Source organism: Rheinheimera texasensis DSM 17496, assembly GCF_000711985.1.
GTDB classification, from domain to species: domain Bacteria; phylum Pseudomonadota; class Gammaproteobacteria; order Enterobacterales; family Alteromonadaceae; genus Pararheinheimera; species Pararheinheimera texasensis.
Window position 1 is genome coordinate 1 of the sequence record NZ_JONU01000008.1, and the last position, 230,686, is coordinate 230,686.

The following is a 230,686-nucleotide window of genomic DNA, read 5'->3' on the forward strand; positions in this document are numbered from 1 at the left end:
GCTACCGTCTGCTTCGTTGGATTTACAGTTTCGCTTTCAGTAGCGCTGCTACCGTTCGCATTGTTGGATTTACAGTTTTGGCATTCGTAAGCGGTTATAACTTTGACGCTGTAATTTCAAACACCTCCATTTTTAGGTAAGCCATAAAGTTGGTTTGCCACAGCTTAAACATCTCAATACCTACACTTAACTCAGTGCATTGGTATAAGTCCTGATAGACGTTTTGGCCGACATCAAAATCGAGGCACTTTGCCAATTCAGCAAAGTCACCTTGGCCAACAAAACAGAAATCAGTAATGTATGAAATTTGCCACTGATTGCTGGTTAATCGTCGAAGACTAATTTCTACTGGATGGTAACCACCTGTTTCAGGTGAATAGTTGCTGTCGCGAAAATTCAGTACAACGGATTCATCCGTTAAACTTTTTGGGATGAAGCTTGCGAGTTGTTCTGCCAGTTTTGGATTAAGCGGCAGTTTGGTGGATGTGATTGTTTTCATCATTTCCTTCCTTATATTTACAGTTTTGCGTTTTATAAGAACGACCTTAAGAGCAGCACTTGTTCAGGCTGATGAGTTCGTTCTTAGTTGGAATAAAGAGGAGTTTGCTGCTGCAGCGATTTAGGATTTGCGAGCAGTCTTTGGCTTGGTCGATGTTTGAACAGTTTCACTATCCAAATTATTGATTTGTCCGGAGCTATCACTGCTATCAGTGCTTCGAAGAAACAGATCGAGTTCGCCTTTCTCGACTGCTTCGATAAGCAACGCAATAAGCGCAGGTAGATTACTCAAAGCACCAACATCAATCGTTGGCTTGCCACTTTCAACTTCAAATGTTTTTCCGGCAAAACGCACCTCAATATAAAAGTGGTCAGCATCGTCAAAAAACCACTGACGAACTTTTCGTGGTATTTGTTTGATGTGTTTGTCACCGGTAGTTGGATCGGTAACTGTTTTCTCACGAAAAAAGCTAAAAGGCTGATTCGCTAGCTTTGCATTTACCATTGCTAACTGTTCTTCTAGCCGTTCAATTAGCTTCATCCGTTTGGCCAAAACTGGTGATTTGACGATTTCAGGACGAGCGATAGCCTTGAGCGAACTCAATAATGTTGTGGTCATGATGTTTTCCTTTGGCTTAGATAAAGCCGATTTGTGGTTTGATGGCCTTGCGTTTGTTTTCTTCGTTCAACAGTTGCAGTGCTGATGAACGATGGTCTTGTTCTGGCAGAAACTTGATCCGCCGAGCGAGAATTGCAAAATCTCCAACTGTGAGGTTTCGCAGTCTTTCGAGTTGTGATTGCTCTGCTGCATTCAGCGTTTTAACTGCTAGTAGTTGTTTATATAACTGCTGTACTTGATGCGTTTTCAGGTAATCGCAATCCAATTTGAAGTCGAACCGTCGCAACACAGCTTTATCCAGTAACGAATCAAAGTTAGTTGCAGCAAATAGCGGTTGCGTAAAACACTCCATTTGCGTCAGTAACTCGTTTACCAGTTGAATTTCATACTGGTTGTTTAAGCGCTCACGGCTACTTAACAGTGAATCGACTTCATCAAGCAGCAATATCTGTTTGTCTCGATGTGCTGTCTGGAATAGCCGAGCCACATTCTTTTCGCTTTCACCAACATACTTGTCTAAAACGTCTGAACATTTCACACGATTGATATCACGCTGACACTGTTGTGCCATGTAATGTGCAAACGCTGTTTTGCCAGTACCTGCAGGACCGCTGAGTAAAACGCGAATAGGTTCATTTCGTTCAATCGCGTAACGGATTTGTTCAAGTTCAGCTGCAGGCTGTTTGATGTTTAACAGTGAGATATCGAAATCAAGCGCTTGCTCATAACTTGGTTTGTCCTGCCAAAGAACTGCAGCTTTCAAGCTAGACTCAACAACATCCATAATGATTTGTTCTGCTTCTTTGCCTTTAGTGCCAATGGTTTTAGCAACATGCGCAGCGTTGGCTATCAGCGCATGTGATAAGTTGGCTGTTGGCACCAATTGTTGAACAAACTTGTTGGATACCTTTAAACCTGCAAAAGCATCAGTAGCCAACTTTTGCACCATTTGACGTGTGGGTTGCGGAAATTCCAGTACCAACTTAAACCTACGCAAGAAACTCTCTTCGATGCAGTGAACATGGTTAGTTATCCAAATACTTGGAACCTTGTTCTTCTCCAGTAACCGATGCAGTTGCTCTTTCGAATACTGTAAATCAGCAGATAGAAACAGTGATTCACATTCATCGATTAACAACATGGATTGATTACTGGTATCCAGCATTTGGTTGATAAATTGCAGATAAGACAGACGTTGCTTATCAATCTTCAGTACTCGTTCGTCGTCATCTACTTGGCCATCTTTGACAGTGACTGCGCGAACTTCGAATAAATAACGAGATAAATGGTCGGCCAACGCACGTGCAAACTCTGATTTACCTACACCAGGCGAGCCGTAAAAAAGAACATTTATTCCGGTTAGTTCAGCAAGTACTGCATTTTCCAGATAGTTGCACACAAGATTGCTGTTTATGTGCGGAAATTCATTGATCTTGTAGGCCGCAACATCACTCTGAATCAATACTGCAGATAGCAATTCCTCTTTGCTAGATATCTTGGTTTTACGTAGCTGTAACCGTAAATGTTCTGGTATCTCCAGATCTGATGGATGCATCAGGCTCTGAGCTTTTAGCAGGCCAAAACCATATAAGGTTGTTAGCACTTGACGTGCTTGATCAACATCGATGGCCAGCTGCTCACAAAGTGAAACTTCTAATTGATCATGCAAATCATTGGCCTCCACTGCAGACAAGATATGCCTTAGTGGTGGATGCGCATTGAGTACCAAGACAAAAGTCACTAACTCCAACGCATTGGCAGGTAGCGACAAACACTCGATCAAAAAGTTGGCATTGTGTTCAACCAACCGTGTTGATTTCACTGACTTATCCGCAATTGCTAGCTTCGCCACACATTGCTCAAAGCTAAGCTTCGGATTACGTAGTGCGTTATTACCAGATAGACGCGCCAAGCTTGAACGATGGATGCATTCTTCCAACTCTTGAAAATCATCATTCTGCAAAACGCCAATAGCATACCTGCAGGCTAAGAACTCAAAGCCTGTTCTTTGTTTTCTAATCATATTGTTTTCCTTCTGCTTTGATATCAATTCATTTATATCGAAGACAGATTTATATAAAACGTGGAGGTTTCTTAGAAATTGAAAACTGTAAATATTGTATGGAGAAGGGTGTTTTAATTTGAGCTTATTATAACATTTTAGCTGCGTATTGTAATTAGCTGTTTTTGACACACCTCGATTAGTTCAGTATCCGCTTATAATGTCATGTTTCTTTGTGTTTATAGAATTATGACTATAAGTGGCTTAGTTTAACATTTGTATGTGGCCTAGAGGTGTCTAATGCGTGATTCTATTTCCAAATTAACTTTAAATTCTGACTTTTTTAAACTATCTAGATCGTCAAAACCTGAAGGTTTTAATTATAAATTTGATAAAATAATTTCTTCCTGCACAGATTCTAACGCTTTGAGATACACCAATGATCTGGATGAAGTATTGAATTTAATCAAGGATGATTCAATTTGTGAATATCAAGATTCCATCCTTAATGAATTGATAGAGTCTTTTGATTCAGATTTTGTTGATGTTGACTATTTGGGATTGTATCTGAATGTCACTAGTAAAGAGATTGAATTACTAACGGACAATCGCCATGGGCTAGTTAACGTAAAAACTAAGTCGAGAAGAGAATTTATATCCGTTAAAGAGAGCAGGAATCTTTCTAACATCAATAGTTACTTAAAAAATACTGATAATAGAAGTTACTACACTCATCGTTACTCTATTATTCTTAGCGGAGATGCCTATAGAAGCATTGAGGTTTTTATTGGTGACCCGTCACACGAAAAAAACGTCGGTAGAGATCATCTATTACATAATGTGTTTATTAGCCTAATACCAACAAGGTTCACTCTATCTGAAATTTCTTTGGCCTTTTGGCATATCAAATCAGTTCTTAAGAATAATAGATTCTACACAGTAATGAAAAATGCGATGGTTAGTCGCTTTGACGTTGGTATTAATCTATTCGGATTGTCACAGCTATTTTGCTTTGCTATTACAGCAGATAAAAGGGTTAAGAATGGTGCGAGCTTTCCTGAAGAAGGCATATCACAAACTGCGTATTTAGGCATCAGAGAGAGAAGTAACACAATTCACTACGATAAAAATTTAAAAGAGTTTAGCTCTTTTCTTAAGTTTCATGGCGAAAAAGTAGATGGGCATCAAGTAGAGGATCTTCTTGAAGAGGAACCTGAATTTAGTAAATTATATTTAAAAAATCCTTCTACTACGCGATCTGAGGCTCGCCAAATTGCACATCCTAACCCCTTCAAATTGAGTGAAATATCAAATGTAAGATGCCTGCTGGCTAGCATAAGATACATTAAACCATCTCTTCTAAAATTGGTTCCAGAATATCTACTAGAGAAAGTGATTGCAGACAAGAATATAGATAATATTAATAAGGTTGTTGAGTGGTTAAAAAATAATGTGTCAACAAAGGAATCAGATTTATATTATAAGTTTGATGAGAACAAATTGCAGAAGTTTGCAACAAAGAAAATGGATGAATTACTTGATGTAATTACAGATCCACTAAAAATAGCCGATGATCCTTCAAATGGATACAACTATAGTGATTCTTCGGCAAAAGTCAGAGGTTTTTTATCACTTGCCGCTCGCAATCGTCTGATTGAGAATCCTGAGTCTATTACAATAGATGATTCTAAAATAACCTTTATCGAAGGCGGTGCAGGAGCGGGTAAAACAGCTTTAATAGTTGACATCATTGAAAAAAATGGCAAGCGATATCAATCAAAAACAACTGTTTTGTCGTTTACCAATGCCAGTGTCAAAGATATTTTTGAAAGTCTTAATAGAGCACTTTCATCTAATAAAGTAACTGTTGAAACAATGTCTAGATGGTGCAAGCTATTTCTAGAAAACAATGGTTATATCATTAATAAGTTAATTGATAATCAACGGTCTCATGCCATCATGCAAAAATTTCTTGATGAAATTATGCCGCAAGGCGAAAGCGAAGAGGCAATCACTGGTGAAGACGTATTTAAAGTTTTTTCTTATTATCGTAATCGGATTAATCCTGATCTAGAAGTTAGTATTAAAAAGGTCAATGAGAATCTTCTTAAACACAGAAAAGTCATTCAAAAAGTTATTAATCGATACGCTCGGTTTAAGAAGATATCTAAGCAAGAAGATTTTGATGGTGTTATTGAGCAGGTCGCTTTGCTTCTAGAGAATAAAAAAGTGGCAAAAAAATTCATTGGAAAAATGGAATATCTTTTCGTTGACGAAATTCAGGATTTCAACGCCACTCAATGGGATATTCTTAAAAAACTTAAAAAGTATGGTGTCAAAATCGTTGTTGTTGGTGATCGCGCTCAATCAATTTATCAATGGCGTGGTGCAATTCCTGCGGAGTTAAATGATCAAGAGCTTAAAGTTTATAAACTGCTGATCAACTATCGTTCAACACAGCCGATTGTAGATGTTACTAACTACGTCAGAACTCGAATCTGCAAAACCTTGGAACCAGTTATAAGTCGTGGATCGGATGGTGGAGTAAAGAACGGCACTAAGCCGCGTGTACATATTTCAGATGATATCGCTGAGGCTGCGGCTTGGGTTAAGAGGGATATTGATTTCAGAGGTTTCAAAAAACACGAATGTTTTATCCTATGCCGCTTTAGAAAGCAGATGCAGCATTTTGAAAAGATCTTTGGTAAAGAAAATGTTGGTTTGGTTTCAGAGCCTGTTAAGACGTTCCATAGCGCTAAAGGTCTTCAATCAAAGCATGTTTATGTTATTGATCCACGGTTTAGTTGGATGGGCTTTACTAATGCTCAAGATGAGTTGTGTAACCTTTACGTAGCACTTAGCCGACCAATGGATACACTTACAATTGTTAAAGCCAACAAAACTGTGTTCCGTAAATCTAAACCAGATCAAAAAAAGTTAAACATACTTGATAAATTGGATGAAACGTTAGTGGAGTTTGTTTAGGTTAAAGATGCGCGAGCATTTGCTCGCGCATTCAGTCTGCGTTAGCAGACTAAACCAAGAAGTGTTCCTATGACCCAAACCTCAAAAGCCAGACAATAATAGCCTTAAAATTGAGAAATAAAGTTATTAGGACGAACTAAGAGTGATGGTTGTTTGTCGTTACGGTCGGCTAGGAAATCTTTAACTGTGCAGTTTAGTACAGTAGCTATCTTATTCAGTGCTCCAAAATCATGGATTCGTTTTACCGCCTTGGATATATGCTCATATAAGCTAGACAGAACTATTTCGCTATTGGTATTTTACCTGATAAATAGACAAGGAAAGGTCATCATGTGAATCAGTTCGAGCAACTTTGCAAACTAGCCTCACAGGAGAATTGGTGCTGGAAACTCTCATGCAGTACTTGCGGCCATATGCATTTCCGGTATGCGTTTTTGGAGATGGCTAAAGGTTCATCACCAGCTGATCCTGACTGGCAAGTTCATGCCAAAAATACTGACTTTAGTGCACTTGGTAAATTTCCATACCGTCTTAGCAAGGAACAAAAGCAGGCTATCTTAAAAGATTGTCTTGATGCTGACTTATTGGCGATTGCGAAGAACTGTCGATTTCCTGACTGGCTTGGTTATCTCGGTTTAATCCTAACTTATACGAGTGGTTCAGGTTCAGATAACCAGCAACTCTCAATTAAGTGGTCTGCACAGCTGGTAAAAGTGGTGATTACTGGTACGCCGATTTATCAAAAGCTTTGTAGCATAGCTAATGGTGTCGACGAGCTTGTTATTGCTGATTTAGAAGCAGTTGAACAGAATATCGAGTACACATTTCGTTCTAAATCTACGCGAGATGTTTAAACATGGCCTTATTTAGTGGTAATCACATGGAATTTCGGCGCTCTATCGGTCAAATGTTGCGAGATTTTTGCAGTAGCGGAAGAAGAAACTCTACCACCGATGTGTAGTAATCGCGTTCTGGTGATTAATTTAGTTCAGATGTAAATATCAATAAAAATAATGTCAGTGAACATCTAATTTGTAAGAGATTCATTGCTACCACAGATTAACATGCTAAAGAGAAAGATATGTCATATCGTTCAAGAATAACTTTTCAAGGAAAAGAAGGTCTTCCTGCATGGGCAATTACACATTATCTCCAGCAGACCGAGTTCAACTACCAAAAGTTTGTGCTGGTCGAACGTATTTGTGCGCTTATTTCAGATGGTCTCGATCCAAACAGTCTTGTTGTGGCTACATCGTCCGCTGATGTATTTCCAAAGAAGGCTATTGAGTATTCAGACTTTGATAAATTTGAAATATTTGTGGAAAAAGAAGACTCAGCTAAAAAGTTTTGGCAGGCCATCAGTCGCCATCACCGACCTGTTGTTTTTTATCGCGATGGCGACCAGTATGTCCTTGTAAATGAGTTAAACGATGAAAACTCTTTGATAATTAAAAATGTCGCAGTTAATTCTCCTGTTAGCATTTCTCTTGAAGGCGCGGTTGGTGCAATAAGTGATATTTATTATGCGAGTGATCGCGAACATCGGAATATAACTCAATGGCAAAACGAACAAATTGGTCAAACTGCAAGAAATGTTGAGGATATAGTACGTGCTAGCTCAACAGCCAACAATTTGAATGTTCCAGAAGGCGTCAGAGCCTATGCAAACGCTATTCTGGAACAGGCGCTTAGGAGACAAGAAAAACTAAATGAAGAAATTGGGATGACAAATGCTCGTATTGATACCCAAGTCTAGAGATAAACATAGCACTATCAATGCTGTTGTTAAATCCAGTTGCCAACTTTTCAAAGTTATCGAAAAATTCAAGGACAAACAATGACGTTTCGGTTAAGCAACGCAAGCTTGAACTCATATACGGATGGCACCTTTTAAGATTTAACTTCCAATCTTTTAAATTTTGTAAATCGTACCAGTCCTAAGCAAAAAATCCGCACCAAGTAAAAATGGACGATGGTAGCCTTTTTTGTCATCTTCCTGCTGATCAGGTGGCACGACCATAATAGATTGATGGGAAGGAAATTCACCTCGGTCAAACAGAATGTCGGCATGAGCTTCTGCAGTGCAGTCTAAAATTGTTCCATCGACAAGCGTTAACCAAATATGTGCTTTTGATGGCTCATTGATTTTTGGACTACGAAGTTCATTAACGATACCTTCGTCAGACATTTCGCAGTAAACATAGTCATGCCAAAATCTATCACCGATGGTAATAAAACTTTTAACCTGCATTATCTGTATTAGTACTTGTTGAAGCATCAGATGAACCTGAGCACATTTAGATGCTAAGTCAGACGATTTCACATATCCATGTGCATAAAGAACTTCACCAGACATTTGAAATACGGCCTGCAAAATCTCTTGTGGAAGACTAGGTTTCAGTGGGAATGGATTGCATTCTGTGCTCAATCCAAGTTGTTTTGTACGATTGAACGCTTGTTGAAGACGCGTAATGTAATTCATGTTTTCCCTTCCTATGTACTCATCCATTGCCATTATCACATCACGTTTCACACGCGAGGCAGTTTAAAACTAAGCTGCCTCATTTAATTATTCACGAAAAGTGAGCCCTCATTCTACAAAATTTTCTAAAATAGTAACACTCACTAGCAAACCAAAATCTCATCTGATAGGATGATACCTAACAAAAAAAGTTAGGTTATCTAATACATCTAGCTTTGTCGTTTCAGACGTAATAAAGGAAGCTTTGCAGCAATTGATGCAATCAACCCATTTAGAATCACTTACCCAAGCACAGCGTGAGCGTTTGGCACATATCGATTTCACACTGTTATTTAACGGTGAGGCCAGACGTAGCTGTGTAACAGATCGATTTGGTGTTGCACCTTCAGTCGCGACTCAAGATTTTGCGCGTTATAAAGAGTTGGCACCATCCAATATCTTCTATGACGAGAAGTTGCGTGTGCATCTTAAAACTGAAACTTTCATACCACTATTTACCTATGATGTGGTGCGTACATTGGCAACCATCAGCCAAGGTTTTGGTGATGGGTTTACTGGTCATTTAAAACCGCCAATGGCATGCGAAGCACCATACCATTTGAATAAACCAAGCTTAGATATCGTCGCTAAAGTAACTGAGGCCATTCACAAAGGTAAAGCACTGCTTATTAATTACGTTTCTTTATCTAGTGGTGAGAGCTCACGTGAAATAGTGCCACACACTTTGGTTGATAACGGTTTGCGCTGGCATGTTCGTGCCTTTGATCGTAAAAGTAACGAGTTTAGGGATTTTGTCTTAACGCGAGTTAAATCAGCAAAGGTTGTAGCATATTCAGAGTTAGTTGAAAGCGAGAAACAGCAGCAAGATCGTCAGTGGAATCGTTTTGTCGAGTTGCAGCTAGTGCCTCATCCTCGTATTACTCATCGTGAAGCTATTGAACTTGATTACGGTATGACAAGCGGTGTCATGACAGTAGAAGTGCGCGCTGCAACTGCAGGCTACCTATTAAGGTTATGGAATGTTGACTGCTCAAGTGCTCATCTACTTTTGGGGCCAGAGAATCATCTTTGGTTAAAGAATATCGAAACTTTATACGGCGTTAGTAATTTAGACCTAGCGCCTGGTTATAAACCTAACTTTTAGGAAGACCAACAACAAATGGCAAAAAAAACAGTAGAAAAGAAAAACGATAAATCGTTCGAAGAAACTTTGTGGGATGCGGCCAATAAGCTACGTGGCAGCGTAGAGTCATCTGAGTATAAACACATTGTTTTAAGTCTAATTTTTCTAAAATTCATCAGCGATACGTTTGAGCAGCAACGTCAAAAATTGGTTTCTCAAGGTTTAGAAAAACACATCGATGTTCTAGCCGCATATACAAAAGACAATGTGTTCTATTTGCCAGAAGAAAGTCGTTGGAGCTTTATTCAGCAAAATTCTAAACAAGAAGACATCGCCTTAAAAATCGATAGTGCTCTTAGTACCATAGAAAAAACCAACAAAGCTTTACAAGGTGCTTTGCCAGATAACTACTTCTCGCGATTAGGTTTGGATGTTTCTAAGCTTGCAGCTTTGATCGATGTTATCAACAACATCGATACCTTAGCGAATCCGCATGAAGATGTAGTTGGGCGTGTCTATGAATATTTTCTTGCGAATTTTGCTATTGCTGAAGGTAAAGGCAAAGGAGAATTCTATACACCAAAAAGCATCGTTAATTTGATTGCCGAGTTGATTGAGCCATACAGAGGCAAAATCTATGACCCATGTTGTGGTTCGGGCGGTATGTTTGTGCAATCACTGAAATTTATTGAAAATCATAAAGGCAATAAAAAAGACATTTCGGTATATGGCCAAGAATACACTAGTGCCACTTATAAACTAGCGAAAATGAACCTCGCCATTCGAGGTATATCTGCCAATTTGGGGGCTGCGGCAAAAGACACTTTTGCAAATGATCAGCATGAAATGCTCAAAGCCGATTTTATTATGGCAAATCCACCTTTTAACCAGAAAGATTGGCGTGCCTCGGATGAACTAGTCGATGACCCTCGATGGGGTGGCTATGACACGCCTCCAACCAGTAACGCCAACTATGCTTGGATCTTGCATATGGTTTCTAAGCTTTCTGAGAATGGTGTTGCTGGTTTTATTCTTTCAAATGGTGCGTTATCCGGTGATGGGACTGAAAAAGCTATACGTAAAAAGTTAATAGAAAACAACTTGGTTGAAGCCATAATCATCCTGCCTCGTAGCATGTTTTATACCACCGATATCAGTGTCACTTTGTGGATTTTAAACAAGAATAAAAAAGCTCGAGTCGTTCCTCACGAGGATGTAACGCGGAATTATCGAAACCGAGAAAGTGAAGTATTGTTTATGGATCTCCGCCAACGCGGTGAGCCATTCGAGAAAAAATTTACACAGTTCTCTGAGCAAGATATTAGAGATTTTTCTGATACTTTCCACAGCTGGCAGCAAGTCGGTAGTCAAGAAAATTACAAGAATACTGCTGAATATTGTTACTCAGCAACAAAAGATGAAATTGCTAAGAACGATTACTCACTAGTGCCAAGTAAATATATAGAATTTTCGAATCGAGATGAAAATATCGACTTTGATGAAAAAATGAATTTACTCCAGCATGATATGCGTGAAATTTTACGTAAAGAATCTCAGGCAAGAAATGAGTTATTAAATGTTTTCAAAGAGCTGGGCTATGAGATCAAACTATAAAAAACTTGGTCAATTTATACGAATTGTTGATGTTCGAAATAAAGAAGACTCTAAAGACCATTTGTTAGGTGTGTCAACACAAAAAATATTTATAGATTCTGTAGCAAACACAGTTGGAACTGATTTTAGAAGTTATAAAATAGTTAAAATAAATCAGTTTACCTATGTACCTGATACCTCAAGAAGAGGCGATAAAATTGCTATTGCTATGCTGCAATCTCATGATAAGGCACTTGTATCACAGGCTTACACAGTTTTTGAAATTACTGATCATGAAAAATTAGATCCTGAGTATCTGATGATGTGGTTCAGAAGACCAGAATTTGATCGATATGCAAGGTTCAAATCTCATGGTTCTGTTCGCGAGATTTTTGAATGGGACGAAATGTGCGATATAGAACTACCAGTTCCTTCAATCGAAATTCAGCGTGAGATCGTCCGTGAGTACAATGTCGTAAATTACCGGATTATACTGAATAAAAATATAACAAAAGTATTAGAACTGACCGCACAATCCATATTCAAACAGTGGTTTGTTGATTTTGAATTTCCAATCTCAAAAGAACATGCGTTTTCGATGGGGCAACCAGAATTAGAGGGAAAACCCTATAAAACATCTGGTGGTGAAATGTCTTTTTCAAAAGTGTTAGGTATAGATATACCGAGTATTTGGAACGTAAAAAGAATTTCTGAAATTTGTGAGGTAATAAATGGCAGAGCGTATAAAGACGGTGAGTATCGGGAAAGTGGAACTAAGATAATTCGGATTCAAAACCTTAGTGGTGGTAATAAATGGATTTATTCTGATATGACTTTGCCAGAAAATAAGTATGTATCCAATGGCGATTTAATTTTTGCTTGGTCAGCAACTTTTGGTCCATTTATCTGGAGGCAAGAGAAGAGTATTTATCATTATCATATCTGGAGAATGGATTGTTTTAATCTGGACGCAAAATTATTCCTTTATCACCATCTGCGAAGAGTAACTGGTGAGGTAAGCGAGCAAGGCTCCGGTTCAATATTTTCTCATATAACAAAAGGCCTTATGGAGTCTCAAAATCTTATCTATCCAGATGATAAAACATTGCAGTTATTTAATTCAATAGCAGGCAGAATAGATAAAAATATCGAGTTGAATCAATTGTCTGATAGATTGTGTAAATCATTGATGGGCGTTATCGAAGGTAGAATGTCTAGGGCGTAATAAATGAAATTCACTGAAGAAAAACTTGAACATGCTGTGATCCAGCTGCTAGGGAAAGAAGGCTACTCACATAGTTATGGTGAGGATATAAAGCGTGCACCAGAGGATGTGCTGATTAAAGCTGATCTTCGTGAATTTCTAGCAAAACGTTACCAAAAAGAATGCATTACGGCTTTTGAAATTGAGCATATTATTCACAAGTTGGAATATCTTCCGGCGTCAGATCTTTATGATACGAATAAAACGATCATGAAGTTTGTATCGGACGGTTTTGTATTAAAGCGTGAAGATGCTAGTAGAAAAGACTTGTATATTCAGTTAATCGATTTTGAATCAGTAGCTGAAAGTCAGGATGCTGTAAAAGCATTTGCATTGAAGCTATCTGAAACAATCCCGGATTATCTGCCTAAACAAGACGCCAATATTTACCGTATCGTCAATCAGATGGAAATACAAGGCTACGAGCTGCGAATTCCTGATGGCATACTCTATATTAATGGCCTACCTCTAGTTGTATTTGAGTTCAAAAGCGCTATTCGTGAAGATGCGACCATTTTTGATGCTTATAAACAGCTAACCACACGCTACGACCGAGATATTCCTGAGCTTTTTAAGTACAACATACTCTGTGTCATTAGTGATGGTGTGAATACCAAAATGGGTTCTTATTTTGCTCCGTATGAGTTTTATTACTCGTGGCGTAAAGTTACAGGCGAGGAAAAGCTAGAGAAAGACGGCATAGATTCGCTGTTTACTATGGTAAGCGGTTTGTTCAACAAAAAACGGCTCACTGAAGTTATTCGTCATTTTGTATATCTGCCTGACACATCCAGTCGTAACGAGAAAATCGTCTGTCGGTATCCACAGTATTACGCAGCCACTAAGTTATTCGCTAACGTAAAGAAGCAGATGAAACGCTTTGATAACGAAGGGAAGCTAATACACGGTGATGGTAAAGGCGGTACTTATTTTGGTGCTACTGGTTGCGGTAAAAGTTACACCATGTTGTTTTTGAGTCGGTTGCTTATGAAAGATGTTGAGCTCGGTAGCCCAACAATTATCTTGATTACCGACCGCACTGACTTAGATGACCAATTATCTGGTCAATTTACTAACGCTAAGTCATTTATTGGTGATCAAAATATTGTCAGCGTCGAAAGCCGTGCTGAGTTACGCCAGCTGTTGCAAGGTAGAAAGAGTGGTGGAGTGTTTCTTACAACCATTCATAAGTTTACAGAGGACATCGAGTTATTAACTGAACGAACTAATGTCATTTGTATTTCTGACGAAGCACATCGCAGCCAAGTGAATCTTGACCAGAAAATCACTGTGACTGAGCAAGGCGTGCGTAAGACATATGGCTTTGCTAAGTACTTACACGATTCACTACCGAATGCGACTTATGTCGGTTTCACCGGTACGCCAATCGATGCAACCTTGGATGTATTCGGCGCAATAGTCGATAGCTACACCATGGCTGAATCTGTTTACGATGAGATTACAGTTCGTATTGTGTATGAGGGACGTGCCGCAAAAGTACTTCTTGATGGTAAACAGCTCGATGAAGTTGAAAAATATTATAAGGACTGCGAAGCTGCTGGTACAAATGAATATCAGGTAGATAAAAGCAAAATGCAGATGGCGAGTATGTCGACCATTTTGGGCGATCCTGATCGTATTCAAGCTATTGCTAAAGATTTTGTTGAACATTATGAAAAGCGAGTTGAAGAAGGTACGACACAGAAAGGCAAAGCAATGTTTGTCTGCAGTAGTCGTGAAATTGCTTTTAAGTTTTATAAAGAGTTGATAGAGCTTCGGCCTGAATGGAAAGAAGTAAAAGTTTGCGATGATGGCATAGTCTTGACTGAGAACGACATGAAAAAAGTCAAACCCATGGAAAGGGTAAAGATGATCATGACTCGTAATAAAGACGACTCAAAAGAACTGTGGAACATCCTTGGTAACCAAGAATATCGCAAGGAATTAGACAGACAATTTAAAAACGAAAAATCTAATTTCAAAATCGCGATTGTTGTAGACATGTGGCTGACAGGTTTCGACGTGCCGTTCCTTGATACCATCTATATTGATAAGCCTCTGCAAAAACATAGTTTGATTCAGACCATTTCTCGCGTTAACCGCAAATTTGAAGGCAAAGAAAGTGGCCTTGTGGTTGACTACATCGGCATCAAAAAGCAGATGAATCTAGCTTTATCGCAATATACATCAGGTCAAAGCCAAAGCCTTGAAGACATTTCCAAATCTGTAATTGTCGTTAAAGACCACTTAAGTTTACTTGAATCTCTTTTCCATAAATTTGATTCTCAACCATATTTTTCCGGTTCGCCACTTGAGCAATTGCAATGTTTAAATGCATCTGCAGATTTGGTATTAACCAGTAAAAAACTTGAGAAGACTTTCATGGATCTCACTAAGCGGTTGAAGTCGGCTTACGACATTTGTGTTGGAAGTAGCGAGTTAACACAGCATCATAAAGACAAGATCCATTATTACTTAGCGGTTCGCAGTATCGTCTTCAAGCTGACAACGGGTGGAGCACCTGATTTAGAACAAATGAATCAGAAAGTTCGTGAGTTGGTTAAAAAAGCGTTGATTAGCGATGGTGTTGAGCAACTCTTCAAGCTTGGTGAAACCAACGGCGGTGAAATCGATATCTTCGATGACGACTATCTTGCCAAGCTTGAAAAAATCAAGCAACCCAATACTAAATTGCAATTACTACAACAGATGTTGGCAAAGGCGATTGGTGAGCTAAAAAAGACTAATAAAGTCAAAGGTGTCGACTTCACTAAAAAAATGAATTTGCTTATTGAAAAATACAATGAACGTGACGAGAAGAACGTGCTTCGTTCAGAAGTGATCAAAGACTTTTCTGATGAGATCATTAAACTCTACAACGAACTTCGTGAAGAAATGGCTTCGTTTAGCAAGCTAGGAATTGATTTTGAAGAGAAGGCTTTTTACGACATTTTGGTTACGTTAGCGCATAAGTATGACTTCACGTATCCAGAAGATAAGTTACTTGAACTTGCGAAAGAAGTTAAAAAGGTCATTGACGACAAAGCCAAATACACTGACTGGAATAAACGTGAAGACATCAAAGCCGAATTACATTTTGATTTAATTATTTTACTAGATGAATGGGGTTATCCACCCATAGACCGTGATGAAGTTTACAAAGAGATTTTTGAACAGGCTGAGAACTTCAAGAAGCATAAAAAACATTAAAACAGAGTCTTAACATGTGCAATTTTCTAAAAGGATTTTGAATGTCTAAGTTGTCGCAAACACAAAAAATTATCGAATTTCTCAAAGCAAATTCTGCTCAGAGATTCACTGCTCGTGAGATCGCCGAAGCGATAGTTGCACGATATCCAGAAGATTATGCCGAAAAGCGTAATAATCCTCGGTTTGTGGATGACAATTCATTTATTGCACAAATTGTTGCTGAAATTGGCTCTCGCAAAGAACAGATCGTTAATGGTGACAACCATGTGTTTTGGCAAGATAAGCCAAGACCACGTGTCTATTGGTATGACGCAGAAAATTTTACTGATGCTGCTGATGCGGTTTACCAAGAAGTAGATGAAGTTGATGAGACGCCAACACTAGTCGAACAAGGTTTTTCAGAGCATCAGCTTTACCCAATCCTCATTGAATACCTTAAATCAGAACTCAAACTTTTTTGCATGCGTATCGATGAGAAACGTTCAAAAAATTCTCGTGGCAGTGGTGGCAATCAATGGTTGCATCCAGATATTGTGGCCATGCAGCCAGTAGATAAAGACTGGAATGAACTTGTGCGTAGCTGTGTAAAACAAGGTGCAGGCCAGAGTGTTAGATTATGGTCGTTCGAAGTTAAAAAAGAGCTCTCAAGTTCAAATGTCCGCAAGAGTTTTTTCCAAGCAGTTAGTAACTCCAGTTGGGCGAATGAAGGCTATTTAGTCGCAACCTCGATTTCCGATGCGAATGTCGAGTTAGAGCTACGCATGTTATCTGCGTTACACGGAATTGGTGTGATTCTGCTTAATCCTGAAAATCCAAGCGAAAGCGAAATGATGTTGCCAGCCAAAGCAAGGCAAGAAGTTGATTGGCAATCAGTGAATAGAATTGTGGCGGAAAATGAAGACTTTAAAGACTACATCGAGCAGGTTTCTACTTATTACCAGACTGGTCGCGTAAGAGGGAAGGATTGGAATAAGGTCTGAATTTTAGAATTTACTTATCAAAATATTAATTGATCAAGTTATTACAAAAACACGGTTACCTAGGAATGATAAGTATCCTTGCACTATCAATGATTACCCATAAAAGGGATGATTGATTTTTAAGCTAGTGATATATTTAATTTTTACTAATTTTGAGCGCTTTGCATCAAGATTCTGACATAACTATACGGAGAGAGAAGTGTCATTGACCTTTATTTTATCTATTTTTTCTAATCATCCTCATGTAGCTGTGATTGCAGGTCTTTTGCTTTTGTTCCTTTTGATTTTTATCGGGCTATTTATGCTGCCTTTTTTCCGAGTCAGAAGCGAATTAAAAAACGCACTTAAGGAGCTAAATCAGCAGAGCTCAAAAGGTTCACTCGCTGATTTATCAAAAATATTTGGCAGCAAATCCGATTTTCGGCATCTAGTTAGTGAGTTCGTTGAGACGCTTCACCCACAAAAAGAACTGAATGAAGCGACAGGTATGCTTGAAGTTGTGCGGAACCGTTCAACTGTGCCAGCTGGCGTGTTCTTTAAACCAGAAGTGATAGTTGATCTGTCTCTTCGTACTGATTTTTTCAAACATTTACCGGGTATCCTCACTGGTATCGGCATCATTGGGACTTTTATAGGTTTATTGCAAGGTTTAACTCGATTCAATATCAGTGACGATTCTGCAGTTGTTAGAACTAGTCTGAATAGCTTACTAGCTGGCGTTACAGAGGCTTTCTTGGTTTCTGCAGCCGCAATCTGCCTAGCTATGTTAATCACTATTTTTGAAAAGTGGTTCGTCACTATTCTAAATTCTAATCTTGAACAGCTAGTTCAGAAGATCGATAGCATATTTGAAGGTGGAGCTGGTGAAGAATATCTAGAGCGGCTTGTTAATGCGTCTGAAAACTCATCAGCACAAATGAGTATGTTGAAAGATGCATTTGTCACCGAGCTGACGAGTGTGTTGCACAAAATTTCAGAACAGCAGATTAATGCCTTCAAAGCATCAACTAGTGAACTTGGTGCTGCATTTCGACAATCGTTAGTTGAAGAGTTAAGTAGCCCTCTAAAACAGTTATCCGACAATATGCAAGGTGTAAGGCAAGACCAAGGTAACGCGGTTCATAGTTTGCTTAGCCAAGTTCTTAAAGATTTCAGCACTCAATTAGAAAATCTGTTCGGTGGGCAAATTAGTGGGATCAATCAGGCGCAGCAAGAGACTATTTCTGCACTAAACACGGCAGTTTCAAAGATTGAACTGATGGCTAAGTCTTTTGAGGATGCAGGTAAAAAAGGTTCTCAAGACATCTCAGATACACTGACCAACGCATTGAAGCTTGCTTCTGATAAGCAAGAGCAAATGAACCAAAACATGGAAAACTTTATCAATGTGATGAAGCAACGACTTGCTGAAGCAGGTGATGAGTCCAACCAGCAAATGCAAAAAAACCTATCTAATGTAACTGGCGCTTTCGAAACTCTCGTGCAAAGCATGCAATCACAAGTTACTCAGTCCAATGACCAGATTCTTGGTTCAACACGACAACAAGTTGAGGCGCAACAACGTCAACATGAATCTCTTGAAAGTCATCTGAAAGAGCTAACTCAATCTTCCAATGCCGCAATAGGCAAAATGACAGAGTTAGTCACACAAGTAGAACGATTTACGTCTTCCGCCTTAGATAAGATGAATTTGGGAGCGAATGAGTTATATCGTGCATCGACCGAGTTTGCTGCAGCTGGTGGAAATGTTGAAGCAACACTAACGAAATCTGCGCAATTAAGTACAACATTAACAAGTGCAGCGACAAGTTTGACGCAAGTTGGCCAGCAGTTGAACTCAGGTATGCAAGATTATCAGACGCAGCGTAATTCGTTAAAAGATATGATGGCTTCAATGCAGTCCGTGGTTGATACGGCAAAACGTGAAGTTGCCATGACGGATGCACTTGTGAAAAAACTGCAGGACTCAGCACAGCAACTTTCTCAAGCTAACACGGAAATAGATAGTTACCTTGAAAATGTCACTAAAGTGCTTGCTTCGTCGCAGCAAACGTTTAGTGAAGGCATGATCAAAATTGTCGGTGAGGCCAACCTTAAGTTCCACGAGCAACTGAATTCATCGGTAGGTTTGTTACGAACCGGTATTGAAGATTTGCAAGATGTAGTCGATTCGATTCCAACTCGATAAGGGCACCTGAATGCTATTTAGAAATGTGTCTTTATCAAAGCGAAACGCTGACGATGCAGAAAAACCATTTTGGATTTCATTTGCCGATTTGATGACTGCACTGATGGTTATGTTTTTATTGGTTATGAGTGTTGCGTTGCTTGCCGTTACAAAAACTGTCTCCGAAGCTGAACAGAAAAAGCAACAACGTGATGATGAGATCCAACAACTTTTGGCTCAAGTCGAGAACGCTACTCGTATGCATGGCATTACCGTTGATAAATCGAGAAATGTTATCGACTTTGGCGACCAAGCGAATTTTGAATTCGGTAAGTCAGATATCAATCAGCAAAAAGCCGAAAAACTGCATGAATTTGTGCCTGATCTGCTGAAAATAGCGCAAGACCAGCTAGGCGAGAAATGGCTTAAAAGAGTAGTTGTAGAAGGTTATACCGATAAAGCTGGTACATATCTTTACAACCTCAATTTAAGCTTACAACGCAGTCAACGAGTTTTGTGCGTGCTGTTAAATCCATCAGCGGATTTGAAAAGTAGTTTGTCTGTTGGTCAAAAACAGCAAATTAAACAGTTGTTTTTAGTTGGTGGATATTCATCAAATTCAAGCAAAGAGTCTGCTGATGCCAGTCGACGGATTGAGTTTCGATTGGAGTTTTTTGGTTTAGACGAAGAGCATCGTCGACCTGATATCAATCAGTCGGAAGCTGATTTTGGTCGGTGCAGTATTTGATCATGAAGAACCTGAATGAACTGACGAACCAACTTCGTGAGCTTAATGAACAAGCTATGGTTGCGTTATCTATTGCTCCAGAGCTGACTCGTGGTATCGAAGCCATTCAGAGGAAAAGAGAGCAGCTGGAAAAATGGGCGAGACAGGAGCGCGTAAAAGCGCCAGACGCAGGAAGGATCCATACAGCACTGGTGACATTTTTTAGGGTTAAGAACATTCAAGATATAAGGCATGCAAGGTATTTGTGTTTTGGTTGCACTGAATCAGTATTGCCTAATTCGACCTCTTTGTTAGATCACTCCATCTTGTTTGACGAATTACTTAAATTTGTCAAAAGCGCACAAAAAGAAATGCGAGCATTTCGATTAATGTATCGAGGACTGCTCAACGCTTATTTTAGCGTCCATCCTGAAATCAAAGAGCTTAGTAAAGCAGCATTAGCAAGTTGGGTGAAACTTAGAGATTTTTTATTTGATAATTTGCTGCACATCCGTGATGTGAATAAACCAAGAGACTGGATCGAGTATTTGCACTTTAACCATGAAGTGTTGACGGAAAAGCCATGCGATAAGTTCGGAAAGTCGCTCCTTGAAGGTAACGCCACTCTCGTTAATGAGGCTAAACAGCAGCTCAATATAACGGACGCTTCATGGTTTATGAAGTTGTTGGTCAATGCTCAAGTAGATGCTGCATGTGTTGCTGAAGATGGTCTGTTCAAAGAATTGATTCCTAAGCTGCTTGAGTTACTTAAAACCCACTCACTACTTCTTGATCGAAATCTTGCGAAGATTTTAGACCGTTACTTTAAGTGCGCTGCAGCACCACAACACTTAGCACTACGTGATTTTGCAGTAGACCATTGGAAAAACCCTTGGCTCAGCACAAATCAGCACAAATGGGCTCGAGTTGAAGATAATACCAAGATGCAGATCACGCGTTGGTTAAAAGAAAAGTTTATCAAACAGTTTTTCACCTTCTTAGCTGACGATGGTAACAACGATCAACGGAGGGTTGCTTTCTGGATGCAATATACAGATCAAATTGAGCAGATGTATTTTGCGTTTGGTCGAACAGCTCTTGAAAACCGAAGTACCGATTTCAAGCAAATGCGCCAAGAAATGCAAGGTTTAACGTTCAAGCTTGAAGCTGGCGGTGTACCGTCTAACAACGCATTCATTATGAAAATTCGCGATGTCGTTATTGTTGAATTTGGCACTACAGGCAATGCGACTTATTTCTTTAATGCGAGTAAACCATTACCGTTCAATCTAAGCAATGCACATCAACCAGGACCACTTTGGGGGCTTTATGGAGATGGACGCATGCTTAAAAATTGGTCATCACCAGCATTTATTGACAAATTAAGCCATGGCGGATCTTGGGAATACAATTTTAGTTATTTCCTTAAGAACTCCCTACAGATATCCACTGATGAGCAACTCGCAAAAATAGCCAGAGCACAAGCTGAACAAGCTGAACGTAATGCGATTACTAATCAAAGACGTCAAGCTGAAATAAATTCGCTGAAAGAGTTAGCAGACCAGCATTCCTTTACCATCAAAGATAATAGAGAAAAGGGTGGCGCACTTTGGATTGAAAAATATGGCGGTTTCTCTGAAGAGCTAAGTAAATTGCTTAAATCCAAAGGTTTTATCTGGTCTGAGCGAAACAGCTCGTTTTATAAATCTTCGTAAGGTCTTAAGATGTTAGGTTGGCTTAAAAAAAGAAAAGCATCTGCTCGTAATACCAACTGGTCTGCATGGTCATGTAAATTCGATCAAAATAAGATCACATGGTCTAAAGGTGAAGATGGCCATAAATGTGGTGAGTACGCAGAGTTAATTCTGGAGCAGCTAGAGAGTGAAGGTTACGCTACTCGTTCTAACGAAGAATTTATAATCGAATGGCATTCGATTTTTGATGTTATATCTCACCCAGATTATCAGCAAGTTTTATCCCAAATTGCCATTCCAGAAATAAAACAACTAAAGGCTGAACTTTGCAGTCAAGGTTCTTTGCTGGATCCAACATTTAAGATTTTAATAAACGGTTGGCTAGACGAACATAATTCGACAATTGCAGTTAAACCAAAATTTGGCCCAGCATGGGAATCTGCAGAACAATTAGTTTTATTAAGTGAAGAAAACTACAAGTTAACCCAAGCAATAACTGAGTTTTATCAAAACAAAGCAGAAGCCGATCAACATTATAACCATCGGCATTGGGGAAAAATCCGCAGATTAGCTGTTGCTGCAGGTGCAAAATTAGATCAGTTTTTGCTGCGTTCAGTAGTGCTTACTCCTGACAAAATTAACTTAGAGCTACGACGTTCCGAGCTCAGCAAAAGGTGTCTCATAGAAGTCATTCCTGAATTTTCTGATTGTCCAGTTGATTGGATTCAAGCTTTTGATGATCGTGCAGAAGTTTCTGATGTTTACAACATTTCGACTGACTCAGGTATCGTGCAAGTTCTTCCTTCGCCAGAAGTAAAAACGATTCTGCGCGAAATCAAAAAAATGCCGAATCGCAGAGTGGCTGGTGCTGAGGCTGAAGCATTTATTACCAATCCTGTTGCATATCTAGGTGAATCAGCCGCTGCTTGTCTAGACCTAGAACAATTTGAAAAATCGCGTGTTGCTGCTGATTTAGAATTTGACCGATTTTTTGCAGCAATATCAGTAGAAGGTGATGAAGTTATCGCGGTTGGTTTGAAAGTGATGCAGTCAATGCATGCTGGTGGTGGTGAGATCTATTATCTTTTTAAAGATCCGCAGCAACTCGATAGCTTTTTAGAACAGTTAACCAAGACAAGAAATGAAGGAAGACAGCTTTTTCTCTATGACGAGTTCGAATTTGAGCTCTTTGGGGACAGTTTTCATGAACAATCACTGCTCTTTGATGCGAGTCAGCGTTGGAAATTATCACAAACTAAAATATCGGCTTCTGATATCTATAACCTCGATAATTACTCCGATCGTATTGCAGAAATTGGTGAAGAGAAACGTTATAGCTCACCTTATATAGAAAAGCCGAGTGTACTTGATACCAATACAGACGATTTAAATACACCAAAAATTGGTGTAACTGATTCAGATACTGGTGAGTTTATTAATGTACCTGCGACTCCAGAATCATTAAAAGAACTCACATCGGCAGTTTTGCAGGCAGAAAATCTTGGCCAATCAACAGTCAAGATTTTGGATACTCAGAAAACCTTACCTTTGCCTGATGCAAGGTCATTAGCCAATACCTTATCTGCTTATTTGAACGGTCAGGATGTTAATACCAGTGACGGCTCTAATAATGGTAGCGGAAAGAAAACTACAAATGAAAAGAGCAACCGTAAAGGATTAGTGCTCAAAGCAAACATTGAGTCGCTAAGTTATCTTGAACAGCGTAAACAATTACACTTACCAACAGCTGCTGAGGCGTTAATACCTAAAGCATTAAAGGCTAGCGTAGAACTCAAATCACACCAGTATTACGGTATTGCTTGGCTACAAAATCTGTATATGAATGCGCCACATATGTGTCGAGGCGCTTTACTTGCCGATGACATGGGTCTTGGTAAGACTTTGCAATTACTCACATTTTTACATTGGGTTTTTGAATCTAATAGTTCAGAAAAGCCTGCGTTAATTGTTGCTCCAGTATCTTTATTAGAAAACTGGCAGCAAGAAATTTTTCGTTTTTTCGATGTAAATGCTCTGAAAATCTGTGTTGCTTACGGTAAAGCGCTGCAGGAAATGCGTATAACCCCAAATGGATTGAATGATGAATTACGTGGTCATAAATTTCTTCGTAAGAATTGGGTTGGTGATAGTCATCTAGTTCTGACAACCTATGAAACACTTCGTGACTATGAATTCTCATTCGCAGCACAACAGTGGTCAGTAATGATCTGTGATGAAGCGCAGAAAATCAAAAATCCAAATGCGATGCTGACCAGATCTGCACAAAAGCAGAATGTCACTTTCAAAATTGCATGCACTGGTACTCCTGTTGAAAACAGCCTGACAGATTTGTGGTGTTTATTCGATTTCATTCAGCCGGGTTTACTTGGTGCGCTAAATGAGTTTGGAAGGAAATATCAAAAGCCAATCGAAACCAAAACAGATGATGACCGTGTGAAGTTGGACGAGCTGAGGCAGTTGGTTGAGCCGCAAATTTTGAGACGAACAAAGGCAGATGTTGCGAAAGATCTAAAAGAAAAGATCTTTGTACCTGACTGTAAAAAGCTGCAAATGTCTGATTATCAGCTCGGTCTTTATCGCACATCTCTCAGCTTGTTTAATAACCAGCGTGAGGAATCACCTTTTAAAAATCATCTGACTTTATTGCAGCATCTTCGAGCTATTTGTAGTGATCCTGCTGAATATAGATGTACAACCTCTATAGATTTACCAGTTAAAGAAATTATCTCGCGTTCACCAAAAATGGCTTGGTTGATGGAGCAATTGAAAGAGATCCAGCTTAAGAACGAGAAAGTGATTGTCTTTTGCGAGTTTCGTTCTCTTCAGCTGATTATTAAGAAATGTATAGAGCATTTTATTGATTTTAAAGCAGACATCATCAATGGTGACACTGAAACTTCTGTTGATAACGCGAATAGCCGTCAGAAACGTATCGCTCGATATTCTGCTATTGATGGTTTTGCAGTGATTATTTTATCTCCTGTTGCTGTTGGCTATGGTGTTAACATCCAAGCGGCTAACCATGTGATCCACTTCACTCGAACATGGAATCCAGCAAAAGAAGACCAAGCTACTGACCGTGCTTATCGTATTGGCCAGACAAAAGATGTATTTGTTTATACGCCAATTGTTGTTGGTAACGGTTTTATAAGTTTCGAGCAAAAGCTTGATGAGTTACTTGAGTATAAACGTCAATTGGCCGGTGACATTCTTAATGGCGCATCTGATGTAAATTGGAAATCTATAGAAATTGGCGAAATCTCACCACCTGATATCACAATCAATGAGAGGCTATTCAGCAAAGACCACTTAGAAGGTATTGAACCAGAGTTGCTTGAGGCGTTAGCTGCATTTTATTTTAGCAGACTTGGTTTTAATCAGGTCTTCATTACTCCTCAGAGTGATGACAAAGGCGTTGATGTGGTTGCAATCAAAGGACATGAAGGCATCCTTGTGCAGTGCAAGAGTTCGAAGTCTTCAAATAAAGATCTTGGATGGGAAGCAATCAAGGATGTTGTCGGAGGCACTGCACATTATCAAAAGAAATTTCCTGAGATGAATTTTCGCAGAGCATGTTTCACCAACCGCATTTTTAATCGGAATGCGATAGAGCAAGCAGAGCTGAATTCTGTGGAGCTAATCGACCAGCGTGTACTAGAGCTGTTTGTTTCAGAAAATAAAGTTACTTTTACTGAAATTGAACGACATTTGCTGTGAAGAAGTAAGAAGGCTTTTCAGATTTTAGTCAGAAATACTAAATTTTTTCATTTTAGTTTTCAATGGAGTCTTATAAGAATAGTGTAGTGACTTTATTCTCATGAAAATTTGAATTTTATTTTGTGCTGTGTAAATGTACAGTATCGTCAATCTACAAGGCCATTTTTATTAGACCAATTTGCGGATACTTACCTTCCAACCCTATCTAAACTAGTCACTATTGATGAAAAAGGATTTTGTGTATTTTTCTTAATTTTTAAAAATATTTTTACTTCATAAGTAAGGATTCATTTTGGCTTCTAGACCAATTTTCATATCAAGTAGTTCATGGCCCTATGTAACGGAGGAATTAGTAGATTTCGAATGGCATAGAGGACTTGCTATATCACAGAAACAAAAATCTATTAATTCTTTGCATTTGGCTGCAAATGATAAATTTGAAAAATTAAAAATTTTAGAGATATCGACAAAAAGTTTGGATCCGTTAGGGATTAAGTTGAGTGCTTTTAACTTAGAAGTTAAACTTAAAACAAATAAATTCGTGCCTCTAGAAAATGTTTTTCAATCATCAAAAGTGTTTGATAGAGGTGGGCCATATAAAGACCTGCTGTATATGGCAGCAAATGAAGTAAAATCTGATAAACGCCTGAAAGAAAGTGGCAACTTAATTGGCTTTTCCAGTAATGGAAAATTATGGCCTCTAGAGCCAAAAACAATATTTTATGACTGGCTTTATATTAATACTGTATTCCTCTCATCCGATTTGTCATCTGAAATTCTGAAATATAGAGCATTTACGGATATTGAGTTTAATCCAAAAAAAAGCTTTAATTGTCAGGCGAGGTCTGCAGCATTATTTGTCTCCCTATGGAGTTCCGGTGAACTAAAAAAATGCATAGAAAGTTCCGAGTATTATTTAGAGCTTTTGAGTGCGTCTGGTAATAATGTAGGTTACAAACAAAGTGAGCTGTTCTGAAAATTTTATGGATAAATATTTTGAGATTGTTTTTAATTATCTAATTAATAACCTAGATGATCACTCAGCTTACGAATTCGTTTGTAATGAGTTATCTTTCGGCGCGACCAGCTCGCTAAAGGTAAGAAATTTCATTAAATCAAGTGGTGTTATATTACAAAGTCCTCAAAATCCATCTGATTTTAATGAACTCAACATTTTCCTCACTAATTATCTTCTCGAGATTGGTGCATTTCAAACCACAATAGATCTTCGATTACGTATCGTTGACGCGGTGATGGAAAAATTTTCAATCGGGAAGTATTCCAATTTAAAAGAAAAAGCAAGTATAAAGTTTTTTTCAGAAAAAACAGGGATTTCAAATTTAATACACTTCACAAAAATTGAAAATATTCCTAGTATAGTTGATATAGGAATTAACAGTATAGATTTCAATAATGAAATCTATAAATCTCATTTTGTTAATGATCAATCAAGATTCGATTATCGAACTAATACAATATCGGTATCTTTGTCATATCCAAATGATAAAATGCTCTACAAATACAGGAAAATGCAGCCCAATCAACAATGGGCTGTTTTAACTTTAATGCCTGATATACTCTGGGAGTTAGAGTGTCTTTTCTGCTGGCAAAATGCTGCTAGTTCATCAATTTCACGCTTAGATAAGTCAGAGTTATATGGATTAAAAGCGTTAAGACGGATGTTTCATACCGATAATAATTTTAGTGTAACACCTTATCCAAAAGATTCACAGGCAGAAGTTTTGGTAATTAATCATATACCGCCGAGATACGTAAAAGAAATATTTGTAGAGAAAAAATCAGATTATTTGGATGGTGTGAATATACCATTTTTTGTTGATTCATTTTATTTTAACAATCGGGATTACATATTAAGTAAAGCTTAATTTAATAAAGGAATGATGTATGGGTTTTTTTGATTTTCTATTTAAAAGTGTGCAGACTAGGATTTCGACTGATGAAAGATCTGAAATTGAAGGTGAGAAATTTTTCCGCCAAGCAATTCAGTTTTCACAATACGGTAATCAAGAAGAAGCAATAAATCATTTTTCTTATTCGATTTCATCGAGCCCACATCACTCATCTGTTTTTCTAAATAGAGGCGCTTGCTTGATGATTCAAGAGCGTTACTTAGAAGCATATGAAGATTTTATGCATGTTATACACATGGAAAAAAATCGTTTATCGATAGATGGTGAATCGTCGTCTAATAAAGCTATTGAGAATATTAAAAGAATAGCTATTTTCATTGAATTTGAAAAAAAACATGGAAAAATTGTGCAATCTCAAATTGCTGATGATGGTGTTGACCATTTTTGTATGCGCTGGTCTGAAGTGTTGTTTAATGATTTTTTATCTAGTGATAAAAAAATAACTCGACAGTTTGTTTTTGAAGAATTAAAAGAGCTAGAGGAGATGGGCGGATTTCATCAAGAGTTTGCGCTAAACTGTGGTATTAATTACTCTGACTTCTCAAATGTTTCTGATGAATATGATACTTTTAAAGCATTTAGTATGTTTAAAAGTGTTCTATGTTGTTTTAGTCGAGATCCTTTATTCATGTTTCAGATTAGAAGAAATATAATTTTAAATTTGAGCAAAATGATCTATGGTTAATTATTTAGATAATTTTATTTGGTCACAATATAAATTTATATTTTGAATGAATAGCCGCTATAAACCCTTAAAATTACTAGCGGCTATCAATTTATTTATTTTTTACTTAAAATATCTTCACCATTCTGCTCTGCCCAAGCATTCCAAATTTCAACTTTAGCGTTAAAACTCTCTGTCGCTTGAGCAACTGCATCAGCAATAAGTGGTGATATCTCACTTTGAAATTTCTTTTCGACCTTAGCAAACGGCACAACTTTAATACCACGTTCTTCCAAACCTTTTTTCATGGTATGTGTTTTCAGCAGGTGCAACTTGCCATCTTCAACGTAGAAAAATTGGCTTTCTGGATTCAGCGTTTTGAACTTTGGTTTTGTAGGACGTTTTTCAGCTTCGACTTTTTCTTCAACTACTTCGGCAGCGACATTGGTTGTCAGTTGCAGGCCGAGTTGCTCAAGAGAGAAACCTTGTGCCTTTGCTAGTTGTTTAATTTGTTCGATGGTGTCGATTTCTTTTTGACGATCAGCGATGACTGATTGCAGTACTTCAATCGCTTCATGAATTTTGGCAACAGAGATTTCTTTGGCGGCTTTTTTCAGTTCTTTTTTATCAAGCAAAATAGACATGGTATTTCCATTGGTTGGTGAGATCTAATACCTTTAGGTTACTCAATTTCTGCGTGTCATGCACTATTGTTTGTTCATTCATATGGTTAAAGAGGCTTAAGTTATGGCAACTATTAAAACACGCGTATTCAAGGATGGCGCAAAATCTGTAATCAAGAAATTGCGAAGTGATGTCTCACCTGAGCATTCAGCGTTCAAATTTGTTGAGCAATGTCTTGTGCTGTTGGATGGCTTCAGCAAACTGAAGAAAAAAGAACAAACGGATGTCGCTATAAAGCTGAATAAGTTGATCGATAAAATTTCCGACAAAGCTGATTTACCAAAACTGAAAAAACAGATTATCGATGCAGAGAAGTCGCGTCGGTATGCGTTATCGAAGAAGAAAATTACCTTGAGCAACGAACTGGCTGCGCAATTGCAGTCATCGGTTGCGGGTTATTTGAATAAACGAAGAGTATCTTATCAAGTTGCCATCAGAACATTACTTGAATTAGCTGCTGATAAGTTACCAACTTTGGATGCTGAGCCAAAGGTGAGCAAACGACCTCTAGGTGTTCATGTTGTCGCTAAACTACCTGAGCGGATGGAACCGAGGGTACATGTTGGCCCCCCCGGTACGATTAAAAAGTTGAAAGAGCAATATGAAGGTCAGGAAAAGTAAGGACTCATCGTCTTCAGGTCGAGGTATTTTTCAAGCGCATCAGCAACTCGTTGGTGAGCGACTCGACGTTCTTCTAAGTAGTCATGACGGTCATAAATACCTTCAACACCTTTGAGCTTATGGTTTAAGCAGCGTTCTGCCACATCACCTGAAATACCCAATTTTGCACAAAGCGTCCGAAAGGTGCGACGCAAGTCGTGCACACTAAAGTGTGCAATATCACCCATCAAATTTTTGGGTTGCACCTTGCGGCCTGCTTCATGACCAAAGCATTTGGTGATTGCTCTATTTAAGGTATCAGATCCCATATGCGGTGTTTTGCTAGCGCGTCTTGCTGGTAAGACATACTCAGAGAAACCAGCCTGCACTTTAAGGATCTTAAATAATGTCAGTGCCTGTGTCGGTAACGGAATGGTGATAGGTACACCTGTCTTCATCCGTTCTTTTGGTAGGTTCCAAAGTCCGTTATCTAAATCAAATTCAGACCATTTCGCTTCGCATAGCTCTGACTTACGCACACCAAGCATCAGAAATAGGCAGCAAGAAATATAGTTATCACGGCCAAAACTGCTGATGTTTTCACGAAATATACGAAACACTTCGGCAATCTCTGATTCGCTTAGCGCTCTGCTTTTGGCATCTTCTACGCCGCCTGCATCGTTGGTATTGAAGCTGGCTGCTGGATTAGAGTCAATCAGGCCAAGTTTGATGGCATGTCTAAACATCTGCTTCATATACATCAGTGCATCGTTGCAGATTGTTGGTCGGTTCGACTCGCGGATTTTTAGGATCACCTGACGGACGTCCAGAGGCGTGACAGAAGCCACCGAAAGCTCGCCAAGGATTGGATGAATGTCTTTACCATATATCCGGTGGGGAATTTTAGGGTGTTTGATTCTCGGGAGTAAATCTTGGTGGAACCAGTCATCAAATAGCTTATCGCAAGTGTATGACTGTGCCGACTGAGCTCTTTTTTTCTCGACCAATGGATCTTTGCCTTCGTCTCTCTGATCTGACAATCCAATAACTACTTCTCTAGCTTCTTTGAGACTTAGCTGAGGATAATTGCCTATGGTCATATAACGTCGTTTACCGTTGATGACATAACGGAATTCCCAACTAGCCACCTTGTACTGATTTAAACGGAAGTAGAGGTTGTTACCAACAGGCTTACGGACTGGCGTACCAGCACTGATGATTTGTTTCAGTTCGGCAACGGTTGTCATAGGAAAAAGCTCCATAAATTCGACACTTATGGAGCTTATACTAGTAACCATTTTGAGGTCTTGCAATAGGGCGACTGGTAACCAAACTGGTAACCATCTGCTTTACGCTACTTGAGCCAGAAAGATACAGCTTGATTAGGTAATTATTTTTATATCAATCACTTACATTTATCTGATTCAGCTTGAACCAGCTTAAAAAATCATTCGATGTTTTGGATCTGCTCCCGCATCTGCTCAATCAACACCTTCAACTCCACCGCCGTATTGGTGATCTCCGTCGAAATCGCTTTTGACGACAAGGTATTCGATTCGCGGTTAAATTCCTGCATCATAAAGTCGAGGCGACGGCCGATGGCTCCGCCTTGTTTTAAGTGATGGCGGGTTTCTTTGATGTGGGCGTCGAGGCGGTCGAGCTCTTCGGCGACGTCGGATTTTTGCGCGAGGAAGGCCATTTCCTGCTCGAGGCGGTTTTGCTCCAGCTCGGCTTTGATTTCCTGCAGGCGGGTCAGCATTTTGTCGCGTTGCCATTGCAGTGCTTGTGGCAGGTGCACGCGTAAGTTGGCAACGTGCGTGGAGATTTGGTCTAAACGGTCACGAATCAGCTGTTCAATGGCGACGCCCTCACGGCCGCGGCCGGCGAGGAAGTCTTTCATCGCGATGTCAAAACTGGCCAGTAATTCGGCCTGCACGGAGTCCATGTCTTCTTCCTGGGTTTCCATCACGCCGGGCCAGCGCAGGATGTCGGCGATATTCAGCTGGGCTTGCGGGCTTTGAGCTGCCAAAGCGCTGGCGGCTTTCATCAGCTGGCCGGCAAATGCTTCGTTGATTTTTAAATCGCCGCTTTGCTGCGCCGCGTTATAGCGCAGGTTCACTTCCACTTTGCCGCGTTGCAGGCTCTGGCGCAGTTTGTCGCGCAGCAGGCTTTCCATACCCCGGAATTGCTCGGGTAACCGAAAATAACTCTCGAGATATCTTTGGTTAACGGAGCGGATCTCCCAAACGGCGTTGCCCCAGGTCGCTTTAATTTCGTGACGGGCAAAAGCGGTCATGCTGTGGATCATGCGATTATCCTTGTGTACATCAAAAAACATGGAAAAACCGAGTATACCCACAAAGCCGCGCAGAAGGCCAATCTGCTGACTGCGCGAAAAACGCCGGCTGTGGCAGAGATGGCGGTATGGCGGTGAAAGCCCTATAATGCCGGCATCATTTTTCGCCAAATCAATGGCCATCGAGGTTTCCCATGCGTCCAAGCGGCAGAACAGCCAGTCAGATCCGTCCTATCAGTTTCACCCGTCAATTTACTGCTCACGCCGAAGGTTCGGTGCTGGTGGAGTTTGGCAACACTAAAGTGCTGTGCACTGCGTCTGTGGAAGAAGGCGTGCCGCGTTTTATGAAAGGCCAGGGCAAAGGCTGGATCACCGCTGAATACGGCATGCTGCCACGCGCGACTCACACCCGCAACGACCGCGAAGCCGCCAAAGGCAAACAAGCTGGCCGCACTATGGAAATCCAACGTTTAATCGGTCGCGCGCTGCGCGCCGCGGTTGATTTAAAACTGCTGGGTGAAAATACCATTACTTTTGACTGCGACGTAATTCAGGCCGACGGCGGCACCCGCACTGCAGCCATCACCGGCGCTTGTGTGGCTTTATGTGACGCGCTGAACTTCATGCGCGCTAAAGGTCTGATCAAAACCAACCCACTGAAATATATGGTCGCTGCCGTGTCTGTTGGTGTGTATAAAGGCGAACCTATCGCTGATTTGGAATATGTCGAAGATTCCGCTGCTGAAACCGACATGAACGTGGTGATGACTGAAACCGGCAAACTGATTGAAATTCAGGGCACTGCAGAAGCTGAGCCATTCAGCTTTGAAGAAATGCAGGCGATGCTGGCGCTGGCGAAAGACGCAATTCGCGAAATCGTCGACGAACAAAAACGTGTATTGGCATAACAAATCTGTCTTTAAGGTCTTCCGATGAAAGCTTTTCAACAAGAATTTATTGAATTTGCCCTGTCGCGTCAGGTGCTGAAATTTGGTTCATTTACGCTGAAATCCGGCCGCACCAGCCCGTATTTCTTTAACGCCGGTTTGTTTAATACCGGTGGTGATTTGGCCAAACTTGGGCGTTTTTATGCTGCTGCGTTGATGGATGCCGGTATTGATTTTGACGTGTTATTTGGCCCGGCTTATAAAGGTATTCCAATTGCCACCACCACCGCAGTGGCGCTGGCAGAACATCACAATCGCGACGTGCCATATTGCTTTAACCGCAAAGAAGCCAAAACGCACGGCGAAGGCGGCTCGCTGGTCGGTTCGCCACTCAAAGGCCGCATTATGCTGGTTGATGACGTGATCACTGCTGGTACTGCCATTCGCGAATCGATGGAAATTATTCAGGCGCAAGGTGCAGAACTGGCTGGGGTGTTGATTGCGCTGGACCGGCAGGAACGCGGCAAAGGCGAACTGTCAGCGATCCAGGAAGTAGAACGTGATTTTGGCACCAAAGTGGTGTCGATCATTGGCTTGAAAGACTTAATCCAATACCTCGAAGGCAAACCAGAACTGGCGCAGCACCTCGATGCAGTCAAAGCCTACCGCGCGGAGTTTGGCGTTTAAGACGCCGGGTTGTCTTCAGGAATTGTTAAGTTTAAGCTGCGATAACTACATCCCTTCTGTCAGCTTTGAAGGCCAGCGTTGCTGGCCTGCTTGTTTTTAGCGGAGTCTGTGTTGATCAATAAACCAAATGGCAGCGGTTTTGGCCGTATTCTCAAAGCCACTGAGTGTTCGCGTAAAGGTTTTGTCGCCGCCTGGCGTTTTGAAGCGGCGTTTCGGCAGGAAGCTCTGCTCGCCATGCTGATGTTCCCACTGTCATTTGTGCTGGCCGAGTCGGTTGGCCATTGGGCCTTGCTGGTAGGCGTATTGCTGCTGGTTTTGATTGTTGAGCTGCTCAATTCCGCCATTGAAGCGCTGACTGACCGCGTCAGTCTGGAACGCCATGAACTGTCCGGTCGCGCCAAAGACATGGGCTCGGCAGCTGTCACTTTAAGCCTGACCATTGTCGCACTGGTGTGGGGCGCAGCCATCTGGCAACTGCTGCAATAAAACCGCACAACACAGTTTTTTACTGTGCTAAGGTAGTTCTAATTCCCTTGGCGGAGTCGTCCAGACTATGTATTGGCGCGGCCTTTTCCTCTTTTGCTGGTGTTGGCAGCCTGCTTTATTTGCTGCAGAAATATTTTGCTACGACATGCCTGGCGATGTTCCCGCCGCTGAGCAAATTCAGGTCAAAGGTCAGCGTATTGATGGTCAGCACACTGCGCGTATCGCCGGTTGGGTGCTAGACGTCCTGCCAAAGGCCGTTTTTATCAATCAACCCTGGCAGCGATGCCTCAGCCACGCGCAGCAGGGCCGGGTTACGGGGTTATTGTCGCTGGGCTGGACTGAAGAGCGCGCCAATATTTATAGCTTCCCGCAACTGGGCAAGGTACCCAATCCGGCGTTGGCGCTTTACGAAGTGCCCTACAATATTTATGTGCATCGGCAGAGCCAGGTTCGCTGGGATGGCCTGCAGTTCACGGGGCTGAAGTACGGCTTAATCACATTAAAAGGTTATCTTGCGGAGCAACGGCTACGCGAGTTGAATGCGTTGTCGCCGCTGCAAACCGACATCACTCAGGCCGTGGAACTGGTAAGTAAGGGGCGCCTGGATGGTTATGTGGTACCGCCGGGCGTCGTCGATAATATGTTCCGCAAGCAACCCGGTTTTGCGCAGCTCAGGCAGCTGGACCAGCCCTTGTTTGCAATGCCACTGTATTTGGCGTTTTACCCGGGGTATTGCCAGCAGAACGCATCGAAGTGTGAGCAGATTTGGCAGCACCTTGCAGCGAAAAAAGCCTTGTGGCAGCAACAACAAGCGCCTGTGACTGCACAGTAGTCAAACCCAACCAGATTCTGCGCCTCCAGCCAGTTCAGTGGCTGTGAAGACCGGCAGCGTCCAAATTCCCGGCAACAATGGCAAGCCTTCCGCTGTGTATAAAGTAAGATGCGGCCGCGCGGACATGCCATAACACAGCGTATCGGCGTCTGCCGGCACTGTGATATGGACGTGATGGTGCGCCGCATGCAGCACTGCCGGTGCGGACTGCCAGCCCACCGCAGGACTATGTATAAAAAATCCGTCGAGTGGCCCGCTGTGCTGCCAACTGCACGCTTGTGGCAAACGCAGTCGCGCCGTTGTTGTGTTGCGCTCAAGCAGTTGCGCTGTTAGCTGAGAGGTTCTGCAGCCTAATCCGGCATCTAACAGCTGCGGTAGTTGCAACGCCAGTCGCCGGGCTAGTTCGGCTTTAAACGGGGGATGAATATCATCTTCAGCGCCCAAATCGGCGGCAGACACCAACATAACTTGATGCGCTGTTGCAGCGATGTATTGCTGCGCCTGACGCACCAGCACAAAACCATGTTGCAGTTGTGGCAGGCCAGATTGGCCAAAACCAGCGATTTGTACCAACAGCAGAGGGAACTCCCAGCCAGCAACCTGACGGCAATTGTGCAGCCAGTGTTGCAGTTTGTCGCCATAGTGGGCTGCGTCTTTGCCCATCGCATTCTGTTCGCCCTGATACCAAACCAGCGCGGAGAAAGGTTGCTGCAGCCAGGGTTTGAGCCTAGCTGCAAACAAAGCGCCCGACAGCCAGGCTTGGGTGGCGTTGGAGCCGTCAGCGTGTTCAGTCCAGGCGTCGATGGCAGAGCCGGGCCAGCTGATATCCACCAGCCCCAGCATCACGTCGGTTTCTGCCGGTTGATAACACTGGCTAAAGTGATACAGCAGCGCCGGCCAGCGTACACAGTGCTCTGGGCTTAGCGCTAACCATTGGCCCGGCGCCTGAAAATCAGTGGGGGCACTTTGGTAACAGCGCAGCCGCTGGTGATTTTGCAGCTGTGTCATGGCGGCAGAGAGTTGCTCTGGATAACGCGCCAGCGGCCAGCCAACATTAGACTGACCGGCAAAAAGCAGCAGCTCGCCAAACCACAGGTCATCCAGCTGTATTAATTGGCTACCGTCAGTAGAAATACGTAGCGTCCAGGGGCCGGAAGGCGGCAGTGCGTCGATGGCAAAACCAAAAGCACCCGCGCTGTCACTGTAGCCACTCAAAGTGATGCAGGCCTGATCACGCTGCAGCACCATCGTCAGTGGCATGTCGGAGGTCGTCTGACCGCAGAGCCGCAGCGATTTGCTGTGTTGCAATACTGCGCCTGATGACCATGGCGCTGACAGACGGAACACTGTTAATCCTGCGCGAACAGGGCCGCTTTTAATGCTGGCCACTGACTGGCAAAACTCAGGTGGGGCGCTTCTTTAAAGCCGCTGCGCACATACTGATGCAGCCGGCCTTCGATAAAGGCCAGCAGCAAATTGGCCACTGCGGCTTCATCGCCATGGCGTTTGCCGGTGCCGAGTTTACGCTCGCGCAGGCATTGCTTCAGTTGTTTTTCCAGACTGTCGAGTAATAAAGTGACGCGTTCGCGCAGTCGTTCCTGCTCGCCTTGTAAGGCTTCGCTGGTCAGCAGCCGGCATAAGCCTGGTCTGCGGCCGGCAAATTGCAGCAGGGCTTCCAGCATCAGCTGAATACGGGCTTCGGCTTGTTTGTGGGTTTGGAAAATAACGCGAAATTCCTGCTGCAGCTCTTGTTCCATCAAATCGAGCAGGCCTTCGAACATCCGCGCTTTACTGGGGAAATGACGATATAACGCCGCTTCGGTGACACCCACCTGCGCCGCAAGTGCGGCGGTGGTGATCCGCTGACCGGGGCTTTTTTCCAGCATCACGGCCAGCGCATCCAGAATTTCCGCTTTGCGGTTGCTGCTTCTGGGTGTCGACATCAGCAATTATGACCGGCCTGAGTGGCCGAAGCCGCCTTCGCCGCGCTCTGAGGTATCGAATTCTTCGACCAGTTCAAACTGCGCCTGCACCACTGGCATAAACACCAGCTGAGCGATGCGGTCGCCCGGCTGAATAGTGAAAGCATTTTGGCCGCGGTTCCAGGTAGAAATCATCAGCTGGCCCTGATAATCCGAATCGATAAGGCCGACCAGATTGCCCAATACGATGCCGTTTTTATGGCCCATGCCGGAGCGCGGCAGAATGGTCGCGCATAAGTTCGCATCACCGATGTGAATGGCAAGACCGGTTGGGATCAGTTCAGTCTGGCCCGGTAACAGTGTCAGCGGTTCATCTAATAAAGCGCGTAGATCCAGCCCGGCAGAACCCGGCGTGGCGTATTCTGGCAGCGGGTATTCAGTACCAATGCGGCGGTCAAGAATTTTCAGTTCAATGCTTTTTTTCATCTTGGTATTGCTCATAAATCAGGGAAATTAAAGCTTGTGCGAGCTCAGTTTTGCTGCGCTGCCCCAGTGGGAATTCGGCGGTTTTGCTGTACACCGTGATGGCGTTTTGCTCGCTGTTAAAGCCAAGCGACGGGTCGGACACATCGTTGGCGCAAATCAAATCGAGATTTTTCTTCTGCAGTTTTTGCCGGGCATAATCGGCGACTTTTTCCGTCTCGGCGGCAAAGCCGACTGTAAAAGGCCGTTGTGAAGTGAGCGCCGCGACGCTGGCGATAATGTCCGGGTTTTTCACAAGCTGCAGTGACAGGCCGTCATGGTCGGCGGTTTTTTTGATTTTCTGCGACGCCAATTCGGCCACACGAAAATCAGCCACGGCGGCACAACCGATAAAAATGTCGCACTGCTGTGCTTGTTGCAGACTGCTGACATACATCTGTTCTGCGGTGGTGACATCAATTCTTTTGACGCCAGCAGGAGTTGCGAGCTGCACCGGCCCGCTGATCAACGTGACTTCTGCGCCCAACGCGGCGGCAGCGGCGGCGAGGGCATACCCCATCTTGCCGGAGCTGTGGTTACTGATGTACCGCACCGGGTCAATGGCTTCCCGCGTCGGGCCTGCAGTAATAGTGATTTTGACGCCTTGCAGGCGTTGCTGCGCGGGCGTTTTCAGGACGCCAATCACCGCATCAACCAGCTGCAGCGGTTCGAGCATCCGGCCCGGGCCAACATCGCCACAGGCCTGCTCGCCGGCATTTGGTCCAAATATGTGAATATTTCGTGAAATTAAAGTTGATAAATTGGCTTGGGTCGCTATGTTTTTATACATCTGCTGATTCATCGCCGGCGCGATGGCCAGTGGTGCGCTGCTAGCCAGAATGCAGGTGGTCAGCAAATCATTCGCCAAGCCATGCGTGATGCGGGCGATGACATCGGCCGAAGCTGGCGCCACTAATATAAAGTCGGCCCACTTTGCCAGTTCGATATGGCCCATCGCGGCTTCGGCCGCCGGGTCCAGCAATGACTGGCCGACCGGATGGCCGGACAGCGCTTGTAAGGTCAACGGCGTAATAAATTCGGCAGCGGCCGGAGTTAAAATGACACGGACTTCGGCGCCACGCTCTTTCAGGCGGCGAACTAAATCGGCAGATTTGTAAGCAGCGATGCCACCGCTGATCCCAAGCAAGATCTTTTTGCCAGCAAGGATGTTGTGCATAAGAAAACCATCAGCCAGAAACTGGCCGATAAGATACCACGAACTCAAGGACGAGTGATCATGACCATCAAGCAATGGCCTGCGGCCGAACAACCTCGCGAGAAATTATTAAGTTATGGGGCCGGCGCTTTGTCCGACGGTGAATTACTGGCGATTTTTCTCGGCCACGGCTGTGCCGGCCTCGATGCGGTGGCGATGTCACGCCAGCTGCTGCAGGATTTTGGCGGCGTGCGGGCGTTTTTCGCCGCGCCGCGCGGCCAGTTCTGTCGCCACAAAGGGCTAGGGGTGCATCGGTATGTGAAAACCCAGGCCGTGCTGGAGCTGTGTAAACGCTGCTTGTACCAGCATCTGCAGCGCGATACAGTGTTTTCCGACCCCGGCATGGTGAAACATTATCTGCAGTACAGCATTGGTCTGGAAACCCGTGAAGTCTTTATGACTTTGTATTTAGACAGTCAGCACCGTCTGATTAAAGCTGAACCACTGTTTTATGGCACGATTGATGCCTCTCCGGTCTATCCGCGTATTGTAGTTCAGAGCGCTTTAGCGCATAATGCCGCCGCCGTTATTTTGGCTCACAATCATCCATCCGGAGTTGCTGAGCCGAGTCGTGCTGACAGAGCAATAACGGAGCGCCTGACCCAAGCTATGGCTTTGGTCGACATCAAGTTATTGGATCACTTTGTGGTCGGCGACGCGGAGGTAATATCCTTCGCAGAACGCGGCTGGCTTTAAGATCTGAAAGGATCAACACGATCCTCGTTTAAACTTCAGGCGGAATCGCTTGAGTTTTGCCGGCTTATCGTGTATAAATTGCGCCCTTTCAGAAATCCGGGGCATTCTTCTTGGCCAGAAGGATGACGATAGCTCGAGCTGAAGTAATTTTGGAGATACATTGACATGTCTAGAGTGTGCCAAATCACTGGCAAAGGTCCGATGGTAGGTAACCGTCGTTCACACGCCAACAACGCAACAAAGCGCCGTTTCCTGCCTAACCTGCAAACTCACCGTTTCTGGGTTGAAAGCGAAAACCGTTTCGTCACGCTGCGCCTGACAACCAAGGCTATGCGTATCATCGATAAAAATGGTATCGATGCCGTTTTAGCTGATCTGCGTAAGCAAGGTCAAAAGGTTTAAGGAATTAGCAAATGCGCGATAAGATCCGTTTAGTTTCTTCTGCTGGTACTGGCTTTTTCTATACAACTGATAAGAACAAGCGCACCATGCCAGAAAAAATGGAAATCAAAAAATTCGATCCAAAAGTGCGCAAGCACGTGATTTTCAAAGAAGCGAAAATCAAATAATCGGATTTATTTCCAAAAACAAAACCCGGTCCTGTACCGGGTTTTGTTTTTTCTGCGATCTGGAATGCTGCAGCCCCCGGATTCATTGCCGGCTACAGTCGTCAGAGTTCTGCGCTCAGAAATTGGCGGGGGCTGCACTATCCGGTACACTGCCTGCATCTGCAGGCCATCAACGATTCCAATGCTGAAATTATCCCGCCAATCCTGGAACAATCTGATTATCTTCGGTGTACTGGCACTGTTTTTCTTGTTTTATATTGCACCAAATCATCTGGCGATGATGCGCAGTCAAAACACTGTGGTGACTGTGGTACAACCTGGTCAACGCATCCTGCAGTTAGAATTTCCCCAGGCTGTGTTAAAACAAGCCGGGCCAGTCTGGCGGCTGGAACCGGCAGTGGCCGCAGTCAATGCCGACATGTTGCTGCAGAGCTGGCAAAGTCTGCAGTTACCCTTACCGCAGCAAAACGATGCTTTAATCCTGGCGCAGGTTTGCCGCGTACAGCTGTCGCAAAGTGGTGAGGCAGCCTCTGCAACCTGGCAGATTATGCTGGACCAGCAGCAGTGGTATCTCCAGCAGCAGCAGTTTTTATTCCCGATAGAAAAGGCCACTGCAGATCAGCTGTGCCCGCCGTCTTTACGTTAATCCGGAGTTGTTATGCCTGAATTGCCAGAAGTTGAAGTTTCCCGGTTAGGCATCACGCCGCATTTAAGCAACAGGACCATCCGCCGTATTGATGTCCGTCAGCCGATGCTACGCTGGCCGGTACCGGCTGAAGTGATGGCTGTAACGAATGCGCCTGTGCTGAGCGTCAGTCGCCGCGCCAAATACCTGCTGATTGAGGTGCCTGGCGGCAGCATTATTCTGCACCTTGGCATGTCCGGTAACTTAAAGATTTTGAGCGCCGATACACCGGCCGGCAAACATGACCATGTCGATATTGTGTTGGATAACCACACCTTATTACGCCTGAACGACACTCGACGTTTTGGTGCAGTGCTTTGGCAGGTAAGTGGCACTGAACATCCGTTGTTAACCACTTTAGGGCCTGAGCCTTTGACGCCGGCCTTTGATGCGCAGCAGCTGTATCAGCATTGTCAGAAACGCAGCAGTGCCATCAAGCTGGTGCTGATGGACAATCACGTCGTGGTTGGCGTTGGTAACATTTATGCCAATGAATCGTTGTTTAAAGCCGGTATTTTGCCGACCAAACCGGCCAATCAGTTAACGCTGGCGCAGTGTGCGGTGCTGGTGGAGGTGGTGAAACAGATTCTGGCGCAGGCTATTACCCAAGGCGGTACCACGTTAAAAGACTTTAGTCAGGCCGACGGTAAACCCGGTTATTTTAAGCAGGAACTGCTGGTGTATGGCCGCGGCGGTCAGGCATGTGTCAGTTGCGACAGCGAGTTGGAAGAAATTCGCTTAGGCCAGCGCAGTACCGTGTTTTGCCGGCATTGTCAGGCCTGAGCAGACTGCGTTAAAACGGTCGTTTAGCAATTAAACGCCAGCGCCAGCCGGACAATTCCGGATTGTCGCTGACCGGTTTGGCCAAATCGATACTGATCACACTGCCACGGCTGGAGTGGCTCGGTAACAGCCGGATGCCAATGCCGTAACCTGCCAGATTTTGCTCATCATCAGGCCCGGCCGGGCGTTGTGGATTGTCCCAGGCACGGCCGGCGTCGACAAAACCAGCCAGTGCCACATCCAGCAGCTGCCAGACGTGCCAGTGCGTGATATAGCGATACTCCAGCGAGGCAATCGCCGCTTTATCCCCGGTCTGATAATACAGCGGAAAAGCGCGCATGCCCTCGTCACCACCAATCGTCATGCGCTGGTCCCGAAACAGGTTTTTACCGACCGACCATTGCAGCTGTGCGATGAGTACCTGCTGTTCCGACAAATGCCGCACATAACGCAGCTCGCTCTGAAATAGCTGCTGTTCCTGCAGCTGATTACGGTGTAACTGTGAGTAACTCAGCCTGCTAACCAGCCAGCTGATATCGTTGATTTCAAAGTTCTTTTGCACGCTGGCCTGCCAATGCCAGCCGCCCTGATCGGCGCCCAGGCTTTCCAGCAACCGGCCAAGCCGCAGCGACACCTGCCAGCCGAAATTGACGTCTTCGACCCGGTTCCATAAAAAGAAGTTGGTCAATTCCCGGTAATCCGATTGCAGGAATTCCCAGCTGAGCCAGACCTGAGATAGATCGCGGTTGTCAGGTGGCGCCTGCGTGCTGTCGTTATTGCGGTCAAACTTGCGCTCATCCAGCGTCGAGCCGACATTAAAATGCTGCACACTGTCGCTGTCGCGCCAGAAACTCCAGCCACTACTCAATTCTATCAGCTGCTGATTACTTTTATATTCGTTGTAAACGTCACCGCGGGCATATTCACTGATATCTTTGATTTCTTTAAAGATATCCAGGTTGTACGCGCGCTCGGACGACAGCCGGTAAAAAGGTTTGGCCAGATTGAGCCGGTAACTTTCGCCATCCGACGTATCGGCGTATTGCATCGTCGTTTGCCAGTGGCTGCCACTGATGTTGGGGCTATGAAACTGCAGTTTGTAACCATCGCGCTCGCTGTCGGTGAAATATTCAATCTGCGCCTGATTACCGGTGCCCCATAGGTTATCCTCAGCCAAACCCAGATTGGCTTTGGTGGCACCACCGCTGTGGCCCAGCGAAAGCCGTGGCAATAACGACCAGTTGTCCCAGCTGCGCACTGTAACTTCAACTGTGCGACTGCTCGGGCAATAGGCCGAGACGACGATGTCGGCGTGACGCAAATACCGGCGTGAACGTAATAACCGCTCAGTTTCGGCCAGCACGCTGAGGTTGAGTGGCTCGCCCTCGCTGAATAGCAAATCTTCGCGCAAGGCAGCTTCAGTGGTGATGACGTGGTAGTCGTTGGCAAAGCGGTGAAACCAGACGCTGTGTTTGCTGCTGAGGTCAAAAATGTCATTGCGTTCAAAGTGGATCTTGCCGATGTGCCAGTGCTGTGCGGCTTCAGGTAATTCATCAGAGGTTGTCAGCGGCAAACAGGTTTCCGCGGCCAGCAGCGGGCCGGCGCTCAGTGGCAACAATAACCCTAAGTAACCAGATAATAAGACTTTTGCCAATCGGATCCGTCGCATCACAGCTTCCTTTTGTTCCGGAACGATGCGGCTCAGTTAATGTGGTTTGGTCGAGAAATGCAAGAGGGAAGTGCGATCTAGATAGCAGAGAATACAGCTCTGCCTGCTGGCAGAGCTGTGGTGACGACTTACATTTTGCCGTCTTTTTTCTTCAGTGATTTTAATAATGCGACCTGGCTGGGTGACAGCTTGATCACGCTGCCCGGATATGCGCGGCCGGCTGGATAATCCCACTCGCGTGGACGGGATTCTTCAACAATCTTTTTAAAGCTGGCACAGACAGAATTGCTGGGTTTGGCGCCAAGTTTTTTGGCGTAGGCTTTCAGATATTCATCTGACGCACCTTCATTGGATAACAGGCAATAGCCTTCGGTAGAGTAAACAACTTCTTCTGATTCCTCAGCAAAAGCGATGTTGCTGGTCAGAGCCCCGGCTGCCAACAGGATGATAAGACTTTTTTTCATAATTTTCCTCTTGTTATAACTGCACGTCAAAAATGACGTTCTGTTTAACCCTAGCTGCTGATATTTAATTTGCCAGTTTGTACCCAGATGAATTTTTCTGCTTTCTTGCGGCTGTATAGAAAAGCCGCTAAACTGCCGGCCAAACCAAGGGGTGCAATCGCTGAGATGCCGCAAGGCAAACCCTTAGAACCTGATCCGGGTCATACCGGCGGAGGGATGGTGTGAAAACTTCCAGCTGCACGCGCGTGATCCCGGTCGTTACCGGAGCAAATTGATGTTACGTGCCTTCTCGCCTTTATCTTATTCTATAAATTCTGCTGTAACTCCGCAGCATTCACCGCTGCTACCGGCGTTATCTGTCATTGCCTTGCTTGTTTCCGGCGCAGTACACGCCGAAGAGCAGGCTGTTTCTGTGCAGGATGTCGAACGGATTGAAGTGCGTGGTGATTTCCGTCAGACCAATCTGCAAAAATTACCAGGCAGTGTAGTGGTGTTGGGCGATAGCGATATCAAACGTCAGTCTGCACAGCATCTTGATGATTTAATTGCCAATATTGCTAATTTAAACGCGTCCGCCGGCGCGTCACGCAGCCGGTTTCTGCAAATGCGCGGCGTTGGTGAGCGCAGTGAGTTTGTCGACAATATCAATCCTTCTGTAGGCTTACTGGTCGATGGTATCGACTATTCTGCGCTTGGGCTGTTATCACTGGCCGACACGGCGCAACTCGAAGTATTCCGTGGCCCTGAGGCGACACGCTTTGGTGCCAATGCGCTGGCCGGCATGCTAAACCTGCAAACTGCAGACCCGCTATTTGCCAGCGAAGGCCGTGTGCAACTGACGGCGGCAAATTACGATAGCTGGCAAGCCAGCATGATGCTGAATCAGGCAATGACCGATCAAATTGCTGTGCGGCTGGTGGCGGATCAGCAAAAATCAGACGGCTTTATCCGCAACGATTTCCTTAAGCGCGAAGACACCAACGGCATCGACGAAACCACCTTTCGGCTAAAAACCCGCTATCAGCCTAATCAGGATCTGACACTGGATTGGTTGTGGAACCATCATGATATCGATAATGGTTATGATGCATTTTCGCTGGATCGTAATCGCACCACGCTGTCGGACCAACCAGGGCAGGACAAACAAGATGTAGACGCCAGCGCGTTGAAACTGCAGTATCAGGGTTTTGCCAACGTGGATAGCTTGACCCAGCTTAGTCTGCTTCGGGCGGACACCGATTATGGTTACGATGAAGATTGGGGTTATGTTGGCCTGCATCCGGACGAATATTCATCGACTGACCAATATCTGCGTGAGCGGGATTTCCTCAGTCTGGAACAGCGTTTTATCAGTAAAAATCAGCAGGGGCATAACTGGGTAGCAGGTTTGTACGCTAGCCAGCAAGCAATTGATTTAACCCGTTTATATACCTGGCTAGATCAGAATTTTATCAGTGATTTTGAACGGCGGAACCTAGCTTTGTATGCCGAAAATCAACAGCAACTGGCGCCGGATTTAACCCTGACTTATGGCGGCCGTGTTGAGCAATACCAAGATGAATACAACGACAATAATGGCATCGATACCGACGGCGATGACCAGATGTGGGGCGGTAAGCTCAGCCTTGCTTATCAGGTCAGCCCACTGAGCCAGATTTATGGTTTAGTGTCAAAAGGCTACAAAGTCGGTGGCGTCAATGGTGAAGGCCTGGCAGAAACCCTGAACCCGAAACTGAGCGGGTTAAAAGATTTTTTACTGAGCAAAGCCACTTTTGCGCCAGAACAGCTGATCAATGCGGAGTTTGGGGTCAAAGGTCAGAATGCCGATCACAGCCTGGTCAGCCGGGTCTCGGCATTTTACATGTGGCGCGAGGACATGCAGCTCAAAGCCTGGATTAACCAGGGCACCAAGTTTGTCGGCTACATCGATAATGCCTTCAGCGGGCGCAACTATGGTCTGGAAACCGAAAACCGCTGGCAGCTGAACCCTGCACTTGTCCTGCATGTTAGTGGAGCTGTGCTGAAATCTGAGATCCGCGGTTTTGTTACCAAAGGTGGTCTCGATATGAGTGGCCGTGCTCAGGCACAGGCGCCAGAATATCAGTTCAGTGTTGGGGCGGATTGGTCGCCGCTGGAAGCGCTGCAAATCTCGGCGCAATATGCCCACAAAGATGGTTATTTTTATTCTGATTCGGAAAATATCCGCGCCTCACACAGTAACTTGCTGAATCTTCGCGCCAGCTATCAATGGTCGCAGTGGGAACTGGCGCTGTGGAGCCGCAACTTACTGGATGAAACTTATGGCGTGCGTGGATTCTATTTTGGTAACGATCCACGCGACAGTTACACCGACCACCTGTACGAGCAGTTTGGCGAGCCACGTCGGATTGGCCTGACCGCGACTTATCAGTTCTGAACTTATTAAAAGGACATCGTGATGCAACTGTCGATCGAAATCAGTAAATATCCGCTGACCAGCGATTACATCGAACCTATCAAAGGGTTTATCGAAGAGCTGAATAAAGAAGCCGGCCTGCATGTGCTGACCAATACCATGAGCACGCAGGTTTTTGGTGAATACGATACGGTGATGGCGGCGCTGCAACGTTGCATCCGCTGGTCGTTTGAACGGTATGGCAAAGTGGTGTTTGTGGTGAAGTTCCTGCACGGTGATTTGCGGCCATGATGGAACTGTGGCAACAGCTGCTGAACCAGTGGCAATTACAGACGGCGCTGGAGCTGATAGCGACAGTGCTGGCACTGTCCTATACAGTACTGGCCATTCGTCATAGTTTGTGGTGCTGGCCAGCTGCACTGGCCAGTACTGTGCTGACGCTGCAAATTATGCTCAGTGCCAACTTGTACACTGATGCGCTGCTGCAGCTGTATTACGCCGGCATGGCGCTTTATGGCTGGTGGAACTGGCAGCAACTGCGTAACCAGACTGGTCAGGCGCAGCAAGTGGTCGAGTGGCGCTGGCAACAACATGTGGTATTGATTAGCCTGACAGCGGTGGCTGGGTTGTGTCTGGGGTTTCTGATGCAGCACTACACAAGTACCGATTTTGCCTGGCTCGGCGCGCAAATCAGTTGTTTTGCTGTGGTGACGACCTATCTGGTCGCGAAAAAGGTGGTGTCGAACTGGCTGTATTGGATAGTGATTGATGCGGCATCAATTTATATGTATCTGCAAAAAGATCTGTATTTTTTCAGTGCGCTTTTTGTTATTTATACGCTGACCGCAGCTTCGGGATATATCGCATGGCGCAGCAACTACCGGCAACAGCAACTGAACAACGCATCTGGCATCTGTGTCAGCGGCTAGAGTTTTTTGCTAATCACCTGCCGCTGGCGTTGCAAAAGCTGGCGGCCAGCAGTACCAACGATAATTATTATGTGCATACCCAGCGTGGACACTATCTGGTACGGCATTACAGACCCGGTGTGGCCGGAGTCTGCCGGCAGCAGGAATTACGCTGTCAGCATGCCGCTGCTGCAGTCGGCGTGGCGCCAGCGCCGCTTTGTCTGAATAACCATCAACGCATTTTAATCAGCGATTTTCTGACCCACAGCCGGCATTTTGACTGGGAGCTGCATCATAACCACATGCTGCAGCTGGTCGAAAAATTAGTGCGCTTGCACAAGTTAAAAGTGCAGACGGCAGTGCTTGACCCTTATGTCTATCTGCAGCAACTACGTGACAAGGTGGAGCAACAGCCCTGGTCAGAACAGGATGAACAGGATTGGCAGCGTTTACGGCAGGCGGCTGCTTTGTTTACTCAGTTACCGGGCGATCAGGTGCTCTGCCATATGGATTTGCACAGCGGCAATATTCTGTTGCAGCACCAGCAACTATGGTTGATTGATTATGAATATTGTCAGCAGGCGGACAGTGCTTTTGATTTGGCGGCTTTGTGTCTGAATCTTCAGCTGAATGATACAGAACAGCAGCAGTTGCTGAGCCTGTACCTGCAATTCCGGCCAGAAGCACGTCAGGCGCTGGCTCAACGGTTGCAGTTTGCCACTTTGTTATACAGCGGATTTTGTTGGTTGTGGTACAAATCGCTGGAGGGAGGCGCCGACAAAGCGAAACTGGCGCAAACTATGTTGCGCCAGTTACAAGTACCGTTGTCAGATCCCGCCAAGTCGCTCAGCTAAAACCTTATAGCGTTTGACGTCGTCCTCCTCAAACATAGGTTTCCCTGCGTCGTCCTTGCCAGCCGGGACTAATAAATTTTCCCGCGCCAGTCGCTCGACCCGGATATCCTGAATTGATAAAAAAGCCGCTACTTCGGCTACAGTCATTAAAGCCATGATGGTTTCCTGCGTGATGTATCTCGTTAATATAAGCGCAGAAATTCTGCTTTGTGAATACTGAAGGCCGGTACAAAGGTTAACTTAACCAATTAAGCCCGGAAATAATCCTTCCTTACACTTTAATCGCCTGCTGTGGCTGAGATTTAGCCGCATAGCGCTGGGCAGTGTTGTGGCGGATATGTTAAATATGCAAGGTTGTCATAGCACACGCATGAAGCAAAAAAATTACAGGAAACCAATATGGCGAAGAAAACAAACTTACCCTGGGCGACACTACTCGGAGCCAGCGCCGTGCTGATCAGCGGGCTGAGTCAGGCCAGTCAGCCGGTGCAGGCACCGGTAGCGGCGCAAGTTCCTTACACAGTAAAATCGCCGCATGGCGACCGGGTTGATCCTTATTACTGGATGCGGGACGACAAACGGCAGGACCCAAAGGTGCTGGCGCATCTGCAGGCCGAAAATGCTTATTACCAGCAATATGCCGGTAAATATCAGGACCTGACCAAAACACTGACCGACGAAATCATCGGCCGGGTCAAGCAGGACGACAGTTCTGTACCAGCGAAAAAAGGCGATTACAGCTTCTATACCCGGTTTGAAACTGGTCAGCAGTATCCCATCTATCTGCGCAAAGTGCTGAAAACCGGTGAAGAGCAGGTGCTGCTTGATGTGAACAAAATGGCGGCTGGCAAAGATTTTTATCAGATTGGTAATTATGCTGTCAGTCCGGACCAAAAACTGCTGGCTTATGCTGAAGATACCAATGGCCGGCGTCAGTACACAGTCCGTATCCGTGATTTAACTACCGGCAAAGATCTGCCAGACAGCATCACTGGTGTTGAAGCCTCGCTAGCCTGGTCGTCCGACAGCAAGCATCTGTTTTATATTGAAAAAGACAAACAGACTTTGTTAGGCAACAAGATTCGCCGCCACCAGCTCGGTGAAGCGGTTGCCAAAGACGTGCTGATGTACGAAGAAAAAGACAACAGTTTTTATACCGGTATTGGTAACAGCAGCGATGACCAGTTTGTGGTGTTGTGGCTAGGCAGTACTGTGTCTTCGGAGATCCGGGTATTACCGGCCAATCAGCCGACCGGCGAGTTTAAAGCGCTGGCACCGCGCCAACGCGATTTTAAATATGAAGCCGACCATTTAGGCAATCGATGGATTATCAGCACCGACTGGAACGCACCCAATAACCGCATTATGGCGGTGGCGGACAACCAAATCGGCGACCGCTCGCGCTGGACTGAATTGTTGCCACACGACAAAAACGTGTTTATTGAATCTTTCCAACTGTTTAACGACTATTTGGCCATTAATGAGCGCAGTGAAGGCATTAATCGCATTCGGGTGTTACCGTGGCAAAACCCTGCCAAGGCCAGTTATATCAGTTCGGATGAACCGGTTTATGTCGCGTCAACTGACGTCAATCTGGAGCAAAACACTGAGTGGCTGCGCTACAGCTATACCTCGCTGACCACGCCTAACTCGATTTATGAAGTGAATCTGAAAACCGGCGAGAAAAAACTGCTGAAACAACAGGAAGTGCTGGGTGGGTTTGACCGGGCGAACTATGTGACTGAGCGGGTCTGGGCGGAAGCCCGTGATGGTACTAAAGTGCCGGTGAGTTTGTTGTACCGCAAAGGCTTCAAAAAAGATGGTTCAGCACCGCTGTATCAATACGCTTACGGCTCCTATGGTTCGTCAACAGCACCAAGCTTCCGCTCCAGCGTGTTGTCATTGGTCGACCGTGGATTTGTCTATGCTATTGCCCATATCCGCGGTGGTCAGGAGATGGGCCGTCACTGGTATGAAGATGGTAAGTTACTGAAAAAAATTAATACTTTCACTGACTTCATTGATGTCACTGACTATCTGGTGAAACACCAGTATGCGGCGAAAGACAAAGTCTTTGGCATGGGCGGCAGCGCTGGTGGTTTGTTGATGGGCGCTGTGGCCAATATGGCGCCGGAAAAATATCGTGGTTTAGTAGCGCATGTGCCTTTTGTGGATGTCGTGACCACTATGCTGGATGAATCTATTCCGCTGACGACCAATGAGTTTGACGAGTGGGGCAATCCGAAACAAAAAGCCTATTACGACTATATGTTGTCGTATTCCCCTTATGACCAGGTGAAAAAGCAGGCGTATCCGGCATTGCTGGTCACTACCGGTCTGCATGACTCGCAAGTCCAGTATTTTGAACCAGCGAAGTGGGTCGCTAAACTCAGAACCCATAAAACCGATACACAGCCATTATTATTCCGTACCAATATGGAAGCGGGTCATGGCGGCAAATCCGGCCGGTTCTCGCGTTTAAAAGAGGTGGCTGAGGAATATGCTTTTGTACTGTCGCTGCTTGATAAGAAGTAAATATTAATCAGTAAGATAATTGTTCGACCACCGAACCCGGCCACCTGGCCGGGTTTTTCATTTTGCGTAGACAGTTGACGTGGCGCTGCTTGCACTGCCACAGCCAACGGTAGCCTCAGTTTACTGGTCGCAAATTTCAGCCTGTATTCATAAATGTCATGTCGCTGCCATAGACATTTTTCCCTGAACTCGGGTATAAGAAACTGACGTCGTTGATGTTTTTCGGGACTTTTGCCTGCCTGACCTACTGGTTGCACAGGCGAAACAGCGCAATTACGCTACATTCAAAGTTAGTTGTAAGCTGTTAACGAATAAATCAGATAATAACAAGTGAGATCCTCTATGAAACCATCAGGCATGGCGCTTGCGCTTTACACCAATTTCCTCGGGCAGTCGCCCAACTGGTACAAACTCACCATTATCGCGTTTATGTTTCTGAATCCTTTAGTTTTTATTCAGAATCCTTATGTCGCCGGCTGGTTGCTGGTCATAGAGTTTATTTTCACCCTGGCGATGGCGTTAAAATGCTACCCGCTGCTGCCCGGTGGTTTACTGGCGATCCAGGCGATAGCGATGGGCATGACCAGCACTGAAAAGGTCATGCACGAAGTGTCGATTAATATTGAAGTGATCCTGTTGCTGGTTTTCATGGTGGCAGGTATTCACTTTGTCAAAGATCTGCTGTTGTTTGTGTTTACCAAGCTTTTGATCCGCGTTCGTTCAAAGACGATGATTTCATTGGCTTTTGTTTTAATGTCGGCGTTTTTATCGGCCTTTTTGGACGCGCTGACCGTTATTGCGGTGATCATCGGGGTCGGCGTCGGCTTCTATGCGATTTATCATAAGATTTCGTCAGGTAAGACCTTTGTTGACCCGCATGATCACACCGTTGACCATGAAGTCGTCGAGTTGTCCCGGGCTGACCTGGATGCCTTCCGTGGTTTTTTGCGCAACTTATTAATGCATGCCGGTGTAGGTACTGCTTTGGGTGGCGTGTCTACGATGGTGGGGGAGCCGCAAAACCTGATTATCGCGGCGGCGGTGGGTTGGGATTTTGCTGAATTTGCCCTGCGGATGTCCGCGATTTCTATTCCAATTCTCATCTGCGGCATGTTGACGACAGTCGTTGTCGAAAAATTCGGCTGGTTTGATTTTGGTGTGCGTTTACCTGTCGCGGTGCAAGATGTGCTGATTGCTTATGACAATTATCAAACCTCACGCATGCAGGCTGCTGACATCACCAAGCTGTGGACGCAAGGCGTTATCGCTGTGTTGTTGATTCTTTGCCTGAGTTTGCATATTGCCTCTGTGGGTTTAATTGGTCTGATGGTCATCATTCTGGCGACCACGTTTTGTGGTGTTACCGATGAACATGCGATTGGCCATGCCTTTAAAGAAGCATTGCCTTTCACCGCTTTATTAGTCGTATTTTTTGCGGTGGTTGCAGTCATTATTGACCAGCATCTGTTTACTCCGGTGATTCATTGGGTGTTGACCTTTGACGGTCAGTTGCAGCTGGCGGTGTTGTTTATGGCAAACGGCGTGCTGTCGATGGTCAGCGATAATGTCTTTGTCGGCACTGTGTATATCAGTGAAGTCAAAGCTGCATGGGAGGCCGGACGCATCAGCCGCGAACAGTTTGAGATGTTAGCCATTGCCATTAATGCCGGGACTAACCTGCCAAGCGTTGCAACGCCAAATGGTCAGGCGGCTTTTCTGTTCCTGCTGACCAGTGCTTTGGCGCCGTTGATCAGACTGTCGTATATGAAGATGGTTTGGATGGCGTTGCCATATACTATTGTTTTGGCGGTTGTGGGGCTGCTTTCAACTGTTTTCCTGTTGCCAGAAGTGACACACTATTTCTACAGTGTGGGTTGGATCCATCATTATGTGCCGGGGGCGGCGCATTAATTTATCGCTGAAAACGGGGTATTCACCGGTCTGAATACTCCGTTCAGCGCTACGGGTCTTGAAAATTGCCTGTCCCACCCAGACTGGCAGCATGACTGGTTTAATTTGTGATGTGATACTGTGCGGGCTTTGGGCTGGTTTCAGCATTCACATCTGCTGAAGAGGTTCTGGCATGGCGTTATTACTACCGTGGATTTTGTCCATCCCTCTGTTCAGTATCGTTATTCTGCTGTTGTTCCGTCAGCTGTCCCGAAATCAACAAACCCTCATCGCACTTTTAGCGCCAATTGCAGGCTTGTTGCTGTTGGCGCCGATGATCCCTGATTTGCTACAAGGTGCGGTGTTTCAACAGCAATGGCAATGGTTGCCGGTATTGGGCCTGCAATGGACATTCCGCTTAGATGCTTTAGCGCTGTTATTTAGTTTCTTGATTTTCGGCATTGGCTTGTTGGTGATTTTTTACGCCCGCTATTACCTCAGCGCTTCCGATCCGATGCCGCGGTTTTATGCCAGCTTGTTGCTGTTTATGCTGGCGATGCTCGGGATTGTGCTGTCCGGTAATGTGCTGCAGCTCTGGATGTTTTGGGAGCTGACCAGCATCAGTTCATTTTTACTGATTAGTTATTGGTCACACCGCTCTGACGCCCGCAAAGGCGCCCGTCTGGCGCTGACAGTGACGGCCGCAGGTGGCCTGGCGTTACTGGTCGGTTTGATTTTGCTTGGTCAGGTTGCCGGCAGTTATCAGCTCGATGTGATCTTAAGTAAAGGCCCGCAGATTATTGCTGATGCGCAGTATCCGCTGATCCTGGTACTGATTTTATTGGGCGCTTTTACCAAATCTGCGCAGTTTCCGTTTCATTTCTGGTTACCCAATGCGATGGCTGCGCCAACACCGGTCAGTGCCTATCTGCACTCGGCGACCATGGTCAAAGCCGGCATTTTCTTATTAATCAGGCTGTATCCGGCCATTGCCGGCACCGACTTGTGGTTTAGTCTGGTCAGTCTCGCTGGCTTATTAACCTTGTTAACCGGCGCTTATTTTGCGTTGTTTCAGCACGACATCAAGGGCTTATTGGCCTATTCAACGATTTCGCATCTGGGTTTGATCACACTGTTACTTGGCCTGGATACTGATTTGGCTACAGTGGCAGCGATTTTCCACATCATCAACCATGCGGTGTTCAAAGCATCGTTATTTATGGCGGCCGGCATTATCGACCATGAAACCGGTTCGCGGGATATGCGGAAAATCAATGGCTTATGGCATTTTATGCCGGTGACCGCCAGTCTGGCGATGGTGGCGGCCGCGTCAATGGCCGGGGTGCCGCTATTGAATGGTTTTTTATCGAAGGAAATGTTTTTCAGTCAGACGCTGCACCAGAGTGTGCTCGGCGCGCTCAGCTGGTTGTTGCCGCTGCTGGCAACGCTTGCTGCGGTGTTTTCGGTCGCTTATTCGGCCCGCTTTATTCATGATGTATTTTTTAACGGCAAGCCGATCGGCCTCGACAAAATCCCCCATGAGCCACCGCGTTATATGCGGGTGCCGATGGAAGTGTTGGTGGCATTGTGTATTGGCGTCGGTGTGTTCCCACAGTGGCTGGTGGGCGATATCCTGTTGGCCGCCTCTACTGCCGCCTTACAACAGACGCCGCCGGCCTACAGCCTGGCCTTGTGGCATGGTCTGAATCTGCCGTTACTGATGAGTGTGGTCGCATTTGTCGCCGGTATTGTGCTTTATATCAACCGTAAAGAATTATTCCTGTTTCAGGCCGGTTTTCAGTCAACGCTGGCTATTCATCGTTTTGAGGGGCAAGTTCAACGGTTAGTCCAGCGCTGCCGGCAGTTCAGCCAATGGGCTGAACCAGGTAGACTGCAATGGTACATAGCGGCGATGTTGTGGGCTACGGTGTTGCTGGCTGGCTATCCGTTGTTACAGCTGAATTCGTTACAAGGTGAGAGAGGGTTGCTGCCAACAGACTGGTTCAGTGCGGTGTTAGTTGTCATCATGGTGCTGGCAGCTATGGCTACTGTGATCTGGCAACGTCAGCGATTACTGGCGCTCATTATGATTTCAGTGGTCGGACTGATGCTGAGTTTATTATTTATCCGTTTCTCCGCACCTGATTTGGCATTGACGCAGCTGGCGGTAGAAGTCGCGACTGCTGTGTTATTGATGCTGGCGCTGTATTTCCTGCCACACCGCAGCCCAAAGCAAAGCGCACACGCCACTTTGTTACGCGACCTGATATTGGCTGGCAGTTGCGCTATTGTCGTCGGCAGTCTGGCTTACCTGATGCTGACACATCAGGCCGATTCGGTATCATCTTATTTCCTCGCCAATGCGAAATCCGGCGGTGGTGGCACCAATGTGGTCAATGTGATCCTGGTCGACTTCCGTGGTTTTGATACCTTTGGCGAAATTACGGTATTAGGGATTGCAGCGCTGGGTATTTACAAACTGCTGACCGGCATTCCGCGCTTTAAACCCAGCGCTGACGCAGATGGCCGCAGCTGGGCGCTGGACGCACATCCGTTGCTGCTGCGCGTGGTGTCCCAAGGTCTGTTGCCGCTGGCGCTGCTGGTATCAGTGTATCTGTTCTTCCGCGGTCACAATTTACCAGGTGGCGGTTTTGTCGCCGGTCTGGTCACTGCTGTGGCGCTGATCATGCAGTACATCGCGCATGGCGTGGATTGGGTCAAGCCGCGGTTAAACCTGCAGTTTTCTGCGCTAGTTGCCAGCGGCATTTTAATCGCATGGTTGACCGGCGCCTTCAGCTGGTTGTTCGGCAAGCCGTTTTTAACCTCATGGTTTGATTACTTTGATATTCCGCTGTTAGGACAAATTGAACTGGCCAGTGCAATAGCCTTTGATTTGGGCGTGTACCTGACGGTTGTGGGTTCGACCTTATTGATTTTGGCGAATCTTGGCAAACTCACCACCCGGCATAAACCAGAACACCGAGGACAAATCTGATGGAACTGCTCATCGCTATTGCTATTGGTTTGCTGACCGGATGTGGCGTATTACTGATTTTACGGGGGCGTACTTTCGCTGTGATGCTTGGCCTGACGATGTTGTCTTATGCCGTTAATCTGTTCATTTTTGTCAGTGGCGGGCTTACTGCCGGGGCAGGCGCTGTACTGGGTGCCTCGGAGCAATATGCTGACCCGTTGCCACAGGCCTTAGTGCTGACGGCGATTGTGATAGGTTTTGCCATGACGGCTTTTCTGGTGGTACTGGCTATCCGCGCCCGGGCTGAACTTGGGCACGATGAAGTGGATCTGCAAAAACCAAACACGCGGGGAGGTGCCTGATGCAACATCTGCCCATCCTGCCTGTTCTGCTGCCAGCATTGTTTGCGGTGTTATTGTTGCTGCAACCACAGCAGGCGTCTGTAAAATTCCGGCGTGTCGGTAGTGTGCTGGCGATGCTGTTGAATCTGTTAGTTGCAACCGCGTTGCTGTGGCAACAAACCAATGTACCGGCCAGTCATTATCTGCTGGGTAACTGGCCGGAACCCTTTGGTATTCTGCTGGTGGCTGACCAGTTATCTTCGCTGTTTGTCTGGCTGACGACTTTGCTGACGCTGGCGGTTGCTGTTTACAGCTGTGCCGGTGACGATGAAAAAGGCGCGTACTTTCACCCGCTACTGCATTTTTTGCTGATGGGCCTCAATGGCGCTTTTCTCACCGGCGACTTGTTTAACCTCTTTGTATTTTTTGAAGTGCTGTTGATTGCCTCTTACGGTTTGCTGGTGCACGGCGGCGGCAAAAAGCGGATCCACTCAGCGCTGCATTATGTAGTGCTGAATCTGGTGGGTTCTGCTCTGTTTTTACTGGCGCTGGCTTTGTTGTATGCGATGCTTGGTTCTTTGCATATGGCGGATATGGCGCAGCACATCAGTACGTTAACGCCGTCTGAAACGCTGGGCGTCAAGGCTGCAGCCGGTTTGTTGCTCATCGTCTTTGGCTTAAAAGCCGCGCTGTTGCCGTTACATTTCTGGTTGCCGGCCGCTTACAGCCAGGCCAGTGCTCCGGTCGCAGCTGTGTTCGCTGTGATGACCAAAGTTGGCGTTTATAGCCTGCTGCGGGTCTTTGGCCTGCTGTTTGGCGCCAGCGCCGGCGCTTTGACAGGTTACGGTGATGCCTTGCTGTGGTGGGGGGGCTTACTGACGATGCTGCTGGCTGCTGCTATGGTCCTGGCCGCCGTGGATTTAAAGAAGCTGGCGGCAGCGCTGGTGCTGCTGTCGGCCGGCACCTTGCTGGCCGCACTTGGTAGCGGCAACGCACAAGTGAAAGCCGCCGCACTCTATTATGCGGTACATTCCAGCTGGATTGGCGCCATTTGGTATCTGCTGTCGGATCTGATCGCCCGGCAGCGTGGCAGTGTTGGCGACCGATTGGTCCCCGGGCCGCGTCTACCGCAGGCGACTCTATTGGGCTGGCTTTTTGTATTCAGTGCTTTGGTGGTGATTGGTATGCCGCCGTTCTCGGGCTTTGTCGCGAAGTTATGGTTGATCCAGGGGCTCAGCACGACTTCGCATGGCATGTTGCTGATTGGCATATTGTTGCTCAGTAGTCTGGCAGTGCTGGTGGCATTCAGCCGTGCCGGCAGCGTGTTGTTCTGGCGTGCTCAACCGCCAATTGCCAGCGCGACACCAACAATTATTCCTTCAGAGCGGACTCAGGTGTTTGCCATCGTCCTGCTGCTATTGGCAGGCCTGCAGCTGGTCGTTTTTGGCCAGTGGTGGACGCAGTTCTGCGCTGATGCGATAGCGCAGTTAACTGCTGTGAGTGGAGGTTACTGATGCAAAACAGCTTATTTGCCACACCACTGCGTAGTACTTTGTTATTTCTGGTTTGGTGCGCTTTGCATAACAGCGTTTCACCTGTGGTGTTGCTTAGCGGTGTGATCCTCGCGTTATTGATCCCGTGGGTCAGCCGCGGGTTTCGTGAAGTGCAGCCACAGGTCAAGCGCTATGGTTTGTTTGGCCGTTATCTGTTGATGGTGTTGTGGGATATCGTGGTGGCTAATCTGCAGGTGGTGAAAGTCGTGCTGGGGCGAAACAGTGCTCTGAAACCGGGTTTTGTGCTCTTGCCGTTGGATCTGAAAGAACCCTTGCCGCTGACAATTCTGGCCGCCACTATTTGCCTCACCCCAGGCACAGTCAGTGCAGAGCTGTTACCGCGAGAGGCGGATGCGCCACAGTTTTTATTGTTGCATGTGCTGGATTTGCAGGATGAAGCGGCGTTGATCCGCGAGCTGAAACAACGTTACGAAGCACCGTTGCAGGAGATTTTCGCATGTTCAGTCTGATTTTGCTCGCAGTGATGGCGGTGATTATTCTGGCGCTTTGTCTGAACATATGGTCGCTGTTACGTGGTCCGGCAGTGGCTGACCGCTTACTGGCGCTGGATACTATGTATATCAACAGCATCGCCTTGTTATTAGTGTATGGCGTCTATGCCAGCAGTCAGCTGTATTTTGAGGCGGCGTTGCTGATTGCGATGCTGGGGTTTGTCAGCACTGTGGCAGTGTGTAAATTCCTGTTGCGCGGCGATATCATCGAATAGGAGCGTTTATGACGACATTGGAATGGCTGATCAGCGGCTTGTTGTGCGTCGGTGCATTGTTTGTGCTGCTGGGCTCGGTGGCGCTGCTGAAACTGCCGGATTTTTATACCCGGCTGCACGGGCCGACTAAAGCGACCACTTTGGGGTTAGGCAGTCTGGTGCTGGCGTCTATGGTTTTTTTCAATCTGCAATTAGAGACGCTGAGCTTGCAACAGCTGTTGATTGCGTTGTTTTTGTTTATTTCAGCGCCAGTGACTGCGCATATGCTGATTAAAGTGGCGATGCATCACAAGCTGAAACATCATCACACTACACAAGGTGTTGATAAACTACCGGCAGATTAGTCTGCCGTGCTTGTGGCATTTGCGGGGGTTTTAATTTTCGTCGAAGCCGGCGCGGATCAGCGCGGTGACAGCCGTTAAAGCGGCTTCAGCTTGCGCGCCTGTGGCGACCACATCAACATTCTTGCCTTTACTGCTGGCAAGCATCAACAGCGCCAGCACACTGCTGGCATCGGCACTACGGCCTTCCTGCTGTAATTCAATTTTGGCATCAAACTGCATACACAACTGTGCCAGTTTCGTGGCGGCGCGGGCATGTAAGCCTAATTGATTGACGATAGTGACAGTTTCTTTAAAGCTATTTGCCATGGTGACGGACTAACTCCCGGTGACGGATTTGCACGTCTTCGCGTAAGGCCCGGAAACTCTCCGCCAAAGACTCAACAATATAAACAGAGCGGTGCTGGCCACCGGTACAACCAATAGCAATGGTCAGATAACTGCGGTTATTGCGTTCCAGATGCGGCAACCAGGTGCTGATAAAGCTGTTGATTTGCCAGGTATATTTGGCAACAACCGGCTGGGCTTCCAGATAATCTTTTACCGGCTGATCAAGGCCGGTCAGAATTTTCAGCTCAGGTTCCCAATGCGGATTTGGCAAAAACCGGGCGTCGAAGACAAAGTCCGCGTCTTTAGGAATGCCGTATTTGAAGCCAAAAGACTCAAACAGCATCACCAGCCGGCCGGTTTTCTGGCCCAGGATCCGCTCACGCAGCTGTTCGGTCAGCTGATGGACGTTCAATTCAGTAGTGTCGATATACAAGTCGGCGCGGCTGGAGATGGGGTCCAGCAGCTGCTGCTCACGCTGTATCGCTTCATCCAGTGACATCGCCTGATGCGACAACGGATGTAGCCTTCGGGTTTCACTGAAGCGTTTAATCAGGCTGGTATGGTCGGCATCGAGATACAGAATAGTCAGCTCGACCTTGCGTGGCAGGTAAGACAGGATCTCGGTCAGTTCCTCCGGTTCCTGTGGCAGGTTGCGCACATCGATGCTGACTGCAACCCGCTCATACTGCCCCATCACCGCATTGGCCAGCGTTGGCAGCAAGTTGACCGGAATATTGTCGACACAGTAGTAGCCCAGATCTTCCATCACCCGTAGTGCTACGGATTTGCCGGAACCTGATCTGCCGCTGACTACCAGGAGTTTCATTTGGCGGTTCCTGTATCGGCGCAGCTTAATAACAGCTGGTAAAGTGCCTGATCAGAACCGGCATGGCGAATTTTGCGGGTGATTTCTTTTTGACTCAATAAGCGGGCGATACCGGCTAATGTGGTCAGGTGCGTCTGGCATTGATTTTCCGGGATCAGAATGGCACAGAAGATATCCACTGCCTGATTATCAATAGCATCAAACTGGATGGCATCCTGACTGACGACAAAGACCAGCACTGGCGACGTGACTCCTTTGAGCTTGCCGTGCGGAATGGCGATACCACCACCAATCCCGGTCGAACCCAGTTTTTCCCGTGCCATCAAAGCTTCGAATACAGTGGATTCGGCAAGCTCAGGCATATGCTGGTGCGCCAGTTCCGCAATGTATTCGAGGATACGTTTTTTACTATTAAAAAGGACCGCACTTTTTGTGCAGTCCTCCGATAACATTGAGCTTAGGTTCATAAATCCAGAGTTCAGTGACGAGAAATTTTCTCTTTGTGTTTGATGACCTGGCGATCCAGTTTGTCGATCAGGAGGTCAATCGCAGCGTACATGTTATCATCTTCACACTGCGCAAACACCTCTCCGCCGTTTAAATGCAGTTTAGCCTCGGCGATTTGTTTTAACTTCTCGACATTGAGCACGACATGCACATTGTTGATATGGTCAAAATGTCTCTCAAGTTTGGCAAATTTGCTGTCTACATATTCTCTCAGTGCTGCAGTAATTTCTACATGACGACCAGTTAGATTAATTTGCATAGACATTTCCTTCTTAGATGAGCACTTACTTAAAGCAAGCTCTTGCGCTGATTAGACGGCGGAATATAAAGCGATTCCCGGTACTTGGCGATGGTTCGCCGCGCCACGTTAATCCCTTGCTCCGACAGGATCTCAGCCATTCTGCTGTCACTCAGCGGTTTGGCCGGATTTTCCGCTGCCACCAATTTCTTAATAAAGGCCCGGATAGCGGTTGATGAACATTCGCCACCGCTCTCTGTACTGACATGACTGGAAAAGAAGAACTTAAGTTCAAAAATTCCGCGCGGAGTATGCATATATTTCTGGGTGGTCACCCGGGAAATGGTTGATTCGTGCATGCCGACCATCTCTGCCACATCATTGAGCACCATAGGCTTCATGGCTTCTTCGCCGTGTTCAAAAAACGCCTGCTGTTGCTGCACTATACAGTTGGCCACTTTTAATAACGTTTCGTTACGACTTTCCAGACTTTTCAGAAACCACTTCGCTTCCTGCAAATGGGAACGAATAAACTGACTGTCTGATGAGTTTCGCACTTGCCGCGACATCGCCGCGTATTGTTCATTGATTCTGATCTTTGGAAAGGCATCCGGGTTAAGTTCGACCATCCAGCGGCCTTTCACTTTTTTTACTGACACATCGGGAATGGTGTATTGCTGTTCTTCCCGGATCACGTCCGCACCGGGGCGCGGATTCAGACTGTGGATGAGCCGCATCACTTCTCGCAGATCATCTTCTTTCAGTTTAGACACACGCATCAGAGAACGGAAATCACGATTAGCTAAATATTCGCTGTGATGCTTAATAATGTCGCAGGTTTCTTTCAAAAATGGCGTATCAGGCGCGAACTGGCGTAACTGGATTAGCAGACATTCCTGAATACTGCGGGCGCCGACGCCGACCGGGTCAAATAACTGAATGCGTTTGAGCACAGCTTCAACTTCATCCAGTTCAATGTCTTCAAGCCCCAGCGACTCGAGTACTTCCTCACAGCTGATGGTCAGTAAGCCGTTCTCGTCGATAGCTTCAATAATAATTTCGGCGATGGCGCGGTCTGTTTCGCTAAAAGGTGTTAACTGCATCTGCCAGCGCAGGTAGTCCTGCAATGTTTCAGTGGTTTCGCCCTGAAACACCATGTCCTCATCCGGCGAGCCTGTGCCGGCAACCGGTGCGGCGCTGACCATGTCATCCCAGTTGCTGTCGAGTGGTAAATCTTCTTTGATATTCTGTTCGGTCATCGACTCGCTGCTATCCGGGATCTCCGGTTCAGCATATTCGTCGGCGGCGTTGTGTTCAGCACCGGTATCGGTGGATGGCGGTTCATTGCTACTTGTATTGGATTCGGAAAAACTGAATTCATCTTCAGCCTCAAGCAGCGGGTTGGCGTCCAGCGCTTCCTGGATTTCCTGTTGCAATTCAATGGTCGACAACTGGAGCAGCTTGATAGCTTGCTGCAGCTGAGGCGTCATTGTTAGTTGCTGTCCAAGCCGAAGTTGTAAAGATGGCTTCATGTACTTCTTGTCACTCCTGACGACCAGTTGGGAACTGGTTTTTTGCTAACTATAGCCTGAATTGATCCCCGAGGTATACATCCCTGACTTGCTGATTGGCCAATACTTCAGCGGGTGAACCGGATGCAATCAACTCCCCATGACTGACGATATAGGCGATCTCGCAAACATCAAGGGTCTCGCGGACATTATGATCGGTGATCAGTACGCCGATGCCGCGATTACACAGGTGCTGAATGATTTTTTTGATATCCAGCACTGAAATCGGGTCAACACCGGCAAAAGGTTCGTCCAGCAGGATAAAGGCCGGATTGGCAGCCAGGGCGCGGGCTATTTCAACGCGGCGGCGCTCACCACCGGACAGGCTCATACCGAGACTATTGCGGATATGGGTGATATTAAATTCGTCCAGCAATTCATCTGCGGTTTGTTCGCGCTGATCTTCAGTTAAATCTTTGCGCGTCTGCAAAATCGCCATCAGGTTATCAAATACTGTCAACTTACGGAAAATCGAGCTTTCTTGTGGCAAATAGCCAATGCCCTGCCGCGCTCTGGCGTGGATAGGGTCAAAAGTGATGTCCTGGCCACCGAGAGTGATTTGACCTTTGTCGGACGGTACCAGGCCAACAATCATATAAAAAGTGGTGGTTTTGCCGGCACCGTTTGGGCCTAACAGACCAACGATTTGCCCGGCACCCACTTCCAGACTGACGTCTTTAACAACCTGCCGGCCTTTGTAACTTTTCGCCAGATGTGCGGCAACGAGCTTTTTCAACCTATTTTCCTTCCGAGGTAAAGATAGTTGTGACCCGCTCTTTGCCTTCTTCGCTTTCGGCGCTGAGTTGTTGTTTCAGCAGGTCATATTCAATTTTGGCGCTGCGGACCAGACTGCCGCTTTGAGTGATTTCTGCTTTGCCGGTCAAGGTTAGTACCCGGGTTGCCATGGCATAACGAATTTCTTCCGCACTGGCCTGAATAGGTTTTTCGCCATCCAGTACCTGGGAATACACCGCTGGCTTGCCCACCGCGATAAACACTTCTTTGCCTTCACCGGCGGAACGGTCAACGGTTAATTTGTCCGCTTTGATCAGCAAAGTGCCTTGTTTGACAATGACGTTGCCGGAATAAACCAGCATCTGCTGTTTCAGACTGGCTTCGTTGCGATCCGCGTTTACTTCGATTGGTTCGCTGAAATCAGTTGTTTTGGCGAACACCGCCGTGCTGAGACAAAGAACCAGTAGCGCGCTCAGCTTATTGATTTTCATGTTGGTATACCGTCCCCTGATGCTTGAACAAACGCAGTTTCTGCGTGATTAAATCGGCCTGCAAGCCCTGGCCATGGATTTGGAAGCTCTGGCCTAACACCAGTACCGGATGATCGGTTTGCAGTAACTGGCTATCCAGCAGCATCTCAAGTTGCTCGGTCTGGATCTGCCGGAACATTTCGTCCTGATGTAAATTGTCGACCTGGACATTCTGTTCCAAGATCACTTTATTGTCCTGATAAAACACACCCTGAGCACTACTGATTTGCCAGCGGGGCAGCCGCTCTTCATACAAAGTATAAGCGGGCTGCTCAAACTGGATCTGGCCCAGTTGCTCAAAATGCGCCATTTGCGCAGCTTTAACCTGGCCGGATAAATTGCCGTCTTTGTCAAAGCTACGCCGTGTCAGTTGATAGGCGACAAAGTCGGGGACCAGTTCACGCTCTACTGCGGCATGTTTGGGCGTGTCTGCCGCCTCAATCCAACTGTACAATATGACGCCGCCAGTCACGACCAGAAATAACCAGAACAGTTGCCGGATCATGTGCTGCTTCCTGAAAATGTACCGAACTGTTGCTGACTGAGTAGCAAAAGATCACAAAGTTCACGCACTGCACCAAAACCGCCCGGCAGGCTTGTCGTTAAGGCCGCGTGACGTCTGAGTAACGGATGCGCATCTGCTACCGCCACCGGCAAACCGACATGTTGCATCACGGCCCAGTCCGACAAATCATCACCGATGTAAGCAATCTGCGAGTTTTCAATCGCAAGCTGTTGTTTCAGTTGTAGATAAGCCGGCATTTTGTCTTCCTGGCCCTGAAAAATATACTGCACTGTTAACGCCTGCATGCGCTTTTCGACGATGGCTGAGCGCCGTCCGGTGATAATGGCTACTTCAATGCCGGCCTGTCGTAATGCTTTAATGCCATAACCGTCACGGGTGTGAAAGGCTTTCAGTTCCTCACCATCATTGCCCAGATAAATCCGGCCGTCAGAAAACACACCGTCAACATCACAAATCAGCAATTTAATCTGCGCCGCTTTGGCTTCGACATCTTTACCGATCGGCTGATACATTTCGCGATAAGTCATGGCCATCACAGCACTCCTGCCCGTAACAGGTCATGCATGTTTAACGCGCCAACCGGGATGTGCTCCGGGCTGACGACCATCAATGCATTGATTTTCTTCTGTTCCATAATTTTCAGCGCTTCGGCAGCCAGCATTTCTGCCCGGATTGTGACACATTTTCGGGTCATCACGCTGGAAATCAGCGTCTGATGGATATCAATACGCTGGTCCAGAATACGGCGTAAATCACCGTCGGTGAATATCCCGGCGAGACGGCCCTGCGAGTCAAGAATGCCCGTCATACCGAGGCCTTTGCGGGAAATTTCCAGTAATGCTGCGGAGATAGTGGCGTTTTCGTCGACCAGCGGGATTTGTTCATGTTCATGCATGATATCGCTGATCCGCAGCAATAAGCGTCGCCCAAGACTGCCGCCCGGATGTGACAGTGCAAAATCGTCTGCGGAAAAACCACGGGCTTCTAATAAGGCGACCGCCACAGCATCACCCAATGCCAAAGCGGCCGTAGTGCTGGCGGTGGGTGCCAGGCCAAGTGGGCAGGCTTCCTGTGCCACTCTGGCGCACAGATGAATGTCAGCCAGTTTGGCTAACGTGGATTCGGAATTGCCGGTGACGGCGATGATGGCGATGCCCAGACGTTTCAGCACTGGCAACAGTTTCAAAATTTCTTCGGTTTCGCCGGAATTGGACAGTGCAAACACAATGTCCTGTTGCGTGATCATGCCAAGGTCGCCGTGGCTGGCTTCGCCGGGATGAACAAAAAACGCCGGAGTGCCTGTTGATGCCAGTGTCGCAGCGATTTTATTACCGATATGGCCGGATTTACCCATGCCGGTCACAATGACCCGGCCTTTGGTGTCGAACATCAACTGGCATGCGTGATTAAAATCTTGATTAATATAACTTTTGAGACCGATTATCGCTTGAGATTCAATGTCCAGAACGCGGCTGGCTGTCTCGCAAAAATTCATACTTACCTCAATTTTCCGGCCCGGTTTGGCCCGGTGGCGGCGGTTTTATTAAGCTGATATTCAGTTAAGGCCGGCAAAATGCGAACTATACGCAATTCGCCTGGTACCGGGCTGAAAGCAGGTGCCGAACCTGCGGGCATTTTCCAGTTTCTGCCGGATAATTGCAAAAAAACCTGTAAAAAACCGCGGCAGAGCTTTATGTCAGAACCATTCGCAGGTCTGCCATCTTGCGCCAGGATAGGGTTCCAATTCGACCCGGTACACAAGACTGTAAACAGTTCGAAATTCTGCAACTGATACTTACAATTTTTCGACGCGACGCTTGCGGCTAAACCAGTTAAAATACGGCGATTAATTAGGCATTTGCCTTGCATAGTGCATGGAGTCCCCGTATATTGCGCCGTTTTTTCCCGCCTGCTGTCGCAGGGAGCGGAAAGCGATCTCCGGCCAGGAATGTGCACAGCGAGAAATGAATGGAGTTTGGTTTGGATAAACCATTGGTTGATATTCAAAATTTAACTTTCCGCCGCGGCGACCGTGTCATCTATGACGACATGAGTATGCAGTTTCAGCGCGGAAAAGTGACTGCCATTATGGGGCCTAGTGGTATCGGTAAAACCACTTTACTGCGGCTGATTGGTGGTCAGTTAAAACCGGACAGCGGCAAGATCCTGTTTGAAGGTGCTGATATTCCAACACTCACCCGGCAGGAACTGTATCAGGCCCGCAAAAAAATGAGCATGTTGTTTCAAAGCGGTGCACTGTTTACCGAGATGTCGGTGTTTGACAACGTTGCTTTCCCTATTCGAGAACATACCCGTCTGCCGGAAGCTATTATCCGTACTATGGTGCTGATGAAGCTGGAAGCGGTCGGTTTGCGTGGGGCCCGCGATTTAATGCCGGCGGAACTCTCTGGTGGTATGGCCCGCCGGGCCGCTTTGGCCCGTGCTATTGCCCTTGACCCGCAACTCATCATGTACGACGAACCGTTCGCTGGTCAGGACCCGATTTCGATGGGCGTGATTGTGCGCTTAATCCGTTCTCTGAATGATGCGTTGGGTCTGACTTCGATTGTGGTATCGCACGATGTCGCTGAAGTGATGAGCATCGCCGATTATGTCTATGTAGTGGCGGAACGCCGTGTCATTGGCCATGGCACGCCGGAGCAGCTGCGCCAGCACGAATCACCGCTGGTACAGCAATTCCTGCAAGGTCAGGCGGACGGCCCGGTGCCGTTCCACTTCAAAGCCGCCGAATACGCTACTGAATTAATGGAGTTAAGTCGCTGATGCTGAAGCAAATCCAGCAGTTAGGTGCCAACACGCTCGGGACATTGCAGGGCTTGGGCCGCGCAACCCTGATGTTATTTGGTGCTTTATGGGGTCGGCCAAGACCGCTGAAAAACTGGCATCTGTATATGAAGCAGATTTATGTCGTCGGCGTGTTGTCGCTGCTAATCATCCTGGTCTCTGGCCTGTTTATCGGCATGGTACTGGCGCTGCAGGGTTACACAGTGTTGGCGAAATTTGGCGCTGAACAAATGTTAGGGCCGCTTGTCGCTTTAAGTCTGTTGCGTGAACTCGGGCCTGTGGTGACGGCGCTGTTGTTTGCCGGACGGGCGGGCAGTGCGCTGACCGCAGAAATTGGTCTGATGAAAGCGACGGAACAATTATCCAGCATGGAAATGATGGCTGTAGACCCGCTGCGGCGTGTGATAGCGCCACGGTTCTGGGCAGGGGTCATCAGCATGCCACTGTTGGCGCTGATTTTTAATGCGGTCGGTATTCTTGGCGGACATCTGGTTGGGGTCGACTGGCTGGGTGTTGACGCTGGCGGCTACTGGTCTGCGATGCAGGCCAATGTTGACTTCCAGCAGGACGTGGTCAACGGCGTGATTAAGAGCATCGTGTTTGCTTTTATTGTGACTGTGATCGCACTGCACAAAGGTTTTGATGCGGTGCCGACCTCGGAAGGTATCAGTCAGGCAACGACTCAGACTGTGGTGACGGCATCTTTAGCCGTACTGGGTTTTGATTTTGTATTAACCGCTGTCATGTTTGGTGGATGAGAAATGACATCACGTAAATTAGAATTATTTGTAGGTTTTTTTGTCGCGCTGGCAATTGCAGCTTTATTACTGCTGGCGATGAAAGTCGCGAACACAGGAGTGGCAGGTTCTGACCAGAGTTATCAGTTACTGGCCAAGTTTGAAAATATTGGCGGCCTGAAAGTGCGGTCACCGGTCAAAGTAGGCGGGGTTGTAGTGGGACGCGTGGCGTCCATCCAGCTCGATCCGGAATCATTTCAGCCGGTCGTGACACTGGACATCAACAGCAGCTACAACAACTTTCCGGAAACCAGTTCACTGGCCATTCTGACATCTGGCCTGCTTGGCGAGCAATATATTGGTTTACAGCCAGGTTTTGTTGACGAGAACGTTGAAATTCTGAAGAACGGTGACTACATCGAAGACACCAAATCCGCCATCGTGCTTGAAGAGCTGATTGGCCAGTTTTTGTTTAATCGTGGGAATCAATAATGAAAACCTTATTTAAAGCCTTCGTCGCGGCCACTGCATTGCTGGCCTTTACTCAGGTGCAGGCGGCCGACGCCGCTGTACCTAAATATGACGACCCGTACAAAATGATGGAAGTGTTGGCTGATAAAACCTTCCAGCGCATTGCCCGTCAACAGGCTGAGATCAAAAAAGACCCGGAAATTCTGCGCACTATCGTGACGGAAGAGCTGGTGCCCTATATCGACAGTCGCTATGCAGCCGGTTACGTCATTGGCAATGCAGTCAAGCTGAACACAGTCCCTAAGCAGGATTTTAATACTTTCGTAACCGCGTTCCAGAACTACATGGTCGGCACTTATGCTGGTGTTTTTACTCAGTATCGTGACCAGCAAGTGATGATTGAACCGGGTCAGGCTATTGAAGCGCAGAAGAAAATTATCACTATCAGAACACGGGTGATCGACCCGGGTAAACCTGATATCAAAATCGAGTTTAAGTTGCGCCGGGTGAAAGATGCCAACAACTGGCTGGTGTTTGACATGGTGGCTGAAGGTATTTCGTTACTGGACAGCAAACGCTCTGAACTTGGTAGCATGATTCGTCAGCAAGGTTTAGTCAGCGTCGCTGCCTTGCTGGAAGAAAAAGCCAAAGCGCCAATCAAAGCGCCTGAGAAAGCGAAAAATGCTTGAGATCCGCCAAGAGCCACAAGGACTGGTATTCAGCGGTGAGCTAAACCGGGACACTGTTGTGCAGTTTTGGCCATTTAAGCCGCTGCAGAATCTGCAGGGTTCGGCAATATTTGACCTGGCAGGCCTGAAGCACGTCGATACAGCAGGCCTGGCCTGGCTTCTTCAGGTGTTGTCACAGGCCAAAGCCAAATCGCTGCAGGTGCAGTTACGTGGTATGCCGGAGCAATTACGTTCTCTGGCGCTGGTCAGTGATGTTTTAAGCCTTTTACCGACAGAAAGCTGAAATGCATCCTGAGGCAGGATATAATCACCACCCGGCGTAAACCGCCGGGTTTTCTTTTTTGGCGAAAGTCCTGATGGTCCGGACTGTCGCGACATCACCACAGTGGCACAAGGGTATCCAGATGGATTGTAAAGAGATTGAACAGCGGTTGCTTGAGCAGCTGCAACTTTCTGAAGTGTATGTAAAAACTGATGGCAGCCACTATTCTGTTACCGCCGTGGGTGACTGTTTTGACGGTCTGAGCCGGGTCAAACAACAGCAGCTGGTTTATGCGCCGCTGATGGCCGACATCGCCAATGGCAGTATTCATGCCCTGCAAATCAAAGCCTTTACGCCCACACAGTGGCGTCGCGAAAAACTTCTCAACCCGCCGGTGTAATTACAGATGCAACAATTTCTTGTTAAAGGTGGCGCCCGCCTGCAGGGCCAGGTTTCAATCTCCGGTGCTAAAAACGCTGCATTGCCCATCATGTTCGCGACTTTATTAGCGGAACAGCCGTCTGCGATCAGCAATGTGCCTGCACTGAAAGATATTGATACCACATTTAAATTACTGCGGATGTTTGGTGCTGTGGTTGAGCGCGAAGCGGACCGCGTGACAGTCGATGCGACCAACATCACCAGTCAGGTAGCGCCTTACGAGCTGGTCCGGACTATGCGGGCTTCTATCCTGGCGCTGGGGCCATTACTGGCACGTTTTGGTTATGCTGAAGTTTCTCTGCCGGGTGGTTGTGCTATCGGTGCCCGGCCGGTGAATTTACATATCGATGGTCTGCGCAAAATGGGCGCACAGATTGTAGTTGAGAATGGTTATATTAAAGCCCGTGCCGAGCGTCTGAAAGGGGCGCATCTGGTGATGGACATGGTTAGTGTCACTGGCACTGAAAACCTGTTGATGGCCGCAACATTGGCCGATGGCGTGACAATTATCGAAAACGCCGCGCGCGAGCCGGAAGTAGTCGATTTAGCCAACTACCTGATTGCGCTGGGTGCAAAAATCAGTGGTGCCGGCAGTCCGACCATCCGCATTGAAGGTGTGCAAAGCTTAAAAGGTGCCAGCCATAAAGTATTACCGGATCGGATTGAAACCGGCACTTTTCTGGTCGCCGCTGCGGTGACTGGCGGTGATGTGACCTGTGTCAACACAGATCCGGCTGAACTGGAAGTAGTGCTGGAAAAACTGCGTGAAGCTGGTGCGGACGTCACTACAGGCCCGGATTGGATCCGGCTGAATATGACCGGTCGCACGCTGAAATCGGTCAATGTGAAAACAGTGCCGCACCCGGGGTTTCCAACCGACATGCAGGCACAGTTCACTGTGTTAAACGTAGTCGCTGAAGGCGTTGGTGTGGTCACTGAGACGATTTTTGAAAACCGATTTATGCATGTGCCGGAATTACAGCGCATGGGTGCTTTGATCCAGCTCGAAGGCAATACAGCGGTTTGTCAGCACTCGCCGCAACTGAATGCCGCTCAGGTGATGGCGACCGACTTACGCGCCTCCGCCAGTCTGGTGATTGCCGGTCTGGTGGCTGAAGGTGACACGGTCGTGGACCGGATTTATCACATTGACCGTGGTTACGAGCAAATCGAATTTAAGCTGCAGAATCTGGGAGCCCAGATCTCGCGGATTAATGCACCGGCCTGACCGCGGTTTGTGCAGTAAGAATGAATAAGGCCCGCATGCGGGCCTTATTCATTTTCGCGTGTTGGTTAGTCACTTTGCGGGCGTAAGCCAATCCGGCATTTCAGCGTCAGTTTTTGGCCCTGACGTTCGATCAATAAATCTATTTCCGAGCCGGGTTCTGTTTCCGCAACAATATCGAGTGCCTGACTGACACTGGTCAGCACTTTGTTATCCACTTGCAGCAACACGTCACCTTGTTGCACGCCGGCACTGTCCGCCGGGCCAAAGGGTTCTACCTGATCAATCAATACGCCGTAAAACGGCTGACCAGTCGAGACCTGCCGCTCGCCGGCGGCATTAATGACTGGGATACCGTTCATGCCCAAAGCGCCACGCACGACACGGCCGTGTTTAATCAGCTTCTGCATTACAGTCGCGGCCAGGCGGTAGGGCACGGCAAAGAAAATACCCTGCACTTCTAAATTCCGCTGGCGCTGAAAAGCCGCGGTATTAATGCCGACTAACACGCCATTGCTGTTGACCAGCGCACCGCCGGAGTTGCCTTCGTTGATCGCGGCATCCATTTGCATAAAGTCGGTATAAGAGTTAGTACTCAGGCCAGCACGACCTGTGGCACTGATGATGCCCTGAGTGATGGATTGCCCCAGATTTAATGGATTACCAATGGCTAACACCAAATCACCCACTTGTGGTGCGATCTCGGGATTTTGCGGGATCACTGGTAAATCTTCTGCTTCGACTTTCAGGACTGCGAGGTCAGTCATTTGATCCTGACCAATCAGCAAGGCATCCAGCTGTCGGCCATCTTGCAAAGCGACCACAATTTGGTCCGCACCATGTACAACATGATAGTTAGTGACGATGTAACCATCGCTGCGCATAATCACGCCTGAGCCCAATGACTGATTCTGAATCACCCGGCGCTCGTACGAACGCTCATCAAGCTGAGTACTGCGGGTATAGACATTCACCACCGCAGGTGCTGCGGCACGTACTGCTTTGGCATAAGAGACTGCGGCCGGTTCCGCTTCAGCTGGCTGCAGCAAATGTGACAGCTGCAACTGCCCGCTTGGTGCGAGTAACAAATACAGCAATGCCAGTGCCAGCCCATAAGCAACACCTTTGGCAATCATCAGCAGGAAATTAGTCACAGCGGTTTTATCTGAACTGAGGAATGCTTCAGCATAGCATTGAAGCAGTCAAACCTGCAGCAGAAAAAACGTTACTGATCATGAAATTGGCAACAACCAGATCAGTCTGAAACGACGAAAAAGGATGATTTAAGCAAAAAAAAAAGCCGGGTTGCCCCGGCCTTTTATTCAGGTTGATTTAGCGGATCAGTGTATAGAACACTGTGTTATCCCGTTGAATTTGCAGCGCAATCACGCCTCGCGCCTGTTCCAGCACAGTTCTGAGCTGGGCGATATTTTCAATACGGGTACGGCCAACACCGATAATGACGTCGTTTTTACTGAGGCCAAGGCGGGCAGCCGGTGAGCCGTCTGCGACTTCGCTAATCATGACACCAGGTTCACCATCGGCGGTTTTACCGTTGGCGAAGTTCGCACCAGCCAACATTTCATGTAAATTCTCCGCGGTGACATTGGCCTGGTCGGCGGCTGTCAGTTTGACGTCCAGCGTCACTTGTTTGTCTTCGCGCAGAATGCCCAGTTTTATCGATTTACCAACACCAAGTGTCCCAACTTTGGCACGCAGCTCCGACATACTCTGGATAGGTTTGCCGTTGACACTGACGATAGTATCACCGGCTTTCACACCAGCTTTTTGGGCGCCGGAATCTGGCAGAACCTTGCCAACAAAGACCCCTTTATTGGTTTTCACATTCATATTCTTCGCCAGATCTGCGTTGAGATCGCTACCTTCGATACCCAGCACACCCCGTTTAACTTCACCAAATTCGATGATTTGGCTGACCAGGTTTTTCATCATCGTCGACGGAATGGCAAAGCCGATACCGATATTGCCGCCGTTTGGCCCCAGGATTGCGGTATTGATACCGATCAGCTCGCCTTTTAAGTTCACCAGCGCGCCACCGGAGTTGCCGCTGTTGATAGCTGCATCGGTTTGGATGAAATCTTCATATTTTTCAATGTCGAGGCCGCCGCGCCCCAGCGCACTGACAATACCGGAAGTGACGGTTTGGCCTAAGCCAAAGGGGTTACCGATCGCGACGGTGAAATCACCGACGCGCAGTGTATCGGAGTCTGAGATGGTAATAGCGGTCAGATTGTCGGCTTTGATTTGCAACAGCGCGATATCGCTTTCCGGGTCTTCACCGATTTTTTTCGCTTCAAAAGTCCTGCCATCTTTTAAAGTGACCTGAATTTCATCGGCCTGATTAATCACGTGTGAGTTGGTGACGACATAACCTTTGGCGGCATCAATAATGACGCCTGAACCCAGACCGCGGAACGGCTGCGAGCGACGCATTTCGCCCTGGCCAAAGAATTGCTGGAAAGCGTCCGGCACACGCTGACGTACTTCCCGGTTACCGGCGACATTGATATTCACCACGGCCGGAGTGACTTTGTCCAGCATCGGTGCCAGGCTCGGCATTTCAGTGCCCGCTTCGGCGCCAAAAAAAGGCAGTTTCGCCGCTGCAGGGGTAGGTTGAGCTAACAAAAAAGCAGCAAGAATGCTTGCGGTGACAACGGATAACTTCATTTTCATAACGCACTTGTCTCCCTCGGATAACTGCCTCTGAAGACCAGTGCGTTTTTAAAAAGTTTCAGTTGTCCGAATTTTTTTCTGTAGGGAAAGTTTTCATCAGACCGCTGGAATGGCCCGCATAATCAAGTGGTTGCTGCGAATGTGACACTTGTTTGCGCCGGCGCTCGTCAATTTGGCCCAAAGATTTACGGATGTGTTCCGCAGTGTCGGTAGACAGATAATTCAGATTGGTCGCGCGTTGCACCGGTGCTTTGTCAACCAATGTCATCTTGGTACTGGCCATATGCCGGACTATTTGCTCGTAATTGTCCTGCAGCTGACTCATCAGGCGTTGCGTGGTTTCCAGATGGTCAGACACTTCAGAGCGGTAATTTTGTAACTGGGTTTTACTCTCTTCGAGTTCAACTTGCAGTTTGTTCTGATTAAATTGGCGGATACTGAATAAACGTGCAGCGACAGCACCGATCACTAAACCGGCAATCAGCCAAAGGATAGAAGACATCAACATAACAACTCCCGGAACTACGATTTACTGCCAAGTGTAACCGATCTTCTTATCGGTAGTGGTAAGGCATGTTACTATATGTGCTAACTTTTTCCGGCCCGAACCTGCGCCTGCACTGCATTGTATGATGACGCCACAGCAAAAATATCAACTCGATTTACAACGTTCGGATTTTCAGTTTGATGCTGCCCAGCAACATGCGGTGGCGCAGCTGCAGCGCCTGTATGATGACTTTGTCAGTCGTCCGACACAGAAAACCTCATTATTCAGCAAGTTATTTAATAAAAAGACCGAAGCAGCCCCGCTGCGCGGCCTGTATTTCTGGGGCGGTGTGGGCCGCGGCAAAACCTATCTGGTGGATACCTTTTACGAATGTCTGCCGACCGAGCGCAAACTGCGGGTGCATTTCCACCGTTTTATGCACAAAGTGCATGACGAGTTAAAAACGCTGGCCGGCGCTGCCGACCCGCTGGAAAAGGTCGCTGATCATTTTAAGCGGGATTACGACATCATCTGTTTCGATGAGTTTTTTGTCTCGGATATCACTGATGCGATGATTTTGGGGACCCTGATGCAGGCGTTGTTTGCGAGGGGCATCACACTGGTTGCGACTTCCAATATCGAACCGGATGGTTTGTACCGCAACGGTCTGCAACGCGCCCGTTTTTTGCCAGCGATAGCCTTGATTAAGCAACATACCGAAGTGGTTAATGTTGACAGCGGCATTGATTACCGTCTGCGGACTTTGCAACAAGCGGAAATCTATCACGCACCGCTCGACGACAAAGCGGAGCAGAACCTGCAGCAATATTTTCTGGCGTTGTCGGTGGAACCCCGCCAGAGCGCCGGACACATCACAATTGCCAGCCGCAAGCTGCAGTACAGAGCTGAGGCAGATGGCATCATCTGGTTTGATTTCAGTGAGTTATGCGAGACGATGCGCAGTCAGTATGACTACATGGAACTGTCTAAAATCTATCACACCTTGCTACTCAGTGGTGCCCGCCAGATGGGGCAGGGCAATGATGATGTCGCGCGGCGTTTTATCGCCTTAGTAGATGAGTTCTATGAGCGTAAAGTGAAGCTGATTATCTCGGCGGAAGTGCCGATGGAACAGCTTTACACGCAAGGCATTTTGTCGTTTGAGTTCAGGCGTTGCCTGAGCCGGCTACAGGAAATGCAGTCACAGGATTATCTAGCCCTGGCGCATCTGCCATAAAGCGCTAATTTGATCGAAAAATTCTGCAATAAAATGCTGTTTTTTGTGCAGCCTTCCTTTATAATCCGCCGCCGGCCCACGTTACAGCCTGATACTGCCGTAGCCTGGCAGTTTGCAGTACTCGAAGGGGTACGATAAACGACACAGCCTGAAGGGGTTGTGTAAGGTGTAACAAATTTATTTTTGGGTAGTTTTTGATGAAAACTTTTACTGCTAAACCAGAAAGCGTACAACGCGACTGGTTCGTTGTTGATGCCGCAGGTAAAACCCTGGGTCGTCTTGCAACTGAAATCGCTAGCCGTCTGCGCGGCAAGCACAAGCCAGAATACACACCTCACGTTGACACCGGCGACTACATCATCGTAGTTAACGCTGACAAAGTGACTGTCACTGGCAACAAAGCGAAAAACAAAATGTACTACTCTCACTCTGGTTTCCCAGGTGGCATCAAAGAAATCAACTTTGAAAAGCTGCTGGATAAAAAACCTGAGATGGTACTGGAGACCGCGATCAAAGGCATGCTGCCAAAAGGTCCACTGGGTCGCGCTATGTTCCGTAAGTTAAAAGTGTATGCAGGCGCCGAGCATCAGCACGCTGCCCAGCAACCACAAGTTTTAGACATCTAACGGGAGCATAGACATGGCACAGAATCAATATTACGGTACTGGTCGTCGCAAGACCTCTACTGCACGTGTATTCCTGAAAGCTGGTGCTGGTAACATCGTTATCAACCAACGCTCAATCACTGAATACTTCGGTCGTGAAACTGCTCGTATGGTTGTAATGCAACCATTAGAGTTAGTTGAAATGGTTGGCAAGTTTGACATGTACATCACTGTTAAAGGTGGTGGTATCACTGGTCAGGCTGGCGCAATCCGTCACGGTATCACTCGTGCACTGATGGAATTCGACGAATCTCTGCGTCCTGCACTGCGTAAAGCTGGTTTCGTTACCCGCGACGCTCGTCAGGTTGAACGTAAGAAAGTCGGTCTGCACAAAGCGCGTAAGCGTCCACAGTACTCAAAACGTTAATTCGTTTTACCGAAAAACCCGGCATCTGCCGGGTTTTTTTTATCCGTCAGCACATCTGATGCGGTGGCAATTCGTAAAAGCCAGACAATACTTGTCAGCAGCCAGCAGGAAACCGGGCGCCGACCCTGCGCTGATGTGGCTGAAATGACCACTTCTTTTCCCGTTAGTAATTTGTAAAGTAAATTCAGTCTGTTGATTGTGTTGTCCGGGATCAAAAAATTGCGTAAAAAAAGCTGCTGCTGGTCGCAGAGAATCATGGTAAATCCTTGTAACAGGCAGGGCTTTTCATTATGATCCGCCGTATTTTTCAACTTATAATAATCGCTGTAATTCAGCCGCTTAAACCGTTCAGGTTTTAAGCGTAAACGTGGAGATGAGTGGATGAGCAATGCGCCAGTTGATCATGGTCGCCGTCGCTTCCTGACCATCGCTACCTCAGTTGTGGGTGGTGTTGGTGCTGTTGGAGCAGCCGTTCCCTTTATTGCGTCCTGGAATCCGAGTGAGAAAGCAAAACAAGCGGGTGCGCCTGTGACTGCGAATATCGGCAAACTCGAGCCAGGCCAGTTAATTCGGGTGGAATGGCGTGGTAAACCGGTATGGGTCGTGAACCGCACACCGGATATGTTGAAAAGTCTGGCGGCCGTTGAAAGCCAGCTGCGTGATCCGAATTCGGAAGAAGAGCAGCAACCGGCTTATGCAAAGAACCAACATCGCTCGAAAAAACCTGAGGTTTTTGTTGCTGTAGGTATCTGTACCCACCTCGGTTGTTCTCCGACTTACAAAATGTCTGACTTTGACGCTCATGTCGAAGGCATCGCATCTGGTTTCTTCTGCCCATGCCATGGTTCTACTTATGATATGGCTGGTCGTGTGTTCTCAGGTGTTCCGGCACCGAAAAACCTGATGATCCCACCATATATGTTCACTGATGACACCACGCTGGTGATCGGTGTTGACGAGGGGACTGCCTGATGTTTAAAAATTTCATGAACTGGATTGAGTACCGCATGCCATTTATGGAGAAAATGAATCTCCATGTCATGCAGTACCCTGCACCCAAAAACTTCAATTTCTGGTACTTCTTCGGCTCGCTGGCGATGTTAGTACTGGTGAACCAAATTGTCACCGGTATCTGGCTGACGATGAACTTCGAACCTTCCGCTGAACGTGCTTTTGCCTCTGTCGAATACATCATGCGTGATGTGGATTACGGCTGGCTGCTGCGTTACATGCACTCTACCGGTGCTTCGGCGTTCTTCGTCGTGGTCTATCTGCACATGTTCCGCGGCATGATGTACGGCTCTTACCAGAAACCACGTGAACTGCTGTGGATCTTCGGTATGCTGATTTTCCTGGTGCTGATGGCTGAAGCATTCATGGGGTACCTGCTTCCTTGGGGTCAAATGTCATTCTGGGGTGCTCAGGTTATTATCTCGATTTTCGGTGTTATTCCAGGCATTGGTGATGATTTAACCCTGTGGATCCGTGGTGACTACGTCATCTCCGGTGCCACGCTGAACCGTTTCTTTGCCTTACACGTCATTGCACTGCCGTTGGTACTGGTGATTCTGGTGTTCCTGCACATCATTGCGCTGCATGAAGTGGGCTCAAACAACCCGGATGGTATTGATGTGAAAGTACCAAACGAGGGTCAGAAGTTTGAAAATAACGTGTCTGAGAAATTCACTTTCCATGAGTACTTCACCAAAGGCGGTAAGAAAATTATCGTTGATGCTATCCCTTTCCACCCGTACTACACGGTGAAGGATATCGTTGGTGTGGTTGGTTTCCTGATTATCTTCTGTGCAGTGATTTTCTTTGCTCCTGAAGGCGGTGGTTTCTTCCTGGAGCCGCCAAACTTTGAACCGGCTAACCCGATGAAAACACCTGACCACATAGCACCAGTGTGGTATTTCACACCGTTCTACGCAATTCTGCGTGCGGTACCGGACCAGCTGTGGGGCGCGGTTGCGATGTTTGCTGCGATTATCCTGTTAGCGCTGTTGCCATGGTTAGACCGTTGTAAAGTACGGTCAGTGCGTTACCGTTCAACCCTGCACAAACTGAATCTGGTGAACTTTGTCATCAGCTTTGTCGTGCTGGGTGTTCTGGGCGTGTTGCCGGCAACACCAACTTATACATTGATCGCGCAAATTGCGTCTGTATTCTACTTCGGCTATTTCATCGCGCTGTGGTTCTACAGCAAAAATGAAAAAACCAAACCATTGCCTGTGAGGTTGTCATAATGCTGAAAAAGTTATTCTCAGTACTGGCACTGGTGACGTCTGCTTCAGTGCTGGCTGCAGGTGGACACGCTGTCCATCTGGACAAAGCGCCAATTAACCTGCATGACAAAGAGTCCCTGCAGCGTGGCGCCAAAATGTTCCAGAACTACTGTCTGGGTTGCCACCAGATGGAATATCAGCGCTACTCACGCACTTTCCGTGATTTAGGTATCCCGGATGAAGTCGGCATGAAAGAGCTGGCGTTTGGTGCGAACAAAGTTGGTGATTTCATCAAAAACGCTGCACCAAAAGCAGATCTGGCGAAATGGTTCGGTGCTCCGCCACCGGATTTAACCAACGTCGCCCGGGTGCGTGGTCCGGATTGGATCTACACCTATCTGCGGTCGTTTTATGTTGACCCAACCCGTCCGTTTGGTGTGAACAATGAAGTGTTCCCTCTGGTCGGTATGCCGCACGTGTTACAGGAACTGCAAGGTATCCCGTACAAAAAGCACGAAACGCAGATGGTCGATGGTGAATCGAAAGAAGTTTATGTGGGTATCGTTGCCGATGGTTCAGGTGAGTTAAGCCCGGAAGAATATGACCGTGCTGTGGCTGATCTGGTGAACTATCTGGAATACACCGGTGAACCTTCAAAGTTAGAATCTCATAGCCTTGGCATTAAGGTCATGATCTTCCTGTTTATTTTCTTCATCCTGGCATTCCTGCTGAAGAAAGAATACTGGAAAGACGTCCATTAAGCGTCAGCCGCTGTTTGTTTAAGGGGCCGCAAGGCCCCTTTGCCTTTTCCGGAGGAAGCTATGGCGAGCAACGCCAGCAGACGAAATACCATGACTTTGTTTAGTGCCGCCGCGGAGATGGACAGTCACCATGTCCGGATCGTATTGGCAGAAAAAGGCATTACCGCTGATATCCTGATCGCACATCCGGGCAATCTGCCGGAAGATGTCTACGAAGTGAATCCTTATGGCAGCCTGCCGACCCTGATTGACCGTGATCTGGCGCTGTACCAGGCCGACATCATCATGGAATATCTGGACGAGCGCTTTCCACACCCGCCGTTGTTACCGGTGTATCCGGTAGCCCGTGCCCAGACCCGTCTGATGATGTATCGCATCAAACATGACTGGTATGGTCTGGCAAACAAAATTCTGGCTGGTGGTGAAGACGCCGCCGAGGCCCGGCACGATTTACGCGAAAGTTTATTATCGACTGCACCAATTTTTGCAGATACCGCATTTTTCATGAGTGATGAATACAGTTTGCAGGATGTGTATTTGTCGGTGCTGTTATGGCGTTTGCCGCTGCTTGGCATTGAGCTGAGCGGCCCTGGCAGCAAACCTATTAAAAACTATATGCTGCGGATGTTCGAACGCGACGCCTTTCAACAGTCGTTGACTGACGCCGAGCGCCGGATCCATCCCGGTATGTATTGAGAGCTGGAGACCAAGCGATGCAAATGACCCCCAATCGGCCTTATCTGTTACGCGCATTTTATGAATGGATTGTGGACAACAATTGCACACCTTATCTGGTCGTGGACGCTACCATGCCCGGCGTCAAAGTGCCGCTGCAACATGTCAAAGACGGCCAAATCGTGCTGAATATCAGCCCGGGCGCTGTTGGTAATCTGTTGTTAGGCAATGACGCGGTGACCTTTAATGCCCGTTTCAGCGGCAATCCGTTTGCGCTTTATATTCCGCAGCGTTCTGTGCTGGCAATTTACGCCCGTGAAAATGGCGCCGGCACTATGTTTACGCCGGAAGAAGAGTGGCAGGAAGATGAGCTGGACGACACCGAGCTTGAGCTGGATGTGCCGGCCGCAGACCCGACCGAGCCAGGCCCGGACGATGACAAGCCGAAAAAAGGCAGTCATTTACGCGTCGTGAAATAATCAGGCCACGCTATCAGCCTGAGCCAATCGACAAAACCCAAAGCAAAAAGCCGCATGATGCGGCTTTTTCATTTCTGGCTCAATGTATTAATGCACCACGACTTTCCGCACTACCACCGGTTTTTTCACCACGACCGGCTGTTTGACCACCACAGTCTTGGCCACCGGTTTTGCTACCACCACGTGCCGGTGATGTGCCGGATGCACCACACAACCTGATAGCATCAGCAGCGCTATCAAAGCCGTTAATCCAATTTTTAGAGATGAGTCAGCAACCTTGTTCATATTGGTACCTTTTGCGGTTTGGTATCAGACACCACTCAGTCTAGTCATTGCTGTGTCAACGCGGCGAAAAGGCAGGTAAAGGTTGGGTAAAGCTTTGGGCAACTCTTCGCTTTGCTGACCAATTTTTTCGCGGTACTCCTTCCAATTATCAATTTTTCATTAGGTTTTTGGCGGCATTTTTCTTTAACTTGTGTTAAATGTTCACTGCTATATTGCTGTAATTAAACATAAAAATTACATTTGTCTTTAAATAACAAACTGAGCATGCTCAGTTTGTGCAGTTTTTCACAGAGGATGTGACATCGATGCAAATCCCCGCAGAACGTCAGCCATATTGGCAAAGTCGTAAATTGTTGCTGCTGGTTGCATGCGTCGCCTTGGCCACCGTCTTGGGTTTGTTGAGCTCAAGCGCGGTGCGGGGTTCCAATGCCCAGAACTCACAGAGTAGCCCGGTGACCCGAGGCAATTTAGACCATCAAATCAGCGCCTTTGGCGTTTTAGTGCCACAAAAAGTGCAAAGCCTGATTGCGATGACCGAAGGCCGGGTGTTGCAGCTGGCGCAAAGACCCGGCGCTATGCTCGAGGCCGGGCAGCCGATTTTGCAGCTGGTGAATCCAAAATTACAGCGTCAGCTGGAAGAGCAAGAGCTGGCATTACAGGCACAGCAGGCCGAATTTTTACTGTTGCAGCAACAGTTGGAGCAAGAGCAGTTGCAACTGCGGCATGATTTACAGCTGGCCAAGGCCGAGCAGCAGCTGTTGCAAACTCAACTGGCCGCCAAGCAAGAGCTGTTTCGCCAGCAAATTGTTTCAGCGCTGGATTTTGCCCAAAGCGAGGCGCTGCTGATGCAGGCCAAACAAAAAGTGCTGCTGGCCGAAGAGAAACTCAAAGGCTTTGCTAAATCCAGCCAAAACCGGCTGGCTGCGGCAGAGCTCAACCGGCAACGGGCAGAAAAACAACGGGATATCGCCAAGCAAGATGTACTGGCGTTGGCCGTCAGCAGCGAGATCAGCGGTCAGCTGATTGCGCTGGATGAAAGTTTAAAACCAGGTAGTCAGGTGGTGGCAGGCCAGGCTCTCGGGCAAGTGGCTGAGCCCGGGCAATTATTAGCGGAGCTGAAAATCGGTGCTGTCGATGCGGCTTTAGTGAAGCCCGGCCAGGCGGTGACGCTGAATATCAAAGGCAAACCCATGCTCGGTGAAGTCAGCTGGGTGTCGCCGAATGTGGTGGACAACTTTTTACGGGTCGATGTGGCGTTGTTAAGTGATTTGCCTGATACCGCCCGCGCCAATATTGAAGTCAAAGCCGATATCAATGTTGGGACCCAGGAGCAAACGCTGCTCAGTGACCGCGCTTCTTATATTCAAAAACCACAACAACGCCAGGCGCTGTTTGTCTGGGAGGCTGCCACTGAACAATATCAGCGCCGCGAAGTGCTGATCGGCAGCCTGACGCCAAAACAAATGCAGCTATTAGATGGTGTGAAAGCCGGTGAACAAATTTTATTGCAGGTGCCGGCGGCACTGTTAAACAACGATGTAATTGCACCGGAGGACCTCAATGGCTGAAGCTCATAACCCGCAATCCAATCAGGCGGAAACCCTAATCGACATCCGGCAGGCTTCTAAAGTCTTTACTCAGGGTAAGCTGCAACTGCCGGTATTACAGGCTTTGGATTTTAGTGTGACACGCGGTGAGTTTGTCGCGATCGAAGGCCGCTCCGGCAGTGGCAAATCGACTTTATTATCCATTATTGGTTTACTCGATAGCTTTTCAGCCGGCGAGTATTTGCTGCTTGGTCAGTCGGTGCCGGGTTTGTCGGCTTATCAGCATAGTGTGTTGCGTAACCGGCATATTGGCTGGATTTTTCAGAATTTTAACCTGATTAGCAGCATGACAGTGGCGGAGAATGTCAGTTTACCACTACGTTATTTAGCCGGCGTCAAAGCAGCCGACTACCGCAGCCGGGCGGCGCAAGTGCTGGCGCACGTGGAGCTTTCAGACAAGCTGGACGCTTATCCGGAGCAGTTATCCGGCGGTCAGCAACAACGGGTAGCGATAGCGCGGGCACTTATTACTAACCCGAGTTTGTTATTGGCAGATGAACCGACCGGTAATCTGGATTCGCAAAGCGCTGAGATTGTGATGAACCTGCTGGCTAAATTGCACCAGGATGGCGCGACAGTGCTGATGGTGACACATGACCCACAGCTGGCAGCCAGGGCGCAGCGCCGTTTGTATCTGGCTGATGGCCAGTTTGTCGCAACAGCAACAGTCACAGCAACACAGCCAACTTGTGTTGCGCCAGTAAACTCGTCACTGGCCGAACAGAGGGCAGGCTGATGCAGATGCTGTTCACGCTGAAGTTTGGCTGGCGTTTATGGCGTGGCCAGCCCCTGCAATGGAGTTTACTGGCGCTTGGCTTAGGTTGTTTCAGTGCCTTACTGTTGCTGTTACTGCAACTAGGGCCGCAGCTGCGCACACCGTTGCCAGGCTGGGCGCAGCCGGCAGACTTGGTGGCAACTGTGCACCGCACCGACCCGCAAGGTCGTTATAGGCTTGTTAGCAATGCGGAGTTGTACCGGTTAAAGCTCCAACCTGAAGTGACGGCGCTGGCTATCGCGCAATTTGCAGGCAGCGAGCTGCGGATTGCTGAGCAGAATATCGACCGCACTAAGCTAATGTACTACAGCGAAAACCTGCCAGCAGTGTTGGGGTTGCAAGCGCCTTTTACCCGCACTGATGCTGGGCAGGCGCAGCCGGTTTATCTAAGTCACTGGCTCTGGCAGTTATTGGGCAAACCAGATGTGCAGGGCCTTGATGTATTGGTCCGTGAAAATGACAAACGTTATGTGATTGCAGCGGTATTACCCCCTGCACTAGACCGCTTTAGTGAGAAACGACCGGGTTTGTGGTTACCCTGGGAGGACCGCTTTTTACCTTTAATGGATATTGATAAAGGCCATGACACCAGCAAAGGTCCTGGCCCAAAAGCCTTGGCGATGACTGAAAACCTACCTGACAGCATCGGATTTATTCAGTATAGAGCGGGGGTGTATTTAACCACTCTGAGAACAAACTATGATGCAACGCCTGTCGAATGGTTAGGTCTGCAAGCTTTTAAAATGATTGAAGATAAGCATCAGGCCGACATTATTCCGGGTATTGAGCTTTTTCCGGAACAACGCGCTGACTTATTGCAGCAATTCTGGTTACTGTGTTGCCTAACGCTGTTATGTGGCGCCGTGGTTGCTATTAACCTGGTATTTTGCCTGATCGGTCAGCTGGTACAGCGCCAACATGAAATGGGGATGCGTCAGGTGTTAGGCGCCCGTAGCCGGCAGTTAAGCCGGCAACTGGCGCTGGAGCAGTTGCCACTTTGGTGCGCCGCTTTGGCCATAGGTGGGATGCTGTATTGGCAGGGGACGACGTTATTATCCGGTTTACGGGTTTATCAGCAATATTTTGGCAGTGCCGGTGTGCCCTTTGCCTGGGGTTATGCCGCCGTTGCCGTGTTGGGGCTGACTGTGTTTTTACTGCTGTGCAGCCAGTTGCCACTGCTGTGGCTGTTGCGGCGCGCCCGGATGTTCCGCAATCGTCAGGGCCAGCGCAACTTGTTACAGCAAAGGCTGGCGTGGGCGCAGCAGGTGCTACAACTCAGTTTTGCCGGTCTGGCACTGGTGCTGGCCTTGTCGCTGCAATTTCAGTTGTTGCAGCAGGAAAAAACTATCAGCCGCTGGTTGCCATTTGAAGAGCTGAAGCTGCGGTTTAATCCCGGAATTCAACCAGATGCGGCGCTGCAGCGTGGTGAATTTGGGGTTTACCGGTCAGAGCAAATAGCGTTTTCCGGCACATTTTCCGAGCCATTGGAACGCAAACTCAGCACTACGGTCTCGGGTCAAACACTGGAGTTGTTTGTTGGCAGTTTCGAAGTTAGCAGCAATTACCTGCAATTCTTAGGCGCCGACGTTTTAGCCGGCACGGCGGCAACAGATACAGACGGCATTGTGATTAATCAGGCATTAGCGGATCGTTTGCTGGAACCTGGCCAGACCTATACCGATTTACCCGGCAGTACACTGAGCTACATGGCCCCCTTCGAAGTACGGGTACAAATTCGCGGAGTGGTGAAAAACCTGCCGCATCACGGTGTGGCAGCGGCACCAATGCCGATGATCTATACCCAACTGAAACCAAACGGCTGGGGGCCGCATAAATATCTGACTCTCACCACAAACCCGAAGCTGGTAGATGACGTGACCACAGCACTGGAAGACTGGGCCGACCGGCAAGGCCAGGATTTAGACATCAGCTACCAAGGCACTTTGGCTACCCAGCTGGAGCAAATGAATGAACCTTATTGGATTTTTGCCCGCATCTCGTTGCTGTTAGCCGGCGTGATTAGCTTGCTTGCCGCGTTAAGTTTGTACTATCAGTTGAAAACTCAGCTGCTGTTAGAGCAAAGTGTGCTGGCAACCAAGCTTGCCGTCGGTGCCACAGTGCCGGGTTTAATCAGCCGCTTATGTGGCCATCAGCTCGGGTTATTACTGTTCAGCCTGCCGGTCTGTGCGCTGTTGGCGGCAGGGCTTTCGCCCTGGCTGAGCGGCAAATTGGGCGCACCGGTGTTTCAGTACAGTGCTGTGTTACCGGCTCTGGCACTGCTGCTGGGTCTGGTGCTGCTGGCAACAGTGTTGCCTGCGCTGCGGCTGTTGCAAAAACCAATCGCTTTATTGCTGCAGGGCCGGGCCACCTGAGGCGACTTGCCAGAAGGCGCGCATCAGCGGTTCGTGCAGGCGTTTGGATTGCATACAGATGCCCAAATCAAAAGGGCTGAACTGATAATCCAGCGCCAGCACGCGCACCCGGTCGCGCACCGGGCTGTGCTGCACCACAGGATCGGGCGCAATGGCTACGCCAGTACCCAGCGCCACCATACTGACCATGGCTTCATGGCCTTCTACTTTGGCAACAATATTCGGCGTGATGCCCTGATGTTTTAACCAGGCATCAAGGCGGCTGCGCGCCGGGCCATGTTCCGGCACGATCAGCGGGATTTTATCCCAGTCGATTACCGTTTCATTGAGTAAACCATTGACTTTACAGGGGATCACCGGCGCTATCAGCTGCAGCGGTAATTTGGCGATACTGGCAAAAGCGATATTCAGCGGTAAATTCGGCGGATAGACCGCAAGCGCAATATCGGCTTCGTCGTTTTTCACTTTCTCCAGCGCCAGCGCGGCGTCACCGGTAGTCAGGCTGATTTCAGCTTTCGGGCACAGCAGGCGGAATTTATCCAGAATGGCTGGTAAATGGCTGTAACTGGCGGTGACAGTACAAAACAGCCGGATCTCGCCTTGCAGCGCGTCTGAGGTTAATGACAAATCAACCTGCAGCTGATGCCAGTCAGCCAGGTACTGCTTCACAAACTGCTGAAAACGCACGCCAGCCGGTGTCAGTCGGACCGACCTTTTGTCGCGGCTAAACAGCTGCACGCCTAAATCATCTTCCAGCCGCTGAATAATGCGCGTCAGCGTCGACGGTGAAACATATAACTGTTCACTGGTTTTACTGAAATTCAGGCTGCTGGCCAGATGCAGATAAAGCTGGGCGCTGCGGATATCCATCAGATTCCTTTGCTACAACCTGTCGATTGCAGATTCTTAATTGCAAAAAGTGAAATACTGTTTTGAGAATATATCACTTCACGCAATGAAACCAGTGGCCTATGCTGGCTTTATCAAAACAGCGCACAGAGCGTTGTTCTGCCAAAGCTCCGCCAGTGCTTGTTGCACTACCGGACCGGCAAATCAGAATTATCAGGATCGACAGATGGCTAATTATTTCAACACACTGAACTTACGCCAGCAGTTAAAGCAGCTGGGCAAATGCCGTTTTATGCAAAAAGAAGAGTTTGCTGACGGTTGTAACTTTATCAAAGGTTGGAAAGTAGTCATCGTTGGCTGTGGCGCTCAGGGTTTAAACCAGGGCCTGAACATGCGCGATTCTGGCGTGAACATTTCTTATGCACTGCGCGCTGACGCTATTGCCCAGAAACGTAAATCTTTCCTGCAGGCCAGCGAAAATGGCTTCACCGTAGGGACTTACGAAGAATTAATTCCAACGGCCGATCTGGTCCTGAACCTGACGCCGGACAAACAGCATACTTCAGTGGTTAAAGCGGTAATGCCGTTGATGAAACAAGGCGCGACGCTGGCTTATTCGCACGGTTTTAATATCGTCGAAGAAGGCACGCAAATCCGCAAAGACATCACCGTCATCATGGTGGCGCCGAAGTGCCCGGGTACTGAAGTGCGTGAAGAATACAAACGTGGTTTTGGTGTACCGACGCTGATTGCGGTGCATCCGGAAAACGACCCGAACGGCAACGGCCTGGCCATCGCCAAAGCTTATGCCTCTGCGACCGGCGGCGACCGTGCCGGCGTGCTGGAATCCAGCTTCGTCGCTGAAGTGAAATCAGATTTGATGGGTGAGCAGACCATTCTGTGCGGCATGTTACAGACCGGTGCGATCCTGGCCTATGACAAGCTGGTTGCTGATGGTTATGAAGCCGGTTTTGCGGCCAAGTTAATTCAGTTTGGCTGGGAAACCATCACCGAAGCGCTGAAGCACGGTGGCATCACCAATATGATGGACCGCCTGTCGAACCCGGCGAAAATCAAAGCCTTTGATTTGGCTGAACAATTAAAAGGTATTCTGCAGCCACTGTTTGCCAAGCACATGGATGACATCATCTCCGGTAAGTTCTCTGAGACCATGATGGCGGACTGGGCGAACGACGACAAACAACTGCTCGGCTGGCGCGAAGAAACCCGTCAAAGCGGTTTTGAAAACGCACCGGTATCGAGTGAGCAGATTGCAGAACAGGATTATTTCGACCGCGCGATTTTGTTAGTGGCGATGGTGAAAGCGGGTGTTGAGCTGGCGTTTGATACCATGGTTGAAGCCGGTATTGTCGAAGAATCAGCGTATTACGAGTCGCTGCATGAAACGCCACTGATTGCGAACACTATTGCCCGTAAACGTCTGTATGAGATGAACGTGGTGATCAGCGACACGGCAGAATACGGTAACTATCTGTTTGCTAACGCCGCAGTCCCAATGCTGCGCGACCTGGTGAACAACATCAGCCCGGAATTATTGGGCAAAGGTTTAGCCTCAGCCAGCAACGGTGTTGATAACGTGCGGTTGATTGAAGTAAACGAAGCCATCCGTAATCATCCGGTGGAAATCGTTGGCAAGAAATTACGGGGTTATATGACCGCGATGAAGCGGATTGTGATTAGTGCTTAATTGGCGAGCGCTTCAATAGCGCTGCCAGCCCCACACTGAGTTTTTTACGTGGACCTTGGTTGTTTGCCCGGCTTTGCCGGGCTTTTTTTATGTGCAGGAAGTACGGTACAGCGAAGCAGGGATTTCGAAACGCCAACAGTTTGGCGTTTCGCCTGATGAGCACCATTCGCTCTGCGAATGGAAAATGCAGGTACGTGGTACCCAGTACGTGGTACCCAGTACGTGGTACCCAGAGCTTTTCGGCGATGCGCACCATCCATGGCGCTTACCCTACCCACAGCTTTTCGTGATGGTGTATCTTCAATCACAAATGGCTCGCAAAGGAATCTTATGAAATCTATCGCCCTGATTGCCCACGACGGTAAAAAAGCTGAATTGTTAGATTGGGTTGCAACCCATGCGGCTTTTTTCCAGAACAAAACCTTGTACGCCACCGGTACCACCGGGCGTCTCATCAGCGACAAATTACAGCTGCCGGTGCATTGTTTTGCCAGCGGGCCACTTGGCGGCGACCAGCAAATCGGAGCTTTGATTGCAGAGCAAAAAATCGACTGGCTGGTATTTTTCTGGGACCCACTCAGTTCCCAGCCGCATGACCCGGACGTCAAAGCGCTCATTCGCCTTGCCGTGGTGTGGAATATCCCGGTGGCCTGTAACAAAGCCACCGCCGATTTTATTGTGCATTCGAGTTTATTTCAGACCGATTATCAGCGCGCGGTGCCGGATTTCAGTGCCCATCAGCGTCGGTTTGAGCCGGGGAAATCTTAGGCTTTACGTTGGTTTTGCCAACTGATTCAGGATATTGCAGTGTGGGCTGCCGTCGCCTTTGCAGCTGTCTGCCAGCGCAGTCAGCACTTGCTGCATATGTTGCAGTTCCGCAATTTTGGCGGCGATTTCAGCAAGATGCTGTTGGGCCAGTTGTTTTACGGCCCGGCTTTCGCGCTCGGGGTTTTGCCACAGCTCCAGCAGGGCATGAATATCTGCTAGCGAAAAACCAAGATGACGCGCCTGGCGGATAAAGCGTAACTGATTGATTTGTTCACTGTTATACAAACGATAACCCGCGTCAGTCCGCGCAGATTTTCGCAGCAACCCAGACTGTTCATAGTGGCGGATCATTTTGGCGCTCAAGCCGCTCGCTTTCGCCGCATCGCCGATAGTTAATAAAGTGGCCATGGTTTTTTCCTTTTTAGAAAGACATGCGTTGCAAACGCAGGGCGTTAGTGACGACCAACACACTGCTACAGGCCATAGCGGCACCGGCTATCACCGGGTTTAACATACCCATGGCGGCGAGCGGGATGCCGACAATATTAAAGGCAAAAGCCCAAAACAGATTTTGCTGAATATTGCGGTAAGTGGCACTGGCAAGCTGCAAGGCGGAGGCGACCAGCGCCGGGTTGCCGCGCATCAGCGTCATCGCCGCAGCGCTGACAGCGACTTCTGTGCCAGTGGCCATCGCAATGCCCAAATCGGCCTGCGCCAAAGCCGGCGCATCATTGATACCATCACCGACCATCGCCACCTGAAAGCCTTGCGCCTGAATATCCGCAATCGCCTGTGCTTTACCTTGTGGTAACACTTCGGCTTGTACATGATCGAGCCCCAACTGCTCAGCGATATAGCTGGCGCTTTGTTGAGAATCACCGGTCAGCATCGCGACTTGAATGCCGCGTTGCTGCAGTTTTTGCACTGCGGCTTTGGCTTCAGGTTTGGCCTGGTCGGCAAAGCAGAACAGTCCCAGCAGTTTGGCCTGACCAGCGCAGGTTTCGGCCAGCCAGGACACGGACGCACCCGGGATCTGGATTTGTTCGGTTGGCAGGGTTAATCCCAGTTCGCGCATCCAGTGACCAGACCCCAGCACCACAGTGCGCTCGCCGAACTGCGCCTGCACGCCTTTACCGGCCACCACAGTGAATTGGCTGACTTCGCCAAGTGGTACTTGCTGGATTTGGGCATACTGGACCACCGCTTTGGCCAGCGGATGTTCGCTATGCTGTGACAGCGCATAAGCCATCTGCAGCACTGTTTGCTGGCTTTCTGCGAAGGCGGTCAATTGCAGCAATTCAGGTTTACCTGCGGTCAGGGTACCGGTTTTATCAAAGACGACATAATCGATTTTGGTCGCCTGCTCCAGTGCAACAGCGTCTTTGACCAGAATGCCGTGCCGGGCGGCTGTGCCGGTACCGGCCATAATAGCGGCTGGCGTGGCAAGGCCTAGCGCACAAGGACAGGCAATCACCAACACCGCCACCGCGTGTAAGATGCCTTGGGTCCAGTCGTTTAACACCAGCCCCCAAACCAGCAATGTGAGCAGGGCAATCAGCAGCACGACCGGCACAAAAATATTGCTGATCTTATCGACCAGTGCCTGGACCGGTGCTTTGGCGCCTTGGGCCTGCTCGACTAACCGGATGATTTTTGCCAGCATGGATTCGCTACCCACGGCCATGGCTTCGAACTCCAGCAGGCCATCCAGATTAATGGCACCGCCGGTCAGGTGATCGCCAACAGTTTTGTGAAGCGGGATACTTTCACCACTGATCAGCGCTTCATCGACATGGCTGCTGCCATTAACCACGATGCCATCGGCCGGGATGCGCTCGCCGGGCAGAACTTTCACTTTGTCGTATTGTTTTAACGCCGCGGCGGCAACGCGATACCAGCTGCCATCACGCCAGACGGTGGCCGTTGTTGGCTTTAAGTTTTCCAACGCTTGTAAAGCATCCGTGGTGCGTTTTTTCGCGCGTTTTTCTAAGAATTTACCCAGCAATACCAGCGTCAATACCGCTGCACTGCTTTCAAAATACAAGTGTGGGGCGCCATGATGACCGTCAAAGCTGTGCCACAGATAAAGCGACAACCCATAAGCCGCGCTGGTGCCAATGGACACCAATAAATCCATATTGCCGCTTTTTGCTTTTAAGGCGTGCCAGCCGGCTTGGTAAAAGCGCGCACCAAAATAAAACTGCACCGGCGTCGCCAGCAACCACTGCCAGAAGGCCGGCAGCATCCAGTCGACGCCGAATAACAGACCAAACATCGGCAGCACCAGCGGGATGGTCAGCAGCGCAGCGCCGAGCACTGGCCAGCTGTCCTGTTGGTAAAAGGCGAGTTGATTTGGCGCTGTGCCGCCTGCTTCAGGCCCGTGCCCGGCCCCAATTTCCGTTTCAGCGACAGTTGGCGCCAGCACCAGTTCATAACCAGCGTTTGCCACCGCTTGCGCCAGACTGTCATCAGAAACGGCGTTGGTTAAGCGCAGGCTGACCTGCTCGGTGGCCAGATTGACGCTTGCGGCCAACACACCAGACACTTTCAGCAAACTTTTTTCGACCCGACCAGCGCAGGAGGCACAACTCATGCCTTTAACCGCGAATTGCCGTGCAGAACTTTCCAGCTGATAACCTGCTGCTAAGACAGCAGCCTCCAGCGCCTGAGTGGGGACGTCACCTGTCACTGCCGCCATCTCAGTCGCCAGATTGACACTGGCCTGCGTGACGCCGTCGACCGCACTTAAGGCTTTCTCCACCCGGCCAGCGCATGAGGCGCAGTTCATTCCCTTGATTTTTAACGTCGTGGTGATGGTCATATGATTTGCTCCGGCCCAACCATGGCTTTGATGGCAGCAGGCTAAACCTTGCCATAGTGGGAAGGTCAATAGTTACAGTGAGTGCGCCCCGACAATTTTTGCCAGATCCCAGCGCTGCATTTCATAAAGACGCGAAACAGTGCGCTCAAAGGCAAAACTCAGCTGACTGGCCTGATACCAAAGCTCGGGCGTGCTGTCGGCGGTGCAGAGCAGCAACACCCCACGCTCATAACATTCATCGACCAGCGCAATCAGCCGGCGTGCTTCGTTATCGAGTTTGCTGACAAACACATCGCTGTGCTCGCGCTGATAATTCTCTTCCACGCCATGCAAAATAGCGGTGGCGCTTTCGGGCAAAAACTGCGGAATATTGGCCAGTGCAATAGCGCGATATTGTCTGCCCTGCTCGGGCTGGCACAGTGCCATGTAGTCAAGCTGACTGCGTGGCCCGCTGCAAAGCGCCATGAAGTCAAAACCGATGACGTGTTGATTGCGCCATAAAGCCGGTATCGGCCTGTTGTGCACCAGCACCTGCTCGCAGGGCTCTACCGGGCCAAAATATTGCTGCGCCTGTTGTGCCAGCCAGTCGGCGGGTTTGGCGATGCCGAGATACCGCCAGTCGGTGGCCTGGCAGCGGCGATAATCGATGCCGGCATCCAGGCTTAGTACCTGGCAATGTTGCTGCAGCACATCGATAAAAGGCAGGAAACGCGCGCGTTGCAGGCCGTTTTTATACAAATCTTCTGGCGCACAGTTGGACGTGGCGACCAGCACCACGCCTTGTGCAAACAGCTCGCGCCATAAGGTGGCCAGCAACATCGCATCGCCAATGTCGCTGACAAAAAATTCGTCAAAACACAGCAGCTGATATTGAGCCGACCAGCTGCGCGCCACCTGCACTAACGGGTCCGGCTCCCCTTGCCGCTGGCGTAATTCCTGATGCACTGCCGCCATAAAATGATGGAAATGCAGCCGCAATTTACCTGGTGTAGCGGTCGTGTCAAAGAACCAGTCCATCAGCATAGTTTTGCCACGGCCAACCGGGCCGTACAGGTAAATACCCGTACCAGCCTCGCCTAAAGCCAGCTGCTGTTGCAGCTGTGCCAGTGCACTCACCAGTTGCTGCTGTGCCGCATCCGGCTGCAACTGGCCATTGGACATGGCAGCCTGGTAGCGTTGTTGCAGGCTATCCGGCTGCGCGATTTGGGTTAAAGCTGTCACTTATTCCGCTTTATATTCAGCTATTTATTCGCTGGGGCCTTTACCAATATAACGCTCCAGCCACTGACCAAATTCGTGATACCAGTAAATTGAGTTTTGTGGTTTTAAGATCCAGTGATTTTCGTCCGGAAAATACACCAGCCGCGCATCGACGCCTTTGCCTTTGAGCACGCCGTACAGGGCTAACCCCTGCGTCACCGGCACGCGATAATCCTGTTCACCATGAGTGATCAGCATCGGGGTATTGAAGTTTTCCGCGAACATGGCCGGGCTGGCTTTCAGCACGTTGTCTTTGTCTTTCCACGGTGAACCGGCATAAGCATAAGTGCGCATTAAAGTACTGTCGGAAGCAAACTGTGCCATCAGGTCATAAACGCCGGCGTGATTGACTAAGGCTTTGTATTTAGTGCTGTGGCCGGCTATCCAGCTGACCAGATAACCGCCATAACTGCCACCGGCTGCGGCGACGCGGCTTTCGTCGATATAACCGCGGGAAGTCATGTAATCGATGGCCGCTTCGCTGTCAAAAAACGGTTTAGTCGCATGGTCGCCATGAATGGACGCAGTGAAAGCCTCACCAAAGCCGGTCGAACCATGGAAGTTCGGCATAATCACCACATAGCCCATTGCAGCAAACACTTGCGGGTGCCAGCGCGTGCCAAAAGCGTCGTTAAATGCACCGTGCGGTCCGCCGTGTAACAGGCTCAGCAGTGGCCAGCGTTTATTCGCGTCAAAGTTGGGCGGGAAAATCACAAACATCTGGATCGGTTTGTTATCCGAGCCCGGATACGTCATTTCTTCAACTTTGCCCCACTGAGTATTTTGCTGCAGCGCCGTGTTGATTTGGCTGATTTGTTTTAAAGTGCGGCTTTTATTGTCGAGCAGGAAAATCTCCGGCAACTGGCTGATGCCATGCTGCACCAATGCAAACTGCGCCGGTCCTGCGACCTGCACCTGTTCATTAGTGGCCTGGCGCAGCACTTGTTTCACCGGGCCACCGGCGGCCGGCACGGAAAACAACGACACCCGCGCTTTGTCTTCGGCGAGGAAATACAGCATCTGGCCGTCTTTGCTGAAGAACCACTGCTGTGGCGACAAATCGATATTGCCGGCCAGCACTGTGGCGGTTTTAGCACTGAGGTCAAACCGCGTCAGTTTGACATTGTCATTGCCAAAATCGGTGCGTTTTTGTGCGCCGTACAGCAGGCTGCGTCCGTCCGGGCTGAACACCGGTTTGCTGTCATCGGCCGGATTGGCTTCGGTCAGATTGACTGCTTTGCCACTGCCGTCGGTCGGCACTAAATACACGTCATAATTTAAGCTGTTATACGGCGGTTTACTGCTGACTGCACTCAAGGCCAGCTGTTTGCCGTCTGGGGATAAATCAAATTCGACGCCACCGTCCAGGCTGGTCCATTGTGCCCAGCCCGGTGTCAGCGCCTGCACGTCACCAGTTGCGATGTCATAGGCAAAAAACTGCGTAACTTTGTCGTCGGTGAGGAAATGGTCCCAGTAGCGGTAAATGCGGTTTTCGCTGACTTTGGCCGAATGTAGTGGTTTTTTCTCATCTTTCAGCAGCTTAAAGTCACCGGCAAAGCCCGCCGGCACTTGCGCACTGAACAGGATTTTTTTGCCATCCGGGAAAAACTGCGGATTGCTGACACTGACCGGCAAATCTGTCAGCTGGCGGGCTTCACCACCGCCTAAGGTCAGCAGTTGCAACTGGTTTTGCTCGCCATCGCGTTTGGAAACAAATACCAGCTGGCGGCCGTCCGGGCTCCAGGCTGGCTGATTGTCAGCGGCCGGATGGAAGGTCAGCTGGGTTTGCCGGCCGGAACCCAGTTCCAGCAGGTGCAAATCGGTATTACTTTTATTCTTGGCCAGGTCATAGCGGTTCAGGCTAAAGACCGCGCGCTGACCGTCCGGCGACACCTGCATACCAGCTGGTTTTTGCACCTGATATAAGTCAGTTGCGGTCAGTGGGGCGGCAGTACTGGCGTGTAACTGAGCGGTAAAACCAAGCAAAACCGCGGCAACAAAACTGATCTGTTGAGGTCGGTACATAGATATAATTCCGGGCTGAATAATTGCCGCTAGCATAGGTGAAGCAGCACGGCCTTAGCAACAGCGTAGGCACGGCGCCGGCGACGGCTGAGATTGAATGCCGGGAAAAACCGACAGATGAGATCTGTAGCTGGTTTTTTCCCGTTATACTGCCTTGATTTCAATTGATTGGATGGTGGATGTTGATGAAATTCAGATTGTTAAGTCTTGTGCTATTCACGTCAGGTTTCGCCTGCGCCCAAGCGGCCGAAGTCAATGTTTATTCTGCACGCCAGCAGGAATTGATTAAACCTTTGCTGGATAAATTCAGTCAGCAAAGCGGGATCAAAGTGAATTTGATCACCGGCAAACCAGACGAACTGTTAAGCCGGATGCAAAGTGAAGGCCGCAATAGTCCGGCAGATTTGTTAATCAGTACCGATGTTGGCCGGCTGTACCGGGCGCAACAATTAGGTTTGCTACAGCCGCTGCAATCCAAAACCCTGGAGCAGGCGATCCCGGCCACGTTACGCGACCCGGCAGGTCATTGGTTTGGTTTAACCACCAGAGCGCGGCCCATTATTTATGTCACCGGCAAAGTAAACCCGAAAGATCTCAGCACTTATGAAGATTTAGCCTCGCCAAAATGGCGCGGAAAGATTTGTATCCGTTCATCCGACAATATCTATAACCAATCCATGCTGGCCGGCATGATTGCGGTGCTGGGTGAGGAAAAAACACAGGCCTGGGCCAATGGTCTGGTGAAAAATTTTGCCCAGCCGCCCAAAGGTGGCGATCGGGATCAGATTAAGGCCGCTGCGGCCGGTGTCTGTGATATCGCCATTGCCAATACTTATTATCTGGCGGCGATGTTTGATGATGCCAAAGATGCTGCTGCAGCAAAAGCTGTGTCCGTGTTCTGGCCGAATCAGCAGGACCGTGGCGTACATATCAATATCTCAGGCGCAGCTGTTGCCAAATATGCGCCCAATGCCAAACAAGCGGCCCAATTGCTGGAATACATGACCGGGGCTGACGCTCAGGCCTGGTACGCGCAAACCAACCATGAGTATCCGGTGGTGCAGGGTGTAGCGCGCAGCAGCGTGTTGCAGGGTTTTGGTGAATTCAAAGCCGATGCGTTGCCGCTGGTTAAATTAGGTGAACTCAACCAGCAGGCGATCCAGATCATGGATAAAGCCGGGTGGAAATAACACTGAGCTGCGCCTGAAGCCGCCGATGAAAGCATCTCCGTTCTGGCGCCATCCGCAGTGGTGGCTGTTGCCGGCATGCCTGCTGCTGCCGCTGTTGGTGGTTTATGCCAGCTGGGGGCAGTTTGACGCCAAACTGTGGTCGCATCTGACCACCACTGTGCTGCCGGATTATCTGCTGAACTCGCTGCTGCTGGCGGCCGGTGCCGGGGGGCTGGCCGCGTTGCTTGGCGCGTCACTGGCCTGGCTGCTGCATTTTTACCAGTTTCCCGGTCGCAGGTTGTTTCAACTGCTGCTGATCCTGCCGCTGGCGCTGCCGGCTTATATCATCGCTTACAGTTACACCGCTTTACTGGATTTTAGTGGCCCCTTGCAGCAGGGGCTGCGACAGCTCACCGGCCTTGGCTACGGTGATTACTGGTTTCCGCAGGTCCGCTCCGTTGGCGGCGCCATCTGTTTATTTGCGCTGGTGTTATATCCCTATGTGTATTTATTGACCCGTGCTTCACTGGCCGGTCAGAGCCCGCGCTGGCAGGAAGCCTGTCAAACTCTGGGCGTCAGCCGGCGGCGCTATCTGGGGTCAGTGTTATTGCCATTGACCCGACCGGCGGTGTTCGGCGGCATGGCGCTGGTGATGATGGAAGTGTTCGCCGACTATGGCACAGTGCAATATTTTGGTATTCCGACGCTGACCACCGGCATTTTCCGCACCTGGTTTGGCATGAATGACCGCACCGGTGCGGCGCAGCTGTCGTCGTTGCTCTGTACTCTGGCCTTAGCACTGATGTTGTTGGAACTGTACAGCCGGCGTCAGCTGCGGTTTTATCATACCGGACAGGCCGGCAAGACGTTGCAGCCTCAGCAGCTGAAAGGTGTCCGCGCCTGGCTGGCGACCTTCTCGGTGAGCCTGGTGCTGTGGCTGGCGTTTTTCTGGCCGGCACTGGCCTTACTGGTCTGGAGCCTGGAAACACCGGCGGCCTGGCTTTCGCTGGATTATCTGCAGTTGCTTGGTAACAGCCTCAGTCTGGCAGCGCTTAGCACAGTGCTGCTGCTGGTGGTTGCTCTGGTGCTGGTGTATGGCCTGCGGCAAGGCCTGCCGGCCTGGCAGCAGCTCCTGATCCGGCTCAGTGGCCTTGGTTATGCCGTACCAGGCACCGTCATTGCGATTGGCGTGATGTGGCCATTAAGTGTATTCGACAACTGGCTTGACCTTTTTATGGAACAGCAATTTGGCATTCGTACCGGGTTGTTATTGTCTGGCACTGTGCTGGCGTTGCTGCTGGCTTATCTGGTGCGATTTCTGGCGGTGGCCATGCAGGCGCTGGAGTCTGGCATCAGTCAAATCAAACCCAGTATGGATCAGGCCGCGGCCAGTCTCGGCTGTTCACGCACGCAGCTGCTGTGGCGTTTGCATTTGCCATTACTGAAAACCTCGTTATGGACCGCCGCTTTGCTGGTATTTGTTGATGTTTTGAAAGAATTGCCGGCCACGCTGTTATTGCGGCCGTTTAATTTTGACACGCTGGCCGTGCGTACCTTTGAACTGGCCTCTGATGAACAGCTGGCGGCCGCAGCGGTGCCGGCGCTGACCATAGTGCTGGCTGGTCTGTTGCCGGTGATTTTGCTGAACAAAGCGGCACTGAAAAGCTGATCCCGCCGCGTGGAGAACCTGTAAATGTTAACAATCAAACAGCTGGAACTGCATTACGGCGATACACGGGTCGTACAGGATTTCAGTCTGGCACTGGCCACAGGCCAGATTGGCTGTCTGCTGGGGCCTTCCGGTTCCGGCAAAAGCTCGGTATTGCGGGCCATTGCTGGTTTTGAGCCCCTGACGCAAGGCGAAATCTGGCTGGGGGATTCGATCGTCAGCTCGGTAACTGTGCAGCTACCGCCGGAGCGGCGCAAAGTCGGGATGGTGTTTCAGGATTATGCGTTGTTCCCGCATTTAACCGTGGCTGGCAATGTCGGTTTTGGCCTGCATCAGCTGCCTGTGGCTCAACGCCGCCAACGGGTCATGCAGATGCTGGAGCTGGTCGGTTTGACTGAACTTGCTGATCGCGCCGTGCACCAGCTGTCTGGCGGACAACAACAGCGGGTGGCATTAGCCCGTGCGCTGGCACCGGCGCCGGCACTACTGTTGCTGGATGAGCCTTTTTCCGGGCTGGATGCCGATTTACGTGACGCGCTGGCCCGCGATATCCGCCAGATCCTGCAGCACGAAGGCATCACGGCGTTGCTGGTTACCCATGATCAGCATGAAGCTTTTGCCATGGCGGACCAGCTCGGGGTTATTGTGCAGGGCCAGCTGCAGCAGTGGGGCAGTGCCTATGAACTCTATCATCAGCCGGTCAACCGTTTTGTCGCCGAATTTATCGGCGAAGGACATTTGCTGTCAGTCTGCCGGGAACCTGCCGGTGATGTACGGACCGCATTAGGGGCGCTCCCCGTGGAGGCCCCCTCAGATGCATGTTGGTTGTTGGTGCGTCCGGAAGACATTACGCACGATGATGAGAGTTTGCTGAAAGCGCAGGTGATCAGTACCGCGTTTCGCGGCAGTTGTTATCACTACGAATTAAAACTGCACAATGGCGAACTGCTGAGTTGCCAGCTGCAAAGCCATCATTGTCATGCGGTGGGAGAATGGATTGGCATCAGAGCAGAGCTGGCTCATTGGGTGTTTTTTTCTGACGCAGGTTCGAGAAAATGCAGTTTCAGATAGTTCCGGTATACCGCCACTGCTTTATTCACTCGTAACTGGTTCCAGAGTGCCTCAGTCAGCTGCGGGTGGCGCGCAGAAAACTGCTTGCTGAACACCAGATAGCCGGTATTGCTGTGCAGTGGGGGTTGCAATACCTGTAAGCCAAGATCACTAATGACAGATGAAACCACAGCTTGCCCGGCAATTCTGCACAATGTTGTCACGGCATGGATGCGGCCCGCTTGCAGTAAATCAAGATCCATGGTGCCGGATAAGGTGTAATGCATGCTGACTTGCTGGGGGCCCGGCACTATCAGCGGCGCATAGCCGAGCGGCCTGGCCACCACCAAACTATCAATACCCTGTACCCGTTCGCCATCCCAGGTCCATTTACTGTCTGCTTTTTTGACCAGACAAGTGTGATGCTCACTAAAGGCACGATGTGGATCTGGTTTGCCATCCAGCATCGGGTAGTTGCCAAGTTGTTCCCGCTCTGGCCTGTAACTGGCCACTAAAGCATCAGTGTCCCCCGCCTGCAGTTTGGAAAGGCAGCGTTTCCAAGGCAGCCTCTCCAGTTGCAGACTCACCCCGGGGATGGCAGCTGTGAGTTGAGACAAATGCTCGATAGTGGCGCCAGGAAAGTCTTTCGGAACCAGTGCTCCGGCTCCCCGATAATAAGGCTCCAACGGTTTGTCTTCGTAACAAAAACGCAGGGCTACAGGTTTATCCAGCGCATTTGCAGATTGTGCCGCGTGCAGATTGCCTGCAGTCAGCATGGTCAACACAAAAGTCAGCACAAAAGAGTTTCGCAGCACAGCACGCCATCCAAGACCACCGGAATTACAGTATCGCACAGATTCCGTACAGAAGAAAAACCGGGCAAAGAGGCATAACTTTGCCACGGCGGGCCCAAATAACGCGCCTCAAACCGGGGCGCCGGGGCAGGCAGGACAGGGAAACAAAGGTGTTATTACAGAGGTTGTTGTAAAAAAGCTTTCAGTTGAGGTGCAACAGCCTGAATATTCAATAAACCATCTAAGTGGCCCATCTGGCCGGGGATCTGCGACAGCTGGTTGGCTGTGCTGCGGGAGTCCGCTGTGCCAAGCGCCTGCTGGCTTTGCTGCGCCATCAAAGGTGTCAGCAATAAGTCGCCCGCCGCCGGCAACCACAACACTGGCGCTTTGATATTTTTGATGGCTTGTTGCCAGTTATCGCCCATGCCGGCGCGCCATAATTGCGATGCGCGCACCAGATACAGCAAATGATTGGCGTCTTGCAGCGCAGCGCGCTGAGTCGCAACGGTAAGCAATTGGTCGAGCGCGGTGAAACTGGCACGGATATCCTGATGCGCGGCTGCATCTGCACGTAAATCCGGGTATTTCTGGTTAAAACCGGCCGGATTTAACGCATCCAAAGTCACCCAGGCCAGTGCCATCGCCAGACCGGCGCTTGGTTGTTGCGGTTTGTCGTAATAATCGCCTTGTTGCCAGTGCGGGTCGGTTTTAATCGGATAGGCCCAACGTTCTAATTTGATGGCGCTGTAGGCATCGATATAAGCAGTACCAATCACCGGCACCAGCCGCTGTACTCGCTCCGGATAACGCTGCGCCCACTCAATCGCCTGGAAAGAGCCCATCGAAGCGCCGACCACGGCGTGTAGCTTGTGGATGCCTAGGCTGTCCAATAAGGCTTTTTGCACTTCAACAAAATCGGTGATGGTGACGACCGGAAAGCTCAGCCCATAGCGCTTGCCGGTGCTTGGGTTGATGCTGGCGGGACCTGTGGTGATAACATGCGGGTCTTTGGCATTGGAGTTGACCAGCGTATCGACGCTAATGACATAAAACTGATTGGTATCAATAGCTTTGCCAGGGCCAATAATGGCGTCCCAATAACCGGGGGCGGCGTCTGTGGCTTGATATCGGCCGGCCGCATGCGAAGTGCCGGAAAAATAATGCGTGATTAAAATCACATTTGATTTATCGGCATTGAGCTGGCCATAAGCTTCCCAGCCAACCTGCACCTGCTTTAACTGTGCGCCGTTTTGGGTAGTGAAGTTTGCCAGTTCAAAGCGCTGTTTTTGCACCAGCGGCAGTTCGGCTGCCTGGCTGGCAAAAGCACACATTAAACTCAGTGCCAAGCTCAGTACCAAGCTCATTTTAGGAGCGCCGGATTTGATTAGATTTCGCATGCGAAATTGTCCCGTTTAAAAGCGTTGTTAAAACCACTGAAACAATAAAATCGCCAGGCCAGTCCCGAGCGCCGGCACTACCACTGTCACTGCCGCGACCGGCCAATAAGCCTGCTGGTGACTTTCGCCACAAATCGCCCGGATGGTGGTGACCACATAACCGTTGTGTGGCAGAGAATCCAAAGCGCCGGATGAAATAGCCACCACGCGGTGTAACTCTTCAGCGTCGACGCCGCGGTCCAGATACACCGGAGCCAGTTCCGGCAGCGCAATCGCCTGACCGCCGGAAGCCGAGCCGGTGAGACCGGCAATAGCACTGACCGCCACGGCTGCACCCAAGAGTTCAGGCCCGGGTAAATGTGTCATGGTCTGGACAATATCGGAAAAAGCCGGCGTCAGTTTGGCAACAGCACCAAAACCGACCACAGCGGCGGTGTTACCAATTGCCAGCAAAGACCCCAGCACCCCTTCGTTGATGGCTTTGTCCAGACTTTGAATAAAACGCCGGTTCAGTAAGTACAGCGCCAGCACACCACCGCTCAGCGCAACAATCAGCGCGGCCTGCTGCAGACTATGGTGCAACCAGTTGGATAACCCCAGCACCACCAGTAGCGGGATCAGGCCCATAATGGGATGCGGCAGCGCGCGGTCGGTCAGCTGCGGGTCGCTGTCGCGGCCAATAAAAACTTCGCCTTTAGCCACGGCACTTCGGATCATTTTGCTTAACCAGGCATAGCCAAAAGCCGCCATAAAAATCGCCACGACGATACTGACTTCCCAGCCGGCATAAGGTGAAGTGTGCAGGTATTGAATCGGGATCCAGTTCTGAATTTCCGGTGAACCGGCTGAGGTCATGGTGAAAGTCACAGAGCCTAAGCCCAGCGCGGCCGGAATAAAACGCCGTGGTAAGTTAGCGTCTTTAAACAAACTTACCGCCATCGGGTAGGCGGAAAACGCCACCACAAACACCGACACCCCGCCGTAGGTCAGCACCGCACAAGCCAGCACCACAGCGGCGACGGCATGCGCCCGGCCGAGTTTTTTCACAATCCACAGGGCTACGGCATCGGCTGCGCCGCTGTGTTCCATCAGTTTGCCAAACAGCGAACCTAACAAAAACATCAGGAACCAGGCGGCGACAAAACCGGAGAAACCGTTCATGTAAGCATGAATAAAATCGGCATTACCGGTGCTTTGCCAAAACGGAATGTCGTTAGTGACAGCAACAAACAAAGCGCACAAAGGCGCCAGAATAAATAAGTTCAGCCCGCGCATCGTCAGCCAGATCAGCAGGCAGAGCCCAAGCAACAAGCCGGTTAAACTCAGCATAAAAAAGTCCTTGCATCGGTTTTTTTTGAGTCTGAGCCATCAGGCCGCGCATCTCTATAGTACTAAGGTACAGATTAACATTTCATCAGTTCGGCCTAAAGTAAGGCTATCAGTCTGAGCGTTCCGTCACTGACTTGCTTGTGCCCCGATTTTTATGACAGAGGTACCAAGGCAGGTTAGTATCAAAACGAGACGCCCGGATCACCTATAACAAGTAACTGAAATACATCAGAAAGATAAGTGATAGCCGAGATCAGCAGGAGATGCCCGATGGCCCAGAATAACTATAAATTGCACCGTACCACACACAACTCATTTAAACCGGCGCTGTTGGCGCTGACCATCAGCGCTGTGCTGGCAGGCCCTGTGTATGCACAGGAACAAGCCGCAGACGCGAATGCTAAAAAAGAAGAGGCGGCCCTGGAAGTGATCCAGGTGACTGCACGGCGCACCGCAGAAAATCTGCAATCGGTGCCGGTGGCTGTGACCTCGATTGGCGCTGAAGATTTAAAGCAAAAAGGCATCGAAAACCTGACCGCCATCCAGCAGCAATCGCCAAATACCACTTTGCAGGTATCGCGTGGCACCAACAGTACCTTGACCGCGTACATCCGCGGTATTGGTCAGCAAGACCCGCTGTGGGGTTTTGAGCCTGGCGTCGGCATCTACATTGATGACGTCTACATGGCGCGGCCACAAGGCGCAGCGCTGGATATTTATGATGTTGAGCGCATCGAAGTATTACGCGGCCCGCAAGGCACTTTATACGGCCGTAACACCATCGGTGGCGCGGTGAAATATGTCACTAAACCTTTAAGCGGTGAAGATGAATTTGCCATTCGCGGCACAGTCGGCAGCTACCATCAGCGCGATTTAAAGCTGTCCGGCCAAAAAGCTATCACGGATAAACTCTCGATCGGCGGCGCCGGTGCATTTTACGACCGTGACGGTTTTGGCAAATTCCTCAATACCGGCGCAGAAAACTACAACAAAGACATCATCACTGGCCGCTTCAGCGCACAATATCAGGCCACCGACAGCCTGCGCTTTAACTTTGCCTATGACAAAACCAAAGATGATTCCAATTCCAAAGGCGGCCATCGTTTAACGCCAAGTTTGCTGACCAAAGAAACGCCACCGTCGAATGTCTATGACTCCAACACCAGTATGCCAGCCACCAACTCTGTGCGTACTGAAGGCCACTCACTGACGATGGCATGGGATATCAATGCCGACTGGACGATGAAAGCCATCACCGCCAAGCGTGAAGGCATCACCGATACCAATATCGACTTTGACTCGACCAAATTACCATCGCTGGACGTGCCGGCGTTTTATGAAGACGAACAGACTTCCAACGAACTGCAATTCCTGTATAACAGCGGCCCGCTGAAGTTTGCCTCTGGTTTATATTCCTTTGAAGGCGACGCCTGTGGTGCCTTTGGTACTGTGCTGGTGTCCGGCCTTGGCGTGACCATTGAAAACGGTGGTTGTGTGCAAACCGATTCTTTTGCCGCTTATGCGCAAGGCACTTATCAAATTAATGACCAGTGGTCGTTCACCTTAGGTGGTCGGTACACCGAAGATGATAAAGACGCCAACGTTTATCGTTTTGTCTATCTCGGTTACAAACTGCCGCGCAATACGGCCACCAAAATCGGCACTCAGTCTGATTTTACCGGCAGCGAAAGCTTCAGTCATTTCTCACCACGGGTTGGTTTTGAATATCAGGCCAATGACAGCATGATGGTGTACGGCTCTTACACCGACGGCTTTAAGTCCGGTGGTTTTGATATGCGCGGCAACCAGTCAGTCAACCCGAATGCCGGCGACCCGTATCAGCCAGAAACTGTGGACACTTATGAGCTGGGCCTGAAAAGCGAATGGCTGGACCGCCGTCTGCGCTTAAATGCCGCAGTGTTTGCCTCGGCTTATGATGATATGCAGGTGACAGTGCAGCGCGCCGTCAATAACACTGTGGCATCACAAGTGCTGAACGCGGCCAGCGCCGACATTAACGGGATTGAACTGGAAGCGACCGCAGTTGCCACAGACGCTCTGCAATTTAACCTGATTGTTGGTTACACCGATGCCAAGTTTAACGAAGTGCTGTTTTACGATGCGGTGACCAAAACCACTTCAGACGTGTCAGGTTTGTGGTCTTTTGCCAACACGCCGGAACTGACGGCGACTTTAGGCGGCAAATACACAGTGGCGATGTACGGCGGCGAACTGGTGCTGAACGCCAACCTGTCGCACCGCAGTGAAACGCAGATTTTTGAACTGCCATCGATGCTGGACTACGGTGGTTACACGCTGTTTAACGCCGGTGCCACCTGGTATTCGCCGGATGGCAAGTGGGATGTGTCAGTTCAAGGCCGTAACTTAGGCGATAAGATCACCCGCATCGCCGGTTACAACTTCCCGCTGCTGGCGGCCGAGCAAACCATCACGGCTTACTACGGCGACCCAAGAACAGTGAGTTTGTCGCTGGGTTACCGGTTCTGATGACTTGGTAAAGAAGAATAGTTGGTGGCGCGGAGCTGCTCAGCCTCCGCGCCAGCCAACTGCGCGACGCCATCAAAGCCGGTGTGGGTGTAATGCTTGCACCGGCTTGTCTGCTCCCGCATCATGGTTGTTCTGCTGTCTGGATACTGACTTATGATTGCCATTATTGCTGATGACCACCCGTTGTTCCGCGTTGCCTTGTCGCAAGCGTTGCAGACGATTCTTGGCCTTGAAGCCAGCCTGTATCAGGCGCACAGCATGGCGCAGTTGTGGCCGCTGCTGCGTGAACATCCGGATACCCAATTAATTCTGCTCGATCTGAAATTGCCGGACGCCGAAGGTTTTGCCGGTTTAACTGCGCTGCGCACTGAATATCCGGATATCTCCATTCTGATGGTGTCGGCGATTGAAGACCCTGCTGTGATTAAACAGGCGCTGCAACTCGGCGCTGCCGCTTATTTACCAAAATCTGCACCGCTGGAAGTATTGACCGAAGCGGTGGATGCGGTGATGGCGGGGGATACCTGGTTGCCGGCGGATTTACAGCAAAGCGTGGCGCAGGCGCAGGACCTGATTGATGCCGAATTTGCCGGTCGGCTCGAGCAGCTGACGCCGCAGCAATTCCGCGTGTTGAAAATGATTGCCGACGGCTTACTGAATAAACAAATCGCTTATGAAATGAATGTGCAGGAAACCACCGTCAAGCAGCATGTGTCGGCGATTTTGCGCAAACTTAATGTCAATAACCGCACGCTGGCCGGGATCTTATTTGAAAAACTGAAACTTCCGGATACCCTGTAGCCTCTAACTGCCAGTCTTGAGTCTTCCGGGAGAGCGCCAGATGCGCCGTGTCATTTTGTTAGTCCTGTCTTGTTCCACTTTTTTCAGTATTTCCCACAGCCACGCCAGCCAGCTGCAGCCGCAAACCGGTCACTGGCGTAGTCAACATCAGGTGCTGGTGAATGGTCAGGATATTCTGCAGCAGATGAAAACCCTGCAACAACAAATGCTGGCGGCGGTGCCGGCTGAACAACGTGCTTTAGTCGCCGGCATGATGCCGAAAAAAGACTTAACTTCGGCACAGGAATGCCTGACGGCGGCCGAAGTCGCGTTGTTACAAACGCCGGAGCAATGGCTGAGTAGAGCAAAAAAAGATTTACCGCGTTGCCAGTTACAACTGACCGGCAGCACGTCCAATTCGGTGTCCGTCAAAGGCCAGTGTCAGGATCAGGGCGGCTACACCGGCTCGTTGCAGGGCACTGTGACATTAAAAACGCCGCAATGGATGCAGATGAACATGCAGGGCACCGGCCAGTACAAAATGCCGCTGCCGGGCCAGGCGCAAAACGGCGATGTGAAATTCACGCTCAGCAGTGATTCACGCTGGCAAAGCGCCAACTGTCCGGCAGGTATGCGTTAATCCAACTGCCGGCGGCGCTGATTGTTAACCTGATGTTGTGATTGAAATGTCTTTGCTGCATGCTGAAATCTTTCAACGCAATACAGGACAATCAGATGACAACTGCAACCTCAGACAGCGCCGGCCAGCCAAGCTGGCAAAAAACACCACAAGCCGGTTTACAGGTTAATTCAGTCGCGGTCAGCCCGGATGGTGCATTGACTGTCGGCGGCACCTCCAGTGAATTCGGCACAGGTCAGTTTAACTTTTATGGCTACAACGCCAGCGGTAGCCAGCTCTGGTCGGTGCCGGTCACCGCCGCCAATGTCACCCAAGGGATTTTCTGGGTGGCCGTCAGTGATGACAAACGCTTTGCCGCCTGTGGCGGTGAAACCAGTAAAACCTGTGGCTTTTTGTGTATCCTCGATGCCAGTACTGGCAGTATTCTTTTTCAGGACAACAACTTACCGGCGCGCGTTAATCAGCTGACTTTCAGCAGTGACGGCACTTTATTACTGGCCGATTTTCAGCACGAATTGCGGTTATACCACTATGCCAGTGGCAGCACTGTGGCGCCCGTCTGGTCACTGAGCGACAGCATGGCGCTTTCGGCCGACTTTTCCAGTTACAGCGCGGTGCTGGCGCCAAACGGCAGCCGGGTTTGGGTCGGCGCTATCAACTACAACGTGAAACCGGTCTACACCGGGATGGTGCAGCAGATTGCGCTGGATAACGGCAAATTCGGCGCAGCAACCAGCTATCAGCAGGCGCAGGGCGTGATGCGGGTCGTGACGACCACCGACGGCGCCTATGCGGCGGCAGCGTTACATGATGGCAGTTGTGCGTTTTTTCAGGCAGTGCAGCCGGGCACAGCTTTTGTCTATAAACCGACATTAAGCGGGCTGAATATTGCCTATGCCATCGCCATCACTGAAACTCCTGCCAAAGAACTGGTGATAGTGGTTGGCGCTAACCAGGGCGAAGCCGGGGTGTTGTACCGGGTGGATGCAGAGCAAACCGCGTCAGAGATTGCCAACTATCCCATCTGGGCTCCGGTGCTGAAATGGAGCAAACCGGTGCAATATGCAGTGAATCCGGGCGTGACCTTAGACGCAGCGGCAACGCTGGTCAGTGCCACCGACGGCAAGCCGGATGAGAGCAATGGTGGCAGTAATCAAAAGGAATCGCCGGGTAACTTTTATCTGTTCGATGCTTGTTCTGGCCAGCAACTGTGGCAATATGGCACCAAGCTGATGAACTGGCCAATGATGCTGACACCCGATGGCAAAACCGCCGTGGGTGGCAGTGATGATGGCAGTATTTATTACTGGAAATTGCAGTAAGTGAAATCTGAAGGTCTGGCCCCCGCGCCGCTGTTTGACCGCCAACGTTGGCAAATCCGGTTGCAGCAATCCTGGTTGCTGCGCAACCTGCTGCTATTGCTGCTGTGGCTGCTGGTGTTTGAAATTGGCTGGCTGGTGGAATATACCCATCACGCCAGTGTCTGGTATCCGGTAGCGGGCCTGACCTTCGCATCGCTGTTATTACTGGGTTTTTCCGTGCTGCCGGCGTTATTAACCGGTTGTGTGCTCATTACCTTCTATACCGCCCGCCATTACAATATTCAGCTGCCAGAATGGCAAATTCTTGAAGCCGGTTTGCTATTTGGCCTGGCGCATATTCTGCCTTATGCCGTCGGTGCCATTGCTTTACGTACGCTGGCCAAGCGGGGCGCCCGCGATATCAGCCGGATCATCGTAGCCTTTTTGGTGATTGCCGCCGTCAGTTCGTTTTGTGCCACCTGGTTAGTGCTGCCGACTTTGGTCATCACCGACATGATGACGGAAGCAGAAATCGCCTCGACCTGGCTGCCATTCTGGATCGGCGATATGGCCGGTGTGATGGTGCTGGCGCCGTTTTTTGTTGGCCTGCTCAGCAGGGTTTTACCCTCGGCATTGTTTCGTCTGACCGATATGGCGGGCCTGCAACAACAACAGTTTCACCCGCGTTATTTGCTGAAGTTATTACTGAATGCGGTGTTACTGACTGCCTGTATGCTGCTGGCGAAGGTGACTGATTCACCAAACAGCGCCTTTGCGATATTTTTCCTGGTGATCCCGCATATGTGGATCGCCTGTTCCGAATCGGCATTACTTAATGTCAGTAGCGTGGCCTTGTCGAGTTTCCTGATTGCATTTTGGGTGCATTTGTTTGGTTTGATGGACTATGTGATGGTCTATCAGTTTGCCATCAACGTGATTGCCGCCAACACCCTGTTTGGTCTTGCTATTCCGACTTTATTGGCAGATAACCTGCAGCTGCGCAAAGTCGCTTTTACCGACAGTTTGACGCAGGTAGCGTCCCGCGACCGGCTGGAACAAAGGGCGGCACTGGAAATAAGCCGCAGCCGGCAGGAACAGCGGCCTTTGTCACTGCTGGTGTTTGATATCGATTATTTCAAAAAAATTAATGATGAGTTTGGTCATCATGTCGGCGATCAGGCGCTGCAACAGCTGGCGCGTCTGGCGCAGTTGTCGCTGCGGCCAACTGATTTACTTGGCCGTTTTGGTGGGGATGAATTTGTTGTGCTGTTACCACAAACCACTCAACAGGCCGCATTAACGATTGCCGAGCGCATTATCAGCGAGTTGCGGCAGGTGTATATCTGCGATGTGCATCCGCTGACCGCCAGTTTTGGTGTCGCCCAACTGCAGAGCGACGAAGACTACGAACGGCTGTTCCGTCGTGCCGACCGCGCTTTGTATCAGGCCAAGCTTGCCGGTCGCAATCAGGCCTGTGTCGCTGCTGAGTGACTACCCCATTGACCTGTTTCAGCGCAGCAAGCGTTGCAGCAGCCGCTTTAAATTGGCCGGTTTTAACGGTTTCAGCATAAAGTGGAAGCCGTTATTCAGCGCATGATCACGGGTTTGTTGCTGCTGGTCGGCGGAATGGATTAACACCGGCACCTGCAAAGCATAATGCTGCTGCAGTTGCATCGCCACTTCGACACCGGTCGCGCCTTGATCCAGATGATAATCAAACAACAATAAATCCACGGGATGGCCTTCACTGAGCCAATGCAGTGCCTGAGAGGGCTGCTGCGCCACCAGTACCTGACAATCCCAGCTTCTGAGTAATGCCGCCACGGCGCCGGATAACTGCGGGTCGTTATCGAGCAATAATATCGTTTTACCGCGGAAACTGACCGACTGCTCCCGCGGCTGCAGCGCAGGCGCGGCGCTAGTCCCTGCAGCACACACCGGCACTGTCACGGCAAAACAGCTGCCTTTACCAGGGGCGGAGTGCAAAGTCAGCGGATGCTGCAGTAAATCGCTGATACGCTGACTGATGGCAAGGCCAATGCCAAGCCCTTGATTATTCGCTTCTTTACCTTGTTGAAACTCCTGAAAAATGCGTTGTTGTTCATCCGGACTGATGCCAACGCCGGTGTCCCAGACTTCAATCCGTACCGCCGGCTGCCCTTGCCAGTGGCAGCGCCGGCAACCGAGTAAAATTTTCCCCTGTGGGGTGTAGCGCAAGGCGTTGGCAACCAGATTCTGCACGACACGGCGCAATAAACGGCTGTCGGTATCCACCCAGAGCCGGCTAGACCGGTAGCGGAATCGAATCGGCTTGCCGGTTGAGATCAAGCCAGCTTCGCGGGCGATTTGGTCCAGTAGCGTGTTCACTGCAACCGGCGCTTTTTGCGCTTTAATCACGCCGGCATCCAGTTTGGTCAGTTCCAGAATACCGGCCAGGAGTTCTTCGGCGGAATTGAGCGATGCTGCTAAATCTTTTGCCAGTTGCTGCACCTGGCCATCGCTGCTTTTTTCACGGATCAGCCCGCAGAACAATGCCGCGGCATTAAAGGGTTGCAGCAAATCATGGCTGGCGGCGGCGAAAAAGCGGTTTTTGCTGGCGGTTTGTTCTTCCAGTTGTTGTTTGGCGGCGGCCAGTTGCTGATTCAGCTGTTCCAGCTCGGCGGTACGACTCAGCACCCGTTGTTCCAGCGTGCTGTTGCTGGCTTCAAGCTGTTGCTGCACATCAATAAAAGAGCTGACGTCGCTGTAGGTAGTGACAAAACCGCCACCCGGCAGTGGGTGGCCCTGCATCTCAAATACCCGGCCGTCGCGCTGACGGCGCTGGAAGCGATAACTACTGCCCTGACGCAGGAAATTTAGCCGTTTTTCTACTTCTGCACTGATTTGTGCCGCGTCGGGCATGGCCGCATCGTGAAACCAGCCGCGTTCGGCGTTATAGCGAATTAAATCCGCTACCGGCCGGCCGACTTCAATCAGGCCGGGCGGATAAGCAAACATCTGCAGATAACGCTGGTTCCAGGCGATCAGGCGTAAATCGGCATCCACCACGCTGATGCCCATGCTGATATTGTCGATAGTGGCGCGCAGCAACGCCTGATTAAACAGATAAACCTGACTGGCTTCGTCGACAAAACGTGCGACTGATTCGAGCGGCAACTGACTGTTTTTGCCGGCAGCATTCAGTAACAACCGCATCGAAGCGCCGCCAACGACAGCTGCCAGTGTGCGCTCTGTGCTTTGCTGCAGCGCTTGTGGTGCGCGGGCGTCCAGCTGGGGTGAAAGCGATTTAAACTGGCGCTGCAGCAACAAGCGCGCTTCGCGCTCGCCGGCAAAACGCCGCACCAGCAGATAACAATCCTGCACTGTCAGCTGTGGTGCTGCCTGTTGCGGTTTGGACTGGCTCTGGCGGAAAAAACGAGCGCTTTCCAGATATTCGGTCAGCCGGGTCTGACTGAGCTGACTGACCAGCAACAGTAGCAAGGTATTCACGCTCAGACTGACCACCACCCCAAGGCTAATCAAATCAAACTGGCCGCCGAGCAAAGCATTGGGCGCTAAGGCCTGCCAGCCAAAAGGCCCAAGGCTGAGCCAGTCCCAACGGATTAACCCGGCGCGGCTGAGTTCTGGTAGTAACAAAATATAAGCCCATAAACTGGCACCACACAGCAACCCGGCTAATGCGCCCTGACGATTAACCCGGCGGTTCAGCAGACCAAAGATCAGCGCCGGTGCCAGTTGGGCAATCAGCGCAAAGGCCATCAGGCCAAGCTGGGCGAGGCCAGTTTCAGTGCCGATTAATAAGTAATACAGATAGCCGAGCGTCAGCACGCTTAACATCGATAGACGGCGCAGCGTCACCATGCGGATCCAGGGTTTGCCGTCAGCCGGTTTCTGCTGCTGGCGGTATATCAGCGGCGTCAGTAAGTCGTTGGTGATCATGATGCCAAGCACCACAGTCGCGACTATCACCATACTGGTGGCGGCGGAAAAACCACCCAGGTAAGCCAGCAGCGCCATATCGGTGCGGTTGGCCGACAGCGGCAGCTGCAACACCACTAAATCGATACTGGCGCTGTGGCCCAATAACAAAGTGCCGGCCAGCGCTACCGGCAGCGTAAACAGGCTCATCAGCAGCAAATAACCGGGGAAGATCCAACGCGCGTAGCGCAGATGCCCCAAATGCTGGATCTCAACAAAACTGACGTGAAACTGGCGCGGCAGGCACAAGGTGGCGACAAAACCAAGCAAGACGTGGATCCAATACACCGACCAGGGCGCACCCTGACTTTGCAGCTGTTTAACGTCCGCCGAGACGGCGGCCTTAGCGAAAATATCGCTAAAACCATCAAACAAACCAAACACGACAAAACAACCGACGGCCAGTAACGCCAGTAATTTCACCAGCGATTCAAAGGCAATAGCGGTCATGAGGCCGGGATTGGGCTGATGCGCTTTGGCGCTGCGGCCAACAAATAACATGGCAAAAATCGCCAGCCACAAGCTGACATAAAGCCCGGTATCCTGATACCAGGGCCCGCCGGCGCTGCTGCCAACCAGTGCGTTGATGCTGGTCGACACGGCCTGTAACTGCAAAGCGATATAAGGAATGACCGCCATCAGCACGATGAGTGTGGTGATCACGGCTAATAAACGCGAATGGCCATAGCGGGTGGCGATAAAATCGGCGACTGATGTGATGCGTAAGCGCCGGCAGACGATGGCGATACGGCTGATCAGGCCAAAGGCGAACCAGAATAACAACAACGAACCGATATAGGTCGGCGGGATCCACCAGCCATTTACCGCGGCCTGCGCCGTCACGCCATAAAAGGCCCAGCTGGTGCAATAAATCGCAAGGGCAAAACTAAAGACCCAGGGCGCGAGCGGATGGCGGCCGGTCAGACGCCGGCCGAGTAGCCCGACACTGTACAGCACCGCCAGATAAAGCAGCGACAGCACCGCGATGCTGCCGATGCCAATGCTGCCCTGACTCAGAATCATTTCAGAATTTACCGCATTCACCGCGAAGCCTTTGATTGTGCCTCAGTTTCTGAGTGCTGAAAAGCAGTTAACGCGCTGTCCAGCCACCGTCGAGCACCAGCGTTTGCGCCGTGATATGGCGGGCCGCGGCTGTGGTCAGAAACACTGCGGTTGCGGCAATTTCATCGACGCCAATAAAGGCTTTTTGCGGCATCGGTGCCAGCATGATTTTCTCGATGACTTCAGTTTCACTAAGCTGATGTTCTTTACACTGGGCGGCGATTTGCGCATCGACCAGCGGGGTGCGGACATAAGCCGGGCAGATGGTGTTGATAGTAAAATCAATGTCGGCGTTTTCCAGCGCAACCACTTTACTAAAGCCAAGCAATCCATGTTTAGCCGCGACATATGCCGATTTAAACGGCGAGGCGACTAAGGCATGAATAGAGCCGATATTCACAATGCGGCCAAAACCACGGCAGCGCATGCCGGGCAACAACGCTTTACTCAGCATGGCCGGTCCGGTCAGCATCACCTGCAACAGCTGCTGCCATTTGTGTTCCGGAAATTCTTCTAAGCGCGCCACATGCTGGATACCGGCGTTGTTCACCAACACATCCACCTGGCCTGCGGCTGCAGCGGTTTGTTCAATACTGTCCTGAGAGGTTAAATCCAGCAGCAGCGCGCTGGCTTTGGCTCCAGTGGCGACCAATTCTGCCGCTTTGGCTTCTGCAACTGCCAGATTGATATCGGCCAGGATCACTTCGTCGCCTTGCGCGGCATACGCCTGTGCCACCGCAAAACCAATACCGCCGCTGCCACCTGTGATCAATACCCGCATAACACCCTCTGCTGTTGTTGTGTGCCTTGCTGCAGGGTAGGAGTTTGCCGTAAAGCGGTAAACGGTACTTTAGTGCTATACCGCTGAATGGTTGGCAACAGTCGGTGAAAATAACAACAGCAGTGCAATTAACTGCGGCCGGGTGAGCGTTGATGTCAGAGTTAAATAGCTGAGAAATTCAGACACAGGCTTTCATAGCGCCGAGTGCGCAGAAAACCGCACAAGACTTTGCCAGAACCCATATCTATGCTATGTTTCGGCACATAACAAAAAAATTATCTTGTGCTTCCCACGCAGTTTAGACCGTAAAAAACTCTTGATAACAATGTGTTGTGCCGTTGTTTTGCGTTAAATCGGAAAAAGTCCTGCTCAGTTGCACTTCATTCTGTAGACCTGTCACGTAAGGAATTCTGCATGCAGACTTCAACCGCATTGATCACCAACGACGCCGTCGTACTCGGCCTGTTGGCACTTATTCTGGGCTTTGTGTTTCACACAAGTCACAGCGCCAGTCCGTTCTGGCAAAAATTCTATCGTTATGTCCCGTCAGTGTTGCTGTGTTATTTCATCCCGTCGTTGTTTAACAGTTTTGGCATTATTGATGGCGAACATTCGCAGTTATATCAGATGGCATCGCGTTATCTGTTGCCGGTTTGTCTGGTGTTGCTGACACTGAGCGTGGATTTTCGTGCCATCCTGGGTTTAGGCCCTAAAGCGTTGATTTTGTTTTTGACCGGTACAGTCGGTGTGGTAATGGGCGGTCCAATAGCGTTGGCCAGTGTCGGGCATTTCTTCCCGGAGCAATTGGGCGGCGAAGGCGCTGATGCTGCCTGGCGTGGCATGTCGACAATTGCCGGCAGCTGGATCGGTGGCAGTGCCAACCAGGCCGCAATGAAAGAAGTGTTTCAGCCAAGCGGTGAGATCTTCTCGGTGATGATCACGGTGGACGTACTGGTGGCGAACATCTGGACTGCCGTGTTGCTGTGGATGGCGGCGAATGCCGCAAGGATTGATCAAGCCAATGGTGCGGACACCCGTGCGCTGGAGCATTTAAAAGGCAAAATCGAGAAATATCAGGCAGAAAACTCACGGAATCCGTCGACCAATGACCTGATGATGATTATCGCAGTTGGTTTTGGTGTGGCAGGCCTGTCGCACTGGCTGGCCAATATTATTGCGCCCTGGATTGAACAACATGCGCCAGAGCTGGCGATGTACAGCCTGACCAGCACTTTCTTCTGGATCGTGGTGTTGGCAACGACATTTGGTTTGCTGTTATCCGGCACTAAAATGCGTCACCTGGAAGCCACAGGTGCATCGAAAGTGGGTTCTGTGATGGTGTACATTCTGGTGGCGACTATCGGTATGCACATGGATGTTACCGCTATTGTGGACTACCCGGTGATGTTCCTGGTGGGCCTGGTATGGATCTCCATCCATGCGCTGTTATTACTCGGCATGATGAAGTTACTGAAAGCGCCGGTGTTTTATATGGCGGTGGGCAGTCAGGCCAACATTGGCGGAGCGGCTTCAGCACCAGTGGTTGCAGCAGCCTTCCACCCGGCGTTAGCCCCTGTTGGTGTATTACTGGCGGTATTGGGTTATGCGCTGGGGACTTACGGCGGTTATTTATCTGCGCTGATGATGCAGGCGGTCGCGCCGTAACTCAGTATCCCTCAGTTGAAAAAGGAGCCTTGGGGCTCCTTTTTTTATTGGGCGGATTCAGCGCGCACAGGGCGCCGTCGATTCGCGCACCAGCAACTCCGGAATAAACACCGGCTGCTGTTCCACGGCGCTACGGGCACTACCGGGTCTGGTGTGGCGGAACAACAGTTCGGCCGCCTGTGCAGCGATAGTACTGTTCGGCTGGTTGGCTGTGGTCAGAGGTGGCCAGGTCTGCCGTGAGAACGGGCTGTTTTCAAAGCCGACAATCGACAGCTGCTCCGGGATCTCAACATGACTGAGCCGGGCGCTAAATAAAGCTCCCGCGGCAATTTCGTCGTTACAGGCGAAAATAGCGGTGGGTTTGTGCGCCATTGCCAGCAGATGTTTGGCGCCTTTAACGCCGGATTCAAACGAATAACTGCCCGGTACGACAAATTTTGGATTGGCCTGAATGCCGCGTTTGGTCAATGCCGCCTGAAAACCGGCCAGCCGTTCGCCACTGGAGCTGTGTTCTTCATCACCGCATAAAAACGCGATGTCGGTGTGACCCAGTTCCAACAGGTGATTGGTGATTTTAAAAGCGGCCGTGAAGTCGTCAATTAATACGCAGTTGGTCAGTTTCGGCGACGGCGTCGAACCGGAAATGATCCGGACGAAATCCACTTCAATCCGTTCCAGTGCTTCAGCAATTTCCGGCATTTCGGAAAACGGCGGCGTCAGTACTAACCCGGCAAGACGCGAATGCTGCACCACATCTATCACTTCCTGCACTATGTTGGCGGACTTGGCATTAGTGGGGTGGATCAGCAGTTCATAACCATGCTTGCGGCAGGTATCCAATAAACCCTTTTGCATATCAATCACATAATAAGCGTTCGGGTTGTCGTAGATATAACCGATGGTATAAGAGCGGGTACTGGCCAGATTTCGGGCGGCAGCATTAGGCTGATAATTCAGCTGGGCGATAGCCGCCGTGACTTTATCCAGCGTGGCCTTTTTCACCGACGGTTCGTTGTTCATCACCCGCGACACCGTCTTGATCGACACTCCGGCCAGCTCAGCGACGTCATTAATGGTTACTTTCATAGCGCTTCCAGGCAAATAAGCCGCTGTCAGCAGGCCTGCTTGGCATAGACCGAACAGGCTGAAAATCCGCCCCCGTAAAGCAGGGAATGACAGCGGTAGTCATTTTGTAAGAATTATTGAACTAAGGGATACAACGTTTTGGCCAAAACAGCAATTGTTTATTTATCAAAAAATGAGCAATGGCGAGGCTCATATTTTTCTTAATTAAAAAAGATGAATAAATACATGGCATTATGGTTTGCTTGAACTGTGAGAGCCTGTAAATACAGCTGTCCTGGTCTAAAATCAGCCATAACTGAGGCCTTGTCTTAAGCGACAAAATCAGTCTAAAAAATCAGCGGATGGGGTTTGCAAAGTAAAAATAATTTGTGTATGTTGAGATTTAATGACAGCGTTGTCATTGCAGGACAGAAAAAAATTCATCGCACACGAAGAAAAACAGGAATGGGAGAAGCTTATGTCGCACAATAAAATGAATAAATGTGCCGTAGCGGTCAAACTGGGTCTGATGGTAGGTACTGTGGCGTTATCTGCGCCGGTATTCGCTCAGCAGGCACAGACTGATGGCGCGAAAAAAGATCAACAGGTTGAAGTGATTCAGGTGCGCGGTATCCGTGCATCTCAGGAAGCCAACTTAAACGCCAAACGTTTCAGCGACACTATCGTTGATGTAGTAACCGCTGAAGATATCGGTAAATTCCCGGATAAAAACGTGGCGGAATCTCTGTCTCGTATCACCGGCGTCGGCGTCAGCCGCGAGTTCGGTGAAGGCGAAAAAATTACGATCCGTGGCGCCAGCTCAGCAACCAACCGGACTTTACTGAACGGCCAGACAGTTGCAACTGCAGACTGGTTTATTCTGGATAACCCGGGCCGCAGCTTCAACTACACCATGTTGCCATCGGCACTGGTACGTGACCTCGAAGTCTACAAATCTCCCGAAGCCCGCATTGATGAAGGTTCGATCGGTGGTACCGTTATTCTGAAAACGCGCCGCCCACTGGATATGGATGCCAATTCGCTGACGCTGTCGCTGGAAGGCCAATATTCTGATATGTCAGAAAAAACTGACCCGCAACTTGGCGCCATGTATTCATGGAAAACGGATGATGAGCGTTTTGGTGTGTTAGTTTCAGCGATGAAACAAGATCGCAACCTGGTGCGTGAAGGCTTTGAAGTGCTGTCATGGCCGGTTGATGCAAAAGGCATGTCTTATCCGGGCGTGATGGGTGTGCCACGCTTTGTGCAAAAACGTGAGCGTGAAACGGCTTTTGTTGCTTTCCAGGCGCGCCCGACTGAAGCGCTGGAAATGACGTTAAATGTATTAAAGTCAAAAGTTGATGCTGACAACCACAACGCTAACTATCTGGTGTGGACAGGCAACGACGTGGTGGCGAATAAAGTTACTGACAAAGCGGTGGTTGATAACGCGCTGGTAGGCGGTAAAGTCGCAGCCGGTCAAATCGGTTACAACTTTATCAACCGGGTTGCTTCGACTGAAACACAATCTGTTGACCTCGATGTGAACTACGACGCCGGCAATTTCAAAGTCCATGGTCAGGTCGGTCGTACTGACGCCGAAGGCGGTACCTTACGCGAAACGTCATGGGAATATATCAACACCGCGTCTGGTTACAGCTTTGATTTGAGAGGCGATAAACCAACAGTGAATACCGCTGTAAATGGTTCTGACGGCAGCAAATTCACTCCGGGCTGGATTTGGGGTGGTGAAAAACCAACGACTGACGAAGAAACTTATGGTCAGCTGGATTTTGATATTCCGGTGAGCGCCGGTGTATTTAATGCCGTGAAAACCGGTGTGAAAATCCGTCAGGCAGAACGGACTCAGGACCGCATCGCCTACAGCTGGCATGGTCCAAATACGCTGAAAGATGCGTCTAAAGCGCCATCGTGGCCGGTATATCTGCAATACATTTTTGACCAGTGTTCTGATCTGACCAAATGTGGTCTGACTCAAGGCCCGGTCACTGTCGATGGCCTGGTCAATGGCTCTTTGGCCAATCAGGTACTGCATGACCGCTACAAAATGGAAGAGATTGCCTTTGTTGGTCTGAATGGCGTGCCGGCTGATTATGCCCGTTCACGTGTACTGGACGAAAACTGGGGTGTTACTGAAGACATCACAGCTCTGTATGTTCAGGGTGATTTCTCTGGTGAAGGTTTCCGCGGCAACATCGGCGTGCGTTATGTGGATACTGCCCAGACTTCAGGTGGCTGGGAACACACCGGCACCGACTACTGGGGCCTGCATACGATTGACCGCGCCTGGCTGAAACCAGCCGTGATGAACTGGAAAGAAATCGACAACGACTACAGCGAAATGCTGCCGAGCATCAACGTTGCTTTTGATCTTGCCGAAGATCAGATCCTGCGTGTTGGCGCTGCCCGCGTCATGGCTCGTCAGAACTGGAATGATATTTCTTCTTCATCCAGCTTTGGTTCGCTGAATGTGTCTAACCCGACGGGTGTGGCCAACAACCCGATGTTGAAACCACAACTGGTTGATCAGTTTGACCTGAGTTACGAGTGGTATTTCAACCCGTCATCGGTGTTTGCAGCGACTTATTTCTTCAAAGACGTGAAGAGCTATCGCGGTTTCAGTACCTTTGTTGACCAGCGTTACTGGGAACAAGGTAATACCAATGTTGATGTGACCTTCACGAAGCCTGATAACGGCCCTGGCGGTACCACCAGCGGTATGGAACTGAGCTATCAGCAAACTTTTGGTCAGTTCGGTCTGATGGCTAACTATACCTATACCGAAGCAGAGCGTGATGAAGCCCGTGATATCCGTAAACCAGGTTCAGGTCTGGTGGAAGGCACTTCCAAGCACATGTACAACGTCAGTGGTTATTATGAAGACGACACTTACAGTGCCCGACTGATGTATAACTTCCGCACTGACTGGTACAAAGGCCTGCACTGGAGTGGTTCTGAGATTTGGAACGATGACTATGGTCAGTTAGATGCCAGCTTTGGTTATAACCTGACGGATACCATCACACTGACTGCAGAAGCGGTCAACCTGACGGACGAAGAAGTGGTTGAGTTCAACACTGACAAAAACCGTCTGTTCTCACTGTATCAGAACGGCCGCCGTTATGTGTTAGGCGTACGGATGTCATTCTGAGTCGATTGACCGGGTGATATCTGATAAAAGAGCTTATGCTGCGGCATAGGCTCTTTTTTTATATACCGCGCCATTGACGGCGCGTTGCACAGTTTTCGATGCCGGTTGTCGGACATCCGATAGCCTGGTTATCACTGCTTTTATACTGATGAGGCAAGGTTGCAGAATGCAGGAAATTCAGCGCATAGATACCAAAGCTGCTGGTTTTGATTTTGACCAGATAGTGGCAGCGGCAAAACCTGTGGTGTTGTCAGGCTGGGTGGAACATTGGCCGGCATTGCAGGCTGCCCGCAGCGGCCCCGTTGCTTTGGCACAGTATTTACGTCCGCTGGATAACAACAAAGAAATGGATACCCTGCTGCTAGCAGCTGATACCGCCGGCAAGGTTGGCTACGCCGGCGACGATTTGCAGCATTATAATTTTGAACGGCGCAAGTATCCGGTGTGGGCTGTGATGCAACAGCTTATCCAGCAGATCCAAACGCCAAAACCACTGCATATTGCGCTGCAAAGTGCCAGATTGGACAGTTGTTTACCTGCCTTCAGCCGGCACAATCCAATGCCCGGTCTGGACCCTGCCATCGCGGGCCGAATTTGGATCGGCAATCAAACGGTAGTGCCGGCCCACCTTGATCACAGTGACAATCTGGCCTGTGTATTAATAGGTCGCCGCACTTTCACACTGTTTCCGCCTGAGCAGGCGGCAAATTTATATATAGGTCCATTGCAAAGCGCACCAACAGGCGCACCGCTCAGTCTGGTTGACATCCTCCAGCCGGATTTTACACGATTTCCGCGTTATCGTGAGGCGCTCAAACACGCGCAACAGGCGACGCTGGAAGCCGGCGATGTGCTGTTTTTGCCGGCCATGTGGTGGCACCATGTGCAGGCGATAACACCAATGAATATCTTAGTGAATTACTGGTGGGGTGGCTCTGTGGCCTCCGATGCGAAAGGTCCGTCGCCGTATCAGGCCATGTTGCATGCGCTGGTGGCACTGAACGACGCCCCTGATCATGAACGCCGGCACTGGCAGGCATTATTTGATTATTTTGTGTTTCGTCAGGATGCAGCTGATTTCAGTCATATCCCGACAGAGACCGCGGCTATCCAACGTCATGTGAATGAACAGGGTCGCAAAGAGATTTTGCGTTGGCTGAGTGCAGAGCTGCAAAAAAATACGGCAACTGATTGATTAAAAATTAATATTTATCAATGTGTAGCGAAATTATTCATATAAAAACATGATATTTTTTTGCTGTATGAATGATTGAGTAAATTTTTTGTATTTTGTTTTCGTGCGTTTGCACGAAAAATATATAAGGAATTTACATAATGCTTCATAACAAAATGTTGGTATTAAGTAGTTTACTGACAATGGCTTCAGCTTCTGCTGCGATTGTCCAGTTAGACCAACTGACTTCCGATCAATTGCTGTCACCGTATAACCAGCGCTGTCAGGGAGATATGGGCTGCCTCAATAGCCGGTTTAATGAACCGGTCAATATCGTTGTCAGCCCGATGACACTTCACTACGGCGAAGTTGCATACAATGGTTTGCCAGTATCGGTAGATAGCCGCGTTTACACAGTTCGTAACTGTACTTCGTTACCACGCACGCAAAGTACTTCCTTTGGTACCCAAAAAGTGTCTGGGATAAAAATTGAAACGAAAGACAGTGTTGTCACAGGGCAAAAGTTAACCCGCGAAGTTAATCTGAAGTTTCCGGTAGGAAGTTCCAAGTTTGGCAGCAGCCTGAAATCAAGTTACGAAAAAACGGTAGATTTCAGTACTGCCGGGATGGCTGAGAGTACGACCAGCATTTTTGAAACCGTCTACGTGAATACGATAGTCCCGCCTTACACCGTCAAAATAGTCAAATACAACTCTATTGCACTGAGCGGAAAACTGCCGTTAACTGCAACAGGTAAAATTAATGGCACCACCAGATTTGGCGACTACAGCACTGTAGTTTCGGCGCCATATGTGACGTTAGCCGGCGATTTGCTGGCATTCGAACACAATGAAATCCGTCACGAGTTCTATGAATATCCGCAAGGCAATGCAACAGCCTGCCGGAACTTCAGTATTCCTGCCGCGGCTGCAAGTCCAAGCCATGGTCTGCAGGCGAGCACTCTGCCTGAACACAATGTTCATCCTCTGACTGAGGAATCGGCAGACGTGAAAGTGCCTACACCTTCACCATTAATGGTCCGAGTCCGACTGCCTGACAACGCTTCTGCATGTCCAGTCACCTTTAACTTTGGCCGTGACCAGATTGCGGTCCTTGGCAGAGGGGGGATCTGGTCAGATTGGCAGGTGCTATCTGTTGCTGACAGTAAAAAGCAGCGACTGACGATGGCTCACAATTGTGATTCCACGCCACAAATTGAATACAGCCTGGTCTCGGAATAAGGATATTAAGATGAAAAAAATATTTGTAGTGTCTTTGTTGGCAGCAAGTTTTGTACAAGCCGGCGAACTGAAAATCCCGCTCGATAACAGTGCTGTGTTTAAAGATAAAGTCTACAACAGATGTAATGCACAGTGGGCTGGTGGTGGTTCTGCGATGAATAAAACGCAATTTATGCAGCAATGCACAATACGCGAATACGGTAGTTTAATGAACAACATCAGCCTGATACCTGCTTCCGGAATTCAGCAATACACCATTCAGCAAGGAGATCCGGTTTCAGCCGGTTCTACCAGAGTCGTGATTAAAAATTGCTCAGGACAAACCGAAGTTCATAAGCGCTCGCAGAAAATTGAATTAGCTGATGCGTTAAGTGCGACGACCAGTAACTCGGTGAAAGTGACATACAGCAATAGCCTCGCTGCGTCGGTAACAGGCCCTGACGATGTCCTTAATGCAGCTGCAAATAAAGATCTATCGGTAACGGTGAACCTGTCGAAATCACAAACCACGAATGGTCAGCATAAACGTATTGAGAGTGTGGAAATTGAAGAAGCGGTACCGGCTTACACTGCACTGATCATCAGTTACCGTAATGCCCGCGCCGATACTTTGCTCACTTTTAGCGGCAGTTATTTTCTGAAAGCTGATTACTACGGCTCCGTTTCAGACACTGGCAGAAGCTACCAGCTCAGCGGGACAGCCTTATACAGCAATACTCACTTGTCGTCAGATACTGATCTGTTCGAAGAAGCTTTACCGGTAGATCCGGTGGCCTGCCGGAATTATCAGGTCCCTGGTGCGCTGGTGTTGTAAAAATGTCTGAAAATTCGGCAAATAGCTAATGACAGCGTTGTCATTAATTGGTAGGATGCTATTAACCTGAGCACAAAGTCAGTGGTACTTGTGCTTGGAACAGCCGGATGAAGCGGACGCATTGCGACCTTCATCCGGTGCACGATGGCAACCTGACTGGTGGTTGCTGTTGTCTCCCTTGTCGCAGTCTGTAGCATTGGTAGTTGGTGCAGCAGGCTGACCAGTCACACGGATGTTGTGTTTTATTTGCCAATCCTTATCCAAGGGTATTTGCAGGATACTGAGTTCAGTGTCCTGCTTTTTTATTGCCGCAAGATGCTTTAGCCTGTTTATTTCCCAAATCAATTAACAAGAGCTGTCTGATGCTTAACACAATTCGCTGGGGCATTTTAGGTTGTGGCAACGTCACTGAAATCAAAAGTGGCCCGGCCTATCAGCAAACGTCGGGTTTTAGCGTGCAGGCCGTGATGCGCCGTGACGCGGAGAAAGCTGCTGATTATGCCAGCCGCCATCAGGTGCCGGTCTGGTACAGCGATGCTGATGCGTTGATCAATGACCCAAACATCGATGCGGTTTATATCGCCACACCGCCAGACAGCCACTTGTTTTATGCGCTGAAAGTCGCCGCCGCCGGCAAAATCTGCTGTGTTGAAAAGCCGATGGCGCTGAATACCGACGAGTGCGCGCAAATGAATGCAGCTTTTGCGAAAGCGGGCGTGCCGCTGTTTGTCGCTTATTACCGGCGCAGTCTGCCGCGTTTTTTACAAGTCAAACAATGGCTGGACGCTGGCCTGATTGGCACAGTGCGCCATGTGCAGTGGAATTTCAGCCGCAGCCCGAACCAGCTGGATTTAGCCGGTGCCGCCAACTGGCGAACAGATCCGAAGCAGGCCGGTGGTGGTTATTTTGTTGATTTGGCCAGTCACGGTTTGGACTTATTGATGTATTTACTGGGCGATATCCGGCAAGTGCAGGGTCAGGCGCTGAATCAGCAAGGCTTGTACCAGGCTGAAGATGCGGTTACAGCGCAGTGGTTGTTTGCACCGGATGCCAAGGGGCATATCGCAACCGGCAGTGGTTTCTGGCATTTTGGCACGGACGGCCGGCGTGATGTGGTGGAAATCATCGGCAGTTTGGGCCATATCCGCTTTTCGGTGTTTCAGGATGACCCACTGCAGCTCAGCGTCAATGGCGTGACTGAATCAGTGTTTATTGAGCATCCGGCGCATATTCAGCACTATCATGTCGCCAATATCGCCGCGCATTTACGTGGTGAACTGCAGCATCCATCAACTGGCGATAGCGCAATACGCGCGACCGCAGTGATGCAGCAAATTCTGGCCAACAGAGCTTAACAACAGCAGGCCGGTGTGGTGCCGGCCTGCTGTATGTGTCTTAAGGGAGGACTTCCGGCAGTTGTGTCTCGCGGCTGCTGCGACCATCCGCTGAACGGCTGCGCAGTCTGACTTCGGTACCAGCAGCGAGCGGAATGGCTTCCTGATAACGCTGCCAGCTTCTACCGCCATCCAGACTCAGTTCAATCGTCAGCCCCGGATACGCCACATTGGCATACAACGAACCGCCTTTGATCTCAGCCCCCACCGGCGGCAGATAATACTGCACTCCTGCCTGACTCAGCTTCGGCAGTTCTTTTTGTGTCATAGTTCGGGCAAATAGCTGCCAAGCCTGATCGCGCTCTTGCGGTTTCACCGCGTTGCTATTGGCGTCAGCTTCCCAGCTGGCTTTATGCCAGGCGCGTTCGGCGATAGGGAGCAGCCGTGGATAGACCATTTCTTCCAGTTGCGAGGCAGTGCGGATAGTTTCCGACCAGACCTGGCCCTGCATACCGAGAATGTTTTCCGGTTTTTCCAGTTTCGGCAGAGCACGACCTACCAGATGTTCTAGGTCATTGATCACAGCACCGCTTCGGGTTTTGTCGGCATTGGCGTAGACGTCGTCCGGCATATAACCAAAGACTTTTTTTGCATCAGTAAAACGTGCCGCCCAATAATAACCGCGTTCGTCTGGGTGCGTTTCATTCGGATGGTCCAGATACAAATGCGTGCCGTGCGACATCACCACCTGATATCCGGCATTCGCCAGCCGATAAGCGCGGTCGGCATAACCCCATTCCCAGATGTTGTCCCAGACATTGGCGTAAACTTGTTTATTGGCAAATTGTTCGCGGTTAAACGGATTTATCGGGTCGTACATCAGACCATCTTCCCAGCCACCTAACGCCAGTTGACGACTGTGTAATAAGGCCGCGACCTTACTGACAAAATAAGGTTTGAGGTCGGCCACGCCTGCAACGCCAGGGATGCCTTTGGCAAACAGCGTCTGGCATTGCGGTGACGCGGTCCAGCTGCCAGCACCTACTTCATCGCCCCCCATATGATAAGTCGACAGTTTTAAGCCGGCTGCACGATACATTTGCTGCAGTTCGTACACCACTTTATCAATAAAGGCGTAGCTGGAATCCATACAGACGTTGACCGAGTTATCGGTGTAGTTCTGCACTGTCAGGTACTTAGACTGGTCCGCTGGGTCGCTGAGCAGATATTGCTCTGCTTCGGCTTTTTTACCCTGTTTCAGCAAACGCTGATAACGCGCCTGCATGGCAACTACCGCTGCGCGGGCGTGGCCTGGCATATCAATTTCCGGGATCACTTCGATATGGCGGGCGCTGGCGTATTTAAGGATTTCGATAAAATCGTCGCGGCTGTAAAAGCCATTACCGGAGCCGGATTGGTGTGGGCCGGTGCCAAGCTGAGTCAGTAAACACTGTTGTTCAGTTAAATCAAAACAACGCTTTGCACCGATGGTGGTCAGTTCTGGCAAGCCCGGGATCTCTAGCCGCCAACCTTCATCTTCAGTCAGATGCAGATGCAGTTTGTTCATTTTGTAACGCGCCATCTGCTCAATCAGCCGCAGCGTGACCGCTTTGCCGTGGAAATTACGCGCCATGTCGTAATGCATGCCGCGCCAGCGATAACGCGGGCTGTCTTGAATTTCCTGCTGCGCCAGACGGACACTGCTGAACTGCGCCGGCGTCAGCGCCAGTAAGGATTGCAGGCCGTAAAACACACCGGCGTTGTCGGCACCGCTGATGAGAATTTGCTGGTCGTTTATCAGCAGCCGGTAACTTTCCGGTGTGGTTAACGCAGGGTCAACCCGCAGCTGGATCTGTTTGGCGCTGTGCTCTGTAATTCCAGGTACTGTTTTCAGCGCAATGCCAGCAATGCCCAAGCGGTCCTGCAAATAAGCGGCTTCGGCTTTTAACCGGCCTTGAAAGCGGATGGTCCACTGCTGATCTAACAACAACCGGCCGCCAAGTAATTTTTGCTGTTGCGGCGTCGGAATAATCTGGTCAGCGATACTGACGTCATCAGTGAGTGTTGCGTTGACGGCCTGATTGTCCTGAAACCGGCTCTGTGCTGTGGCAACTTTATATAAATCCGGCTCTGGCTGCTGATAGCGGTACAGCTGTTCGGGCCGGCGCAGCGGCGCGACAAACTGGCTGAAATCTTCGGTATCAGTATTGCTGAACACTTCCGGCTGCAGCTTGCCGGCAACAATAAAAGCGCGTGGCATAAAATCGCTGTAAGACACCAGGAAAGGGGCGCCGCTGATTTCGACTGTCAGCGCCGCGCCGGCTGCCAGCCCTTTAAAAGCTTTGGTTGGCGCCAGCCGGTGCAAATCACCTTGCACATGCTCCAGAGTCAATCCTGCCGGGGCGGTCAGCTGCAGTTTACGGATCGAGTGAAAATAAATCTGCCAGTTGCCGATGCCGGGGGCGAGTGCCTGGGCTGATTGATTGTTAAGTTGCAACTGGCCGGTGAAAGTCCCGGCTTTGTCCGCAAAATTACTGACCACAGCCATTTCAAAGCGGGCATTGCTGGCAAATGTCTGCAGTTCTGTCTGTTGAATAAACTGATGCGCCTGCAGTGGCGCCACCGACAACAAAACTGCACTGATGAGGGCTGGAATGGCCTGCGTTTTCTTCATTATTTATCCTGTTGCAAAAGGTGGTACATCAGTACCACAGTTCCTTTTAAGCGATGCTGGTCAGACGTTACAACTGGATGACTGAGCTAACTCGCTGATTTTTATTTTATTTTACTGAATGCAGCAGCAGCTGCGTGAATTTCCAGTCTGATTTTTAATCAGGGGTCTTGTTATTTGTCAAAATTATTATATGCTGAACTGAAAAAATGACAACGCTGTCATAAATAAAAATGCCGGTTTTTTCAACAGCGCTAAAAATGGCACTGGGAACACGGCACAGTCAGTCGCATGGTGTGCAACGAGGGTGCTTGATGAGTAGCGAAGCAGGGCAGCGCAGCCCATTGTATTTAGGCATAGACGGCGGCGGCAGCAAATGCCGGGTCGTGATTGTGGATGCCGCCGACCGGTTGCTGGGTGAAGGGCTAGGTGGGCCGGCCAATCCGCTGCGTGGCATGAAAGTCGCGACCGATTCTATTCTGACCGCTACCCAACAAGCATTGTTGGCGGCGGGCATGACCTTTAATGACATGTCGCGTCTGATCGCCGGTGCTGGCTTGGCTGGTGTCAACATGCCGCAATATTTCCAGTTATTTTCTGAATGGCAGCATCCGTTTGCCGAGTTTCATCTGACCACAGATTTACATACTGCCTGTATCGGCGCGCACAAAGGTGCCGACGGTGCCGTCATTATTATCGGCACCGGTTCCTGTGGCCTTGCTGATGTGAATGGTCAGTGCCTTGATGTTGGCGGCCATGGTTTTCCTTATGGCGATAATGGCAGTGGCGCCTGGTTCGGTAATCAGCTGGTGCATCATGTATTGCTGGATAAGGACCAGATTGGCGCACCGACTCAAATGACTAAGTTGCTGAGCGAGGCCCTTGGCGTTAGCGGCACTTTAGAGATTGTCAGTCAGTTTATGCATGCCACACCAACCGTGTTTGCCCGTTATGCGCCTTTGGTCTTTACCGCCGCCGAGCAGGGCGACCAGGTCGCCGCTGAGATTATTCAGGCTGGTGCCCGCCATATCGACAATATTGCGCTGAGACTTTTAAGCCTCAAACCTGAGCGGCTGTCTTTAATTGGCGGCCTTGCTTACAAAGTTCAGCCTTATTTATCCGCACCGGTGCAGGCATTGCTGGCACCGGCGCAGGCCGCACCGGAGTTCGGTGCAGTTTGGTTTGCCCGTGCCCGGCAGGCCAAACGCCAGGCCGCAGTATTATCCGTGTCTAATCAATGAAGTGAGATTCGCATGACCAGCACTATCATGGCGCAAGAAGCCGCAGAAGCCCCAGTCCGTATCCGCGAACAGTTGCAAACCAACGCTGCAACTATCGCGGCAGTTGTGGCGCAGATCCGTCAGCGTCAGCCGAAGTATGTTTATATGGTTGGCCGCGGTTCATCAGACCACGCCGGGGTATTTGGCAAGTATCTGATTGAAAGCGTGATTGGTTTGCCGGTGGCGCCGGCTGCACCTTCAATTGCCAGCGTCTACAACAAACAACTGCAGCTGACCGATGCGCTGGTTATTTGTATTTCGCAAAGTGGCCGCAGCCCGGACATCCTGGCGCAGGTGGCGATGGCAAAAAATGCCGGCGCTTTAGTGGTGGCGCTGGTCAACGACACCAGCTCACCGCTGGCGGAACAAGCTGATTTTGTCGTGCCGTTGTTTGTTGGCCCGGAAAAAGCCGTTGCCGCGACCAAAAGTTATCTGGCCACATTAAGTGCATTGCTGCAGCTGGTCGCAGTCTGGTCAGAAGACGCGGACTTACAGGCTGCGGTCAATCAATTACCGGAACTGTTGCTGCGGGCACAACAATTGCCGGCACAGCTTACGCCTGAAGCCGTTGCTGCAGTGAAGCATTGTGTGGTGCTCGGCCGCGGTCCGGGTTATGCCATTTCGCGTGAAATTGCGCTGAAACTGAAAGAAGTCTGCGGTATTCATGCCGAGGCGTTTTCCAGCGCCGAATTTCTGCATGGCCCGGTGACGCTGGTGAAAGACCAATTCGCCATCATCGATGTGTCGATTCAGGACGAAGCTTATCAGGCGCATAAAGCACAAATCGCTGAGGTGCAAAGCCGTGGCGCCAGTCTGGTGCATCTGCATCACGGCCAGCTTGCCAGCCATCCACGAGTGCTACCACTGCTATTGTTGCAGCGTTTTTATCTCGACGTGGAAGCCGTAGCGCGCAGTCGTGGCGTGAATCCGGACGCACCTCCGGGCCTGAACAAGGTCACTAAAACAGTTTAACGAAAATAAACGAAACCATTTATTAGATCCGAATGGTTTCGTTTTTTCTGTACCTGACGTAGTATGGCGAGAGAACGCCCCGACAGGTCGGGAAAAAAGGAGCGGTTTTCATGCAACAACAACAGTGGTCCGTTGCGCGGTTATTTGACGGTGAACAATGGCATTCGTCAGTGCGGGTCAGCGTTTTAGATGGGGTGATCAGCCGGATTGAGCCCTGTGCGCCGGCTGAGTGTAGCGATCTGACTTTAGCGCCCGGATTTATTGATGTGCAGGTCAACGGCGGCGGCGGCGCTTTGTTTAATACAGCACCGACCATCGACAGCCTGCGCACTATGCTCAAAGCCCACGCTGGTTTTGGCACCACAGCGATGTTACCGACTGTCATCACCGATTCGGTCGAAACTATGCAGCGCTGTGCCGATGCCATCGCTGCGGCTGTTGCAGCCAGCGAACCTGGGATCCTCGGTGTACATTTTGAAGGGCCGCATTTGTCTGTACCCAAACGCGGTGTGCATCCGACTGAGCATATCCGTGGTTTATCTGCCGAAGAATTGGCGCTGTATGGCCGCACTGACCTTGGTATTAAGCTGGTCACTGTCGCGCCGGAGAATGTCACACCCGACCAAATCCGCCAGTTAGTGGCTTTAAACGTCATTGTGTGTCTGGGCCATTCCAACGCCGATGGCGCGACGGTTGAAACGGCACTCGCCGCCGGTGCGACCGGCTTTACCCACTTATATAACGCGATGTCGCCTCTAACTTCCCGCGAACCCGGCATGGTTGGCGTGGCGTTGGCGGATCGCAACAGCTGGTGCGGCATTATTTTTGATGGCCATCACGTGCATCCGGTTGCCGCCAAACTGGCGCTTGCGGCTAAGCCACGCGGCAAAATGCTGATTGTCACCGACGCGATGTCGCCGGTCGGCACCAGTGACACCGAATTCCCGTTTTTTACCGGAAAAGTCACCCGCGAGGGCAATAAACTGACCAATGACGCCGGCTCGCTGGCCGGTTCAGTGCTGGATATGGCTGGTGCCGTGCAGTATGCGGTCACTGAGCTCGGGGTTGAGCAGGGTGAAGCATTGCGCATGGCATCTTTATATCCGGCCGAGTTTTTGGGCATCTCGGAACGTGCAGGTCGCATCACTATCGGCTACCGGGCAGATTTCGTGCTGCTCGACGCCCAAGGCGTGGTACAACAGTGCTTTATCGCCGGTCAGGCACTGAAATAGTTTTATCGACAACAAGCAGAACAATCACAGGGCAACAAGGCTGGCGACTGTCAGCTCTTATAATAACAACCGATAAGAGGTGAATATGGATACGGTATTGGATCGACCGCAGCAAAAAAATACGCTGCTGCCGATGGTGATCATCGGCACGCTGTTTTTTGTGTTTGGTTTTGTTACCTGGCTGAACGGGTCTTTGATCCCATTTTTAAAGCTGGTGTGTCATCTGACAGAATCGCAGGCGATGTGGGTCACATTCGCATTTTATATCGCCTATGTGGTGATGGCGTTACCGATGTCCTGGGTGCTAAACCGCATCGGCTATAAAAATGGCATGGTGGCGGGTCTGGGGATTATGGCTGCCGGCGCTGTGCTGTTTATTCCGGCAGCGCAAACCACGTTATACAGCCTGTTTCTGGTGGCGCTGTTCACGTTGGGTACTGGTTTAACCATTCTGCAAACCGCGTCCAATCCATATATCGTCTGTATCGGCCCACGCGAAACTGCGGCGATGCGCATCAGCGTGATGGGGCTGGTGAATAAAGGTGCCGGCGTGGTCGTGCCGCTGATTTTCACCGCCTGGATCCTGACCGGCATGGATCAGTTCACCCCGGAAGTGTTGGCTGCTCTCAGTGAAGAAGAGAAAGCCAGCCGCATTGCCGAATTATCCAACCGTCTGGTGACGCCATACATCTATATGACCATCGCACTGCTGGCGCTGATGGCTTTTGTCAAATTCTCACCACTGCCAGAACCTGAGCTGGAACAAGCTGTAGAGCAAGGTGTAGCACCTGAACACCGCACTTCAGTGCTGCAATTCCCGCAGTTAATGCTGGGGGTGGCTGCGTTGTTTTTCTACGTCGGTGTTGAAGTGATTGCCGGTGATACTATTGGTCTTTATGGCCAACATCTGAATGTGGCACATTGGGGCGCGCTGACCTCCTATACCATGGTGTTTATGGTGCTGGGTTACCTGGTTGGCGTTAGCTGTATTCCGAAATATTTGTCGCAACCACGCGCGTTGCAGGGCTCTGCGGTGTTTGGCATCCTGTTCACCTTGGGTGTGATGTTTGGTTCGGCTGAAAGCCATCAGTTGTCAGCCGCGTTATTTGGCTGGGCCGGCATTCCGACAGTGCCTGATACTGTGTTGTTCCTGGCGATGCTGGGTTTTGCCAACGCCTTAGTCTGGCCAGCTGTTTGGCCATTAGCGCTGGAAGGCCTGGGTAAATTTACCGCCACCGCTTCAGCTTTGTTAATTATGGGCATCGCCGGTGGCGCAGTATTACCGAAGGTCTATGGCTACCTGTCGACGGCATCCGGTGATGCGCAAGGTGCGTACTGGATGATGATCCCATGTTACGCCTTTATCCTGTATTACGCTTTCAGCGGCTATAAAAAACGCCAGTGGTAAGCCTGGATTGTAGATAGGAAACACAGGGCTGACTTTGTCGGCCCTGTGTTATTTCTGATACCGGAGATAATAACAATGCAAAATACCGGACGATTTTATGCACTGGATGTGCTGCGCGGCCTTGCTATAGCGCTGATGATTTTGGTCAACACGCCGGGCAGCTGGTCGCATGTGTATAGCCCGCTGCTGCATGCCCGTTGGGATGGTTTTACCTTCGCCGACATCGTATTCCCCGGCTTTTTATTTGTCGTCGGCGCTGCGATGGCGTTCTCGATGAAAGACAGCCGGCTCAACAGTGCTGCCGTGATGAAAATTGGTAAACGCGCGCTGCTGATGTTTGGCTGCGGCCTGTTGCTGAATTTTCTCAGCCATCCGGATCTGGAAACTTTACGTATTCCCGGTGTGCTGCAGCGCATTGCGCTCTGTTATGCACTGGCGGCGCTATTGGTGCTGACTTTGTCTAAACGCGGGCTCTGGGCAGCAATGCTGCTGCTACTCGGCGGCTATTTTGCCTTGCTGCAGTTATCGCCGGCGCCGTTTTCGCTGGAACAAAATATTGTCCGCACACTGGATTTGGCTGTGTTCGGCACTGCCCACGTTTATCAGGGCTTTGGACTGCCATTTGACCCGGAAGGGTTACTCAGCACTTTGCCGGCCACAGTCAACGTGTTGCTTGGTTATCTGGTCGCGACCGGTCTGAAAGGCAAAGCACCGGCACAAGCGGTGCGGGATTTGGCGGCCATTGGCGCTGTTTTGGTGCTGCTGGCATTGGTCGGACATTGGGTCTGGCCGGTAAATAAAGCACTTTGGTCAGGCACTTATGTGGCGTTAAGCAGTGGTTTATTGCTGTGGTTGCTGGCCGCGCTGGTTTATCTGGTCGATATCCGAAAAGCGACAAAACTGACCGAGCCGCTGCGGATTTATGGCACTAATCCGTTATTTATTTATATGCTGAGCTGGATGTTTTCAGTGGCAACAGCCCGCTGGCTGAGCTGGAGCACTGCAGACGGCACTCAGTCCGTTGCAGGCTTGCTGTATACGGCATTGTCGTCGCTGCTGTCGCTACAGGCTGCATCCTTAGTGTTTGCGTTGCTGCATGTCGTGCTGTTCTGGGCGTTATCGCTCTGGTTATATCGCCGGCAAATTTTTATCAAGCTGTGATGCACTGAAATCGGCTGGTACAAACCAATAACGCCGGTCTAAGTTGCGGGTATCCGGGCTCAGGCCCGGATTCTTGAGTTCCAGCCAATGTTGCATACTGAATTGGCTCAGTGGAAACACATGTGCAGTCAGCGGATGTTGCTGCATATGGGCCAGTAATTCCCCATCGGTGATCATCATTTCCAAACCCTGCTCAATCCACTGTGCCAGTGTTTCATTTTGCTTGCCGGTGAAAAAATAGATAGCAAAAGGGTAGTGCAGCATCAGGTTGGGATAACGCACCAAATCAGGATACAACGCAGCGCGTTCGCGCAGTTCGGTCTGGCCTTCATGTAAACCGCGCGGGAAATAATCACAGCGGCCAGCATTCACTTGTTTAAACAAATTTTCATAGACCGGGGATGTCTGCACTTTTAAACCGGCACTTTGCAGTATTTTGGTATCTGGCCAGCTCAGCCCCTGACAGGCGGTGAGCTTACGTAGTTGCTGCAGGCTACTGATCTGATTAAATTTTTCCACTTGGCTACGCCGGATAGTCAGCATGCGGAAGCCCATCAGGCCGCGTTCGAGCGGAATTCGGATGGCCCTTAGCTGCTGCTCTTTGTCGCGGTCTGTCCCCATCCAGAATAAATCGATGATCTGGCCTTTTTGCAGTTCCCGGACAGCACGGCCTTGTTCCATTTCTGCCACCGGCAAAATGTCGGGCAAGGGCCGGCCGGCAGCGGCTTTTTGCAAAGCTTTGCGCAGCAGCGCCACATAATATTGTTGAGATACATCATGTTCTGAACGGGGTTTGGGCACGCGGATTTGGCCGGGCACAGCAGTCTCTGTGGCAACGACTGCCGCAGCAGGCATTGCCAGCAGAAAACCAAGCACCATCCAGATGGGCCAACTTTTCATGCAATTCCACGCTCCGTGATCTCACGCCGCGCGGTGAGACATCGCTCAGAAACGGTATTCCCAGGTGCCGGCCGCACTGACCTGATGGTCCAGTTCCGGCCGCAGGGGCGACTGCTGTAAATAGCGTAATTGTAGACTGAGTAAGCCGTCAAACAGACCGCGGCGATGTTCCAGCTTCAGTTGCCAGCTCGAATCTGAGACGGCCGCCTGATGATAACGGGCCAGCGTCAGTTGGGCCGACCAGCTGATGCCACCCAGGGTCTGATAATGCCAGGCGCTGCTCAGTACCTGGGCATCGGCGCCATAGCCGCTGCCGATAATCCGGCCATAACGGTGGTACCCTTCAGGATACAGGCTGCCCTGATATGCACAGTTACCGGCTTCCAACTGATCGGCGCATGTCAGGTAAGTATCTGAATATTCTAGGTTAACAGTGTGAATACCGGTCGATTCGCCAAAATAGCTGCGCACTCCCCAGAGCTGTAACAGCTCATCCGGTGCGCCGCTTTGATTGTCATCATCCGCCAGTTCGGTATAAACCGTGAGCGGAAAGCCTGCCAGTTGCAGATGCCATGCCGCATCTATCGCGGCACGCTGGTCGGCCGGAATCTCGTCGCGTTGGTCGTAGCTGACCAGATCCCACAATGTGCTGAAGCCATTACTGCGACCCTGACCACCCCATTGGATCACCCGGCTGGCACCTAGTTCCAGTGCCGGCACCGGTCGAAGCGTTAGCCGGCCGCCCCAATAACGGGTCTGCGGTACCGCACTGTTATGTTGACCGTACCCGAGGAAAGTTGTTGCCGACCATGGCCCAAGCCAGCGCAGCCAGCTGCGTTCATCGGGTTGCCAGCCGTGACGGGTCAGCCGGATGCTTGGTAGTGGACGGGCGTTGTTACTCAGTAACAAACTGCTTTGCTGGCCAGGGCCCCACCAGACTGCGGCCTGGTCGACCTGTAGCACCCAGTTACCGCGGATCAGCGCCAGATAACTACCATCCAGTGTATTGTCTTGCTCAGTAATGTTGTCATCCAGCACCCGCCGATTGACCTGTAACCGACCTGCGATTGAATCGCTTTGTACTTCCTGAAACAGGCTCAGCGCGGCATCTTCAAAATAGCTCTCGCCAAAGTGCTGGTGATTGGCCGTCGCGCTGTTCGCTTTCAGTTTCAGCCCGGACTGGCGTTCGCCGCGGTTGGCATTGAGCGCGCTGCGCAGGTGTGCCACAGCAAATTGCAACTGCGGGCTTAATGCAGCGCTGTCGATACGGTTTAAATCAATGGCGATGTTTTTCCACATGATGGGATAAGTATTGACCGGCCCGGTCAACAAACCAGCCTGCGCCAGACTTTGCAACGACTGGCGCAGATAATTGTCCTGGGTATCGAGCCATGGCGTGGCAATTGAAGAGAATGTGCACAAGGCGGCACAGACAGAAAACCACTTTAATTTCATCGACCTAACTTCCGTTTTAACGCATCAAGCACCTGAGGAGCGACAAAAGGTGCGACATCGCCGCCATGGCGGGCCACTTCTTTGACTAAGGTTGAAGAAATAAACATATTTTTTTCTGACGGCGTCATAAACAGGCTGTCGAGGTCCGGGTTCAACTGCCGGTTCATGCTGGCCAGCTGAAACTCATATTCAAAATCCGCTACTGCACGCACACCGCGGATCAACACCTGCGCCTGATGCACTCGGGCAAAATCAGCCAGCAGGCCGGCAAAGCCAACCACCTGCACGTTGGATAAACCGGCGAACACTTGTTGTGCCAGGTCAACCCGTTCTTCCAGACTAAACATCGGCTGTTTGCTTGGGTTGGCTGCGACCGCCAGAATCACTTCATCAAATAATCGGGCGGCCCGGATCACCAAATCGGTGTGGCCATTGGTCAGCGGATCAAAAGTACCGGGATAAATCGCTTTGGTTTTCATAGACTAACCTGTGCTCTGGTGCAAACGCATGCGGTCGGGCAGGCGGGGCTGGTAATTTTTTTCGATTTGACGTTACTATACCAAAATAATTCCTTTCACTATAAGCCCGTGCCGGTCATGGACAAGAAGTTGCGCACTAAAGATAAAATATTACAAGCCAGCATCGAGTTGTTTAACCAGCAAGGCGAGCGTCAAATCACCACCAATCATATTGCAGCGCACCTCGGCATTAGCCCGGGCAATCTGTATTACCATTTCCGCAATAAAGAAGACATTGTCCGGCAAATTTTCAAAGAATACGCCAAATTGCTGGAAAACCGGCTGCAACCACCAAGCCGGCATTCGGAAGCGCTGGATGCGCTGGCGCAGTATCTGGATATTGTGTTTGAACTGATGTGGCGATTTCACTTTTTTTACGCCAATCTGCCGGATATTTTAAGCCGCGACCCATTGTTGCAGCAGGATTATCTGCAGGTGCAAAAAGGTGTACTGGCGAAAGTAGTCTCGGTATTACAGGCACTCAAAGCGGCGGATGTGATTGAAATAGATGATGCTGATATCGCCAATTTTGCCCATACCATCAAACTGGTGGTGACTTTCTGGATTAGTTACCTGAAAACACAGGCGCCGCATGCTGCGATTGATCAGGCGCAGGCTTATCAGGGGGTATTAAAAATCCTGTTGTTGTTTAAGCCTTATGCGACTGCACAGGCTTTACCCCGCATTATTAACCTGCAACGGCATTATCAGCAGTTAGCTGGCCAGCCGGTTTTGAATTAATCAGCCGGCGCTCTGGCGTTTAGTTGTTGCACTGTAAAGTTATTTTACAGATCTGGGCGTTTCTTGTTGCATTTCGTTACAACTTGCTGGCCTTCGCCATTGTCGCCTGCCGTGCGCCGCGTTACCATGGCAGCAGAGTTCAGGCGCTTCTGCAGCAGGCTGTAGCCAGATCCGCATGCCAAAGACTCAGGGTCTTATAAAAAACAACCAGGAATTCTCCCGATGAAAAATATCTCTGTACTGGCGCTAAGTGTTGCACTGGCGCTTGGTCTGACCGGCTGTGAAAAAGCCGCACAAGCTCCGGCGCCCAAGGCCGCTGAAACCGCAGCCGTGGCTGCTGCTCCTGCCAAAGCCCTGGTATCAGGTGTCGAACAGGAAAACTTTGACCCAGCGGTCAAACATACCGAAAACTTCTTCTACAGCGTCAATGGTACCTGGCTGAAGAATACTGAAATCCCGGCGGATAAGTCGAATTACGGCTCTTTCACTAAACTGTATGACGATTCTCAGGTTGCGATGCGCACCATCATCGAATCTGCAGCAGCGAAAAAAGACAAAGTCGCCGGCACTGACGAACAAAAGCTGGGTGATTTCTACAATAGCTACATGGATGAAGCCGGCATTGAAGCCAAAGGCGTCACGCCAATCAAAGCGGATTTAGACAAAATCGCGGCGATCAAAGATCACACAGAACTGGCCCGTGTGATGGGTGAAATGCAGCTGACCGGCACCAGCCTGCCATTTGGCTGGTATGTCAATAACGATGCCAAAGCATCGACGCAAAACGCCTTGTACCTGGGCCAAAGCGGTCTGGGGTTACCAGACAAAGATTACTACTTTAACAAAGACGCGAAGTTCGAAACGATTCGCGCCGAATACCAGAAATATCTGGTCGATATGCTGACCTTAGCCGGTGTGGCAGACCCAGCCAAAGCAGCAGAACGCATTTATGCGCTGGAACTGAAAATTGCTGAGAAACACTGGAGCCGCGTGGAAAACCGCGACGCCGACAAAACTTACAACAAGTTCAGCAAAGCAGACTTAACCGCCAAACTGGGCGCTTTCCCGTGGGAAGAGTATGCCAAAGTGGTGAAGCTGGATGGTGTTGCTGACATCATCGTTGAACAGCCAAGTTATTTTGAAGCTTTCGGTGCTATCTACAAAGAAACCGATCTGCAGACCTGGAAAGACTACCTGAGCATGCGTTTTGTCTCTGAATACTCCGGCAAACTGAGCAAAGCTTTTGTTGATCGCCAGTTCGCTTTCTACGGCACTGTGTTGTCAGGTACCAAAGAGCAGCAACCACGCTGGAAAAAAGCTGTGAATGCCTCTGACGAAGTGCTGGGTGAAATCGTCGGCAAACTGTACGTCGAACAACATTTCAAACCAGAAGCCAAAGAGCGCATGACAGTGCTGGTCGACAATCTGATCAAAGCCTATCACCAGAGCATCGACACGCTGGAATGGATGACGCCGGAAACCAAAAAGGCCGCACATGAAAAGCTGAACAAGTTCACGCCAAAAATCGGTTACCCAGATAAATGGAAAGACTACAGTAGCCTGAGCATCAAAGGTGACGACCTGGTCGGCAACTACAAAGCGGCAGCACAGTTCGCTTACACCAAGATGACCGAGAAACTGGGCAAGCCGGTTGACCGTTCTGAGTGGTTTATGACGCCGCAAACGGTCAACGCTTACTACAACCCGGTGAACAACGAAATCGTATTCCCGGCAGCTATTCTGCAACCACCGTTCTTTAACCTGGAAGCGGATGATGCGGTGAACTACGGCGGTATCGGTGCAGTGATCGGCCACGAATTAGGCCATGGTTTTGACGATCAGGGCGCCAAGTTTGATGGTGACGGTAACCTGCGTAACTGGTGGACTGATGCCGACAAAGCTGAGTTTGAAAAACGCGGCAAGCAGTTAGTGGCGCAGTACAATCAGTACTCTCCGCTGGAAGGTATGCATGTGAACGGCGAACTGACTTTAGGCGAAAACATCGGTGACCTTGGTGGTTTGACCGTGGCATTGAAGGCCTATAAATTGTCGTTAGGTGGTAAAGAGGCGCCAGTGATGGACGGCTTCACCGGCGAACAACGCTTCTTTCTGAGCTGGTCACAAGTGTGGCGCCGCAAAGGTCGTGAAGAATATCTGCGTAACATGCTGACGACAGATCCGCATTCACCGAGCGAATACCGCGTCATTGGTATCGTGTCGAACATTCCTGAGTTCTATGACGCATTTAACGTCAAACCAGGCGACAAGATGTATATCGCACCGGAAAACCGCGTCAAAATCTGGTAATAAAGCCGGATAACATCGCTTCATAAAATGGCTGCCTTTTGCGGCCATTTTTTATGCTTGTTCGGCAATATCGGTTTTATAAGGCGGCTAGACACAGAGAATTAAGCTGCGTTATTGTTTTAAACATACACCATTCAGCAAACTTATAGCGACTATAAGCCATGCTGCTTATACTACGGTGTCAATTCCGGCCAAATTTTCTTATAATCCAGCCGTTTGATTTGCTGCCAACCCGCTGAATGGCAAGTGTTCAGCGGACCAACCTGAGGACATTACTGTGCTGCAACAATACCGTGAACACGTCGCTGAACGTGCGACCCAAGGCATTCCTCCAAAGCCGCTGACTGCGCAACAAGTGGCTGATTTAGTTGAATTATTAAAGAATCCTCCCGCCGGCGAAGAAGCGTTCCTCGTCGACTTACTCGAAAACCGCATTCCACCGGGTGTTGACGAAGCTGCTTATGTCAAAGCCGGTTTCTTAACTGCTGTCGCTAAAGGCGAAGTTACCAGCCCGTTAGTGACTGCTGAGCGTGCCACTGAATTGTTAGGCACTATGTTTGGCGGTTACAACATTCAGCCGATGATTGACCTGCTGGACAGCGACAAATTAGGCGCAATCGCCGCTAAAGGCCTGTCGCACACGCTGCTGATGTTCGATTCTTTCCACGATGTGAAAGAAAAAGCCGACAAAGGCAATCAACACGCGAAAAACGTGCTGCAAAGCTGGGCCGATGCCGAGTGGTTCTTAAGCAAGCCGGCTATCCCGGAAAAAATCACTGTGACTGTGTTTAAAGTCACAGGCGAAACCAACACTGACGACCTGTCACCGGCACCGGATGCCTGGTCACGGCCGGATATCCCGTTGCACGCTTTGGCGATGCTGAAAAACGAACGTGATGGCATTGTGCCGGACGTTCCAGGCTCAAAAGGCCCGGTTAAACAAATCGAAGCGCTGCTGGCCAAAGGCTTCCCACTGGCATACGTCGGTGACGTAGTCGGTACCGGTTCAAGCCGTAAATCTGCCACTAACTCTGTGCTGTGGTTTATGGGCGACGATATGCCGTTTGTACCAAACAAACGCACTGGCGGTGTCTGTTTAGGCGGCAAAATCGCACCAATCTTCTTCAACACCATGGAAGATTCAGGCTCGCTGCCAATCGAGCTGGACGTGAACAGCATGGCGATGGGCGATGTAATTGATATTTTCCCACATCAGGGCGTAGTGAAGCGTCACGGCACTGATGAAGTGATCTCTACTTTTGAACTGCGTTCTAACGTGCTGTTAGATGAAGTGCGCGCCGGTGGCCGTATTCCACTGATCATTGGCCGTGGTTTGACTGACAAAGCGCGTGAAGCGCTGGGTCTGCCGCATTCAACCGTGTTTGAACGTCCGGCTGTGACTGAAGTCAGCAACAAAGGCTTCACGCTGGCGCAGAAACTAGTTGGTAAAGCCTGTGGCGTCAAAGGTATTCGCCCAGGCCAATACTGTGAGCCAAAAATGACTACAGTGGGTTCACAGGACACCACAGGTCCTATGACCCGCGACGAGTTAAAAGATCTGGCTTGTTTAGGTTTCTCTGCAGATTTAGTGATGCAGTCTTTCTGCCACACGGCCGCGTATCCAAAACCGGTTGACGTGAATACCCACCACACGCTGCCAGATTTCATCATGAACCGCGGCGGTATCTCGCTGCGTCCTGGTGACGGCGTGATCCACAGCTGGTTAAACCGTATGTTGTTACCAGACACAGTCGGTACCGGCGGTGATTCACACACCCGTTTCCCACTGGGGATTTCTTTCCCGGCAGGTTCAGGCTTAGTTGCCTTCGCAGCAGCTACCGGCGTAATGCCACTGGATATGCCTGAGTCTGTGTTAGTGCGCTTTAAAGGCGAAATGCAGCCTGGCATCACCCTGCGTGATTTAGTCCATGCCATCCCTTACTACGCTATTCAGCAAGGTCTGCTGACGGTTGAGAAAAAAGGCAAGGTCAACATTTTCTCTGGTCGCGTGCTGGAAATCGAAGGTCTGGAGCATTTAACTGCTGAACAGGCATTCGAGCTGTCAGATGCTTCTGCTGAGCGTTCAGCGGCTGGTTGTACTATTACACTGTCGGAAGATTCAGTACGTGAGTACCTGCAATCGAACATCGTGATGCTGAAATGGATGATTAGCGAAGGCTACGGTGATGTCCGCACCATTGAGCGCCGCATCAACGCGATGGAAGCCTGGCTGGCCAATCCGAAACTGGAACGCGCAGATGCTGATGCTGAATATGCAGCAGTGATTGAAATTGACCTGGCAGACATCAAAGAACCAATCCTGTGTGCGCCGAATGACCCGGACGACGCCCGTCTGTTGTCAGCAGTTGCCGGTGAGAAGATCGACGAAGTCTTCATCGGTTCCTGTATGACCAACATCGGTCACTTCCGTGCCGCCGGTAAACTGCTCGACAAGTTCAAAGGTCAAATCCCAACGCGTCTGTGGATTGCTCCTCCGACCAAAATGGATAAAGACCAGCTGACCGAAGAAGGTTACTACGGTATTTATGGCCGCGTCGGTGCACGCATCGAGATCCCTGGCTGTTCACTCTGTATGGGTAACCAGGCTCGCGTTGGCGACAACACCACAGTGGTGTCGACTTCAACCCGTAACTTCCCGAACCGTTTAGGTCAGGGTGCCAACGTGTACCTGGCTTCTGCTGAATTGGCTGGTGTGGCGTCTATCATTGGCCGCCTGCCAACAGTTGCCGAATATCTGGAATATGCCAAACAGATCGAAACGACGGCTGCGGACACATACCGCTACCTGAACTTCCATCAGATGAGCCAGTACACCAGCAAAGCCTCAAACGTGATTATCCAGCAAGCTGTGTAATCAATCAGTGAGGCCACAAAAGCCCGCAGCTGCGGGCTTTTGTTTTTTCGGCGGCAAGCGATTGGGGTAGGGATGGAACACGATTTTATTTATCTGCCGGACAGCCGGCGTTATCTGTTGAAACTGGCGCCGGAGCAACATGCGCTGCAGTGTTTTTTGTTAGAGGAGTTTGAGCTGCGTGCCGGCAGTTATCAGTCATTACTGGATAAACTGCTGACGCTGGGTTTGTATGATGAATATCAGTTTATTGGCCGTGAATATTCGCTGCAGGTCGAGCGGATGGAAGTGCGGGTGTTTCATCTTAGCTGTGGCCAGCACTATGCCGACGACCAGTTTCTCGAAGCGGAGCTCAATACCGACGACGCTGCATTACACTGTGAATGTGGTCTGGAAGATTTAATTCGCTTATTGCAGGCCTGGCAGCAGTTTTTGCCGCGCTGATCTGCCTGTCCTTACACTTTCAGGTGCACTTTCAGGTGCACCGACAGCGGGAAGATGCGCACCAAGATGGTGCGTTTTTTTTATCCGGCTTTTGCGGTTTTACTCTAACTTATTGTATTTAAATGAATAAAAAACTTGGCACACGACTTTCTTATCCAATTGGCAACAGCAACAAGTTGCCCGGGCCGATTTGCGCCGGTCCGGGGATCAATGAGGATAAAAACTATGAAACTCGTAACTGCCATCATCAAGCCATTCAAGCTTGACGATGTTCGTGAAGCGATTGCGGACATTGGAATAGAAGGCCTGACCGTGACGGAAGTCAAAGGGTTCGGGCGGCAAAAAGGCCACACAGAACTGTATCGTGGCGCGGAATATCAGGTGGATTTCCTGCCCAAAGTAAAACTGGAAATTGCAACGCTGGATGAAAATGTCGACCGTCTGCTACAGGCGATCCAGCAGGCAGCCCACACCGGTCGGATTGGTGACGGTAAAATTTTCGTTTATGACCTTGAGCAAGTGGTCCGGATCCGGACCGGTGAAACTGACGCAGAAGCGATCTAGCAGGAGTCCATCATGCAAGAACAGATTTATCATTTACAGTTTGCCATGGACACCTTTTATTTTCTGGTGTGTGGCGCCTTAGTGATGTGGATGGCGGCAGGTTTCGCCATGCTGGAAGCTGGTTTAGTCCGGGCAAAAAATACCACGGAAATCCTGACCAAGAACTTTGCCTTGTATGCTATCGCATGTTTGATGTTCATGATTTGTGGATATCAGTTCATGTACGGTGGTGGTTACTTCCTGTCCGGTATTGAAGCTTTGAATGTGGATGAAACGCTGGCTGGGATGGCAAGTCGTGAAAATGGCTTCACTGGTAAAGCGGCTTACTCAAAAGCGGCCGATTTCTTCTTCCAGGTGGTGTTTGTTGCCACGGCGATGTCGATTGTCTCTGGTGCTGTCGCTGAGCGGATGAAACTGTGGGCATTCTTCGCCTTTGCAGTAGTCATGTGTGGCTTCCTTTATCCAATGGAGGGGTCATGGACCTGGGGCGGTCAACCGGTATTTGGCCTTTACAGCCTTGCAGATTTTGGTTTCTCTGATTTTGCTGGCTCTGGCATCGTTCACCTGGCAGGCGCAGCTGCGGCGTTAGCCGGTGTGATTTTGTTGGGTGCCCGCAAAGGTAAATTCACTAAGGATGGCAAAGCACACGCTTTCCCTGGTTCAAACATGCCTCTGGCGACACTGGGTACTTTAATCCTGTGGATGGGCTGGTTCGGTTTTAACGGTGGCTCCATGTTGAAGTTGGGTGACATCGGTAATGCACATGGTGTGGCGATGGTGTTCGTGAACACTAACGCTGCTGCAGTCGGCGGTGCCTTGTCAGCTCTGATTGTGTCGATGGTGCTGTTCCGTAAAGCTGACTTAACCATGGTACTGAACGGCGCTTTGGCTGGTCTGGTAGCTATTACGGCTGAACCTTCCACGCCGACACCATTACAAGCAACAATTTTTGGTGCAGTAGCTGGTGTTCTGGTCGTCGCAGCAATCATCGGTTTCGACAAAATCAAGATTGATGACCCGGTTGGAGCGATTTCAGTGCACGGCGTGGTTGGTTTCTTTGGCCTGATGATTGTGCCACTGACCAAAGACAGTGCGTCATTCCTGGGGCAATTTATCGGTGCGGCAACGATTTTCGTCTGGATCTTTGTTTGCAGTCTGATTGTCTGGGGCGTGCTTAAAGCCACTATGGGTATTCGCGTCAGCGAGCAGGAAGAATATGAGGGTGTGGACCGTTCTGAGTGTGGGATTGAAGCCTATCCGGAATTTGTGTCGACCCTAAAGTAAGCAGCCTGAGGAGAGCCGGTGGGGCTTCTCAGGAGCGAGTGTCCCGCCCGGCAGTGCCTGTTGTGACTGCCGAAGCGGGAAACTGAACCCTTACCACCAAATCGTCTATCCTTGTCCTTTGTCTTCTAAGACGACCCCACCGGTACTTGCCTGTGGGGTTTTTTATTATGTGCGGACAAAAACCAATCTATCAGCAACCTTTTCGTCTGAAAAGTAGGCAGAGTGACGATTTAGAATATTTCATCTGTCAGTGCTCACCTGTGATTGTTGCAATGTCACGATTTGTTGGTGTTGGTCAATAGTCAGTGTGTTCCAGACCCGGACTAGTCTTGGGGCCCGTAAAGCAGCAGCCCATGCCTGCAGTGGGATCAAGAGCGGAGAAGATGTTTGCGTGGCCCATAAACAGGAAAGCCGCATCCTTTTGGGATGCGGCTACCGTAATGCTTTGTCAAATTCCATTTTAAACCCGAAGGTTTGTCTTCCCTGCCTCCCTGAGGAGATTCACGCGCTGTGAAGGTTTTAACATCCGTGCTCATAAAACGCTGCCAGTGCAGTGTCGTACTTCAAGCCAATCCAGGCTTTCCTTCCCTCGCTGGTATCATCCTGATACCGCTGCTACATCCTGTAGCGTCCTCTGTCCCTGTGGGTATCATCCTGACACCGCTGCTACATCCTGTAGCGTCCCCTGTCCCTGTGGGTATCATCCTGATACCGCTGCTACATCCTGTAGTGTCCTCTGTCCCTGTGGGTATCATCCTGACACCGCTGCTACATCCCGTAGCGTCCTGATTTGGTGTGATTAACTCCCTGAATAACACCTGCTCGTCCTGAGCGACTGCTCCTTTGGCTGACATCCTGTCAACACGGCCGTTCCCGGCATCCTCATCCCTCGAGATTTCTTCCTGAAATCTCAGCTCATCCTGAGCCTGTCCATGACAATCCGACTGATACACCATCCATGATGTTTTACTGCGAGTCGCAGTAGTGTCTTCACTGACTGTGTGAACATTATGCCTACGAATTGTCTGCTGATGAGCGATGTAAGCCATAAATGCGGGGGGGAAGTACTCTAGTTTGTTTATCTTGTTTCAGTAAAGCACTTATAAAACAATAGGATAGTAGACATTGCAAAGTTCTTCTCTGCTCGAAATAACGAAATGACTTACTTAAATGTGAGATATATCGCACACGAGCGTCGTAGATTTGGCGCCGCCGGCTTTTTTCGTTAGCATGTCTGCACTTTTTACAGCACTGATTGCAGTATTATGGCGAGAGAACAAGTAGGGGTGTGTGCAGAACCGAATCTGCACGGTTTGTTATTACTGATGAATGCACTGGATGGCCACGAAAGTGCGGTTCGTCATGTGCTTGGTAGCATCCCCGGATTGATCCATAAACTGGCTGAACAATTTTCGGAAGCGAATCTGAATGCGATCGTGGCCATCGGGTCCGGCTATTGGCATTCATTGTACCCGCACGCACGTCCGGCAGATTTTCAGCCATTTTCTCCACTTTCTGTTGATGACCTGGCCATGCCAGCCATCCCTTATGATGTGCTGCTGAAGATCCGCGCCGATCGCTATGACGTGTTGCACCTGGCGATTCAGCAATGTTATCAGTTGTTGATGCCGCATTTGGAATTGGTTGAGCAGACCCATTGTTTCCGCTTTATGGACGGCCGTGATCTTACTGGTTTTATCGACCAGCCTCTGCCTCCGCGCGGACGGAAAAAACGGGAACTTGCCTTAATCAATGAAAATCAACAACCAGAGTTTGCGCAGGGCAGTTACCTGTTTTATCAGCGCTACCGCCTTGATTTAAACCGCTGGCAACAATTAACCCAAGCTCAGCAGGAAGCGATTATCGGGCAGAGGAAGCTGGACGGTCAGCAGTTACCGACCGCGCAGCTGCATGAACACAGTCATGCAGTAAAGGCCGCTGTAATGGATGCATTCGGCCAGTATTACCCTTTAGTGTTTCAGAACATGCCGTATGGCCAGTTAAAATCACAGGGCTTAGTGATTCTCGCATGTTCAGCAGATCCTTCAGCCTACCTGGCGTGGCTTAGTCGCCGGCTTGGTGATGCTGCGGGTCAGAATTATGATTTGTTGCTGGATTATGTACAGGCAGACAGTGGTGCAGCTTTTTTTGCACCATCTGTCAGTTTCTTGGAGGATTGTGCGACGTTGTAGCGCGAATAACCTAAACTTTTTCGAATAATTCAGTGACTTTTTTCAGGGTGAAATTAATATTTTTCACGCTCGTTGGCGCAATAAAAATGGTGTCATCTCCGGCAATAGTACCAAGCACACCCTCTGCTTTACCCACAGAATCTAACAATCTTGCTATAAGCTGTGCCGCACCGGGACTGGTGCGGATAATAATCATCACATCATTATGTTCAATATCGAGGACCAATTGACGCAACGGGCTTTTTGTCGTCGGCACCCCTAATTCTGGTGGCAGACAATAGACCATTTCCTGGCGGGCGTTGCGTGTCCGGACTGCGCCAAACTTACTGAGCATGCGGGAGACTTTCGACTGACTGACGTTGTCAAAACCTTCAGACTTCAGAGCATCCACGATATCACTCTGGGAACCGAATCGTTCTTCTTTCAGCAGCGCCTTGAATGCCTGGATCAACGCTTCCTGTTTGGTTTGTTTGGTCATATGCACCGGATAATCGTGTAGTTTAAATCGAAAAAGTCGTATATGAGAGCATACCATAACAAAACAGGCTGCCGGATCCAGAGAATTATTTTTGCTGCCTGCTGATTTCGCAGGTGATTTCTTTCTGGCTGGGGGAAATAGTAAAACTGATTAAATAATGTGCTGCTACTTTGGTATAAGTCATTTGTAATTTGCGCTGTATTTCAGTATTGTTGGCGCGTTTTTTTCGGTGAACCGTTAATTGGGAGAGAAGCATGAAAGTTGCCGTTTTAGGTGCTGCTGGTGGTATTGGTCAGGCCTTATCATTATTACTGAAGTTAAATCTGCCAGCTGGTACTGATTTAGCTTTGTACGACCTGGCTCCGGTTACGCCAGGTGTCGCTGTAGACTTAAGCCATATCCCAACCGCGGTAAAAGTGACGGGCTATGGTAAAGATGATTTACACACCGCATTAGCTGGTGCTGATGTCGTGATGATCCCGGCAGGCATGCCACGTAAACCAGGCATGGACCGCTCAGACCTGTTTAATATCAATGCCGGTGTCGTGAAAACATTGGCTGAAGCTATTGTGCAGCAGTGTCCAAAGGCTCTGGTTGGTATTATTACTAACCCGGTAAATACAACTGTTGCAATCGCAGCTGAAGTTTTCAAAAAAGCCGGTATCTACGATGCAAAACGCTTGTTCGGTGTTACAACACTGGATGTTATCCGTGCTGAGACATTCATCGCTGAATTAAAAGGCAAAAACCCGGCTGAACTGATTGTTCCGGTGATTGGCGGCCACAGCGGTACCACTATTCTGCCTTTATTGTCACAAGTTAAAGACGTGACATTCACAGATGAAGAAGTTGCTTCACTGACTTACCGCATCCAAAATGCCGGTACTGAAGTAGTTGAAGCTAAAGCCGGTGGCGGATCAGCAACATTGTCTATGGGTCAGGCAGCAGCACGTTTCTGCGTATCTTTAATTAAAGGTCTGCAAGGCGAATCAGTGACCGAGTATGCCTACGTTGAAGGTAACGGTGAACATGCCCGTTTCTTCGCTCAGCCAATAGTGCTGGGTAAAAATGGCGTTGAAGCCCTGTTAGATATCGGCACTTTAAGTGCTTACGAGCAGAAAGCAATGAACGATATGCTGCCAACTTTAAAAGCAGATATCGTGCTGGGCGAAGAGTTCGTCAACAAAGCGTAATTACCGCATTGAATAAAAAGCCAGCGAAAGCTGGCTTTTTAGTTTTTAAAAGCGGTTTGCATCATTAATGCGAGCGTTCGACGGCGATATCTGCCAACGTTAACAATGCGTCTTTGTACGGGCCGTCGGCCAAAAAGGCGATAGACTGTTTGGCAAGCTCTGCTTCCTGCTCTGCCAGCCTTCTGGTGTAACCAAAGGCGTCTGTGTCATGCATAGCAGTCATAATAGCGTCAAAGTGCTGAAGACCATTACTTTCCAGTATTGCCTCGCGGATCAGTGCTTGCTGGGCTTCTGTACCGTGTTTTAAGGCATGGATAAGTGGGAGTGTGGGTTTGCCTTCGGCCAAATCGTCGCCGATATTTTTACCCAGGTCTGCGACATCAGCCTGATAGTCGAGCACATCATCAATCAGTTGAAATGCTGTACCTAAGTGGAGGCCATACTGGCGCATAGCTTCCGTTGTGGCCGGGTCTTTGTCAGAGAGCACAGCAGCAAGTTCTGTGGCAGCTTCAAACAAACGGGCAGTTTTGCAGTAGATGACCTGCATATAACTTTGTTCGGTTGTATCCGGGTCATTCACATTCATCAGCTGCAGGACTTCGCCTTCAGCAATGACGTTGGTGGCATCAGCCAGAATTTGCATGACCCGCATGCGTTCCAACGACACCATCAACTGGAAGGCTCTGGTATATAAAAAATCACCAACCAGCACGCTGGCCTGGTTGCCAAAAACCGCATTTGCAGTCTCTTTCCCGCGTCGTAGCATAGACTCGTCGACAACGTCATCATGCAACAATGTTGCGGTGTGAATAAATTCAATGATGGTTGCCAGTGTCACATGCTGGCTTCCCTGATAACCCAGTGCTCTGGCAGCAAGAACAGCCAGGAGGGGGCGCAAACGCTTGCCACCACTGTTGACAATGTAGATGCCCAACTGATTGATCAGAGCAACGTCAGAATTCAGCTGAGAAAAAATATGTTCATTCACAGCGGCCATATCTTGTTGGCTTAACAAGCGGATTTCATCGAGCGTCATGCGGGTTCAGTTAATTCAGCAAACCGGAGTGGCTGGATTCTACAACAACAAAGAAAGTGGCAAAACTAAAAACTCGATCCTTTTGTTGCCTGATGATCTTTTTAATATTTGTGCTTGCGGGGGTAGGGGAAATTGCGTACAATTCGCGCCCTGTGAATCTAATTAACACGCCCCCTCAGCGGCCGGCGTGATCTGTACGGAGTTCTAACTATGTACGCGGTTTTCCAAAGTGGTGGTAAACAGCACCGTGTGACTGAAGGTCAAACCCTTCGTCTAGAAAAACTGGACTTAGAGATGGGTGCAAAGGTTGAGTTTGCTGCCCTGATGATTGTAAACGGCGACGATGTCAAAATCGGTACTCCAGTCGTTGAAGGCAGTAAAGTTACTGCGGAAGTGGTCGCACATGACCGTGGCGATAAAGTAAAAATCGTCAAGTTCCGTCGTCGTAAGCACTACCGTAAACAAGCTGGCCATCGTCAGTGGTTTACTGAAGTGAAAATTACTGGCATCAGTGCTTAATTTCAGGAGTAACGACTCATGGCAAGTAAAAAAGGTGTAGGTAGTACACGTAACGGTCGTGATTCAGAAGCGAAACGCTTAGGTGTTAAGCGTTTTGGCGGTGAATCAGTTCTGGCTGGTAACATCATCGTGCGTCAACGTGGTACTAAGTTCCATGCTGGCACCAACGTGGGTATCGGTAAAGATCATACGCTGTTTGCTTTAACTGACGGTAAAGTGCAGTTTGAAGTGAAAGGCGAGCACAGCCGTAAATTCGTTAGCATCGTTAGCGAATAATTGCTGGATTCTTCGAAGAAACCCCGCGCAAAGCGGGGTTTTTTTTTGCTTATCAATGAAATGAAACAGCATACTCTTGAAACATCGACCTTTGTTTTCGCAGTCCGGCGAGCATCGGTTTATAATGTTCGCAATGATTAAAGCAGGATAGGTCGAAATGAAATTTGTTGATGAAGCGTTGATCAGGGTCGAAGCCGGCGACGGCGGGAACGGAATCATCAGTTTCCGTCGCGAAAAGTTTGTGGCAAAAGGTGGCCCAAATGGCGGCGACGGTGGAGACGGTGGTGACGTTTATCTGATAGCGGATAGTAATCTGAATACGCTCGTTGATTATCAGTTTGAAAAACTCCATATCGCACAACGTGGCCAGAATGGCATGAGCACCAACTGCACCGGTAAACGTGGTGACGACTTAGTTTTACGTGTGCCGGTAGGGACTCGAGCTATTGATGTCGATACCAATGAAGTATTAGGCGATTTAACTAAGAATGGCCTGAAACTCATGGTCGCCAAAGGCGGCTGGCACGGGTTGGGTAATGCCCGTTTCTCCAGCAGTACCAACCGGACTCCGCGGAAAAAAACCAATGGTACACCCGGTGAAGTACGCAACTTGCGGCTTGAACTTTTATTACTTGCTGACGTGGGGATGTTAGGCCTGCCAAATGCGGGGAAATCAACTTTTATCCGTGCTGTATCTTCTGCTAAACCCAAAGTCGCAGATTACCCATTTACTACTTTAGTGCCAAATCTTGGAGTTGTTCGAACCGAAAGCAGCAAGTCCTTTGTGATCGCCGATATCCCTGGTTTGATTGAAGGTGCAGCGGAAGGTGCTGGCCTTGGTATTCAGTTTCTGAAGCATCTGGAACGCTGCGGGTTGTTATTGCATATGATTGACGTGCTTCCTGCTGACGGTTCAGACCCCGCAGAGAATGCACAGGTCATTATTCACGAGTTAGGTAAGTACAGCGACAAACTGGCAAATAAACCGCGTTGGTTGGTATTTAACAAGATTGACCTTGTGCTTGACGACGAACTAGACGTCATTAAGCAAAATGTGATTGATGCGATTGGCTGGGAAGGGCCGGTATATCAGGTCTCCGCAGCCTCCAGAACGCATACCGACGCGCTCTGTCGCGATATTCAGGCATATCTGGACCAATTGCCGAAGGAAGCGCCAAAGGAGCAGTTATTGGACCCTGTGCAATTCAAGTGGGACGATTACCATGCGGATGCAATGAATCTCGCAGACGACCTGGATGATGACGACGACTTCGACGATGACGACTATGAAGTTGAAGTGATTTACCGGCGCTGAGGTAGTTGATGATCCTGAGTCTGATAGCAGCAATGGCAGAAGACCGTGTGATTGGCCTGAATAATCAGATGCCGTGGCACATGCCTGCAGATCTGGCGCATTTCAAGCAAATCACACTGGGTAAACCTGTAGTGATGGGACGCAAGACTTTCGATTCTATCGGCAAGCTATTGCCTGGACGGCGTAACATCGTGATCAGCCGTCAGCCAAAACCGCAGGGTTTTACTGCGGATTGGCTGCAGAGCATTGATGCAGCGCTACAGTTATTGCAGGCGGAGCCCGAAGTGATGATTATCGGCGGCGCCGAATTGTACCGGCAGTTATTACCAAAAGCTGATCGGCTCTACCTAACCGAATTTGCGCTCAAAGTTGAGGGCGATGCCTGGTTTCCAGATTACCGACAGGCAGGTGCCTGGCGTGTTAGTTCGCTGCAGGAACATCAGGCTGATGCCAAGAATCCGGTGAATTACCGTTTCTTGCAACTGGAACGGGAACGCTGAAATTTCCAGCGTTGCGTATCATCTAACATGTTGCTACTATTAATTTTGTTTTGCTAATTCAGCCTCAGGGGTTGCCTATGAAATTAATAAACGCCACGTTGTGCCTGTCGTTGGTCGCCGGATTATTGGTTGTTGCACCTGTCGCTCAGGCCCAGGAGCAGCTGGCAGCTTCAATGTGCGATTATGTCAAAGCAGATGATAAAAACCGTTTTCGTAAATTATTGTCTGACAACCGTTTGCGGTTGAGAAATATTTATGACGGTGTGGTGTGTGACGGTCTGTCGTTAATCCGGTTTGCCGTGAAGAGCAACGCTGCCGGTGCCGGTGAGTTCATCATCAAGCAGCTGCCTGCTGCACAAATTACCGCATCAGGTGATATTGCATGGGCCGAGTCCAATCATGCAGGTTCTGGCTTGATTGCCGTGCTGAAGGCTCGAGCCGGTGGCGGTGAATAACAGCCCAGATGCCAAAAAGCCGTGCAATGCACGGCTTTTTTGTCTCTGACGTTTATACCGCAGCTGCACTGTCAGAGCGCGCTTATTGCGCCGTAAGACGACTGGCAGAATTCAACTCAATAAAAAAGGAGCCTTAAGGCTCCTTTTGTCGTTGTGCTTGTTAATTTTACACTTTGAATTGATCAACCGACAGACGCAGCTCTTCGGCAAGGCGGGCGACTTCATGGCTTGAGTCTGAAGTTTGTTCCGCGCCTGAAGCTGTTTCTTCAGCAATATTCACGATGGATTCCAGCAGTTTACTGATTTCATGTGAGACTTGATTCTGCTCTTTCGCGGCATGAGAGATTTGCTCACTCATATCGTGTGCCATGTGTACAGCGTGAGTGATGGAATCTAAAGCCTGATCCGCCACTTCAGTTTGCGCCACACAGTTTTCAGCCTGACGCTTGCCTTTGTTCATTGCTTCTACCGCGGCATGTGCGCCGCTTTGCAACACTTGAATCATGGCCTGAATTTCTTGCGTAGAGCTTTGGGTTTTACTGGCCAGAGAGCGGACTTCATCAGCAACGACGGCAAAACCGCGGCCTTGCTCACCGGCCCGTGCCGCTTCTATTGCCGCGTTCAATGCCAGCAAGTTGGTTTGCTCTGCAATGCCACGGATCACGTCCAGAATGCTGCCGATAGACGCGCTGTCCTGATGTAATTTGTTGATAACTTTAGAAGCTTGCTCAACTTCTTGCGACAGCTGCAGAATCGTTTGCTTGTTGTTAGACGAAATGCCTTTCACGCGCTCAGCTTCGGCGTCAGCATGTTTGATTTCGGCCAATGCATCGTTCGAGCTTTGCAGCACACCTTGTGAGGTGCTGCTCATTTCAGTCGTGGCTGTGGCAGCTTGAGTTACCTGAGATTTCTGCTCACGGATCGCCGCAGTGGACTGCACTGTGATTGCTGAAGTCTGTTCAGATGCCGCAGCTAATTGCGTAGAGCGTGAAATGATGCCCTGGATAAGCTGGCGCAGGTTACCAATAACCTGATTACAGTTGCGTGCAAGTTCACCGAATTCGTCCTGAGCTGAGTCGTCGAGCTGTTTCGTCAGGTCACCGGAGGCAACTATACCCAGAATTTCATTCACTTTACCAAGTGGTGTGGTGATGCTGCTGCGTGTCCACAATGCAATCCCCGCAGCTGCTGCGAAAGAGAATGCCATTACTGCAAAAATTAATACGATAGCGCTGGTCACGCTGGATTCAGATTCTTTCTGGATTTCGCCGGCTGCTTCACGCGCTTTAGTCAGTAATTTGCTCAGTGCAGCACTGGCATCAATGGTTTGTTGTTCGGCAGTTGCTAACAACTTCGCTGCAGAAGCTTCTGCGGCCAGTTTATTAGCTTTTAATGTCAGGATACCATCGTCGCTGGTCAGTAAGTCATTGATCGCCGTAATTTTCTCATCAAGATCGGTCACCATGTCGACTGCGCTGCCGGCCTCACCTTTAATGATGGCCATTTTTGCGACAATGTCGTTCATCCGATTTCTGATCTCATTGCTGAGCGTTTCCGAGGTGTTCGCCGCGTTGGTACGGGTTAAATCAACTACAGTGCTCACCATTGAATTCAGACTGGTTTCCAGCACCGATGCTGCCTCGGCAGCTTTAGGGAAGCGACGGCTGACGTCACGGACGTCACTGAAATCGAGGATCAGCGATGCGGAGTCATCTGCGTTGCTTTCAAGATCGCCTAATTTGCTGTTGATGGCATCGCGTAATGACAAAGACTTTTTCAGTTCAGCGAACAACTTATTGCTGGTAGGCACAAATTCTTCATATTGAGTGCTGACCTCTTTGAAGCTTGCTGCTAATACTGGCTCGTTGCCGACAACAGACTGTAGGCTTTTTGCTGCGGCGTCATAAGCAGATTTTTCGGCGGCAAATGCCGTTTCAAACGCAGTTATTTTTTTCACTTCATCGGTGTAAAACGCCTGCAGCGTGATTTTACTCATGATGACGAATTCGCTTTTCAGTGTCGCACTGTTCTCAAGCGCAGGGATGGAGATGGTATTAACCTGGCTGGTGGAATCACTGATATTGTTCAGGCTGGAGTAGGAGGTAAGGCCGATGATCAGCAACAGCACTGATATCACACCAAAGCCGCCGATGATGCGCAATGCAACGGTTAACTTCATATGGAACTCCCAACGGGTTGGTCAACAATCGCCTTCAACAGCATCCGTACAATTGCAAGGGACCGGGATGGAACAAACCCAAGTATTATAGTCTTTTTTCGTAGCCGGCAACACTAAAACGCTGTTGCGATTCAATACAATAGCATGTCAGAGCTTGCCCCCAGACACATCCGGTGTCCAGTGCGTGTATAGCGGAAACAGGTGAGTAACCCTGTAACGCCGCCCAATGACCAAAAAAGATCGTCGGGTGTTCTCTATCAGACCAGAAATGAAACCAAGGGGTCAACAGCGGATTGTCGGATAATTCGCCTTTCTGTTTTAATTCTAGGCGTCCGTCGGCAAAACAATAGCGCATACGGGTGCAACTGTTGATAGTGAAACGGAGTTTATCCTGCTCATTCCGGGCTTCTGACCATAATTCTGGCTGGTTGCCATACATGATGGCGTAAAGAGAAGGTGCATCGAGCCGCAGGCAATCTTCGACGGCTTTGCAGGCCTCGATAGCAGTCGTGATGTCCCACTCCGGCGCCAAACCGGCATGCACCAGCAATAAGTTTTCTTCTGCATCAAAATGCAGCAACGGTTGCTGTTGCAGCCAAAAGGCTAATTCAGCCAGATCCGGCGCCTGTAACAGCTCGTCTAACTGGTCAGCTGCAGTGATCCGGCCATAACCATGCAGACTGGCGAGGAAATTCAGATCGTGATTGCCCAGCACCGTGATAGCCGCAGGGCCCAGATCCCTGACAAAACGCAGGGTTTGCAGAGATTTCGGGCCGCGGGCAATCAAATCGCCACAAAACCAGAGTTGGTCTTGTTGTGGGTCGAATTGGATGAGTGTCAGCAGTTGCTGTAACTGGTCAAAACAGCCCTGCACATCGCCGATGACATACCGGGCCATCAGTTCAGCACATTAGGGACAGCCAGACGGAACAGTGGGATTGGCGCTTCAAATAAATCCCCGTCTTTAGTTTGCATCTCATAATGCCCTTGCATGGTACCGACCGGAGTCTCCAGTACAGCGCCACTGGTGTAGGTGTAACTGCTGCCGGGTTCCAGCTCTGGTTGTTCGCCAACCACACCATCGCCGCGAACTTCAGTATGTTTGCCGTTGGCATCGGTGATAGACCAATAACGCCGCAGCAATTTGACGGGGCCTGCTGAATCATTGCGGATGGTAATGGTGTATGCAAAAACAAAGCGCTCGGCAGCTGCGTCTGATTGCGCCGGGATATAAAAGGTTTCTACCTGAACCGGAACCTGATAAGTCACTGTTCGTCTCCGTCGGCTGTAAGAGCTACACCCAAAGCATCTGGTCGCTGGGCCAGCCACTGTGCAACCCGGATAAACTCACTGACCGGCAGTTGTTCCGGCCGCAGGCCCGGGTCGATGCCGAGGGCCTCAATGTCACTGGCAGTCGCGAAGTTACTGAAGCAATTGCGCAGGGTTTTACGACGCTGATTAAATGCTTCCAGACAAACCCGATTGAGCACAGCCACCGGCACGTCGGCACGTTCTGCCACAGGTTTTGGAATAAGCCGGACTACAGCTGAGTCAACTTTTGGCGCAGGTTTAAACGCGCCCGGGCCCACTTCCACTACCGGAATGGCCTGACAAAAAAACTGTGTCATCACGCTCAAGCGGCCAAAAGTTTTGCTGCCGTGACCGGCGGTCATTCGCTCAACGACTTCTTTTTGCAGCATAAAATGCATGTTCTCGATGCAATCGGCAAACTCGAACAAATGAAACAACAGGGGGGTCGAGATGTTGTAGGGCAGGTTACCAAAGACTTTTAATTTGCCATCTGCCGGCATCAGCTGACTGAAATCAAATTTCATCGCGTCGGTCTGATAAATCGTCAGTTTGTCGGCTAAGGTCGGGTGCTCACGCAGGCGCTGCGCTAAATCGCGGTCCAGTTCGACTACAGTCAGATGACCACAGCGTTCGGCCACAGGCTCGGTTAACGCACCAAGGCCAGGACCAATTTCGACCAGATGCTCGCCCGGTTTAGGCGCGATAGCTTTGACAATCCTTTCGATCACGGCTGGGTCGTGCAGGAAGTTCTGGCCAAATCGTTTCCGGGCCTGGTGCCCCATATGTACATTATCAGTCATGTTTTGCTTTTGATTGAGTCGCTAAAAAAATGGCTTGATCCAGCGCATGCTGGAAGCTGCCAGGATCTGCCAGGCCTTTGCCGGCAAGGTCTAATGCGGTGCCGTGGTCGACCGATGTCCTTATCAGTGGTAAGCCCAGGCTGATGTTGACAGAACGGCCAAAACCTTTGTGTTTCAGTACCGGCAGCCCCTGATCATGGTACATCGCCAACACGGCATCTGCGTTGTCGAGATATTTACTCTGGAATAAGGTGTCAGCAGGCAATGGGCCTATCAGGTCCATGCCTTCTGCGCGCAGTTCATCCAGCGCAGGCCTGATCACATCGATTTCTTCACGCCCGAGATGACCGTCTTCGCCGGCATGTGGGTTCAGGCCACAGACATAAATTCGTGGTTGTGGAATAGCGAATTTTTGCTGTAAATCCTGATGCAGGATCCGGGTGACTTGTAGCAGACGCTCACGGGTGATGGCTTTTGCGACATAGGCCAGCGGAATATGCGTGGTGACCAGTGCCACGCGCAGGCCGGCTGTGGCGAGCATCATCACGACATAAGGCGTATTCGACTGCAGGGCAAAAAATTCGGTGTGTCCGCTGAACGGAATGCCGGATTTATTGATGATGCCTTTATGCACCGGGCCTGTGACGATAGCGTCAAACTGTTTTTGCATCGACTGTTCGCCGGCAAAAGTCAGGGTATCCACCACATAACGGCCGTTATTTTCATTCAGTACACCAGGAATGACGGGTTCTGCCAGCTGAAACGGTGCCAGCGTCAGCGTGCCGGCTTTTTGTGGTTGGGGCGGTTGGTCCGGTTGGTAGGGCTGTAGTTGCAGCGGTAAACCGAGCAGCAGTGCACGTTCCAGCAATAATTCGGCGGAGGCGCACACCACCAATTCAGCCGGCCAGTCTTGCTGCGCGAGCTGAATAATCAGATCCGGACCTATGCCAGCCGGTTCACCGGGTGTAACGCCAATCCGCAACGTCATTATTTATCCGCCAGAACTTCGATAAAGGCTTCGTCGCGAATTTCACGCAGGAAGTTGCTGGATTCCTCGTTGAAACGACGGTTATAAATCATCCGGGTGACTTGCTCGCGTTTTTTCTCAGCGGTTGCATCGACAGTGCGGCGGTCCATCAACTGCACGATGTGCCAGCCGTGTTCCGTGCGGAACGGCTCGCTGAGCTGATTCTTCTGCAGCATTTTTAAAGTGTCACGGAACTCAGGCACAAAAATATTTGGATCGGCCCAGCCCAGTTCACCACCTTTTAAGCGTGAACCCGGGTCTTCAGAATGTTCTTTGGCAAAGGCGGCAAAATCGGCTTTACCGGCTTTAAAATCTGCGGCGAATTTGGCCAGCATGTTTTTGGCTTTTTCCTCACTGACGATAATCGAAGGTTTAATCAGCACGTGGCGTGAAGAAATTTCTTCAAATTCAACGACATTGGCGCCTTTAATGTCAAAAATGGTCAGGATGTGGAAACCGGCGCCTGAGCGCAGCGGGCCAATCAGGTCCTTTTTCTTTTTGCCGCGCACCTGATCAGCAAACAAAGTTGGCATTTCGTTGATGTTCATCCAGCCCATATCACCGCCTTCCAGAGCAGTTTCAGCAGATGATGAAGCGATGGCGATTTTTTTGAAATCGCTGCCGCCGCGCAGCAGTTCCATCACCTTGCTGGCTTTGCTTTCGGCTTCTTTAATCTGTTCTTCGCTCGGCTGGCCCGGCAGTGCAATCAGTATATGACCAATGTTGTATTGCTCATTGCTGGCACCTTGTTGTTCCATCATTTTGGTCAGCGTATCAATTTCTTGCGGGCTCACATAAATCCGGCGCTGGACATTGGCACGCAGCACTTCGCCTGTGGTGATCTCTTCGCGTAAACGTTCACGGAACTGCTCGTAGCTACCTTCTTCGCGGACAACCTGAGCACGGAATTGCTCAACGTTCATTTTTTGTTCGCGGGCAATGTTTTCAATGGTCTGGTCCAGCTGCGCATCAGTGATCTGCAGGCCCATGCGTTTGGCGACCTGTAATTGCAGGCTGTTCATGATCAGACGTTCCAGCGCCTGCACCTGCAGCGCGGAATCGGATGGCAGCGTCTGGCCTTGTTTAGCGGCGTTCTTTTTGACCCGCGCGATCATGTCGCGGACTTCGGACTCGAGGACAACATTGTTATTGACGATAGCGGCGACGGCATCGACTTTGGTTTCGGCTGCCTGGACATTGAACAGGACACAAGTCGTCAGAGTCGCGGCAATCAGCTGTGTTAACTTCATAATTTTCCAGTCTAATTATTTAATAAATAGGGGCGGCGGTAGCCAAAAACCCCAGTGGACAGCATGTCCGACACGTTAAAACCTGCACTGTCTCCGAACCCTTTTAACACAAACTGCAGCGCAATGCCGCTGTCGAGCCGGAACGGAGAGTTGATATTATTAATCGGTAAATCCAGATTGGTTTCAATCTGCCGGCGTGCAATGAGCCGGACAGCCCAACAGCAAGATTCATATTGCAGACCGACATTGGCTTCAATCATGCGCGAATTATGCAAATCGCGATAATAACTGCCGACCAGCTGCCACTGCGGATTCAGCGGCACAGTGCCCAGAGCACCTAACTGTTCAATCTCGTTGCCTGAGACATAGCGGCTGTATCTATGGTTCAACTGCAGCAGATTTTTATCATCGGCGCGGTAATCCAGCGACACGTTGCTTTTGATCATCCGTTTAGTCTTGGAATCATACTGTACGCCGCTGTTTAAAAACCAGCGTTGTTGGAAATGCAGTACTGACTCGGCGGCAAAAATAGATTCAGTCGCCGCAATGGTCTGGCTGTTGTCGAGCTGATTAGTCTCCGGATTGGCCAGAAACACAATCTGACCAACACTGAAACGGAAGCGCTCGGTGTCAAACTCGTCATAAATCCGTGTCGTGGCACCGAGAGTCAACTGATTGGCATCGTTAATGCGGTCGAGACCAGAGAAACGGTTTTGTCGGAACAGACCAAAATAGTCGTCTTGTAACCGCGCCGTGTCATATTGCCAAATCTGACTTTGGTCACGGTACGGGATGTACAGGTATTGAACTTGTGGCTCGAGCGTCTGCAACGAAGCCTGACCAAACCAGCTGGCGTCGCGTTCAAAATTCAGTTTGCCGTTGACCTGCACTTTTGGCAGATGACGGGCAGTATCTTCTTCGACCCGGCCAAGTTCAGTAGGTAAGTTGGTTAAATCGGTACGGAGTTTTTGCTGGTAATATGTCGACATCAACCCGGTTTCTAACTGCAGCTCATAAGCGGGCGTGATGTAGGGGAGTCGCAGCGTTGGCTCCAGATGCAGGCGGTCCGCTTGTTTGACTGGGGCGTTGTCATTAGCAAAATGCGAATATTGGCTATGCCAGCTGAATTCTACCCCCGCCGGTAATTTCAGCGGCCGCGCTGAGCTTAAATCCCATTGCGGCAGGGCGGCATAAGAATAGTTGTCGGCATAATTACCAAGAATTTCAAAACCTTGCAGCCGGATATTTGAATGCAGATCAGTGCCGAAATAACTCAGGCTGGCCTGACGGTTCAGCTGGGTGTCGCTTTGATTATTAAAGTCGGAGCCCAGTTCACTGAGATAAGCATCGTCACTGACATCGGTAAAATCGACCTGCGCCCGCCAGTTGTCGGCGAAATCAGAGCGATGTTCGATGTGACTCAGATAGCGGCTGCCAAAACCGGCCGGTTTGTCCTGGTCGTCCGGTAAAAATTCAAGCTGCAATTTGCCACTGTCCTGCGCAGTGAGATAGCGGAATTCAGTTTTCAGCTGGGTGCCACGCTCACTCATATAACGCGGTGTGATAGTAGCGTCATAGTTTTCGGCCAGATTCAGATAATAAGGCAGCTGGAAATCAACACCGAGTTTTTGCGAGCTGCCAAACTTTGGAATCAGCAAACCGGATTTGCGCTGGTTGCTAACCGGAAAAGTCATATAGGGCAGATACAACACAGGTACGCCTTTGATTTTAACCACTGAATTCCAGGCTTCGCCCCAGCCGTCGTCGGCATTGAGCTGAATGTCTTCTGCTTCCAGTGCCCAGCCGTTATCGCCATCCGGGCATGTGGTGAAACTGGCTTCTTTTAAGGTGACTTGCTCGCTGGAGGCCTGCATTTCTTTAGCATACCCGCGGCCAGCCTGACTGATAAAGCGGTAGTCTGCATCCGTCATCGTGGCGTTGTTATCGTCAATACGGGCGCTGAATGAACTGCTGCTGACTTTTAATTGCGGGCTGTAATAACTGATGCCGCCGTCAGCAAACATTTTTTGTTCGGTTTTGGAGAAGGTCGCACTGGGAGCGCTGAGTAAGGTGTCACGATGCGTCAGCTCGACGCCATCGCTGAAAATCGCGCTCTGATTATCGTTCAGGCTGACTTTACCGGAGAAAATCCGCAGGTTGTTATCATTTTTGTCGAGCTGAGCCAGCCGCTCCGGCAGCGTCAGACTGGGATAACATTGCCTGACCGGCTCAGCCGCAAGCGCCAGACCCGGGAGTCCGAACATCAGCAGGTACAAGGCGTGGTATTTCATCCGGTTTTCCAAAAAAGTTGCTCTGTTCCGTCAGGTCGCAGCCGACCAGAATGCAAAAAGAGGGCCTGTATGATAAATCAATTTTCGCCGCTCGGCTAATCCGTTATAGTGCGGCTTTTGCTCGCTTTGGAGTGCACAAGTGGCGGAAAGGTTGTCACAAATCCAGAATTTTTTACAGCAGTATCAGGCAGACAGCCACATGCAATGCACCGCGCTGAGCGGGGACGCCAGTTTTCGCCGTTATTGGCGGGTGCAGAGTGGCACTCAGCACTGGATGCTGATGGACGCACCACCGGTGGCGGCAGATTGCTTGCGTTTCATTGCCGTGGCGCGGGCATTGGCCCAAACCGGTTTGAGGGTGCCACAGGTTTTGAAGGCTGAACCGGCCGCCGGGTTGGTGCTAATGGAAGATTTGGGTGACGATTTGCTGCAATTCAGCCTGACTGAGGACAATATGCAGCACTGGTATCGTCAGGCGCTTGCCCTGCTGCCATTGCAGCAACAAGTGCGCGACACGTCTGAGGGCCCGTTGCCGGCATTTGACCGCGCCTTTGTGCTGCGCGAACTACAGATTTTTACCGACTGGTTTTTACCGGTACATCTGCACTTACCGATCGACTCTGCAACCCAAGCCCTGCTCGACACCAGTTTCGGACAAATTGCCGACGAGGTGCTGACGCAACCACAAGCTGGCATGCACCGTGATTTTCATTCACGCAATCTGATGATCCTGCCGGATCGCTCTTTGGCAGTGATCGACTTTCAGGATGCGGTGGTGGGGCCAGTCAGTTATGACGCGGTGTCGCTGCTGCGCGACTGTTATCTGCGCTGGCCTGATGCGGATGTCGCACTGCTGCGGGATGAGTTTTATCAAAGCTTGCAGCAACAGCTATTGGTCCCTGCCGATTATACGCTCGACCAGTTCCGCCGCGCTTTTGACTGGACCGGCCTGCAACGACATCTAAAAGTCTGTGGCATTTTTGCCAGGCTTTATCATCGCGATCACAAAGCTGGTTACCTGGCTGATTTGCCGCGGGTTGTGGGTTACGTTGTTGATATTGCGAAACAGTATCCGGAGCTGTCGGCGTTTAGCCATTGGTTCGAACAAGTGGTGCTGCCACGTTTTGCTGAGGTCAGGGCATGCGGGCAATGATTCTGGCCGCCGGCCGCGGCGAACGGATGCGGCCGTTAACCGACTATCTGCCCAAACCTTTATTAGCCGTTGGCGGACAACCGCTGATTGTGCATCACCTGCAGGCGCTGCATACAGCAGGTATTCAGCATGTGGTGATCAATCATGCCTGGCTGGGCCACAAAATTGAGGCTGAACTGGGTGACGGACAGCAATACGGTTTGCAGATCCAATATTCACCGGAAGGGGCTACCGGACTGGAAACCGCCGGCGGTATCCGACTGGCACTGCCTTTGCTGGGTGATGAGCCGTTTTTGGTGGTCAACGGCGATGTGTTAACCGATTATCCGTTTGCCACGTTGTTTGATGCTTTAAAGCCCGGCAAAACAGCGCATTTGGTATTGGTGCCGAATCCGCCACAACATCCACAGGGTGATTTTGCGCTGCAGCAAGGCCTGGCGCTGGCGGATGGTGATAGCAAATTTACTTTCAGTGGCATTGCGGTATATCGGCCGGAGTTTTTCCGTGAGTTGCCACCAGGGCCGCAAAAATTGGCGCCATTTTTACGCGCTGCCATGGCGCAGCAGCAAGTCAGTGCTGAGCTGTATCATGGCTATTGGGCTGATATTGGTACGCCACAGCGACTGGCTGACGCCGATTCATTCTTCCGCAGCAGGAGCTGATTATGTGGGGCAAGTTATTAGGCGGTTTGTTTGGCCTCGCCATGTTTAAAATACCGGGCCTTATCGCCGGTGTTTTTATTGGTCATTGGTTTGACCGCGGCATGAAGCAACAATTTGAACAAGCCGGTGGTTTTGCTGGCTTAAAACGCGATCAGGGCGACGCGCAAGGGCTGTTTATGTACAGCACTTTTGCGGTGATGGGGCATCTGGCCAAAGCTGATGGCGTGGTAACGCCGGCGCATATTGATAAAGCCGTGGCTTTTATGCAGCAGCTGGGCCTTGGCGCTGCACAGCAGCAGGAAGCACAAAGGGCATTTCGCGAAGGTAAAGCCGCCGATTTTCCGCTACTGCAGCAACTTCAGACATTGCGGCAAGCGTTTCGCTGGCGGCCGGATTTGTTGCAGATGTTCCTCGAGATCCAAATCTCGGTTGCTTATGTTGATGGGCGCTTAAGTGATATTGAACTGAAGTTATTACAGCAAGTCGCTGGCGCCCTGGCGATTTCAAACACCCGGTTGCAGTATTTACTGGGGCGATTTGAAGCCGAAGCGCGTTTTTCCCAGCGCCAGACCCAGCAAACTCCGGCGGCCGATGCGGTTGCGGATGCGTATCAGCTGCTCGGCGTGGCACAGAGCTGCAGCGATAGTGAGCTGAAAAAAGCCTACAAAAAGCAAATGTCACAACATCACCCGGACAAACTGGTGTCACAGGGTTTACCGAAAGAAATGCTTGAACTGGCCAATCAGAAAACCCAGCAAATTCAAGCCGCTTACGAGCTGTTGAAGCAACACCGTGGCTAAGCGTCGCTTAGCCTTTGTGGTAGAACATAAAATACACGGCGCCCAGCAAACAAATCCCGGCATAAACATAATTCAGCTTAAAAGGTTCTTTCATATAGAGCACGGCAAAGGGGATAAACACGGCGAGCGTAATCACTTCCTGTAAGATTTTCAGCTGCGCCAGGCTCAGTATCTGCGAGCCAATCCTGTTCGCCGGCACCATCAACATATATTCGAATAATGCGATGCCCCATGACACCAGAATCGCTACTATCAACGCAGACGACTTCAGGTGTTTCAGATGGCCGTACCAGGCAAAGGTCATAAAAATATTGCTGAGGACCAGCAATCCTATCGTCGTTAAAACCGGTGACATAATTCCTCCCGTCAGAAGATCTGTGCCCTAGTTTACCGCCAGGCCTTTGGATTTGCATTTGTCTATGGCTGAACTACAGTTCTCAAGACAGGTAAATCCTGTATGGATTGTCGGTAAATCCCAGCAAAGGAACAGGACGATATGCGCCAGAATCTGCCAGTGACTCAACACGAAAGAACTTTCCCGTCTGAACAACGTTTAATTTCTGCAACTAACACTTCTGGTCATATTCAGTATTGTAATCAGGCATTTGTGGAAATAAGCGGTTACAGCCGCGATGAGCTGATCAACCAGCCGCATAATCTGGTGCGCCACCCGGACATGCCGCCGGCAGTATTTCAGGGCATGTGGGAGTATCTGAAAGCCGGGAAATGCTGGATGGGGATAGTCAAAAATCGCTGTAAAAATGGTGATTATTATTGGGTGAATGCCTATGTCACGCCGATTTTGCAGCAAAGTAAAGTGGTGGGGTACGAGTCCGTTCGGGTAAAACCGACAGCCGAGCAGGTGCAACGGGCGCAGCAGGTGTATGCAACGCTGGCGCAGGGAGGTAAGGTCAGCTCGTCGCTTGATTTGATGAAGCTTGCGCTGCCGCTGGCAGCCGTTGGCAGCACGGTGGCCGTTGGGCTGGTGGCCGTCACCGCTGGTGCTGTTACAGCCGCTGTCGCGGCTGGCTGTGTGACCGGCGCTGTGGTGGGGTATCTGCAACATCGGACCCGCGAAGCACAGCAGCAACTTTCGTCTCAGCTGAGTAATCCGTTTATGTGCCCGGTTGCAGCGCAGGTTTATACCGGCAAAACCGACTCCTGGGGCTTGCTGGAACTGGCGATGATCACCGACACCGCACATTTGCGCACTGTATTGACCCGGCTGGAAGATGCGGCGCTGACCGCTTCGCGTGAATCGGCGCAGGCGCATCAGCTGTCGCGTAGCACCTTGTCGGTGATTTCTTCCCAGCAACAGGAAACCGAACAAACGGCGACGGCGATGAATCAGATGACGCACACTATCGCTGAGGTGTCGCAGAATGTGCAGCTGACTTCTACTGAGGCATCGAATGCGAATCAGCTCACGGCGAAAGGCCAGGCTGTTGCTGTGCAGACCCGCACCGCTATCGAAAATCTGGCACAGACAGTCCGGGGTATTGCTAAATCTGTGACTGAGCTTGCAACACAAACCGCAAGTATCACACAGGCAGCTGAAATTATTCAGCAAATTGCTGAGCAAACCAATCTACTGGCACTCAATGCTGCGATTGAAGCGGCGCGTGCTGGTGAACAAGGCCGGGGTTTTGCCGTGGTCGCAGATGAAGTCAGACAGCTGGCACAGCGCACTCAACAATCGACTCAGCAGATCAAACAAATTATCTTTAACTTACAAGAGGGTGCACGTAATGCAGTCGCGGCGGCGGATGAAGGTATAGTGGCGACAGAATCCGGAGTGGCGAAAGTGCAGGAAACCGAGCAGACCCTGAATGGGATTATGGACGCGGTGAATCTGATTGCCCGGATGGGGCATCAGATTGCCGTTGCGGTGGAAGAACAGGCGCATGTGTCAGAGGATATCAATCGGCAAGTCAGCCGAATCGCGGATTTGGCGGGTGACGGTTATCAGCAAAGTGAGCAGACGGCAGAAGTCAGCAGTGACTTAGAAAAGAACGCTGAAACGCTGTATCAGCTGGTGGAGCGCTTTAAAAAGTAACTGCTGAACCTGATTTTAATAACCAATGTAACGCAGCCAACCGAGGATCTCCCGGGCCAGCCAGGGATGGTCTTGTTCGACCGAACCCGGCAGTAGCCGTTGCCGGTAAATCTCTTTGATATGTTTTCGCACCAGTTGCAGCCGCAAGCTGCCGCTGTTGCGGGCAAAGGCATTGTCTGTCTGCGGCAGCAGATCCAGCGTGGGGACTTTATGCTGACTTAGGGCTTCGGCGACCTGTTCATTGAGAGTCACATCCTGCATGGCTGCACCAATCAATACCAGTGCCTGTGGTGCCGACAGCTCTTCGTTTTTATACAACTGATTCAGCAAAGCGCCACTGTGGCCAAGGCCAATCACCACGATAGTGCCGGGTTTGCTCTCGGCTTCGGCCATGACGATTTTCAGTCGCGTCAGCAACTGCTGCTGATAAGACAGCAGATTTTCCGTACTGGTTTCTGTCACTGCAGGCGGCACCATCATTGCCGTGGTGTTCCAGCCAAAATCAATTAGGTAATTGCGCAGGTACTCCACAGCTCTTGGGCTGGCTGCATGTTGCGACCAGTCTGGCACCAGAATGACAGTGCCTTTAACAAAGGGCGTCATTGCGGCACGTTGCAAAGTTAAAAAGGATTGTTGGTCAGATTTCAGCGCGTTAATTTGGCTGGCGGCAATTTGCCTTTGTAAATCACTGCTGGTTTGCTGTTCGTCCCAAACCACAGATTCGGCGTGTGAGTGCAAAGCGAAAATACAAAGACTAGTGAGAAAAATGAATTTGCTGAGTGGTTGGAGCATCTGCAAAGTCCGTCAGATAGGCACATTAACAGCAGTATCGGCCTGTCACCGCGCAACTGAAGGCAATTCAGAAAAAACAAAGCCACCCGGAGGTGGCTTTGTCAGTCATACAACGAATTAACGCTGAACAGCTTCTTTTACAGAGGCAGTGACAGTCGCTTCGATACGACGGTTGATCGCGTGAGCAGCTTTTGAGCTACCAGCAGCTTTTGGTTTGGTGATACCGTAACCAACAGCTTTCACACGGCTACGCTCGATACCGTAGTTGTTCACCAGTACGTCTGCAACAGCATCAGCGCGACGTTGAGACAGTGCCAGATTGTAAGCTGGAGTACCGACGTTTGACGCGTGACCACCGATTTCAACATCAGTGTTCGGGAAGCGTTTCAGGAAAGTTGCCAGTTTTTCGATATCAGCATGGTACTGTTCTTTGACCACAGATGAATCATTGTCAAACTGAGCATTCAGCGCGATGCTGACAGAGTTTTCAGTGAAGATTGAACAACCTACAGTGTCTACTTTGTCAGTGATTGGGGTATTTGCGCACTGATCTTTATCATCAGTTACGCCGTCTTGGTCTGCATCGCCAACAGCTGGAGCTGGAGCCGGGGCTGGTTCAGGCGCTGGTGCTGGTTCAGCAGCTGGTGCTGCACCGAAGTTGTAGGTCAAACCCAGTTTCACACCGTGGTCGCCAAAAGCTTTGCTGATGCCCTGATAACGGTTGGCTTCAACGAAGAAGGCAACTTCATCAGTCACAAACATATTCACGCCCATACCGATGTTGGCAGCAGACGCTGAACGGCCTGTGGTGTAGTTCTTCACACCACCGACGAAGTACAGTGGCAGGCTGTCAACGTGGTAAACCAGGTCCATACCCACGCGGTTGCCTTTGATGTCTGCATCAGAGAATTCTGATTCCAGATCCTGACGGACGTATTCCGCACGGATGCCCCAGCTTTCGCTGATACGGTAACCGATGTTCAGGCCAGTGCCGTTGCCGTTGTTCTGACCTTTCCAGTCTAATGATTTAGTTTTGTCGTTGTCCGGTGCGTAGTGCTCCCAGAACACAGAACCGTAAACCCGATCTTGCAGTTCAGCAGCAGTTGGGGCGGCTGATGCTACAGAAGTCATCAGGGGTAAAGCTGCCAGAACGGCAATTGCGCTAGTTTTCAGTTTCATCCATATCTCCTTAGGGGGTTTTCCAACGCGCTAATTTTATTTGATTTGTTTAGATTAAACAAATTTACTGTTGCTTTGCTGAACAAAACGGCTTTTTCGTTGTCAGCATTCGGCGCGTCAGCGGGGCCATGCTAACTGCAGAAGATGAATCTGCGGTTAACGTGAAACAGGTATTTTTCTAGAACGGTGCCGGTGACTCGAACTGTAACCACAGGCCTGTTTCCGGATGTCTCAGGCGTAACATTGCTGCATGTAGCTGTAATCGTTCAGTTTTATCATCAGGCGCAGTGCCGTAAAATTTATCACCACAAATGGGATGCCCTAACCACAGCATATGCACCCGCAGCTGATGTGAGCGGCCGGTGACCGGGGTCAGTCGCACTCGTGTTGCGTTTTCTTCAATCGCCAGTTTTTCGAATAAAGTTTGCGCTGATTTGCCGCGCTGGAAGCAAACCATCTGCTTAGGCCGGTTGGGCCAGTCACAAATCAGTGGCAGGTCGACCATGCCTGATTGGGGCGTTAAATACCCTTCTAGCCTTGCTATGTAGTGTTTTTCAGTTTGCCGTCGCTCAAATTGCCAGTTCAATTGGCGCTGCGCATCCGCAGTCAGCGCCATGACCAGTAAACCTGAAGTCGCCATATCCAGACGGTGTACAGTACGCGCCGTTGGAAAGACACACTGCACCCGCGTTTGCAGGCTGTCCTGATGCTCTACCGCTTTGCCCGGTACGGACAATAGACCACTGGGTTTATTCAGCAGCACTATCGCTTCATCCTGATACAGGATATCCAGATAAGGCGACTGTGGGGGACGGTATTCCAACAGCATCAGCGTCTCTTATTCGTGACTGACGACAATGACCCGTACCGCATCAAACCGCAGCCGTGCTTTGCCAATATATTGGCTGAGCTGTTGCTGACGGTCCTGCAGGTGGGCAATCTCCTCCGGTCGCACCAGTGGGTTCACCTTGGCGAGCGCCTGCAGCCGTTCCTGCTGTGCTTGCAGCTGAGTCTGCATCAGCTGTAGCGCTTCCTGCTGCAGATGTTTCAGCTGAATGTCAGCATAAGCTTCAGCTTTGCCAAGCAGCGGGTGAATGGTGCTTTGTAAAGCGCCAACCAGTTTGCTTGCGGTCTGGCGCCCAACCGGCTTCAGTTGACGGTTGAAGTTGTCAAAAGGCACATTCGGCGCCAGATTTTTGCCGGATTTTTCCAGCAATAAGCGGATTGGCGTCGGTGGCAGATAACGGCCCAGCTGTAACTCGGCCGGGGCAGTGGCTTCCACTAAATAAATACATTCAACAAAAAAGGTACCGGCCGGCAGCTGTTTATTCTGTAACAGTGCAGCCGAGCTGTTGCCCATGGTTTCCTGTGTGACAATATCCAGCGTGCCTTGCACCATCGGGTGGTCCCAGCTTAAGAACTGAATATCTTCCTGCGCCAACGCAGTGGCTCGGTCAAAAGTCACAGTTATGCCGTCTTCATCCAGCATCGGGTAATGGCCTTGCAAGTGCTCGGACGGCGTCAGAATGATGCTGGTGTCGCTGCGGTCATCTTGCTGCACGCCGAGTAAATCCCAGGCTTTGATCATATACAGCGGCAGAATAGTCGCATCATCCTGCGCCCGGACTTGCTCGACCAGCTGTTGCGCCAAACCGCGGCCACTGGAATTAAGTTCCAGCAGCTGGTCGCGGCCTTGTTCCAGCTGTTGTTTCAGCTGCTGATTCAGTGCTGCAGTGTCGCCGATTAAGCTGGTGACGGCCGCGTTGTCAGCAGCTGGCACAGCCAATAAAGGCAGCAAACGCGCCCGCATTTGCTGATAGACTGCGCCGCCGGTCTGACAGGTCGCGTCAAAGGCCTGTAAGCCCTGATGATACCAGTCGAGCAACAGCTGCTGCGGCTGGTCAGTAAAATACGGCAGATGGATCTGAATATCCTGCGTCTGGCCTATCCGGTCTAAGCGGCCAATCCGCTGTTCCAGCAAATCCGGGTTCAGCGGTAAATCAAACAGTACCAGATGATGGGCAAACTGGAAGTTACGGCCTTCAGAGCCTATTTCAGAACAAATCAGCGCCTGGGCGCTTTGGTCATCCTGGGCGAAATAAGCGGCAGCTTTGTCACGGTCAAAAATCGACATGCCTTCATGGAATACGGCGGCGCGAATACCTTCTTTGACCCGCATCGCCTCTTCCAGCGCAATGGCCGTATCGGCGTGGGCGCAAATCACCAGGAATTTTTTGTATTTGTGCTGTTTAATCAGCGCAATCACAGCTTCAACGCGGGGGTCAAACTGCCACCAGCTGGTTTTACTGCCTTCGAATTCCTGATAAATCCGCTCCGGAAATAACAGAGTTTTCGCTTTAAATTCATCGCTTTGGTTTGCCATAAAGCTCAGCTGCACTTTAATGGCATTCTGATACTGCTCTGGCAGCGTTAAACCGATAAAGTGCGGCTGACGCTTGGGGAAACCAGCGATCGCTGAGCGGGTGTTGCGGAACAAAATCCGGCCTGTGCCGTGATGGTCCAGTAACTTGCTGAGTAAGCTGTCAATCGCCTGATCGCGTTCGGTGTCGGCTGCTGCACTGGTTAACAGTGCCAGTTCCTGGCTGATATCCGATTCCTGCAGCAGTTGTTGCAGTGCTTTGGCTGTGGCGGCAGATAACGGAACTTCCTGTTGCAGCGCGCGGGCCAGTGTCGCAACGGCTTTATACTGCTGTTCTTCGGCAACAAAGGCCGGATAGTCGTAAAAACGGTTCGGGTCGAGCAGCCGCAAACGGGCAAAATGGCTTTGATGGCCAAGCTGATCCGGCGTTGCCGTCAATAAAATCACGCCCGGAGTATCCTGCGCCAGCGTTTCGATACGCTGATATTCAGTGCTGGCTTCGGTTTCGCTCCAGCTTAAGTGGTGCGCTTCGTCAACGACCAGCAAATCCCAGTGCGTTTCGGCGGCTGCTTCAAAGGCGGCTTTTTTCCGGGTCAGGAAATCCAGACTGAGCAGCACCAGCTGTTCAGTTTCAAACGGATTACCGCCGTCAGCGGCGGCTTCAGTCAGCCGCTCGTCATCAAAAATGGCGAATTTAAGGTTAAAGCGCCGCAGCATCTCGACCAGCCATTGATGTTGCAGCGACTCGGGCACGACAATAAGCACACGGCTGGCAAGGCCTGACAATAACTGCTGATGGATAATCAGGCCGGCTTCGATGGTTTTGCCCAGGCCCACTTCGTCCGACAACAATACCCGTGGCGCATGGCGCTGCGACACTTCGTTGGCGATATGCAGCTGATGCGGAATCAGGCTTAAACGACCACCCATCAGGCCACGCAGCGGGTTGCGTTGTTGCTGATGCACATGTTGCCAGCTGTGGTAACGCAGTGTGAACCAGTCAAAACGGTCGATTTGGCCGGTGAAAAGCCGGTCCTGTGGCGAGCTGAAACTGATGAAATGGTCAAGAAAGGTTTCGCGCAGGCTGACGGCTTCGCCGTTGTCGGTGCGCTCGCCGTGGTAAACCAGTGTCTGGTTCACTTCTTCGACGCGCTCCACCAGCAAACTGAATTCCTGCGCGCTTTTGACCGTGTCGCCCGGATTAAACTGCACCCGGGTCAAAGGCGCTTCATTCATGGCGTAGAGCCGGGTTTCGCCACTGGCTGGAAACAGGATAGTGACCATCCGGCCGTCGATCCCGACTACTGTACCTAAACCTAAGTCCGATTCCGCGTCGCTGATCCAGCGCTGTCCAAGGGCAAATTTCATCATTATCCGGGTCACTTCTGAAAAGGGGCGCTATGGTACTGAAATTCCCGGCAAACTGCATCCGCCATAGCGGGAATTTTTCAGCACGGTCCGAGTCATAAATGAAAAGCTTTATATCGTCACAAGATTGTCATCCATGGCACAGATTCTTGCTCTAAATTAAACAGGAACCCGCCGGGTTTTATTTTCCGCTGCTAAGGAGCTGCATATGGCGCGAAGAAGAAGTAAAGACATAAAAATCTACGTCCTCGATACCAACATCCTGCTGCACGAACCCTTCGCTTTTTTAAACTTTCAGGAACACGACGTCGTCATCCCGATGACAGTGCTAGAAGAATTAGACCATATTAAAGACAAACACAAAGATGTCAGCCGTGAAGCCCGCGTCGCGATCCGCGCGCTGGAAGACGTGTTAAAAGACGCTTCACCGGAGCAAATGCTACAAGGGGTACAATTGCCGCAACATGGTGAGCGCAAAGCCAGCGGCCATTTGTTTATCGTCAACGACCATCATATCAGCGACCAAATTCCCGGCTTGCCCGGCGGCGAAAATGACCATCTGATCATCAATACCGCTTTGTTTTTGCAACGGGAAAAAGCCCCGGTCAAAGTCATCCTCGTGACCAAAGACATCAATATGCGCCTCAAAGCCAAAGGCGCTGGTTTAAAGCTGGTGGAAGATTACCGCACCGACCAGCTGATCGACGATGTGCGGTTTTTATATAAAGGTTATTTTAAATTCGCCGGCGATTTCTGGAGTCAGGTCAAAGATTGCCGCAGCGAAAACGAAGGCCGCGAAACTTACCATTATTTGCCACGTAATTTATTGCCAAACGCTTATATCAACGAATATCTGGTCGATGAACACGAAACTTTTGCCGGCCGCGTGGTCGCCATCATGGACCAGCAAATCAAAGTGCTGGATTTAGGTTTCGAGCGGCTGATGCACCGCCATGCCTGGGGCATTCATCCGAAAAATGTCTATCAGGCGATGGCGCTCAATGCGTTATTGGACCCGGATATGGACCTGGTGATCCTGACGGGGCCTGCCGGTTGCGGCAAAACCTTATTAGCGCTGGCTGCGGCGCTGGAGCTGGTGATTGAACGTGGCATGTATGACAAAGTGATTGTCACGCGTAACACGCCGGAAATCGCTGAATCTATAGGCTTTTTGCCAGGTACAGAAGAAGAGAAAATGGCGCCGTGGCTGGCTGCCATCACCGACTCGCTGGAAGTGCTGCACAAAACCGACGAACATCCGCATGCCAGCGTTAACTACATTATGGACAAAGCCAATATTCAGTTTAAGTCAGTGAATTTTATGCGTGGTCGCAGTATTCAGAATGCGATAGTGCTTTTGGATGAGTGTCAGAACTTAAGCGCGGCACAGCTGAAAACCATCATCACACGCTGTGGCGAAGGCACTAAGTTGATTTGCTCAGGCAACCTGTCGCAAATCGACAGCAACTATCTGACCGCAGTGACTTCAGGTCTGACCTACATCGTCGAGCGCTTCAAAAACTTTGAGGGCAGTACCACCATCAACCTCAATGGCGTGGTGCGCAGCCGGCTGGCGTCCTTTGCCGAGGCGAATCTGTAGCGGTTTTACAGATGTTAACAGATTGACTTGCCGGCGTAATCCGTTAGGCTAGTCAGTCTGTTGTTTCGTCAGTCAACGTGCACAAGGATGCCTCCCCACCGTGAAACTGTTTTCCTGGTCCAGTCTGTTTTTTATCTTGTCGCTCAGTTTTTTGTGGGGCTGTGGGTATTGGGTCTGGTTACAGACCAACCAGAGTCAGCAAACCCAGCTGACAAGTCAATTAAGTCTGCAACTGGAACGCAGCGAAGTGTTGCTGGAAGACTGGCAACGCAATTACCGTCTGCACCTGGATTATCTGCGCGCCGATCTGGCGAAAACGACGCCGCCATCCACTGATAATGTAATGTACGACCCCTGGCAGGAACTGGATGACAAAATCCAGCATGCGCCCTGGCCTGACGCCCTGCTGGGCTATGCGCTGCTCGATGAAAGTGGCCGGGCGGTGCGGCTCAGTAACAGTGCTGCTGGTCAGTTGTTTGCAATCACCAATACTGATTTCAGCAGCAATCATCAGTTCCTGACACCTATGGTATTGCCGGCACAATGGGTGGCGCCGGTGCATCTGGAATTCAATGCACAACATCTGTTGTTCTGGTTTGATCTGGCGGCACTGAAACAGAAACTGCTGAAAGCCCAGCAACAAGCGGCCGGCGAAATTTTATTAGTGTCTGCGACCGGACAACTGGTGTCGCCGAGTCGTTATCAACAGACGTTACTGGCGCGTTTTGGGCTGACTGATCTGCGGGATGACCAAAGCCTGAAGTTTCAGCTGAAGCGACCACCGGAAGATTTGACGCGTAGTCATCAGCGCTATGACGGCAGCATGGCCTGGCCCGCGACGCCGCTGGCGCAAGCCATGACTGCGACCAAGCAGGGACAAACCGCTTTATTTGTACCCAACTATCTTGGCAGGCCCAGTGTTGCCAGCTGGCGCTGGTCAGATGGCTGGCAGGCGTATCTGGTGGCCGAACGTGATTTATCCGGCTTACAACAGCAACGTAAACAGCTGCGGCAGTATTTGCTGGCCGGGCTGTCGGCACTGAGTGCCGTGTTATTGGTGTTGTTCTGGTTAATTCAACGGGGTGTTCGGGTACAAGATATCACAGTGGTCAAGCTGCCCGATCCTGAGCCGGCAGGAATCGCAGCAAACGAGTCGGCCAGTGCGCCCGAGCAGACAAATCGTGAAACTGAATTAATGGCTTCGACTGAACCCATCAGTGCAATCGCGCCTGTAGAGCCAGAAATGCAATCGTCGTTAGCAACGGCAACACAATTAATGCATGCCTGGATGTCACAGTCGTGCACTGATCCGGCTTTGCGTGCAGCGTCTGCGTGCTGGCTGCAGCAGCGGCCGGGTGAGAAAAATGGGCTTGTGGGTTGTCAGCTGCGTTTGCAGCTCAGTATCTGGTTAAGCAAAGTGCAGTTACAGCTGCCGGCAAAAGCGGTGTTGTTTGAGATGGCCGCCGACATTCCGGCATGGGCGGCGCTTGATACCACAGCACTGCGTGCGGCGCTGGAGTGGGTTGTCCAGTTCCGCACGCAACAACATGACGTCAGCACAGTGCTTATCAAAGCGCTGCTTACGACAACAGAGCAGATACAACTTGAGATCTGTGATGACGGAGAAACCGTGGCCCCCGGACAGTGGTTGACCTTGTTACAACCCGGAACAGATACTGCGACATGGCCAGAGCCACTGCGCGCGCTACAGGCAGCCGGCGGCCATCTGAGTGCGGCGCAACAGCAATTCAGCGGTAATAAGTTGTTGTTGACTTTACCGCTCCAGATTTGGGCTCCTGTCGTTGCAGGGTCTGAATTACAGCTGGTCGACGGCGCCGCGCTGTTATTGTGTCCGCCGGGTGATGCCCAACAGCTGTACCGTCGAATGATAAAACAAACCGGACTGGCACTGATGCCACTGGACGATGCCGCGCAGTTTATGCAGTGGTGCAGTGTACAAAACGATGCCCGTCTGGATTATCTCATCCTGGATGAAAGTTTTATCAACGCGGATTTGCAAATTGCTGCACAGGTATTTCAGGTGGTCCGGCGCTATTTTCCGCAATTGTCTGTGCTGGTGCTGGTACGTGACCCGTTACTATGGCTGGATTTACAGCAGCAATTTCAGTTGCGCCTGGTCGTTAAACCGGTTTTAAGCCGAGATCTGCAGCAGGCATTGCTGGTGCAAGAGGCCGTGGTACTCAGGCCTGTCGCCTGGCCGGTGTTTTTTGAAGCCAATGACCCGATTGAAGATTGGTTGCTGCAACAGCAGCTTACCGTACTTGGCTTTGTGCCGGTTTTGCTTGAGCCGGAACAGCAGTTACCTGCCAATTCGCTGCTGATGCTGCGGCTGGAAAACCGTGCCCGCTGGCAACCTCATCTGCAACAGCGGTCAATACTCTGGTACACCGCACAGCCAATCGCGCTGGAAGGCGATGAAGACGAGCAACTGGTCTGGACTTTCAGTCAGGGGCTTGCCTCACTCAGCCAACGATTATTTCAACTCTCAAAAAGATTAATTACGGATGAAAATTAGCAACCCGCTGTTAAACGAACAAAAACGACTCCGCCGCAACAGTTTTGTGTTGTTGCTTGTATTGGCATTTGCCATGGCCTTGCTGGATTACCTGGTGGCATTGTCTGAACGGCTCGATCTGCGCCAGGCGCAGCTTAACGCGGCGACCGCCGATTTCGACCATCAGCTGTTACCACTATTACATCTGGCCACTGTCTTCCAACACGAAGCAGGCCAGTTGCTGCAAAAGCCGGCGACTGCAGTGCCGCAATTAATCGCACAGCAAATGGCACTGAAAGTTACTGAGCAAGATAATAATGCGAAGCCGTTGTCGGCAGATGAAATCTCAATGTTGAATCAACTGGAGCCTTGGTTTCGGCAGCAGCTTAAAACCAGCCGCTACCTGCTGAATATTTCGTATATTTCGGAAGGACAACAGTGGGTCCATTTTACTGACGCTGACGCGCGATCGGTGGAACTGGCGACTATTGCAGCAAAACAAATCAATGCAATGGCCCATCTGCAGCTGAACAGCACCTCAGCTAACATGCTGGTGCTGGATGAGCTTAAACAGCGTTACGCCCTGCATATTCCGGTGCGGCAGGACAAAAATCTGGTCGGCCATTTATTGTTGGAAGTAGATTTATTGTCAATGCTGCAGCAAGTCAAAATGACACAACATGGCGCAATGCTGATGCTGATGGATAAAGTGGGTAAGGTTCTGCTGGCAACACAGGATGGTCAGCTGGCAGACAGCAGCAGTTATAATGGTTCGGATCAGAATGACAGCTTGCAGCATCTGGAAGCTTTGCCCTTTGCATTGCACATCCAGCCTGACAGCGCCGCCGATACTAAGGCTGAATTGCTGCGGTTTGCAACCGAAGTGGCGTTGTATCTTGTACCTATGTGGCTGTTATATTTGTATATGCTGACCCGCTTTAAACGCAAAGTGTTGCGTCCATTTGCCCGGCTATTGATCCACATTGCCCGCTTGGAACGGGGCGATGTGCAAGGCGTGCGCCATGTGCCTGTGGAATGGGATTCAGTCTTTAAACAAGCTGAACAACTCAGGGATCGAGGGTTGGAAAAGTCCGCTGACTAAACTGTTTGCTTTGCAAGGCCGCCTGATATTCTGCACCAACCTGACCCAGCTTCAGCTGGGCTGGTCCGGTCGGGTCGATTAGCAGTAAAGAAGAATCGGCAAAATCAATCACTTGTTCTGTATCTGTTGCCGGTACTTGCGCTGCTATCACCGCGTGATTGGGCAGATAGATGATTTTGATCATCAGGGTTGGAAAAATCAGTCGCATCACGGTTGCCCACAATACGGCTTTGCTGTCGCAGTCACCGCTGTGATCAAAAATGAGCTGCACCGGCGGCGCATAGCCATTGCCGTTGGATTCGATGCGGTTATCGAGATCGCGATACGGAATTTGCTGGACCCAGGCAGTGAGCTGCGCGGCAATTTGGCGAATATTGTTTTTGCCATAATTGGCGATAAAAGCGTCGGCGACCGGTTGCAGTTGCCCGAGTGCGTCCTGCATAAACAGCAGGTGGTCCGGGATCACGCCTTTGCCTTTGATCGGGTCATCGAGCAGGTAATAATAGCCTTTTGCCAGATAGTCATTCAGCGCTTTCTGTTGTTCTGCAGCCAATGTTGCCATCATCTCCCGGGCTTTTTCCGGTTCAGCAGCCTGGACACTATATTGCAGAGGTAAATTCGGCGGTGAGAACTGGACCCGGGCGCCATTGTGTTGCAATGCTGCAGCCTTACGCAGCAATGCGTGTCTGACGGCCTGATCTGCCATGTGCGGCATATAACGCCGCATCCCGCGATATTGATTGAGTAATTTGTTGTCGAGTTTAAAGCTTAAGGTTGAGCTGGCACTGATCTGATAAATGAATTCAGTCGTCTGGCCTTCACTGATGCGCTGCAGCTGCATCTGTGCGGATACAGTACTGCAGCTGAGCAGCAACACAAAACATAGAGCTCGTTTCACTGGCGATGAGTCCGGCGTTTCAGATACAGCCAGCTTAATGCGATTGGCCAGAAAAAGCCAAGACTGCCACCCGAACTTTCATGCACTATGACGCTGACGGGTGTGTCGGCATAGACGTCCTCCAGTGCCATATTATTAAGTGCTGCAGCTTCGTTACCGGTGATGATGGCTAAAGTTCTGCCATCGCGGGCATCCCTCAATTCAATTTTGAGTTTGAAATACCCTCGGGGTAAGTCTGTTATATCAGTGTCAATCGCAAGCCAGTCACTGCGGCTACTACCGTACAAAGTAAAAATACTGCTGGTGTGAAAAATCCGGTTTACACCCGGGCCAATCAAACTGTAAACAGCATAAGCAGGCTGTTCACTGAACTGAGTGTTGGCATCAAATCGGACATACAGGTGTGAATAAAAACGATCGCCATCTCGATCGTTTTTTAATGTTAAATCAATGGAGTCGAACCAGGTCGAGCTGCTGAAATCCTGATTCAGTGTGATGGCGGCCGGGGCTGTCGCCGCATCAGTATTGGCGGCGGCGACGCTGGCATCGAGATGCATTTCGCGGGTTGGGAGTGGTTGTTCTGTCAGTTCTGCGGCAGATAACTGATAACTGGTCAACGCGATTAAACAGGCAAACAGACGGTTTTTCATAGCTGATTCTCCGGGGGCTTTGGTATTATCCTCGTCCCCAGGCTCTGAATCCCGGCTGAATTGCTGCAGGGCTGCTGAATTATTGTTAAAAAGCTGAATTATTTATGAAATTAACCCGACGCATCCCGGTCACTGCGCCCGGTCAGGCGATAGATTTGTTGGTTCAGGCATGTCCGGAACTTTCCAAAGGCCGGCTGAAAGACGCGATGAATAAAGGCGCAGTGCAGCTGGTGCAAGGCAAGCAACATAAAAGGTTGCGCCGGGCGCAAAGCGAAGTGAGCAGCGGGGCTGTGCTGGAGCTGCATTATGATGAGGATATTCTGCAGCGTAAAGCGCCCGAGCCGGTGTTGCTTGCCGATGAACGTAGTTACAGCGTTTGGTTTAAACCGGCAGGTCTGTTGTCGCAAGGTAATGAATGGGGCGATCATCTGGCGTTGTTGCGACAGGTTGAACAACATTTTACTAATCAGCGCCCGGTGTTTTTGCTGCACCGGCTGGACCGGGAAGCCAGCGGGCTGGTGCTGATTGCCCATCACAAAACGATGGCAGCGACTTTAAGTCAGTTGATCCAACAGCAGCGCATCAGCAAGACTTATCGCATCACAGTCTTAGGAAAAGTACTACCTGCCTTGTTGCAACAAGGAGAAATTAGTCTTCCGCTGGATGGCAAAGCCTGTTGTACCAGGTTTAATTTCGCTGCTGAGCTACAGAACCCGCCACGCACTGTGCTTGATGTGGCGCTGATTAGCGGGCGTAAACATCAGATCCGCCGGCATTTTGCGGCAGTGGGTCATCCGGTAATGGGTGACCCGCAATATGGACAGGGTAATCAGGACGCCGCCGGCCTTGCGCTGCAAGCCGTGCGACTGGCGTTTGAGTTACCGGGCAAAGGCTTGCGGGAATACGCAGTCCCAGCCACTTTATTACGTTGAGGCGCCCTGCGCCTGTGGCGTCAGCGGCCGGAATTGCAGCTGCAACAATCCGAGCGTCAGAGCATTGTTGATATCCTGGCGTAAGTTATCTGCCTGCCAGCTGCATGGTGCCGGCTGGGTTGCGGTCAGCTGGAAATATAAAATCTGAGCTGGCGTTGCAATCTGCTGTTGCCAGCTGTACCAGACCAGTTCCCGTAAGCCGTTAAGGTCCGCTTCCTGCCAGTCATTGCCAAGCAAAGTCCCGAGCTGGCCCTGCCAAATCCGCATGGCTGGCTGCTCAGGCAATTGTTGCTGGATACCCAGTAAGGCTTGTTGCAGTTGCTGCAGCCATTGTTCGTCAGGCTGGCGCACCGATAACCACAGTACATCGGTGTGGACTGTAGAATCCAATAACTGCGGCCCGCGCAGTTGCTCCAGCAGACGACGGATAGCTTTGCGCAGTCTTTGTTCGCCCGCTTTCAGTTTGTATTCACTGATTTGCTGGATTTGGACGGCGAATAAACAAACTGACGCGTCCTTTTGCTGATCTTTGCGCAGCTGCCGGGTAAATTCGGCCCAATCCCTCAGCCAGACCTGCCCGGTAGGCGCTGCCAGCTGTTGCCGTTGGCGCCGCAGCAGAACTCCCCCGATACCGAGCCAGCTGGCCAGTAAGGTCACGAGTAATGCCCAGGTGCTGGTTTGCCACTGATTGTGTTGCAAGCCTGTGTGTTGCAATTGTTGCTGTTGTTGCAAGTCGGCACTGAGCTGTTGCAGCTGTTGTCGCTGTTGATTCGCCTGGATCTCGAATTGTGCTTTGCTGGCCGCGACAGCTGCCTGATACGCTTGTTGCCATTCGCCGCTGCTGGCATGGATCCGCGACAGTACGTCCCAGTATTTGCGTTGTAAAAACACCGGTTGCTGGTCGATTTGCAAATCCTGCGGCAGATAAGCCCGGGCTTTGGCCAGTTGCTGTTGTTGTAAGGCCACTTCAGTCAGGGCGACGCTGGTTTCATGTTGCATGCTACGGTTACCGAGCTGCTGAAACAGCTGCGCAGCTTTCAGGAATTGCTGTTCTGCCTGAGCCGGTTGCTGCTGTGCCAGCGATAACTGTGCTTCGGCAGATAATAATTGGGCGGTCAGATAAGGGTCTTTCAGCTCGGCCAGCAATTTTTGCGCTTTTTCGACGGTAGCTGCGGCTTTGCTCAGTTCACCTGTTTGCCTGTAGTGTTCAATTTGGGTCAAAAAGACCGTCGTCAGCTGGTTACGTCGCTCTGGCATCTGCAAAAACTGTTCGGCCTGCAGCAGGTGGTCGCCAGCTAAAGCATAAAGTTCCAGTTTGTCATAGGCCATGCCCAGACGCAGATGGATGGAGCCAATGGATGCTTTATCGCCGCTGCGCTGTGCAAGTTCTAACGCCCGGCTCAGCTGCTGCTGTGCCAGCGTGAAGTTGTTTTGTTGCAATGCCAGCCGGCCAGCCGTGATGCGGCTTTTTAACTCGGCATTTTCCAGCAGGAACTCAGTCGCTATGGCCACGCTGAGTTCGGCATATTTTAACGCCTGGGTAATGTCACCACGCTGGTTGTAACCTTGAGCAAAGCTCTCATAAAGACTTGTTTGCAGTTCTGGCTTGTCGTCGCCATGATATGAATCCAGCGCTGCTTCAGCCAGCTTTAGCTGTTCCAGCGCAGCCTTGCTGTCACGGAACATAATGCCGTATACCAAGGCTTTGTGGTGCAGTGCTTCAACTTTCTGTACCGCACTGAGCGTGCCGGCCAGTGCTTTATTAACCGCAGCGAGAGCCCCTTCTTTATTCAGTAGCTTCATGTAGCCATAGCTGAGCAGCAGCCAGTATTCAGCTGTTTGCCCGGCGGCAGGCAGCGCACTGAGTTTATTCACCGTGGCTTTTGCGTCGGCTTCGATGTTTTTGCGTTCGGCCTGAAAATCCAGTGCAGTCGCATGGCTAAGCCAGAACAGGGCAGGGATCAGGCAAATCAAACGCATCAGCAGCTCCGGGAAGAGGGACAAGTATCGATGATATTGCATGTCCGTACCGGGGTGCCAGCATTAAATGCGAGGATATTTTCCGTCAGCTGGCCAACCAGTCGTTGCATAGATTCTGTGGTCGCCCATGCCAGGTGCGGGCTCAGCAACAGATTTGGCAGTCGGGTCCGCAAGAAGGGGTGATTCAGGTCTGGCGGCTCGGTGCAAAGCACGTCTAACGCGGCACCAGCCAGTTGTTTTTGCTGTAACGCCTGCAGCAGTGCCGCTTCATCAATCAGCGCACCGCGCGCTGTATTAATCAGCAAGGCTTGAGGTTTCAGCCAGCTCAGTTGTTCTGCGCCAAGTAACGGCGATGCGCCGGCAACCGACGGACAATGCAGACTTAACACATCTGCCTGGGCCAGTGCGTCACGGAAGTGCACCCGGCCCGGCCGGATGGTTAGCGCATCCGGTCGTTCCGCCACACAGATTTGCATGCCAAAAGCCCGGGCTAACGCCGCGGTGGCCTGACCTAGCCCGCCATAACCCACCACGGTAAAAATCTTGCCAGCCAGACTTTGGATCGGTTGCTGATGCAGGCAAAACACCGGGCTGCGGCTCCAGTCGCCGCGATAAACCGCCTGTTGCTGCAACACAATCTGGTTATTCAGCGCCAACAGCAGCGCCATGGCGTGTTGCGGCACGGCATCGAGCGCATAATCCCGCACATTACAAACCTGAATATTGCGGGCGGTGGCGGCCGCCAGGTCGACATTATTGGTGCCGGTTGCGGCGACACAAATCAGCTTCAACTGCGGAGCCTGCGCGAGCATGGCGGCATCGAGCAGCACTTTATTGCTGATCACGACAGTGGCCTGCTGCAGCCGGGCCGGCAGTTCTGCGGCTGTAGTTGATGGGTATAGCTGCAGGGTACAGCCGGGGAGCTGCAGTAGCGATAAATCCACGCCTTGCAGCGTGTCCGCATCCAGCAACACAATGTGATGCATAGAACTTTGTCCATCTTTGGCAAAAGGTTGCTTTTACCAGAGCATCACTCTAAAAATAAAGCACTTTTTAAGCTTATCCGGAGCAGACTTTGGCTTTAGCCCGCTGCCAGCCACAAAGCAGATCACAGCACAAACAACAGCACAGTTCACAATGGCGCGGTTTTTTCGGAGCCGGTCTTTATGCGGTGCTTGTTGTGATTTTCCTCTGTGGCCCGGCGCTGAGTCAGGCTAAAACCATCACTGTGGTTGCGGGAGCCTGGGGCGACTTCAGCAAAGCTGATGGCACAGGCTTGTATTTTGATGTGCTGCGTGCTGCATTGGCACAGTCGGACATTGAACTGAATATCCGGGTGACCAACTGGAAACGCGCCAAACAAATGTTTTATGCCGGCCGGGCTGATGTGCTGCTGGCAGATTTTCGTGGTTCCGGTGACCGGCGTTTTGTGCCACTTTGGCATCTGAATATGGACCCGCCAGTATTGTTGTTCACCTTGCAGGCTGTGAGAGACTTGCAGTCACTGCAAGGCAAAGCTGTGGGTTGGATGCTGGGCTATGATTTTGGCGATTATCTGCCGGTTAGGGTCAACGGGATTGAAGTTTCGGCCGAAAAGTTTGGCTTTGATATGCTGCAATACGGCCGGTTAGATGCTTATATCAGCTATCAGTACAACGTGCCGGATGAGCTGCGCACCAGGCTAAAACAGCGGCAACTGGCTGCGGCGCAAGCGCTGTATCCGGTGTTTCAGAATACATTCGCCGGCCGTCAGCTGGCGGCCGATTTTGACCGCGGCATGCAAAGGCTGTATCAAAGTGGCCGGTTGCAACAGTTGTATGCGACTTATTACCAAACGGCGGCTTTTCCGCCGGCTCAGCGGTAAACCACGTCCCGGTACATCGGAGCTAACTTGGCCAATAAGCGGTTTTGCGCCGCAACCGGTACCTGTTGCTCAGTCATCACTTTGATCAAATGTTCAACCAGATTGTCAAAATCGGCTTCAGTGATCTGGAAGCCGGTATGGCTTTCCTGCATGGTCGCGCCAGTATAAGTGCAGGGGCCGCCGCTCAGTTCACAGAACTGTTCAATCAACAGCTTACGGAATCTGGCAATATCAGTGTCTTTGAAGTGATGCACGATTTGCTGGTCTTGTTCAATTTCGCGTAGCAGGCCATCAGCCAGCTGTTCCAGGCCAGGCGCTCCACCAAGCTGCTGATACAGCCAGTCTTTTGGTTCGGGGCTGTTGCTGCAGGCGGACAGTGCCAACAGCAGCAGTGTGCGGATTAAAATGCCCATGTCGACTCCAGGGCCAGATAATAGCCGGTCTGATTGCGGAATGTAGCGATGCTGCCAAGGTCGACGTGACCGGCGACAACACTCAGATGTTTGTTGGCGAACCAGGCGACAAACAAGTCGCGCCAGTGGTCTTCGCGGGCAAAGGCCAGTTCATCCGGTTTTTGCTTAAATTCAGCCCCTATTGCCCATTGCGGGTTCAGTAACACAACGGCGGAGAATTCGCCGACATACTGATAGCCGTTGTCACTGCTGGTGCCAAAGCCAAGCAAGCCGGTTTGCAGCCCTTTGGTCGCGCGCACAGTCGCATTGAGCAGCACATTGCGGCCCCAGATTGCATCCAGCCAGACTTTGCTGGCGGCCAGATACAGGTCAGTGCCCTGATCATCCCGTGCACCCACTGCAGCTGGTATGGCGAAATCGAGCTGTTTCTTGTGCTGTAGGCCGATGCTGATTTGCGGCATGGCACTGTACAGCAGTTCACCGGCAATTTTGTATTTCAGGCCAATGATTTGCTGGTTCAGCTCGCCGCCCATGCTGTCCAGTTGCAGCTGCTGCCGGCCCACGCTGAGTTCGTATTTGTTGTCATAAGACAGGCTGATGCTGCGGCTATTGAGGGTAAAGTCGTCAACACCGACCTGACTGACGGCACCTGTCACCGACCATTGCCCGGAACTGCCATAACCATTGATCACGGCCCAGGGCACAATACCGCCGCCGGCGCCGCCTTCGATGCTGGTGGCACCGCCGGTGGCTATCACTTTACTGCCGGCGGCATACACTGGCAGGGTGGTCAGCAACCAGAGGGCGGCGCTGTATTTTAAGAATCTGTGCATCAGACCTCGGGAAACCAACGGTTATGTTGTTGCTGGAATTCTGTCAGCCACTGTGCAAAATCGGCGGCTTTTAGCGGTTTGGAAAAATAATAACCCTGCACTTTATCAATGCCGGCGGCCTGTAGCCTGGCCAGACCCGCCAGATTTTCCAGACCCTCGGCTGTGACCAGTAAACCCAGGCCATGCGCCAGTTCGGCTGTGGTCTGCACTATCAGCGCATCATTATGATTATGCTCAATATCTTTGACAAAAGCCCGGTCGATTTTCACTTCGTGTACCGGTAAGCGCTTCAAATAGGCCAATGACGACTGACCGGTACCAAAATCGTCGATCGCCAGTTCAATGCCCATTTGCCGCAGGATCTGCAGGTTCTGGATCACTTGCTGTGGATCCTGCATCACCGCGCCTTCAGTCACTTCCAGCGCCAGCGCAGAGGCAGGTAGCTGATGTTGTTGCAGCAGCGCGGCGATCTGGCCTGGTAAGTCGCTGCTGAGTAAATCATAGGCCGACAGGTTGACCGCAACGGTCAGCTCAATACCCTGATCACGCCAGCTAGCGAGCTGACTGATCACTTGCACTATCATCCAGTCGGTGACGCGGGAAATTAAGCCGGAGTGCTCGGCCAACCTAATAAATTCATCTGGTGGTACAAACCCCAGTTGCGGGTGCTGCCAACGGATCAGGGCTTCGGCAGAGCCGGCCTGGCGCTGGCGCAGGCTGACTTTGGGCTGGTAGACGACAAACATATGACCGGATTGCAGCGACAGCGGCAAATCGTGTAATAAGGTCAGTTCGCGCTGATGGCTTTCATCCTGTCCGGGCTGGTATTCGGCAATCAGCTGATGACTGGCTTTGGCATGCACCATGGCGATTTCAACCCGGCGCAGTGCGTCATTGGCGTTGCCGGTCTGCGCGGGTATCTGATACAGCGCTAAGGCCAGTTTCAGATTCAGCCGCGAATTATCCAGACTAAAATCTGTCGATAACTGCTGTTGCAGCGCCGGCAGGTCCGCTGGTTGCAGCGCATCCGGGTTGACCAGCAGAAACTCATCACCGCCAAGCCTGGCAATCATCGCCGCAACCGGAAAAGCGTTGCGCAAACGCAGCGCCAGCTGTTCAAGTAATGAGTCGCCGTTTTTATACCCAAAGGCGTCATTGACGTGCTTAAAATCTTTGATATTAACCAGCAGCAGCCACAACGGCTGGTTGCTCAGCAGAGCCGGCAGTTGCAGTTCCACCAGATAGCGGTTAGCAAGCCCGGTTAAAGTGTCGTGCTGGGCCTGAAACAAAATTTGCTGTTCACGCTGGCGGATGTCGTGTTGCATTTTTTGTAATGTGTCACTGAGCAGGCCAACTTCACCACGTTTAATCGCCGGTGGTTGCAACGACTGGCCCAAACCGATAGCCCGGGCGAATTGCGTCAGTAACTGCAGCGGTTCAGTGATACTGCGCGCCAGCGCCACAGCGAACAACACGGCCAAAGTCAGGCCCAGGCCAAAAATCGCCAGCAATTGTGCCCGCGCCTGCAGGTAAGTCTCCTGCCAGGGGGCCGTGGATAAATGTAATAACGCTTGAATAGTACCGGCCCGATCTAAGGCTTTTTGTGTGGTCAGTAACGGCTGATCAAGCACCGCTAATTGTTTGTCACTGCTCATGCTGGTCAGGGTGTCGTGTACATCGTCCGGCAAAGTAGTGGCCAGCAGTGCGGCATTGGTAGTGCCACTACCAAACACAAAGCTGATATCGAGGTCGGTGAGAGCTTTAATCTGATTGGCCAGCGCAGTATCCAGCGAAAACCCCATGGCAACCCAGGCAATCAGTTGTGGTGCTTTCACCGGCACCATCACCATCTGATAAGCCTGATCACCGATATGCACGATGTCGGACACTGAGTCCTGGCCGGACAGTCGCATATCTTTAAACAACTGACTTATTTGGGCCTGACTGACTTGTTGGCCACTGCTGGCGATCAAATCACCTTGCGTCGTCAGCAACACAGTTAAAGTCGCATCGATACGACTGCCATGATTTTCCAGCACTGAGGCGATAGTGTCCTGCTCACGCAGCGCGACCGCCTGACGGAAACCAAAATCGCTGGCGACCAGACGGACAGAATTACCCAGCTGAGTCGCTCTGTTGCTTAACGCTTCCTGAAATACCCGGCTGGCGACGTCCAGCGCCTGGCGCGCCTGGGCGGCACTGTCACGTTGCATGGCACCGAGTGCAGCGTAACCCATAGCGACCGTCATAAAGGCCAGCATGCCAAGCAATAACAGGATGAGTCGACTACGCAACGAATCTAACATGCAACCTCAGCAAGCCGGTTCAGTTTATCTCGCGGTCCATCGCGATTTAGGACACTGTTTGTTCAATTGATACAACGAATTAAACCATTTTTATCTTTAGGGATAAAGCCTAAAACCATAGCAGCAATTCGCGCCTGACTCAAAGATCTCCGGTGGAATAGCCGGTTGGCGGGATCAGTGGTGTCGGCACGGGAATATCTGTTGTCCATCGCGGTGTTTGCATAACAAAAAAGCCGGCAAATGCCGGCTTTCTGATACTGGATACACTCTTAATTGCGACGGCGTAGCAACAGCAGTGCCGGTAACAACAGCAGTGCTGTTGCCGGAGCCGGCACGGCTGGACCGGCCACATTGACTGTTGCTGCTTCCACGTTGAAATCCTTCAGCTGATCACCCCAGCCATCGGTCAGTTCAATGTTTTTCAACAACAGTTTGTGCAGACCACCACCCAACGCTTTAAATGTTACAGTCGCCAGCGTGAAATCAGGTCCTTGCACGTCAGCCAGATCCCAGGCGAAATCAAACAGATTCATTTCACTAATAGTCAAAGTGCTGCCGTTTTTGCTGTAGTCGCCAAAGTTTGGTTCTGTCGGCGAAAAGTGCGGGCCAAAAGTTACAGTTTCAAAACCAAGCGCTGCCGACCAGTAGCTCAGATCCAGTGTAAACCCTGCCAGGCCGTCGCTATAACCTTGCAGGCGGATTTGCGCCTGCACCAGCTCGTCTTTCTGGTACTGAGCTTTATCCAGTTCCACTTTGATCACTGCGGCCTGACTGCTAAACGCCAGACAGAAGGCAAATAACGCAATTAACTTCTTCATATAAAATTCCTTCAACAACAATTGATTGAGTGGTTATTTGATAGCGCAACGGGCATAAGTACAGAGTGTTGCCATAGCACGGGCGTCACTGCTGGTAACCACGCCATCTTTGTTAAAATCGTATTCCAAACCCAGTTTCGTTCCTGTTTTCAGTAATTTGTTAAATAATGTGATGTCGTTATTATCGACGTCACCGTCTTTATCAAGGTCAGCCGGGTTCGCTGCTTTTAACGCCAGTTCAACGACCACAGGGTCATGGTCAGAACCGCGGAATGCTGAAGGCTGATAGAAGTCCGCCTGCTGCTGCACGGTTTTATCTTCCAGGTTGAAGTCAAATACAGTGCTTTCGTCGGCATTGATATGCCATTCCATCGCATAAGTCACTTGTGGTGACAGCGCGGCGCTGGCTAACGCATGGTCGAGATAACCACTTTCGCCACCAAACAGGTAAGAGTAACCACGGTTGCCCTGGAATTTCTCTACCAGATTGACGAAGCCTTTGTTGGTCAGCGTTACAATCGGGTCTTCTTTGGCATAAGCGTTTAAGTCACCCATGATCAACACGTCTTTGTCAGCAGAACCGGTTGGATTGGTTGCCAGCCATGCGGTCAGCTCAGTGGCTGCCTGCACCCGGGTTGCATTCCAGCAGCTCTGGCCGTCTTTGAGATCACGGTCAGGGTTGGTGGAACCACTTGGGCAGCTGCCTTTCGACTTGAAGTGGTTCACGGCGAAAGTGAAGACTTCATTGTTGGCGTTTTGTCTAAAGGTTTGCACCAGCGGCTGGCGATTGCCATAACCAAATACGCCGGCATTGGTGGTCACGGCATTGCCGACCGGCGTCACTTTGGCCGGTTTATATAACATGCCCACACTGATCTCATCGGTACCCAGCTGCGTGGTACCAGGCACCTGGACATACTGGTAAGTACCAGCGCCCAGCTGCTGATTCAGCCGGCTGACCAAATCCACGATGGCACTTTGACTACCGTAGCCGTCGTTTTCAATTTCCATCAGGCCAACGACATCGGCGTTGATGCTGCTTAACGCGGTCACGATTTTACTGGCCTGACGTTCAAATTCGACAGCAGAAGAAGCACCACGTGAGGTCGGGAAACCACCGCCTGAACCGTCACCATTGAAGTAGTTCAGCACGTTGGCGCTGGCGACTTTCAGGTTGCCCAGGTTACGCAGCACTGGCTGTTCTTCGCGTGGATTGCTGGCGTTAAACTGCACAGTACCTTCTGGCAATAACCGCCAGGCACTGAAGCTGTAATCCAGAATACCGCTTAAGTTGGCATTGACGCTGTCGCCAACCCGCACCGGGTTGTTCATATTCAGGCCAGGCGCCGGGTAAATGATGTTGGCCGGGTTCTTCCCATTGGCGAGGTCGTCCAGCACAATTTTACTGCGGCTGTTTTGTGACGCCAGCGCCACAGCTTCCGGTGTGCCCGGGCGGAACTGGTTAGTTGGTGTGAACAGGCGTTGTGGCGCTAAAGTCAGTTCGCCATAAGTACCGAGATTATAGTGATCAGCCACCACCAGTTGTTGCGGGAAGGTCACCTGCATACTTTCCAGGCTTTCCCAGACGCTGAGATTGCTGACTGGCAGTGTCACGCTGACAGCCTGTGGCACTGTGGCGGTGCCGCAGGCCAGCAGGCCTGAGCGGCGGATTTGGGTTTTAGTGAAGTATTCTTCAACTTTACCCAGTACCCGCACTTTGTCACCGACGGTCGGATAGTCAGAAGCTGCATCGTTGTAGACAAAAATGCCTTCTGAAGTCGCGGGGTTGTTATCCGAATCGCTGGCTTCTTCCTGAATATAAAAACCGGTAGCAAATGCAGTGACGCGGCTTACGACGGCTTCAACGACCACAGTTTTGCCAGCTTCCGGCGAAGCAGCACCGCTGCCCTGTACGGCGCTGATCAGCGTCGCGCTGTCGCCACAGTTGCCAATCACCGGGCCTACTGGTGGAACTACCACGCCGCCACCACCGCCACTGTTACCTGAACCGGTATGGGCGCCGAGATTGGAGAAATCGTCTTTGGCGTAAAAATCCCATTCCACACTTGGGTCAAAGGCATCGCTGCCATTGGCGTCGCCTTGGGTCACACTGGCTTTGCGGACTAAGGTGCGGTCGTGGGTGAAATTGTTGTTGCTACCCCAGGAAGTGCCTGGGTCAAAGCCGATTTGACCAAATACGTCAATTAAATCAGCGCCTTTGAACAGAGCAATCGCATCGTCACCGTTAAAGTTACCGGTGCCGATCGTCAAGTTACTTTTTGCTGCTAACTCTGGTGCAACCGGGACGCTCTGTGTACCCGTATCAGTCAGGACCAGTGTACCTTTTGCGGCTAAAGTACCACCGAGGGTGATGGTTTTGCCGGCGTTCAGTGAGCCGTTGGAATACACTTTGATGGTATAACCGGTCAAATCCAGTGCTACATCGGCCGGATTGTAAATTTCCAGCGCTTTATTGTTCGATGAGCCTTCCACATATTCAGAGATAAAAGGTTCTGCGTGTACTGCCGGGGCCAGCAGCATCGACAGCAACAACATATTTAGTTTCATGGTGACGTCCATTTGTAAGAACTTGGTTTTAGTTGTCAGATTCGGTAGGCCCGGGCGGTTATTGTTTTTAGTGTGCTCCGACCAGGGCCTTGTACGTTAAATGACCTTTGTGACAATTTCAATAAACTCTTATTAAGATTTTCAGAAAACATTACAGTGACTGTAAAATAAATTGACATTTTTTTTGGCTAAGCTATTGATCTGAGAACAGGAATCTCGCAGCAATTTTATTTACACTGAAACATTATTTTTTTAACCGACGCAGCAAAACTGATTTGCTGTGGACCAGAGGGAGCAGTATGCAGGTTAAATCATGGGGTTGGCTGTGGATCAGCTGTGCTGTCGTGGCGTTGGTGTGGACTGAACCGGTGTTTGCTGAACAAGGCCGGGTTGAACAGAGACTAGCAGACAGTGGTCCTTGCAGCCGGGTGCAGGACAGGCCTTGTGTCGCGCTGGTGCTGGGCGGTGGCGGCGCCCGCGGCGGCGCGCATGTGGCGGTGCTGCGTCAGTTGGAAGCCCAGCAGATCCCGGTGGACCTGATTGTCGGCACCAGTATCGGTGCATTTGTCGGCGGGCTTTATGCGCAAGGCAAATCACCAGCCGAGATCGAGCAATTATTACTGCAGCTACCCTGGAGTGAAGGCTTTCGTGACCGCGTCGACCGTGACGAAGTGCCGGTGCGGCGCAAAGAGCAGCGCGACCAGTTTCCAATCAATTTGGATTTAGGGGTTGGACCTGAAGGCTTACGTGTACCTAAAGGGATTTTGCACGGCCAGGCGATGGCCGCGTTGTTGCAGCAGGCTTATGGTCTGGTACCTGAGCTTGGCAGCTTTGATGAACTGGCCATCCCGTTTCGCGCTGTGGCAACTGATTTGACTAACCGCGAAGCGGTGATTTTAACCCGCGGCAATTTATTACATGCAGTACAGGCGTCGATGTCCATTCCCGGCGTGGTACGGCCGATGCAGTTGCAAAATCATTTGTTGGTCGATGGCGGCGTGGCGAACAATCTGCCGATCAGTGTTGCCAAAGCGCTTGGCGCAGAACGCATTATTGCTGTGTCTATTGATGCGCCGCTGTTATCCGGCAAAGAGCTGAACAGTGCGATGGCCATTACCGAGCAACTGACTAATTTCCTGGTGGCAGAAGCCGTCAGCCGGCAACTGGCGTTGCTGGGGCCGGATGACGTGTTAATTCAGCCTGAGCTGAAAAGCGTTGGCACGCTGGATTTTGACAAAATGCCGCAGGCGATTGCGGCGGGGCAAACCGCAGTAGCTTTGGCTCGCGACCAGCTGGGCAGGCTGAGTCAGGCGGCGACATATGTGCACTGGCAACAACGACGCCGACAGGCGCCAGCAAATGTTGAATTGGCCGCGGTGGCGTTGGAAAACCGCACCGGTCTCGCCGATGCTTTGTTGTTACAGCGCCTGGATGTACCGCTGGCGCAGCCAGTTTCACTTCAGGCGTTGCAACAAGGTGTGCGGCGTATTTATGGACTGGATACGCTGGAGCGGGTCAGCAGCACTTTACAGCTCGACGCCAGCGGCCAGCAGCGGCTGTTGCTGCGCGCTGAACCGAAAAGCTGGGGGCCGGCTTATCTGGATTTTCGTTTCCAGCTGGAAGACGATTTTGAAAATACCCATAACTACCAACTTGCCGCGTCGCATTTGTGGACCGGGCTGTCGCCTTACGGTGCTTCACTGCAAAACGTCGTAGCGCTGGGTACGGATAAACAGCTGGCCAGCACCTTATATTGGCCCTTGGGACTGTCTGGTTTTTTCACCGAATTACATGCTGAACAAAATCGCACTGTGTTTGCACTGGAGGATGATGCCGGCCGCTCCGGTGGTGAGCTGAATCAGCGTGAACTGGCCCTGAGTGCTGCTCTTGGCTGGGAACCGATAGACCCCTTGCAGCTGTCGGTCGGCCTGCAACGTCGTGATGGCCGTTTTCGTTTACCAGCTGTGCTCGCCGCGCAACTGCCGTTTGACAGCCTGCCTTATTTGCGTAGAGGCAGTCTTTGGCAGCTGAGCTATGACACGCTGGACAGCCGCAGTTTTCCCAGTCGTGGTGTGCGTCTGGAAGCCAACTGGCAACACCTCAATGATGATTATCTTAATAACCGCAGTCAAAGCCAGACTTATGGTCTGCAAGCCCAGGCGGCACGGCAATGGCATTCGCATATCCTGCGTGGCCGTCTGCGGTTTGAGCGCGCGGACGGCGCAGCAAACCTGGTAGAGCTTGACCAGTTTTCACTTGGCGGCCTGCTGAATTTATCCGGTTATCCGAAGAATTTTTTGTTTGGCTCGGAAATTCAGTTTGCCAGTCTGGTCTATCAATACCAATTGCCGGAATCGCGGCTGAGTCTGTTTAAGGCGCCGTTTTATCTTGGCACCTCGTTGGAACGCGGCCTGGTCCGCCAGTCCCGGTTCAGTGCCATGCGGGATGTGCAGGCTTCAGACTGGATTTGGGCCGGCAGCATTTTTGCCGGCTGGGACAGCCCGTTTGGGCCTTTGTATCTGGGTTATGGTCAGGCCGAGTCGGACGCGGCCGAGCAGCCTTACCGGTTTTATCTATCATTAGGTCAGACCTTCTGATCTCAGGAGTTTGTATGGCAATGGACCAAAACCTGGCGCAAGACAATCAGGTGATCCTGGCTATAGATCAGGGCACGTCGTCCAGCCGGGCCATGTTGTTTGACCGTCAGGGCGCGCTGCAGGCGCAGGCGCAGCAAGAGCTGGCCTGCTCGTTCCCCTTCAGCGGCTGGGTAGAACAGGACGCAGAGGCTTTGTGGTTGTCGGTGCTGACTGTCTGCCGCGAAGTATTGGCACAAGCTGACGCGCAGCAGTTACAAGTGTGTGGTATCGGCATCACCAATCAGCGCGAAACCACGTTGCTATGGCGGCGCGACACAGGCGAGGTGGTAGCGCCGGCCATTGTCTGGCAGGACCGGCGCACGCTGGAATATTGCCAGCAATTGCAGCAACGCGGCCACCAGCATTGGGTGAGTGCGCGCACTGGTCTTTGCCTTGATCCGTATTTCTCGGCGTCCAAATTACATTGGCTGTTACAGGACCCCGCGCTGCGTCAGGCGGCAGCGCAAGGTGAGCTGGCGTTTGGCACCGTCGACAGCTTTTTACTGTGGCGGCTGACCCGTGGCAGGGTTCATGCGACGGATACCACCAACGCCAGCCGGACTTTATTGCTGGATATTCAGCGTCTGCAATGGGATGCGGAATTACTCGAATTGTTTGACATTCCGGCGGCCCTGTTACCGCAAGTGCGCCAGAGTGCCGATGATTTTGGCATGACAGATGCGCATTGGTTTGGACGGCCTTTTCCGATTGTGGCTGTGGCGGGTGATCAGCAGGCTGCGGCGATAGGTCAGGGCTGTGTGCGCGCCGGTGGTTTAAAAAGTACATATGGCACCGGATGTTTTGCGCTGCTCAATACCGGCGAACAGTTGTTGCAATCAAAGCATCAGCTGCTCAGCACCGTCGCCTGCACCGTGCAGGGCCAGACGCAATATGCGCTGGAAGGCGCGATATTTGTTGCCGGTGCGGCGGTGAAATGGCTGCGTGACCAGCTTGGTCTGATCAGAGATGCCAATGAAACGGAAACCCTGGCAGCCAGCTTGCCGGACAATGGCGGCGTCTATTTAGTACCGGCTTTTACCGGCCTCGGTGCGCCACATTGGCGGCCTGAGCTCAAAGCACAATGGTCCGGTTTAACACTCGGCACCGGCAAAGCGCATCTGGCGCGGGCGGTGCTGGAAGCCGTAGCATATCAGACGGCCGACCTGTTACAGGCCATGCGATCAGATGGCGCAGCACTGTTGAGCCTGCAGGTCGATGGTGGCATGGTCAATAACAGCTGGTTTTGTCAGTTCCTCGCCGATGTGCTCAATATCAATGTGATGCGGCCACTGCAGACCGAAACTACCGCTTTTGGCGTGGCGTTATTGGCTGGTATTCAGCTGAACTGGTACGCCGATTTGGACGCCTTGCCAGCGCTGGTCCGGGCTGAATCCTGGTTTTATCCAGAGTGCAGCAGTGGTCAACGGGCGGAACTACTGGCCGGCTGGCAGCGGGCTGTGGCTGCGCTACTAAACGCCGAGGTGCGCTGATGTTGTTGAAATATCTACAAAATGTACAGCAAGGTAAACCGGTCAATTACCAGAAAATGCTGGCGTTATTGCCGCCGGCATTTTATCAGCGCCGTACTGAACTGTTTAAAGTCAAAGCCAGTGGCGCCGGCAAGTGGCAGGTCAGTATTGCTGATCCGGCGTTGTTTGAGGCTTTGCTACAAAGTGCGCAAGCACCAACGGACCGGGTGACTGCCAGCTTGCAGGGCGATTCACACCGGGTGCAGACTTCACATTGTTACCTGCTGGTCTATCATGCCGGGTGCGCCGGCCCGAGGCCAGATCTGTTGCTGGCGGCCGGCAGCACCGAAGGGACAGGACAGGCGCAGCTCAGTCTGGGTTTCACGCCAAAGCCAACCTTGTTATTGATTGAAAACGAAGAGAATTTTTTCCGTTATCCGCAGGTGCTGACGCTATGCCGGCAAATGCTGGCTGAATCTTTTGCGCTGGAGCATTGTGATGTGGCGCTGGCTGCGGGGTCGCGGATTGGTTCGGCGTTGTTAAATCCGCTGCTCACCGGCTATCAGCAGATTTTTTGTGCTTTTGATTTTGACAGTGCCGGGCTTGAAGTGTTTGACCATCTTCACAAACGTTATGGTGACAAAGTGCGTTTTGTCGTACCGCCGGATTTAACGCCCTGGCTCAGTGGGTTTCGCGCTGAGCCTAAATCAGCCGCGCAGCTACAGCGGGCGCTGGAGCTGGCGGACCAGCACCAGCTGTATGGGCTGGCGCAGGCTTTATTAACGACCAAACGGTTTTTGGAGCAGGAAGTGCTGTTAACCGCCTGAAACCGGCTCAGACATCGCGCCGAAAACGCAGCACCAGCTCGTGTAACGCCTCAGCCGTATTATTAAGCTCCTCGCTGCTGTGACAAACTTCGCTGCCACTTTGCATACTTTCATTGGCCAGTGTCGAAATCGACACCACCTGTTGATTAATGTCTTCGGCCACATGCGACTGCTGCTCCACTGCGGCAGCCATTTGTGTCGCCATGCTGGCGATGCCAATTACCACGTCGCTGATGCCACTGAGCATCTGCTCCGCTTCCTGCACTTTTGACACGCCCTTTGCTGCGTCCTCTACGCCATTTTCGGCCACTGTGACTGAGCTTTTCGCTTGTTCGGATAACTGGCGGATAATTTGATAAATCTGCCGGGTTGATTCCGTGGTGCGCGAGGCTAAATGCCGCACTTCATCCGCCACTACGGCAAAACCACGGCCTTGTTCGCCGGCTCGCGCAGCTTCAATGGCGGCATTCAGAGCCAGCAGGTTGGTCTGATCGGCGATTTGTTCAATGATTTGTGCCGCCTGATTGATCATGCTGGTCTGGTCAGCCAGCGTCGTGACCGCCTGGCTGACGCCGTTGACGGTTTGCTGCAGCTGTAAAATTGCTTCGCGGGTCTGGCGGGCAATAGCCGAACCCTGACGGGCCAGGCCATCGGCATCGTTGGCCTTGGTGGCAGTTTCCTGTACGTGACTGGCGACTTCAGCAATTGTGGTTGTCATCTGGTGCATCGCAGTTGCGACCAGTTCAGTTTGCTGTTGTTGTTGCTGTAGCTGCTGTACGGCCTGGCTTGACAGTTCGTAAGCAGACACGGAGCGCTGCGCTACTGTGGTTGCGGTATCTTCAATCCGCGTCAGCATAGTGTCTAAATGCGAATTGCCGGCGCGCAGCGCTACTTCCAGCGCGCCTAAGGACCCGCTGTGTCTGGCGTACGTCAGCACGGCCAGTGGGTCGGTAAAGGGATGTTGCATCTGCGCTTTTAGCAGCGAGAGTTCGCTGTTACTGCGTAGTTGTGTCGCGGCCATGGAGGTAACGGCAGAAACGGCCGCCAGAACTGCAGCCCAGCCAATAGCACCAGTGATTGCGGCGATGCCAGCACCGAGCAGGCTTGCCAGTGGTAAAGCAAACCACTGACTGAGGTATGCAATCGCAGAGCCACGGCCTTGTGGTGTTTTACCGGCGTTGATCTGTGCATACAAAGTGCTGGCATGTTGCACTAGCTGTCGGTCAGGTACGACACGCACTGATTCATACCCAACCACTTTACCCAGTTCGCTGATCGGCGTGACATAAGCATGCACCCAATAAAAATCACCGTTTTTGCAGCGGTTTTTTACCAGCCCCATCCAGGGTTTACCCTGCTGCAAGTATTGCCACATCGTTTTAAAAGCCGCTGGCGGCATGTCCGGATGCCTGACAATATTGTGATGCTGACCGACCAGCTCTTCGCGGGAAAAGCCACTGATGGCGACAAAAGCGTCATTGGCGTAGGTGATAGTGCCTTTTAAATCCGTGGTCGAAATCAGTTTCTGACCCGGTGGAAAGGTACGTTCGTGACTGGTCACGGGTAAATTTTGACGCATGTGGCAAGGTCCTTCCGGCAAACGGGGGTAAAGGATAAGGGGCTTTGCTGAGCATAGCTCAGACTGCTGAAAATTCTGCTGAATTTCAGCAAGTTCGAGAGCACCATATAGTTTAGAAAAGCGGCAGCAGCGATAAGCAGAATGGCCGCAGGCAAGGCAGATTTTTGAAGCTTTAGTGGTTCTAAAGCGAGAAAATTTAACGCCGCATGCGGCCATTCTGCTATCGCCCGTCCGGAAGCGCCTGCAATTGCCTCATGCGGCGTTGCCACAGCTCGAAAGAGCGCCACTATTCCTTCGCTGTGTCGCCTTGCCTGAGGCAATTTCAGGCTGCTCTGCTGTTCGTTTATTAAACTATATGGTGCTCTAGTCAATCCGGAACCAGCCGGCAATGCTGTAACGGGTTGAATGTGCGGGTAATACTTCATGCGGGAATCTGGCGCTTTCGAACAGCACCAGAGTGCCAGCTTGTGGTTTCACCTGCAGCAGTGGTTGGTCATCTTCACTATATATTTGCAGCTCACCACCGCTGTCGACGTCATTGAGGTAGCAGACGGTGGTTAACATCCGGCTGGAGCGTCCGACAAAGGCGTCCAGGTGTTTTTGATAAAAATCGCCTTGCTGATACCGGGCAAAATGCGCTTCGTGGTGCGTCAAACCGAGAAAACAACGACGGTTGGCGGCTTGTTGAATCTGCGCCATCAGATCCAGATACTGCTGCTGTGCCGCAGTGCTGCCATCAAGCCATAAGGTGTGGTCACGGCGGATCTCCGGGTTCAGTTGTAACGCCTGACCACGGCCAACGCCGGCCGGTTGCAGGCTCGCTTGCTGTGCTTCGGCAAGCAGCTGCTGGCAGAGTGCGGTATCCAACGTAGTTGGCAAGACCACCAACCCGCTGGCGTAAAATGTCTCAATAGCAGTGGCTAACCAGGCAGGTTCAGGCAAGTGACTGACAGACATCGCAAATCCTCTGTAGCAAGCGTATACAGGCATGGCTTTTTACGCAGCGGCGGCTGTGCTGTCAAGGCTTCGGCTGGAATAATCTCAGGAACAAGCGGGGTTAAAACAAAGAGGGCCGCGGTTGCGGCCCTGCTCAATGCGGTTTAATACTGATAATAATCGGCTTTTTTCAGTAAGCCCTCAGCGCCGACTTTGCCGCTGATACACTGATTAATATCAGATTTTTTGAAGACCCAATAGATATCCTGGCTGTCGCGGCCGCCATCGGTTGACAGTTGCAGCGAAACGAATTCATTGTCCTTCAGCTCACGCAGGCTGGCGCCGTAATCACACAGAGTGGCGGCGAATTTGCTGCCGACCTGCGCAATCAGTTCAGTTTGTTTTTGCTGGGCGATTTTGGCTTGTTCCTGGCGTTTTTTCAGCATTTCCTGTTCCGCCGCATCGTATTTTTGCTGCATCTCTTTGACCTGCTTAGCGAGTGCGGCTTCTTTGTTGGTCAGTTGCTGCAGTTGTTTTTGCTGCTCGGCATCCAGTTTGTCAACTTTTGCCCGAAATTCGATATCACGTTTGTCGCGTTGCACGTCACGTAAATCGCGTTCCAAATCGCGTTTTTGTTCGCGCAGCTCGCGGCTTTGGTCACGCATCCGTTCATGTTGTTCCATCATTTGTTCGGCAGCCAGTTCAGCTTGTTCCTGCAATTCCTGCAGCTGGTCCTCGTCTACGGCATGACCGGCAAAGGCTGCCTGCGCTACGGCATTGGCTTGTTCTGTAATAGCGGTCAGATCGGCCGGCGAAATTGGCGCGACTGGCGGAATTGGCGCAACAGGTGCCACCGCGAAGAATCGGCCAAAGCCACCGGAGGTGCGGGTCTGGAATAACACGCCTTGCCCGGCCAGATAACTCAGCTCGATGCGGCCAACGCCGGCGGAACGGCCGGGTTGCTCCATCGATTTCTGCAGAATGTCGCGCATAATTTCCAGATTTTGCTTTAGTTTGTCGCTGACCTGCGTAGCCGCCTGGCCACCGGTCGATAAACTCAGCAGCACTGCAGCTGCCACACAAGAAATAAGTTTCATCAGACTACTCCATCAAAAGCGGTGTTAATTTTGGCGATTGCTGCGGTTATCCGGACTGTAATTCAGCCGGGCCTGACTGGGTTGGACATTGTCTTGCCAGTATTGCCAGTCGGCCTGCCTTTGCTGATTTAAGTATTCCACCAGCTCCAGCATGTCCCCGCGTCGGTTTTTCTGTTCGGCTTCGGTCAGGTAATCCTTCAGCAGGATCAGCTGCGACGCCTGTTGTTGTTGCTGTGTCTGCAGTTGTAACTGCAGATACTGTTGTTGTTCGGTTTTATAGCTGGCCAGTTGTGCCGCTACTTGCTGCTGCACCTGCAGCTGCACGGCAGCCGGGTCGACGTCGCTCCAGCGCAGCGCAATGCCGCCATTTTGCATTTGCAGACTCAACGGCGACATGCTGATCACCAATGCCATGGCAGACATGCCGACACTGAGCTTTGGCCACCAGGCGGTTTGACGGGACGTTTTATGGCCCCATTGCTGGCGGAACATCGTGCTGGTGTCGACCTGCGGCACCGGCGGATAATCCGGTTGCCGCGCCAGCTGCTGTAACTGCGCGGCGGTTTCAAAACGGGCCCGCCAGACCGGGTCATGCGCCAGTGCGCTGCGGCAGGCGTCGGTCGTCAGATCACCGGCGAGCCAGGCGTCAAAAACTTGCTGACTGTTCGACATCGTGGTCCTCCAATTGCACCCGAAGTTTATCCAGGGCGCTATAAAATCTTGATTTGACTGTATTACTTGAAATAGCTAACTGGTCGGCAATTTCGTCAAAGGTAAAATGCTGATAAAACCGCAGTTCAACCACCAGTTTTTGTTCCGGCGGCAGCGATTTTAATTTTTGCTGCACCAGCGCCTGAGTTTGTTGTTCAGATAATTGCTGCTCGTGACTCTGCTGGTCTTCATGTTCCAGCTCCGGCAAATCATCTAAATCCTGGGTTGGTTTGCGTTTACGCAGCATGTCCATGGCGCGGTAATTGGCGATACCAAACAACCAGGTTTTAAAACTGCTGTCGCCGCGAAACTGCGCCAGATTACGGCACAGCACCAATAACACATCCTGCAGCAGGTCGCGGGCATCGTCCGGGTTGCCCATCAACCGCAGGCTGTAATAGTACAAGGCCGACTGATAACGGCCGACCAGCTGCTGCCAGGCGCGCTCATCACCGTGGATGGCTTTGTCGATTAAAGTTTCGTCACTGCGTTTAAACACTGTCTGGTCTGTTTCTGCGTTGTTGATATGCCTTGGTCGCGGCACAGTTTGATTAAGTTTGGCCAATCCGCAAAAAAGCCAAAAAAAATTAAAAACATTTGGAAAGTTATTTTATTTCATATACTTCCAGTTTCTGATTTTGTGCTCGGCCAGCCATTCGAGCATAGTGCCCAGCCGTTTTTGCCGGGTAACGTCGGTTTTGGCGTCAAGCAGCCACTGAATATAGTCATTTTGCTGGGCAATCGTCATTTGGCGGAAAAAGCTGCCGGCGGCGTCATGCTGTTGCAGGGCCTGCGCTAAGACTTCTGGCATTGCTAGGGGTACCGGCGCTTGTTTGCGCCGTGGCGGCACTACAACGGGCGACGCGTCCAGCGCTGCGGCTTGTAACAGCAGTGTCTGCAAGTTAGCGCTCGGAGGTAAGTCGTCGCAACTCAGTATTTTACCGAACTGTCCCATACCTTTTGCGCTGCCAGCCGCTGGCACCGCAAGCCCTAATTCATCCGCGCGCCAGAATCCAAAACCGCAGTGCGCTTTAAAAGCTGCCATAAAACACAGATTGTGCTGCAGGTAAAAAAACGGCATACCCCATTTGAGCTGTTCTCTGACGCCCGGTAGCGTCTGATGCACCTGTTGGCGCAGATCAGTCAGGATTGGCCGGGCAAACGGCGCGCTGCTATCGATATACGCGTCTATATCCGGGTTCATCTTTAACTCCGGCAGATCCGCCGGGGCTGTAACCCCGTATCGGGCTGTATGACCACGACCATTCCGGACCTTCTGATGAAATTTGTGATTTTGCCCGTTATCCTGCTCTCGCTCACGGGTTGCAGTCAATCGCTGGATGATTACCAGCAGATGCAGCCGAAACTGACCTTACCCGGTTTTTTCAGTGGCAGTAGTCAGGCTTTTGGTGTGTTGCAAAACTGGCGTGGCCAGCAAACGCTGCATTTTTCTGCCGAGCTGTGCGGTCAGTGGCGTGGCAATCAGGGTGATTTGTACGAGATTTTTCAATACAGCGACGGCCGTACAGATAAACGGCACTGGCAATTGCAGGTCTCGGCTGACGGTAATATCAGCGGTAGTGCTGAGGATGTTGTTGGCAAAGCGTCTGGTCGTATTGCCGGGAACACGCTGTATTGGGAATACGTCCTGCGTATTCCGCAAGTGGATGGCTCTATTGATGTGGCTGTCAAAGACTGGCTGTATCTGGTCACACCGCAGCAGTTGGTGAATCGCTCGACCTTACACAAATTTGGCTTGACCGTCGGGGAGTTGACCTTGTCAATTCAACAGCAAGATCCTGCTGCTTCTTGTGCTGGATTTATCCAGCGTTATCAACAAACTGAACGCTCAGCGCCTACGCCTTGAGACGCGGGCCGGTTTTGTTTATTGCTGCAATTCATCGTCCGGAAAGGCGTCACGAATAGCAAGAAATTCATCCAGGTGACTTAGCAAAATATCGGTCAGCACCGGGTCAAACTGCGCGCCTTTTTGCTCATTCATGTATTGCACAACTTTGGGCATCGGCCAGGCTGGCTTGTAACAACGTTCACTGGCCAGCGCATCAAACACGTCGGCCAGCGCCGTGATGCGGCCGGCAATGTGGATTTCTTCGCCTTTGAGGCCACGCGGATAACCCATGCCGTCCCAACGTTCGTGATGTTCGTGTGCGATCACAGCGCCGTATTGAAGGATCTCATTTTGCGATTTTTGCAGGATTTGGTGCCCGACCTCGGCATGAGTGCGCATAATGGCCCATTCGTCTGCATCGTGTTTGCCGGGTTTGTTCAGGATGTAGTCCGGAATGGCGATTTTACCAACATCATGCAGTGGCGAAGCCAGTTTGATTTTTTCGGCGTCATAGCCGGACAACCCGTATTTAACCGCCAGTAAATGGCTGAAATTTGCTACCCGTTTGACATGACTGCCGGTTTCTTTCGAACGTTTTTCTACCGCTTCGCCGAGGATATACGACAGTTCACGTTGGCTTTCTTTGATCAATTCGCGCAGCCGTACGTTTTCATAAGCTACCGCGATATTGCTGGCGAAATAACTCAATAAATGATGATCAATCTGGTCAAATTTGCTGTCTTTACTGACATAGAGAAAATTTTCCAGGCCGCGGTTGGTGGTGAAATAACCGACAAAATAGTCCTCGCCATGATAAGAGCGTTTCAGCTGATGCACCTGCGCCAGTTTTGCTTCAACATCTTCAGGCAGCTGAAACCCGGGGCCCGTGGCATGACCGGATGCTGCGATAATATCGAGTGACAACTGTTGTTGGCGCGGGTCGCCGGTGGCGGCGCAACAGAAGATTTGTGAATGTTCCAGACCAAGTAAACTGGCAGCCTGACCGAGAATAATCGAAGCAAATTCCTGCAGGCTGTCGCATTCAAGAAAACTGACAGTCGAAGCAATTACACGCTCCAGGCCTTTTTTGTTGTTTTCGATGATGCAAATGTCGCGGTAGGAACGAAGTGCCGAATACAGCAGGGTTTTGAGTTTAATGGCGGTGACTTCGGTTTTGTTTTTGTAATCATTGATGTCGTAATCGCGTATCACATGTTCTTCCGGCGCTTCGCCGGGCTGGCCGGTGCGCAGGATCAAACGAATTTGATGATTTTTTAAATCACTGCGGATGGTTTTGACTAAATCCAAACCGGCATGATTGGATTCCATCACCACGTCAACAATAGCTACTGCGATATGTTGATGTTGTTCCAGCACCAACAGTGCAGCTTTGGCGCTGTAGGCATGTAACAACTGCAAAGGCCGGCCTTCAAACTGGAAGCCTTTGAGCACCAGATTGGTGATCTGATGAATACTTTCGTCGTCATCAACGATCAAGACCAGCCATGGCTCTGCCAGCGGTAAGGCCTGAGTCGTCTCGGCATGGAGCGGAAAATCCTGATCGGCACCAAACAGAAAATCCTGATTTGACATAAAGGTAGCCTGAAGAACGGTTCATTCAACCACAGCTTTGAATGTAGCAGGCCTGTCAGAAAAATCCTCTGTGTTCGACAGCTTCAGGATTGCCGGTCAGCGGCTTCCAAAGATTCCAGCTCGATATTAATCGCATTGCAGGAAATCTGAATTTCATACAATGACACAGCAAGGCTCAGCACCAGACTGGCTAAACTCGCGCCAAAAAACCACTGGCCGGCTATATCCCACTGCATAAACAAAGTGAACATCGATAAAGTGCAGAGAATAAAGCTGATTACGCCCCAGCGCTGCATCGAGCGGATCAGCACAATGCGTTGACGTAAATTTTCAATCTGACGTTTGGCCAGATCCCGCACCTGATCGCCTTCGCGGTTGTTCAGCTGCCGGATGAGCTGCGCCAGCACCAGAAAACGGTTGGTATAGGCCAGTAACAGTAAGGAAATAGCCGGAAATAATAAAGCAGGGGTGGTGATGGTCATCATAAACTGGCTCCTGAACCGGTGAATGCAGCGCCGGTATGCTGCATAGTGCGAAAACAGCTGCAGTAGTGCAAGTTTTTGATCATACTCAGGACTTCTTCAGTAAAACTCCGGGGTACTGGCATGGCGGTTGATTTGTGGAGCGCAATGCTCACCTTGTTCCTGATTATGGACCCGCTGGGCAATCTGCCAATTGTGGTCGCTATCTTAAAAAATATTAAAGCCGAACGCCGGATGAAAGTACTGGTGCGCGAACTGCTGCTGTCGCTGGTGATTTTGCTGTTGTTTTTATATGGCGGTCAGGCTTTTCTCAGCGTGCTGGGTGTCAAAGAGGAGGCGGTCAGTATCGCCGGCGGCATCATTTTGTTTTTGATTGCGCTGCGGATGATTTTCCCACAGGAAGGTGGCGTGATTGGTCTGAAAGAAGGCGAGGAGCCGTTTTTATTTCCACTAGCAGTGCCGATGATTGCCGGCCCGTCGATTCTGGCGGCTTTGATCCTGCTTGCTAACCAGCAGCCCGGACAGATGATCGACTGGACGTTGGCATTATTAGGCGCCTGGTTAGTCAGTTCGGCGATTTTGTTATTCGCGCCGGCGCTGCACCGGGTATTGGGCGAACGGGGACTGACCGCGATGGAGAGGCTGATGGGGATGATTCTGGTTATCATTTCCGTGCAAATGTTGTTAAATGGCATTGGTCATTATTTTAAGTGGGACTGAGTGATGCAACAGGATCCAGTGATTCAGCAGTGGCTGGAACAGGCAGAGCAACAGCTTAAAACCCAGCTCAGCGTGCTCGCGCAGCAAATGCAGCAACAACAGCGGCAGTGGCAGGACCAGCAACAGCTGCAACTGGCCCAACAGGCTGCGCCGGAACTGGCTGCACTGCAGAGCGAAGTCCAGCAACTCAGGCAACAGCTGGAAGCCGCACAGCAGCAAGCACAAGAGTGTGCAGCCGCACTCGGTCAGGCCCAAACGCAAAATAAAACCGCACAAGATGAGCGTGATGAAGCGCTGGCCGCGATGCGCCGGCTGGCCGATCAGCTGCGGCTCAGTCAGGATGAATTCCGTCAGGAAAAATTGCAGGGCCTGTCGTTGCAGCAGCAACTGGTGCAGCAGGAACAACAGCTAAGCGCTACCTTACAACAACAGCAACAACTGCAGCAGCAGTTGGTGTCAGTGCAAGCTGAACTGGAACAAACCGAACAGCAAGGCCAAAGCGCCAGATCTGCAGAGTTGGATGCATTACAAACCGAACTGGCTGAAGTCCGTGCCAGTCTCGCAGCTGCTGAAAGCGCCGCATCGCAGCAGCTGGCGCAACTGAATCAGTTACGCCAGCAATTGCAGCAGATGACCGAAGCGGATCAACAACTGCAGCAACAACTGCACCAGCAACTACAGCAGCTCGATAACGCTGAATTGCAGCGCCGGCAATTAGAACAACAGCTGGTAGCCGCAGCAGGTGACAGTCAGTTGCAGCAACAACAGGCTGAACAGCTGAAGTCGCTGACGCTTGAGCATCAACAGCAACAGGCAGAACTGGTTAACTTGCGCGATGCGCTGCTAAAGGCGCAGCAGGAACAACAGGTGCTGCAGCAGCGACAGCAAGATCAGCTGCAACAGCAGCAGCTTCAGGCGCAGCAGTTATTGGAGTCGGTCAGTGCCGAGCGTGACAGTGCCCGGCAGGAACGGCAACAACTGCAATCGCAGCTGGTGCATCTGCAACAGATGCAGCAAGAATTTGGCCTGATACAACAAGAACAGCAGACGCTACGTGCAGAGCGCGATAGTTTGCTGGATTCGGTCACACAGTTACAGCAGCAACTGGCCGAAACCAGCAGTCAATTTGAAAGCCAACAACAGGCGCTGCACTTGCAGCAAGAATTGCAGGCCGAAATTGATGGCTTATTGCAGCAACAGCAAGACTGGCAACAACAGCAACACAAGCTGGAAAGCCAGCTGTTCCGCGCGCAAGCCCGGGTTGAAAGTATCGAAGAGCGGCAGCAGACTGAAGCCGAACAATCGCGTGAAACTATCAGGCAGTTACGGTTGCAACTGTTGCAGGAACAAGCGGCGGCACAGGAGCAAATCCAACAGTTGCAGCAGCAGGCCACTGAATTCCGGCTGAAATTTGATTATGCGCAGAAACAGCTGCAACAACAGTCGCAGCCATAATGCCGTGGCCCTGTCTGGGACTTCGCTGGCTGCCGCGGCTGGCATTGTGTATCATGGCTGCCAAGACCTAAGCCCGTCACGGACTCTTTATTCATGTCAAAAGCCAATAATTTCCAGAAGATGCGTGAGCTGAGCTTTTATCAGCAAGCAGCGGTAGCCATTGTTCTGCTAGAGCGCATGCTGCCTAATTATCAGTTATTTGCCGAAGTCAGCAGTTTTGGCGATGCTACTCTGCCACGTCATACACTGGATTTAGTCTGGGAATGGCTACAGGTACGCCGCGCCAAAATCAATTTTGAACGGCTGCAAGAAGAGCTGGAGCTTGTCACCCCGGAAGTCAGCCACTTTGATATGTTTGGTGTATATCCGGCCGTGGACGCGATGATTGCGCTCGACAGCATGCTGAACGGCATCCGCGAACAGGACAGTACGGAATTTATTAACGTTGCGAAAATCTCGCAGGCCTCAGTGGCGCGGCTGATTGAGCATGAATCGGCCGATCTGGATATAAGCACTGAAGCGGAACTCAAAAAAGTCGTGCGCGATCATGAACTGATGGCGTATGAAATGGATTGCCTGGCCGAGCTGATTGAGATCTGTGGTGCTGTGCAGTCGTTTGACCGCGAGCAAATCCAGCAACTAAAAGCCTGGGTCAAAGAGCAGGGCGTCACTAATCTGGGTATGGAGCTGAGCTGAGTTACAGAGCTGTAATTGCTAATGTTGGCATTGTTTCTGTTTTGAAAAAAAATTCGTCTGTTTATTTTACAACATCAAGACAAAAACTCGCTGAATGTATCTGTTTTTGGTGAAAATTTCATATATAACATATTGTTAATGTAGTTGGCACGGTGCGTGCTTATGTCAGCAGTATCTAGTCAGGCGTGTCGTTGTTGAGGCTAAGTCTGGTTATGGATAATGGACTTTTCTACAGGAGAATATAATGAAATTAGTTACCAAACTTGCTGCCGTAGCTGCCTTAGCAACTTCTGCACTGACTCAAGCTGCACCAATCACTGACGTTCAGGATTACAGCAACAACACCGCAACAGAGTTCTTTGTTGACGTTGATGCCAACAAATACAACTCACCATATTATCGCGATCAAAATTCTGACTGGGGATGGATCCACAATGCCATCGCTGGTACTTTCAGCTCAATTAAGCTGCAGGTTTCTGCTTTTGACGTCGATTACTACGGTGTTCAATCATTCAGTGAGTGGGACCGCATCGAAGTTTTTGATGGCATCAGCTGGGTATCTTTAGGTTTACTGCAGGGTGCAACAGACGTTTGGGCGTTCACTGACTTTGATTTAACAGGTTACAGCTGGGCACAAACCCAGGTGAATAACGGTTTAAAAGTTCGCATGAATATTGACTTGCAGAACGAAGGTTGGATTGTAACGCTGGGTAAAGCGACTTTGTCACTGGATGGCGGTAACCAGCAGTGTGTACCTACTCCGGGCATCCCATGTACACCAAGCGTTTCAGCACCAGGTGTTGCAGGTCTGTTTGGTTTAGGCGCATTAGCAATGTTCCTGCGTCGTCGCGTTGGCGCATAAATTTTTGCTCTGTTAAATGTTAAAAATCCCGGCGCTCAAGCCGGGATTTTTATGTTATACCGGCTGAAACTGAAACAGCCGGTACGCCAGCTGACCGGCGATTTTATCTTTTAACAAGTGCCAGCTTGGTGGTAATTCGCTGATATCCAGTTCTTTTTCCGTCTCCAGATAAATCAGTGCGTCCGGTTTCAGCCAGCCGTTGCAAAGCAGCCTCGCGCAGGGCAATGCTAAATTTTGCCGAAAAGGCGGGTCAATAAATACCAAATCAAATTGCTGCAGCGCAGGCCCGGCCAACAACTGCATGGTGTCACTGTGTCGCACTTCCGCATTAGAGCAGTTGAGTCGGGCCAGATTTTGTTTCAGCTGTAACGCGGCTTTTTGATCGCGTTCAACCAGCAAAGCGCTGTGGGCGTGACGCGACAACGCTTCAAACGCCAGACTGCCGCTACCGCTGAAACAATCCAGCACCAGCCGGTCCCGGGTGTCGTGCATCAGCCAGTTAAATAAGGTTTCTTTGACCCGGTCTGTGGTTGGTCTCAAGCCCTGCACATCCAATACCGGCAGTTTGCGACCGCGCCACTGGCCACTGATAATGCGGACTTCGCCGGGTTGTGCTGTCGGCGCCACAGGGGCTTTGCTGCGAGGCTGTGGGCTGGAGGATCGACTTTTCATCAGGGTTTATGCACTTTGAATAAAGGTGTTACTATAAGCGGCGATTTTACCGCAGTTTCGACAATCTGACAGCGAACCTTATGACTAAACCGAATAAACTGTTTTCCTGGCTGGGTTTTGGCAAAAAAGATCCGGCCCCGGCTACGCCTGAAGTGGTGGCGGATACTTCTGCTATACAGACTCCGGCCACGCCAGCACCAGCTACATCAGAATCAACGGCCATGCCGGCATCCGCTGTGCAGCAGCCGGAAACAACCATAGCCACCCCTATGTTACCCGAAGAGACTGTTGCAGCTTGTACAGCAGCGCCGGTAGAACCAGTCGAGACAGCTTCTGCTCACGCTGCAACTACCGCAGTTGTCAAAGCGAACGACAGCATAGTGACTGTAAATGCAGAGCCAGAGCCACAGCCTGCACTTGTTGTTGCCGCACCAGTCACCGAAGAAACCAGCAAAAAACCAGGCTTTTTTGCCCGGCTGAAACAAGGTCTGGCCAAGACCAGTCAGAATTTGGGTTCAGGTCTCGCCAGTTTGTTCCTCGGCAAAAAAATCGATGATGAGTTGTATGAAGAGCTGGAAACCCAGTTGCTGCTGGCGGATGTTGGCGTGGAAACCACACAGAAACTGATCAAGCAACTGGTGGCGGATGCCAACCGGCGCGAATTAAAAGACGCCGAAGCCCTGTACGAAAAGCTGCAGGACGAAATGGCGTTATTGTTGGATAAAGTCGAACAACCGCTGCAAATCGACAGCAGTACTGGCCCTTATGTCATCCTGATGGTTGGCGTCAACGGCGTCGGCAAAACCACCACAATCGGTAAACTGGCGCAGCAATTTAAGCAGCAGGGCAAATCTGTGATGCTGGCGGCCGGCGATACCTTCCGCGCGGCGGCGGTCGAGCAACTGCAGGTCTGGGGAGAGCGCAACGACATTCCGGTGATAGCCCAGCACAGTGGTGCCGACAGTGCCTCAGTGATTTTTGATGCCTACCAGGCCGCCAAAGCGCGCAAAATCGATGTGTTAATTGCCGATACCGCCGGCCGACTGCAGAACAAAGCCCATCTGATGGAAGAGCTGAAAAAAATTGTCCGGGTGATGAAGAAAATCGACGGTGCCGCACCACATGAAGTGATGTTGACGCTGGACGCCGGCACCGGTCAGAATGCACTGAGTCAGGCCAAACTGTTCCACGAAGCGGTGCAACTGACCGGCATTACACTGACCAAGCTGGATGGGACCGCCAAAGGCGGGGTGATTTTTGCTATTGCTGACCAGTTCAGTTTGCCGATCCGCTATATCGGCGTTGGCGAAGGCATTGACGATTTACGCGTATTCCATAGTAAAGACTTTATTCGCGCGCTGTTTAACAGGGAATTTTGAGCATGCTTCGATTTGAGCTGGTGAGCAAAAGCTATCCAGGCGGTTTTGTCGCGCTGGACCGGGTCAGTTTTGAACTGCAAAAAGGCGAAATGGCTTTTTTGACCGGTCATTCCGGTGCCGGTAAAAGCACTATGCTCAAGCTCATCAGCCTGATCGAACGGCCTTCGGCCGGCCGCGTTGTGATCAACGGCATTGATTTATCTGGCATCAGATCCGGTCAAATTCCTTATGTGCGGCGTGATATAGGTATGATTTTTCAGGATCACCGCCTGCTGATGAATCACACTGTATTTGATAACGTCGCATTGCCGCTGGTCATCGAAGGCTTTACCGGGCGTGATATGGCAAGACGGGTGCATGCCGCGCTGGATCAGGTTGGATTGCTCGACAAAGCCCGCTGTTTGCCGGCGACCTTGTCTGGCGGTGAAGCGCAGCGCGTTGGCATAGCCAGAGCTGTCGTCAACAAACCACCATTGCTATTGGCTGATGAACCAACCGGTAACCTGGACCCTGATTTGTCGAAAGATATCATGCGGGTATTTGAAGCTTTTAATCAGGCTGGTGTGTCGGTGCTGGTGGCGAGCCACGACCTGGGCCTGATTGCGCGGATGCGCTATCGCACTATGACGCTCAAAAGCGGCAAAATGATCAACGATGGCCTGCTGCACAGCGAGGATGCCGAATGAGTATTCTGTTTAATGGCCGCGCCAGCGGTGCCAGTGACAGTGCGCCGGGTCTGGTGCAAAGATTTCTGATGGGCATTGTCGGCCATCTGCGTCAGGCAGTCTCCAGCCTTGGAGAGCTGTGGCGCAGCCCGGTCTGGACCTTCGTTACTATCGCAGTCCTGGGTATCAGTATGACGTTGCCGGCCACTTTGCATGTATTGGTGAAAAACTTACAGCAAGTCAGCAGTAGTTATGACCAGTCATTTGAGATCAGTTTGTTTCTGAAAAACGATATTACAGAAACCGATATCGCTACGTTGGTGACGCTGCTGCAGGGCGATAAAGAAGTCGCCAAAGTCCGGTTGATTGATAAAACTGCCGCCATGGCTGAATTTAAACAGGAATCCGGCTTTGGCGAAGCCATTAGTTTCCTTGAGCAGAATCCGTTACCGGACGTGTTGCTGGTGACGCCGGCGCAAAGCCAGCCCGCTGCTGCCGAAGCGCTGTTAAACAAGCTGCAAAAAGAACGGTTTGTCGAACTTGCCAAGTTGGATATCAGCTGGCTGGAACGGCTGGCTGCTATAATGTCGCTGGTACAGCAAGTGGTTTACACCATCGCCGCTTTGTTACTCTGCGGCGCTTTGCTGGTGATTGGTAACACCATTCGTTTGCTCATCATGGACAAAAAAGCTGAGATTGAAGTGATGAAACTGGTCGGGGCCACTGACAGTTTTATTCAGCGGCCGTTTTTATACACTGGCATCTGGCTCGGTGTTTTTGGTGGTTTTCTGGCTTTTCTGGTGATTGAACTGATGTTGTACTGGCTGCGGGGCGCTATTGCCAATGTGACGCAGCTGTACCAAAGTGGTTTTGTCCTGAATGTGCTGACTTTACAGGAATTTGGCATGTTGATGGCGATTGCGGTCAGTCTTGGGCTGGTCGGGTCTTATCTCGCCGTGCGCAGTCACATTAAAGCGATAGAACCCAGCTAGAGCGCTGCCAGCCAGCGCACTGATGCTGATCCAGGCTGTCAGTCGACGGCCGCTTCCTGCATCAGACCATGTGCCCAGCTGACCGCGTCCAGATAGGTCATGCTGAGATCCCGCGCTTTACCGAACAGCTGAGTCGTTAACTGCTGCTGTAAACCCCACTCGCCATCCTCAAACGCTTTGGTTAACTGCAGATATAGCCCAAGGCGGCCCTGGTGTTCCAGCAAAGCGGCTTTGATTTCCGGCAGTATCGGTAAATCATCCAAAAGTTGTTGTAATGGCTGTTCCAGCAGCGCATCGACCAGCGAGAATAAACCAGTCAGGAAGGCTGCCGGCGGATTGTCCGCATCGCCCATCAGAGACGCCAGCTGGTCACAAAACCGTGCCCGCACTATCGACATATGCAGCAATTCACTGGGCCCGTCTTCTTTCAGATTAGCCAGCGCCAGCAGGGCAATAAATTTTTTCAGCTCACCTTCGCCCATATACACCATGGCGTGCTTTAACGAGCCAATCGGCTGCTCGCGGGCAAAGCTGGCGCTATTCACAAATCGCAGCAATTTATACGACAAACCAAGATCGCGTTCGACAATGGCCGTCAGCTTTTCAAAATCGAGCCGCAAGGCGCTGGATTCAGCAATCAACAGCAGCAGATTTAATTTACTGCTGGCGATTTTTTTATGTTTCAGCATCTCAGGCCGGGCGAAGAAATAGCCCTGAAACAACGTAAAGCCGAGTTGTTTCAGCTTTTCGTATTCGGTCTGGGTTTCGACTTTTTCGGCCAGCAAAGTGACGGGGTGATGTTTGACGCGCGACACATATTTACTGATCTGCAGGATATTAAACTGCCGCACGTCCACTTTAATAAAGCTGATATAAGGCAGGAAAATATCCCATTTCGGATCAAAGTCGTGGTCGTCCAGCGCCAGCTTATAGCCCATGCGGTGTAGTTCGCGGCAGGCAGTCAGCAGCTCCATACTGATCGGCACAGTTTCCAGCACTTCAATCACCATACTGTGAGGATTAATTGAAGTCGGGAAGTGGTGAATGAGCGTATCGGCGGAGAAATTGATAAAAGCCTGATGGCCACCGGTGATTTTTTCTACGCCCATCAGCAGGTGATGTTCAGTGATCAGCTTTGAGGTGGCTTCGTCGGCATTGATATTAGGAAAACTGTTTTGCACCCCATCACGGAATAACAGTTCATAACCAAATAGGTTTTTATGCTGATCAAAAATCGGCTGGCGTGCCAGGTAACAATACATCGACTACTCCTGAACCAAGGGCCAGATAAGGCCGTAAAAGCGCTGGTATGCAGGTCTGGCTGTGCCAACGTCCGATGTTTATATAGTGGACCAGACTTCTGTTGAGATACTTTGAGCATATCGGAAAAACGAACTTTGTCTTATGAAGATATATTCTCAAATCCACTTTTTAATACAATTTGGTTCTTAAAAACGCGGGAACCGCCATTAGCACTCTCTGTCAAAGAGTGCTAACATGAGTCCACTTTCACATCTCCACAGGAGTTTGTTCATGACCAAAGCGAATCAATTGATGACATTGTCAGTCGCAGGCAGCGGTAGCCTCGAGGCTTATACCCACGCTGTCAGTACTATTCCGATGCTGTCGGCTGAAGAGGAACGCGCTCTGGCTGAACGTCTGCAGCAACACGGTGACCTGGAAGCGGCCCGTCAGCTGATTATGTCGCATTTACGTTTTGTCGTGCATATCGCCCGTAGCTATTCAGGTTACGGTTTACCGATTGGTGACCTGGTACAGGAAGGCAACATCGGCCTGATGAAAGCGGTGAAACGCTTTGATCCGTCAGTCGGTGTGCGTCTGGTGTCTTTCGCTGTGCACTGGATCAAAGCTGAAATTCATGAGTTTGTGCTGAAAAACTGGCGCATTGTTAAAGTTGCGACCACTAAAGCCCAACGCAAACTGTTTTTTAATCTGCGTAAATCGAAGAAAAACCTTGGCTGGTTCAGCCAGGATGAAGTGAAAAACGTCGCGGAGTCTTTGGGCGTACCAGAGTATGAAGTGCGGGAAATGGAAGCACGGATGAGCAACCATGACCTGGCCTTTGATGCACAGGACGATGATGACGACAACAATTTCAGCGCGCCGGTGTATTTCCTCGATGATAAAAACTCAGATTTGGCGAACAACTTTGAAGAAGATCAAAGTGAAGGCGCGGCTTTAGAGCGGCTGCAAGCGGCAGTGCGCACGCTAGACGAGCGCAGCCAGGACATTATTCGGGCCCGCTGGCTCGACAATGAAAAACTGACGCTGCAGGAACTGGCTGATCGTTATCAGGTATCTGCTGAACGAGTCCGTCAGCTGGAAAAAAATGCGATGAAAAAACTGCACGCCGCTATGGTTGCCTGATTTTTCCTGCTGCTAAAAAAATGCCAGAGCTTGCTCTGGCATTTTTTTATGTCCATGGAAGGACGGTATGGTGAAGCAGGGCTTTCGAAACGCCAACAGTTTAGCGTTTCGCCTAATGAACGCCATTCGTTCTGCGAATGGCAAATGCAGGTACTGGGTACCACGTACGTGGTACCCAGAGCTTTTTCGGCGATGTCGATGGAAGGATTCGTCTATCGAAATAACAGCGGTACTGGTGCTACGGCAACCGGCACTTCGGCCGGCTGCGGGTAAAAACGCCGCCATTCAGGCTCCACGACCGGCGCAGCGGCAGGTGTGTCAAAACCCGGCAAATGTGGCAGATAAGGCGGATGCCAGGGGATAAGCTCAGGAATAGGCTCAACAATCTCGCTGACGACAGCCGGTGGCTCCGTGGTTACCCGATCTGTGGTTACTTGCTCTGTGGTCACCGGCTCTGGAACTTTGGCCACTATGCTGGTTGTTTGCGCCGCTGTTGATGTGGCGGCTGGTTTTGTTTTCACCGGCTGTGGTTTGGCGCTACTTGCTGTATTGGCAATCAACTGCGCTGGTACGGCCGGTAAATCCAGTAATGCCGACGCCGGCACCACTTTGATACCTTGCTGTGCCAGACGTGGTAAATTCTTCTTCAGATAACGATATGTTTCCGGATACGGATGACCAATAGCCACGGCATGGCCGTGCAGTTTGGCCAGCTGGATAAGCTGGTTAAACTGGCGGTCCAGCGCTTTGTAGGATTTGTCGTTATCAAGAAAAACATCGCGGCTACGGGTTTTCACGCCATGTTTTTGCGTCACAGCGGCTACGACACTTTTGCCGGTGGTTTTACTGTCAATAAAATACATGCCCCGAGCTGCCACGACTTGCATGACCCAATCCATTTGCTCAGGCAATGAGGTGTAAAGGCTACCCATATGGTTATTGACGCCGATAGCCTGTGGCACACTATCCAGCGCTTTATTCAGCGCTTGCTGGACCTGTTGTTTATTCATTGGCCGGCGCAGTGCACCTTTGCCCAGCAAATGGTTTTGCGCGACGGCTTCCATTGGCATATGCAACATGATTTCTTTGCCATGCTGGCGGGCGAGGGCAATCATGTCATGGCCGTTTGGCGTAAATGGCATGACAGCGACAGTCAGGGCGTATGGCAGCCGGATAATGTCCGGGTCGACTTTCTGATAGCCGATATCGTCGATAATGATCGCGACCTGCGGCGGCAGGGATTGCGCCTGCACTGGCAGCGACAAGCAACATATAACTGAGAAAAGCTGGAAAATACGCACGCTGGAATGATTCACTGATCTTGGCAAAGCGCCGGCTGAATTTCAGGCCGGCATTATGCCTGTTGTTATGGATTTCGCAACCAGCGCAGCGGGTCTACTGCCGCACCTTTTTGCCTGATCTCAAAATAAAGCCCACTACGGTCGCGGCCACCACTTTGACCGACTAAAGCAACATGGTCGCCGATGCGCACCACGTCACCCGGTGATTTCAGCAAACTCTGGTTATGTCCGTACAGACTCATCAGGCCATTGCCGTGGTCCAGTACGATGACCCAGCCATAACCGCGCAACCAGTCTGCATAAATTACCTGACCATCGGCGACCGCGCGCACCGGCTGGCCATTGGCTGCCTGAATCAAGATACCGCTGGCCGTAGTCTGGCCGCCCTGAGCGGCGCCGAATTTCTGTACTAATGTGCCTTGCACCGGCCAGGGCAATTGGCCTTGTTTTTTGCCTTTATACGCCAGCCGGCGGTTGGCAGCTTCAGCCTTTAGCTTGGCAATGGTGCTTTGCAGACTTTTTTCGTTGCCTTTGAGATACGCCAGTTGTTGTTTCTGCTCAGCCAGCAACTCGCGCAGTTTCGCCACACTTTGTTGTTGTTGGTTTTTGGCGGCGACTAAATCCTGTTGTTGCGAAGTCAGCTCGTCTAACCGCAGGCTCTGTTCGTGGCGGGTTTGTTGTTGCACACTGGCTAATTGTTCCAGTTCACTGACGGTTTGTTTCAGTGCCTGCAATTGCTGGATCCGTGCGTTATTGAAGTACTGATAATAAGTCAGCAAACGCTCCAGTTTTAACGCATCCTGCTGATTCAAAAGTAATTGGGTGTAGTCGTGGCCACCAACTTGATACGCAGCTTTAACCTGGGCTGCCAGCAGCTGTTGTTGAGTTTGCCGCTGTTGTTCCAGCTGTTGCTGCCGCGTTGCCAATTCAGCCAGTTTTTCATCCAGCATCTGCAGTTGTTGTTGCTGCACGGCCACAGCCGTCGCCGCTTCAGCAAGCTTCGCATCAGCCTGTTTCAGCTGCTGTTCGGTGTCGCGCAGCTGCTGTTGCTGCTGCGCGCGTTGTTGCTCGGTGCGGGCAATATCTTGCTGCACCGATTTGAGTTCCTGCCGGGCTTTGGCGGTATCGGATTGTTGCGCCTGCGCGAGCGGCGTCAGCAGCAGCCCAAGCAACAGACCGGTTCCGGCCACGGCAGGATACGCCCAATGGCGCTTCTGGGTGATCACCGCAGTTTAAACAATACTTTGCCGGTCATTTCAGCCGGTACCGGCATGCCAAGCAGCGTCAGCATCGTCGGCGCTATATCACTCAAGATGCCGCCATCAACCACATCAGCCGGCCGGCCGACATAAATCAGCGGCACTGGGTCCGAAGTGTGCGCTGTGTGCGCCTGACCGGATTCGTGATCGACCATTTGCTCCGCATTGCCGTGGTCGGCGGTGATAATGCATTCGCCGCCAACAGCCGCCAGGGCTTCAACTACCCGGCCAATGCAGTGGTCAACCGCTTCAACCGCTTTAACCGCCGCTGACAAAATGCCGGTATGGCCGACCATGTCGCCATTGGGGTAGTTGCAGATAATGACGTCATATTGCTGGCTATGAATGGCTTCGACCAGTTTGTCGGTCAGCAGCGTCGAGTTCATTTCCGGCTGCAGGTCATACGTGGCGACATTCGGTGACGGGATCAGGATGCGTTCTTCGCCCGGAAATACGTCTTCGCGGCCACCGCTAAAGAAAAAGGTGACGTGGGCGTATTTCTCGGTTTCAGAAATCCGCAGCTGGGTTTTCTGATGTTTGGCCAGCCATTCACCGAGCACGTTATTCAGGCTCTCCGGCGGATAAGCGACCGGCGCTTTGATGTCGGCGGCATATTCAGTCAGCTGGACAAAAGCACCGAGTGCCACCACACGTTTGCGGGCAAAAGCATCAAAAGTAGCTTCAGTAAAAGTACGGCTGAACTGACGGGCGCGGTCGGCGCGGAAGTTCATAAAAATCAGCGCATCGCCATCTTCTAATTGCACCGGCTGGCCGTCGTTGCCAACAATAGCGGTGGCTTTAACAAATTCGTCGTTTTCACCGCGCTCATACGCAGCGTGCAGGGCGGAAACGGCGTCTGTTGCGGTGTAAGCTGCGGTGCCATCAACAATCAGGTCATAAGCCTGTTCAACGCGGTCCCAGCGTTTGTCCCGGTCCATTGCATAATAGCGGCCGACAACAGTAGCGATTTGGCCTTTGCCCAGCTCCTGACAACGCTGTTGCACCCGTAATAAGGAGGCTTCGGCACTGCGTGGAGGGGTATCGCGACCATCAAGGAATGCATGCAAATAAATCTTGTCAGCCCCCTGACGGGCGGCCAGTTCAATCATCGCGAGTAAATGGTCTTCGTGGCTGTGCACGCCACCAGGCGATAATAAGCCCATCAGATGGACGGCTTTGCCGGCTTGTACCGCGGTTTGCACGGCGCCGGTCAGGACCGGGTTGGTGAAAAAGTCGCCATCTGCAATGGCTTTGGTGATGCGGGTCAGTTCCTGATACACCACACGGCCTGAGCCTAAATTAACGTGGCCGACTTCAGAGTTGCCCATTTGACCGTCTGGCAGACCTACGTCCATACCAGAACCGGAAATCAGACTATGCGGACAATCGCGCCACAACCGGTCCATCACCGGTGTATTGGCCTGAGCGATAGCATTATCCGCCGGGTCTTCGCGATAGCCCCATCCATCCAGAATCAACAGTACCAGGGGTTTGCCAGACTTCGCCATAACTTGCTCCGCTTCTTAGTTACTTGATCTCGTTAATTGATCAACATTTTTCCCGTATCTAATCCGTGCTCATCTTACCGAAATTCAGCGGTGACTCCAATCGCTGCTGTGCAGAAACTGCGCAATCAGCCGGACAAGCCGTCGGCGGACGCGCTGAGGCGGCGGCGGAGGGCTGTTTTTGCCATCGAAACCCGTTATACTCCGGCGCTGATCCTGTGACCAGATGAACGGAATGTTATGCAACAATACGTCGAATTTGCCGGAAATCACCCGATCTTAGTGGTGATGTGGATAGGTCTGCTGCTGGCGATTATTGTCAGTTATATCCAGGCTATGTTTTCAAAATTACAGTTCGTCACACCGACTGAGCTGACATTGTTAGTCAACCGCGAAGATGCGCTGGTGCTGGATATCCGCAGCAACGATGATTTTAAACGCGGTCATATTACTGGCGCCCGCAATATTCCGCTGGCGCAACTGTCTGGCCAGATTGGCAGCCTTGAAAAGGCCAAAGATGCACCCATTATAGTGGTCTGTCAGGCTGGCATGTCCGCACAAGGGGCGGCAAAACAGTTGTCAGCTGCTGGTTTCAGCCGCGTTGCGGTGTTGACCGGCGGTATGGGTAAATGGGCTGAAGCCAGTTTACCTGTGGTAAAAAAATAACCGGAGCAGTGCAATGAGCAGTCCCAGCGTCACTATTTACACCAAAGAATATTGTCCGTATTGTGTGCGCGCTAAGGCTCTGCTCAGCCACAAAGGCGTCGAATTTCACGAAATAAAAATCGATGCTCAGCCTGAACTCAGACCAGAAATGATTGAAAGATCAGGCGGTCGCAGCACTGTGCCGCAAATCTTCATCAATGACCAACATATCGGTGGCTGTGATGACCTGCATGCGTTAGACGCGCAGGGTCGGTTAGACACACTACTTCAACTTTAAGCATATTCTCAGGGAACCATCATGGCCGACGAACAACTGAACGTAGCTGCGGAAGAGCAGCAAGTCCCATTTGCTATCCAGCGTATTTACGTCAAAGACATCTCTTTTGAATCACCAAACGCACCGGCAATTTTCCGCAAAGACTGGCAGCCGGAAGTGAAGTTAGATCTGGATACCCGTAGCGAAAAACTTGAAGACAACATGTTCGAAGTGGTTCTATCGCTGACGGTAACCACCACTGTAGGCGGTGAAACCGCTTTCCTGTGTGAAGTGCAACAAGCCGGTATCTTTGCCGTGCCAGAACTGCAGGATGCACAAATGGCTCACATGCTGGCATCTTTCTGCCCGAATATCCTGTTCCCATACGCCCGTGAAACTGTGGCTAACCTGGTGAACCGCGGTACTTTCCCACAACTGAACCTGGCTCCGGTTAACTTTGACGCGCTGTTTGCTCAATATGTGCAACAACGTCAGGCGGAAGCCCAGGCGCAATTGCCAAACTAAGCCGTCAGTCGCATGACTTTGCAATCGGCAATTACGGTTTTAGGCGCCGGCTCCTACGGCACGGCGCTGGCGATCTGTCTGGCGCGCAACGGTCATTCCACTTTGTTGTGGGGCCGCAACAGTGCGGATATCGCCGCCATGGCGCGGGACCGGATTAATCATCACTATTTGCCGGATATTGTGTTGCCGGAACAACTGGCGGTGACCGATGATCTGCAGGCGGCCGTGAAAGCCAGCCAGAACGTTTTGGTGGTGGTGCCAAGTCATGCCTTTGCCGACACTTTAAGGCAAATCAAGCCGTTTTTACTGCCGCACGCCCGGGTTGCCTGGGCGACCAAAGGTCTGGAGCCGGACACTGGCCGGCTACTGCAGGATGTCGCCCGCGATATTCTCGGTGACGAAGTGTCGCTGGCAGTATTATCCGGGCCAACTTTTGCTAAGGAACTGGCAAAAGGTTTGCCGACTGCGATATCGCTGTCGTCAACTGACGCCGAATTCATCACAGTGCTGTCTGATTTGTTGCACTGTGGCAAAACCTTCCGTGTTTATACCAATCCGGATTTTATTGGCGTGCAGCTCGGTGGCGCAGTGAAAAACGTCATTGCTATCGGTGCCGGTATGGCCGACGGTATCGGCTTTGGTGCCAATGCCCGCACAGCGTTGATCACCCGTGGTCTGACGGAGATGTGCCGGTTAGGTTGTGCTTTAGGTGCGAAAAAAGAAACCTTTATGGGCATGGCTGGTTTAGGTGATTTAGTGCTGACCTGTACCGACAATCAATCCCGTAACCGTCGCTTTGGTTTGTTATTGGGGCAGGGCGTCGGTGTCGATGAGGCCATCCAGCAAATCGGCCAGGTCGTCGAAGGGTATCGCAACGCCCGCGAAGTCTATAACCTGGCGACCAGGGTGGGCGTCGAAATGCCAATTACCGAACAAATTTATCAGGTGTTGTATCAGGGCAAAGATGCCCGGGCTGCCGCGCTGGATTTATTAGGCCGGGAAAAACGCGACGAATAAATCAACTGGCCTGCTGCCATTGCTGCTGCAGGCCGTAGGGTAACTGCTGGCCACTGACCGGCCGCATCTTGCTGAAATGTAAGCCGCGGCAACTGTAGCAGCCCATCACATGCAGCAGATAAGCCTGCATCTCAGTATCCACTCCCTGCACACTGACTTGTAACCCCTGATGGATCAATAACCGGATGAGACTGGCACAGGCATTGCGCTGCGTGTCAGATTCCTCCAGCTGTCGGATCACCTGCTCTGATAGTTCCGCCGCTTGCCAGTAGGGTTGCTGTAGCAGCTGCAAAGCGCTGACACCATGCCCGACCTGGCCAATCATCAGTCCAAATCCTGCAGCCATCAGAGCTTCGGCCTGCGCGTTAAATCCTGCCGGGTCTTGCAGCCAGCCCTCTTCGGTCAGACACAATACAAACTGACTGGCCTGCAGTTGATGGTCGTGTAACAGACTTTGCAAAAAAGTCAGCAGGCCACTGTGGCGAAAGTTGGCTGCCGACAATTCAACTTGTACCGGCGGCAATTCGTCAAGCCGGTGCCATAGCTCCAGCAACTGGCAGGTCTGGCAAAAAGCCCAGCGTTCCAGCGCCAGCAACTGCCCGGTTTGCTCGGCCAGCGGTTTCAGCGCTGCGTAATTCAGTAGGCCCCGGCTTGGTGACCGCCAGTGTAGCTCGAGCCTGACGGCGTGGGCCACGCCGCTCGACAGTTCAATAACAGGTTGTGACCAAATCTCCAGCTGGTATTGAGTCAGCGCCTGCTGTAACTCGGCCTGCAGTTGAATGCCGACCACTGTACTTTGGTTTTGCATTTGCCACAGATGCAGCTTGTCCGGCACTGTGCTGGCGATTTGCAGCGCCTGCGCCGCATGAGCCTGCAGTTCGTCGATGTTTGGGCCAGCATCAGGGAAGATAGCGATGCCGGCATGACAATCCAACCGGATTTCTGCTGCCGGGATCACAAAAGGTCCCTGACAAAAACTCAGGATCTCCCGGGTGAGCTGCAGTGCCTGCTGCTGTGACTGTTCGTCGTGGCCCGTCAGGCTGAGCAATATCGCCAGTTGCTGTGGTCCCAGCCGGGCAAAAAAAGCTGACGGTGGCATTTCAGCCTGAACATTGTTGACCAGCTGCTGCATCAGGCTGTCGGCCGCCGCACTGCCGAAATTGCGCCGGATCGACTGAAATTCGGTGATATCCAGCAAGACCAGTGCAAAGCTGTGATAACGCAGTTGGTGGCGGTTCAATTGCTGTTGCAACCAATAGCGCCACAGCGGCTCTGCCGGTAATCCGGTGACGGGATCCAGGCAGGCTTCAACCTGGCTTTGCATCTGGTCCAGTTCAGGCTGCAGCGGTCGCCAGCGCCAGAGTAAATGCTGGCGCCGATAACCGGGAATGATGCTGACCTGCAGCTGAAAGGCCTGTCTGGACTGCTCGCCAACCCAGACCAGCCCCTGCCAGTGCGGGCTGATTTGTAACATCGCCATAATGTCAGGGAATCCGGGATGTTGACCATCGGCTGAAAAAAACAACTGCGATGCTAAGTGGGTAGTCAGTTGCGGAAAGCGGGTTTCATTGTTGTGCCACAGCTGTTTGCCGTCGGCATCGGTCAGCCAGAAGGCGGCAGACTGTTGCTGCAAATACCCCAATAATGCCTGATTTTGCAGAGGGTTACGCTGTAACGTCCATAATCTTACTAATACAGCGCTGCTTGCAACAGCCACGAGGCCAGCCAGTATCAGGTAGATCCATTCTGAGATTTCCATCTGAGCATTCCTTGCGCAATGACCTTCGCCAACTATAGAAGTCTGTCGAAAAAATCGCCACTACGCGAGTGCAGAAAACGTTGGTTCGCACAGACAGCGGTTTTCATCAACACGCCCTGGGGTATAATCGGTTTTTTGTCTGCGCCGGAGTCGCTGTGTTTCATATCGCGTTGTTTGAACCCAAAATTGCGCCAAATTGTGGCAATATCATTCGACTGGCGGCCAATACTGGTTGTGCTTTGCATTTAATTGAACCGCTGGGTTTTGATTTTGAAGAGAAAAAGCTGCGGCGCGCTGGCCTCGATTATCACGATTTAGCCAATGTCACCAGGCATGCAAGCTATGCCGACATGTTGGCAGCCGTTGCACCTTCACGGGTGCTGGCGCTGACCACTAAAGGCAGCCGGCCGCATACTGAGTTGCAATATTTGCCGGGCGATCTGTTATTGTTTGGCTCAGAAACCTCAGGCTTGCCGGATGACATTCGCAACGCCATTCCGGCTGAATTACGGCTGCGCATTCCGATGATGCCTGACGCCCGCAGCCTGAATCTGGCTAATTCAGTCGCTATTGTCTGTTATGAAGCCTGGCGTCAGCAGGGTTTCACTGGCGCTTTGTAACTCCTCTATCGTCGTGTCCGGCACAGGAGCTTTGGATGAATAGTCAGGAATATAATCTGTGGGTCCGCCGCTCTGGCATGCTGACCATCGCTTTTGCGTTGACGATTGTCGCTATCAAGCTGTTTGCGGCTATTGATACCAATGCCGCCTCAATGTTGGCGTCGATGATGGATGCGATGATGGATGTGGCGGTATCGCTGCTGAATTTTGTGGCCCTGCGCTACGCGTTGAAACCAGCGGACGATGAACACAGATTTGGTCATGGCAAAGCGGAAGCTGTGATGGCGTTGTTTCAGGCGGCGTTCCTGGCTGGTGCCGCTTTTGTACTGCTGTATCAGGGCTTTAACCGGTTCTTTGTACCTGCGCCTGTGGGTGCTATCAGTAGCGGCATCTGGGCCATGCTGGTGTGTAGCGGCCTGACGTTGACGCTGGTATTGCTGCAACGCTGGGTCATCAAAAAGACCGGTTCACTGGCAGTGAACGCTGATCAGGCGCACTATCGCGGTGACTTACTGATGAATGCTGCAGTGCTTCTGGCGCTGTATCTGGTGCAAAACAGCCTGTTATGGGCTGATGCTGTGATAGCAATCCTGATCGCCGGTTATCTATTGTTCAATGCTGCGCAGCTGCTACGCGAGAGCATGGTGCATTTATTGGATGAGGAATTGCCGGAAACAGATCGGCAGCAAATTCTGCAACAACTACAGCAGATGTCGGGCGTGCTGGGTGTCGAACAGCTGCGCACCCGCCGGGCCGGGCCAAGGGTGTTTGTACAGCTACGTTTGTTACTGCCGCAGGACTGGAGTTTGCAAAAAGCCCATCAGGTAACCGATTTAGCCGAGCAGCAAATTGCCGCCTTATATACCGATGCCGAAGTGATTATTCATCCGGACCCGTCGCCGCATGCTGTGTCAGCCACTGATTGATCAGACTAAACACTAGTGCCCGCTCAGCGTCAGTGCCGGCCAGTAATTCATGTTTGGCGCCGGCGATTTGCTGCAACAGGATGCCATGTTGTTGTGACAAGCTGGTTTGCGCGCTGTTCGCCACCACCGTATCGGCGCCGGCCTGAAGGAGCAACATCGGCAGCTGTGGTTTGCGACCATCCCGGATCTGACCGCAGGCTCGAATTGCAGCATCCAGCCAGGCCCAGCTGACGCCGCCAAGCTGGTATGCCGGATATTGCTGATACAGCTGACGAAACCACTGATAACGCTCCGCACTGTTGGTTAAGTCATTGCCTTCAAAAGGCTTTGCCTGATAACGCGTCTGGCCCGGTACAAACCAGCCATTGTTGCTACAGCGCCGGTTTAGCTGATGCATCAGCTTTGCGAGTAGTGCTGCTGCGGCCGGAACCGGACCGAGCGGAATGCCAAACATCGGCGCACTGAACACGGCTGCATTCAGCATTGGCAGTGCTGTGGTTTGCAAATAACGATACAAAATAGCGCCGCCCATCGAATGGGCCAAAGCCAGCATCGGCAAGTCGGTCTGACTGCGAATATGGCTGATGGCGAGCGTCAGGTCGTCCACATACAACTGAAAATCAGCGACATCTCCCAGCTGCGGCTCTGGCTCCGGCCGCTGTGCCAGGCCCTGACCGCGGTGGTCCAGTACAAATACCTGATAACCAGAGCACAAAGCGTCCTGCGCCAGTTCGGCATATTTATGCGCTGCTTCAATCCGTCCCGGCACCAGCAATAATGCTGCCGCTGGCTTGCGCCAGGCCGGCAGCGTGGTTTTGCTGTACAGGCAAAATCGAACGCCATCGCGGCCCGTCAGATCAGTCCGGCTGAATTGCTGCCAATAGTGGTCCAGCTTTTGGGAAACTGCTGGTGTAGCGATTTGACCGGCACTGAATTGAGCCTGCAATGGTGGAAAGTACTTCAAGCAACCTGCTCCTGACGCTGGGGTAATTGCAGACAAATCTGCAGGCCACAGACTTTATCACCCTGAACCAGATTTTGGGCATGGATTTGACCCTGATGTTGTTTCATCGCCTGCGCAGCGATAGCAAGCCCAAGGCCGGTACCACCAGCACCGGCAGTACGCGCATCCGACACGCGGTAAAACGGCTCAAAAATTGCCTGCAGGGCAGTGGGCGGGATGCCGGGGCCCTGATCTGCGACGTAAATCTGCACCAGGCCGTTTTGCAATTGCAGCGATAAGCGGATTTGCGCTGCTGCCGGGCTGTATTTGATCGCGTTACGAAGCACGTTTTCTATGGCGCGCGCCAGCAACCGGCTGTCCGCCTCCACCAGACACTGCGCAGGCGCTTCCAGCTGTAGCTGTTGCTGTTTCGGTGCAGCTTCAATCTGGTTGACCTGAATAATTTCTTCCAGTAATTCAACGAGATCAATATCCTGCAACTGCAGTTGATATTGCCCGGCGTCGAGGCGACTGAAGGTCAGCAGCTCATCCAGCATACTGTCGATTTTATCCAGTTCCTGCGATAAACGCGGTAACTGGCTACCGCCGCCCTGGCGTTGTTCCAGCGCGATCGCCAGCTGAGCGCGTGTTAAGGGGGAGCGAAGTTCGTGCGAGATATCGCGCAGCAGCCGTTGCTGGTTTTGCAGTAAGGCGCCAATTTGGCTTGCCATCGTATTAAAACCCCGCGCCAGCTCGCCAATTTCATCACTGCGGCTGGCAGCCTGCTGCACCCGGCTGGTTAAATCGCCGCCGGCAAACTGCAAACTGTGCTGCTGTAATTGGCGTAAAGGCCTCGTAATAGTCAAAGCCAGCCCGATACTGGCCAATGCCGACACTAATAAAAACAGCAGCGGAATGGTCAGTTCCGGCAATTGCGCCAGGCTTAACAAGCCTGGTTTTTCCGGCCGTGGCTGCTGCTGATATAACACCAGCGGCTGGCCATTGAGGCGGACAAAAAACGGCCCGGCCAGACTGATATGGCGATGCAGGAATAAGCGCGGTTTATCGAACTGCGACAGTTCCGTCAGCCAGCTCTGGTCAAAACCACGTGGCAGAATATGCGCGTTCAGAATGCGCTGACTGACCGGGTCGACCAGCAACCAGCGGTTGTTCTCCCGTCGGTTCAGCCGCTGCAGTAAATCTTCCACACTGTCAAAACGTTTAATGCTGTGCAGCATACGCTCAGCCTGTTCGTGCACACCGGGCGGCAGCCGGCGGATCACGGTGTCGTCGAGAAAGGCTTTCGCCAGCAGCCAGGCCGAAGCAATCGTCAGTATCAACACCAGCCAGAACCAGCTGAACAGCCGGAATGCCAGATAACGCCACGGATTAACCCAGTTCAGTTGCATCAGCACTCCAGAAACAAATAGCCGCTACCGCGCAGCGTCTGGATTTTTTCAGTGCTGGCACCCTGCGCCAGCTTTTTGCGGATATTACTGACATGCATGTCGAGACTGCGGTCATATTGCTGCAACACCCGGCCCATCACTTCTTTACTGAGTTCTTCTTTGCTGACTACCCGGCCGGCATGGTTCATCAGGTATTCCAGCAATTGAAACTCAGTAGCGGTTAATACAACATTGTGGCCTTCGCAGTGCACCTGACGGTTTTGCCGGTTCAAGGCAACACCGTTCAGTTCCAGCAGCGGCACCTGATGCTGCACCGGTTGTTGCGCCAGTTCGACCCGGCGTAAAATTGCGCGCACCCGGGCACTGAGTTCGCGCGGATTAAATGGCTTGGCCAGATAGTCGTCTGCGCCCAGCTCTAAACCCAAAATCCGGTCAATGTCATCGCCGCGAGCGGTCAGCATCAGCACCGGGCAATAACTGGTTTGCCGAAGTTGACGCAGCAGCGACAGGCCGTCGAGCCCCGGCAACATAATGTCGAGTAAAATCAGCTGATAAGCACCGCTTTGGGCTTTTTGCAGGCCTTTGATACCGTCGGCTGCATGGTCGAGGCTGAAACCGTCCAGTGTCAGATAGTCGGTGACCAGCTGGCTTAACTCAGCATCGTCGTCAATCAGCAGAATATTCGGATGTTGCATCTAAAACCCTCTTCGCTACAGCAATACATTCAAACCATAGTGGCCTTGTGTGCAGTGTAAGCAGCCGACATGGCCGGACAACTGTCTTTACCAAACCTTTACCGCAGCTTTGCGTTGCTTTGCAGCCCAGAGCTTATGCTTGCATCATACAAAACAGACCCCTGTTTGTAATGTCTGAACTAACGGAGAGTGCAAATGAAAGCTTTAAAAATCTTAGTTTTACCCGCTTTAATCAGCGCCGCATTAGTGCTGGCGCAACCAGCCTTTGCCGGTCATGGCCCACAAGGTGGTGACGGTGCCACCCGGATGTTAAAAGGTCTGGATTTGACTGATGCACAGCGCGAACAGATCCGCGCGTTGGTGGCTGCCAGCAAAGCAGAAAAACCAGATTTAGCGGCTATGCAGCAGCATCATGATGCGCTGCAGGCGCTGGTCAAAGCTGATCAGTTTGATGCTGCCGCCGCGCGTTTACTGCTGGAAAAACAGCAAAATACGATGCTCGAGCAGCAGTTGGAACGGCTGAAACTACAGCATGAAATCCGGGCGTTGTTAACCGATGAGCAAAAAGCCAAGCTGGATGAGCGCATGGCGAAAATGCGTGAACGGATGGCGGAGCGGGCGGGTAAAGACGACTGAGGTTGTGGTCAGTGATGACGACTCTGCAGTACTCTAAACCGCGTGGGTAAAAAAAACCGGGCCGGCGCCCGGTTTTTCTCTGTTGGCGATTAACACAACAACAGGCTTATTCCATATCCAGCTCTTTCAGTTTACGTGTCAGCGTATTGCGGCCCCAGCCGAGGCGTTTGGCGGCATCTTGTTTATGGCCGTGGGTAAACTGTAACGCTTGCTTCAGCACAATCCGTTCAAACTCCGGGCCGGCTTCGGCCAGAATATCTTCGGCACCTGTTGCTAACTTATGGCTAACCCACTGCGCTAATAGATCCTGCCAGCTGTGCTGACCGTCGCCGCTGCTGACCACAGGTTTTGGCGCGCTGGTTAGCTCCGGCGGTAAATCGGACAACAGGATTTGTTTACCGGAGGCCATTACTGTCAACCAGCGACAGGTATTCTCCAGCTGGCGCACATTGCCGGGCCAGTCGAGCTGCGACAAAAACTTTTCTGTTTCCAGTGCTAAATCTTTGGCTTCGACATTCATTTCGCGCGCCGCCTGCACCAGGAAATGCCGGGTTAGTTTCGGAATGTCCTGTTTGCGATCCCGCAGCGACGGAATATGAATACGGATCACGTTTAAGCGGTGGAATAAATCTTCGCGGAATTTGCCCTCAGCTACCAGTTGTTCCAGGTTTTGGTGCGTGGCCGCGATGATCCGCACATCAACACTGACTTCCTGATGGCCGCCGACCCGGTAAAACTGACCATCGGCCAGCACGCGCAGCAGCCGGGTCTGCACGTCGAGCGGCATGTCACCAATTTCATCTAAAAACAAAGTGCCGCCGTCGGCCTGTTCAAACCGGCCTTTGCGTAAAGTCGCCGCGCCGGTAAAAGCGCCTTTTTCATGGCCGAACAGTTCAGATTCAATCAGATCTTTTGGAATAGCCGCCATATTCAGTGCGATAAAAGGCGCTTCGGCCCGCGGGCTGTGTTTGTGCAGCGCATGCGCCACTAACTCTTTCCCGGTGCCGCTCTGGCCATTGATCAGCACACTGATGCTGGAACGCGACAGGCGGCCAATGGCGCGGAAGACTTCCTGCATGGCTGGCGCTTCGCCAATGATTTCCGGCACGTGCGAGGGTGCAGCACTACTGGCACGTGGTTTTTTCGCCTGCGCATGTTCCAGTGCCCGGCTAATCAGCGCGACTGCTTCGTTGACGTCAAAGGGTTTGGGCAGATATTCAAAAGCGCCGCGTTTGAAGGCATTGACGGCACTATCGAGATCCGAATGTGCCGTCATAATAATCACCGGCAGCTCCGGCGCCAGCGCCTGCAGTTTGCTCAGTAGCTGCATGCCGTCTGTTCCGGGCATACGGATATCCGAGACCACCACTGAGGGCTGGTCAAACTCGAGGCGCTGCAACATCAGGTCAGCAGAGGCGTAACTCTCGCAGACAATTCCGGCGCGCGACAGGGCTTTTTCCAATACCCAACGGATGGAATTGTCGTCGTCAATGATCCAGACATTCTGCGTCATGGGTTTGCTCCTTCTGCGCTAATCGGTAAGTACAATGTGAATTCGGTGCGGCCTGGCCAGCTGTCGCAGTCGATCCAGCCGCCATGCTGATGAATGAGCGTTTGCGAAATCGACAAGCCGAGGCCGGTACCACCTGGTTTGCCGCTGACCATCGGATAAAACAGTGTGTCTTTAATGGCTGGCGGAATGCCCGGGCCGTTATCAATAACCCGTACCACGGCGACCAGCTTATGCCGGCGGCCGTGAATGGTATGCTGATGTAAAATGCGACTTTGCAGGATGATCTGACCGCCGCTGCCCAGCACTTGCTGCGCGTTACGGACAATATTCAACAGTGCTTGCTCCAGCAGTTCCGGGTCCAGTGAAAAGTCGGGGATACTGGGGTCATAATCGCGGATAAACTGGATGCTGTGTGGATTATCCATCTGCCCCAGCTGACTGACCCGTTCGATGATTTGGTGCAGATTTGATACCACTTTATGCGGCGGTTTGTAAGGGCCAAGTAAGCGGTCGACAAGATTCCGCAGCCGGTCGGCCTGAGCGATAATCAGCTGGGTATATTCTTTTTGTTCTTCGTTTAGTGATTCTTCCAGCAGCTGCGCGGCGCCACGAAGACCGCCCAGTGGATTTTTGATTTCGTGCGCCAGACCACGGATCAGTTCCCGTGCCGCCAGATGCTGATGTTGTTGCAGGCTTTCCATGCTGATTTTGCGTTGCTGGTCGACCTGGCGCAGTTCCATCAATAAGGCCGGTTGTTCGGTTTCCAGCCAGGTTGCGGTCATATCCAGTAATAAATGCCTGCCGTCCGGCATCACGCAATGCACATCACTGATGCCAAAACCCTGTTTGGTATTCAGCGTGCTGACCAGCTGAGCGGCACTTAAGTCACTGTATTGAAACAAGCCGGGAAAATACTGCTGATGCAGACGTTTTTCACCGATGCCAAGCAAAGCGCAGCAGGCGGTATTGAAACAAGACACCTGAAGCTGGGTATCCAGCACCAGGATGGCGGTTGTCAGCTGCTCGGCCAGATTAATTCCGGGCAATTCAAGGGCGATATGTGCTTGGGTCACGGCCATTTCCTATTGCACCAACTTAGTGCATTTTGGCGTCCAGTTTAGCTGATTTGCTTAGTGGACGGGCCGGTTTGCACTATTTTGGGGTAATTGCTGATGCTCGGTGCAGAAAAAACGTTGTTACAGGACTGGTAGCAATAACCTTGCCGTTTTGATCGCTGAGTTCCAGCATCAGTTGATGTTCGCCACGATCTATATTATGCAGGATAAAATTGGCATTACTGCTTGGCCCGGCGACGGCCTGTCCGTCGAGATAAAGCCTGACGCGCAGGCCCTGTGCGAATAAGGGTTTGACCTGCCCGGAAACGTACACAGTGCCGCTGTTCTCGCGCACAGTGCCTTCCTGCTCCGGTTTTAAGATGCTGACTTCAAATTTCGGTGTTTGATCGATACTGCGCTGGCTGATTTCGGTCGGGGTCACCGCTGGCATCCGGTTGCCTTCTTTGAGCTGCAACTGCGAAGCGCCCGGCACCGGATTATCAGAAAAAACTGGCACATTATTTTTGTCGACAGTGACAAAAACCGGTTTGTCGTCGTTTTTTTCCTGTGCCAGCACAGGAGTCAGCAGCAAGGCTGCCAATAACAGGGACCAACCAGCAAGTTTCATCACAGCGTCCAGCCAGATTAAAGGGGTGATGGATTAACTCTAACCGGCTTTTTTGCATTTGACCAGAATAAAAAGCCCGCAATAGCGGGCTTTAAATTTATCTGGTACACACTTTATAAATCAGTGTGTTAGCTTGGTTATTACACGCTGTAATACAGTTCGTATTCCAGTGGGTGCACAGCCATAGACACGCGTTTGGCTTCAGCACGTTTCAGTGCGATATACGCATCGATCATCGCGTCTGACATCACGCCGCCTTTGGTGAAGATACCGCGGTTGGCTTCCAGTGCGTCCAGTGCTTCGTCCAGTGAACCACAAACTTGTGGGATCAGTGCTTCTTCTTCTGGCGGCAGGTCGTACAGATCTTTGTCCATTGCATCGCCCGGGTGGATCTTGTTCTGGATACCATCCAGACCGGCCATCAGTTGAGCAACGAATGCCAGGTACGGGTTTGCTGCCGGATCCGGGAAACGTACTTCGATACGACGTGCTTTTGCACTTGGTACCAGTGGAATACGCACAGAAGCAGAACGGTTACGGGCTGAATAAGCAAGCATCACCGGAGCTTCATAGTGTGGAACCAGACGCTTGTACGAGTTGGTTGACGGGTTAGTGAACGCGTTGATGGCTTTCGCGTGCTTGATGATACCGCCGATGTAGTACAGCGCGGTTTCAGACAGACCAGCATATTTGTCGCCGGCAAACAGGTTGACGCCGTCTTTGGCTAAAGACTGGTGGCAGTGCATACCTGAACCGTTGTCGCCAACGATTGGTTTTGGCATGAAAGTTACGGTTTTACCGTACATATGTGCCACGTTGTGTACAACATATTTCAGTTGCTGAATTTCGTCGGCTTTTTTCGTCAGCGTGTTAAAACGGGTAGCGATTTCGTTCTGACCGGCAGTCGCCACTTCGTGGTGGTGCGCTTCAACAACCTGACCCATCTCTTCCAGCACCATACACATAGCACTGCGGATGTCGTGGTGTTGATCTACTGGTGGTACCGGGAAATAACCGCCTTTTACGCCAGGACGGTGGGCTTTGTTGCCATCTTCATATTCAGCATCTGAATTCCAGGCAGCTTCTGAAGAATCAACTTTGAAGAAAGAACCAGACATGTCGTTTTTGAAACGCACGTCGTCAAACATGAACCACTCTGGTTCAGGGCCAAACAGCACAGTGTCTGCGATGCCGGTAGATTTCAGGTATTCTTCAGCGCGTTTTGCGATCGAACGCGGGCAACGCTCGTAACCTTGCATAGTGCTTGGTTCGATCACGTCACAGCTGATCAGGATAGTGGTTTCTTCGAAGAACGGGTCCAGCAGCATAGTGCTGGCGTCTGGCATCAGGATCATGTCTGAATCGTTGATGCCTTTCCAGCCGGCAATCGAAGAGCCGTCGAACATTTTGCCGTTCTCGAAGAAATCTTCGTCGATTTGGCTGGCAGGAATAGTGACGTGCTGCTCTTTACCTTTGGTGTCAGTAAAACGTAAATCAACAAACTTCACGTCGTTTTCTTTCATAAAACTCAGAACGTTCGATGCAGACATGCATTCCTCCGGATTCAACTCAAACTAAGGTTCAGGTGCGGCTTGCCGCCGGGTTGCGCTCCTAATGCTAAAGCTATGCCATTATCATAAGTGCATGATTTTAATCGGTATAGCTGGCAAGTTCTGCACGGCACACTAAAAATATGCACTGTTATGGTGCGATAAGGCACCATGCTGGTGCATTTGTGCGGGTGTTGCCCCGCTTCTGTGCAGCGCCAGACGGCAGCGCTAACGATAGCAAGATTTCACCCCAATGCTGCTGCTCTCTCAAAAATAAAGCTGATGAAGGATTTTGTCACAGCCAGCCACAGCTTTAAGTTTCTGTTATGGGTGCAAATATCCCGGCAATTCGACGGGCATGGCAAAAGAATTGCTTGAATGTGTGCTGGTTGTCGCAGGATTTTGTTTGGGTTGAAAGCTGTATCGCTGAAAAAAACAGCAAGGGCGGACCAGATAAATTTCCCTGTCAGTCGTAAAGCAGGTAAAATACGCGCACCAATTTTTCGGGTACTTGCGGTGGGGCACTACAGGCGGGTACACATTTACACTTCACTAAGCGAGTACCAAATAAATGTCTTATGATATCAGCAAGTTGCGCAATATCGCCATCATTGCGCACGTTGACCACGGTAAAACTACACTTGTTGACAAATTACTGCAACAGTCCGGCACCTTCGACGCCCGTGCTAAATTGCAGGAACGGATGATGGATTCTAACGCGCAGGAATCTGAGCGCGGCATTACCATCCTGGCAAAAAATACTTCAGTCCGCTGGAATGGATATCAGATCAACATCCTGGATACACCAGGCCACGCCGACTTCGGTGGTGAAGTTGAGCGCGTCCTGTCAATGGCAGACTCTGTGCTGTTATTAGTCGACGCGGTTGAAGGCCCAATGCCACAAACCCGCTTCGTAACCCAAAAAGCTTTCGCCCACGGTTTAAAACCTATCGTTGTTGTGAACAAAATCGACCGTCCGGGCGCTCGTCCGGATTGGGTTATTGACCAGGTCTTTGACCTGTTCGACAACTTAGGCGCGACTGACGAGCAGTTAGATTTCCCAATCGTTTACGCATCAGCCATCAACGGCTGGGCGACGCTCGATTACAACGAACCAAAAACTGACATCAACGACCTGTTCGCCGCTATCGTTGAACACGTGGCACCGCCACAAGTAGAGCTGGATGGCGACACGCAAATCCAGGTGTCTCAGTTAGACTACTCCAGCTACCTCGGCATTATCGGTATCGGCCGCATCAAACGCGGTACTTTACGTGTTAACCAGCAAGTCACCGTATTAGGTGCTGACGGTTCTAAGCGTAACGGTAAAGTCGGTCAGGTCTTCACCTATTTAGGTCTGGAACGGATTGATACGCAGGAAGCCAACGCAGGTGACATCATTGCCTTCACCGGGTTAGGCGACCTGAAAATTTCCGACACTATCTGTGCACCAACCACACTGGAAGCTTTACCGCCATTACAAGTGGATGAGCCAACAGTGACTATGACTTTCCAGGTCAACACGTCACCGTTCGCCGGTAAAGAAGGTAAGTTTGTTACCTCACGTCAGATCCTGGAACGTTTAAACCACGAACTGAAACACAACGTTGCACTGCGTGTTGAAGAAACTGAAGACGGCGACAAGTTCAAAGTTTCTGGCCGTGGTGAGCTGCACTTAGGTGTTTTAATCGAAAACATGCGCCGTGAAGGTTTCGAACTGGCCGTATCTCGTCCTGAAGTAATCATGAAAGTGATTGATGGCGAGAAAATGGAACCAATCGAAAACGTCACTATCGACGTGGAAGAGCAACACCAGGGCTCTATCATGGAGAAAATGGGCGAGCGT

Annotated in this window: 207 protein-coding genes and 1 riboswitch (1 of these 208 cut by a window edge); of the genes, 118 read left to right on the forward strand and 89 right to left on the reverse strand. The window is 50.5% G+C overall.

Annotated elements, in window-relative coordinates; genetic code table 11:
- Positions 1–94 precede the first annotated feature (94 nt).
- From Q399_RS0105915 to Q399_RS0105925, 3 genes are all read right to left on the reverse strand, one after another.
- Positions 95–499, reverse strand: coding sequence for a DUF2787 family protein (locus Q399_RS0105915; protein ID WP_031566648.1), 405 nt, complete (start codon positions 497–499; stop codon positions 95–97).
- A gap of 120 nt (positions 500–619) precedes the next feature.
- Entirely contained in the window at positions 620–1,117 is a 498-nt protein-coding gene (locus tag Q399_RS0105920; RefSeq protein ID WP_211253217.1) for a DUF6641 family protein, read from the reverse strand.
- 16 nt (positions 1,118–1,133) lie between these two features.
- Positions 1,134–3,140, reverse strand: coding sequence for an AAA family ATPase (locus Q399_RS0105925; protein WP_031566652.1), 2,007 nt, complete (start codon positions 3,138–3,140; stop codon positions 1,134–1,136).
- Between the two features lie 279 nt (positions 3,141–3,419).
- Between Q399_RS0105925 and Q399_RS0105930 the strand changes: the two genes are divergently transcribed.
- The 3 genes from Q399_RS0105930 to Q399_RS0105940 all read left to right on the forward strand — a co-directional run bounded on the left by Q399_RS0105930 (position 3,420) and on the right by Q399_RS0105940 (position 7,860).
- Positions 3,420–6,104, forward strand: a complete 2,685-nt coding sequence (locus Q399_RS0105930) for a UvrD-helicase domain-containing protein (protein ID WP_084164174.1) — start codon at positions 3,420–3,422, stop codon at positions 6,102–6,104.
- Between the two features lie 434 nt (positions 6,105–6,538).
- Complete coding sequence (locus Q399_RS0105935) at positions 6,539–6,958, forward strand: hypothetical protein (RefSeq protein ID WP_157836243.1); 420 nt, start codon at positions 6,539–6,541, stop codon at positions 6,956–6,958.
- Between the two features lie 227 nt (positions 6,959–7,185).
- Positions 7,186–7,860, forward strand: coding sequence for a hypothetical protein (locus Q399_RS0105940; RefSeq protein ID WP_031566659.1), 675 nt, complete (start codon positions 7,186–7,188; stop codon positions 7,858–7,860).
- Between the two features lie 156 nt (positions 7,861–8,016).
- Here the strand turns inward: Q399_RS0105940 and Q399_RS0105945 are convergent, their stop codons facing one another.
- Positions 8,017–8,586, reverse strand: coding sequence for a hypothetical protein (locus tag Q399_RS0105945; protein ID WP_106388970.1), 570 nt, complete (start codon positions 8,584–8,586; stop codon positions 8,017–8,019).
- 244 nt (positions 8,587–8,830) lie between these two features.
- Here Q399_RS0105945 and Q399_RS0105950 point away from each other — a divergent pair, with 244 nt between their 5' ends.
- The 12 genes from Q399_RS0105950 (at position 8,831) to Q399_RS0106005 (ending at position 27,698) form a co-directional block, all read left to right on the forward strand.
- Positions 8,831–9,730 (forward strand): WYL domain-containing protein, encoded by a 900-nt coding sequence (locus Q399_RS0105950; protein WP_479691987.1) that lies wholly within the window; start codon positions 8,831–8,833, stop codon positions 9,728–9,730.
- Positions 9,731–9,745: 15 nt separating this feature from the next.
- Positions 9,746–11,323: a type I restriction-modification system subunit M gene (locus Q399_RS0105955; RefSeq protein WP_031566667.1), complete on the forward strand. Its 1,578-nt coding sequence runs from the start codon at positions 9,746–9,748 to the stop codon at positions 11,321–11,323.
- The gene (locus Q399_RS21865) at positions 11,307–12,527 is read left to right on the forward strand and encodes a restriction endonuclease subunit S (RefSeq protein ID WP_084164176.1); all 1,221 of its coding nucleotides are present in this window, start codon (positions 11,307–11,309) and stop codon (positions 12,525–12,527) included. The genes Q399_RS0105955 and Q399_RS21865 overlap by 17 nt, the downstream gene beginning before the upstream one ends.
- Before the next feature lie 3 nt (positions 12,528–12,530).
- The gene (locus Q399_RS0105965) at positions 12,531–15,776 is read left to right on the forward strand and encodes a type I restriction endonuclease subunit R (protein WP_031566672.1); all 3,246 of its coding nucleotides are present in this window, start codon (positions 12,531–12,533) and stop codon (positions 15,774–15,776) included.
- A 41-nt stretch (positions 15,777–15,817) separates the two neighbouring features.
- Positions 15,818–16,756 (forward strand): COG2958 family protein, encoded by a 939-nt coding sequence (locus tag Q399_RS0105970; protein WP_031566675.1) that lies wholly within the window; start codon positions 15,818–15,820, stop codon positions 16,754–16,756.
- Between the two features lie 199 nt (positions 16,757–16,955).
- A complete protein-coding gene (zorA, locus tag Q399_RS21440) occupies positions 16,956–18,944 on the forward strand; it encodes an anti-phage ZorAB system protein ZorA (RefSeq protein ID WP_031566677.1) in 1,989 nt (662 codons plus the stop codon).
- Between the two features lie 10 nt (positions 18,945–18,954).
- Entirely contained in the window at positions 18,955–19,671 is a 717-nt protein-coding gene (locus Q399_RS0105980; protein ID WP_031566679.1) for an OmpA/MotB family protein, read from the forward strand.
- Positions 19,672–19,673: 2 nt separating this feature from the next.
- Positions 19,674–21,365, forward strand: coding sequence for an EH signature domain-containing protein (locus Q399_RS0105985; RefSeq protein WP_031566681.1), 1,692 nt, complete (start codon positions 19,674–19,676; stop codon positions 21,363–21,365).
- Positions 21,366–21,374: 9 nt separating this feature from the next.
- Entirely contained in the window at positions 21,375–25,082 is a 3,708-nt protein-coding gene (locus Q399_RS0105990; RefSeq protein ID WP_051685816.1) for an SNF2-related protein, read from the forward strand.
- Between the two features lie 292 nt (positions 25,083–25,374).
- Positions 25,375–26,058 (forward strand): DarT1-associated NADAR antitoxin family protein, encoded by a 684-nt coding sequence (locus Q399_RS0105995; RefSeq protein WP_031566685.1) that lies wholly within the window; start codon positions 25,375–25,377, stop codon positions 26,056–26,058.
- Positions 26,059–26,065: 7 nt separating this feature from the next.
- Complete coding sequence (locus Q399_RS0106000) at positions 26,066–26,968, forward strand: DarT ssDNA thymidine ADP-ribosyltransferase family protein (protein WP_031566688.1); 903 nt, start codon at positions 26,066–26,068, stop codon at positions 26,966–26,968.
- Between the two features lie 19 nt (positions 26,969–26,987).
- Positions 26,988–27,698, forward strand: coding sequence for a tetratricopeptide repeat protein (locus Q399_RS0106005; RefSeq protein WP_031566690.1), 711 nt, complete (start codon positions 26,988–26,990; stop codon positions 27,696–27,698).
- A 95-nt stretch (positions 27,699–27,793) separates the two neighbouring features.
- Here Q399_RS0106005 and Q399_RS0106010 read toward each other — a convergent pair whose 3' ends face one another.
- Positions 27,794–28,321, reverse strand: coding sequence for an H-NS family histone-like protein (locus Q399_RS0106010; protein ID WP_031566692.1), 528 nt, complete (start codon positions 28,319–28,321; stop codon positions 27,794–27,796).
- A gap of 103 nt (positions 28,322–28,424) precedes the next feature.
- On the opposite strand from Q399_RS0106010, the gene Q399_RS0106015 reads away from it, so the two are divergent.
- Positions 28,425–28,982, forward strand: a complete 558-nt coding sequence (locus Q399_RS0106015; RefSeq protein WP_031566694.1) for a hypothetical protein — start codon at positions 28,425–28,427, stop codon at positions 28,980–28,982.
- Here Q399_RS0106015 and Q399_RS0106020 read toward each other — a convergent pair.
- Positions 28,970–30,208, reverse strand: coding sequence for a tyrosine-type recombinase/integrase (locus Q399_RS0106020; RefSeq protein WP_031566697.1), 1,239 nt, complete (start codon positions 30,206–30,208; stop codon positions 28,970–28,972). The genes Q399_RS0106015 and Q399_RS0106020 overlap by 13 nt on opposite strands.
- 200 nt (positions 30,209–30,408) lie before the next feature.
- The gene (locus Q399_RS0106025; protein ID WP_031566701.1) at positions 30,409–31,269 is read right to left on the reverse strand and encodes a YicC/YloC family endoribonuclease; all 861 of its coding nucleotides are present in this window, start codon (positions 31,267–31,269) and stop codon (positions 30,409–30,411) included.
- 182 nt (positions 31,270–31,451) lie between these two features.
- Here Q399_RS0106025 and rph point away from each other — a divergent pair, with 182 nt between their 5' ends.
- The 4 genes from rph to Q399_RS0106045 all read left to right on the forward strand — a co-directional run bounded on the left by rph (position 31,452) and on the right by Q399_RS0106045 (position 34,149).
- Positions 31,452–32,165: a ribonuclease PH gene (rph, locus tag Q399_RS0106030; protein ID WP_031566704.1), complete on the forward strand. Its 714-nt coding sequence runs from the start codon at positions 31,452–31,454 to the stop codon at positions 32,163–32,165.
- Positions 32,166–32,189: 24 nt separating this feature from the next.
- Positions 32,190–32,831 carry an orotate phosphoribosyltransferase gene (gene pyrE, locus Q399_RS0106035; protein WP_031566706.1) on the forward strand — a complete coding sequence of 214 codons (642 nt, stop codon included), beginning with the start codon at positions 32,190–32,192 and terminating at the stop codon, positions 32,829–32,831.
- A gap of 111 nt (positions 32,832–32,942) precedes the next feature.
- Positions 32,943–33,317, forward strand: a complete 375-nt coding sequence (locus Q399_RS0106040) for a diacylglycerol kinase (protein WP_377244950.1) — start codon at positions 32,943–32,945, stop codon at positions 33,315–33,317.
- Between the two features lie 145 nt (positions 33,318–33,462).
- On the forward strand, positions 33,463–34,149 hold the full coding sequence (locus Q399_RS0106045) for a substrate-binding periplasmic protein (protein ID WP_157836244.1): 687 nt from the start codon (positions 33,463–33,465) through the stop codon (positions 34,147–34,149).
- On the opposite strand, the gene Q399_RS0106050 is transcribed toward Q399_RS0106045, so the two are convergent.
- Genes Q399_RS0106050 through coaBC form a run of 4 tightly spaced genes read right to left on the reverse strand, consistent with a single transcriptional unit; the run spans position 34,150 to position 37,770 of the window.
- On the reverse strand, positions 34,150–35,496 hold the full coding sequence (locus tag Q399_RS0106050) for a sialate O-acetylesterase (protein ID WP_031566713.1): 1,347 nt from the start codon (positions 35,494–35,496) through the stop codon (positions 34,150–34,152).
- 2 nt (positions 35,497–35,498) lie between these two features.
- Positions 35,499–36,092, reverse strand: coding sequence for a nucleoid occlusion factor SlmA (gene slmA, locus Q399_RS0106055; protein ID WP_031566716.1), 594 nt, complete (start codon positions 36,090–36,092; stop codon positions 35,499–35,501).
- 6 nt (positions 36,093–36,098) lie between these two features.
- Positions 36,099–36,557: a dUTP diphosphatase gene (dut, locus tag Q399_RS0106060; protein ID WP_031566718.1), complete on the reverse strand. Its 459-nt coding sequence runs from the start codon at positions 36,555–36,557 to the stop codon at positions 36,099–36,101.
- Positions 36,541–37,770: a bifunctional phosphopantothenoylcysteine decarboxylase/phosphopantothenate--cysteine ligase CoaBC gene (gene coaBC, locus Q399_RS0106065; RefSeq protein ID WP_031566720.1), complete on the reverse strand. Its 1,230-nt coding sequence runs from the start codon at positions 37,768–37,770 to the stop codon at positions 36,541–36,543. Before coaBC ends, dut begins: the two co-directional genes overlap by 17 nt.
- A gap of 60 nt (positions 37,771–37,830) precedes the next feature.
- Between coaBC and radC the strand changes: the two genes are divergently transcribed.
- From radC to mutM, 5 genes are all read left to right on the forward strand, one after another.
- Complete coding sequence (gene radC / locus Q399_RS0106070; protein WP_031566721.1) at positions 37,831–38,505, forward strand: RadC family protein; 675 nt, start codon at positions 37,831–37,833, stop codon at positions 38,503–38,505.
- A gap of 165 nt (positions 38,506–38,670) precedes the next feature.
- Positions 38,671–38,907 (forward strand): 50S ribosomal protein L28, encoded by a 237-nt coding sequence (rpmB, locus tag Q399_RS0106075; RefSeq protein ID WP_031566724.1) that lies wholly within the window; start codon positions 38,671–38,673, stop codon positions 38,905–38,907.
- A gap of 11 nt (positions 38,908–38,918) precedes the next feature.
- Complete coding sequence (rpmG, locus tag Q399_RS0106080) at positions 38,919–39,074, forward strand: 50S ribosomal protein L33 (RefSeq protein ID WP_031566726.1); 156 nt, start codon at positions 38,919–38,921, stop codon at positions 39,072–39,074.
- A 181-nt stretch (positions 39,075–39,255) separates the two neighbouring features.
- Positions 39,256–39,720, forward strand: a complete 465-nt coding sequence (locus tag Q399_RS0106085) for a hypothetical protein (RefSeq protein WP_031566728.1) — start codon at positions 39,256–39,258, stop codon at positions 39,718–39,720.
- 12 nt (positions 39,721–39,732) lie between these two features.
- A complete protein-coding gene (gene mutM / locus Q399_RS0106090) occupies positions 39,733–40,542 on the forward strand; it encodes a bifunctional DNA-formamidopyrimidine glycosylase/DNA-(apurinic or apyrimidinic site) lyase (protein WP_031566730.1) in 810 nt (269 codons plus the stop codon).
- A gap of 10 nt (positions 40,543–40,552) precedes the next feature.
- Here the strand turns inward: mutM and Q399_RS0106095 are convergent, their stop codons facing one another.
- Both Q399_RS0106095 and Q399_RS0106100 read right to left on the reverse strand, forming a co-directional pair.
- Positions 40,553–42,211 carry a ShlB/FhaC/HecB family protein gene (locus Q399_RS0106095; RefSeq protein ID WP_051685817.1) on the reverse strand — a complete coding sequence of 553 codons (1,659 nt, stop codon included), beginning with the start codon at positions 42,209–42,211 and terminating at the stop codon, positions 40,553–40,555.
- Positions 42,212–42,339: 128 nt separating this feature from the next.
- Positions 42,340–42,675, reverse strand: coding sequence for a hypothetical protein (locus Q399_RS0106100; protein ID WP_031566734.1), 336 nt, complete (start codon positions 42,673–42,675; stop codon positions 42,340–42,342).
- Between the two features lie 137 nt (positions 42,676–42,812).
- Positions 42,813–42,909: riboswitch (TPP riboswitch) on the forward strand.
- Positions 42,910–42,949: 40 nt separating this feature from the next.
- Between Q399_RS0106100 and Q399_RS0106110 the strand changes: the two genes are divergently transcribed.
- The 4 genes from Q399_RS0106110 to Q399_RS0106125 are packed head-to-tail and all read left to right on the forward strand — an operon-like array spanning position 42,950 to position 46,832.
- Positions 42,950–45,091: a TonB-dependent receptor gene (locus Q399_RS0106110; RefSeq protein ID WP_211253220.1), complete on the forward strand. Its 2,142-nt coding sequence runs from the start codon at positions 42,950–42,952 to the stop codon at positions 45,089–45,091.
- A 21-nt stretch (positions 45,092–45,112) separates the two neighbouring features.
- Positions 45,113–45,361, forward strand: coding sequence for a YkoF family thiamine/hydroxymethylpyrimidine-binding protein (locus tag Q399_RS0106115; protein WP_031566739.1), 249 nt, complete (start codon positions 45,113–45,115; stop codon positions 45,359–45,361).
- Positions 45,358–45,999, forward strand: a complete 642-nt coding sequence (gene pnuC / locus Q399_RS0106120; RefSeq protein ID WP_031566741.1) for a nicotinamide riboside transporter PnuC — start codon at positions 45,358–45,360, stop codon at positions 45,997–45,999. Before Q399_RS0106115 ends, pnuC begins: the two co-directional genes overlap by 4 nt.
- The gene (locus tag Q399_RS0106125) at positions 45,936–46,832 is read left to right on the forward strand and encodes a phosphotransferase (RefSeq protein WP_031566743.1); all 897 of its coding nucleotides are present in this window, start codon (positions 45,936–45,938) and stop codon (positions 46,830–46,832) included. The genes pnuC and Q399_RS0106125 overlap by 64 nt, the downstream gene beginning before the upstream one ends.
- On the opposite strand, the gene Q399_RS0106130 is transcribed toward Q399_RS0106125, so the two are convergent.
- Positions 46,806–46,988 carry a hypothetical protein gene (locus Q399_RS0106130; protein WP_031566745.1) on the reverse strand — a complete coding sequence of 61 codons (183 nt, stop codon included), beginning with the start codon at positions 46,986–46,988 and terminating at the stop codon, positions 46,806–46,808. The two genes, Q399_RS0106125 and Q399_RS0106130, sit on opposite strands and share 27 nt — an antisense overlap.
- A 243-nt stretch (positions 46,989–47,231) precedes the next feature.
- Here Q399_RS0106130 and Q399_RS0106135 point away from each other — a divergent pair, with 243 nt between their 5' ends.
- From Q399_RS0106135 to Q399_RS0106170, 8 genes are all read left to right on the forward strand, one after another.
- On the forward strand, positions 47,232–49,367 hold the full coding sequence (locus Q399_RS0106135; protein ID WP_031566749.1) for a S9 family peptidase: 2,136 nt from the start codon (positions 47,232–47,234) through the stop codon (positions 49,365–49,367).
- Between the two features lie 342 nt (positions 49,368–49,709).
- Positions 49,710–51,278 carry a sodium/proton antiporter NhaB gene (nhaB, locus tag Q399_RS0106140; RefSeq protein ID WP_211253222.1) on the forward strand — a complete coding sequence of 523 codons (1,569 nt, stop codon included), beginning with the start codon at positions 49,710–49,712 and terminating at the stop codon, positions 51,276–51,278.
- A gap of 172 nt (positions 51,279–51,450) precedes the next feature.
- Positions 51,451–54,252 (forward strand): monovalent cation/H+ antiporter subunit A, encoded by a 2,802-nt coding sequence (locus Q399_RS0106145; protein ID WP_031566754.1) that lies wholly within the window; start codon positions 51,451–51,453, stop codon positions 54,250–54,252.
- A complete protein-coding gene (locus Q399_RS0106150; protein WP_031566758.1) occupies positions 54,252–54,593 on the forward strand; it encodes a Na+/H+ antiporter subunit C in 342 nt (113 codons plus the stop codon). The genes Q399_RS0106145 and Q399_RS0106150 overlap by 1 nt, the downstream gene beginning before the upstream one ends.
- Positions 54,593–56,086 carry a monovalent cation/H+ antiporter subunit D gene (locus Q399_RS0106155; protein WP_037045840.1) on the forward strand — a complete coding sequence of 498 codons (1,494 nt, stop codon included), beginning with the start codon at positions 54,593–54,595 and terminating at the stop codon, positions 56,084–56,086. The genes Q399_RS0106150 and Q399_RS0106155 overlap by 1 nt, the downstream gene beginning before the upstream one ends.
- Entirely contained in the window at positions 56,086–56,595 is a 510-nt protein-coding gene (locus tag Q399_RS0106160; RefSeq protein ID WP_031566762.1) for a Na+/H+ antiporter subunit E, read from the forward strand. The genes Q399_RS0106155 and Q399_RS0106160 overlap by 1 nt, the downstream gene beginning before the upstream one ends.
- On the forward strand, positions 56,583–56,852 hold the full coding sequence (locus tag Q399_RS0106165) for a K+/H+ antiporter subunit F (RefSeq protein ID WP_031566764.1): 270 nt from the start codon (positions 56,583–56,585) through the stop codon (positions 56,850–56,852). The genes Q399_RS0106160 and Q399_RS0106165 overlap by 13 nt, the downstream gene beginning before the upstream one ends.
- An 8-nt stretch (positions 56,853–56,860) precedes the next feature.
- Entirely contained in the window at positions 56,861–57,196 is a 336-nt protein-coding gene (locus Q399_RS0106170; protein ID WP_031566766.1) for a Na+/H+ antiporter subunit G, read from the forward strand.
- A gap of 30 nt (positions 57,197–57,226) precedes the next feature.
- Here the strand turns inward: Q399_RS0106170 and Q399_RS0106175 are convergent, their stop codons facing one another.
- The 10 genes from Q399_RS0106175 to Q399_RS0106220 are packed head-to-tail and all read right to left on the reverse strand — an operon-like array spanning position 57,227 to position 63,951.
- On the reverse strand, positions 57,227–57,502 hold the full coding sequence (locus Q399_RS0106175) for an HPr family phosphocarrier protein (RefSeq protein WP_031566767.1): 276 nt from the start codon (positions 57,500–57,502) through the stop codon (positions 57,227–57,229).
- The gene (rapZ, locus tag Q399_RS0106180) at positions 57,492–58,349 is read right to left on the reverse strand and encodes an RNase adapter RapZ (RefSeq protein ID WP_031566769.1); all 858 of its coding nucleotides are present in this window, start codon (positions 58,347–58,349) and stop codon (positions 57,492–57,494) included. The genes Q399_RS0106175 and rapZ overlap by 11 nt, the downstream gene beginning before the upstream one ends.
- Positions 58,346–58,816: a PTS IIA-like nitrogen regulatory protein PtsN gene (ptsN, locus tag Q399_RS0106185; RefSeq protein ID WP_031566771.1), complete on the reverse strand. Its 471-nt coding sequence runs from the start codon at positions 58,814–58,816 to the stop codon at positions 58,346–58,348. The genes rapZ and ptsN overlap by 4 nt, the downstream gene beginning before the upstream one ends.
- 11 nt (positions 58,817–58,827) lie before the next feature.
- Complete coding sequence (gene hpf, locus Q399_RS0106190; RefSeq protein ID WP_031566773.1) at positions 58,828–59,115, reverse strand: ribosome hibernation promoting factor; 288 nt, start codon at positions 59,113–59,115, stop codon at positions 58,828–58,830.
- A 29-nt stretch (positions 59,116–59,144) separates the two neighbouring features.
- Positions 59,145–60,626: an RNA polymerase factor sigma-54 gene (locus tag Q399_RS0106195; RefSeq protein ID WP_031566775.1), complete on the reverse strand. Its 1,482-nt coding sequence runs from the start codon at positions 60,624–60,626 to the stop codon at positions 59,145–59,147.
- A 49-nt stretch (positions 60,627–60,675) separates the two neighbouring features.
- Positions 60,676–61,401 carry an LPS export ABC transporter ATP-binding protein gene (gene lptB / locus Q399_RS0106200; protein WP_031566776.1) on the reverse strand — a complete coding sequence of 242 codons (726 nt, stop codon included), beginning with the start codon at positions 61,399–61,401 and terminating at the stop codon, positions 60,676–60,678.
- Position 61,402: 1 nt separating this feature from the next.
- Positions 61,403–61,891, reverse strand: a complete 489-nt coding sequence (gene lptA, locus Q399_RS0106205; protein ID WP_031566779.1) for a lipopolysaccharide transport periplasmic protein LptA — start codon at positions 61,889–61,891, stop codon at positions 61,403–61,405.
- Positions 61,878–62,435: an LPS export ABC transporter periplasmic protein LptC gene (lptC, locus tag Q399_RS0106210; RefSeq protein WP_051685818.1), complete on the reverse strand. Its 558-nt coding sequence runs from the start codon at positions 62,433–62,435 to the stop codon at positions 61,878–61,880. Before lptC ends, lptA begins: the two co-directional genes overlap by 14 nt.
- Positions 62,432–62,989, reverse strand: a complete 558-nt coding sequence (gene kdsC / locus Q399_RS0106215) for a 3-deoxy-manno-octulosonate-8-phosphatase KdsC (protein ID WP_211253224.1) — start codon at positions 62,987–62,989, stop codon at positions 62,432–62,434. Before kdsC ends, lptC begins: the two co-directional genes overlap by 4 nt.
- A complete protein-coding gene (locus Q399_RS0106220) occupies positions 62,989–63,951 on the reverse strand; it encodes a KpsF/GutQ family sugar-phosphate isomerase (RefSeq protein ID WP_031566784.1) in 963 nt (320 codons plus the stop codon). The genes kdsC and Q399_RS0106220 overlap by 1 nt, the downstream gene beginning before the upstream one ends.
- A gap of 473 nt (positions 63,952–64,424) precedes the next feature.
- Here Q399_RS0106220 and mlaF point away from each other — a divergent pair, with 473 nt between their 5' ends.
- The 7 genes from mlaF to murA all read left to right on the forward strand — a co-directional run bounded on the left by mlaF (position 64,425) and on the right by murA (position 69,089).
- The gene (mlaF, locus tag Q399_RS0106230; RefSeq protein ID WP_031566792.1) at positions 64,425–65,240 is read left to right on the forward strand and encodes a phospholipid ABC transporter ATP-binding protein MlaF; all 816 of its coding nucleotides are present in this window, start codon (positions 64,425–64,427) and stop codon (positions 65,238–65,240) included.
- The gene (gene mlaE, locus Q399_RS0106235) at positions 65,240–66,019 is read left to right on the forward strand and encodes a lipid asymmetry maintenance ABC transporter permease subunit MlaE (RefSeq protein ID WP_031566794.1); all 780 of its coding nucleotides are present in this window, start codon (positions 65,240–65,242) and stop codon (positions 66,017–66,019) included. The genes mlaF and mlaE overlap by 1 nt, the downstream gene beginning before the upstream one ends.
- 3 nt (positions 66,020–66,022) lie before the next feature.
- The gene (gene mlaD, locus Q399_RS0106240; RefSeq protein WP_031566796.1) at positions 66,023–66,490 is read left to right on the forward strand and encodes an outer membrane lipid asymmetry maintenance protein MlaD; all 468 of its coding nucleotides are present in this window, start codon (positions 66,023–66,025) and stop codon (positions 66,488–66,490) included.
- The gene (locus Q399_RS0106245; protein WP_031566800.1) at positions 66,490–67,158 is read left to right on the forward strand and encodes an MlaC/ttg2D family ABC transporter substrate-binding protein; all 669 of its coding nucleotides are present in this window, start codon (positions 66,490–66,492) and stop codon (positions 67,156–67,158) included. Before mlaD ends, Q399_RS0106245 begins: the two co-directional genes overlap by 1 nt.
- Positions 67,151–67,441 (forward strand): STAS domain-containing protein, encoded by a 291-nt coding sequence (locus Q399_RS0106250; RefSeq protein WP_031566802.1) that lies wholly within the window; start codon positions 67,151–67,153, stop codon positions 67,439–67,441. Before Q399_RS0106245 ends, Q399_RS0106250 begins: the two co-directional genes overlap by 8 nt.
- A gap of 73 nt (positions 67,442–67,514) precedes the next feature.
- A complete protein-coding gene (locus Q399_RS0106255; RefSeq protein WP_422784844.1) occupies positions 67,515–67,820 on the forward strand; it encodes a BolA family protein in 306 nt (101 codons plus the stop codon).
- Positions 67,821–67,826: 6 nt separating this feature from the next.
- Positions 67,827–69,089, forward strand: coding sequence for a UDP-N-acetylglucosamine 1-carboxyvinyltransferase (gene murA, locus Q399_RS0106260; RefSeq protein WP_031566806.1), 1,263 nt, complete (start codon positions 67,827–67,829; stop codon positions 69,087–69,089).
- A gap of 65 nt (positions 69,090–69,154) precedes the next feature.
- Here the strand turns inward: murA and Q399_RS0106265 are convergent, their stop codons facing one another.
- The 3 genes from Q399_RS0106265 to Q399_RS0106280 form a co-directional block, all read right to left on the reverse strand.
- Positions 69,155–70,240, reverse strand: a complete 1,086-nt coding sequence (locus Q399_RS0106265; protein ID WP_106388962.1) for a trypsin-like peptidase domain-containing protein — start codon at positions 70,238–70,240, stop codon at positions 69,155–69,157.
- A gap of 178 nt (positions 70,241–70,418) precedes the next feature.
- Entirely contained in the window at positions 70,419–71,780 is a 1,362-nt protein-coding gene (locus Q399_RS0106275) for a Do family serine endopeptidase (protein WP_031566811.1), read from the reverse strand.
- A 58-nt stretch (positions 71,781–71,838) separates the two neighbouring features.
- Positions 71,839–72,288, reverse strand: coding sequence for a Z-ring associated ZapG family protein (locus Q399_RS0106280; protein ID WP_031566813.1), 450 nt, complete (start codon positions 72,286–72,288; stop codon positions 71,839–71,841).
- Between the two features lie 124 nt (positions 72,289–72,412).
- On the opposite strand from Q399_RS0106280, the gene zapE (Q399_RS0106285) reads away from it, so the two are divergent.
- The 3 genes from zapE (Q399_RS0106285) (at position 72,413) to rpsI (ending at position 74,536) form a co-directional block, all read left to right on the forward strand.
- Positions 72,413–73,504, forward strand: coding sequence for a cell division protein ZapE (gene zapE / locus Q399_RS0106285; protein WP_031566815.1), 1,092 nt, complete (start codon positions 72,413–72,415; stop codon positions 73,502–73,504).
- 197 nt (positions 73,505–73,701) lie between these two features.
- The gene (rplM, locus tag Q399_RS0106290; protein ID WP_031566817.1) at positions 73,702–74,130 is read left to right on the forward strand and encodes a 50S ribosomal protein L13; all 429 of its coding nucleotides are present in this window, start codon (positions 73,702–73,704) and stop codon (positions 74,128–74,130) included.
- 13 nt (positions 74,131–74,143) lie between these two features.
- Positions 74,144–74,536, forward strand: coding sequence for a 30S ribosomal protein S9 (rpsI, locus tag Q399_RS0106295; RefSeq protein WP_031566820.1), 393 nt, complete (start codon positions 74,144–74,146; stop codon positions 74,534–74,536).
- On the opposite strand, the gene Q399_RS0106300 is transcribed toward rpsI, so the two are convergent.
- Positions 74,533–74,847, reverse strand: a complete 315-nt coding sequence (locus tag Q399_RS0106300; RefSeq protein WP_157836245.1) for a hypothetical protein — start codon at positions 74,845–74,847, stop codon at positions 74,533–74,535. The two genes, rpsI and Q399_RS0106300, sit on opposite strands and share 4 nt — an antisense overlap.
- Before the next feature lie 70 nt (positions 74,848–74,917).
- On the opposite strand from Q399_RS0106300, the gene petA reads away from it, so the two are divergent.
- The 5 genes from petA to Q399_RS0106325 are packed head-to-tail and all read left to right on the forward strand — an operon-like array spanning position 74,918 to position 78,676.
- Positions 74,918–75,508: a ubiquinol-cytochrome c reductase iron-sulfur subunit gene (gene petA, locus Q399_RS0106305; RefSeq protein ID WP_031566824.1), complete on the forward strand. Its 591-nt coding sequence runs from the start codon at positions 74,918–74,920 to the stop codon at positions 75,506–75,508.
- The gene (locus tag Q399_RS0106310; RefSeq protein ID WP_031566826.1) at positions 75,508–76,782 is read left to right on the forward strand and encodes a cytochrome b; all 1,275 of its coding nucleotides are present in this window, start codon (positions 75,508–75,510) and stop codon (positions 76,780–76,782) included. The genes petA and Q399_RS0106310 overlap by 1 nt, the downstream gene beginning before the upstream one ends.
- Positions 76,782–77,522 (forward strand): cytochrome c1, encoded by a 741-nt coding sequence (locus Q399_RS0106315; RefSeq protein WP_037045843.1) that lies wholly within the window; start codon positions 76,782–76,784, stop codon positions 77,520–77,522. The genes Q399_RS0106310 and Q399_RS0106315 overlap by 1 nt, the downstream gene beginning before the upstream one ends.
- Before the next feature lie 60 nt (positions 77,523–77,582).
- Positions 77,583–78,218 carry a stringent starvation protein SspA gene (sspA, locus tag Q399_RS0106320; protein WP_031566831.1) on the forward strand — a complete coding sequence of 212 codons (636 nt, stop codon included), beginning with the start codon at positions 77,583–77,585 and terminating at the stop codon, positions 78,216–78,218.
- 17 nt (positions 78,219–78,235) lie between these two features.
- The gene (locus Q399_RS0106325; RefSeq protein ID WP_305775618.1) at positions 78,236–78,676 is read left to right on the forward strand and encodes a ClpXP protease specificity-enhancing factor; all 441 of its coding nucleotides are present in this window, start codon (positions 78,236–78,238) and stop codon (positions 78,674–78,676) included.
- Between the two features lie 87 nt (positions 78,677–78,763).
- Here the strand turns inward: Q399_RS0106325 and Q399_RS0106330 are convergent, their stop codons facing one another.
- Positions 78,764–78,961 (reverse strand): hypothetical protein, encoded by a 198-nt coding sequence (locus Q399_RS0106330; protein WP_031566837.1) that lies wholly within the window; start codon positions 78,959–78,961, stop codon positions 78,764–78,766.
- Between the two features lie 305 nt (positions 78,962–79,266).
- Between Q399_RS0106330 and Q399_RS0106335 the strand changes: the two genes are divergently transcribed.
- The 3 genes from Q399_RS0106335 to Q399_RS0106345 are packed head-to-tail and all read left to right on the forward strand — an operon-like array spanning position 79,267 to position 83,715.
- On the forward strand, positions 79,267–80,529 hold the full coding sequence (locus Q399_RS0106335) for an efflux RND transporter periplasmic adaptor subunit (protein ID WP_031566839.1): 1,263 nt from the start codon (positions 79,267–79,269) through the stop codon (positions 80,527–80,529).
- A complete protein-coding gene (locus Q399_RS0106340; protein ID WP_084164178.1) occupies positions 80,522–81,304 on the forward strand; it encodes an ABC transporter ATP-binding protein in 783 nt (260 codons plus the stop codon). Before Q399_RS0106335 ends, Q399_RS0106340 begins: the two co-directional genes overlap by 8 nt.
- The gene (locus Q399_RS0106345) at positions 81,304–83,715 is read left to right on the forward strand and encodes an ABC transporter permease (RefSeq protein WP_031566844.1); all 2,412 of its coding nucleotides are present in this window, start codon (positions 81,304–81,306) and stop codon (positions 83,713–83,715) included. The genes Q399_RS0106340 and Q399_RS0106345 overlap by 1 nt, the downstream gene beginning before the upstream one ends.
- Here the strand turns inward: Q399_RS0106345 and ilvY are convergent.
- Complete coding sequence (gene ilvY, locus Q399_RS0106350) at positions 83,689–84,585, reverse strand: HTH-type transcriptional activator IlvY (RefSeq protein ID WP_031566846.1); 897 nt, start codon at positions 84,583–84,585, stop codon at positions 83,689–83,691. The two genes, Q399_RS0106345 and ilvY, sit on opposite strands and share 27 nt — an antisense overlap.
- Before the next feature lie 205 nt (positions 84,586–84,790).
- Here ilvY and ilvC point away from each other — a divergent pair, with 205 nt between their 5' ends.
- Positions 84,791–86,272 (forward strand): ketol-acid reductoisomerase, encoded by a 1,482-nt coding sequence (ilvC, locus tag Q399_RS0106355; protein ID WP_031566849.1) that lies wholly within the window; start codon positions 84,791–84,793, stop codon positions 86,270–86,272.
- Positions 86,273–86,602: 330 nt separating this feature from the next.
- Positions 86,603–87,040 carry a methylglyoxal synthase gene (locus tag Q399_RS0106360; protein WP_031566851.1) on the forward strand — a complete coding sequence of 146 codons (438 nt, stop codon included), beginning with the start codon at positions 86,603–86,605 and terminating at the stop codon, positions 87,038–87,040.
- Positions 87,041–87,043: 3 nt separating this feature from the next.
- Here the strand turns inward: Q399_RS0106360 and cueR are convergent, their stop codons facing one another.
- The 4 genes from cueR to Q399_RS0106380 all read right to left on the reverse strand — a co-directional run bounded on the left by cueR (position 87,044) and on the right by Q399_RS0106380 (position 93,146).
- Positions 87,044–87,448, reverse strand: a complete 405-nt coding sequence (gene cueR, locus Q399_RS0106365; RefSeq protein WP_031566853.1) for a Cu(I)-responsive transcriptional regulator — start codon at positions 87,446–87,448, stop codon at positions 87,044–87,046.
- Between the two features lie 13 nt (positions 87,449–87,461).
- Positions 87,462–89,861, reverse strand: coding sequence for a heavy metal translocating P-type ATPase (locus Q399_RS0106370; protein ID WP_031566854.1), 2,400 nt, complete (start codon positions 89,859–89,861; stop codon positions 87,462–87,464).
- A 72-nt stretch (positions 89,862–89,933) separates the two neighbouring features.
- Positions 89,934–91,082 (reverse strand): cell division protein ZapE, encoded by a 1,149-nt coding sequence (gene zapE / locus Q399_RS0106375; protein ID WP_245612845.1) that lies wholly within the window; start codon positions 91,080–91,082, stop codon positions 89,934–89,936.
- A 24-nt stretch (positions 91,083–91,106) separates the two neighbouring features.
- Positions 91,107–93,146, reverse strand: coding sequence for a S9 family peptidase (locus Q399_RS0106380; RefSeq protein ID WP_031566859.1), 2,040 nt, complete (start codon positions 93,144–93,146; stop codon positions 91,107–91,109).
- Positions 93,147–93,331: 185 nt separating this feature from the next.
- On the opposite strand from Q399_RS0106380, the gene Q399_RS0106385 reads away from it, so the two are divergent.
- From Q399_RS0106385 to Q399_RS0106395, 3 genes are read left to right on the forward strand one after another with little or no spacing between them, the layout of a single operon-like run.
- Entirely contained in the window at positions 93,332–94,336 is a 1,005-nt protein-coding gene (locus Q399_RS0106385; protein WP_031566860.1) for a Fe(3+) ABC transporter substrate-binding protein, read from the forward strand.
- Positions 94,337–94,361: 25 nt separating this feature from the next.
- Positions 94,362–95,984, forward strand: a complete 1,623-nt coding sequence (locus tag Q399_RS0106390) for an ABC transporter permease (RefSeq protein ID WP_031566863.1) — start codon at positions 94,362–94,364, stop codon at positions 95,982–95,984.
- Positions 95,985–96,008: 24 nt separating this feature from the next.
- Positions 96,009–97,055, forward strand: a complete 1,047-nt coding sequence (locus Q399_RS0106395; RefSeq protein WP_031566865.1) for an ABC transporter ATP-binding protein — start codon at positions 96,009–96,011, stop codon at positions 97,053–97,055.
- Here the strand turns inward: Q399_RS0106395 and Q399_RS0106400 are convergent.
- The 3 genes from Q399_RS0106400 to Q399_RS0106410 all read right to left on the reverse strand — a co-directional run bounded on the left by Q399_RS0106400 (position 97,004) and on the right by Q399_RS0106410 (position 100,554).
- The gene (locus Q399_RS0106400; RefSeq protein ID WP_157836246.1) at positions 97,004–97,888 is read right to left on the reverse strand and encodes an amino acid ABC transporter; all 885 of its coding nucleotides are present in this window, start codon (positions 97,886–97,888) and stop codon (positions 97,004–97,006) included. The genes Q399_RS0106395 and Q399_RS0106400 overlap by 52 nt on opposite strands.
- A 116-nt stretch (positions 97,889–98,004) precedes the next feature.
- Complete coding sequence (locus Q399_RS0106405; RefSeq protein WP_245612846.1) at positions 98,005–99,225, reverse strand: E22 family MetX-like putative esterase; 1,221 nt, start codon at positions 99,223–99,225, stop codon at positions 98,005–98,007.
- Positions 99,226–99,252: 27 nt separating this feature from the next.
- A complete protein-coding gene (locus Q399_RS0106410; RefSeq protein WP_031566872.1) occupies positions 99,253–100,554 on the reverse strand; it encodes a GntP family permease in 1,302 nt (433 codons plus the stop codon).
- Between the two features lie 270 nt (positions 100,555–100,824).
- On the opposite strand from Q399_RS0106410, the gene Q399_RS0106415 reads away from it, so the two are divergent.
- From Q399_RS0106415 to Q399_RS0106440, 5 genes are all read left to right on the forward strand, one after another.
- Positions 100,825–103,062 (forward strand): TonB-dependent receptor, encoded by a 2,238-nt coding sequence (locus Q399_RS0106415; RefSeq protein ID WP_031566876.1) that lies wholly within the window; start codon positions 100,825–100,827, stop codon positions 103,060–103,062.
- Positions 103,063–103,215: 153 nt separating this feature from the next.
- Positions 103,216–103,863, forward strand: coding sequence for a response regulator (locus tag Q399_RS0106425; RefSeq protein ID WP_031566879.1), 648 nt, complete (start codon positions 103,216–103,218; stop codon positions 103,861–103,863).
- A 40-nt stretch (positions 103,864–103,903) separates the two neighbouring features.
- Positions 103,904–104,482: a DUF3617 family protein gene (locus Q399_RS0106430; RefSeq protein WP_031566882.1), complete on the forward strand. Its 579-nt coding sequence runs from the start codon at positions 103,904–103,906 to the stop codon at positions 104,480–104,482.
- A 95-nt stretch (positions 104,483–104,577) separates the two neighbouring features.
- On the forward strand, positions 104,578–105,804 hold the full coding sequence (locus tag Q399_RS0106435) for a WD40 repeat domain-containing protein (RefSeq protein WP_031566884.1): 1,227 nt from the start codon (positions 104,578–104,580) through the stop codon (positions 105,802–105,804).
- Positions 105,805–107,274: a GGDEF domain-containing protein gene (locus Q399_RS0106440; RefSeq protein ID WP_245612847.1), complete on the forward strand. Its 1,470-nt coding sequence runs from the start codon at positions 105,805–105,807 to the stop codon at positions 107,272–107,274.
- 18 nt (positions 107,275–107,292) lie between these two features.
- On the opposite strand, the gene Q399_RS0106445 is transcribed toward Q399_RS0106440, so the two are convergent.
- Positions 107,293–110,784 carry a PAS domain-containing hybrid sensor histidine kinase/response regulator gene (locus tag Q399_RS0106445; protein ID WP_031566889.1) on the reverse strand — a complete coding sequence of 1,164 codons (3,492 nt, stop codon included), beginning with the start codon at positions 110,782–110,784 and terminating at the stop codon, positions 107,293–107,295.
- Between the two features lie 67 nt (positions 110,785–110,851).
- Positions 110,852–111,604 (reverse strand): 3-hydroxybutyrate dehydrogenase, encoded by a 753-nt coding sequence (locus Q399_RS0106450; RefSeq protein WP_031566892.1) that lies wholly within the window; start codon positions 111,602–111,604, stop codon positions 110,852–110,854.
- Positions 111,605–112,018: 414 nt separating this feature from the next.
- Between Q399_RS0106450 and Q399_RS0106455 the strand changes: the two genes are divergently transcribed.
- The gene (locus Q399_RS0106455; protein WP_031566894.1) at positions 112,019–113,269 is read left to right on the forward strand and encodes a DUF819 family protein; all 1,251 of its coding nucleotides are present in this window, start codon (positions 112,019–112,021) and stop codon (positions 113,267–113,269) included.
- Between the two features lie 57 nt (positions 113,270–113,326).
- Here Q399_RS0106455 and Q399_RS0106460 read toward each other — a convergent pair whose 3' ends face one another.
- Positions 113,327–114,355 (reverse strand): LacI family DNA-binding transcriptional regulator, encoded by a 1,029-nt coding sequence (locus Q399_RS0106460; protein ID WP_031566896.1) that lies wholly within the window; start codon positions 114,353–114,355, stop codon positions 113,327–113,329.
- A 457-nt stretch (positions 114,356–114,812) separates the two neighbouring features.
- On the opposite strand from Q399_RS0106460, the gene Q399_RS0106465 reads away from it, so the two are divergent.
- The 5 genes from Q399_RS0106465 (at position 114,813) to Q399_RS0106485 (ending at position 122,090) form a co-directional block, all read left to right on the forward strand.
- The gene (locus Q399_RS0106465; RefSeq protein ID WP_031566898.1) at positions 114,813–117,506 is read left to right on the forward strand and encodes a TonB-dependent receptor; all 2,694 of its coding nucleotides are present in this window, start codon (positions 114,813–114,815) and stop codon (positions 117,504–117,506) included.
- A 166-nt stretch (positions 117,507–117,672) separates the two neighbouring features.
- Positions 117,673–118,701, forward strand: a complete 1,029-nt coding sequence (locus Q399_RS0106470) for a cupin-like domain-containing protein (RefSeq protein ID WP_051685820.1) — start codon at positions 117,673–117,675, stop codon at positions 118,699–118,701.
- A 140-nt stretch (positions 118,702–118,841) separates the two neighbouring features.
- Positions 118,842–119,921, forward strand: a complete 1,080-nt coding sequence (locus Q399_RS0106475) for a hypothetical protein (RefSeq protein WP_031566903.1) — start codon at positions 118,842–118,844, stop codon at positions 119,919–119,921.
- 10 nt (positions 119,922–119,931) lie between these two features.
- Complete coding sequence (locus Q399_RS0106480) at positions 119,932–120,735, forward strand: hypothetical protein (protein ID WP_031566906.1); 804 nt, start codon at positions 119,932–119,934, stop codon at positions 120,733–120,735.
- Between the two features lie 362 nt (positions 120,736–121,097).
- Positions 121,098–122,090, forward strand: coding sequence for a Gfo/Idh/MocA family protein (locus Q399_RS0106485; RefSeq protein WP_031566908.1), 993 nt, complete (start codon positions 121,098–121,100; stop codon positions 122,088–122,090).
- 40 nt (positions 122,091–122,130) lie between these two features.
- Here Q399_RS0106485 and Q399_RS0106490 read toward each other — a convergent pair whose 3' ends face one another.
- Entirely contained in the window at positions 122,131–124,743 is a 2,613-nt protein-coding gene (locus Q399_RS0106490; protein ID WP_031566909.1) for a family 20 glycosylhydrolase, read from the reverse strand.
- Between the two features lie 311 nt (positions 124,744–125,054).
- Here Q399_RS0106490 and nagK point away from each other — a divergent pair, with 311 nt between their 5' ends.
- The 5 genes from nagK to Q399_RS0106515 all read left to right on the forward strand — a co-directional run bounded on the left by nagK (position 125,055) and on the right by Q399_RS0106515 (position 130,793).
- A complete protein-coding gene (nagK, locus tag Q399_RS0106495; RefSeq protein ID WP_031566911.1) occupies positions 125,055–125,981 on the forward strand; it encodes an N-acetylglucosamine kinase in 927 nt (308 codons plus the stop codon).
- A 12-nt stretch (positions 125,982–125,993) separates the two neighbouring features.
- Complete coding sequence (gene nagB-II, locus Q399_RS0106500; protein WP_031566913.1) at positions 125,994–126,992, forward strand: glucosamine-6-phosphate deaminase NagB-II; 999 nt, start codon at positions 125,994–125,996, stop codon at positions 126,990–126,992.
- 110 nt (positions 126,993–127,102) lie between these two features.
- A complete protein-coding gene (gene nagA, locus Q399_RS0106505; protein WP_031566916.1) occupies positions 127,103–128,224 on the forward strand; it encodes an N-acetylglucosamine-6-phosphate deacetylase in 1,122 nt (373 codons plus the stop codon).
- An 85-nt stretch (positions 128,225–128,309) separates the two neighbouring features.
- The gene (locus Q399_RS0106510; RefSeq protein ID WP_031566917.1) at positions 128,310–129,632 is read left to right on the forward strand and encodes a sugar MFS transporter; all 1,323 of its coding nucleotides are present in this window, start codon (positions 128,310–128,312) and stop codon (positions 129,630–129,632) included.
- A gap of 75 nt (positions 129,633–129,707) precedes the next feature.
- A complete protein-coding gene (locus Q399_RS0106515; protein WP_031566919.1) occupies positions 129,708–130,793 on the forward strand; it encodes an acyltransferase family protein in 1,086 nt (361 codons plus the stop codon).
- Here Q399_RS0106515 and Q399_RS0106520 read toward each other — a convergent pair.
- From Q399_RS0106520 to coaD, 3 genes are read right to left on the reverse strand one after another with little or no spacing between them, the layout of a single operon-like run.
- Positions 130,761–131,693 carry a type 2 periplasmic-binding domain-containing protein gene (locus tag Q399_RS0106520; protein ID WP_031566921.1) on the reverse strand — a complete coding sequence of 311 codons (933 nt, stop codon included), beginning with the start codon at positions 131,691–131,693 and terminating at the stop codon, positions 130,761–130,763. The two genes, Q399_RS0106515 and Q399_RS0106520, sit on opposite strands and share 33 nt — an antisense overlap.
- A gap of 45 nt (positions 131,694–131,738) precedes the next feature.
- Positions 131,739–133,148 (reverse strand): capsule assembly Wzi family protein, encoded by a 1,410-nt coding sequence (locus tag Q399_RS0106525; RefSeq protein ID WP_031566923.1) that lies wholly within the window; start codon positions 133,146–133,148, stop codon positions 131,739–131,741.
- Complete coding sequence (gene coaD / locus Q399_RS0106530; protein ID WP_031566926.1) at positions 133,145–133,627, reverse strand: pantetheine-phosphate adenylyltransferase; 483 nt, start codon at positions 133,625–133,627, stop codon at positions 133,145–133,147. Before coaD ends, Q399_RS0106525 begins: the two co-directional genes overlap by 4 nt.
- 117 nt (positions 133,628–133,744) lie before the next feature.
- On the opposite strand from coaD, the gene Q399_RS0106535 reads away from it, so the two are divergent.
- The 7 genes from Q399_RS0106535 (at position 133,745) to Q399_RS0106570 (ending at position 144,070) form a co-directional block, all read left to right on the forward strand.
- On the forward strand, positions 133,745–134,407 hold the full coding sequence (locus tag Q399_RS0106535) for a TetR/AcrR family transcriptional regulator (RefSeq protein WP_031566929.1): 663 nt from the start codon (positions 133,745–133,747) through the stop codon (positions 134,405–134,407).
- 222 nt (positions 134,408–134,629) lie between these two features.
- Positions 134,630–136,714, forward strand: coding sequence for a M13 family metallopeptidase (locus tag Q399_RS0106540; protein WP_031566931.1), 2,085 nt, complete (start codon positions 134,630–134,632; stop codon positions 136,712–136,714).
- A 277-nt stretch (positions 136,715–136,991) separates the two neighbouring features.
- A complete protein-coding gene (acnB, locus tag Q399_RS0106545) occupies positions 136,992–139,589 on the forward strand; it encodes a bifunctional aconitate hydratase 2/2-methylisocitrate dehydratase (RefSeq protein WP_031566934.1) in 2,598 nt (865 codons plus the stop codon).
- A 72-nt stretch (positions 139,590–139,661) separates the two neighbouring features.
- Positions 139,662–140,030, forward strand: a complete 369-nt coding sequence (locus Q399_RS0106550; protein WP_031566936.1) for a YacL family protein — start codon at positions 139,662–139,664, stop codon at positions 140,028–140,030.
- Between the two features lie 225 nt (positions 140,031–140,255).
- Positions 140,256–140,594: a P-II family nitrogen regulator gene (gene glnK / locus Q399_RS0106555; protein ID WP_031566939.1), complete on the forward strand. Its 339-nt coding sequence runs from the start codon at positions 140,256–140,258 to the stop codon at positions 140,592–140,594.
- Between the two features lie 12 nt (positions 140,595–140,606).
- Entirely contained in the window at positions 140,607–141,878 is a 1,272-nt protein-coding gene (locus tag Q399_RS0106560) for an ammonium transporter (RefSeq protein WP_031566941.1), read from the forward strand.
- Between the two features lie 1,265 nt (positions 141,879–143,143).
- Positions 143,144–144,070, forward strand: coding sequence for a Dyp-type peroxidase (locus tag Q399_RS0106570; protein WP_031566944.1), 927 nt, complete (start codon positions 143,144–143,146; stop codon positions 144,068–144,070).
- 10 nt (positions 144,071–144,080) lie between these two features.
- Here the strand turns inward: Q399_RS0106570 and argR are convergent, their stop codons facing one another.
- Positions 144,081–144,548, reverse strand: coding sequence for a transcriptional regulator ArgR (argR, locus tag Q399_RS0106575; protein ID WP_031566946.1), 468 nt, complete (start codon positions 144,546–144,548; stop codon positions 144,081–144,083).
- A 254-nt stretch (positions 144,549–144,802) separates the two neighbouring features.
- Between argR and mdh the strand changes: the two genes are divergently transcribed.
- The gene (gene mdh / locus Q399_RS0106585; protein ID WP_031566948.1) at positions 144,803–145,741 is read left to right on the forward strand and encodes a malate dehydrogenase; all 939 of its coding nucleotides are present in this window, start codon (positions 144,803–144,805) and stop codon (positions 145,739–145,741) included.
- Positions 145,742–145,805: 64 nt separating this feature from the next.
- Here the strand turns inward: mdh and ispB are convergent, their stop codons facing one another.
- Positions 145,806–146,777, reverse strand: coding sequence for an octaprenyl diphosphate synthase (gene ispB / locus Q399_RS0106590; protein WP_031566950.1), 972 nt, complete (start codon positions 146,775–146,777; stop codon positions 145,806–145,808).
- A gap of 210 nt (positions 146,778–146,987) precedes the next feature.
- Between ispB and rplU the strand changes: the two genes are divergently transcribed.
- From rplU to Q399_RS0106615, 5 genes are all read left to right on the forward strand, one after another.
- On the forward strand, positions 146,988–147,296 hold the full coding sequence (rplU, locus tag Q399_RS0106595) for a 50S ribosomal protein L21 (protein WP_031566951.1): 309 nt from the start codon (positions 146,988–146,990) through the stop codon (positions 147,294–147,296).
- An 18-nt stretch (positions 147,297–147,314) separates the two neighbouring features.
- The gene (gene rpmA, locus Q399_RS0106600; RefSeq protein WP_031566953.1) at positions 147,315–147,572 is read left to right on the forward strand and encodes a 50S ribosomal protein L27; all 258 of its coding nucleotides are present in this window, start codon (positions 147,315–147,317) and stop codon (positions 147,570–147,572) included.
- A gap of 157 nt (positions 147,573–147,729) precedes the next feature.
- Positions 147,730–148,887: an Obg family GTPase CgtA gene (gene cgtA / locus Q399_RS0106605; protein WP_031566955.1), complete on the forward strand. Its 1,158-nt coding sequence runs from the start codon at positions 147,730–147,732 to the stop codon at positions 148,885–148,887.
- 8 nt (positions 148,888–148,895) lie between these two features.
- The gene (folA, locus tag Q399_RS0106610) at positions 148,896–149,387 is read left to right on the forward strand and encodes a type 3 dihydrofolate reductase (protein ID WP_031566957.1); all 492 of its coding nucleotides are present in this window, start codon (positions 148,896–148,898) and stop codon (positions 149,385–149,387) included.
- 77 nt (positions 149,388–149,464) lie between these two features.
- On the forward strand, positions 149,465–149,842 hold the full coding sequence (locus tag Q399_RS0106615) for a DUF3718 domain-containing protein (RefSeq protein WP_031566959.1): 378 nt from the start codon (positions 149,465–149,467) through the stop codon (positions 149,840–149,842).
- A 166-nt stretch (positions 149,843–150,008) separates the two neighbouring features.
- Here the strand turns inward: Q399_RS0106615 and Q399_RS0106620 are convergent, their stop codons facing one another.
- From Q399_RS0106620 to lptD, 7 genes are all read right to left on the reverse strand, one after another.
- Complete coding sequence (locus Q399_RS0106620; protein WP_031566962.1) at positions 150,009–152,021, reverse strand: HAMP domain-containing methyl-accepting chemotaxis protein; 2,013 nt, start codon at positions 152,019–152,021, stop codon at positions 150,009–150,011.
- 85 nt (positions 152,022–152,106) lie between these two features.
- The gene (locus Q399_RS0106625; RefSeq protein ID WP_031566964.1) at positions 152,107–152,919 is read right to left on the reverse strand and encodes a symmetrical bis(5'-nucleosyl)-tetraphosphatase; all 813 of its coding nucleotides are present in this window, start codon (positions 152,917–152,919) and stop codon (positions 152,107–152,109) included.
- On the reverse strand, positions 152,919–153,290 hold the full coding sequence (gene apaG / locus Q399_RS0106630) for a Co2+/Mg2+ efflux protein ApaG (protein ID WP_031566966.1): 372 nt from the start codon (positions 153,288–153,290) through the stop codon (positions 152,919–152,921). Before apaG ends, Q399_RS0106625 begins: the two co-directional genes overlap by 1 nt.
- Positions 153,287–154,132 carry a 16S rRNA (adenine(1518)-N(6)/adenine(1519)-N(6))-dimethyltransferase RsmA gene (gene rsmA / locus Q399_RS0106635; RefSeq protein WP_051685822.1) on the reverse strand — a complete coding sequence of 282 codons (846 nt, stop codon included), beginning with the start codon at positions 154,130–154,132 and terminating at the stop codon, positions 153,287–153,289. The genes apaG and rsmA overlap by 4 nt, the downstream gene beginning before the upstream one ends.
- On the reverse strand, positions 154,125–155,120 hold the full coding sequence (gene pdxA / locus Q399_RS0106640) for a 4-hydroxythreonine-4-phosphate dehydrogenase PdxA (RefSeq protein ID WP_031566971.1): 996 nt from the start codon (positions 155,118–155,120) through the stop codon (positions 154,125–154,127). Before pdxA ends, rsmA begins: the two co-directional genes overlap by 8 nt.
- Positions 155,120–156,409 carry a peptidylprolyl isomerase SurA gene (gene surA, locus Q399_RS0106645; RefSeq protein WP_031566973.1) on the reverse strand — a complete coding sequence of 430 codons (1,290 nt, stop codon included), beginning with the start codon at positions 156,407–156,409 and terminating at the stop codon, positions 155,120–155,122. The genes pdxA and surA overlap by 1 nt, the downstream gene beginning before the upstream one ends.
- Positions 156,410–156,420: 11 nt before the next feature.
- Positions 156,421–158,700, reverse strand: coding sequence for an LPS assembly protein LptD (gene lptD / locus Q399_RS0106650; RefSeq protein ID WP_031566976.1), 2,280 nt, complete (start codon positions 158,698–158,700; stop codon positions 156,421–156,423).
- Positions 158,701–158,839: 139 nt separating this feature from the next.
- Here lptD and Q399_RS0106655 point away from each other — a divergent pair, with 139 nt between their 5' ends.
- The 3 genes from Q399_RS0106655 to djlA are packed head-to-tail and all read left to right on the forward strand — an operon-like array spanning position 158,840 to position 161,315.
- A complete protein-coding gene (locus Q399_RS0106655; RefSeq protein ID WP_031566978.1) occupies positions 158,840–159,853 on the forward strand; it encodes an aminoglycoside phosphotransferase family protein in 1,014 nt (337 codons plus the stop codon).
- Positions 159,841–160,515 (forward strand): N-acetylmuramate alpha-1-phosphate uridylyltransferase MurU, encoded by a 675-nt coding sequence (gene murU / locus Q399_RS0106660; RefSeq protein WP_031566980.1) that lies wholly within the window; start codon positions 159,841–159,843, stop codon positions 160,513–160,515. The genes Q399_RS0106655 and murU overlap by 13 nt, the downstream gene beginning before the upstream one ends.
- Before the next feature lie 2 nt (positions 160,516–160,517).
- On the forward strand, positions 160,518–161,315 hold the full coding sequence (gene djlA / locus Q399_RS0106665; protein ID WP_031566982.1) for a co-chaperone DjlA: 798 nt from the start codon (positions 160,518–160,520) through the stop codon (positions 161,313–161,315).
- Positions 161,316–161,322: 7 nt separating this feature from the next.
- On the opposite strand, the gene Q399_RS0106670 is transcribed toward djlA, so the two are convergent.
- On the reverse strand, positions 161,323–161,670 hold the full coding sequence (locus Q399_RS0106670; RefSeq protein ID WP_031566985.1) for a DMT family protein: 348 nt from the start codon (positions 161,668–161,670) through the stop codon (positions 161,323–161,325).
- Between the two features lie 141 nt (positions 161,671–161,811).
- On the opposite strand from Q399_RS0106670, the gene Q399_RS0106675 reads away from it, so the two are divergent.
- Entirely contained in the window at positions 161,812–163,371 is a 1,560-nt protein-coding gene (locus Q399_RS0106675; RefSeq protein ID WP_031566987.1) for a methyl-accepting chemotaxis protein, read from the forward strand.
- A gap of 15 nt (positions 163,372–163,386) precedes the next feature.
- On the opposite strand, the gene Q399_RS0106680 is transcribed toward Q399_RS0106675, so the two are convergent.
- From Q399_RS0106680 to rapA, 4 genes are all read right to left on the reverse strand, one after another.
- Positions 163,387–164,163, reverse strand: coding sequence for a DUF3530 family protein (locus Q399_RS0106680; RefSeq protein WP_031566990.1), 777 nt, complete (start codon positions 164,161–164,163; stop codon positions 163,387–163,389).
- A 117-nt stretch (positions 164,164–164,280) separates the two neighbouring features.
- The gene (locus tag Q399_RS0106685) at positions 164,281–165,342 is read right to left on the reverse strand and encodes an OmpA family protein (RefSeq protein WP_031566992.1); all 1,062 of its coding nucleotides are present in this window, start codon (positions 165,340–165,342) and stop codon (positions 164,281–164,283) included.
- Positions 165,343–165,520: 178 nt separating this feature from the next.
- On the reverse strand, positions 165,521–166,171 hold the full coding sequence (locus tag Q399_RS0106690; RefSeq protein ID WP_031566994.1) for a pseudouridine synthase: 651 nt from the start codon (positions 166,169–166,171) through the stop codon (positions 165,521–165,523).
- 9 nt (positions 166,172–166,180) lie between these two features.
- On the reverse strand, positions 166,181–169,093 hold the full coding sequence (rapA, locus tag Q399_RS0106695) for an RNA polymerase-associated protein RapA (RefSeq protein ID WP_211253226.1): 2,913 nt from the start codon (positions 169,091–169,093) through the stop codon (positions 166,181–166,183).
- 205 nt (positions 169,094–169,298) lie between these two features.
- Between rapA and Q399_RS0106700 the strand changes: the two genes are divergently transcribed.
- From Q399_RS0106700 to Q399_RS0106710, 3 genes are all read left to right on the forward strand, one after another.
- Positions 169,299–170,690: a PhoH family protein gene (locus Q399_RS0106700; protein WP_031566999.1), complete on the forward strand. Its 1,392-nt coding sequence runs from the start codon at positions 169,299–169,301 to the stop codon at positions 170,688–170,690.
- A gap of 100 nt (positions 170,691–170,790) precedes the next feature.
- Positions 170,791–173,226, forward strand: a complete 2,436-nt coding sequence (locus Q399_RS0106705) for a hypothetical protein (protein WP_031567001.1) — start codon at positions 170,791–170,793, stop codon at positions 173,224–173,226.
- On the forward strand, positions 173,216–174,307 hold the full coding sequence (locus tag Q399_RS0106710) for a hypothetical protein (protein WP_031567003.1): 1,092 nt from the start codon (positions 173,216–173,218) through the stop codon (positions 174,305–174,307). Before Q399_RS0106705 ends, Q399_RS0106710 begins: the two co-directional genes overlap by 11 nt.
- Here the strand turns inward: Q399_RS0106710 and Q399_RS0106715 are convergent.
- Together Q399_RS0106715 and Q399_RS0106720 are read right to left on the reverse strand one after the other, a co-directional pair.
- Positions 174,273–175,205: a hypothetical protein gene (locus Q399_RS0106715; protein WP_157836247.1), complete on the reverse strand. Its 933-nt coding sequence runs from the start codon at positions 175,203–175,205 to the stop codon at positions 174,273–174,275. The genes Q399_RS0106710 and Q399_RS0106715 overlap by 35 nt on opposite strands.
- Positions 175,202–175,855 (reverse strand): choice-of-anchor H family protein, encoded by a 654-nt coding sequence (locus Q399_RS0106720; RefSeq protein WP_031567007.1) that lies wholly within the window; start codon positions 175,853–175,855, stop codon positions 175,202–175,204. The genes Q399_RS0106715 and Q399_RS0106720 overlap by 4 nt, the downstream gene beginning before the upstream one ends.
- Before the next feature lie 104 nt (positions 175,856–175,959).
- Here Q399_RS0106720 and Q399_RS0106725 point away from each other — a divergent pair, with 104 nt between their 5' ends.
- Complete coding sequence (locus tag Q399_RS0106725) at positions 175,960–176,787, forward strand: pseudouridine synthase (protein ID WP_031567009.1); 828 nt, start codon at positions 175,960–175,962, stop codon at positions 176,785–176,787.
- On the opposite strand, the gene Q399_RS0106730 is transcribed toward Q399_RS0106725, so the two are convergent.
- A complete protein-coding gene (locus tag Q399_RS0106730) occupies positions 176,779–178,767 on the reverse strand; it encodes a hypothetical protein (protein ID WP_031567012.1) in 1,989 nt (662 codons plus the stop codon). The two genes, Q399_RS0106725 and Q399_RS0106730, sit on opposite strands and share 9 nt — an antisense overlap.
- Entirely contained in the window at positions 178,767–179,753 is a 987-nt protein-coding gene (locus tag Q399_RS0106735; protein WP_051685824.1) for an NAD(P)-dependent oxidoreductase, read from the reverse strand. The genes Q399_RS0106730 and Q399_RS0106735 overlap by 1 nt, the downstream gene beginning before the upstream one ends.
- Positions 179,754–179,842: 89 nt before the next feature.
- Here Q399_RS0106735 and Q399_RS0106740 point away from each other — a divergent pair, with 89 nt between their 5' ends.
- Positions 179,843–180,631: a substrate-binding periplasmic protein gene (locus Q399_RS0106740; protein ID WP_031567017.1), complete on the forward strand. Its 789-nt coding sequence runs from the start codon at positions 179,843–179,845 to the stop codon at positions 180,629–180,631.
- On the opposite strand, the gene Q399_RS0106745 is transcribed toward Q399_RS0106740, so the two are convergent.
- The 5 genes from Q399_RS0106745 to Q399_RS0106765 form a co-directional block, all read right to left on the reverse strand.
- Positions 180,622–181,044, reverse strand: coding sequence for a group I truncated hemoglobin (locus Q399_RS0106745; protein ID WP_031567019.1), 423 nt, complete (start codon positions 181,042–181,044; stop codon positions 180,622–180,624). The two genes, Q399_RS0106740 and Q399_RS0106745, sit on opposite strands and share 10 nt — an antisense overlap.
- Positions 181,032–181,877 (reverse strand): DUF3034 family protein, encoded by an 846-nt coding sequence (locus Q399_RS0106750; protein ID WP_031567020.1) that lies wholly within the window; start codon positions 181,875–181,877, stop codon positions 181,032–181,034. The genes Q399_RS0106745 and Q399_RS0106750 overlap by 13 nt, the downstream gene beginning before the upstream one ends.
- Positions 181,877–184,183, reverse strand: a complete 2,307-nt coding sequence (locus Q399_RS0106755; protein ID WP_031567023.1) for a bifunctional diguanylate cyclase/phosphodiesterase — start codon at positions 184,181–184,183, stop codon at positions 181,877–181,879. Before Q399_RS0106755 ends, Q399_RS0106750 begins: the two co-directional genes overlap by 1 nt.
- Before the next feature lie 269 nt (positions 184,184–184,452).
- Complete coding sequence (locus Q399_RS0106760) at positions 184,453–185,001, reverse strand: hypothetical protein (protein ID WP_031567025.1); 549 nt, start codon at positions 184,999–185,001, stop codon at positions 184,453–184,455.
- 33 nt (positions 185,002–185,034) lie between these two features.
- Complete coding sequence (locus tag Q399_RS0106765) at positions 185,035–187,569, reverse strand: ExeM/NucH family extracellular endonuclease (protein ID WP_037045856.1); 2,535 nt, start codon at positions 187,567–187,569, stop codon at positions 185,035–185,037.
- Between the two features lie 299 nt (positions 187,570–187,868).
- On the opposite strand from Q399_RS0106765, the gene Q399_RS0106770 reads away from it, so the two are divergent.
- Genes Q399_RS0106770 through Q399_RS0106780 form a run of 3 tightly spaced genes read left to right on the forward strand, consistent with a single transcriptional unit; the run spans position 187,869 to position 192,501 of the window.
- Positions 187,869–190,166, forward strand: a complete 2,298-nt coding sequence (locus tag Q399_RS0106770) for a patatin-like phospholipase family protein (RefSeq protein WP_031567031.1) — start codon at positions 187,869–187,871, stop codon at positions 190,164–190,166.
- Between the two features lie 14 nt (positions 190,167–190,180).
- Positions 190,181–191,695 carry a glycerol kinase GlpK gene (glpK, locus tag Q399_RS0106775; protein WP_245612848.1) on the forward strand — a complete coding sequence of 505 codons (1,515 nt, stop codon included), beginning with the start codon at positions 190,181–190,183 and terminating at the stop codon, positions 191,693–191,695.
- Positions 191,695–192,501 carry a hypothetical protein gene (locus Q399_RS0106780; protein WP_031567036.1) on the forward strand — a complete coding sequence of 269 codons (807 nt, stop codon included), beginning with the start codon at positions 191,695–191,697 and terminating at the stop codon, positions 192,499–192,501. The genes glpK and Q399_RS0106780 overlap by 1 nt, the downstream gene beginning before the upstream one ends.
- Before the next feature lie 7 nt (positions 192,502–192,508).
- Here the strand turns inward: Q399_RS0106780 and Q399_RS0106785 are convergent, their stop codons facing one another.
- From Q399_RS0106785 to Q399_RS0106815, 7 genes are all read right to left on the reverse strand, one after another.
- Positions 192,509–194,080, reverse strand: coding sequence for a methyl-accepting chemotaxis protein (locus Q399_RS0106785; protein ID WP_031567038.1), 1,572 nt, complete (start codon positions 194,078–194,080; stop codon positions 192,509–192,511).
- Positions 194,059–194,505: a hypothetical protein gene (locus Q399_RS0106790; protein ID WP_157836248.1), complete on the reverse strand. Its 447-nt coding sequence runs from the start codon at positions 194,503–194,505 to the stop codon at positions 194,059–194,061. Before Q399_RS0106790 ends, Q399_RS0106785 begins: the two co-directional genes overlap by 22 nt.
- On the reverse strand, positions 194,444–195,037 hold the full coding sequence (locus Q399_RS0106795; RefSeq protein ID WP_051685825.1) for a 2OG-Fe(II) oxygenase: 594 nt from the start codon (positions 195,035–195,037) through the stop codon (positions 194,444–194,446). The genes Q399_RS0106790 and Q399_RS0106795 overlap by 62 nt, the downstream gene beginning before the upstream one ends.
- Positions 195,038–195,180: 143 nt before the next feature.
- Positions 195,181–196,113, reverse strand: a complete 933-nt coding sequence (locus tag Q399_RS0106800) for a hypothetical protein (RefSeq protein ID WP_031567045.1) — start codon at positions 196,111–196,113, stop codon at positions 195,181–195,183.
- Positions 196,114–196,137: 24 nt separating this feature from the next.
- Positions 196,138–196,785 carry a hypothetical protein gene (locus tag Q399_RS21035; protein WP_037045859.1) on the reverse strand — a complete coding sequence of 216 codons (648 nt, stop codon included), beginning with the start codon at positions 196,783–196,785 and terminating at the stop codon, positions 196,138–196,140.
- Positions 196,760–197,323 (reverse strand): RNA polymerase sigma factor, encoded by a 564-nt coding sequence (locus Q399_RS0106810; protein WP_031567047.1) that lies wholly within the window; start codon positions 197,321–197,323, stop codon positions 196,760–196,762. The genes Q399_RS21035 and Q399_RS0106810 overlap by 26 nt, the downstream gene beginning before the upstream one ends.
- A gap of 111 nt (positions 197,324–197,434) precedes the next feature.
- A complete protein-coding gene (locus tag Q399_RS0106815) occupies positions 197,435–198,028 on the reverse strand; it encodes a YdeI/OmpD-associated family protein (RefSeq protein ID WP_031567049.1) in 594 nt (197 codons plus the stop codon).
- 75 nt (positions 198,029–198,103) lie between these two features.
- Here Q399_RS0106815 and Q399_RS0106820 point away from each other — a divergent pair, with 75 nt between their 5' ends.
- Complete coding sequence (locus Q399_RS0106820; RefSeq protein ID WP_037045861.1) at positions 198,104–198,691, forward strand: DUF3833 family protein; 588 nt, start codon at positions 198,104–198,106, stop codon at positions 198,689–198,691.
- 18 nt (positions 198,692–198,709) lie between these two features.
- On the opposite strand, the gene Q399_RS0106825 is transcribed toward Q399_RS0106820, so the two are convergent.
- On the reverse strand, positions 198,710–200,266 hold the full coding sequence (locus Q399_RS0106825) for a DUF3369 domain-containing protein (RefSeq protein WP_031567054.1): 1,557 nt from the start codon (positions 200,264–200,266) through the stop codon (positions 198,710–198,712).
- An 83-nt stretch (positions 200,267–200,349) separates the two neighbouring features.
- A complete protein-coding gene (locus Q399_RS0106830) occupies positions 200,350–200,751 on the reverse strand; it encodes a DUF2721 domain-containing protein (RefSeq protein WP_307690244.1) in 402 nt (133 codons plus the stop codon).
- A 120-nt stretch (positions 200,752–200,871) separates the two neighbouring features.
- Here Q399_RS0106830 and Q399_RS0106840 point away from each other — a divergent pair, with 120 nt between their 5' ends.
- From Q399_RS0106840 to Q399_RS0106855, 4 genes are all read left to right on the forward strand, one after another.
- On the forward strand, positions 200,872–201,468 hold the full coding sequence (locus Q399_RS0106840) for a YhgN family NAAT transporter (RefSeq protein WP_031567059.1): 597 nt from the start codon (positions 200,872–200,874) through the stop codon (positions 201,466–201,468).
- A gap of 3 nt (positions 201,469–201,471) precedes the next feature.
- Positions 201,472–202,923, forward strand: a complete 1,452-nt coding sequence (locus Q399_RS0106845) for a coiled-coil domain-containing protein (RefSeq protein ID WP_031567062.1) — start codon at positions 201,472–201,474, stop codon at positions 202,921–202,923.
- Between the two features lie 93 nt (positions 202,924–203,016).
- The gene (locus Q399_RS0106850) at positions 203,017–203,619 is read left to right on the forward strand and encodes a YjaG family protein (RefSeq protein WP_031567064.1); all 603 of its coding nucleotides are present in this window, start codon (positions 203,017–203,019) and stop codon (positions 203,617–203,619) included.
- A gap of 244 nt (positions 203,620–203,863) precedes the next feature.
- Positions 203,864–204,481: a hypothetical protein gene (locus Q399_RS0106855; RefSeq protein ID WP_031567066.1), complete on the forward strand. Its 618-nt coding sequence runs from the start codon at positions 203,864–203,866 to the stop codon at positions 204,479–204,481.
- Between the two features lie 54 nt (positions 204,482–204,535).
- On the opposite strand, the gene rsmD is transcribed toward Q399_RS0106855, so the two are convergent.
- Positions 204,536–205,153: a 16S rRNA (guanine(966)-N(2))-methyltransferase RsmD gene (rsmD, locus tag Q399_RS0106860; protein ID WP_084164186.1), complete on the reverse strand. Its 618-nt coding sequence runs from the start codon at positions 205,151–205,153 to the stop codon at positions 204,536–204,538.
- An 80-nt stretch (positions 205,154–205,233) separates the two neighbouring features.
- Here rsmD and ftsY point away from each other — a divergent pair, with 80 nt between their 5' ends.
- The 3 genes from ftsY to ftsX are packed head-to-tail and all read left to right on the forward strand — an operon-like array spanning position 205,234 to position 208,189.
- The gene (gene ftsY / locus Q399_RS0106865; protein ID WP_031567070.1) at positions 205,234–206,532 is read left to right on the forward strand and encodes a signal recognition particle-docking protein FtsY; all 1,299 of its coding nucleotides are present in this window, start codon (positions 205,234–205,236) and stop codon (positions 206,530–206,532) included.
- Positions 206,533–206,534: 2 nt separating this feature from the next.
- On the forward strand, positions 206,535–207,218 hold the full coding sequence (ftsE, locus tag Q399_RS0106870) for a cell division ATP-binding protein FtsE (RefSeq protein WP_031567072.1): 684 nt from the start codon (positions 206,535–206,537) through the stop codon (positions 207,216–207,218).
- Positions 207,215–208,189 carry a permease-like cell division protein FtsX gene (ftsX, locus tag Q399_RS0106875; RefSeq protein WP_031567074.1) on the forward strand — a complete coding sequence of 325 codons (975 nt, stop codon included), beginning with the start codon at positions 207,215–207,217 and terminating at the stop codon, positions 208,187–208,189. Before ftsE ends, ftsX begins: the two co-directional genes overlap by 4 nt.
- A gap of 38 nt (positions 208,190–208,227) precedes the next feature.
- On the opposite strand, the gene Q399_RS0106880 is transcribed toward ftsX, so the two are convergent.
- On the reverse strand, positions 208,228–209,451 hold the full coding sequence (locus tag Q399_RS0106880; RefSeq protein ID WP_031567076.1) for an EAL and HDOD domain-containing protein: 1,224 nt from the start codon (positions 209,449–209,451) through the stop codon (positions 208,228–208,230).
- Positions 209,452–209,722: 271 nt separating this feature from the next.
- Here Q399_RS0106880 and rpoH point away from each other — a divergent pair, with 271 nt between their 5' ends.
- On the forward strand, positions 209,723–210,577 hold the full coding sequence (gene rpoH, locus Q399_RS0106885; RefSeq protein ID WP_031567078.1) for an RNA polymerase sigma factor RpoH: 855 nt from the start codon (positions 209,723–209,725) through the stop codon (positions 210,575–210,577).
- A gap of 212 nt (positions 210,578–210,789) precedes the next feature.
- On the opposite strand, the gene Q399_RS0106890 is transcribed toward rpoH, so the two are convergent.
- From Q399_RS0106890 to gpmM, 3 genes are all read right to left on the reverse strand, one after another.
- Positions 210,790–211,842, reverse strand: coding sequence for a divergent polysaccharide deacetylase family protein (locus Q399_RS0106890; protein WP_051685826.1), 1,053 nt, complete (start codon positions 211,840–211,842; stop codon positions 210,790–210,792).
- Between the two features lie 101 nt (positions 211,843–211,943).
- On the reverse strand, positions 211,944–213,050 hold the full coding sequence (locus Q399_RS0106895) for a murein hydrolase activator EnvC family protein (protein ID WP_211253228.1): 1,107 nt from the start codon (positions 213,048–213,050) through the stop codon (positions 211,944–211,946).
- Between the two features lie 50 nt (positions 213,051–213,100).
- Positions 213,101–214,645 carry a 2,3-bisphosphoglycerate-independent phosphoglycerate mutase gene (gene gpmM / locus Q399_RS0106900; RefSeq protein ID WP_031567085.1) on the reverse strand — a complete coding sequence of 515 codons (1,545 nt, stop codon included), beginning with the start codon at positions 214,643–214,645 and terminating at the stop codon, positions 213,101–213,103.
- 237 nt (positions 214,646–214,882) lie between these two features.
- Here gpmM and Q399_RS0106910 point away from each other — a divergent pair, with 237 nt between their 5' ends.
- Genes Q399_RS0106910 through gpsA form a run of 4 tightly spaced genes read left to right on the forward strand, consistent with a single transcriptional unit; the run spans position 214,883 to position 217,106 of the window.
- Positions 214,883–215,308: a rhodanese-like domain-containing protein gene (locus Q399_RS0106910; RefSeq protein ID WP_031567087.1), complete on the forward strand. Its 426-nt coding sequence runs from the start codon at positions 214,883–214,885 to the stop codon at positions 215,306–215,308.
- Between the two features lie 13 nt (positions 215,309–215,321).
- Positions 215,322–215,585: a glutaredoxin 3 gene (gene grxC / locus Q399_RS0106915; RefSeq protein ID WP_031567089.1), complete on the forward strand. Its 264-nt coding sequence runs from the start codon at positions 215,322–215,324 to the stop codon at positions 215,583–215,585.
- A gap of 21 nt (positions 215,586–215,606) precedes the next feature.
- Positions 215,607–216,089, forward strand: coding sequence for a protein-export chaperone SecB (gene secB, locus Q399_RS0106920; RefSeq protein ID WP_031567091.1), 483 nt, complete (start codon positions 215,607–215,609; stop codon positions 216,087–216,089).
- Positions 216,090–216,101: 12 nt separating this feature from the next.
- The gene (gene gpsA / locus Q399_RS0106925) at positions 216,102–217,106 is read left to right on the forward strand and encodes an NAD(P)H-dependent glycerol-3-phosphate dehydrogenase (RefSeq protein ID WP_031567093.1); all 1,005 of its coding nucleotides are present in this window, start codon (positions 216,102–216,104) and stop codon (positions 217,104–217,106) included.
- 1 nt (position 217,107) lies between these two features.
- On the opposite strand, the gene Q399_RS0106930 is transcribed toward gpsA, so the two are convergent.
- Positions 217,108–218,865, reverse strand: coding sequence for an EAL domain-containing protein (locus Q399_RS0106930; RefSeq protein ID WP_031567095.1), 1,758 nt, complete (start codon positions 218,863–218,865; stop codon positions 217,108–217,110).
- Between the two features lie 155 nt (positions 218,866–219,020).
- On the opposite strand from Q399_RS0106930, the gene Q399_RS0106935 reads away from it, so the two are divergent.
- Positions 219,021–219,485 (forward strand): tRNA (cytidine(34)-2'-O)-methyltransferase, encoded by a 465-nt coding sequence (locus Q399_RS0106935; RefSeq protein WP_031567097.1) that lies wholly within the window; start codon positions 219,021–219,023, stop codon positions 219,483–219,485.
- Between the two features lie 35 nt (positions 219,486–219,520).
- Complete coding sequence (locus Q399_RS0106940) at positions 219,521–220,411, forward strand: cation diffusion facilitator family transporter (RefSeq protein ID WP_031567099.1); 891 nt, start codon at positions 219,521–219,523, stop codon at positions 220,409–220,411.
- Here Q399_RS0106940 and Q399_RS0106945 read toward each other — a convergent pair.
- From Q399_RS0106945 to Q399_RS0106955, 3 genes are read right to left on the reverse strand one after another with little or no spacing between them, the layout of a single operon-like run.
- Positions 220,365–221,375, reverse strand: a complete 1,011-nt coding sequence (locus Q399_RS0106945; RefSeq protein ID WP_051685827.1) for an alpha/beta fold hydrolase — start codon at positions 221,373–221,375, stop codon at positions 220,365–220,367. The two genes, Q399_RS0106940 and Q399_RS0106945, sit on opposite strands and share 47 nt — an antisense overlap.
- The gene (locus Q399_RS0106950; protein ID WP_031567103.1) at positions 221,372–222,763 is read right to left on the reverse strand and encodes an ATP-binding protein; all 1,392 of its coding nucleotides are present in this window, start codon (positions 222,761–222,763) and stop codon (positions 221,372–221,374) included. The genes Q399_RS0106945 and Q399_RS0106950 overlap by 4 nt, the downstream gene beginning before the upstream one ends.
- The gene (locus Q399_RS0106955; protein ID WP_031567105.1) at positions 222,763–223,458 is read right to left on the reverse strand and encodes a response regulator transcription factor; all 696 of its coding nucleotides are present in this window, start codon (positions 223,456–223,458) and stop codon (positions 222,763–222,765) included. The genes Q399_RS0106950 and Q399_RS0106955 overlap by 1 nt, the downstream gene beginning before the upstream one ends.
- A gap of 195 nt (positions 223,459–223,653) precedes the next feature.
- Here Q399_RS0106955 and Q399_RS0106960 point away from each other — a divergent pair, with 195 nt between their 5' ends.
- A complete protein-coding gene (locus Q399_RS0106960; RefSeq protein WP_051685828.1) occupies positions 223,654–224,094 on the forward strand; it encodes a Spy/CpxP family protein refolding chaperone in 441 nt (146 codons plus the stop codon).
- 106 nt (positions 224,095–224,200) lie between these two features.
- Here the strand turns inward: Q399_RS0106960 and glnG are convergent, their stop codons facing one another.
- From glnG to glnA, 4 genes are all read right to left on the reverse strand, one after another.
- Positions 224,201–225,607, reverse strand: a complete 1,407-nt coding sequence (glnG, locus tag Q399_RS0106965; RefSeq protein WP_031567109.1) for a nitrogen regulation protein NR(I) — start codon at positions 225,605–225,607, stop codon at positions 224,201–224,203.
- Entirely contained in the window at positions 225,604–226,680 is a 1,077-nt protein-coding gene (gene glnL / locus Q399_RS0106970; RefSeq protein WP_245612849.1) for a nitrogen regulation protein NR(II), read from the reverse strand. Before glnL ends, glnG begins: the two co-directional genes overlap by 4 nt.
- Before the next feature lie 79 nt (positions 226,681–226,759).
- A complete protein-coding gene (locus Q399_RS0106975; RefSeq protein WP_031567115.1) occupies positions 226,760–227,290 on the reverse strand; it encodes a hypothetical protein in 531 nt (176 codons plus the stop codon).
- A gap of 140 nt (positions 227,291–227,430) precedes the next feature.
- Entirely contained in the window at positions 227,431–228,840 is a 1,410-nt protein-coding gene (glnA, locus tag Q399_RS0106980; protein ID WP_031567117.1) for a glutamate--ammonia ligase, read from the reverse strand.
- A gap of 571 nt (positions 228,841–229,411) precedes the next feature.
- On the opposite strand from glnA, the gene typA reads away from it, so the two are divergent.
- Positions 229,412–230,686: the 5' portion of a translational GTPase TypA gene (gene typA, locus Q399_RS0106985; RefSeq protein ID WP_031567120.1), read on the forward strand. It continues 546 nt past the right edge of the window; 1,275 of the gene's 1,821 nt are visible here — the first part of the coding sequence; its start codon is at positions 229,412–229,414; its stop codon lies beyond the right edge, outside the window.

Coding starts and splice junctions, on each gene's coding strand:
- Q399_RS0106680 (WP_031566990.1), bottom strand. CDS start 164,163: ATGCTCCAACCACTCAGCAAATTCATTTTTCTCACTAGTCTTTGTATT.
- Q399_RS0106475 (WP_031566903.1), top strand. CDS start 118,842: ATGCTTCATAACAAAATGTTGGTATTAAGTAGTTTACTGACAATGGCT.
- Q399_RS0106525 (WP_031566923.1), bottom strand. CDS start 133,148: ATGAAATTAAAGTGGTTTTCTGTCTGTGCCGCCTTGTGCACATTCTCT.
- Q399_RS0106435 (WP_031566884.1), top strand. CDS start 104,578: ATGACAACTGCAACCTCAGACAGCGCCGGCCAGCCAAGCTGGCAAAAA.
- Q399_RS0106330 (WP_031566837.1), bottom strand. CDS start 78,961: ATGAACAAGGTTGCTGACTCATCTCTAAAAATTGGATTAACGGCTTTG.
- Q399_RS0106390 (WP_031566863.1), top strand. CDS start 94,362: ATGAAAGCATCTCCGTTCTGGCGCCATCCGCAGTGGTGGCTGTTGCCG.
- Q399_RS0106020 (WP_031566697.1), bottom strand. CDS start 30,208: ATGACAACCGTTGCCGAACTGAAACAAATCATCAGTGCTGGTACGCCA.
- Q399_RS0106955 (WP_031567105.1), bottom strand. CDS start 223,458: ATGCAACATCCGAATATTCTGCTGATTGACGACGATGCTGAGTTAAGC.
- Q399_RS0106450 (WP_031566892.1), bottom strand. CDS start 111,604: ATGCGGGTATTGATCACAGGTGGCAGCGGCGGTATTGGTTTTGCGGTG.
- Q399_RS0106395 (WP_031566865.1), top strand. CDS start 96,009: ATGTTAACAATCAAACAGCTGGAACTGCATTACGGCGATACACGGGTC.
- mlaD (WP_031566796.1), top strand. CDS start 66,023: ATGACATCACGTAAATTAGAATTATTTGTAGGTTTTTTTGTCGCGCTG.
- Q399_RS0105970 (WP_031566675.1), top strand. CDS start 15,818: ATGTCTAAGTTGTCGCAAACACAAAAAATTATCGAATTTCTCAAAGCA.
- Q399_RS0106880 (WP_031567076.1), bottom strand. CDS start 209,451: ATGTATTGTTACCTGGCACGCCAGCCGATTTTTGATCAGCATAAAAAC.
- argR (WP_031566946.1), bottom strand. CDS start 144,548: ATGACCAAACAAACCAAACAGGAAGCGTTGATCCAGGCATTCAAGGCG.
- Q399_RS0106850 (WP_031567064.1), top strand. CDS start 203,017: ATGTCAAAAGCCAATAATTTCCAGAAGATGCGTGAGCTGAGCTTTTAT.
- lptD (WP_031566976.1), bottom strand. CDS start 158,700: ATGAAATACCACGCCTTGTACCTGCTGATGTTCGGACTCCCGGGTCTG.
- Q399_RS0106750 (WP_031567020.1), bottom strand. CDS start 181,877: ATGCACAGATTCTTAAAATACAGCGCCGCCCTCTGGTTGCTGACCACC.
- glpK (WP_245612848.1), top strand. CDS start 190,181: ATGGCAATGGACCAAAACCTGGCGCAAGACAATCAGGTGATCCTGGCT.
- Q399_RS0106445 (WP_031566889.1), bottom strand. CDS start 110,784: ATGATTCTGAGTCAGGGCAGCATTGGCATCGGCAGCATCGCGGTGCTG.
- murU (WP_031566980.1), top strand. CDS start 159,841: ATGCGGGCAATGATTCTGGCCGCCGGCCGCGGCGAACGGATGCGGCCG.
- Q399_RS0106685 (WP_031566992.1), bottom strand. CDS start 165,342: ATGAAACTGAAAACTAGCGCAATTGCCGTTCTGGCAGCTTTACCCCTG.
- Q399_RS21865 (WP_084164176.1), top strand. CDS start 11,307: ATGAGATCAAACTATAAAAAACTTGGTCAATTTATACGAATTGTTGAT.
- Q399_RS0105955 (WP_031566667.1), top strand. CDS start 9,746: ATGGCAAAAAAAACAGTAGAAAAGAAAAACGATAAATCGTTCGAAGAA.
- coaD (WP_031566926.1), bottom strand. CDS start 133,627: ATGAAAACCAAAGCGATTTATCCCGGTACTTTTGATCCGCTGACCAAT.
- rsmD (WP_084164186.1), bottom strand. CDS start 205,153: ATGAAAAGTCGATCCTCCAGCCCACAGCCTCGCAGCAAAGCCCCTGTG.
- Q399_RS0106960 (WP_051685828.1), top strand. CDS start 223,654: ATGAAAGCTTTAAAAATCTTAGTTTTACCCGCTTTAATCAGCGCCGCA.
- Q399_RS0106410 (WP_031566872.1), bottom strand. CDS start 100,554: ATGCTGAGTTTAACCGGCTTGTTGCTTGGGCTCTGCCTGCTGATCTGG.
- Q399_RS0106220 (WP_031566784.1), bottom strand. CDS start 63,951: ATGAATTTTTGCGAGACAGCCAGCCGCGTTCTGGACATTGAATCTCAA.
- glnG (WP_031567109.1), bottom strand. CDS start 225,607: ATGACGCAGAATGTCTGGATCATTGACGACGACAATTCCATCCGTTGG.
- Q399_RS0106670 (WP_031566985.1), bottom strand. CDS start 161,670: ATGTCACCGGTTTTAACGACGATAGGATTGCTGGTCCTCAGCAATATT.
- Q399_RS0106710 (WP_031567003.1), top strand. CDS start 173,216: ATGAAAATTAGCAACCCGCTGTTAAACGAACAAAAACGACTCCGCCGC.
- Q399_RS0106625 (WP_031566964.1), bottom strand. CDS start 152,919: ATGGCCCGGTATGTCATCGGCGATGTGCAGGGCTGTTTTGACCAGTTA.
- Q399_RS0105930 (WP_084164174.1), top strand. CDS start 3,420: ATGCGTGATTCTATTTCCAAATTAACTTTAAATTCTGACTTTTTTAAA.
- mlaF (WP_031566792.1), top strand. CDS start 64,425: ATGGAGTTTGGTTTGGATAAACCATTGGTTGATATTCAAAATTTAACT.
- ftsE (WP_031567072.1), top strand. CDS start 206,535: ATGCTTCGATTTGAGCTGGTGAGCAAAAGCTATCCAGGCGGTTTTGTC.
- nagA (WP_031566916.1), top strand. CDS start 127,103: ATGCAACAACAACAGTGGTCCGTTGCGCGGTTATTTGACGGTGAACAA.
- Q399_RS0106345 (WP_031566844.1), top strand. CDS start 81,304: ATGCAGATGCTGTTCACGCTGAAGTTTGGCTGGCGTTTATGGCGTGGC.
- ptsN (WP_031566771.1), bottom strand. CDS start 58,816: ATGAACCTAAGCTCAATGTTATCGGAGGACTGCACAAAAAGTGCGGTC.
- nhaB (WP_211253222.1), top strand. CDS start 49,710: ATGAAACCATCAGGCATGGCGCTTGCGCTTTACACCAATTTCCTCGGG.
- Q399_RS0106160 (WP_031566762.1), top strand. CDS start 56,086: ATGCAAAACAGCTTATTTGCCACACCACTGCGTAGTACTTTGTTATTT.
- Q399_RS0106930 (WP_031567095.1), bottom strand. CDS start 218,865: ATGGAAATCTCAGAATGGATCTACCTGATACTGGCTGGCCTCGTGGCT.
- Q399_RS0106940 (WP_031567099.1), top strand. CDS start 219,521: ATGAATAGTCAGGAATATAATCTGTGGGTCCGCCGCTCTGGCATGCTG.
- Q399_RS0106755 (WP_031567023.1), bottom strand. CDS start 184,183: ATGTTAGATTCGTTGCGTAGTCGACTCATCCTGTTATTGCTTGGCATG.
- Q399_RS0106830 (WP_307690244.1), bottom strand. CDS start 200,751: ATGATGACCATCACCACCCCTGCTTTATTATTTCCGGCTATTTCCTTA.
- Q399_RS0106735 (WP_051685824.1), bottom strand. CDS start 179,753: ATGCATCACATTGTGTTGCTGGATGCGGACACGCTGCAAGGCGTGGAT.
- cgtA (WP_031566955.1), top strand. CDS start 147,730: ATGAAATTTGTTGATGAAGCGTTGATCAGGGTCGAAGCCGGCGACGGC.
- Q399_RS0105945 (WP_106388970.1), bottom strand. CDS start 8,586: ATGAATTACATTACGCGTCTTCAACAAGCGTTCAATCGTACAAAACAA.
- Q399_RS0106540 (WP_031566931.1), top strand. CDS start 134,630: ATGAAAAATATCTCTGTACTGGCGCTAAGTGTTGCACTGGCGCTTGGT.
- Q399_RS0106325 (WP_305775618.1), top strand. CDS start 78,236: ATGCAAATGACCCCCAATCGGCCTTATCTGTTACGCGCATTTTATGAA.
- Q399_RS0106910 (WP_031567087.1), top strand. CDS start 214,883: ATGCAACAATACGTCGAATTTGCCGGAAATCACCCGATCTTAGTGGTG.
- secB (WP_031567091.1), top strand. CDS start 215,607: ATGGCCGACGAACAACTGAACGTAGCTGCGGAAGAGCAGCAAGTCCCA.
- surA (WP_031566973.1), bottom strand. CDS start 156,409: ATGAAGTTAACACAGCTGATTGCCGCGACTCTGACGACTTGTGTCCTG.
- Q399_RS0106095 (WP_051685817.1), bottom strand. CDS start 42,211: ATGCGACGGATCCGATTGGCAAAAGTCTTATTATCTGGTTACTTAGGG.
- Q399_RS0106480 (WP_031566906.1), top strand. CDS start 119,932: ATGAAAAAAATATTTGTAGTGTCTTTGTTGGCAGCAAGTTTTGTACAA.
- Q399_RS0106765 (WP_037045856.1), bottom strand. CDS start 187,569: ATGAAACTAAATATGTTGTTGCTGTCGATGCTGCTGGCCCCGGCAGTA.
- Q399_RS0106510 (WP_031566917.1), top strand. CDS start 128,310: ATGGATACGGTATTGGATCGACCGCAGCAAAAAAATACGCTGCTGCCG.
- rpmA (WP_031566953.1), top strand. CDS start 147,315: ATGGCAAGTAAAAAAGGTGTAGGTAGTACACGTAACGGTCGTGATTCA.
- Q399_RS0105980 (WP_031566679.1), top strand. CDS start 18,955: ATGCTATTTAGAAATGTGTCTTTATCAAAGCGAAACGCTGACGATGCA.
- Q399_RS0106800 (WP_031567045.1), bottom strand. CDS start 196,113: ATGAAACTTATTTCTTGTGTGGCAGCTGCAGTGCTGCTGAGTTTATCG.
- Q399_RS0106170 (WP_031566766.1), top strand. CDS start 56,861: ATGACGACATTGGAATGGCTGATCAGCGGCTTGTTGTGCGTCGGTGCA.
- Q399_RS0106340 (WP_084164178.1), top strand. CDS start 80,522: ATGGCTGAAGCTCATAACCCGCAATCCAATCAGGCGGAAACCCTAATC.
- Q399_RS0106100 (WP_031566734.1), bottom strand. CDS start 42,675: ATGAAAAAAAGTCTTATCATCCTGTTGGCAGCCGGGGCTCTGACCAGC.
- Q399_RS0106820 (WP_037045861.1), top strand. CDS start 198,104: ATGAAATTTGTGATTTTGCCCGTTATCCTGCTCTCGCTCACGGGTTGC.
- dut (WP_031566718.1), bottom strand. CDS start 36,557: ATGAAAAAAAGCATTGAACTGAAAATTCTTGACCGCCGCATTGGTACT.
- rpmB (WP_031566724.1), top strand. CDS start 38,671: ATGTCTAGAGTGTGCCAAATCACTGGCAAAGGTCCGATGGTAGGTAAC.
- sspA (WP_031566831.1), top strand. CDS start 77,583: ATGGCGAGCAACGCCAGCAGACGAAATACCATGACTTTGTTTAGTGCC.
- ftsX (WP_031567074.1), top strand. CDS start 207,215: ATGAGTATTCTGTTTAATGGCCGCGCCAGCGGTGCCAGTGACAGTGCG.
- Q399_RS0106415 (WP_031566876.1), top strand. CDS start 100,825: ATGGCCCAGAATAACTATAAATTGCACCGTACCACACACAACTCATTT.
- Q399_RS0106015 (WP_031566694.1), top strand. CDS start 28,425: ATGGCAACTATTAAAACACGCGTATTCAAGGATGGCGCAAAATCTGTA.
- Q399_RS0106005 (WP_031566690.1), top strand. CDS start 26,988: ATGGGTTTTTTTGATTTTCTATTTAAAAGTGTGCAGACTAGGATTTCG.
- Q399_RS0106690 (WP_031566994.1), bottom strand. CDS start 166,171: ATGCTGTTGGAATACCGTCCCCCACAGTCGCCTTATCTGGATATCCTG.
- Q399_RS0106045 (WP_157836244.1), top strand. CDS start 33,463: ATGCCTGGCGATGTTCCCGCCGCTGAGCAAATTCAGGTCAAAGGTCAG.
- Q399_RS0106700 (WP_031566999.1), top strand. CDS start 169,299: ATGGCGCGAAGAAGAAGTAAAGACATAAAAATCTACGTCCTCGATACC.
- Q399_RS0106815 (WP_031567049.1), bottom strand. CDS start 198,028: ATGAACCCGGATATAGACGCGTATATCGATAGCAGCGCGCCGTTTGCC.
- glnK (WP_031566939.1), top strand. CDS start 140,256: ATGAAACTCGTAACTGCCATCATCAAGCCATTCAAGCTTGACGATGTT.
- ftsY (WP_031567070.1), top strand. CDS start 205,234: ATGACTAAACCGAATAAACTGTTTTCCTGGCTGGGTTTTGGCAAAAAA.
- Q399_RS0106490 (WP_031566909.1), bottom strand. CDS start 124,743: ATGAAGAAAACGCAGGCCATTCCAGCCCTCATCAGTGCAGTTTTGTTG.
- Q399_RS0106195 (WP_031566775.1), bottom strand. CDS start 60,626: ATGAAGCCATCTTTACAACTTCGGCTTGGACAGCAACTAACAATGACG.
- Q399_RS0105925 (WP_031566652.1), bottom strand. CDS start 3,140: ATGATTAGAAAACAAAGAACAGGCTTTGAGTTCTTAGCCTGCAGGTAT.
- rpsI (WP_031566820.1), top strand. CDS start 74,144: ATGGCACAGAATCAATATTACGGTACTGGTCGTCGCAAGACCTCTACT.
- Q399_RS0106785 (WP_031567038.1), bottom strand. CDS start 194,080: ATGCGTCAAAATTTACCCGTGACCAGTCACGAACGTACCTTTCCACCG.
- Q399_RS0106310 (WP_031566826.1), top strand. CDS start 75,508: ATGTTTAAAAATTTCATGAACTGGATTGAGTACCGCATGCCATTTATG.
- gpmM (WP_031567085.1), bottom strand. CDS start 214,645: ATGGCGAAGTCTGGCAAACCCCTGGTACTGTTGATTCTGGATGGATGG.
- Q399_RS0106130 (WP_031566745.1), bottom strand. CDS start 46,988: ATGGCTTTAATGACTGTAGCCGAAGTAGCGGCTTTTTTATCAATTCAG.
- Q399_RS0106465 (WP_031566898.1), top strand. CDS start 114,813: ATGTCGCACAATAAAATGAATAAATGTGCCGTAGCGGTCAAACTGGGT.
- grxC (WP_031567089.1), top strand. CDS start 215,322: ATGAGCAGTCCCAGCGTCACTATTTACACCAAAGAATATTGTCCGTAT.
- Q399_RS0106315 (WP_037045843.1), top strand. CDS start 76,782: ATGCTGAAAAAGTTATTCTCAGTACTGGCACTGGTGACGTCTGCTTCA.
- pnuC (WP_031566741.1), top strand. CDS start 45,358: ATGATGGAACTGTGGCAACAGCTGCTGAACCAGTGGCAATTACAGACG.
- Q399_RS0106760 (WP_031567025.1), bottom strand. CDS start 185,001: ATGAAGAAGTTAATTGCGTTATTTGCCTTCTGTCTGGCGTTTAGCAGT.
- murA (WP_031566806.1), top strand. CDS start 67,827: ATGCAACAATTTCTTGTTAAAGGTGGCGCCCGCCTGCAGGGCCAGGTT.
- Q399_RS0105940 (WP_031566659.1), top strand. CDS start 7,186: ATGTCATATCGTTCAAGAATAACTTTTCAAGGAAAAGAAGGTCTTCCT.
- Q399_RS0106250 (WP_031566802.1), top strand. CDS start 67,151: ATGCTTGAGATCCGCCAAGAGCCACAAGGACTGGTATTCAGCGGTGAG.
- nagK (WP_031566911.1), top strand. CDS start 125,055: ATGAGTAGCGAAGCAGGGCAGCGCAGCCCATTGTATTTAGGCATAGAC.
- pyrE (WP_031566706.1), top strand. CDS start 32,190: ATGAAAGCTTTTCAACAAGAATTTATTGAATTTGCCCTGTCGCGTCAG.
- rapZ (WP_031566769.1), bottom strand. CDS start 58,349: ATGAAACTCCTGGTAGTCAGCGGCAGATCAGGTTCCGGCAAATCCGTA.
- Q399_RS0105920 (WP_211253217.1), bottom strand. CDS start 1,117: ATGACCACAACATTATTGAGTTCGCTCAAGGCTATCGCTCGTCCTGAA.
- Q399_RS0106425 (WP_031566879.1), top strand. CDS start 103,216: ATGATTGCCATTATTGCTGATGACCACCCGTTGTTCCGCGTTGCCTTG.
- Q399_RS0106110 (WP_211253220.1), top strand. CDS start 42,950: ATGTTACGTGCCTTCTCGCCTTTATCTTATTCTATAAATTCTGCTGTA.
- Q399_RS0106845 (WP_031567062.1), top strand. CDS start 201,472: ATGCAACAGGATCCAGTGATTCAGCAGTGGCTGGAACAGGCAGAGCAA.
- Q399_RS0106515 (WP_031566919.1), top strand. CDS start 129,708: ATGCAAAATACCGGACGATTTTATGCACTGGATGTGCTGCGCGGCCTT.
- Q399_RS0106825 (WP_031567054.1), bottom strand. CDS start 200,266: ATGTCAAATCAGGATTTTCTGTTTGGTGCCGATCAGGATTTTCCGCTC.
- kdsC (WP_211253224.1), bottom strand. CDS start 62,989: ATGGCCATGACTTATCGCGAAATGTATCAGCCGATCGGTAAAGATGTC.
- Q399_RS0106380 (WP_031566859.1), bottom strand. CDS start 93,146: ATGTACCGACCTCAACAGATCAGTTTTGTTGCCGCGGTTTTGCTTGGT.
- Q399_RS0106550 (WP_031566936.1), top strand. CDS start 139,662: ATGGAACACGATTTTATTTATCTGCCGGACAGCCGGCGTTATCTGTTG.
- glnA (WP_031567117.1), bottom strand. CDS start 228,840: ATGTCTGCATCGAACGTTCTGAGTTTTATGAAAGAAAACGACGTGAAG.
- Q399_RS0106460 (WP_031566896.1), bottom strand. CDS start 114,355: ATGAAAGTAACCATTAATGACGTCGCTGAGCTGGCCGGAGTGTCGATC.
- Q399_RS0106485 (WP_031566908.1), top strand. CDS start 121,098: ATGCTTAACACAATTCGCTGGGGCATTTTAGGTTGTGGCAACGTCACT.
- cueR (WP_031566853.1), bottom strand. CDS start 87,448: ATGGCCACTTTATTAACTATCGGCGATGCGGCGAAAGCGAGCGGCTTG.
- petA (WP_031566824.1), top strand. CDS start 74,918: ATGAGCAATGCGCCAGTTGATCATGGTCGCCGTCGCTTCCTGACCATC.
- Q399_RS0106150 (WP_031566758.1), top strand. CDS start 54,252: ATGGAACTGCTCATCGCTATTGCTATTGGTTTGCTGACCGGATGTGGC.
- Q399_RS0106280 (WP_031566813.1), bottom strand. CDS start 72,288: ATGTTGATGTCTTCTATCCTTTGGCTGATTGCCGGTTTAGTGATCGGT.
- ilvY (WP_031566846.1), bottom strand. CDS start 84,585: ATGGATATCCGCAGCGCCCAGCTTTATCTGCATCTGGCCAGCAGCCTG.
- Q399_RS0105990 (WP_051685816.1), top strand. CDS start 21,375: ATGTTAGGTTGGCTTAAAAAAAGAAAAGCATCTGCTCGTAATACCAAC.
- Q399_RS0106790 (WP_157836248.1), bottom strand. CDS start 194,505: ATGAAGTATTACCCGCACATTCAACCCGTTACAGCATTGCCGGCTGGT.
- coaBC (WP_031566720.1), bottom strand. CDS start 37,770: ATGCACAACATCCTTGCTGGCAAAAAGATCTTGCTTGGGATCAGCGGT.
- Q399_RS0106795 (WP_051685825.1), bottom strand. CDS start 195,037: ATGTCTGTCAGTCACTTGCCTGAACCTGCCTGGTTAGCCACTGCTATT.
- rpmG (WP_031566726.1), top strand. CDS start 38,919: ATGCGCGATAAGATCCGTTTAGTTTCTTCTGCTGGTACTGGCTTTTTC.
- Q399_RS0106615 (WP_031566959.1), top strand. CDS start 149,465: ATGAAATTAATAAACGCCACGTTGTGCCTGTCGTTGGTCGCCGGATTA.
- folA (WP_031566957.1), top strand. CDS start 148,896: ATGATCCTGAGTCTGATAGCAGCAATGGCAGAAGACCGTGTGATTGGC.
- ispB (WP_031566950.1), bottom strand. CDS start 146,777: ATGACGCTCGATGAAATCCGCTTGTTAAGCCAACAAGATATGGCCGCT.
- zapE (WP_031566815.1), top strand. CDS start 72,413: ATGACGCCACAGCAAAAATATCAACTCGATTTACAACGTTCGGATTTT.
- Q399_RS0106370 (WP_031566854.1), bottom strand. CDS start 89,861: ATGACCATCACCACGACGTTAAAAATCAAGGGAATGAACTGCGCCTCA.
- Q399_RS0106175 (WP_031566767.1), bottom strand. CDS start 57,502: ATGGCAAATAGCTTTAAAGAAACTGTCACTATCGTCAATCAATTAGGC.
- Q399_RS0106145 (WP_031566754.1), top strand. CDS start 51,451: ATGGCGTTATTACTACCGTGGATTTTGTCCATCCCTCTGTTCAGTATC.
- Q399_RS0106725 (WP_031567009.1), top strand. CDS start 175,960: ATGAAATTAACCCGACGCATCCCGGTCACTGCGCCCGGTCAGGCGATA.
- Q399_RS0106770 (WP_031567031.1), top strand. CDS start 187,869: ATGCAGGTTAAATCATGGGGTTGGCTGTGGATCAGCTGTGCTGTCGTG.
- Q399_RS0106840 (WP_031567059.1), top strand. CDS start 200,872: ATGGCGGTTGATTTGTGGAGCGCAATGCTCACCTTGTTCCTGATTATG.
- hpf (WP_031566773.1), bottom strand. CDS start 59,115: ATGCAAATTAATCTAACTGGTCGTCATGTAGAAATTACTGCAGCACTG.
- Q399_RS0106385 (WP_031566860.1), top strand. CDS start 93,332: ATGAAATTCAGATTGTTAAGTCTTGTGCTATTCACGTCAGGTTTCGCC.
- Q399_RS0106165 (WP_031566764.1), top strand. CDS start 56,583: ATGTTCAGTCTGATTTTGCTCGCAGTGATGGCGGTGATTATTCTGGCG.
- Q399_RS0106010 (WP_031566692.1), bottom strand. CDS start 28,321: ATGTCTATTTTGCTTGATAAAAAAGAACTGAAAAAAGCCGCCAAAGAA.
- rpoH (WP_031567078.1), top strand. CDS start 209,723: ATGACCAAAGCGAATCAATTGATGACATTGTCAGTCGCAGGCAGCGGT.
- Q399_RS0106360 (WP_031566851.1), top strand. CDS start 86,603: ATGAAATCTATCGCCCTGATTGCCCACGACGGTAAAAAAGCTGAATTG.
- Q399_RS21035 (WP_037045859.1), bottom strand. CDS start 196,785: ATGTCGAACAGTCAGCAAGTTTTTGACGCCTGGCTCGCCGGTGATCTG.
- lptA (WP_031566779.1), bottom strand. CDS start 61,891: ATGAAAATCAATAAGCTGAGCGCGCTACTGGTTCTTTGTCTCAGCACG.
- Q399_RS0106975 (WP_031567115.1), bottom strand. CDS start 227,290: ATGAAACTTGCTGGTTGGTCCCTGTTATTGGCAGCCTTGCTGCTGACT.
- Q399_RS0106535 (WP_031566929.1), top strand. CDS start 133,745: ATGGACAAGAAGTTGCGCACTAAAGATAAAATATTACAAGCCAGCATC.
- rplM (WP_031566817.1), top strand. CDS start 73,702: ATGAAAACTTTTACTGCTAAACCAGAAAGCGTACAACGCGACTGGTTC.
- Q399_RS0106560 (WP_031566941.1), top strand. CDS start 140,607: ATGCAAGAACAGATTTATCATTTACAGTTTGCCATGGACACCTTTTAT.
- Q399_RS0106255 (WP_422784844.1), top strand. CDS start 67,515: ATGGTCCGGACTGTCGCGACATCACCACAGTGGCACAAGGGTATCCAG.
- Q399_RS0106950 (WP_031567103.1), bottom strand. CDS start 222,763: ATGCAACTGAACTGGGTTAATCCGTGGCGTTATCTGGCATTCCGGCTG.
- rph (WP_031566704.1), top strand. CDS start 31,452: ATGCGTCCAAGCGGCAGAACAGCCAGTCAGATCCGTCCTATCAGTTTC.
- Q399_RS0106470 (WP_051685820.1), top strand. CDS start 117,673: ATGCAGGAAATTCAGCGCATAGATACCAAAGCTGCTGGTTTTGATTTT.
- Q399_RS0106405 (WP_245612846.1), bottom strand. CDS start 99,225: ATGCGAAATCTAATCAAATCCGGCGCTCCTAAAATGAGCTTGGTACTG.
- gpsA (WP_031567093.1), top strand. CDS start 216,102: ATGACTTTGCAATCGGCAATTACGGTTTTAGGCGCCGGCTCCTACGGC.
- Q399_RS0106275 (WP_031566811.1), bottom strand. CDS start 71,780: ATGAAAATGAAGTTATCCGTTGTCACCGCAAGCATTCTTGCTGCTTTT.
- radC (WP_031566721.1), top strand. CDS start 37,831: ATGACCATCAAGCAATGGCCTGCGGCCGAACAACCTCGCGAGAAATTA.
- mdh (WP_031566948.1), top strand. CDS start 144,803: ATGAAAGTTGCCGTTTTAGGTGCTGCTGGTGGTATTGGTCAGGCCTTA.
- Q399_RS0106455 (WP_031566894.1), top strand. CDS start 112,019: ATGCAGACTTCAACCGCATTGATCACCAACGACGCCGTCGTACTCGGC.
- rsmA (WP_051685822.1), bottom strand. CDS start 154,132: ATGACTGATAATGTACATATGGGGCACCAGGCCCGGAAACGATTTGGC.
- Q399_RS0106025 (WP_031566701.1), bottom strand. CDS start 31,269: ATGATCCACAGCATGACCGCTTTTGCCCGTCACGAAATTAAAGCGACC.
- Q399_RS0106135 (WP_031566749.1), top strand. CDS start 47,232: ATGGCGAAGAAAACAAACTTACCCTGGGCGACACTACTCGGAGCCAGC.
- nagB-II (WP_031566913.1), top strand. CDS start 125,994: ATGACCAGCACTATCATGGCGCAAGAAGCCGCAGAAGCCCCAGTCCGT.
- rplU (WP_031566951.1), top strand. CDS start 146,988: ATGTACGCGGTTTTCCAAAGTGGTGGTAAACAGCACCGTGTGACTGAA.
- Q399_RS0106570 (WP_031566944.1), top strand. CDS start 143,144: ATGGCGAGAGAACAAGTAGGGGTGTGTGCAGAACCGAATCTGCACGGT.
- Q399_RS0106720 (WP_031567007.1), bottom strand. CDS start 175,855: ATGAAAAACCGTCTGTTTGCCTGTTTAATCGCGTTGACCAGTTATCAG.
- Q399_RS0105985 (WP_031566681.1), top strand. CDS start 19,674: ATGAAGAACCTGAATGAACTGACGAACCAACTTCGTGAGCTTAATGAA.
- ilvC (WP_031566849.1), top strand. CDS start 84,791: ATGGCTAATTATTTCAACACACTGAACTTACGCCAGCAGTTAAAGCAG.
- Q399_RS0106335 (WP_031566839.1), top strand. CDS start 79,267: ATGCAAATCCCCGCAGAACGTCAGCCATATTGGCAAAGTCGTAAATTG.
- pdxA (WP_031566971.1), bottom strand. CDS start 155,120: ATGACGTTGCGGATTGGCGTTACACCCGGTGAACCGGCTGGCATAGGT.
- Q399_RS0106855 (WP_031567066.1), top strand. CDS start 203,864: ATGAAATTAGTTACCAAACTTGCTGCCGTAGCTGCCTTAGCAACTTCT.
- rapA (WP_211253226.1), bottom strand. CDS start 169,093: ATGATGAAATTTGCCCTTGGACAGCGCTGGATCAGCGACGCGGAATCG.
- Q399_RS0106780 (WP_031567036.1), top strand. CDS start 191,695: ATGTTGTTGAAATATCTACAAAATGTACAGCAAGGTAAACCGGTCAAT.
- Q399_RS0106115 (WP_031566739.1), top strand. CDS start 45,113: ATGCAACTGTCGATCGAAATCAGTAAATATCCGCTGACCAGCGATTAC.
- Q399_RS0106745 (WP_031567019.1), bottom strand. CDS start 181,044: ATGGGCATTTTAATCCGCACACTGCTGCTGTTGGCACTGTCCGCCTGC.
- Q399_RS0106000 (WP_031566688.1), top strand. CDS start 26,066: ATGGATAAATATTTTGAGATTGTTTTTAATTATCTAATTAATAACCTA.
- Q399_RS0105965 (WP_031566672.1), top strand. CDS start 12,531: ATGAAATTCACTGAAGAAAAACTTGAACATGCTGTGATCCAGCTGCTA.
- Q399_RS0106430 (WP_031566882.1), top strand. CDS start 103,904: ATGCGCCGTGTCATTTTGTTAGTCCTGTCTTGTTCCACTTTTTTCAGT.
- Q399_RS0106730 (WP_031567012.1), bottom strand. CDS start 178,767: ATGCGTTTGATTTGCCTGATCCCTGCCCTGTTCTGGCTTAGCCATGCG.
- Q399_RS0106155 (WP_037045840.1), top strand. CDS start 54,593: ATGCAACATCTGCCCATCCTGCCTGTTCTGCTGCCAGCATTGTTTGCG.
- mutM (WP_031566730.1), top strand. CDS start 39,733: ATGCCTGAATTGCCAGAAGTTGAAGTTTCCCGGTTAGGCATCACGCCG.
- Q399_RS0106520 (WP_031566921.1), bottom strand. CDS start 131,693: ATGAAAAGTTGGCCCATCTGGATGGTGCTTGGTTTTCTGCTGGCAATG.
- Q399_RS0106620 (WP_031566962.1), bottom strand. CDS start 152,021: ATGAAGTTAACCGTTGCATTGCGCATCATCGGCGGCTTTGGTGTGATA.
- lptC (WP_051685818.1), bottom strand. CDS start 62,435: ATGATCCGGCAACTGTTCTGGTTATTTCTGGTCGTGACTGGCGGCGTC.
- Q399_RS0106245 (WP_031566800.1), top strand. CDS start 66,490: ATGAAAACCTTATTTAAAGCCTTCGTCGCGGCCACTGCATTGCTGGCC.
- slmA (WP_031566716.1), bottom strand. CDS start 36,092: ATGTCGACACCCAGAAGCAGCAACCGCAAAGCGGAAATTCTGGATGCG.
- djlA (WP_031566982.1), top strand. CDS start 160,518: ATGTGGGGCAAGTTATTAGGCGGTTTGTTTGGCCTCGCCATGTTTAAA.
- Q399_RS0105915 (WP_031566648.1), bottom strand. CDS start 499: ATGAAAACAATCACATCCACCAAACTGCCGCTTAATCCAAAACTGGCA.
- Q399_RS0106675 (WP_031566987.1), top strand. CDS start 161,812: ATGCGCCAGAATCTGCCAGTGACTCAACACGAAAGAACTTTCCCGTCT.
- Q399_RS0106085 (WP_031566728.1), top strand. CDS start 39,256: ATGCTGAAATTATCCCGCCAATCCTGGAACAATCTGATTATCTTCGGT.
- mlaE (WP_031566794.1), top strand. CDS start 65,240: ATGCTGAAGCAAATCCAGCAGTTAGGTGCCAACACGCTCGGGACATTG.
- Q399_RS0106125 (WP_031566743.1), top strand. CDS start 45,936: ATGGCGCAGCAACTACCGGCAACAGCAACTGAACAACGCATCTGGCAT.